At 70.4% G+C, this 225,180-nt stretch carries 218 protein-coding genes, 3 tRNA genes and 1 pseudogene (1 of these 222 only partly in view); 86 read left to right on the top strand and 136 right to left on the bottom strand.

All coding sequences use genetic code 11. The features are described 5' to 3' along the window. The 9 genes from rpmG to ACP15J_RS10570 all read right to left on the bottom strand — a co-directional run. Positions 1–86, bottom strand: the 5' portion of a protein-coding gene (gene rpmG / locus ACP15J_RS10610) for a 50S ribosomal protein L33 (protein WP_046014935.1). It extends 85 nt beyond the left edge of the window; 86 of the gene's 171 nt are visible here — the first part of the coding sequence; it begins with the start codon at positions 84–86; its stop codon lies off the left edge, out of view. Beyond that, positions 86–322: a 50S ribosomal protein L28 gene (gene rpmB / locus ACP15J_RS10605; protein WP_424936958.1), complete on the bottom strand. Its 237-nt coding sequence runs from the start codon at positions 320–322 to the stop codon at positions 86–88. The genes rpmG and rpmB overlap by 1 nt, the downstream gene beginning before the upstream one ends. A 143-nt stretch (positions 323–465) precedes the next feature. Further along, complete coding sequence (locus tag ACP15J_RS10600) at positions 466–1,215, bottom strand: DNA-3-methyladenine glycosylase (protein ID WP_424980933.1); 750 nt, start codon at positions 1,213–1,215, stop codon at positions 466–468. Continuing rightward, entirely contained in the window at positions 1,191–2,993 is a 1,803-nt protein-coding gene (locus tag ACP15J_RS10595; RefSeq protein WP_424936956.1) for a hypothetical protein, read from the bottom strand. Before ACP15J_RS10595 ends, ACP15J_RS10600 begins: the two co-directional genes overlap by 25 nt. Continuing rightward, a complete protein-coding gene (locus tag ACP15J_RS10590; RefSeq protein WP_424936955.1) occupies positions 2,983–3,828 on the bottom strand; it encodes a TIGR03943 family putative permease subunit in 846 nt (281 codons plus the stop codon). The genes ACP15J_RS10595 and ACP15J_RS10590 overlap by 11 nt, the downstream gene beginning before the upstream one ends. Next, positions 3,821–4,876 (bottom strand): permease, encoded by a 1,056-nt coding sequence (locus ACP15J_RS10585; RefSeq protein ID WP_424936954.1) that lies wholly within the window; start codon positions 4,874–4,876, stop codon positions 3,821–3,823. The genes ACP15J_RS10590 and ACP15J_RS10585 overlap by 8 nt, the downstream gene beginning before the upstream one ends. Before the next feature lie 7 nt (positions 4,877–4,883). Beyond that, positions 4,884–5,303: a Fur family transcriptional regulator gene (locus tag ACP15J_RS10580; RefSeq protein WP_424936953.1), complete on the bottom strand. Its 420-nt coding sequence runs from the start codon at positions 5,301–5,303 to the stop codon at positions 4,884–4,886. Between the two features lie 91 nt (positions 5,304–5,394). Then, positions 5,395–6,885 (bottom strand): hypothetical protein, encoded by a 1,491-nt coding sequence (locus ACP15J_RS10575; RefSeq protein WP_424936952.1) that lies wholly within the window; start codon positions 6,883–6,885, stop codon positions 5,395–5,397. Positions 6,886–7,040: 155 nt separating this feature from the next. Beyond that, positions 7,041–7,409: a TetR-like C-terminal domain-containing protein gene (locus ACP15J_RS10570; RefSeq protein ID WP_424936951.1), complete on the bottom strand. Its 369-nt coding sequence runs from the start codon at positions 7,407–7,409 to the stop codon at positions 7,041–7,043. Between ACP15J_RS10570 and ACP15J_RS10565 the strand changes: the two genes are divergently transcribed. Next, positions 7,325–7,693, top strand: a complete 369-nt coding sequence (locus ACP15J_RS10565; protein WP_424936950.1) for a DUF899 family protein — start codon at positions 7,325–7,327, stop codon at positions 7,691–7,693. The two genes, ACP15J_RS10570 and ACP15J_RS10565, sit on opposite strands and share 85 nt — an antisense overlap. Positions 7,694–7,862: 169 nt before the next feature. Here ACP15J_RS10565 and ACP15J_RS10560 read toward each other — a convergent pair whose 3' ends face one another. From ACP15J_RS10560 to ACP15J_RS10550, 3 genes are read right to left on the bottom strand one after another with little or no spacing between them, the layout of a single operon-like run. Continuing rightward, complete coding sequence (locus ACP15J_RS10560; RefSeq protein ID WP_424980944.1) at positions 7,863–8,729, bottom strand: metal ABC transporter permease; 867 nt, start codon at positions 8,727–8,729, stop codon at positions 7,863–7,865. Positions 8,730–8,734: 5 nt separating this feature from the next. Then, positions 8,735–9,574, bottom strand: a complete 840-nt coding sequence (locus tag ACP15J_RS10555) for a metal ABC transporter ATP-binding protein (RefSeq protein WP_424936948.1) — start codon at positions 9,572–9,574, stop codon at positions 8,735–8,737. After that, a complete protein-coding gene (locus tag ACP15J_RS10550; protein ID WP_424936947.1) occupies positions 9,571–10,578 on the bottom strand; it encodes a metal ABC transporter solute-binding protein, Zn/Mn family in 1,008 nt (335 codons plus the stop codon). The genes ACP15J_RS10555 and ACP15J_RS10550 overlap by 4 nt, the downstream gene beginning before the upstream one ends. A 245-nt stretch (positions 10,579–10,823) precedes the next feature. Between ACP15J_RS10550 and ACP15J_RS10545 the strand changes: the two genes are divergently transcribed. Beyond that, the gene (locus tag ACP15J_RS10545; protein WP_424936946.1) at positions 10,824–13,718 is read left to right on the top strand and encodes a PIG-L family deacetylase; all 2,895 of its coding nucleotides are present in this window, start codon (positions 10,824–10,826) and stop codon (positions 13,716–13,718) included. 237 nt (positions 13,719–13,955) lie between these two features. On the opposite strand, the gene ACP15J_RS10540 is transcribed toward ACP15J_RS10545, so the two are convergent. The 4 genes from ACP15J_RS10540 to ACP15J_RS10525 all read right to left on the bottom strand — a co-directional run bounded on the left by ACP15J_RS10540 (position 13,956) and on the right by ACP15J_RS10525 (position 18,630). After that, entirely contained in the window at positions 13,956–15,290 is a 1,335-nt protein-coding gene (locus ACP15J_RS10540; protein WP_424936945.1) for a dihydrolipoamide acetyltransferase family protein, read from the bottom strand. A gap of 115 nt (positions 15,291–15,405) precedes the next feature. Continuing rightward, on the bottom strand, positions 15,406–16,386 hold the full coding sequence (locus ACP15J_RS10535) for an alpha-ketoacid dehydrogenase subunit beta (RefSeq protein ID WP_424936944.1): 981 nt from the start codon (positions 16,384–16,386) through the stop codon (positions 15,406–15,408). After that, positions 16,383–17,519, bottom strand: coding sequence for a thiamine pyrophosphate-dependent dehydrogenase E1 component subunit alpha (locus ACP15J_RS10530; protein ID WP_424936943.1), 1,137 nt, complete (start codon positions 17,517–17,519; stop codon positions 16,383–16,385). Before ACP15J_RS10530 ends, ACP15J_RS10535 begins: the two co-directional genes overlap by 4 nt. A gap of 28 nt (positions 17,520–17,547) precedes the next feature. Further along, positions 17,548–18,630 carry a histidinol-phosphate transaminase gene (locus tag ACP15J_RS10525; RefSeq protein WP_424936942.1) on the bottom strand — a complete coding sequence of 361 codons (1,083 nt, stop codon included), beginning with the start codon at positions 18,628–18,630 and terminating at the stop codon, positions 17,548–17,550. A 120-nt stretch (positions 18,631–18,750) separates the two neighbouring features. On the opposite strand from ACP15J_RS10525, the gene ACP15J_RS10520 reads away from it, so the two are divergent. Continuing rightward, complete coding sequence (locus ACP15J_RS10520; protein WP_424936941.1) at positions 18,751–19,164, top strand: phage holin family protein; 414 nt, start codon at positions 18,751–18,753, stop codon at positions 19,162–19,164. A 21-nt stretch (positions 19,165–19,185) separates the two neighbouring features. Here ACP15J_RS10520 and ACP15J_RS10515 read toward each other — a convergent pair whose 3' ends face one another. The 3 genes from ACP15J_RS10515 to ACP15J_RS10505 form a co-directional block, all read right to left on the bottom strand. Beyond that, positions 19,186–19,509 carry a hypothetical protein gene (locus ACP15J_RS10515; RefSeq protein ID WP_424936940.1) on the bottom strand — a complete coding sequence of 108 codons (324 nt, stop codon included), beginning with the start codon at positions 19,507–19,509 and terminating at the stop codon, positions 19,186–19,188. A 78-nt stretch (positions 19,510–19,587) separates the two neighbouring features. Further along, on the bottom strand, positions 19,588–20,898 hold the full coding sequence (locus tag ACP15J_RS10510; RefSeq protein ID WP_424936939.1) for an alpha/beta hydrolase: 1,311 nt from the start codon (positions 20,896–20,898) through the stop codon (positions 19,588–19,590). A gap of 59 nt (positions 20,899–20,957) precedes the next feature. After that, the gene (locus ACP15J_RS10505; protein WP_424936938.1) at positions 20,958–21,218 is read right to left on the bottom strand and encodes a hypothetical protein; all 261 of its coding nucleotides are present in this window, start codon (positions 21,216–21,218) and stop codon (positions 20,958–20,960) included. Positions 21,219–21,347: 129 nt separating this feature from the next. Here ACP15J_RS10505 and ACP15J_RS10500 point away from each other — a divergent pair, with 129 nt between their 5' ends. Both ACP15J_RS10500 and purB read left to right on the top strand, forming a co-directional pair. Continuing rightward, positions 21,348–21,857, top strand: a complete 510-nt coding sequence (locus ACP15J_RS10500; RefSeq protein WP_424936937.1) for a low molecular weight protein-tyrosine-phosphatase — start codon at positions 21,348–21,350, stop codon at positions 21,855–21,857. 58 nt (positions 21,858–21,915) lie between these two features. Then, entirely contained in the window at positions 21,916–23,301 is a 1,386-nt protein-coding gene (gene purB / locus ACP15J_RS10495; RefSeq protein WP_424980943.1) for an adenylosuccinate lyase, read from the top strand. Between the two features lie 186 nt (positions 23,302–23,487). Here purB and ACP15J_RS10490 read toward each other — a convergent pair whose 3' ends face one another. Genes ACP15J_RS10490 through ACP15J_RS10480 form a run of 3 tightly spaced genes read right to left on the bottom strand, consistent with a single transcriptional unit; the run spans position 23,488 to position 25,596 of the window. Continuing rightward, entirely contained in the window at positions 23,488–23,910 is a 423-nt protein-coding gene (locus tag ACP15J_RS10490) for a hypothetical protein (protein WP_424936936.1), read from the bottom strand. Beyond that, on the bottom strand, positions 23,907–24,626 hold the full coding sequence (locus tag ACP15J_RS10485; protein WP_424936935.1) for a hypothetical protein: 720 nt from the start codon (positions 24,624–24,626) through the stop codon (positions 23,907–23,909). Before ACP15J_RS10485 ends, ACP15J_RS10490 begins: the two co-directional genes overlap by 4 nt. 34 nt (positions 24,627–24,660) lie before the next feature. After that, positions 24,661–25,596 (bottom strand): DMT family transporter, encoded by a 936-nt coding sequence (locus tag ACP15J_RS10480; RefSeq protein ID WP_424936934.1) that lies wholly within the window; start codon positions 25,594–25,596, stop codon positions 24,661–24,663. A 144-nt stretch (positions 25,597–25,740) separates the two neighbouring features. Here ACP15J_RS10480 and ACP15J_RS10475 point away from each other — a divergent pair, with 144 nt between their 5' ends. The 9 genes from ACP15J_RS10475 to ACP15J_RS10435 all read left to right on the top strand — a co-directional run bounded on the left by ACP15J_RS10475 (position 25,741) and on the right by ACP15J_RS10435 (position 35,865). Beyond that, on the top strand, positions 25,741–26,712 hold the full coding sequence (locus ACP15J_RS10475; protein ID WP_424936933.1) for an acetylxylan esterase: 972 nt from the start codon (positions 25,741–25,743) through the stop codon (positions 26,710–26,712). 122 nt (positions 26,713–26,834) lie between these two features. Then, positions 26,835–27,728, top strand: a complete 894-nt coding sequence (gene mshB / locus ACP15J_RS10470) for an N-acetyl-1-D-myo-inositol-2-amino-2-deoxy-alpha-D-glucopyranoside deacetylase (protein WP_424936932.1) — start codon at positions 26,835–26,837, stop codon at positions 27,726–27,728. Then, positions 27,728–28,843 (top strand): ROK family transcriptional regulator, encoded by a 1,116-nt coding sequence (locus ACP15J_RS10465; protein ID WP_424936931.1) that lies wholly within the window; start codon positions 27,728–27,730, stop codon positions 28,841–28,843. Before mshB ends, ACP15J_RS10465 begins: the two co-directional genes overlap by 1 nt. Before the next feature lie 78 nt (positions 28,844–28,921). Continuing rightward, positions 28,922–30,022, top strand: coding sequence for an extracellular solute-binding protein (locus ACP15J_RS10460; RefSeq protein ID WP_424936930.1), 1,101 nt, complete (start codon positions 28,922–28,924; stop codon positions 30,020–30,022). 8 nt (positions 30,023–30,030) lie between these two features. Continuing rightward, positions 30,031–31,116: an ABC transporter ATP-binding protein gene (locus ACP15J_RS10455; protein WP_424936929.1), complete on the top strand. Its 1,086-nt coding sequence runs from the start codon at positions 30,031–30,033 to the stop codon at positions 31,114–31,116. Further along, the gene (locus ACP15J_RS10450; RefSeq protein ID WP_424980932.1) at positions 31,116–32,858 is read left to right on the top strand and encodes an ABC transporter permease; all 1,743 of its coding nucleotides are present in this window, start codon (positions 31,116–31,118) and stop codon (positions 32,856–32,858) included. The genes ACP15J_RS10455 and ACP15J_RS10450 overlap by 1 nt, the downstream gene beginning before the upstream one ends. A gap of 46 nt (positions 32,859–32,904) precedes the next feature. Beyond that, positions 32,905–34,410, top strand: coding sequence for an argininosuccinate lyase (gene argH / locus ACP15J_RS10445; protein ID WP_424936927.1), 1,506 nt, complete (start codon positions 32,905–32,907; stop codon positions 34,408–34,410). A 37-nt stretch (positions 34,411–34,447) separates the two neighbouring features. Beyond that, positions 34,448–35,335, top strand: coding sequence for an ROK family protein (locus tag ACP15J_RS10440; RefSeq protein ID WP_424937085.1), 888 nt, complete (start codon positions 34,448–34,450; stop codon positions 35,333–35,335). Next, a complete protein-coding gene (locus ACP15J_RS10435; protein WP_424936926.1) occupies positions 35,332–35,865 on the top strand; it encodes an OsmC family protein in 534 nt (177 codons plus the stop codon). Before ACP15J_RS10440 ends, ACP15J_RS10435 begins: the two co-directional genes overlap by 4 nt. Positions 35,866–35,975: 110 nt before the next feature. Here the strand turns inward: ACP15J_RS10435 and ACP15J_RS10430 are convergent, their stop codons facing one another. After that, entirely contained in the window at positions 35,976–36,881 is a 906-nt protein-coding gene (locus ACP15J_RS10430; protein WP_424936925.1) for a VOC family protein, read from the bottom strand. A gap of 209 nt (positions 36,882–37,090) precedes the next feature. Between ACP15J_RS10430 and ACP15J_RS10425 the strand changes: the two genes are divergently transcribed. Further along, complete coding sequence (locus tag ACP15J_RS10425; protein ID WP_424936924.1) at positions 37,091–38,167, top strand: esterase/lipase family protein; 1,077 nt, start codon at positions 37,091–37,093, stop codon at positions 38,165–38,167. 124 nt (positions 38,168–38,291) lie between these two features. On the opposite strand, the gene ACP15J_RS10420 is transcribed toward ACP15J_RS10425, so the two are convergent. From ACP15J_RS10420 to ACP15J_RS10395, 6 genes are all read right to left on the bottom strand, one after another. After that, entirely contained in the window at positions 38,292–40,544 is a 2,253-nt protein-coding gene (locus ACP15J_RS10420) for a heavy metal translocating P-type ATPase (protein WP_424936923.1), read from the bottom strand. A gap of 35 nt (positions 40,545–40,579) precedes the next feature. Further along, positions 40,580–41,533: a hypothetical protein gene (locus tag ACP15J_RS10415; RefSeq protein WP_424936922.1), complete on the bottom strand. Its 954-nt coding sequence runs from the start codon at positions 41,531–41,533 to the stop codon at positions 40,580–40,582. Next, positions 41,533–41,742 (bottom strand): heavy-metal-associated domain-containing protein, encoded by a 210-nt coding sequence (locus ACP15J_RS10410; RefSeq protein WP_424936921.1) that lies wholly within the window; start codon positions 41,740–41,742, stop codon positions 41,533–41,535. Before ACP15J_RS10410 ends, ACP15J_RS10415 begins: the two co-directional genes overlap by 1 nt. A gap of 105 nt (positions 41,743–41,847) precedes the next feature. Next, complete coding sequence (locus ACP15J_RS10405; RefSeq protein WP_424936920.1) at positions 41,848–42,777, bottom strand: helix-turn-helix domain-containing protein; 930 nt, start codon at positions 42,775–42,777, stop codon at positions 41,848–41,850. 136 nt (positions 42,778–42,913) lie between these two features. Next, on the bottom strand, positions 42,914–44,623 hold the full coding sequence (locus ACP15J_RS10400; RefSeq protein WP_424936919.1) for a hypothetical protein: 1,710 nt from the start codon (positions 44,621–44,623) through the stop codon (positions 42,914–42,916). A 129-nt stretch (positions 44,624–44,752) separates the two neighbouring features. Beyond that, a complete protein-coding gene (locus tag ACP15J_RS10395) occupies positions 44,753–45,331 on the bottom strand; it encodes a DUF1349 domain-containing protein (RefSeq protein ID WP_424936918.1) in 579 nt (192 codons plus the stop codon). Between the two features lie 168 nt (positions 45,332–45,499). Here ACP15J_RS10395 and ACP15J_RS10390 point away from each other — a divergent pair, with 168 nt between their 5' ends. Further along, complete coding sequence (locus ACP15J_RS10390) at positions 45,500–45,946, top strand: hypothetical protein (protein ID WP_424936917.1); 447 nt, start codon at positions 45,500–45,502, stop codon at positions 45,944–45,946. A 37-nt stretch (positions 45,947–45,983) separates the two neighbouring features. Here ACP15J_RS10390 and ACP15J_RS10385 read toward each other — a convergent pair whose 3' ends face one another. The 6 genes from ACP15J_RS10385 to ACP15J_RS10360 form a co-directional block, all read right to left on the bottom strand. Further along, a complete protein-coding gene (locus ACP15J_RS10385) occupies positions 45,984–47,135 on the bottom strand; it encodes a cystathionine gamma-synthase (RefSeq protein WP_424980931.1) in 1,152 nt (383 codons plus the stop codon). Beyond that, entirely contained in the window at positions 47,135–48,115 is a 981-nt protein-coding gene (locus ACP15J_RS10380) for a PLP-dependent cysteine synthase family protein (protein ID WP_424936915.1), read from the bottom strand. Before ACP15J_RS10380 ends, ACP15J_RS10385 begins: the two co-directional genes overlap by 1 nt. A gap of 249 nt (positions 48,116–48,364) precedes the next feature. Then, positions 48,365–50,059: an RCC1 domain-containing protein gene (locus ACP15J_RS10375; protein WP_424936914.1), complete on the bottom strand. Its 1,695-nt coding sequence runs from the start codon at positions 50,057–50,059 to the stop codon at positions 48,365–48,367. Between the two features lie 110 nt (positions 50,060–50,169). Then, on the bottom strand, positions 50,170–50,424 hold the full coding sequence (locus ACP15J_RS10370; RefSeq protein ID WP_424936913.1) for a hypothetical protein: 255 nt from the start codon (positions 50,422–50,424) through the stop codon (positions 50,170–50,172). 517 nt (positions 50,425–50,941) lie between these two features. Further along, positions 50,942–51,385, bottom strand: coding sequence for a Fe-S cluster assembly sulfur transfer protein SufU (gene sufU / locus ACP15J_RS10365; RefSeq protein ID WP_424936912.1), 444 nt, complete (start codon positions 51,383–51,385; stop codon positions 50,942–50,944). Next, positions 51,382–52,689: an aminotransferase class V-fold PLP-dependent enzyme gene (locus tag ACP15J_RS10360; protein ID WP_424936911.1), complete on the bottom strand. Its 1,308-nt coding sequence runs from the start codon at positions 52,687–52,689 to the stop codon at positions 51,382–51,384. Before ACP15J_RS10360 ends, sufU begins: the two co-directional genes overlap by 4 nt. 483 nt (positions 52,690–53,172) lie before the next feature. Here ACP15J_RS10360 and ACP15J_RS10355 point away from each other — a divergent pair, with 483 nt between their 5' ends. From ACP15J_RS10355 to ACP15J_RS10340, 4 genes are all read left to right on the top strand, one after another. After that, positions 53,173–54,216 carry an iron-siderophore ABC transporter substrate-binding protein gene (locus ACP15J_RS10355; RefSeq protein WP_424936910.1) on the top strand — a complete coding sequence of 348 codons (1,044 nt, stop codon included), beginning with the start codon at positions 53,173–53,175 and terminating at the stop codon, positions 54,214–54,216. A gap of 101 nt (positions 54,217–54,317) precedes the next feature. After that, positions 54,318–55,262, top strand: coding sequence for a FecCD family ABC transporter permease (locus ACP15J_RS10350; RefSeq protein WP_424936909.1), 945 nt, complete (start codon positions 54,318–54,320; stop codon positions 55,260–55,262). Beyond that, entirely contained in the window at positions 55,259–56,281 is a 1,023-nt protein-coding gene (locus ACP15J_RS10345) for a FecCD family ABC transporter permease (RefSeq protein ID WP_424936908.1), read from the top strand. The genes ACP15J_RS10350 and ACP15J_RS10345 overlap by 4 nt, the downstream gene beginning before the upstream one ends. Before the next feature lie 11 nt (positions 56,282–56,292). After that, positions 56,293–57,111, top strand: coding sequence for an ABC transporter ATP-binding protein (locus ACP15J_RS10340; protein ID WP_424936907.1), 819 nt, complete (start codon positions 56,293–56,295; stop codon positions 57,109–57,111). A gap of 39 nt (positions 57,112–57,150) precedes the next feature. Here ACP15J_RS10340 and ACP15J_RS10335 read toward each other — a convergent pair whose 3' ends face one another. Beyond that, positions 57,151–58,029, bottom strand: coding sequence for a hypothetical protein (locus ACP15J_RS10335; protein WP_424936906.1), 879 nt, complete (start codon positions 58,027–58,029; stop codon positions 57,151–57,153). 572 nt (positions 58,030–58,601) lie between these two features. Here ACP15J_RS10335 and ACP15J_RS10330 point away from each other — a divergent pair. After that, entirely contained in the window at positions 58,602–59,468 is an 867-nt protein-coding gene (locus tag ACP15J_RS10330) for a hypothetical protein (protein WP_424936905.1), read from the top strand. Between the two features lie 66 nt (positions 59,469–59,534). Here ACP15J_RS10330 and ACP15J_RS10325 read toward each other — a convergent pair whose 3' ends face one another. Further along, on the bottom strand, positions 59,535–60,380 hold the full coding sequence (locus tag ACP15J_RS10325) for a hypothetical protein (protein WP_424936904.1): 846 nt from the start codon (positions 60,378–60,380) through the stop codon (positions 59,535–59,537). Positions 60,381–61,124: 744 nt separating this feature from the next. Here ACP15J_RS10325 and ACP15J_RS10320 point away from each other — a divergent pair. After that, positions 61,125–61,709 (top strand): hypothetical protein, encoded by a 585-nt coding sequence (locus tag ACP15J_RS10320; protein ID WP_424936903.1) that lies wholly within the window; start codon positions 61,125–61,127, stop codon positions 61,707–61,709. Between the two features lie 207 nt (positions 61,710–61,916). After that, a complete protein-coding gene (locus tag ACP15J_RS10315) occupies positions 61,917–63,341 on the top strand; it encodes a hypothetical protein (protein ID WP_424936902.1) in 1,425 nt (474 codons plus the stop codon). 24 nt (positions 63,342–63,365) lie between these two features. Here the strand turns inward: ACP15J_RS10315 and ACP15J_RS10310 are convergent, their stop codons facing one another. After that, positions 63,366–64,292: a hypothetical protein gene (locus tag ACP15J_RS10310; protein WP_424936901.1), complete on the bottom strand. Its 927-nt coding sequence runs from the start codon at positions 64,290–64,292 to the stop codon at positions 63,366–63,368. A gap of 362 nt (positions 64,293–64,654) precedes the next feature. Here ACP15J_RS10310 and ACP15J_RS10305 point away from each other — a divergent pair, with 362 nt between their 5' ends. From ACP15J_RS10305 to ACP15J_RS10290, 4 genes are read left to right on the top strand one after another with little or no spacing between them, the layout of a single operon-like run. Continuing rightward, the gene (locus ACP15J_RS10305; protein ID WP_424936900.1) at positions 64,655–65,005 is read left to right on the top strand and encodes a PadR family transcriptional regulator; all 351 of its coding nucleotides are present in this window, start codon (positions 64,655–64,657) and stop codon (positions 65,003–65,005) included. Between the two features lie 2 nt (positions 65,006–65,007). Next, complete coding sequence (locus tag ACP15J_RS10300; RefSeq protein WP_424936899.1) at positions 65,008–65,376, top strand: DUF1048 domain-containing protein; 369 nt, start codon at positions 65,008–65,010, stop codon at positions 65,374–65,376. Further along, positions 65,373–66,197, top strand: coding sequence for an ABC transporter ATP-binding protein (locus tag ACP15J_RS10295; RefSeq protein ID WP_424936898.1), 825 nt, complete (start codon positions 65,373–65,375; stop codon positions 66,195–66,197). Before ACP15J_RS10300 ends, ACP15J_RS10295 begins: the two co-directional genes overlap by 4 nt. Next, positions 66,194–66,958: an ABC transporter permease gene (locus tag ACP15J_RS10290; protein WP_424936897.1), complete on the top strand. Its 765-nt coding sequence runs from the start codon at positions 66,194–66,196 to the stop codon at positions 66,956–66,958. The genes ACP15J_RS10295 and ACP15J_RS10290 overlap by 4 nt, the downstream gene beginning before the upstream one ends. An 82-nt stretch (positions 66,959–67,040) precedes the next feature. On the opposite strand, the gene ACP15J_RS10285 is transcribed toward ACP15J_RS10290, so the two are convergent. The 10 genes from ACP15J_RS10285 to ACP15J_RS10240 all read right to left on the bottom strand — a co-directional run bounded on the left by ACP15J_RS10285 (position 67,041) and on the right by ACP15J_RS10240 (position 71,929). After that, positions 67,041–67,376 carry a hypothetical protein gene (locus ACP15J_RS10285; protein ID WP_424936896.1) on the bottom strand — a complete coding sequence of 112 codons (336 nt, stop codon included), beginning with the start codon at positions 67,374–67,376 and terminating at the stop codon, positions 67,041–67,043. Then, positions 67,373–67,990 (bottom strand): Asp23/Gls24 family envelope stress response protein, encoded by a 618-nt coding sequence (locus ACP15J_RS10280; protein WP_424936895.1) that lies wholly within the window; start codon positions 67,988–67,990, stop codon positions 67,373–67,375. The genes ACP15J_RS10285 and ACP15J_RS10280 overlap by 4 nt, the downstream gene beginning before the upstream one ends. After that, the gene (locus ACP15J_RS10275) at positions 67,981–68,553 is read right to left on the bottom strand and encodes an RNA polymerase sigma factor (RefSeq protein ID WP_424936894.1); all 573 of its coding nucleotides are present in this window, start codon (positions 68,551–68,553) and stop codon (positions 67,981–67,983) included. Before ACP15J_RS10275 ends, ACP15J_RS10280 begins: the two co-directional genes overlap by 10 nt. A 75-nt stretch (positions 68,554–68,628) precedes the next feature. Next, positions 68,629–68,790 carry a hypothetical protein gene (locus tag ACP15J_RS10270; protein WP_424936893.1) on the bottom strand — a complete coding sequence of 54 codons (162 nt, stop codon included), beginning with the start codon at positions 68,788–68,790 and terminating at the stop codon, positions 68,629–68,631. Positions 68,791–68,825: 35 nt separating this feature from the next. Next, positions 68,826–69,440 (bottom strand): hypothetical protein, encoded by a 615-nt coding sequence (locus tag ACP15J_RS10265; protein WP_424936892.1) that lies wholly within the window; start codon positions 69,438–69,440, stop codon positions 68,826–68,828. Then, entirely contained in the window at positions 69,437–70,003 is a 567-nt protein-coding gene (locus ACP15J_RS10260) for a hypothetical protein (protein ID WP_424936891.1), read from the bottom strand. The genes ACP15J_RS10265 and ACP15J_RS10260 overlap by 4 nt, the downstream gene beginning before the upstream one ends. Continuing rightward, positions 70,003–70,338 (bottom strand): hypothetical protein, encoded by a 336-nt coding sequence (locus ACP15J_RS10255; RefSeq protein ID WP_424936890.1) that lies wholly within the window; start codon positions 70,336–70,338, stop codon positions 70,003–70,005. The genes ACP15J_RS10260 and ACP15J_RS10255 overlap by 1 nt, the downstream gene beginning before the upstream one ends. Beyond that, positions 70,335–70,526 (bottom strand): hypothetical protein, encoded by a 192-nt coding sequence (locus ACP15J_RS10250; RefSeq protein ID WP_424936889.1) that lies wholly within the window; start codon positions 70,524–70,526, stop codon positions 70,335–70,337. Before ACP15J_RS10250 ends, ACP15J_RS10255 begins: the two co-directional genes overlap by 4 nt. After that, complete coding sequence (locus tag ACP15J_RS10245; protein WP_424936888.1) at positions 70,523–70,948, bottom strand: Asp23/Gls24 family envelope stress response protein; 426 nt, start codon at positions 70,946–70,948, stop codon at positions 70,523–70,525. Before ACP15J_RS10245 ends, ACP15J_RS10250 begins: the two co-directional genes overlap by 4 nt. 141 nt (positions 70,949–71,089) lie before the next feature. Continuing rightward, positions 71,090–71,929 (bottom strand): helix-turn-helix domain-containing protein, encoded by an 840-nt coding sequence (locus ACP15J_RS10240; RefSeq protein WP_424936887.1) that lies wholly within the window; start codon positions 71,927–71,929, stop codon positions 71,090–71,092. Positions 71,930–72,061: 132 nt separating this feature from the next. On the opposite strand from ACP15J_RS10240, the gene ACP15J_RS10235 reads away from it, so the two are divergent. Together ACP15J_RS10235 and ACP15J_RS10230 are read left to right on the top strand one after the other, a co-directional pair. Next, positions 72,062–73,003 carry an SDR family oxidoreductase gene (locus ACP15J_RS10235; protein ID WP_424936886.1) on the top strand — a complete coding sequence of 314 codons (942 nt, stop codon included), beginning with the start codon at positions 72,062–72,064 and terminating at the stop codon, positions 73,001–73,003. Positions 73,004–73,426: 423 nt separating this feature from the next. Next, positions 73,427–74,866, top strand: a complete 1,440-nt coding sequence (locus ACP15J_RS10230) for a polysaccharide biosynthesis tyrosine autokinase (protein ID WP_424936885.1) — start codon at positions 73,427–73,429, stop codon at positions 74,864–74,866. Here ACP15J_RS10230 and ACP15J_RS10225 read toward each other — a convergent pair. Beyond that, positions 74,863–76,671: a DUF4012 domain-containing protein gene (locus ACP15J_RS10225; protein ID WP_424936884.1), complete on the bottom strand. Its 1,809-nt coding sequence runs from the start codon at positions 76,669–76,671 to the stop codon at positions 74,863–74,865. The genes ACP15J_RS10230 and ACP15J_RS10225 overlap by 4 nt on opposite strands. Positions 76,672–76,943: 272 nt before the next feature. On the opposite strand from ACP15J_RS10225, the gene ACP15J_RS10220 reads away from it, so the two are divergent. Both ACP15J_RS10220 and ACP15J_RS10215 read left to right on the top strand, forming a co-directional pair. Next, complete coding sequence (locus ACP15J_RS10220; RefSeq protein ID WP_424936883.1) at positions 76,944–78,200, top strand: nucleotide sugar dehydrogenase; 1,257 nt, start codon at positions 76,944–76,946, stop codon at positions 78,198–78,200. Positions 78,201–78,243: 43 nt separating this feature from the next. Further along, on the top strand, positions 78,244–78,801 hold the full coding sequence (locus ACP15J_RS10215; RefSeq protein ID WP_424936882.1) for an acyltransferase: 558 nt from the start codon (positions 78,244–78,246) through the stop codon (positions 78,799–78,801). Between the two features lie 11 nt (positions 78,802–78,812). On the opposite strand, the gene ACP15J_RS10210 is transcribed toward ACP15J_RS10215, so the two are convergent. From ACP15J_RS10210 to panC, 11 genes are all read right to left on the bottom strand, one after another. Next, positions 78,813–80,081: a lipopolysaccharide biosynthesis protein gene (locus ACP15J_RS10210; protein WP_424936881.1), complete on the bottom strand. Its 1,269-nt coding sequence runs from the start codon at positions 80,079–80,081 to the stop codon at positions 78,813–78,815. Then, positions 80,078–81,469 carry an O-antigen polysaccharide polymerase Wzy gene (gene wzy / locus ACP15J_RS10205; protein ID WP_424936880.1) on the bottom strand — a complete coding sequence of 464 codons (1,392 nt, stop codon included), beginning with the start codon at positions 81,467–81,469 and terminating at the stop codon, positions 80,078–80,080. Before wzy ends, ACP15J_RS10210 begins: the two co-directional genes overlap by 4 nt. After that, positions 81,441–83,738 (bottom strand): glycosyltransferase family 4 protein, encoded by a 2,298-nt coding sequence (locus ACP15J_RS10200; protein ID WP_424936879.1) that lies wholly within the window; start codon positions 83,736–83,738, stop codon positions 81,441–81,443. Before ACP15J_RS10200 ends, wzy begins: the two co-directional genes overlap by 29 nt. After that, positions 83,735–84,916, bottom strand: a complete 1,182-nt coding sequence (locus tag ACP15J_RS10195) for a glycosyltransferase family 4 protein (protein WP_424936878.1) — start codon at positions 84,914–84,916, stop codon at positions 83,735–83,737. The genes ACP15J_RS10200 and ACP15J_RS10195 overlap by 4 nt, the downstream gene beginning before the upstream one ends. Next, positions 84,909–85,841 (bottom strand): NAD-dependent epimerase/dehydratase family protein, encoded by a 933-nt coding sequence (locus ACP15J_RS10190; protein WP_424936877.1) that lies wholly within the window; start codon positions 85,839–85,841, stop codon positions 84,909–84,911. The genes ACP15J_RS10195 and ACP15J_RS10190 overlap by 8 nt, the downstream gene beginning before the upstream one ends. Beyond that, on the bottom strand, positions 85,838–86,482 hold the full coding sequence (locus tag ACP15J_RS10185; RefSeq protein ID WP_424936876.1) for a NeuD/PglB/VioB family sugar acetyltransferase: 645 nt from the start codon (positions 86,480–86,482) through the stop codon (positions 85,838–85,840). Before ACP15J_RS10185 ends, ACP15J_RS10190 begins: the two co-directional genes overlap by 4 nt. After that, positions 86,479–87,075, bottom strand: a complete 597-nt coding sequence (locus ACP15J_RS10180; RefSeq protein ID WP_424936875.1) for a sugar transferase — start codon at positions 87,073–87,075, stop codon at positions 86,479–86,481. The genes ACP15J_RS10185 and ACP15J_RS10180 overlap by 4 nt, the downstream gene beginning before the upstream one ends. Before the next feature lie 26 nt (positions 87,076–87,101). Beyond that, positions 87,102–88,235, bottom strand: a complete 1,134-nt coding sequence (locus ACP15J_RS10175; RefSeq protein WP_424936874.1) for a DegT/DnrJ/EryC1/StrS family aminotransferase — start codon at positions 88,233–88,235, stop codon at positions 87,102–87,104. Next, positions 88,228–89,997: a polysaccharide biosynthesis protein gene (locus tag ACP15J_RS10170; RefSeq protein WP_424936873.1), complete on the bottom strand. Its 1,770-nt coding sequence runs from the start codon at positions 89,995–89,997 to the stop codon at positions 88,228–88,230. The genes ACP15J_RS10175 and ACP15J_RS10170 overlap by 8 nt, the downstream gene beginning before the upstream one ends. A gap of 279 nt (positions 89,998–90,276) precedes the next feature. Beyond that, complete coding sequence (gene panB, locus ACP15J_RS10165; protein WP_424936872.1) at positions 90,277–91,164, bottom strand: 3-methyl-2-oxobutanoate hydroxymethyltransferase; 888 nt, start codon at positions 91,162–91,164, stop codon at positions 90,277–90,279. Beyond that, complete coding sequence (panC, locus tag ACP15J_RS10160; protein WP_424936871.1) at positions 91,161–92,057, bottom strand: pantoate--beta-alanine ligase; 897 nt, start codon at positions 92,055–92,057, stop codon at positions 91,161–91,163. The genes panB and panC overlap by 4 nt, the downstream gene beginning before the upstream one ends. Before the next feature lie 424 nt (positions 92,058–92,481). On the opposite strand from panC, the gene ACP15J_RS10155 reads away from it, so the two are divergent. Beyond that, the gene (locus tag ACP15J_RS10155; protein ID WP_424936870.1) at positions 92,482–93,852 is read left to right on the top strand and encodes a polysaccharide biosynthesis tyrosine autokinase; all 1,371 of its coding nucleotides are present in this window, start codon (positions 92,482–92,484) and stop codon (positions 93,850–93,852) included. A gap of 124 nt (positions 93,853–93,976) precedes the next feature. Here the strand turns inward: ACP15J_RS10155 and ACP15J_RS10150 are convergent, their stop codons facing one another. The 3 genes from ACP15J_RS10150 to ACP15J_RS10140 form a co-directional block, all read right to left on the bottom strand. Beyond that, a complete protein-coding gene (locus ACP15J_RS10150) occupies positions 93,977–95,152 on the bottom strand; it encodes a glycerate kinase (protein WP_424936869.1) in 1,176 nt (391 codons plus the stop codon). Between the two features lie 15 nt (positions 95,153–95,167). Then, complete coding sequence (gene dnaB / locus ACP15J_RS10145; protein WP_424936868.1) at positions 95,168–96,568, bottom strand: replicative DNA helicase; 1,401 nt, start codon at positions 96,566–96,568, stop codon at positions 95,168–95,170. A gap of 674 nt (positions 96,569–97,242) precedes the next feature. Next, entirely contained in the window at positions 97,243–97,629 is a 387-nt protein-coding gene (locus ACP15J_RS10140) for a hypothetical protein (protein ID WP_424936867.1), read from the bottom strand. A gap of 569 nt (positions 97,630–98,198) precedes the next feature. Between ACP15J_RS10140 and ACP15J_RS10135 the strand changes: the two genes are divergently transcribed. Then, positions 98,199–99,629: a hypothetical protein gene (locus ACP15J_RS10135; RefSeq protein WP_424936866.1), complete on the top strand. Its 1,431-nt coding sequence runs from the start codon at positions 98,199–98,201 to the stop codon at positions 99,627–99,629. A 99-nt stretch (positions 99,630–99,728) separates the two neighbouring features. Here ACP15J_RS10135 and ACP15J_RS10130 read toward each other — a convergent pair whose 3' ends face one another. The 9 genes from ACP15J_RS10130 to ACP15J_RS10090 form a co-directional block, all read right to left on the bottom strand. Continuing rightward, positions 99,729–100,655: a helix-turn-helix domain-containing protein gene (locus tag ACP15J_RS10130; RefSeq protein ID WP_424936865.1), complete on the bottom strand. Its 927-nt coding sequence runs from the start codon at positions 100,653–100,655 to the stop codon at positions 99,729–99,731. Positions 100,656–101,356: 701 nt separating this feature from the next. Beyond that, the gene (gene rplI, locus ACP15J_RS10125) at positions 101,357–101,809 is read right to left on the bottom strand and encodes a 50S ribosomal protein L9 (RefSeq protein ID WP_424936864.1); all 453 of its coding nucleotides are present in this window, start codon (positions 101,807–101,809) and stop codon (positions 101,357–101,359) included. A gap of 11 nt (positions 101,810–101,820) precedes the next feature. After that, on the bottom strand, positions 101,821–102,075 hold the full coding sequence (gene rpsR / locus ACP15J_RS10120; protein ID WP_040168021.1) for a 30S ribosomal protein S18: 255 nt from the start codon (positions 102,073–102,075) through the stop codon (positions 101,821–101,823). Positions 102,076–102,134: 59 nt separating this feature from the next. Beyond that, positions 102,135–102,629: a single-stranded DNA-binding protein gene (locus tag ACP15J_RS10115; RefSeq protein WP_424936863.1), complete on the bottom strand. Its 495-nt coding sequence runs from the start codon at positions 102,627–102,629 to the stop codon at positions 102,135–102,137. Positions 102,630–102,634: 5 nt separating this feature from the next. Next, positions 102,635–103,000, bottom strand: a complete 366-nt coding sequence (gene rpsF, locus ACP15J_RS10110; protein WP_424980930.1) for a 30S ribosomal protein S6 — start codon at positions 102,998–103,000, stop codon at positions 102,635–102,637. A 510-nt stretch (positions 103,001–103,510) separates the two neighbouring features. Continuing rightward, positions 103,511–105,235, bottom strand: a complete 1,725-nt coding sequence (locus ACP15J_RS10105) for a dipeptide ABC transporter ATP-binding protein (RefSeq protein ID WP_424936862.1) — start codon at positions 105,233–105,235, stop codon at positions 103,511–103,513. Further along, a complete protein-coding gene (locus ACP15J_RS10100; RefSeq protein WP_424936861.1) occupies positions 105,232–106,218 on the bottom strand; it encodes an ABC transporter permease in 987 nt (328 codons plus the stop codon). The genes ACP15J_RS10105 and ACP15J_RS10100 overlap by 4 nt, the downstream gene beginning before the upstream one ends. Before the next feature lies 1 nt (position 106,219). Further along, positions 106,220–107,296 (bottom strand): ABC transporter permease, encoded by a 1,077-nt coding sequence (locus ACP15J_RS10095; protein ID WP_424936860.1) that lies wholly within the window; start codon positions 107,294–107,296, stop codon positions 106,220–106,222. A gap of 70 nt (positions 107,297–107,366) precedes the next feature. Beyond that, positions 107,367–109,001 carry an ABC transporter substrate-binding protein gene (locus tag ACP15J_RS10090; protein ID WP_424936859.1) on the bottom strand — a complete coding sequence of 545 codons (1,635 nt, stop codon included), beginning with the start codon at positions 108,999–109,001 and terminating at the stop codon, positions 107,367–107,369. A gap of 391 nt (positions 109,002–109,392) precedes the next feature. On the opposite strand from ACP15J_RS10090, the gene ACP15J_RS10085 reads away from it, so the two are divergent. The 3 genes from ACP15J_RS10085 to ACP15J_RS10075 all read left to right on the top strand — a co-directional run bounded on the left by ACP15J_RS10085 (position 109,393) and on the right by ACP15J_RS10075 (position 112,961). Then, positions 109,393–111,804: an LPXTG cell wall anchor domain-containing protein gene (locus tag ACP15J_RS10085; RefSeq protein ID WP_424936858.1), complete on the top strand. Its 2,412-nt coding sequence runs from the start codon at positions 109,393–109,395 to the stop codon at positions 111,802–111,804. Positions 111,805–111,888: 84 nt separating this feature from the next. Further along, positions 111,889–112,392: a hypothetical protein gene (locus ACP15J_RS10080; RefSeq protein ID WP_424936857.1), complete on the top strand. Its 504-nt coding sequence runs from the start codon at positions 111,889–111,891 to the stop codon at positions 112,390–112,392. Continuing rightward, entirely contained in the window at positions 112,389–112,961 is a 573-nt protein-coding gene (locus ACP15J_RS10075) for a TlpA family protein disulfide reductase (RefSeq protein WP_424936856.1), read from the top strand. The genes ACP15J_RS10080 and ACP15J_RS10075 overlap by 4 nt, the downstream gene beginning before the upstream one ends. Positions 112,962–113,072: 111 nt before the next feature. Here ACP15J_RS10075 and ACP15J_RS10070 read toward each other — a convergent pair whose 3' ends face one another. Continuing rightward, positions 113,073–113,609 carry a hypothetical protein gene (locus tag ACP15J_RS10070; RefSeq protein WP_424936855.1) on the bottom strand — a complete coding sequence of 179 codons (537 nt, stop codon included), beginning with the start codon at positions 113,607–113,609 and terminating at the stop codon, positions 113,073–113,075. A gap of 156 nt (positions 113,610–113,765) precedes the next feature. Between ACP15J_RS10070 and ACP15J_RS10065 the strand changes: the two genes are divergently transcribed. Continuing rightward, on the top strand, positions 113,766–114,680 hold the full coding sequence (locus ACP15J_RS10065) for a LysR substrate-binding domain-containing protein (RefSeq protein ID WP_424936854.1): 915 nt from the start codon (positions 113,766–113,768) through the stop codon (positions 114,678–114,680). Here the strand turns inward: ACP15J_RS10065 and ACP15J_RS10060 are convergent. From ACP15J_RS10060 to ACP15J_RS10040, 5 genes are all read right to left on the bottom strand, one after another. Then, positions 114,641–115,444: a GntR family transcriptional regulator gene (locus ACP15J_RS10060; protein WP_424980929.1), complete on the bottom strand. Its 804-nt coding sequence runs from the start codon at positions 115,442–115,444 to the stop codon at positions 114,641–114,643. The genes ACP15J_RS10065 and ACP15J_RS10060 overlap by 40 nt on opposite strands. A gap of 82 nt (positions 115,445–115,526) precedes the next feature. Beyond that, positions 115,527–116,843, bottom strand: a complete 1,317-nt coding sequence (locus ACP15J_RS10055; protein ID WP_424936852.1) for a heparan-alpha-glucosaminide N-acetyltransferase domain-containing protein — start codon at positions 116,841–116,843, stop codon at positions 115,527–115,529. 134 nt (positions 116,844–116,977) lie between these two features. Beyond that, positions 116,978–117,637, bottom strand: a complete 660-nt coding sequence (locus tag ACP15J_RS10050; RefSeq protein WP_424936851.1) for an SGNH/GDSL hydrolase family protein — start codon at positions 117,635–117,637, stop codon at positions 116,978–116,980. 288 nt (positions 117,638–117,925) lie between these two features. Then, positions 117,926–119,353 (bottom strand): CCA tRNA nucleotidyltransferase, encoded by a 1,428-nt coding sequence (locus ACP15J_RS10045; protein WP_424936850.1) that lies wholly within the window; start codon positions 119,351–119,353, stop codon positions 117,926–117,928. Positions 119,354–119,506: 153 nt separating this feature from the next. After that, positions 119,507–120,358 (bottom strand): polysaccharide deacetylase family protein, encoded by an 852-nt coding sequence (locus tag ACP15J_RS10040; protein ID WP_424936849.1) that lies wholly within the window; start codon positions 120,356–120,358, stop codon positions 119,507–119,509. Positions 120,359–120,632: 274 nt separating this feature from the next. Here ACP15J_RS10040 and ACP15J_RS10035 point away from each other — a divergent pair, with 274 nt between their 5' ends. Beyond that, on the top strand, positions 120,633–123,167 hold the full coding sequence (locus tag ACP15J_RS10035; protein ID WP_424936848.1) for a fibronectin type III domain-containing protein: 2,535 nt from the start codon (positions 120,633–120,635) through the stop codon (positions 123,165–123,167). Positions 123,168–123,311: 144 nt separating this feature from the next. On the opposite strand, the gene ACP15J_RS10030 is transcribed toward ACP15J_RS10035, so the two are convergent. From ACP15J_RS10030 to ACP15J_RS10005, 6 genes are all read right to left on the bottom strand, one after another. Beyond that, positions 123,312–123,986: an HAD family hydrolase gene (locus tag ACP15J_RS10030; protein ID WP_424936847.1), complete on the bottom strand. Its 675-nt coding sequence runs from the start codon at positions 123,984–123,986 to the stop codon at positions 123,312–123,314. 34 nt (positions 123,987–124,020) lie between these two features. Beyond that, positions 124,021–125,343, bottom strand: coding sequence for a M20 family metallopeptidase (locus tag ACP15J_RS10025; RefSeq protein WP_424936846.1), 1,323 nt, complete (start codon positions 125,341–125,343; stop codon positions 124,021–124,023). Then, positions 125,343–126,119, bottom strand: coding sequence for an ATP-binding cassette domain-containing protein (locus ACP15J_RS10020; RefSeq protein ID WP_424936845.1), 777 nt, complete (start codon positions 126,117–126,119; stop codon positions 125,343–125,345). Before ACP15J_RS10020 ends, ACP15J_RS10025 begins: the two co-directional genes overlap by 1 nt. A 10-nt stretch (positions 126,120–126,129) precedes the next feature. Further along, positions 126,130–127,161: an ABC transporter permease gene (locus ACP15J_RS10015; protein WP_424936844.1), complete on the bottom strand. Its 1,032-nt coding sequence runs from the start codon at positions 127,159–127,161 to the stop codon at positions 126,130–126,132. A gap of 5 nt (positions 127,162–127,166) precedes the next feature. Beyond that, on the bottom strand, positions 127,167–128,159 hold the full coding sequence (locus ACP15J_RS10010; RefSeq protein ID WP_424936843.1) for an ABC transporter substrate-binding protein: 993 nt from the start codon (positions 128,157–128,159) through the stop codon (positions 127,167–127,169). A 335-nt stretch (positions 128,160–128,494) separates the two neighbouring features. Beyond that, the gene (locus ACP15J_RS10005; RefSeq protein WP_424980928.1) at positions 128,495–129,232 is read right to left on the bottom strand and encodes a GntR family transcriptional regulator; all 738 of its coding nucleotides are present in this window, start codon (positions 129,230–129,232) and stop codon (positions 128,495–128,497) included. Between the two features lie 219 nt (positions 129,233–129,451). On the opposite strand from ACP15J_RS10005, the gene ACP15J_RS10000 reads away from it, so the two are divergent. The 3 genes from ACP15J_RS10000 (at position 129,452) to manA (ending at position 132,521) form a co-directional block, all read left to right on the top strand. Beyond that, complete coding sequence (locus ACP15J_RS10000) at positions 129,452–130,465, top strand: SIS domain-containing protein (protein WP_424936841.1); 1,014 nt, start codon at positions 129,452–129,454, stop codon at positions 130,463–130,465. A gap of 73 nt (positions 130,466–130,538) precedes the next feature. Next, on the top strand, positions 130,539–131,360 hold the full coding sequence (locus ACP15J_RS09995; protein ID WP_424936840.1) for a PfkB family carbohydrate kinase: 822 nt from the start codon (positions 130,539–130,541) through the stop codon (positions 131,358–131,360). Between the two features lie 24 nt (positions 131,361–131,384). Beyond that, complete coding sequence (manA, locus tag ACP15J_RS09990) at positions 131,385–132,521, top strand: mannose-6-phosphate isomerase, class I (RefSeq protein ID WP_424936839.1); 1,137 nt, start codon at positions 131,385–131,387, stop codon at positions 132,519–132,521. A 134-nt stretch (positions 132,522–132,655) separates the two neighbouring features. Here manA and ACP15J_RS09985 read toward each other — a convergent pair whose 3' ends face one another. Then, positions 132,656–133,522 (bottom strand): LLM class flavin-dependent oxidoreductase, encoded by an 867-nt coding sequence (locus tag ACP15J_RS09985; RefSeq protein WP_424936838.1) that lies wholly within the window; start codon positions 133,520–133,522, stop codon positions 132,656–132,658. Between the two features lie 13 nt (positions 133,523–133,535). Between ACP15J_RS09985 and ACP15J_RS09980 the strand changes: the two genes are divergently transcribed. Continuing rightward, the gene (locus tag ACP15J_RS09980; protein WP_424936837.1) at positions 133,536–135,128 is read left to right on the top strand and encodes an ATP-binding protein; all 1,593 of its coding nucleotides are present in this window, start codon (positions 133,536–133,538) and stop codon (positions 135,126–135,128) included. A 48-nt stretch (positions 135,129–135,176) separates the two neighbouring features. On the opposite strand, the gene ACP15J_RS09975 is transcribed toward ACP15J_RS09980, so the two are convergent. Together ACP15J_RS09975 and ACP15J_RS09970 are read right to left on the bottom strand one after the other, a co-directional pair. Next, positions 135,177–136,217, bottom strand: coding sequence for an LLM class flavin-dependent oxidoreductase (locus tag ACP15J_RS09975; protein ID WP_424936836.1), 1,041 nt, complete (start codon positions 136,215–136,217; stop codon positions 135,177–135,179). 28 nt (positions 136,218–136,245) lie between these two features. After that, complete coding sequence (locus ACP15J_RS09970; protein ID WP_424936835.1) at positions 136,246–137,784, bottom strand: DUF7059 domain-containing protein; 1,539 nt, start codon at positions 137,782–137,784, stop codon at positions 136,246–136,248. 118 nt (positions 137,785–137,902) lie between these two features. On the opposite strand from ACP15J_RS09970, the gene ACP15J_RS09965 reads away from it, so the two are divergent. From ACP15J_RS09965 to trxA, 5 genes are all read left to right on the top strand, one after another. Continuing rightward, on the top strand, positions 137,903–140,158 hold the full coding sequence (locus ACP15J_RS09965) for a DUF6049 family protein (protein WP_424936834.1): 2,256 nt from the start codon (positions 137,903–137,905) through the stop codon (positions 140,156–140,158). Further along, positions 140,155–141,771: a murein biosynthesis integral membrane protein MurJ gene (gene murJ, locus ACP15J_RS09960; protein WP_424936833.1), complete on the top strand. Its 1,617-nt coding sequence runs from the start codon at positions 140,155–140,157 to the stop codon at positions 141,769–141,771. The genes ACP15J_RS09965 and murJ overlap by 4 nt, the downstream gene beginning before the upstream one ends. A 47-nt stretch (positions 141,772–141,818) precedes the next feature. After that, the gene (locus ACP15J_RS09955; protein WP_424936832.1) at positions 141,819–142,112 is read left to right on the top strand and encodes a hypothetical protein; all 294 of its coding nucleotides are present in this window, start codon (positions 141,819–141,821) and stop codon (positions 142,110–142,112) included. A 358-nt stretch (positions 142,113–142,470) separates the two neighbouring features. Beyond that, the gene (gene trxB / locus ACP15J_RS09950; protein ID WP_424936831.1) at positions 142,471–143,445 is read left to right on the top strand and encodes a thioredoxin-disulfide reductase; all 975 of its coding nucleotides are present in this window, start codon (positions 142,471–142,473) and stop codon (positions 143,443–143,445) included. A 70-nt stretch (positions 143,446–143,515) separates the two neighbouring features. Next, complete coding sequence (trxA, locus tag ACP15J_RS09945; RefSeq protein WP_424936830.1) at positions 143,516–143,839, top strand: thioredoxin; 324 nt, start codon at positions 143,516–143,518, stop codon at positions 143,837–143,839. A 304-nt stretch (positions 143,840–144,143) separates the two neighbouring features. Here trxA and ACP15J_RS09940 read toward each other — a convergent pair whose 3' ends face one another. From ACP15J_RS09940 to rpmH, 10 genes are all read right to left on the bottom strand, one after another. After that, positions 144,144–144,485: a hypothetical protein gene (locus tag ACP15J_RS09940; protein WP_424936829.1), complete on the bottom strand. Its 342-nt coding sequence runs from the start codon at positions 144,483–144,485 to the stop codon at positions 144,144–144,146. 119 nt (positions 144,486–144,604) lie between these two features. After that, positions 144,605–145,564, bottom strand: a complete 960-nt coding sequence (locus tag ACP15J_RS09935; RefSeq protein ID WP_424936828.1) for a ParB/RepB/Spo0J family partition protein — start codon at positions 145,562–145,564, stop codon at positions 144,605–144,607. Beyond that, positions 145,564–146,487 carry a ParA family protein gene (locus ACP15J_RS09930; protein ID WP_197220497.1) on the bottom strand — a complete coding sequence of 308 codons (924 nt, stop codon included), beginning with the start codon at positions 146,485–146,487 and terminating at the stop codon, positions 145,564–145,566. The genes ACP15J_RS09935 and ACP15J_RS09930 overlap by 1 nt, the downstream gene beginning before the upstream one ends. 218 nt (positions 146,488–146,705) lie before the next feature. Beyond that, positions 146,706–147,092, bottom strand: a complete 387-nt coding sequence (locus ACP15J_RS09925) for a VOC family protein (protein ID WP_197220498.1) — start codon at positions 147,090–147,092, stop codon at positions 146,706–146,708. A 166-nt stretch (positions 147,093–147,258) separates the two neighbouring features. Beyond that, positions 147,259–147,900: a 16S rRNA (guanine(527)-N(7))-methyltransferase RsmG gene (gene rsmG, locus ACP15J_RS09920; RefSeq protein WP_197220499.1), complete on the bottom strand. Its 642-nt coding sequence runs from the start codon at positions 147,898–147,900 to the stop codon at positions 147,259–147,261. Positions 147,901–147,953: 53 nt separating this feature from the next. After that, positions 147,954–148,460 carry a protein jag gene (locus ACP15J_RS09915; protein WP_424936826.1) on the bottom strand — a complete coding sequence of 169 codons (507 nt, stop codon included), beginning with the start codon at positions 148,458–148,460 and terminating at the stop codon, positions 147,954–147,956. Further along, positions 148,457–149,524: a membrane protein insertase YidC gene (yidC, locus tag ACP15J_RS09910; RefSeq protein WP_424980942.1), complete on the bottom strand. Its 1,068-nt coding sequence runs from the start codon at positions 149,522–149,524 to the stop codon at positions 148,457–148,459. The genes ACP15J_RS09915 and yidC overlap by 4 nt, the downstream gene beginning before the upstream one ends. A 9-nt stretch (positions 149,525–149,533) precedes the next feature. Further along, on the bottom strand, positions 149,534–149,884 hold the full coding sequence (gene yidD, locus ACP15J_RS09905) for a membrane protein insertion efficiency factor YidD (protein WP_424936824.1): 351 nt from the start codon (positions 149,882–149,884) through the stop codon (positions 149,534–149,536). Then, positions 149,881–150,222 (bottom strand): ribonuclease P protein component, encoded by a 342-nt coding sequence (gene rnpA, locus ACP15J_RS09900; RefSeq protein WP_424936823.1) that lies wholly within the window; start codon positions 150,220–150,222, stop codon positions 149,881–149,883. Before rnpA ends, yidD begins: the two co-directional genes overlap by 4 nt. Before the next feature lie 5 nt (positions 150,223–150,227). Further along, the gene (gene rpmH, locus ACP15J_RS09895; RefSeq protein ID WP_022879826.1) at positions 150,228–150,365 is read right to left on the bottom strand and encodes a 50S ribosomal protein L34; all 138 of its coding nucleotides are present in this window, start codon (positions 150,363–150,365) and stop codon (positions 150,228–150,230) included. Between the two features lie 305 nt (positions 150,366–150,670). Between rpmH and dnaA the strand changes: the two genes are divergently transcribed. The 7 genes from dnaA to ACP15J_RS09860 all read left to right on the top strand — a co-directional run bounded on the left by dnaA (position 150,671) and on the right by ACP15J_RS09860 (position 160,637). Continuing rightward, on the top strand, positions 150,671–152,074 hold the full coding sequence (dnaA, locus tag ACP15J_RS09890) for a chromosomal replication initiator protein DnaA (protein WP_424936822.1): 1,404 nt from the start codon (positions 150,671–150,673) through the stop codon (positions 152,072–152,074). 438 nt (positions 152,075–152,512) lie between these two features. Further along, positions 152,513–153,655 (top strand): DNA polymerase III subunit beta, encoded by a 1,143-nt coding sequence (gene dnaN, locus ACP15J_RS09885; protein ID WP_424936821.1) that lies wholly within the window; start codon positions 152,513–152,515, stop codon positions 153,653–153,655. Between the two features lie 110 nt (positions 153,656–153,765). Beyond that, on the top strand, positions 153,766–154,965 hold the full coding sequence (gene recF / locus ACP15J_RS09880; protein WP_424936820.1) for a DNA replication/repair protein RecF: 1,200 nt from the start codon (positions 153,766–153,768) through the stop codon (positions 154,963–154,965). Then, on the top strand, positions 154,952–155,452 hold the full coding sequence (locus ACP15J_RS09875; protein WP_424936819.1) for a DUF721 domain-containing protein: 501 nt from the start codon (positions 154,952–154,954) through the stop codon (positions 155,450–155,452). Before recF ends, ACP15J_RS09875 begins: the two co-directional genes overlap by 14 nt. A gap of 118 nt (positions 155,453–155,570) precedes the next feature. Then, on the top strand, positions 155,571–157,652 hold the full coding sequence (gene gyrB, locus ACP15J_RS09870) for a DNA topoisomerase (ATP-hydrolyzing) subunit B (protein WP_424936818.1): 2,082 nt from the start codon (positions 155,571–155,573) through the stop codon (positions 157,650–157,652). 31 nt (positions 157,653–157,683) lie between these two features. After that, entirely contained in the window at positions 157,684–160,236 is a 2,553-nt protein-coding gene (gyrA, locus tag ACP15J_RS09865) for a DNA gyrase subunit A (RefSeq protein WP_197220622.1), read from the top strand. After that, on the top strand, positions 160,233–160,637 hold the full coding sequence (locus tag ACP15J_RS09860) for a DUF3566 domain-containing protein (protein WP_424936817.1): 405 nt from the start codon (positions 160,233–160,235) through the stop codon (positions 160,635–160,637). The genes gyrA and ACP15J_RS09860 overlap by 4 nt, the downstream gene beginning before the upstream one ends. Positions 160,638–160,778: 141 nt before the next feature. On the opposite strand, the gene ACP15J_RS09855 is transcribed toward ACP15J_RS09860, so the two are convergent. Further along, positions 160,779–161,492 carry a VIT1/CCC1 transporter family protein gene (locus ACP15J_RS09855; protein ID WP_424936816.1) on the bottom strand — a complete coding sequence of 238 codons (714 nt, stop codon included), beginning with the start codon at positions 161,490–161,492 and terminating at the stop codon, positions 160,779–160,781. 110 nt (positions 161,493–161,602) lie between these two features. On the opposite strand from ACP15J_RS09855, the gene ACP15J_RS09850 reads away from it, so the two are divergent. The 5 genes from ACP15J_RS09850 (at position 161,603) to ACP15J_RS09830 (ending at position 164,844) form a co-directional block, all read left to right on the top strand. After that, positions 161,603–162,940 carry a histidine kinase gene (locus tag ACP15J_RS09850; protein WP_424936815.1) on the top strand — a complete coding sequence of 446 codons (1,338 nt, stop codon included), beginning with the start codon at positions 161,603–161,605 and terminating at the stop codon, positions 162,938–162,940. Next, positions 162,928–163,632 carry a LuxR C-terminal-related transcriptional regulator gene (locus ACP15J_RS09845; protein WP_424936814.1) on the top strand — a complete coding sequence of 235 codons (705 nt, stop codon included), beginning with the start codon at positions 162,928–162,930 and terminating at the stop codon, positions 163,630–163,632. Before ACP15J_RS09850 ends, ACP15J_RS09845 begins: the two co-directional genes overlap by 13 nt. After that, a complete protein-coding gene (locus ACP15J_RS09840; protein WP_424936813.1) occupies positions 163,632–164,537 on the top strand; it encodes a DUF4097 family beta strand repeat-containing protein in 906 nt (301 codons plus the stop codon). The genes ACP15J_RS09845 and ACP15J_RS09840 overlap by 1 nt, the downstream gene beginning before the upstream one ends. Positions 164,538–164,627: 90 nt before the next feature. Beyond that, a tRNA-Ile gene (locus ACP15J_RS09835) sits at positions 164,628–164,701 on the top strand. Positions 164,702–164,771: 70 nt separating this feature from the next. After that, positions 164,772–164,844 (top strand) — tRNA-Ala (locus tag ACP15J_RS09830). A 5-nt stretch (positions 164,845–164,849) separates the two neighbouring features. Here ACP15J_RS09830 and ACP15J_RS09825 read toward each other — a convergent pair. Then, positions 164,850–165,461 carry a TetR/AcrR family transcriptional regulator gene (locus tag ACP15J_RS09825; protein WP_424936812.1) on the bottom strand — a complete coding sequence of 204 codons (612 nt, stop codon included), beginning with the start codon at positions 165,459–165,461 and terminating at the stop codon, positions 164,850–164,852. A gap of 72 nt (positions 165,462–165,533) precedes the next feature. Here ACP15J_RS09825 and ACP15J_RS09820 point away from each other — a divergent pair, with 72 nt between their 5' ends. Then, positions 165,534–165,704, top strand: a complete 171-nt coding sequence (locus ACP15J_RS09820; RefSeq protein ID WP_424936811.1) for a hypothetical protein — start codon at positions 165,534–165,536, stop codon at positions 165,702–165,704. A 72-nt stretch (positions 165,705–165,776) separates the two neighbouring features. Here ACP15J_RS09820 and ACP15J_RS09815 read toward each other — a convergent pair whose 3' ends face one another. Continuing rightward, positions 165,777–166,532 (bottom strand): SDR family oxidoreductase, encoded by a 756-nt coding sequence (locus tag ACP15J_RS09815; protein WP_424936810.1) that lies wholly within the window; start codon positions 166,530–166,532, stop codon positions 165,777–165,779. Between the two features lie 64 nt (positions 166,533–166,596). On the opposite strand from ACP15J_RS09815, the gene ACP15J_RS09810 reads away from it, so the two are divergent. Next, entirely contained in the window at positions 166,597–167,298 is a 702-nt protein-coding gene (locus ACP15J_RS09810) for a TetR/AcrR family transcriptional regulator (RefSeq protein ID WP_424936809.1), read from the top strand. 15 nt (positions 167,299–167,313) lie between these two features. Here the strand turns inward: ACP15J_RS09810 and ACP15J_RS09805 are convergent, their stop codons facing one another. Beyond that, on the bottom strand, positions 167,314–167,772 hold the full coding sequence (locus ACP15J_RS09805) for a hypothetical protein (protein WP_424936808.1): 459 nt from the start codon (positions 167,770–167,772) through the stop codon (positions 167,314–167,316). A 158-nt stretch (positions 167,773–167,930) separates the two neighbouring features. Between ACP15J_RS09805 and ACP15J_RS09800 the strand changes: the two genes are divergently transcribed. After that, positions 167,931–168,362, top strand: a complete 432-nt coding sequence (locus tag ACP15J_RS09800; RefSeq protein ID WP_424980927.1) for an NUDIX hydrolase — start codon at positions 167,931–167,933, stop codon at positions 168,360–168,362. 53 nt (positions 168,363–168,415) lie between these two features. Here the strand turns inward: ACP15J_RS09800 and ACP15J_RS09795 are convergent, their stop codons facing one another. Both ACP15J_RS09795 and ACP15J_RS09790 read right to left on the bottom strand, forming a co-directional pair. Further along, on the bottom strand, positions 168,416–168,898 hold the full coding sequence (locus tag ACP15J_RS09795; protein WP_424936807.1) for an aminoacyl-tRNA deacylase: 483 nt from the start codon (positions 168,896–168,898) through the stop codon (positions 168,416–168,418). After that, the gene (locus tag ACP15J_RS09790; protein ID WP_424980941.1) at positions 168,895–169,404 is read right to left on the bottom strand and encodes a DNA helicase; all 510 of its coding nucleotides are present in this window, start codon (positions 169,402–169,404) and stop codon (positions 168,895–168,897) included. The genes ACP15J_RS09795 and ACP15J_RS09790 overlap by 4 nt, the downstream gene beginning before the upstream one ends. Positions 169,405–169,514: 110 nt before the next feature. Between ACP15J_RS09790 and ACP15J_RS09785 the strand changes: the two genes are divergently transcribed. Next, positions 169,515–170,072, top strand: coding sequence for a peptidylprolyl isomerase (locus ACP15J_RS09785; RefSeq protein ID WP_424936805.1), 558 nt, complete (start codon positions 169,515–169,517; stop codon positions 170,070–170,072). A 63-nt stretch (positions 170,073–170,135) separates the two neighbouring features. Further along, complete coding sequence (locus ACP15J_RS09780) at positions 170,136–171,041, top strand: rhomboid family intramembrane serine protease (RefSeq protein ID WP_424936804.1); 906 nt, start codon at positions 170,136–170,138, stop codon at positions 171,039–171,041. A 478-nt stretch (positions 171,042–171,519) separates the two neighbouring features. Here the strand turns inward: ACP15J_RS09780 and ACP15J_RS09775 are convergent, their stop codons facing one another. Beyond that, positions 171,520–171,759: a cell division protein CrgA gene (locus ACP15J_RS09775; protein WP_197220135.1), complete on the bottom strand. Its 240-nt coding sequence runs from the start codon at positions 171,757–171,759 to the stop codon at positions 171,520–171,522. Between the two features lie 79 nt (positions 171,760–171,838). Here ACP15J_RS09775 and ACP15J_RS09770 point away from each other — a divergent pair, with 79 nt between their 5' ends. Then, positions 171,839–172,615, top strand: a complete 777-nt coding sequence (locus tag ACP15J_RS09770; RefSeq protein ID WP_206702608.1) for a class E sortase — start codon at positions 171,839–171,841, stop codon at positions 172,613–172,615. Beyond that, on the top strand, positions 172,615–172,785 hold the full coding sequence (locus tag ACP15J_RS09765) for a hypothetical protein (RefSeq protein ID WP_197220132.1): 171 nt from the start codon (positions 172,615–172,617) through the stop codon (positions 172,783–172,785). Before ACP15J_RS09770 ends, ACP15J_RS09765 begins: the two co-directional genes overlap by 1 nt. Positions 172,786–172,842: 57 nt before the next feature. Here the strand turns inward: ACP15J_RS09765 and pknB are convergent, their stop codons facing one another. The 7 genes from pknB to ACP15J_RS09730 are packed head-to-tail and all read right to left on the bottom strand — an operon-like array spanning position 172,843 to position 181,659. Then, positions 172,843–174,555 carry a Stk1 family PASTA domain-containing Ser/Thr kinase gene (gene pknB / locus ACP15J_RS09760; RefSeq protein WP_424936803.1) on the bottom strand — a complete coding sequence of 571 codons (1,713 nt, stop codon included), beginning with the start codon at positions 174,553–174,555 and terminating at the stop codon, positions 172,843–172,845. 51 nt (positions 174,556–174,606) lie between these two features. Beyond that, positions 174,607–176,343: a serine/threonine-protein kinase gene (locus ACP15J_RS09755; RefSeq protein WP_424936802.1), complete on the bottom strand. Its 1,737-nt coding sequence runs from the start codon at positions 176,341–176,343 to the stop codon at positions 174,607–174,609. Further along, positions 176,340–177,800 (bottom strand): peptidoglycan D,D-transpeptidase FtsI family protein, encoded by a 1,461-nt coding sequence (locus ACP15J_RS09750; protein WP_424936801.1) that lies wholly within the window; start codon positions 177,798–177,800, stop codon positions 176,340–176,342. The genes ACP15J_RS09755 and ACP15J_RS09750 overlap by 4 nt, the downstream gene beginning before the upstream one ends. Beyond that, positions 177,797–179,182 carry an FtsW/RodA/SpoVE family cell cycle protein gene (locus tag ACP15J_RS09745; protein ID WP_424936800.1) on the bottom strand — a complete coding sequence of 462 codons (1,386 nt, stop codon included), beginning with the start codon at positions 179,180–179,182 and terminating at the stop codon, positions 177,797–177,799. Before ACP15J_RS09745 ends, ACP15J_RS09750 begins: the two co-directional genes overlap by 4 nt. Beyond that, positions 179,179–180,420, bottom strand: a complete 1,242-nt coding sequence (locus ACP15J_RS09740; RefSeq protein ID WP_424936799.1) for a PP2C family protein-serine/threonine phosphatase — start codon at positions 180,418–180,420, stop codon at positions 179,179–179,181. The genes ACP15J_RS09745 and ACP15J_RS09740 overlap by 4 nt, the downstream gene beginning before the upstream one ends. 7 nt (positions 180,421–180,427) lie before the next feature. Continuing rightward, positions 180,428–180,943: an FHA domain-containing protein FhaB/FipA gene (locus tag ACP15J_RS09735; RefSeq protein ID WP_424936798.1), complete on the bottom strand. Its 516-nt coding sequence runs from the start codon at positions 180,941–180,943 to the stop codon at positions 180,428–180,430. Next, a complete protein-coding gene (locus tag ACP15J_RS09730; RefSeq protein ID WP_424937083.1) occupies positions 180,940–181,659 on the bottom strand; it encodes an FhaA domain-containing protein in 720 nt (239 codons plus the stop codon). Before ACP15J_RS09730 ends, ACP15J_RS09735 begins: the two co-directional genes overlap by 4 nt. A gap of 328 nt (positions 181,660–181,987) precedes the next feature. On the opposite strand from ACP15J_RS09730, the gene ACP15J_RS09725 reads away from it, so the two are divergent. Further along, positions 181,988–182,071 (top strand) — tRNA-Leu (locus ACP15J_RS09725). A gap of 357 nt (positions 182,072–182,428) precedes the next feature. On the opposite strand, the gene ACP15J_RS09720 is transcribed toward ACP15J_RS09725, so the two are convergent. The 6 genes from ACP15J_RS09720 to ACP15J_RS09695 form a co-directional block, all read right to left on the bottom strand. After that, positions 182,429–183,094, bottom strand: a complete 666-nt coding sequence (locus ACP15J_RS09720) for an FMN-binding negative transcriptional regulator (RefSeq protein ID WP_424936797.1) — start codon at positions 183,092–183,094, stop codon at positions 182,429–182,431. A gap of 202 nt (positions 183,095–183,296) precedes the next feature. After that, on the bottom strand, positions 183,297–184,535 hold the full coding sequence (locus ACP15J_RS09715; protein ID WP_424936796.1) for a sugar ABC transporter substrate-binding protein: 1,239 nt from the start codon (positions 184,533–184,535) through the stop codon (positions 183,297–183,299). A gap of 41 nt (positions 184,536–184,576) precedes the next feature. Further along, positions 184,577–185,410 carry a carbohydrate ABC transporter permease gene (locus ACP15J_RS09710; protein WP_424936795.1) on the bottom strand — a complete coding sequence of 278 codons (834 nt, stop codon included), beginning with the start codon at positions 185,408–185,410 and terminating at the stop codon, positions 184,577–184,579. Next, positions 185,407–186,303, bottom strand: coding sequence for a carbohydrate ABC transporter permease (locus ACP15J_RS09705; protein WP_424936794.1), 897 nt, complete (start codon positions 186,301–186,303; stop codon positions 185,407–185,409). The genes ACP15J_RS09710 and ACP15J_RS09705 overlap by 4 nt, the downstream gene beginning before the upstream one ends. A gap of 32 nt (positions 186,304–186,335) precedes the next feature. Then, a complete protein-coding gene (locus ACP15J_RS09700) occupies positions 186,336–187,328 on the bottom strand; it encodes a Gfo/Idh/MocA family protein (protein ID WP_424936793.1) in 993 nt (330 codons plus the stop codon). Continuing rightward, positions 187,325–188,074, bottom strand: coding sequence for a ThuA domain-containing protein (locus tag ACP15J_RS09695; RefSeq protein ID WP_424936792.1), 750 nt, complete (start codon positions 188,072–188,074; stop codon positions 187,325–187,327). The genes ACP15J_RS09700 and ACP15J_RS09695 overlap by 4 nt, the downstream gene beginning before the upstream one ends. A 113-nt stretch (positions 188,075–188,187) precedes the next feature. Between ACP15J_RS09695 and ACP15J_RS09690 the strand changes: the two genes are divergently transcribed. Genes ACP15J_RS09690 through ACP15J_RS09680 form a run of 3 tightly spaced genes read left to right on the top strand, consistent with a single transcriptional unit; the run spans position 188,188 to position 192,705 of the window. After that, positions 188,188–190,326, top strand: coding sequence for an alpha-galactosidase (locus tag ACP15J_RS09690; RefSeq protein ID WP_424936791.1), 2,139 nt, complete (start codon positions 188,188–188,190; stop codon positions 190,324–190,326). Next, positions 190,323–191,519: a Bcr/CflA family efflux MFS transporter gene (locus ACP15J_RS09685; RefSeq protein ID WP_424936790.1), complete on the top strand. Its 1,197-nt coding sequence runs from the start codon at positions 190,323–190,325 to the stop codon at positions 191,517–191,519. Before ACP15J_RS09690 ends, ACP15J_RS09685 begins: the two co-directional genes overlap by 4 nt. A 7-nt stretch (positions 191,520–191,526) precedes the next feature. Further along, positions 191,527–192,705, top strand: a complete 1,179-nt coding sequence (locus ACP15J_RS09680; protein WP_424936789.1) for an ROK family transcriptional regulator — start codon at positions 191,527–191,529, stop codon at positions 192,703–192,705. Positions 192,706–192,756: 51 nt separating this feature from the next. On the opposite strand, the gene ACP15J_RS09675 is transcribed toward ACP15J_RS09680, so the two are convergent. From ACP15J_RS09675 to ACP15J_RS09645, 7 genes are all read right to left on the bottom strand, one after another. Next, positions 192,757–193,377: a GyrI-like domain-containing protein gene (locus ACP15J_RS09675; protein WP_424936788.1), complete on the bottom strand. Its 621-nt coding sequence runs from the start codon at positions 193,375–193,377 to the stop codon at positions 192,757–192,759. Further along, entirely contained in the window at positions 193,370–193,894 is a 525-nt protein-coding gene (locus ACP15J_RS09670; protein ID WP_424936787.1) for a PadR family transcriptional regulator, read from the bottom strand. Before ACP15J_RS09670 ends, ACP15J_RS09675 begins: the two co-directional genes overlap by 8 nt. 61 nt (positions 193,895–193,955) lie before the next feature. Then, the gene (locus tag ACP15J_RS09665) at positions 193,956–194,621 is read right to left on the bottom strand and encodes a DsbA family protein (RefSeq protein ID WP_424936786.1); all 666 of its coding nucleotides are present in this window, start codon (positions 194,619–194,621) and stop codon (positions 193,956–193,958) included. Between the two features lie 84 nt (positions 194,622–194,705). After that, a complete protein-coding gene (locus ACP15J_RS09660; RefSeq protein WP_424936785.1) occupies positions 194,706–195,239 on the bottom strand; it encodes a hypothetical protein in 534 nt (177 codons plus the stop codon). A 67-nt stretch (positions 195,240–195,306) separates the two neighbouring features. Beyond that, on the bottom strand, positions 195,307–195,738 hold the full coding sequence (locus tag ACP15J_RS09655; RefSeq protein WP_424936784.1) for an arsenate reductase ArsC: 432 nt from the start codon (positions 195,736–195,738) through the stop codon (positions 195,307–195,309). A gap of 7 nt (positions 195,739–195,745) precedes the next feature. Continuing rightward, a complete protein-coding gene (locus tag ACP15J_RS09650) occupies positions 195,746–196,345 on the bottom strand; it encodes a short chain dehydrogenase (RefSeq protein WP_424936783.1) in 600 nt (199 codons plus the stop codon). 2 nt (positions 196,346–196,347) lie between these two features. Then, positions 196,348–197,268, bottom strand: coding sequence for a DUF817 domain-containing protein (locus ACP15J_RS09645; protein WP_424936782.1), 921 nt, complete (start codon positions 197,266–197,268; stop codon positions 196,348–196,350). 143 nt (positions 197,269–197,411) lie between these two features. Between ACP15J_RS09645 and ACP15J_RS09640 the strand changes: the two genes are divergently transcribed. The 3 genes from ACP15J_RS09640 (at position 197,412) to ACP15J_RS09630 (ending at position 199,502) form a co-directional block, all read left to right on the top strand. Beyond that, positions 197,412–198,365 (top strand): DMT family transporter, encoded by a 954-nt coding sequence (locus ACP15J_RS09640; protein ID WP_424936781.1) that lies wholly within the window; start codon positions 197,412–197,414, stop codon positions 198,363–198,365. Then, positions 198,362–198,985, top strand: coding sequence for a GNAT family N-acetyltransferase (locus ACP15J_RS09635; RefSeq protein WP_424936780.1), 624 nt, complete (start codon positions 198,362–198,364; stop codon positions 198,983–198,985). Before ACP15J_RS09640 ends, ACP15J_RS09635 begins: the two co-directional genes overlap by 4 nt. A gap of 310 nt (positions 198,986–199,295) precedes the next feature. Next, positions 199,296–199,502: a cold-shock protein gene (locus tag ACP15J_RS09630; protein ID WP_197219821.1), complete on the top strand. Its 207-nt coding sequence runs from the start codon at positions 199,296–199,298 to the stop codon at positions 199,500–199,502. Positions 199,503–199,599: 97 nt separating this feature from the next. On the opposite strand, the gene ACP15J_RS09625 is transcribed toward ACP15J_RS09630, so the two are convergent. The 4 genes from ACP15J_RS09625 to ACP15J_RS09610 form a co-directional block, all read right to left on the bottom strand. Next, a complete protein-coding gene (locus tag ACP15J_RS09625; RefSeq protein ID WP_424936779.1) occupies positions 199,600–200,268 on the bottom strand; it encodes an HAD hydrolase-like protein in 669 nt (222 codons plus the stop codon). A gap of 121 nt (positions 200,269–200,389) precedes the next feature. Next, positions 200,390–201,403 (bottom strand): hypothetical protein, encoded by a 1,014-nt coding sequence (locus ACP15J_RS09620; protein ID WP_424936778.1) that lies wholly within the window; start codon positions 201,401–201,403, stop codon positions 200,390–200,392. Between the two features lie 143 nt (positions 201,404–201,546). Further along, complete coding sequence (nucS, locus tag ACP15J_RS09615; RefSeq protein WP_424936777.1) at positions 201,547–202,242, bottom strand: endonuclease NucS; 696 nt, start codon at positions 202,240–202,242, stop codon at positions 201,547–201,549. Positions 202,243–202,355: 113 nt separating this feature from the next. Then, positions 202,356–203,243 carry a GAP family protein gene (locus ACP15J_RS09610; protein ID WP_424936776.1) on the bottom strand — a complete coding sequence of 296 codons (888 nt, stop codon included), beginning with the start codon at positions 203,241–203,243 and terminating at the stop codon, positions 202,356–202,358. A 145-nt stretch (positions 203,244–203,388) separates the two neighbouring features. Between ACP15J_RS09610 and ACP15J_RS09605 the strand changes: the two genes are divergently transcribed. Continuing rightward, the gene (locus tag ACP15J_RS09605) at positions 203,389–204,603 is read left to right on the top strand and encodes a sensor histidine kinase (protein WP_424936775.1); all 1,215 of its coding nucleotides are present in this window, start codon (positions 203,389–203,391) and stop codon (positions 204,601–204,603) included. Then, a complete protein-coding gene (locus ACP15J_RS09600; protein ID WP_424936774.1) occupies positions 204,600–205,271 on the top strand; it encodes a response regulator in 672 nt (223 codons plus the stop codon). Before ACP15J_RS09605 ends, ACP15J_RS09600 begins: the two co-directional genes overlap by 4 nt. A 68-nt stretch (positions 205,272–205,339) precedes the next feature. Here ACP15J_RS09600 and ACP15J_RS09595 read toward each other — a convergent pair whose 3' ends face one another. Continuing rightward, complete coding sequence (locus ACP15J_RS09595; RefSeq protein ID WP_424936773.1) at positions 205,340–205,774, bottom strand: Ig-like domain-containing protein; 435 nt, start codon at positions 205,772–205,774, stop codon at positions 205,340–205,342. On the opposite strand from ACP15J_RS09595, the gene ACP15J_RS09590 reads away from it, so the two are divergent. Beyond that, positions 205,758–205,892: a hypothetical protein gene (locus tag ACP15J_RS09590; RefSeq protein ID WP_424936772.1), complete on the top strand. Its 135-nt coding sequence runs from the start codon at positions 205,758–205,760 to the stop codon at positions 205,890–205,892. The genes ACP15J_RS09595 and ACP15J_RS09590 overlap by 17 nt on opposite strands. Positions 205,893–205,900: 8 nt before the next feature. Here the strand turns inward: ACP15J_RS09590 and ACP15J_RS09585 are convergent. Together ACP15J_RS09585 and ACP15J_RS09580 are read right to left on the bottom strand one after the other, a co-directional pair. After that, positions 205,901–205,960, bottom strand: a pseudogene (locus tag ACP15J_RS09585) (hypothetical protein); the annotation flags it as partial. 1,147 nt (positions 205,961–207,107) lie between these two features. Beyond that, a complete protein-coding gene (locus ACP15J_RS09580) occupies positions 207,108–208,334 on the bottom strand; it encodes an MFS transporter (RefSeq protein WP_424936771.1) in 1,227 nt (408 codons plus the stop codon). Between the two features lie 179 nt (positions 208,335–208,513). On the opposite strand from ACP15J_RS09580, the gene ACP15J_RS09575 reads away from it, so the two are divergent. The 7 genes from ACP15J_RS09575 (at position 208,514) to mnhG (ending at position 216,136) form a co-directional block, all read left to right on the top strand. Further along, complete coding sequence (locus ACP15J_RS09575; protein ID WP_424936770.1) at positions 208,514–209,578, top strand: LacI family DNA-binding transcriptional regulator; 1,065 nt, start codon at positions 208,514–208,516, stop codon at positions 209,576–209,578. 116 nt (positions 209,579–209,694) lie between these two features. Further along, on the top strand, positions 209,695–212,667 hold the full coding sequence (locus tag ACP15J_RS09570; protein ID WP_424936769.1) for a Na+/H+ antiporter subunit A: 2,973 nt from the start codon (positions 209,695–209,697) through the stop codon (positions 212,665–212,667). Beyond that, entirely contained in the window at positions 212,667–213,281 is a 615-nt protein-coding gene (locus ACP15J_RS09565) for a Na(+)/H(+) antiporter subunit C (protein WP_424936768.1), read from the top strand. The genes ACP15J_RS09570 and ACP15J_RS09565 overlap by 1 nt, the downstream gene beginning before the upstream one ends. Next, positions 213,278–214,861, top strand: a complete 1,584-nt coding sequence (locus ACP15J_RS09560; RefSeq protein ID WP_424936767.1) for a Na+/H+ antiporter subunit D — start codon at positions 213,278–213,280, stop codon at positions 214,859–214,861. The genes ACP15J_RS09565 and ACP15J_RS09560 overlap by 4 nt, the downstream gene beginning before the upstream one ends. Beyond that, entirely contained in the window at positions 214,858–215,481 is a 624-nt protein-coding gene (locus ACP15J_RS09555; protein ID WP_424936766.1) for a Na+/H+ antiporter subunit E, read from the top strand. The genes ACP15J_RS09560 and ACP15J_RS09555 overlap by 4 nt, the downstream gene beginning before the upstream one ends. Beyond that, the gene (locus ACP15J_RS09550) at positions 215,478–215,747 is read left to right on the top strand and encodes a monovalent cation/H+ antiporter complex subunit F (RefSeq protein ID WP_424936765.1); all 270 of its coding nucleotides are present in this window, start codon (positions 215,478–215,480) and stop codon (positions 215,745–215,747) included. Before ACP15J_RS09555 ends, ACP15J_RS09550 begins: the two co-directional genes overlap by 4 nt. Continuing rightward, entirely contained in the window at positions 215,744–216,136 is a 393-nt protein-coding gene (gene mnhG / locus ACP15J_RS09545; protein WP_424936764.1) for a monovalent cation/H(+) antiporter subunit G, read from the top strand. The genes ACP15J_RS09550 and mnhG overlap by 4 nt, the downstream gene beginning before the upstream one ends. A 102-nt stretch (positions 216,137–216,238) precedes the next feature. Here the strand turns inward: mnhG and ACP15J_RS09540 are convergent, their stop codons facing one another. Genes ACP15J_RS09540 through ACP15J_RS09525 form a run of 4 tightly spaced genes read right to left on the bottom strand, consistent with a single transcriptional unit; the run spans position 216,239 to position 220,164 of the window. Continuing rightward, positions 216,239–216,715 (bottom strand): GNAT family N-acetyltransferase, encoded by a 477-nt coding sequence (locus ACP15J_RS09540; RefSeq protein ID WP_424936763.1) that lies wholly within the window; start codon positions 216,713–216,715, stop codon positions 216,239–216,241. Positions 216,716–216,764: 49 nt separating this feature from the next. Continuing rightward, positions 216,765–218,708 carry a YhgE/Pip family protein gene (locus tag ACP15J_RS09535; protein WP_424936762.1) on the bottom strand — a complete coding sequence of 648 codons (1,944 nt, stop codon included), beginning with the start codon at positions 218,706–218,708 and terminating at the stop codon, positions 216,765–216,767. Further along, positions 218,705–219,487, bottom strand: a complete 783-nt coding sequence (locus ACP15J_RS09530) for a hypothetical protein (protein ID WP_424980926.1) — start codon at positions 219,485–219,487, stop codon at positions 218,705–218,707. Before ACP15J_RS09530 ends, ACP15J_RS09535 begins: the two co-directional genes overlap by 4 nt. Next, positions 219,484–220,164, bottom strand: coding sequence for a TetR/AcrR family transcriptional regulator (locus tag ACP15J_RS09525; protein WP_424936760.1), 681 nt, complete (start codon positions 220,162–220,164; stop codon positions 219,484–219,486). Before ACP15J_RS09525 ends, ACP15J_RS09530 begins: the two co-directional genes overlap by 4 nt. A gap of 193 nt (positions 220,165–220,357) precedes the next feature. Between ACP15J_RS09525 and ACP15J_RS09520 the strand changes: the two genes are divergently transcribed. Then, positions 220,358–220,552, top strand: coding sequence for a hypothetical protein (locus ACP15J_RS09520; RefSeq protein ID WP_424936759.1), 195 nt, complete (start codon positions 220,358–220,360; stop codon positions 220,550–220,552). 26 nt (positions 220,553–220,578) lie between these two features. On the opposite strand, the gene ACP15J_RS09515 is transcribed toward ACP15J_RS09520, so the two are convergent. Next, positions 220,579–221,487, bottom strand: coding sequence for a helix-turn-helix domain-containing protein (locus ACP15J_RS09515; RefSeq protein ID WP_424936758.1), 909 nt, complete (start codon positions 221,485–221,487; stop codon positions 220,579–220,581). A gap of 257 nt (positions 221,488–221,744) precedes the next feature. On the opposite strand from ACP15J_RS09515, the gene ACP15J_RS09510 reads away from it, so the two are divergent. Both ACP15J_RS09510 and ACP15J_RS09505 read left to right on the top strand, forming a co-directional pair. Then, entirely contained in the window at positions 221,745–223,427 is a 1,683-nt protein-coding gene (locus ACP15J_RS09510; RefSeq protein WP_424936757.1) for an RCC1 domain-containing protein, read from the top strand. A 311-nt stretch (positions 223,428–223,738) separates the two neighbouring features. Continuing rightward, the coding region (locus ACP15J_RS09505; RefSeq protein ID WP_424980940.1) for a lipase family alpha/beta hydrolase at positions 223,739–225,180 on the top strand (1,442 nt) is incomplete at its 3' end.

The following is a 225,180-nucleotide window of genomic DNA, read 5'->3' as shown; positions in this document are numbered from 1 at the left end:
TTCTTCTTGGTCACGTAGGTGTAACCGGTCCCCGCCGTCGAGCGCAGCTTGATGATCGGACGGACGTCCTGAGCCTTCTTCGCCATTAGAGCTTCACACCCTTCGCAAGGAGGTCCTTGACCACGTTCTCGATGCCACGGGCATCGATCACCTTGATGCCCTTTGCGGACACGTTCAGGGTGACCTTCCGGCCGAGCGAGGGCACGTAGTAGGTCTTCTTCTGCACGTTCGGGTCGAAGCGGCGCTTCGTCCGGCGGTGCGAGTGCGAGATGTTGTGACCGAAGCCGGGAACAGCACCGGTCACCTGGCACACAGCTGCCATGATGACTCCTTCATTACCGTGAGGCCGGACGGCCCCACCCAAGATCCCTTGTCTGCCCCCTCACACGCTCCGAGACCGGTCTCGGCCGGCTCGCATGCGGGAAAGGGGACGAACTGCACACAGGAGCGTGCGCAGACAAAGAGTCAGTCTAGCACGGCAGGCGGACCGGGCCTCTCGCGGGCGGCGTCGGCCGCCCCGCGTCCCCAGCGGAACGGGGACACCGTCGGGTCGCCGTCGATCCAGAACCGCCAGGGGAACGCCGCGGTGCCCGCGACCCCCGCGACCCCGACCCGAGGGCCACGGGCGACGTCGTCGCGAGGATCGTCCAGCCACAGCTCAGCCACGGCGCCGGCCTTCTCCCCCGAACCCACCGCGTCGATCCCGTCGTGCACCGGATGCCGCAGCCCCGAGGCCTGGCCGAACCGGCCGGGCCCGCGGGCCAGATCCCGGAACACGCCGCGGACGCCTTCGCCGGGAACCGGCACGGTCATGCGACGGCGCCGCGCCGCGGCCTCCACACCGAGCTCGACCTCACCCGCTCGCAGGAGCACACCGCCCGCGACGCCCTCGGGCCCGCAGACCACGTTGACGCACGAGTGGATGCCATGGCTCAGATACACGTACAGATGCCCCGGTTCCCCCCACATCGTCGCGTTCCGCGCCGTCCGGCCCATCCGCGCGTGCGAGCCCGGATCGGCGATCGGGCCCGTGCCCTGGCCGTGATAGGCCTCGACCTCGGTGATCCGGATGCGCACCTCTTCCCCGTCCAGGACCGTGCGCAGCCGCGCGCCCAGCAGGAAGGGCGCGACCTCCGCGGGAAGACCGGCGAGGTCATTCCTCGTCGCGCGACGCAGTGCGGGCTCCGAGGTCACCGGCGCGGGCCCATCGAGCACCAGGAGGCGTCGAACCCGGTCAGCACGACCTTCTCCTTGCCCGTCTTCGTGTCGAGCAGATGGGTCTGCATGGTTTCGGGCAGCGGGAGGAGCGACCGGTCGTAGGGGTTGTCGACGAGGTGGGGGGCGACGACGATCGCCGTGTACTGACCGCTCGGAGACGGGCAGAACTGCATGATCGAGTCACCGGCCGGTACGGAGAACAACGTGGCCGCCGCGCCGTCGTCGCCCACGCGTGCGATCGACTGGCCGTCGGGGAGGCCGGCCGCGTTCCGCGAGACGATGTGCCGGAGCGTGCCGCCGGGGTACGGGACGATGGCGGTGGGGAAGCCCATGTCCGGCACCGACGCCGCGAGCGGCTGCTCGGACCCGTTCGCGAGATCGAGGTCCACCAGGCCCGTCGCACGCTCGACCACGGCAGTGTACGTGCCCCGCGAGACCCCCTGGATGGACCGGGCGAGGCCGAGCGAGGTCGGACCCGCGTCTCCGGAGCGATCGTCGACGTAGAGCGCGCCGGTGAAGTCGATGAACAGCACGGCCGCGCTGTCGGGCACGAAGTACCAGTCGGCGGTGCTCGGCATCCTGTCGCCGACCGTCTCGATGACCGGCTCGTCGCCGCCGCGGATCGACTGCGTGACGAGCACGCTCGCCCGTCCGCTCGTGGCGTCGAGCTTCTTGTCGGTGAACGTGTAGCCGACCAGCCCTCCGCGATCGGACACCTGGAGCATGGAGATGAAGCCCTCCGCGGGGAGCGGGAGGGTGCGCTGATCGGTGCCGTCCATGTCCATGACCAGGAGCTGCGACTGGCCGTCGTCCTCCGTGGCCACCACGAGGCGGTCGGTGGTCGCGCGGAAGTCCGTGATCTGCGCATGCCGGAAGACCGGCACCGCCTTCTCGCCGGTGAGGTCGGTGCGGAAGATCGTGTCATCGCCGTCGACGGTGCGCTGCAGGAGGAAGATCCGCGAGGCGGGCGTGCTGAAGGTCGCGCGCAGCGTCCCCTTCGGCCCGCCCTGGGTCCCTTCGACGTCGCGCACCTGCACCGTGTACTCGGTCTGGTCGTCCAGTGGCACCGTGAACCGGATGCCGACCCCTCGGCCGGCGGTGTCGACGGTGAACGGAACCGCCGGCTCGACCGTGACCTGCGACGGATCGACCTCGGCGAGCGGCTCGTTGGCCGTGAGCACCAGACGAGAGCCGGAGGAGTCGATCGCGGCCGCCGGATCGATCTTCGCGGCGCTGACCCGGGGGCCCTGCGTCAGGCTCAGGGCGCTCAGTCCCGCGATGACCAGAACGAGCGCCGTCACGACGCCGCCCACGAGGAGCGCGAAACGCCGCGGCGAGCGGGGACGACCCGCCTCGTGCTCCCCGCCCTCGCCGAAACCGGGGTAGGAGCGCGCCGGATCGTCACGGCGCCGCCGACGCCCCGGACGCTCCTCCCGCGCGGTCGTGGGCGCCACGACGGGCTCGGGCTCGGGCTCGGGCTCGGGCTCGGGCTCGGGCTCGGGCTCGGGGCCAGGGTCAGGGTCAGGGTCAGTGGCCGGAGCGGGTTCGGGGACTGCAACTCCCGCAGATCCGAGCTCGACCGCAGGCCGCGGCTCGAGGGATCGTGGATCGGCCAGGCCAGGCGAGGCGAGGCCGTCCGATCCCTCCTCCACCGGATGGGACTCGGCTGCTGCGGACTCGGCCGCCGCGGCAGCCTCCGCCGCGGCGCGCAGGGCGCGCGCCTCCGCCCGTGTCATCGGGCGGTCGGGCGTCGCGTTCGCATCGTCAGTGCTCATACGGATCCCCCGGCTCGTCGATCCGCTTCACGTCGGTCGGCTCGACCTGCAGCGCACCCTTCCCCGCCGCGCGGACCGTCCCGGTGACCTCCACCCACTGGCCGACGGCGTAGTCGTCCTGCCAGCCGACGATCTCGACCGGCACCGCGGCCGGCTGGGCGTCGATCACGCAGTGCGTGATCACCAGCCGCGTGAGGCGGGCCTGGTCCTTCGCGTCGCCCGCCGGGGTGAGGAAGCCGGTCAGCGTGACAGACGTCCCGTCGTACGTCTCGGGCCGCGAGGAGCTCGCGAAGACGCTCGCCCAGTCGCCGATCCCGAACGCGCTCGTGTCAGTGGCGGTGCCGAGCGCGACCCTGTCGGCCCCCGCGAAGAGCACGTCGGACCCGGGATCGCGCGACATCGCGAGCTGCACGGACAACGAGGCGGGCGGCAGGAGCAGAGCGCCGCCGACCACGCCGGTCGCGATCACGCCGCCGACGACGGCCACCGTCGTCCCGGCGATGCGTCGCGCGGAGAGCCGGCCTGGCCGCGGGAGCCGGACCTGAGCCACGCCGTGGCCGTCGCCGCCGGCGGTGGCGCGCGCGTCGCCGTGATCATGCCCGTGGTCTTGCTCGGCCCCGAGCGGAAGGACGAAGGACCAGACCGCGCCGACGAGCGTCACCACGGCGGCGATGCAGGCGAACACCACCGTCTCCGGGCTGATGTAGAGCGTGAGGCGCCCGGTCAGTCCCAGCACGAGGGTGACCACCGAGAGCACGGACGCGAGCCCGACGCCCAGCCAGCGGGTTCCCACCGCGCCCAGCGTCCCGCGACGCCCCTCCGAACGGTCAGCCAAGGACGTTCACCCCGATCCCGATGGCGAAGGCGGCAAGGATCACGACGCCCGTGATCAGGACGAGGACGCGGGCGCGGAACGTCGTGCGCAGCAGTGCGATCATCTTGATGTCCACGAGCGGGCCAACCAGGAGGAAGGCGACGATCGCGCCGGGCGAGAAGGTCGACGCGAAGGACAGTGCGAAGAAGGCGTCGACGTTGGAGCAGATCGCCACCGTGATCGCCAGCGCGATCATCGCGACGATCGAGAGCACCGGGTTCGACCCGATCGACAGCAGCGCGTCGCGCGGCACGAGCACCTGCACCGCCCCGGCGAGCGCGGATCCGATCACCAGCGCCGGCATCACCGCGCGCAGCTCGACGAGGAACTGCACGAGGCTCCGGCGCATGGGGGTACCGTGCTCGTGAGTCACCTGGTCGCAGGTGTCGCGGAAGTGCGAGGTGAGCAGCGCGTCCGGCGAGGGATGCCTGCTGTAGATCCAGCCGATGAGGTTCGCGATCAGATAGCCGCCGACGAGACGGGAGACGAGGATCCAGCCGTCCCAGCCGAATGCGGCGTGGGTGGTGAGGATGACGATCGGGTTGACGATCGGGGCCGCCATCAGGAAGGTCAGCGCCTCGGCAGGCGCGAGGCCGCGCATCATGAGACCGCGGGCGAACGGCACGTTCCCGCACTCGCACACGGGAATGAGCATGCCGAGGAGCGACAGCACGGCGCGACGCGCCCAGCCGCGGGAGGGAAGCACGCGCTCGATGAGTCCGGGCGGCAGCCACACCTGCACGACGATGGACAGCACGACGCCGAGCACGACGAACGGCAGCGCCTCGAAGAGCACGCTCAACGCCAGCGTCAGCCCGTCCTGCGCCCTGGTCGGGAGGCGGGCGGAGAAGAGCGACGGGACGAGGAGGTCGATCGCGACGAGCGCTCCGACCGCCAGCACGCCGACGAGAACGGCGATGCCCGTGGAGCGACCGCGTCGCGGCGGCTCCGTGCGATGCGGCGGGCGCGCAGCGGCGGGCGCGCGGCGCGCGGCGGCGGTGTCCGTCACTCCGCCCTCACCCTTCCCCATCGCCCGCAGCGCGGTCCCGGACGTTCGCACAGGCCGCGCAGAGGCCGAAGATGTCGACCACGTGCTCCGCGTCGCGGAAGCCGTGCAGCGCCGCGGTGCGCCGGGCCCACTGCTCGACGTCGGAGGCCTCGATCTCGACGGCGAGGCCGCAGGACCGGCAGATCAGGTGATGATGGTGTCCTTCGCTGGCGCAAGCGCGATAGATCGCCTCCCCCTCGGGGCTCTGCAATGAGTCGGCCTCGCCGGCCGCCGCGAGCCCGGCGAGGGCACGGTAGACCGTGGCGAGCCCGATGCCCGTGTTCTCCTCGCGCAGGGTCGCGTAGAGCGTCTGCGCGCTCACGAACCCCTGCGCGTCGGCGAGAGCGTCGCGCACCCGCTCACGCTGCCACGTGTTGCGCTGAGCCATGAGACGAGTCTATGGGCGAGCCCTTGAGCGGCGCTGGGAAGCGCGTGGACGCGGACGGGCGCAGCGGCCGAGGGAGTCGGGCGCCTTCCTGTCAGCGTCGCGTGGCTCGACGTTGCTCGCCGGAGCTCGTCCCTGCGGCGTCGCCCTCCGAGGCCTTCTCGGGACTCGCCGGAGCCGGAGTCTCTGCCGACGCGGGAGCGGCGGTCTTTTCATTCGTGGCGTTCCCGCCCTGAGCGGCCTTGGTCGCGGACGCGGCGCTGCCCGACTGGTCGGCGGGCCCCGCCTTCTCGGCCGGAGCCGCGGGCGCCGCCTTCTCCGTCGCCGCCTTGGCCTGGGCGTCGGCGGTGGCCTTCGCCGCGGCGACCTCTGCTTCGAGCTCGGCGGGGAGCTCCGCCGCTCCTTCACTGCCGAAGGCACCGTCGGGACGGATGAGCTCACGCACCTCGGCCATGAAGCTCGTCAGCTGCTGCTGCTGCCAGCGCAGCTGACGGCTGCGGTCCTCGGCGTCGCGGACGACGCCGGCGGTGTGCGCCGTGACCATGTCGACGATCTTCTGCGCCTTCGTGCGCGCCCGATCGAGGGTCTCGCGAGCCCGCATCTGCGCCTCGGCCTCGATGGACTGCGCCTGCGAGCGCATGAGCTTCTCGTAGTCGTCGGCCTTGGCGGAGATGCGCTGCGCGTGCTCCAGCGATGCGGCGACCTGCTCGTTGGCATCGGCGGTGATCCGCTCGGCGTGCGCGACGGCCTGGTTGTGCAGCACGAGGAACTCCTGCTGAGCGTCGTCCTGACGACGGGTGAGCGACTCCTCGAGCTCGAGCACGCGAGCGTTCATCTCACGAACGCTCCGCTCGGCCTCCGCCCGCAGCTCGCTCGTCTCGCGCGTGACCATCGCGCGGAGCGTGGCGGCGCCCTTCTCCGCCTCGGTGCGGATCGTCGCCGCCTCCTGCTCGGCCTGTGCGACCTTCTCGCTCGCGTGCGCGGCCTCACGCTCGATCTGCGCCTGGTGCGCGGCGTACTCGGTCTCCATGCGCAGCCGCACCTGGTCGGCGTCGTGCTGCGCCTGCGCGGCGATGCGGGCGATGTCGGCGTCGAGCTCGGCGCGCTTCGTGCCCGCCTCCTCCCGCGCCGCATCGAGCAGACGCTCGGCCTGCACGGCGGCGTTCTGGATCAGGACGCCGGCCTGCTCCTCGGCCACGCGGAGCACCGTCTCGAACCGATCCTTCGCCGACTGCTCGTCGACGTCGTCCTGGGACCCGGCGAGCGCCGTGCTGAGCGTGGCGATCTGCTTCGCCTGCTCGGCGGCCTGGGCCTGGGCGGCCGCGAGATCGGCCTCGAGCTTGTCGGTGCGCTCGCGCGTCTCGTTGCGGACCCGGCTGATCTCGTCGGCCTGACGTGCCCCCGCACCCTCGTGCATGGTCGTCACGCGACGCAGTTCCTCTTTGAGCGCGGCGATCGCCGCGTCCACCTCGGTGCGGTCATAGCCGCGGAAACCGACGGTGAACGTCTGCTCGTCGGAGGAGGCGTCGAGGAGGTTGTCGAAGAAGTCGCCCCTCGGCGCGTGAGGTTCGGTCGATTCAGCCACGCGTCTGTACCCTCTCTGGCAATCGGGCGCACTTTGGCCCGGCCTCCCCCATGGACGTCCTCAGCTTAGCGGGAGCCGCTCGGAGCTCCCGAGGAGATGACGGGAATCGACCCCTCGGTCTGTCGCTCATCGCGACTTCCGGCCCTGGATCCCGTTCACGATCGCAGCGATCGCCACCGTCGGCGCCGCTCGTCCGGCGCCACGCCGACGAGCGGACCGTGGAGGGCGAGCTCAGCGAATCCGTGCACGGTCGCCCAGCATGCCCAGACCGCGTCGTCTCTCGCCGCACGGTCGAGATGCCCTTCCGCGACGAGGCCGTCGAGAGCGGCGAGAAGGGCGCCGAAGGTCGGCGAGCCGAGGACCTGATCAGGGGTCGGCGGACGCGTGCCGAAGAAGACCACGGCGAACCACCCGGGCTCGCGCAGGGCGAAGTCCACGTATGCCACGCCGATGCGCTGCAGCCGCGTGGCGGCGTCGGCCGACGGAGGCTCCGTCATGGCGGCGGCCAGGCGATCCTGGATCACCTGCGACACCGCCTCCAGGAGCGCGGTGCGGCAAGAAGCGCATCGGGAACCAGGTGACGTGGTATTCCGCGGCGGGATCCACCCTCGGCGCCGATGTCGACACCCCTCCCGGCGGAGGCTTCGGGATCAACGTCTACCTCCGCGACGGGGAGGACGTGTACCGCACGTGGTTCACCACGGGCCGGGGGGCCGAGCAGTTCAGCATCCTGTTCGCGATCTCCGACGTCCTCCCCTACGGCCGCCAGGAGGAGCGGCAGGACGTGCCGGACGGGTGGCCGCAGTGACCGACGTACGCGCGCTGGCTGACGTCGAAGGACGTCGCCGCCCGCTACGGTGACCCCGACGCCTGACTTCTGTTCCGATCGCCCCGTCCCCGATCGCCCCGCGCGACCGGAGCACGGACGGCACGGGCCTCGTGACGCGCACAGGGTCACGCCACGCAGGTCGGCGGCGCTATGCCGCCCGGCGGACCCACTCGCGCGACCGCTGGACGATCCAGCAGACGAGATAGATCGTGAACGAGATCGTCGTGATGTACGGGCTCACCGGGAGGGTGCCCGCAAGCGCCAGGAGGATTCCCCCTACGGCGGAGACGAGCCCGTCGTGCGGGGCGTGGTGCGGCCCCGGGCGGGGGCGCGCGGCGCGCCCCCGCGCCGCGGCGGCAGGGGTCACCAGCAGGGCCATGACCAGCAGTGCCCCGATGATGTGCACCGCGACGGCCACGATCAGACCCAGCAGCACCATGAAGACGAGGCCGACCGCCCGCGTCGGCACGCCACGCGCCTGCGCGGAGACCGGGTCGAGCGAGTCGAACCGGAGCGGGTTCCAGACGAGCACGAGGACCACGAGGACGAGCGCGCTGATGCCGATCAGCCATCCGAGATCCGGCGACGACACCGACACGATCTGCCCCGTGAGCAGACCGAACCGGTTGGCGCTGCGCCCCTGGTAGAGCGAGAGGAAGAGGATTCCCAGACCCAGGCCGAACGGCATCAGCACACCGACGATCGAATTCCGGTCCCGTGCCCGCGCGCCGAGGAGGCCGATGAGGACCGCGGCGACGAGTGCCCCGCCGATCGATCCCGCCACGACGCTCCCGCCGAAGAGCAGCGCCGCCGCGGCGCCGGCGAAGGACAGCTCGCTCACCCCGTGCACGGCGAAGGCGAGGTCGCGCTGCATCACGAACACCCCGACCAGGCCGCCGACGATCCCGAGCACCGCTCCGGCGATGATCGAGTTGGCCAGGAGCTGCACGAGCGCCCCGTAGTCCTGGAAGGAGAAGACGTCGCCCCAGTCGAGCGCGGGGACGGCGCCCGCCACCGGGTTCACGCCGCGTCCCCGTGGTCGTGATGCGGCTCGGCGTCGGGGATGCCGACCACGACGAGCCGGTCGCCGGCGCGCAGGACGAACACCGGCGCACCGTAGAGGTCGGTGAGGACGCGGCTCTGCAGCACCTCGTCGGGGGTGCCGAGCATGAACCGCCCTCCGGCGATGTAGAGGATGCGATCCACCTTGCCGAGGATCGGGTTGATGTCATGGGTCACGAACAGCACCGCAGCGCCGTGCTCGCGGCGCTGCCGGTCGATGATCTCGGTGACTCCCTGCTGGTTCGCGAGGTCGAGGTTCGACAAGGGCTCGTCGCACAGCAGGAGCGCCGGATGGTCCATGAGCGCCTGCCCTACGCGCAGCCGCTGCTGCTCGCCGCCGGAGAGCTCGCCGACCCGGCGATCCGCATAGTGCGCGGCGCCGACGTCGCGCAGCGCCGCCTCCACGCGGTCGCGATCCCCGCGGCGGGGGATCGGGAGGCCGAAGCGCGGCCCCTGCACGCCGAGCGCGATGACGTCCCTGGCGCGCAGCGCCGTGTCGGCAGGATAGGGCCGCTGCTGCGGGATGTAGCCGATCCGCTGGTTGCCCCGGTGCACCGGGCGCCCCTCGACGCGGATGCTCCCCGCGCTCAGGGCCTGGAGGCCGAGGATGCTCCGCAGGAGCGTGGTCTTGCCTGATCCGCTCGGCCCCAGCACGGCGATGAACTCGCCGTGTGCGACGTTGAGGTCCAGGCCCGACCACAGCGCCCCGTTCTCGGCGCCTTTGCGCCCGGGGCGGCGCAGGGCGGCGCCCCGGATCTCGAGGACCGGGGCGCCGTGCGCCGAGCCGTCCGCGCTCACGCGCCGACGGCGGAGGCGAGGGAGACGATCGCGTCGCGCATCCACCCAGCGTACGAGGTGCCCTCGGGAAGGGTCTCGGTGAAGGCGACCACGGGGATCCCCGCCTCCTTGGCCGCGGCGACGACCTTCTCCGTCTCTGCGCCTCCGGTCTGAGAGTTGGTCAGCACGGCGCGGACGCCCCCGCCCTTGACGACGTCGACGGCGGCGAGGAGCGTCGCCGGAGGCACGTCGCGTCCCTCCTCGACCGCCTCCGCGAACCCCTCGGGGGCAAGGTCCTCGAGCCCTGCCGCCGTGGCGAGATAGCCCGGGACGGGCTCGGTGAGGAAGACACCAGCGCCGGCGGCCTTCTCCTTGATCGCGGCGAGACGGTTCTCGTCCTCGGTGAGGTTCGCGGTGAGCTCGGCCGCGCCGCGCTTGTACTCATCCGCGCCCTCGGGGTCGAGCTCGCCGAGGTGTTGGGCGATGTCCTCGACCAGGTGCGACATCGTGTGCGGATCGAACCAGACGTGCTCGTTGAAGCCCTCGATGTGGTTGTGGCCCGCGTGGTCCCCCTCGCCATGGTCGTGCCCCTCCGCGTGGTCTTCATGCGCGCCGCCGTGCTCGTCCGCGTGGTCGTGTCCGCTGTTGCCCGGGTAGTCGTGCGAGAACTCGACCGCGGCGATCACCGGAGCCTGGGATCCCGCCACGAGCGCGTCCATGAAGGAGTCGTAGCCGCCGCCGTTCGTGAGAACGAGGTCGGCCTCCTTCACGGTGAGCCGGTCGCGCGCGGTCGCCTCGTAGGAATGGGGGTCCTGCGAGGCGGAGGTGATGATCGAGCTCACCTGCACCCGGTCACCGCCGATGGTCGTGGCGATGTCGCCGTAGACGTTGGTCGAGGCGACGACGTTCACGACACCACCCTCCGAGGGGGCGGAGGTGGCGGGGGCGGACACGCCGGAGGAGCAGCCGGCGAGCGCGAGGAGGGAGACGGACACGGCAGCGGAGAGGAGGAGGGGCTTCTTCACCCGTCCACCATAACGTAAATGAGAATCGTTCTCAAAATGGGCGCCGCTCGCTGTCACGCCGACGATACCGAGGCACCGGCGGTCCAGGTCGACATATTTTCCGGGATTGACGCTCACCCTCCGTTCACAGTGGAATGCCATTGGGTACTTACTTTCTGCTCAGAAGAAAAGGACCTCCTCCCCTCCCCACCCACAGCAGGCGGAGCGCGACATCGATGTGCGCCCGCTCGAAGGACGGCTCTCTCATGGATGATCGACGCCCCCACCCCGACAACGAGCCGACGGAGCCCGCCGCCTCCGTCACGCCAGAGGAACCCGCCGCCGCTCCTGCCGCGGCGGACAGCCCCGGCAGGATGAGCCGCCGCACGCTCCTGAAGACGGGCGGTGTCGTCGCCCTCGCCGCGGGCACGTTCGGAATCGGCACCGCGGTCGGCAGCAACGGCTTCCGGGGCGCGGCGCTGACGCCCGCCGAGCAGGCGCTGTCCGCCCCCGGCGGGGCGGTCAAGCTCAACGTGCTGTTCATCGGCGCGCACCCGGACGACGAGGCCTCCAACCTCGCCGCCTTCGGCCAGTGGAACGAGTTCCTCGGGATGAAGGCAGGCGTCATCACCGTCACCCGCGGCGAGGGCGGCGGCAACGCCGTCGGCCTCGAGGAAGGCCCGCCGCTGGGCATCATGCGCGAGGCCGAGGAGCGCAAGGCTGTCGGCTACGCGGGCATCGAGCACGTGTTCAACCTCGACGGGCTCGACTTCTACTACACCGCGAGCGCACCGCTGTCGCGCGAGGTGTGGGGAGGCGACGCCGTGCTCGGCCGGATCGTCCGTGTCGTCCGGGCCACCCGTCCCGACGTGATCGTGACGATGAACCCCTCGGCCGTCGAAGGCAACCACGGCAACCATCAGCAGGCCGCCATGTTCGCGGTCGAGGCCTACCTCGCCGCGGGCGACCCCGAGCGGTTCCCCGAGCACCTGGACGAGGGCTTCTCGACCTGGCAGCCGCGCCGCATCCTGCGGGCCGGCGCGACCGGCGAGGGTTCGGCCGGGGACAAGGGCGTCAGCAAGGGCTTCAAGCCCACGGTCTCGTCCGACGTCGTCTTCGGCGTCTGGAACGGCACACCCAGCGAGCGCCACGGCCGGCCGTGGTCGGAGATGCTGGACCTCGCCCGCTGGGCCTATGCGACCCAGGGATGGGCCGAGATGGAGGCGAGCCCCACCGACCCGGCCAAGATCCCGAACTCCTGGTTCACCGTCATCCACTCGCGCTCGCCGATCGCCGACCCCCGCTCCAGCGGCGACGCGGCGCTCCTCGGCGCTGCGATCCCGATCGACGGCGGTCTCCCGTTCGGCACGCTGATCGATGTGCGGCCGACCCGGTTCGAGGCGGTCCCCGGCCAGCCCCTCGAGATCGATGTCACCGTCACGGCGCCCGAGACGGCGAAGCTCCCCGGCGGGACCCTGTACCTGCGAGCGCCCTCCGGCTGGACGCCGGGCGGCCCGGCCGACCTGCCGGACCTCGCGCCAGGCAAGAGCCACCGTGTCACGTTCCCGGTGACCGCGCCCGCGGACGCCAAGCCCGGTGCGCAGGCGCGGATCGAGGTGGCCCTCACCTCCGGCGCGATCACGGGCTCGACCTTCGCCCAGGTGCGCGTTGCCGGCGACGTCGAGGCCACGATCGCGCCCCTCGAGGAGATCAAGAGCTTCCGCGACTGGACCGCCGAGCTCGGGATGAAGCACCTCGACGTGCTCGTCCCCGAGCTCTTCGCCCTCGGCCAGGGACGCACCAGGACGCTCGACGTGGTGGTCGAGAACTTCTCCGGTGAGACACGCTCCGGCACCGTGTCGCTGACCCTCCCCGACGGGTTCTCCGCCACGCCCGCGGAACAGCCCTACTCAGGGCTCGCGGCGGGGAAGACCGCGACGGTCAGCTTCGAGGTGACCAACACCGACACCTCGATCCCGACCGCAAACCGCGCGCCGAACAAGGGCAGCTGGCCGGTGACGGTGACCGCGACGAGCGAGAAGGGCACCGCCGCTCGCGAGGTGACGATGAACCTCGTGCCCGCCTACGCGGTGACCCGTGCCGCGACGCCCCCGACCGTCGACGGCATCCGTGCCGAGGGCGAGTACCCCGGCGAGCCGATCCCGGTCGAGACGATCTGGGACGGCAAGCCGATGGGCGGGACCACGCCGACGATCAGCGGCAAGACCTGGATCACCCACGACGACGCGAACCTCTACCTGTTCATCTCGGTCGTCGACGACGTGCGCGGCACGATCCTCCCCGCCTCCGACAACAAGCGGCAGCGGAGGACGGACTCAGTCGAGATCTACGTCGACCCGCGCGGCACCGCCCCGAACACCGCGCACACGTTCATCGGCGGGATCATGCCCTCGATGGACTCGATGACCGGCGCCCCCGGAGTGGGCCGCGACCGCGACAACTGGCAGGGCGAAGCGAGCCAGACCGCGCCGGGCATGGAGGTCAAGGTCGTGATGGCCCCCGACACCGCCGCCTACACCGGCTACGACATGGAGGTGAAGATCCCGTTCGACGTGCTCCCCGACAACGTCGACCCCGAGCACGTCGGATTCAACGTCGTCATCAACGACTCCGACACGCAGAACAAGGCCGCGCAGAACCGCGTGGGCTGGTCGACCTTCCCTGGCATGCGCGCCGACCCCTGGCGCTGGGGCATCCTCACGCTCGACGGGGTGAAGGACGCAGGCGCGAAGCCGAAGGACCCGACCCTGCCCGACACCGCCGCCCGCTCGGTCGCCTCGCCGCAGTCGATCCTGCAGTCGGCCGGAGACCGGGTGCCCCTGGGCGGGTTCCCCACCGGCTCCGACCGACTCGAAGTCGTCTCGTCCTCGGTCGAGGCGGGGATGGTCACCGTCGAGCTCCAGTCGCCGGCGGCCGGCACCGCGCGCCTCTTCCTCTGGGACGGGGCCCAGGCGGTCGGCGACGCGGAGAAGAAGGTGCAGGCGGGGCGTACGACGCTGACCTTCAAGGCCCGCACCTCGGCGACCGGCGCGGCCGACAGCCTCACCGGCACCAAGGCGTCGCCGGTGCTCGCCGTCTCGCTCGAGGCCAAGGACACCGTCTTCGCCACGCGCGCGCCGCTCGGCGGCCGTTCGTCCTGACCGTCCGTCGCGGCGAGCCGAACGCACGAGGCCCGCCCGCACCCGCACCCGCCGCCCGCCCGCCCGCCTGCCCGCCTGCCCGCCCGCGAGACTGCATCTCCCTCACGAGACCTAGTAGCAAATCCACGGTCTCGTGACGGAGATGCAGTCTCGCCGACGGAGACGGAACGACCGGGCCGAGCCGCCGGACCGGGTCGGGCCACCGGGTCGCGACCGGCCGCGCGCGGCCCGGACGGGTCAGTCGACGAGGAGCGCGGGCTCCTCCAGCACCGCCGCGACGTCGGCGACGAACCGGCTCATGCCGTCGCCGTCGATCACGCGATGGTCGAACGATCCGGCCACCGTCGTCACCCACCGGGGCCGCACCTCGCCGTCCACGACCCACGGCTTCTGGCTGATCGTGCCCATCGCGACGATCCCCGCCTCGCCCGGGTTGATGATCGGGGTGCCCGCGTCCATCCCGAACACGCCGATATTGGTGATCGTGATGGTGCCGCCCTGCTGGTCGGCCGGGGTGGTCTTGCCCTCGCGGGCGGTCACGGTCAGGCGGTTCAGCGCCCGGGCGAGGTCCTTCATCCCGAGGTCCTGGGCGTCCTTGATGTTGGGCACGAGGAGCCCGCGCGGCGTGGCCGCGGCGATCCCGAGGTTCACGTAGTGCCGGACCGCGATCTCGGCGCCGTCGGGGGTGTCGATCCACGCGGCGTTGACCATGGGCGTCCTGCGCACGGCCCAGATCACGGCGCGCGCCATGATCAGCAGCGGCGAGACCTTGATCTCGGCGAAGTCGGGCGAGGCCTTGAGGCGCTTGACGAGCTCCATCGTGCGGGTCGCGTCGACCTCCTTCCACACCGTCACGTGCGGGGCGGAGTAGGCGCTCTGCACCATCGCGGACGAGGTCGCCTTGCGCACGCCCTTGACCGGGATCGACTCGGTGCGCGCGGGGTCGGACACCGGCGCCGGCACGAGGCCGCGGGCGAGGCCGGAGGGCGGCGTCTGCGGCGCCGGCACCTTCTCCTCCCGCACCTCGCTCCACTCCGGGGTGCGGATGTTGCGGAACACCGAGGCCTGCTGCGCGTGAGACATGACGTCTTCCCTCGTCACCTCGCCGTCGGCGCCCGTGGGCGTGAGAGCGGTGAGGTCGACGCCGAGGTCCCGGGCGAGCTTGCGGATCGGCGGCTTGGCGATGACGCCGGCCGCGGACCGCACCGGACGCTCCGGCGGGCGACGGCGGCGGGAGGCCGCGCCGGCCCCGGAGCCGTAGCCGACGAGCACGGACCCGCCGCCCTCCTCGGCCGCCGGGGCGGCGGGAGCAGCGGCCGGCGCGGCCTCCCCCTCTCCGACGAACGTGATGATCGGGGTGCCGACGCCCACCGTCCGCCCCTCCGCGACGAGGATCTCGCCGACCGTCCCGGCGTGGGGCGAGGGGAGCTCGACCAGCGACTTGGCCGTCTCGATCTCGCAGATCACGTCGTTCACGGCCACGGTGTCTCCTGGTGCGACGCGCCAGGAGACGATCTCGGCCTCGGTCAGCCCCTCGCCGACGTCCGGGAGGGTGAAGGTCTGCGTGCTCATGATCGGGTCCTTTCCGATCGTCCTGCCTCCCGTCCCCCCAGGAGGTTCCTGCGGAGCGAAAGACAGAGGACGTGGGTGCGACGAATCTCCTGCGTCGTGTTCGTGGGGTGCTCTCTCAGTACGCCAGCGCCCGGTCCACGGCCTCGAGGACGCGGTCCGGATCCGGCAGGTACTCGCCCTCGAGCTTGGCGGGCGGGAACGGGGTGTCGTAGCCCGACACCCGCAGCACCGGGGCCTCGAGCGAGTAGAACGCGCGCTCCATGACGGTCGCGGCGACCTCGCTGCCCAGGCTGGTGAACCCGGGCGCCTCCTGTGCGTAGACCATCCGGCCGGTGGATCGCACCGAGTCCAGGACGGGCCCGTAGTCCACGGGCGAGAGGGAGCGGAGGTCGACGACCTCGCAGCTCGTGCCCTCCGCCTCGGCGAGCGCAGCCGCCTGCAGGAGGGTCGAGACCATGGCGCCATGTCCGACGAGGGTGACGTCGGTGCCGCGGCGGACGACCCGCGACGCGTGCAGCGGGAGCGCGGGGGCAGACAGGTCCACCTCGCCCTTGGGCCAGTACCGGCTCTTCGGCTCGAGGAAGACCACCGGGTCGTTCAAGCGGATCGCCTCCTGGATCATCCAATACGCGTCGTTGGGCGTCGAGGGCGAGACCACGCGCAGGCCGGCGGTGTGCGTGAAGTACGCCTCCGGGCTCTCCTGGTGGTGCTCGACCGCGCCGACGTGCCCGCCGTAGGGGATGCGGATGACGACCGGCAGCGAGAGCGAGCCCTCGTGGCGGAAGGTGAGCTTGGCCAGCTGCGAGGTGATCTGGTCGAACGCCGGATACACGAACCCGTCGAACTGGATCTCGCACACCGGGCGGAACCCGCCCATCGCCAGCCCGATCGCCGTCCCGACGATCCCGGACTCGGCGAGCGGGGTGTCGATGACCCGCTGCGGGCCGAAGTCGCGCTGCAGGTGCTCGGTGACGCGGAAGACCCCGCCGAGCGCGCCGATGTCCTCTCCCATGAGGAGCACGCGCGGGTCGTCCTCCAGCGCCTTGCGCATCCCGGCGTTCAGCGCCTTGCCGAACGACATCGTCTCCAGGGTCATGCCCGACCCCCGTCCTGCGCCTCGAAGGACGCCTCGTAGCGGGCCCGCCAGGCGCGCTGCTCGTCCATCAGGGGGTGCGGATCGCTGTAGACGTGCGCGAAGATCGCCTCCGGCTCGGGGTCGGGCAGGGCGACCGTGCGCACGCGCAGGTCCTCCGCGGCGTCGGCGGCCTCCGTCTCGACATCCTCGAAGAACGACCCGGCGGCGCCACGGCCCTCCAGGAAGGCCCGCATGCGGACGATCGGGTCCTTCTCCGCCCACGCGGCCTCCTCGTCACCGCCGCGGTACTTGGTGGGGTCGTCGCTCGTGGTGTGCGCGCCCATCCGGTACGTCACCGCCTCGATGAAGCGAGGACCCGCGCCGCCGCGAGCCTCGTCGAGCGCCCTCCGGCTGACGGCGTAGCTGGCCAGGACGTCGTTGCCGTCGACCTGGACGCTGGGGATGCCGTAGCCGTGCCCTCGTTGCACGAGCGGCACCCGGGACTGGGTGGAGACGGGGACCGAGATCGCCCACTGGTTGTTCTGCAGGAAGAAGACCTCGGGGGTGCGGAAGCTCGCGGCGAAGACCATCGCCTCGTGCACGTCGCCCTGGCTCGTGGTCCCGTCGCCGAAGTAGGCGATCACGGCCTGGTCGCGCTCCGGATCCCCCGTCCCCGCCTTGCCGTCGAGCACGAGGCTCATCGCGTACCCGGTCGCGTGCAGCACCTGCGATCCGAGCACGAGCGTGTAGAGGCGGACGTTGCCGTTGGCGGGATCGGTCGGATCCCAGCCGCCGTTGGAGAGCCCGCGCATGAGGCGGATGATCGAGACCGGGTCGACCCCGCGGATGCGGGCCACGGCGTGCTCGCGGTAGGAGGGGAACACGGTGTCCTGCGGGCGCGAGGCGCGGGCGGAGCCCACCTGCGCCGCCTCCTGTCCACGGCTCGGCGGCCACAGCGCGAGCTGTCCCTGCCGCTGCAGGTTCGTCGCCTGGGTGTCGATCGCGCGGATCACGACCATGTCGCGGTAGAACTGCTCCAGCTCCGCGTCGCTCAGCGCCTCGACGAGCGGCAGATACTCCTCCGCGGCGGGACTCGGGACGTAGGCGCCGTCGGCGGCCAGGACGCGGACGATGGCGGGGTCGGCGGAAGTCACCGTTCTACGCTAAACCGGGTTCCGACCCTCAGGGGTGGAGACCACGCACAACGGATCCGGCGACCCGTAGGACCTTCTCCACGGATTCATGCTCTCCGACGGATATACGGATGCCGTCGCCGTCGAACGGACGCACGATGAGCCCTGCGGCGTCGAACGCGCCGGCCGCGGCCATCGTGTCCGCTCCGGTGGCGAGCCAGACGAAGTTGCCCTGCGCGTCGGGGACGTCCCAGCCCTGGGCGCGCAGCCCCGCGGCGAGCTCGCCGCGGCGCTCCACGATCATCGCGACGCGGGCGAGCAGCTCATCCTCCGCGTCGAGGCTCGCGATCGCGGCGTTCTCGGCGGCCGAGGTCACCGAGAGGGGGACCGCGGTCGAGCGGGCCGCGTCCAGGACGCGCGGGTGCCCGATCGCGTAGCCGACGCGGAGGCCGGCGAGGCCGTAGGCCTTCGAGAAGGTCCGCAGCACCACGACGTTCGGGTGGCTCTCGAACACCCGCTCCGCGAGGCCGTCGACGGCGCCGGGCGCGGTCACGAACTCGGCGTAGGCCTCGTCCAGGATCACGAGCACGTCGCTCGGCACCTTCGCGAGGAACCCGGCGAACTCCTCGCTCGTCACCACAGGGCCGGTGGGGTTGTTGGGGGTGCAGACGATGACGACCCTGGTGCGCTCGGTCACCGCGGCCGCCATCGCGTCGAGGTCGTGTCGCGCGCCGGGCGCGAGCGGCACCGGCACGCCGGTGGCACCGGAGACGAGCGGGATGCCGGGGTAGGCCTCGAAGGATCGCCAGGCATAGACGACCTCGTCGCCCGCCGTGGCCGCCGCGAGGACGAGCTGGTACAGGATCGACACGCTCCCCGAGGCGACGTGCACCGACTCTGGTGCCACGCCGTACCGCTCGCCGAGCCGAGCCCGCAGCGCGCCGGCCGTCGCATCCGGGTACCGGTTGACAGGCGTGGCGCGGGCGAGGGCCTCGGCCACCTGCGGAAGCGGGTCGAAGGGGTTCTCGTTGCTGGAGAGCTTGAACGCGTCGGCGCCGGCCTGCCTGCCCTGACGATAGGGCGGCAGCGCCGCGATCTCGGGACGGATGCGGGGGAGGATCGGATCGCTCACGCCGCCGAGTCTATTCCGAACCCGCCCCGCGGCCCGGGCCCTGTCCGCATATCTCTCCTCTCATCTCCGCTCGTGCCCGACCCGTGACAGGGGCGCGGCGAGATGCGAGACTGGGCGATCATGGGCTTCCTCATCCGCATCGTCGTGAACGCCTTCGCCATCTGGGTGGTAACCCTGATGCCCGCGCTCCAGGTGACGGTCACGCCGTTCCCGCCCGGCGAGACGCTGCAGCTTGTGCTCACGCTGCTGCTCGTCGCGCTGATCTTCGCACTCGTGAACACGATCGTCGGCACCGTCATCAAGATCGTCGCGATCCCGCTCTATGTGCTCACTCTCGGCCTCATCTCGCTCGTGATCAACGGGTTCCTGCTGTGGCTGACCGCGGCGATCACCGGCCTGTTCGGCTGGGGCTTCCACGTCGGGAGCTTCTGGTGGGGCATCGTCGCGGCGCTGATCATCGGCATCATCAACGCGATCTTCGGCGGCATCCTCCGCCCGCAGCGCCGCCGGTCGTACGACCGCTACGACCGCTGACGGAGCCGCGCGTCCACGGCCTCAGCGAGACGGCCGGGAGGGTCGCGGGGATGGGATCAGCCACCAGAGGGGCGAGCGGAGCGGCTTCGGCTCCAGGAGGTGCCACACCGATCGGTCGGCGAAGAACCGGCGCAGGTGGAAGCCGCTCTCGATCGCACAGACCACGGGCAGGAGCGGCAGCAGCATGGCAGGATCGCCCCGTTCGAACGCCCCGGGGGTGTTGATCGCGACCGCGGCGGGCATCGCCACGGGGACGAGCGCGAGCCCGATCACGGCCCAGACGGCAGACGCGCCCAGCGAGAGCCCTGGACGCACCCGATCCTGGTTCCCCTCCGCACTCGCCATCGGTCCTCATCGTTCCACACAAGGGCCTCCGTTCACGATCGGCGCCTCTTCACGGCGGTCTCCCGAGCCACGCGGCACTCACGGCCGACGAGCCCGGTAGTCGGTGGCGACGACGTCGGCGAGGTCGCCACCCTCGGCCAGACGCTCGCGCAGCGCGGCGATCCGCGGGTCGTCCGAGGAGTCGGCGAGCGCGGCGGTCTCGGCGTAGGTCGTGAGCAGATGGGTGCGCAGCGTCAGGTCGTGCAGGCCTTGCGCGGGATCGCCGATCCGCTCGATGACCATGCTCCCCCGCGCCCCTGTGCCCTGGGGCAGACCCCCTCCGGCGAGGCTGGAGACCGGATCGTCGGTGTGCCGGACGGTCACGCCGAGCACGTCGTCGGGCAGCTCCGCCTCGATCGGCGAGCCGAACGTGACGACAGCGCGGACGTCGTACTCCTCCCCCTGCGCGAGGAGGGCGGCGATCATCCCGCCCTGCGAATGGCCGACGAGATCGACGCGGGCGCCAGGCCCCGCGCCCGCGTCGGCGAGCGCGTCCCGGACGGCCTGCAGCGAGTCGGCCTCGGCCCGCTCCGCGTACAGCTGGAGATTGGCGGTCATGTCCCAGGGCTCCGTCCGGTCGAGAGTCGGCCGGGTGCCGGCGATGTAGGCCACGAAACGCCGTGCGCCGTCGGGCGCGGTGTAGCCCTCGACGCGCACCTGTGCGCCAGGCGTCGTCGGGAACCGTGCGATCGCGTCGGCGAGTCCGGACGGGGGCCCCGTCGGCGGAGCGACCGCCGTAGGGGTGAGCCGGAGCGCATGCGGACGAGGCGCGAGCACCGTCGACACCGGGACGACCCCCCTCGCCGAGGCCACCACGCCTCCGAGCCACATCCCCGTGAAGACCGACATCGGCGCGGAGCCCGGCCCGCCCGGCACAAGGCCGCCGCCGGGGAGGACACGATCGGCCCAGCCCGTCTGCGTCGTGAACCCGGCGAAACGATCCCTTCGCCACTGCGCCATGAGGCTTCCCGCCGCCGCGGCTGCGGCGGGACTCCGCGCCGCGAGGAGATCCGCGTCCCGCATGAGCGCGGCGGCCTCGTCGCGATCGGATGCGCTCAGCAGCGCCGCCCTCGCCCTGAGCTCCACGATCTCGTACGCCTCGGCCATCAGCTCGGTGCCGCGAGCGGCAGCCGAGAGCGTTTCGCGGATGCCGTCCAGCCGATGCACCGCCATCGTCACGCCGTCGAGGTCCAGACGCGCCTCGTCCGCTGCCCCGCGCGCCGCGCGCAGGTCGTCCCTCGCCTCCTCCACCTCCCGGACGAGGCGACGCAGCCGTACGGCGACCATACGCAGCTCCGCCGTGTCCACCGCCAGCGCTCCGCCGTGTGAGATGTCCAGGCCGTCGCCCATCGCTCCTCCCCTGTCGCACTCCTGCGATCCGCCCCGCCCGTCGCGCCGGTCCCGTCCGCCTAGGGAAGCAGCGCGAGCTCCATCTGCACGGACGCGGTCGCGCCGGCCGCCTCCTCCCTCACCTCCTCCAGCCGCTCATGCAGGGCGGAGATCCCCCGCGACCGCCACGCGGTGTCGCGCGCGAGCGTCCGCACGGCGGCCTCCACCGCGTCGAGCCGGTCGACCGCAGCGGTCAGGCGCAGGCGGACCTCGGCGGTACGCGCTGAGCGGGCCGAGGACGACGGACCGTCGAGGGTCGGAGCCTGCGTCACGAACGTCATGCCTCCACCGTGCCCGCTTCGGCCGTGCGCGGAGGGACCTCTCCCCCGTTCGGTGGACAGGATGCCCGAAAGCCCGCCGGTGCAGAGGCGACCGCGACGGCGGCCGACCCCGTGCGGCATGATGGAGCCATGGCCGAGCCGGATCCGTTCCGCGTCATCTTCGTCTGCACGGGCAACATCTGCCGTTCGCCCATGGCCGAGGTCGTCTTCCGCGACATCGCCGAGAAGCAGGGCCTCGGCGACCGGGTCGTCTCCCGCAGCGCAGGCACGGGCGACTGGCACGTCGGGGAGCAGGCCGACGAGCGGACCATCGCCGCCCTCGAACGCCGCGGCTACGACGGATCCCGCCATCGTGCCAAGCAGTTCACCTTCGACTCCTTCGCCGACAACGACCTCGTCGTGGCCCTCGACCGCACCCACGAGCGCATCCTGCGGCAGTGGGCGCGCGACGAGCCCGAGGAGGGGAAGGTCACCCTCCTGCTCTCCTTCGACCGCGAGGCGTCCACGCTCGACGTCCCCGACCCCTACTACGCCGACTCCCGGATGTTCGACGACGTGCTCGGTATGATCGAGAGCGCGAGCCACGGCCTGTTCCGCCAGCTCGAACCCGCCATCCGGCCATCGGCGCCTCGGGTCTGAGCGGAGGACCTGCCGTGCAGGCCCCGTCCGACCCGGCGTCTCGATCAGGAGGACTCCCCTGACTTCCCAGCCCCCGCTCCCTGCTCAGCCGCTCAGCCCGCTCGACGGCCGTTACCGCGCCGCTGTCTCGCCGCTCGCGGACTACCTCTCCGAGGCGGGCCTCAACCGCGCCCGCGTGGAGGTGGAGGTGGAGTGGCTGATCGCCCTCACCGATCGCTCGCTGTTCGGCACGACGCCGCTCGCCGACGCCGACAAGCAGCGCCTGCGCGGGCTCTACCGCGACTTCGGCCAGACCGAGATCGACTGGCTGGCCGAGAAGGAGGCCGTCACCCGGCACGACGTGAAGGCCGTCGAGTATCTCGTGCGCGATCGTCTCGCGGCCCTCGGCCTCGACGCCATCGCCGAGCTCACCCATTTCGCCTGCACGAGCGAGGACGTCAACTCAGCCGCCTATGCGCTCACCGTCCGGCGGGCCGTCGAGCACGTGTGGCTGCCCGCGCTGCACGGCGTCATCGAGCGGCTCCGCGAGCTCGCTGCCGAGCACGCCGACGCCGCCATGCTGTCCCGCACGCACGGGCAGCCCGCGACGCCGTCCACCATGGGCAAGGAGCTGGCCGTCTTCGCCGCGCGCCTGGAGCGGGTCGCGACGCAGATCGCCGGCTCCGCGTATCTGGCGAAGTTCTCCGGCGCGACGGGGACCTGGTCCGCCCATCTCGCCGCCGACCCGGATGCCGACTGGCCCACGATCGCCCGCGAGTACATCGAGGGGATGGGGATCGGCTTCAACGGGCTCACCACGCAGATCGAGCCGCACGACTGGCAGGTCGAGCTGTACGACAGGGTGCGCCATGCCGGCGGGATCCTGCACAACCTCGCGACCGACGTCTGGACCTACATCTCGCTCGGCTACTTCGCGCAGATCCCCGTGGCCGGCGCGACCGGGTCCTCCACCATGCCGCACAAGGTCAACCCGATCCGCTTCGAGAACGCCGAGGCCAACCTCGAGCTGTCCGCCGCGCTGCTCGGGTCGCTGTCCCAGACGCTCGTCACCTCGCGTCTGCAGCGCGACCTCACCGACTCCACGACGCAGCGCAACATCGGCGTCGCCTTCGGGCACTCCCTCCTTGCGCTGGACAATCTGCGCCGCGGCCTGAACGAGATCTCCCTCGCGCGGGACGTGCTGCGGGCCGACCTCGACGCGAACTGGGAGGTGCTGGCCGAGGCGATCCAGACGGTGATCCGTGCCGAGGTCGTGGCCGGACGCTCGACGATCAGCGACCCCTACGCGCTCCTCAAGGAGCTGACCCGCGGGCACCGCGTCGGCGGTACCGAGCTCGCCGCCTTCGTGCGAGGGCTGGCGATCGGCGACGAGGCCAAGCAGCGTCTGCTCGCTCTCACGCCGGCCACCTACACGGGCTTCGCCGAGCGCCTCGCGACGAACTGACCCGCCGCGTCGGCCGCTCCGCCGCCCCGGCGTTTGTTCTCCCGTCCCGATTTCTGTCGCCATGATCCGACGATTGCGACAGAAATCGCTACGGGAACGGTGGTTGGCGACAGAGATCGCGACAGGAACAGGGGCGCGTGGGCGGGGCGAACGCTGCCGGTCGGCGGACGGGACGGTCGACGCCCGTCAGCGGGCGGGGCCGGACGCCGTGCCCTCCGCCTCAGGGGCATCGGACGTCCCCGACGCCTCACCCGCTGCGGGCGAGGTCGCGCCCTCGGCGCCCTCTGCCGTCGCGGTCACGTCACCCTTGGCGTCGTAGAGGACAGGTCGGTCCACCGGCTTGACCATCTGGGCGGGGTCGACCGCGAGCATGAGCATGGCGAGCCCGAGCAGCGTCACGATGAACGCCGAGCCCGCGACGATGAGCGCGAGCGTCCACGGTCCGAGGCCGGAGTAGGTGCCCTTCTGGAGGGCGTCGATCACGCGCTCGGTGAACGCCCCGGTGGAGATGAGCGTGACGAACCCGGCGAACAGCCCGCACGCCAGCGCGATCCCCAGCAGGTGCAGGGGACGCAGGATCTCCCGGCGGGTGGGCTTGTCGTCGGTCACGCGGTACCTCCCCGCTCGGCGGATGGGATCGTTCGGGCAGGGGTCTGTCGGGCAGGGCCCTGCGCCGACGGCGCGGACGGCCCCGGCGCCTCGGTGGACACCGGCGTGCGCGGCGAGAATCCGGCGATCGCCAGGAACACGGCCACGATCGCCGCGTAGATCCCGAAGATGCCGACGGCGAGCGTGATCCCGGTGAGGGTGAAGGTGCCCGCCTTCTCGATGGTGTAGTCCCAGCTGTACTGCATGGGCACCAGGAGCAGGGCGACGGCGAGCAGCAGCCCCGCCGCCCCGACCGTGATCGCGTCGCGGGACCGGTCGGCGGCCGCACGGGCGGTGGCCCCCGTGGAGCGGGCCGCACGGCGAGCGCGGAGGCCGGCGATCAGCTCGACGAGGCCGGAGAGCGCGCCCCAGCCGACGACGAGGACGAAGAAGAGGACGGTCGAGCGCCACGCCGGGACCCCGCCGGCCATGCCCGCCAGGAAGGAGACCACCGCCAGCAGCACAGACGGCCACCGCTCCCCCGGTCCGGCGACGAGCCAGGCGGCGAGGGCCTGGACGAGACCGGTGGCGAGCGCGAACCCGCTGAAGACGGCGAGGCCCACGGCGGCGGAGTGATCGGGGGAGAACGTGACCATCACCGCCGCGACCGCGGCGAACAGCGCACGCGCGAACTGGACGTGACGCACACTGAACGTCCGGGTGGCGGAAGCAGACATGGATCGATCCTCCGAAAGGGGTGACCTCTCCAGTCTACGCGGGCGGATCCGCAGGCTCCGTCCCACCCCGAGCCGGTGGCGCGGCCCGGTCACGGCGTCGCGGCTGCAGCTCGCTGAGGAGCGTCCCCGCCACGATGAGCGCCGCGCCGAGGATCGCCAGCGGAGCGATCCGCTCGCCGGCGATCCGCCCGACGACGCCCGCCCAGACCGGCTCGCCGGTGTAGATGATCGTCGCGCGGGTCGCCGAGACGGAGCGCTGTGCCCAGGTCATCGTGAGCTGGATGACGCAGCTCGCCACCCCCATCCCCACGCCGGCGACCAGCCAGACCCAGGAGAACTCCGGCACGCCCTCCCCGACGACGGGCATCGCGGCGAACCCCAGGAGCCCCGCCGTCATCAGCTGGACGACGGTGAGCCGGCCGAGGTCGAAGCGAGAGGAGAACAGGCTGATGAGGATGATCTCGCCCGCGATCGGCAGCGTGCTCACGAGCGTCAACACCTCTCCGGCGCCGAGGTGGAAGCCGCCTTCGGCCGGTCCCGCGACCAGGAGCAGCCCGACGAAGGCGAGCCCGACGCCGACCAGCGTGAGCGCGCGGGGCGCGGTGCGGAAGACGATCCACTGCAGCAGAGGCACGAGCGGGACGTAGAAGGCCGTGATGAACGCGGATGTGCTGGAGTCGATCGTCTGGAGCCCCGCCGTCTGCAGGCCGTAGCCGCCGAAGATCATCGCTCCGATCGCGGCGCCGGCACCGACCTCCTGCCAGCGGATCCCCCGCAGCGCGCGACGGAAGATCAGCATGCTGATCGCACCCGCCGTCACGAACCGCAGCCCCACGAAGAACATGGGACCCGCGTGCGCCATCGCCGTGTGGACGACGAGGAAGGTGCCGCCCCAGACCGCGGTGACGGCGATGAGCGCGAGCTCCTGGCGACTGAACCCCCGCCAGCGGAGTCGGGTCTGCGATGTCACCCGCCCACGCTAGCGGCCTGCGACACCGTCGTGGACGACCCGGCGCAGTCTCCGCCGGTATCCTGCCCACGGGCGGCCCGCGCCCCGCGAGCCCCGCCCGGCGCCCCGCCGGCGAGCCCGCCACGTCCCCCGAGGATCCCCGACATGCCCCGTTTCGACCTCCCGCCCGAGGAGCTCCGCTCCTACCGCCCGGCCGTTGCCGAGCCGGCCGACTTCGACGACTTCTGGGAGCGGACGCTCGCCGCCTCGAGGGAGGCGGCCGCATCCCCACGGCTGCGCCGGGTCGACTCGCCGCTCCAAGCGGTCGAGGTGTACGACGTGACGTTCAGCGGGTATGCCGGCGACCCGGTCGGCGGGTGGCTGCTCCTCCCGACCGACGGCGAGGAGCCCCTACCGGCCGTCGTGGAGTACATCGGATACGGCGGCGGACGCGGCCTTCCGCACGAACGCCTGGGCTGGTCGGCGTCCGGCTACGCACATCTCGTCATGGACACCCGCGGCCAGGGCAGTATGTGGGGGACGGGCGGCGGCACCCCGGACCCGCACGGCTCCGGCCCCGCCGTCCCCGGGTTCATGACCCGCGGCATCGACGACCCGGCGGACTACTACTACCGCCGCGTGTACACCGACGCTGTGCTCGCGATCGACGCGATCCGCTCTCTCGAGCGGGTGGACGCGCACCGCGTCGCCGTGACCGGGGCGAGCCAGGGCGGCGGCATCTCGATCGCCGCCGCCGGGCTCTCCACGGGCCTGGCCGCCGTGATGCCCGACGTGCCCTTCCTCAGCCACTTCACCCGTGCCGTGGGCCTCACCGACCGCGATCCGTACCAGGAGATCGTCCGCTACCTCGCCGTGCATCGCGACGCCGCGCCGCGGGTGTTCCAGACCCTGTCGTACTTCGACGGCGTCGCCTTCGCCCGTCGTGCCACCGCCCCCGCGCTCTTCTCCGTCGCCCTCATGGACCCGGTCTGCCCTCCCTCCACCGTCTACGCGGCGCGGAACCACTGGGGCGGGCGGTCCGAGATCGTTGAGTATGCGTTCAACGAGCACGAGGGCGGTCTCGGCGTGCAGTGGGAGCGTCAGGCCGCGTTCCTCGCCGAGCAGCTCGCCCGCTGAGCGATCCTCCACCCCGCGGGACTTATTTTCCGCGCTGTCCGAGTTTGATTCTTTCTGCCAGAATCAAACTCGCCCCGGGCCGATGACGAGTCTCCGAGGGCCGACGATCAGAGGAGATCGGCATGGCAGAATCCCCCGCACACGTCCTCTTCGCGCACGCGCACCCCGACGACGAGAGCTGCTCGACCGGCGGCACGATCGCGCGCCTCCTCGGCGAGGGACACCGCGTGACCGTGGTGACGTCCACCCAGGGCGAGCAGGGCAAGATCGCCGTCCCCTCGCTGCAGCACCTCCACGTCGACCAGGACGACGCGCTCGGCCCCGAGCGGGCGCGCGAGCTCGCCGCCGCGATGACCGCCCTCGGCGTCGCCGACCACCGCTACCTCGGCGGGCCTGGCCGCTTCCGCGACTCCGGCCGCATGGGCATCCCCGCCAACGACCGCTCCGACGCGTTCTGGCAGGCCGACCTCGACGAGGCGGGCCTGCTCATGGCCGCGATCATCCGGGAGACCCGCCCGCAGGCGGTCGTCACCTACGACCCGAACGGCGGCTACGGCCACCCCGACCACATCCAGACCCATCGCGTGGCCATGCGGGGAGTCGAGCTGGCCGCCGACGAGAGCGCGGCGCTCGACGCCCCGGTCTGGGACGTCCCTTTCGTGTACTGGACCGCCGTCCCGCGGGAGCGGATCGTCGGCGAGCTGACCGAGCTCGCCACCAGGGCGGAGGAGCTCGGGCTGTGGGTCGACCCCGACCCTGCCGAGTATCCCGACGGCGTGCACGAGGACGACGAGATCGACGTCGAGTACGACGTGTCCGCCTTCCTGCCCGCGAAGACGGCCGCGCTGGACTGTCACCGCACCCAGCTCACGGTGAAGGGACCGTACTGGGTGCTCGCCTCGGGCCGCGGCATGCGGATCCAGGATCGCGAGTGGTTCATCCGGGTCAAGGGCGGGCGCCGCACGGGCGACGCCTACGAGAGCGACCTCCTCCCGCCCTTCGCCCAGGGGTCCTGATGACGCGCCCGACGCTCGCCGTCGCCGACCGCCGCACCCAGCGTGCGCGGGTCGTCGGCGCCCTGCACGAGGAGCGCAAGAGCCGCTCGGACCTCGTGGAGCAGTTCGGCGTGAGCCCCTCGCTCATCACACGCATCGTCCGCAGCCTCATCGACGACGGCGTGGTGCGGGAGGTCGGCGCCCAGACCCAGGCCATCGGGCGCCCGCCCGTGCGGCTCGAGGTCGCCCGGCATCACGGGGCGCTGCTCGCCGTCTCCTGCACGACCGACAGCGTGATCGCCCGCAGCGTCGACCTGCACGGCAACGCGATCGGCGAGGTGCGCACCGCGGTCTCCTCACCGCTGGACCCGCAGGAGATCGTCGACACGATCGCCGAGCTCGCCGCGCGCACGCCGCGGCTGCTGAGCATCGGCGTCGCCGTCCCCGGCGTCGTCGATGCGACGACCGGCGACGTGAGCGCCGCTCCCGACCTCGGCTGGACCGATCGCGTGCCGCTCCGTGCCCTCTTGCGCGAGCGCTTCGGCGTGGTCGTCACGATCGACAACGACGTCAACCTGATGATGGCGGCCGAGCGACGCATGCTCGATGACAGGGCGCGGCGCAATGCCGTCTACCTCTATCTCGGCACCCGAGGGATCGGCGCCGGCGTCGTGGCGGGAGGACGACTCATCGAGGGCGATCACGGCGCGGCGGGCGAGATCGGACTCGTCCCTGTCGGCCCCGCCGGCCGAGCCGACTTCGAGGACACGACCTCGATCGCCGCGATCGCCGAACGCCTCGCCGCCGGCGGCCATCCCACCGGCGGCCCCGTGATCCCGCTCCTCCTCTCGCTCGCCGACTCCGGCGACCCCGTGGCACAGGCGGTGCGCCGCGACGTGCTGGCCGCGTTCTCCCACGTCCTCGCCGTGATCGCGGCGCTCCTCGATCCGCATGTCGTGCTGCTCGGCGGGCATGCGCGCGCCTTCCGCGTCCAGGAGCGCGAGGAGATCCTCGCCGGCCTTCCCGACGCGGTCCCGTTCCCGCCCGAGGTCCGCGCGGCCCGGTCCCAGCCGGACGCCGTCCTCGACTCCGCGCTCAACCGCTGCTGGCAGCAGCTCCTCGCGGGAGGTCTATGAGCGCAGAGACCCTCGCAGGACCCGAACCGACCCCCCGATCGCGGCACCCCCGCCGCGCCATATGACGAGGAAGACATGATGGCCAAGAACCGAACCACCCGCCTGCTCGCAGGCACCGCCTTCGCCGCGGCGTCCGCGCTGCTGCTCGCCGGATGCGCGGGCGACGTCGCCCCCACGGCGTCGTCGTCCCCCGACGCCGGCTCCGGCTCCAGCGCCGCCCCCAGCGACGGCCTGACGATCTACACCGGACGCGACAAGGACGAGGTCGCCTGGGTCGTTGCCGAGTTCCAAAAGAAGAACCCCGAGTACGCAGGCAAGGTGACCACGGTCATCGCCGGCGCCCAGGACAACCTGGACCGCATCCGCGCCGAGGCGGGCAACCCCCAGGGCGGCTTCCTCTGGGGCGGCACCCAGCAGCAGTTCGAGCAGGCGGCCAAGGAAGGCCTCCTCGCCGCGTATACCCCGAAGAACGGCGACCAGGTCCCGGACAAGTACAAGGACCCCAACGGCCAGTGGATCGCCGAGATGCTGCTGCCCGAGGTGATCATCTACAACTCCGACCTGCTCACCAAGGAGACCGCGCCGCAGGACTGGGCCGACCTCGGCAAGCCCGAGTGGAAGGACAAGATCGTCATCCGCGACGTCATGCCCTCCGGCACGATGCGCACGATCTACGCCTCCATGGTCTACGACGCGTTCGCGAAGAACGGCGCCCCCGACGCGGGCTACGACCTGCTGAAGAGGATCGACGCGAACACGGTCTCCTACGCCGCCACCCCGGATGACATGTACACCCAGCTCGACCAGGGCACCGGCCAGGTGACCGTGTGGAACATGCAGGACGCGCTCATCCAGCCGCTCAAGAACAAGCGGCCGTGGGACTACATCATGCCGAAGTCCGGTGCGCCCGTGCTCGTCGACGGCGTCGGCGTGATCAAGAACGGCAAGCAGGAGGCCGCGGCCCAGGCGTTCATGGACTTCCTCATGGAGCCGGGGATGCAGGCCAAGCTCGCCGCCGACTACTACCAGATCCCCGCGATGGAGATCCCCAAGGCGGACCAGCCGGAATGGATGAAGGACTTCACCCTCAACGAGATGACGATCGACTGGTCGGTCTTCGCCCAGCACCAGGACGAGTGGATGAAGCACTGGGCCGACAACATCAAGGGCAAGGGCTGATCTGAACGATGGTCTCGGTCACTCTGCACAAGCTCCGCAAGTCGTTCTCGCGCTCGGGGACGGTCGTCGACGGCATCGACCTGACGATCGCCGACGGCGAGTTCTTCACCCTGCTCGGCCCGTCGGGCTGCGGCAAGTCGACGACCCTGCGGATGATCGCCGGCTTCGAGGAGCCGGATGAGGGCACGATCCACTTCGACGACCGGAACGTGACCTATGCGCCGGCGAACAAGCGCGACGTGGGGCTGGTCTTCCAGAACTACGCGCTGTTCCCGCACATGTCGGTCGCGCGCAACGTCGGATTCGGTCTGGACGTGCGCAAGGTGCAGAGGGCCGAGGCCGATCGTCGGATCTCCGACGTCCTGAGGCAGGTCGGACTCGCCGCGCAGGCGAACGCCAGGGTCGACGAGCTCTCGGGCGGGCAGCAGCAGCGTGTCGCGCTCGCCCGGGCGCTCGTCTTCCGCCCCCAGCTCCTGCTCCTGGACGAGCCGATGTCGAACCTCGACGCCAAGCTCCGCCAGGAGATGCGCGGTGCGCTGCGCGACCTGCACGCGGAGACCGGGATCACCTCGGTCTACGTCACGCACGACCAGGCCGAGGCGCTGGCGATGTCCACCCGGATCGCGGTCATGAACACCGCGATCGTGCACCAGGTGGGGACGCCCGACGAGGTGTACAGCCGTCCGCTGACCGCCTTCGTCGCCGGTTTCCTCGGCCGTAACAACCTTCTCGACGCGACCGTGCGCGGTGTCGAGGGCGAGCGGGCCACACTCACCCTCGCCGACGGCGGCTCCCTCGTCGTGCGCACGGCCAACGCGGCGCCGGGGGTCTCGTTCGAGACCGGCGGCGCGGTGATCGCCACGGTGCGCGCCGAGTCCGTGCGTCCGGCGGGCCCCGCCGACACCGAGAACACGGTGACCGGCACGGTCGCTGACGTGGACTTCATCGGCTATTCGCTCTCCTGCGAGCTGGACACCCCCTTGGGCCGGATCAAGGTCGACCTCACCGGAGCACACGCCCGCCCCGAGCGCGGCGACAGCCTCCGCGTGGTGCTCCCCGAAGAGTCCGCGTACTGCGTGCCGGCGGAGCGATGATGGTCACGCTCACGAACGCGCAGCGGGTGACCGGCCCCGCACGCCGCCCCTCCTGGATCCGCCGCCGCTGGTCGACGGCCCTCACCCTGGCGCTGCTGCTGATCGTCATCCTCGGCTACGTGATCGGGCCGATGATCGCGACCGCCCGCCGCAGCGTCTCGCAGGACAAGGCGCAGGTCCTCGGGTTCTCCTTCAAGGCCTGGGCGGAGTTCTTCGCCAGCCCCACCCAGACCTCCGCGATCGGCGGATCGATCGTCGTGTCGCTGCTCTCGGTCCTTTGCGCCGGCGTCCTCGGCACGGGAGTGGCGATCCTCCTCACCCGCTGGGAGTTCCCCGGCCGGCGGATCTGCCAGATCCTCGCCCTGCTCCCGATCGCCCTGCCGCCGCTCATGGGCGTGTGGTCGTTCAAGCTGCTCTTCGGCGTGGGCGGCCGGATCCCCTTCGCGATGGAGGAGTGGTTCGGCCTCGACCAGAAGATGTTCTGGCTGCAGGGACTCGGCGGCGTCCTCATCGTGCACGCCATGACGATGTACCCGTACTTCTTCCTCACCGTCTCGGCGGCGCTGGCCAACGCCGACGCCTCGCTCGAGGAGGCCGCGGCCTCGATGGGCGCCAGGCGGACGCGGATCTGGATGCGGGTCGTCCTCCCGATGCTCACCCCGGCCCTCGTGGCCGGCTCCCTCATCACGTTCATGTCGGCGATGTCGTCGTACACGGCGCCGCTGCTGTTCCAGTACACCGACGTGATGACGCAGCAGATCGTGATCGCCAAGACCAACGGCGACATGCGCCTGGCCTCGATCATCTCGACCACGCTCGCCGTCATCTCGATCGTCTTCCTGGCGATCATCCGCTCGTACGAGCAGCGCAAGGTCTACCGCACGCAGTCGAAGGGCGGCGGGCGCAAGCGCTCGACCGTCACGAGCACGCCGGCCAAGGTCGTGCTGTTCGTGATCGCGGTGCCGGTCACCGTCTTCCTCGTGCTCCCGATCGTCATGATCGCGGTGCTGTCCTTCACCGCCAAGGGCGGGTGGCTGCGCACCGTGCTGCCCAGCGAGTACACCCTGGAATGGTGGGGGAGGCTGTTCAGCGGCTTCGAGTTCTGGCGGCCCGTGACCAACTCGCTGCTGATGAGCGTGATCGCCGTCGGCGGTGCGATGATCCTCGGCGCCGGGGCGGCCTATGTCATGAGCCGGATGCGCTTCCGCGGCAAGCTCGCGCTCGACATCGCGATCATGCTCCCCTGGGCCCTCCCCGGCACGGTCGTGGCGATCAACCTCATCACGGCGTTCTCGAGCCCGTCGCCGTTCGCGTTCGGCCAGGTGCTGGTGGGGACCTTCGCGATCCTGCCCCTGGCGTACTTCGTGCGCTTCAACCCGCTGATCTTCCGGTCGACCTTCGCCTCGCTCTCCCAGCTCGACCCCAACCTGGAGGACGCCGCGCGCAGCCTCGGCGCGAGCTGGTGGTACGCGTTCCGCAAGGTCGTGCTGCCGCTGCTCTCCCGCGGCATCATGGCCGGCGCCCTGCTCGCCTTCGTCGACGGCGTGGGCGAGTTCGTGGCGAGCGTGCTCATCTACACCCCGGAATGGATCCCGCTCTCGATCGCCGTCAACAACGAGAACTACCAGGGCAACATCGGCGTCGGCTCGGTCTACGGCATGATCCAGGTCCTCCTGGTGCTGGGCGTGCTGATCCTCACCCGGCGGATGGAATCCCGCGAGACGGCGGCACCGGCGCTCTGAGCCGCGCCCTCCGACGACAAACCACACGACAAAGGAACGAACGCACATGAACCGCGACGAGATCGTCGACCGCGACGGAGACGCCTTCCCCGGCGAGAGCTACACCACGGCGGTCCTCCGGCCCGCCTACGACGAGGCCAAGCGCATGCTCCTGCCGTCGATGATCCAGATCCACCGCGCGCACCTGCTGATGCTGCACCGCGCCGGCATCCTCTCTGACGCGGACGCGGCGGCGATCGCCGCCTCGATCGAGGGCCTCGACCTCGACGCCCTCGCCGCGAGCGAGTACACCGGGGAGTTCGAGGACCTCTTCTTCACGGTCGAGCACGAGATGATGCGGATCGGCGGCGAGGTCACCGGAAGCCTGCACACCGCACGCAGCCGCAACGACATGGGCATGACGCTGTACCGGATGGTCATGCGGCGTCAGCTCCTGCGGGTGCTGGACGCCGCGGGCGAGCTGTACGAGACGCTCGTGCGCATGGGCGCGGAGCATGCCGACACCCTCTCGCTCGAGCACACGCACACCCAGCCCGCGCAGCCCTCCACGCTCGGGCACCGGTTCCTCGCGATCGCGGACGTGCTCGGACGAGACATCCGCCGTGTCCAGCAGGCCTACGAGAGCTTGGACTACTCGCCGCTGGGCGGCGCTGCCCTCACCGGGACCGGCTTCCCGATCGACCGCGAGGACGTGGCGCGACGCCTCGGCTTCCGCGGCCTCGTGGAGAACTCCTACGACGCGGTCGCCGCGACCGACTACATCGCGCACGCGGCGATCGCGCTTCAGCTCATGGCCATCGACACCGGCCGCAGCTGCGTGGACTTCCTCACCTGGTGCACGGCGGAGTTCGGGCTGTACCGGGTCGCCGCCCCCTATGTGCAGATCTCGTCGATCATGCCGCAGAAGCGCAACCCCGTCTCGATCGAGCACTCCCGCTCGCTGCTCTCCGCCGCCGCGGCCAGCGCGGGGACGGTGCTGACGATGATGCACAACACCCCGTTCGGCGACATCGTCGACACCGAGGACGACCTGCAGCCCTACGCCTGGCGGGCCGTGGACACCCTCACCGACGTGCTGCGGCTGCTCACCGGGGTGCTCGGGACGATCCAGGTCAACACCGACGTGATGCGCGAGCGTGCTCTGGCCTCGTTCGCCAACGCCACCGAGCTCGCCGACACCCTGGTGCGCGATGGCGGGCTGACCTTCACCCAGGCGCACCGGGTGGTGTCCCGCGTCGTCCGCGAGGCGGACGCGGCCGGGATGACCGATGTGCGGACGCTCTCTCCCGAGCGCGTGCATGCGGTCGCCGTCGAGGTCGTCGGCCACGACGTCCCGCTCACGGCCGATGACCTCGCCCGTGCTCTGAACGCCGACAACTTCGTCGCCGTGCGTACCTCGATCGGCGGCGCCGCGCCCGCCGAGGTCGCCCGGATGGCCGCGGCCCGTGCCGGCACGGCCGACGAGTTCCGCGCCTGGCGCCAGGGCATGCGCACCCACCTCGACGACGTCGCCGCGGAGCTCGTGTCCGCGACCGCGGCGCTGCGCAAGTGAGCGGGCGCGTGCGGACGAGCGGGCTGACGTGACGAGCATGAACGTCCTCGGCATCGACTTCGGCGGGACCAAGGTCGCGCTCCGGGCCGAACGCCCCGACGGCACGGGCGAGAGCGCCCGGCTGCGGATCGGCGACGGCGAGGAGGCCTCGGCGGTGCTGGAGCGCACATTCGCGGAGGCCAGGCGCCTGGTGGAGGCGGTCGGCGGGGCCGGCGCGGTCGGCGTCTCCACGCCAGGGGTCGTGCACGACGACCGCGTGGACCTCGCCCCGAACGTGGTCGGCTGGTCCGACCTCGCCCTCGGCGCCCGTCTGCGGGACGAGTTCGGGGTCACGACCCTCCGGATCGAGAACGACGTCAAGGCCGCCGCGGTGGCCGAGGCCCGCGCCGGCGCGCTGCGCACGGCCGGGACCGGGCTGTACGTGAACCTCGGGACCGGGATCGCGATCGCCGCCGTCCTCGGCGGCACGGTGCTCCACGGCGCGCACGGCGCGGCCGGGGAGATCGGATACGGGATCGTCGGGCCGATCTCGGTCGGCTCGGCGCCGCGGGTCACCCTGGAGGAGCACGCCGGGGGGAGCGGACTGGGCCGTCGTGCCGCCGCCGACCCCTCCGTCCCCGCGGCGGACGCGCGGAGCGTCGTCGAGGCCCTGTCATCCTCCGCCGCCGCGGCCCAGCTGTGGCAGGACGCGGTCGACGAGATCGCCCGTCATCTGATCACCGCCGCGCTCACCGTCGATCCCGAGCGCATCGCCGTGGGCGGCGGGATGACCGCCGCGGGCGACGCGCTCTTCGCTCCGCTGAGCGTGCGGCTCCGTGCCGCTCTCCCCTATCCGCCCGAGATCGTGACCTCGGCGTTCGGCGCCGATGCCTCGCTCCGCGGCGCCCTGATCCTCGCCCGAGACCCCGAAGGAGAACTCCGATGACCACCGCCGCCGAACGCTCGCTGTCCGCCCATCTCGTGCAGAAGGGCGCCTCGATGCGGGACGCCGCCGCACGCCGCCCCGCGACCGAGGACTGGGACGAGCAGCTGGAGGCACGCTGCGTGGCCGACGACCTGACCGGCGTGCGCAAGCTGGCGATCCGCGACTTCCGCCTCGTCGGCGACGGCGGACCCGACATCGGCGGCTGGGACCTCGGGCCGACCTCGCCCGAGCTCCTGCTCGGCGTGATCTCGACCTGCCTCACCCACACCTATCTGTGCCTCGCCGCCTGGCAGGGCATCGCGCTCGAGCGGGTGGAGGTCGTGGTGCGGGCACGCAACAACGACGCCCGGTTCTTCGGCGTTCCGAGCGACCGTCCCGCCCCGCCGCACGGCATCGAGATCTCCGTCGAGATGGATGCGCCGACGCTGAGCGACGAGGAGCGGCGCGCCTTCATCCGCGAGGGCGAGGCGACCTGCCCGGTCGTCCAGGCGCTGCGCACGCCGACCCCGGTGACCCTGGTCGAGGTCTGAGCGCCCGTTCTCGCTCCCCCTTCCTTCGCTGAGACTGCATCCGCGTCACGAGACCGCGGATCGCTGACTACGTCTCGTGACGCAGATGCGGTCTCGCGGAGGAGGGAGGGTCAGAAGTCGGCGATCACGAGCTTCTTCATGCCCATCAGCCGCTGGTATGCGCCGGGTCGGGTCATGAGCTCGCCGATGTTCGCCGGGACGATCTGCCAGCTCAGGCCGAAGCGGTCGGCGCACCAGCCACATGCCTCCGCCTCGGGGACCGTCGACAGCGCGGCCCACAGCCGGTCGATCTCGTCCTGGTCGTCGCAGCGCACCTCGAGCGAGACGCCGCCGTCGAAGCGCGCCGACATCTCCGAGCCGGAGTCCATGGCCGCGAACCACTGTCCGGCGAGACGGAACTCGGCGAACATCGCCTCGCCCGCCTTCGCCGGCCCCTGCGCCGAGGGGTAGCCGACGAACATTCCCGGAGCGGAATCCTCGAACAGGCCAGTGTAATAGTCGATCGCCTCCCTGGCCTTCCCCTGCACAGGACCGACGAACATGAGCTGCGGGATGAGGAAGGGCCTGGGGTCTCCGGTCGGGTCGGTCAGCATGAGCTGCCAGCTCACGCCGAAGCGGTCCTCGATCCACCCGTAGTACGGGCTGTGCGAATATGCCGTGAGCGGCATCATCGCCGTGCCGCCCTCGGAGAGACGTGCCCAGGCGTCGTTCATCCAGGCACGTGCCGCGGCCTCGTCCCCGTCGAAACGCAGCGGATCCACGTTCACGACGAACGAGACGGTCGGGTTCGGGCGGAACTCCCCGCCCGCGTTGATCAGGGAGATCCGGTAGCCGTCGACGTCGACGTCGACAGTCACCGCCGCCCCGGCGAACTCCTTCTGGAAGTCGGGCAGCCCCTCCTCGGGATAGCGCCCGGAGACGCGTGACTCCCCGCCGAAGAGCGAGGCGTAGAAGGCCCCGGCCTCCTCTGCGTTCCTCGTGCACCAGATGTTGGGGATGATCCTCTGCGCCGTCATGACCGGCCTCCTCGCTCGTGCCCCCAGCCTGAACCGTGCATCGCCTGCGCACAAGGGCAGGCGCAGGATCTGTCCTGACTTGTTGAACGCGGTCCAAGTGTAGTATGTAGAATAAAGTATGTCATTCTGTAATATGTAATATGCAAGATGCCGTGGGGCGAAGTTCGCCGTGCCCCCTGACCCTGCAACAACGATTGGTGCACAGCAGAATGACACTTCCTGTCCTCACCCCCCTCCGTGCGCGACGCAGGTCGCGGACACTGATGATCGCGCTGTCGACCCTGGTGGCCCTCGCCCTCGTCGCCCTCCCGACGACGGCGTCAGCGACGTCGAAGAAGCCGGACGGGGCGGTCGTCCTCGTCCACGGTTGGATGGGCAGCCCCGACAACATGGAGCCGATCGCGGACTACCTCAGCGAGCAGCAATACGGCGGGCCGGTCTACTCGTACAACTACCACGACACCTCGAACGACCCCATCACCACCAGCGCAGAGCGACTCTGGCAATACCTCGTCGACAACAAGCTCACCGAGACAGAGGTCAACCTCGTCGGCCACTCCATGGGCGGACTCGTGATCCGGCAGATGCTCACCACGCACGGGGAGAGCCTCCACCTCGGCAAGCTGGTCACCCTGGGCACCCCGAACAACGGCGCCTCGCCGGCGATGCTCTGCACGAGCCTGTGGTGCACCTCGGCCATGAGGGACATGAAGGCCGGCTCGCCCTTCCTGAACAAGCTCAACACCACGACAGCCCTCTCCTACGAGCCTGAGAGCACGATGGCCTACGGCGTCGGGCAGGACGAGATGGTCTCCGGCGCGGCCGCCTACCTTCCCGGCGCCAGGAACCTCTTCGTCGCTCACAACGCGGCCGTGTACGGCGGGACCGCGGCGAACCACAACGGCATCGTCGCCAAGAAGCAAGTTCTGGACGACATCCTCGCCTTCCTCCGCAGCGAGCCGGCCATGCCTTCCGGCGTCATCACTCTGAGCGGGGCCAAATGCGCCCTGATCGGCGATAGGGGAACCGTGTCGTGGAAGCTCCCCGCATCGACGCCGACGACCGAGGTCGAGATCGTCAACGGGAAGGACCTGACCGGCACCCCCGTTCGCATCCCCGCAGCCACGGGAACGATGACCGGCCTCTCCACGGGGACGCATCTTCTCCGCGCCGTCGACCCCGTGACGTCGAAGGCGACGAAGTGGTCCGCCGTCACCTTCGATAAGAAGTTGACCAGCTGCGCCGCGAGCGTCCAGAACAACACCGGAAGGTCGATCGACGAATGACGTGAGAATCCGGGAAGGTCTCGCGGGGTCCTGCCGGGACCGTGGCCTTCCGAAGACGCACCGGGCAGTCCCATATCTTGGGACTGCCCGGTGCGTCTTTGGTCCGGCGCGATCCCCTCCCGTGTCAGCCGGCGACGCTGCGGAAGGCGCGGAGACGCAGGCTGTTGCCCACCACGAACACGCTGGACAGGGCCATCGCCGCGCCCGCGAGCATGGGGTTCAGCAGCCCGAGCGCCGCGATCGGGATGGCCGCGACGTTGTACGCGAACGCCCAGAACAGGTTGGTCTTGATCGTGCCCAGGGTCTTGCGGGAGAGCCGGATCGCGTCCACCGCGCTGCGCAGATCGCCGCGGACGAGCGTGATGTCGGAGGCCTCGATCGCCACGTCCGTTCCCGTGCCCATCGCGAGGCCCAGGTCGGCCTGCGCGAGCGCAGGCGCGTCGTTCACCCCGTCGCCGACCATCGCGACGACCTTGCCCTCGCCCTGGAGCCGGCGGACCACGTCCACCTTGTCCTGGGGCAGCACCTCGGCGTGGACCTCGTCGATCCCCACCTCGGCGGCGATCCGCCGGGCGACCGCCTCGTTGTCGCCGGTGAGGAGGACGGGGACGAGCCCGAGACGCCTCAGCGCGGCGACCGCCTCGGCGCTGGTCGGCTTGACCGTGTCCGCGATCACGAGGATCCCTCGCGCCCGCCCGTCCCAGCCCACCGCGACGACCGTCTTCCCCTCGGCCTCCGCCACTGCCTTCTCCGCGGCGAGCCCCGGGCTCAGCCGCTGCGACCAGTCCGCGAGCAGCGTCTCGCGCCCGACGAGCACCGCTCGTCCCTCGACGACGCCCTGGACACCGCGCCCCTCGATGTTCTCGAAGCTCTCCGGAACGGGGAGGGCACCGACCTCCGCGGTCGCGGCGACGGCCACCGCCTGCGCGATCGGGTGCTCCGACGCGTCCTCCAGCGCCCCGGCCAGGCGCAGCAGCTCGGCCCGGTCCTCTCCCTCTTCGAGGGCCACGTCGACGAGGGTCATCCGCCCGCTCGTCACCGTCCCGGTCTTGTCGAGGACGATCGTGTCGACCGTGCGCGTGGACTCCAGCACCTCCGGGCCCTTGATGAGGATCCCCATCTGCGCGCCCCGGCCGGTGCCCACCAGCAGCGCGGTGGGGGTGGCGAGCCCGAGCGCGCACGGGCAGGCGATCACGAGCACCGCGACCGCGGCGGTGAAGGCGGCCGCGGCGGAGAACCCGGCGCCGAGCCAGGCGCCGAGGGTGACGACGGCGATCGCGATCACGATCGGGACGAAGACGCCCGAGATCCGGTCGGCGAGCCGCTGCACCTCGGCCTTGCCCGTCTGCGCCTCCTCGACCAGTCGCGCCATCTGCGCGAGCTGGGTGTCGGCACCGACCCGGGTGGCGCGGATCACGAGCCGGCCGCCGGCGTTGACCGTGGCCCCGGTGACGACGGCGCCGGGGCCCACCTCGACCGGGACAGACTCGCCGGTGAGCATCGAGGCGTCGACGGCCGACGACCCCGACACCACCACGCCGTCGGTCGCGATCTTCTCCCCCGGCCGGACGACGAACTCGTCGCCGGACTGCAGCCGCTCCACCGGGATCTTCGTCTCGACGCCGTCTCGCAGCACCGAGACGTCCTTCGCCCCGAGCTCGAGGAGCGCGCGGAGGGCCGCCCCCGCGCGCCGCTTGGAGCGCTTCTCGAAGTAACGCCCGGCGAGGATGAACATCGTCACCCCCGCGCCGACCTCGAGATAGATGTTCGAGGCCCCGTCCGAGGGGGCGAGGGTGAACGAGAACGGGTGCGTCATCCCCGGCGTCCCCGCCGTGCCGAGGAAGAGCGCGTAGAGCGACCAGAGGAACGCGGCGAGCGTGCCCATGGAGATGAGCGTGTCCATCGTCGCGGTGCCGTGGCGGAGATTCATCCACGCCGCCCGGTGGAACGGCCACGCCGCCCAGACGATGACGGGCGCGGCGAGCGTGAGCGAGGCCCACTGCCAGTACGGGAACTGCAGGGCGGGGATCATCGCCATCGCGATGACCGGGACCGACAGCACGACAGACCCGATGAGGCGGGTGCGCAACGTGCGCAGCTCCGGGTCGTCGCCCTCCCCCTCCTCGGCGCCGGCGCCCTTGTCCGCGGGCGGGGCGGGGAGGGCGGCGGTGTAGCCGGTCTTCTCGACCTCGGCGACGAGGAGGGCGGGGTCGTACCCTTCGGGGATCTGCACCTTCGCCTTCTCGGTGGCGTAGTTCACGGTGGCGACCACGCCGTCGAGGCGATTGAGCTTCTTCTCGATCCTCATCGCGCAAGAGGCGCAGGTCATCCCGCCGATCTCCAGTTCGACACTGGGCGCGGAGGCGGACGCGTTCATGTCTGCCTTCTCCTTTCGAGAGGGCGAGCCGTGGCTCAGTGGGCGGTGGGCGCGGAGGAGGCGTCCAGCACGAACGACGCGGTGCGCACGACGCCGTCGACCTGGAAGTCGAGGTACAGGAGGTATCGTCCGGCCGTGGGCGCATGAGCGGCGAAGGCGATCGTCGGCCCCGAGGTCTCGCCCGGCGCGGGGTCGCCGCCCTCCGCGTGCACATGCAGGTAGGCGAGGTCGCCCTCTCGCAGCGCGACGAGGTGTCCGAAGGCGCCGAGGTAGGGCTCGAGCGCCGTGACCGGCTCTCCGCCACGGCGGACCTCGACGGTGAGCGTCGAGGAGCCGCCCGCGACGAGGTCGCCGCCGACGGAGACCTCGTACCCGTCGACCGTGGCGGTGGCCCGCGGAGCCGCCGGCACCGGCGTGTAGGCGCCGGCGACGTCGACGGTGCGCGAGAGGGTGACAGGGGCGCCGCCCACGGGGGCGATGTCGGCGTAGAGCCGATACGTCCCCGCGGCCTCCCAGGTCCACGGCACGCTCCAGACGCCGCTCGCCGTGTCGAGGGTCGGGTGGACGTGTCGGAACCCCGATCCGTCGGCGCGGACCACGATGAGGTGCAGCTGCTTGTCGTGCGACTCCTCGAACGCGGTGACGGGAGATCCCGCCGCGTCGAGGATCCGGAAGGAGAGGATCCCCCGTTCGCCCGTCGCCGCCGGTGCGTCGACGCGGTCGAGCACGAAGCCTCCGGCGGCGAGGGAGACCCCTGCCGCCGCGCTCGCGCCGTGCCCCTCCGCCGCGCCGTGCGAAGGCGTCTCGCCGGACCCGTGCGATCCGGTGTCCGCCCCTGCCATGCTCTTGTGGTCCATCTCTTCTCCCTGCTCTCCGTGTTGCATCGTCGCCGCGCCGGGCGGGACGATCGCGGCCGCGGCGCCGAAGGCCGCGGCGAACGCCGCTGCGAGGCCCGCGGCGTAGAGGCCGAGTCGTCCCGCGGCGTTCATCAGGCGCGGGCCGCCGAGTAGCCGGCCTCGTCGACGGCCGCGAGGACCGCGGCGTCGTCGATCTCGGCATTGGCGCTGACGACGAGACGGCCGGTCGCCGCGCTCACCTGGATGTCCTCGACGCCGGCGATCTGGCCGACCTCGCGGCGCACCGACATCTCGCAGTGCCCGCAGGTCATCCCGGTCACCTGGTACTCGGTCGTGGTCATGAGCAGTCCTTCCTCCCGGATACCCTGAGTGGGTATCGCATCAGGTATCAACCATGATACCCCCCGAGGGTATTCCCGCAACCTGCCCAGACCGGCGAGCGCCGGTCAGCGTCGGTCCGACGACCCGACGTCCCTCGCGAGCGCCCGTTGCAACGACCGGACAGAGCCGAACCCGGCACGTCGCGCGAGGACCTCCTGCGTCAGGCTCCTGTCCTCCTCCAGGAGCATCCTGGCTCGGCGGACGCGAGTCGCCCGGATCTCCCGCGAGGGCGTGCTCCCGACCGCCTGGAACGCGCCGTTCAGGACGGTGCTCGAGACCCCCGCCATCTGCGCCAGCCTGGCCACGGTGAAGTCGGGGTCCTCGACCTCGCTCGCCATGAGCATGCGCGCCCGCTCCACCAGACTGCAACGACCCTCCTCCTGCAGGCTCCGGCGTGTGGTGGCGATGGTCAGATAGACGAGAGCCCGCTTGACGGCCTGGAACTCCGGCTCTCCCTGCGCATGCGGGTACTCGAAGATCGAGTTGACCACGGAGATCAGCGACTGCCCGGCAGGGCTGTCCGAGGAGAAACGACGGGGCGCTTCGAGCGGGCCCAGCGCCTCGCTCAGGAGTCGGGAGCGAAGGGAGAGCGTGATGCTCGCGGTCGCGACCGACGTCGAATACTCGATGCGATGGCTGGGGTTCAGGACGACCCCTTCCCCCGTCGCACAGGCCACCGACGACTCACCGACCCTGATCGTCGCCGCTCCCATGACGAACAGGGAGACGCCCAGCACCGGCTCGGACGACGAGGCCGCGTCGCTCACGGCCGGAAGCTGGGCCCTCAACGGCGTGTGCCAGTAGCGGGATATCGCGATCTGCGGCTCCCTGTTCGATGCGTCTGGCATCGTGTCCCCAGCGATCCGGGCATCGGGCCAGGCCAGCGACCACCCTCTCTGCTGGAGGAACAGGGCCGCGGCCTCCGAGCGAAGAGTGACGTTCCGGCTCTCGACGTGCGGTCCGCTCGACGACGTCATCGCCCGGATGTCGATCAAGCCGCTCCTCTCGATCTCGACCTGTCGCCGGGGTGAAGGCAGAGTCCCCCCATCCCCTCTTCCATCACAGACAGAAGAGGGGGTGGGAGTCTAGACCCCCACCCCCTCTCTGCAGGCGAGGCCTGGAGCTCTCTTCTCAGCAGGCCGGGCCCGGGGAGGCGATGGAGGCGATCGTCGCGTCCCACCAGGTGACGGCGACGGAGGTCACCGCGGGCGGGAGGCTGGTGATCTTCACCGGCGTCGGGATCGGGACGCCGGCGGTCTGCGTGTCCATTCCCGACGCGTTCTCCTCGTTGAACCCGGAGTACCATGCCTCGCCGTTCGCGTCGAGGAGCAGGAGGCTGTCCGCGCCGGAGCCGCCGTCGATCACGTTGTCGACCTGGGCCCGCACCCACTCACGGGTGTCGGCCACCGAGCCGTTGCCCCAGGCGCCCTCCTCGTTGCCGCCGAACGCCCACACGGTGCCGTCGGACATCTTCGCGAGGAATCCCGCGGGCTGGTCGTACGGCTGGTGCTGCCAGACGTCCTCGACGCTGCCGCCAGGAGGGGGCGCGATCTGCTGGAGGTAGCCCAGATCGGTGTAGTCGATCGGGCGTGAGCCGAGCGGCGTGGTCTGGGTGGAGTACCAGAGCGTGCCGTCGTCCTTCAGGAGCAGGATCGCGGTGTCGTTGCTCTGCACGGCCTTCTTGACGCCGGTGACGGGAGCACCGCTCCTGTCCTTGACCTGCCGCAGCCCAGGACCGGCGGGCGTGCCGATGCCCAGGCCCGTTCCGTAGGCGGTGACCGGCGCGCCGGCCGCCCAGACCGTGCCGTCCGCGAGCGTCCACAGCATCATCTGGCTGTTGCGGGGGTACGAGGCCCACACCGGCGTGCCGGGGAGGGCGCCGCCGACCCTCGTGAACCGCGTGTTGACGGTGTACGCGGTGCTCGCGCCGGGGATCTGCAGGTAGTTCTGGTAGTTCTCCCCCGCTGCCCACCAGTCGCCGTTCGCGTCTTCGATCATGAACACGCCCTCTTCCGAGCCGTGCTTGCCGATGATGCCGCGAACCGCGTTCGTGAACGTCGACCCGTCGTCTTTCAGCGCCTCCGCCGCCGTCAGTCGATTGGCCTGATCGCCGGTGGCGACCTCGCCATAGGGGTTGTACCCCGACGTGTAGACCCTGCCCGACGCCGTGATGGCCATGACCGAGCTCAGGCTCGCGTACACCGTCGACTGCTCCTGCACGGGCCACGGAGTCGGGTACATCGGCGCGCTGGTCACGAGGCCGTTGGCCGTCTGCCCCTCGGGAGTGTGCCCGCCGATGGTGTACACGTATCCCGGATAGGGCCGCACCACCGTCGATGCGCTGTTGAGACCCTGCGCCGTGGCGACGATGTTCGCGGAGAGGGCGCCCTTCCCATACGGCGGGATCGCCACGAACACCTCGGCGTTGCCCGATGCGTCGGTCGTCACCGTGATGGCCGTCGCGGCCGCGGGGCTGAAGCCGGCTCCGTTCGGAACGGTCAGGAACGAGTACCCGGCACCCGTGATCGTCAGCGACACCTGCCTCGACACCGCGGGGACGATCTTCACCGGCACCCGCGCTGCGGTGACCCGCGTCGCGACAGCCGTGGGCGCATATCCGGTGGCCGGATTGATCCTCGTCGGAATCGTCCAGCCGCCGCCGTACATCCCGGAGACGCACGCCGGCAGGATCAGTCCCGAGGTCGATGCCGATGCTCCCGGCAGCGCCACGGCGGCAGCCACCACGGGAACAGACCAGGCCGCCCCCTTGATCAGCGTGCGGCGCTGCATGCCGCCCTGCGCCTCTTCCGCCCTCAGCTCACGCGAGCTGCTTTCCCCCATGTCGGATTCCCTTCGTCTTCGACAATGTCGATGACGATCGTCCGGCACCCGCAGCGGGAGGCGCGACCGTCCGCCGCCCATCCGGGCAAGGTGTCGCGCGGCCCCGGCAGAGATGTCGTGCCGTCGGAGTCAGTGCAGCGCCGTGTCGGACGCCGTCGTGCGCCAGACGTGCAGCGGCACCTCGAGCCCGGCGCGCGTCGGCGCGCAGACGAAGGGCCCGGCCTCTGCGTCGAGCTCAGGAGCGAACGGGACGACCCGCACGAGCCTCAGCGGCTCACCGTCCACACCGGCGCGGACGGTCACGGCGTCCCTGTCCCGGCTCACCCGCACCAGGATCCGCCGACCGGCCCAGTCCGGGACGGGAGCGAGCGACCAGTCCGACATCCCGTCGGTGACGACCGCACCGACCTGCGGGCGGCCGTCGGCGAACTCCACCCCGGCCTTCACCCAGCGCTCCGCGGAGACCCGGACGAAGACGCCCGCCTGATCAAACTGCGCCGAGAACGCAGCGGTGAACTCCACCTCGATCGCCGTGCGGTCGGCGAACGAGGCCACGAGCGCGTGCTCGCTCTCGTGGACGAACCCGTACGACGTGAGACGCCAGGCGTCGCTTCCCTCCGCCGCGGTGACGTGCAGATCGCCCTCGCGCTCGACGGCGGCCACGGGCGGATGAGTCCACCGTCCGGCGGACCAGGGGATCACGGACACGGTCCGATGTTATCCGCGCACAGCCGCCGCCGGGCCTTGCCTCGCCCGCGGGAACGTGTGAGCCTGCCCGCATGACCAGGAGCTTGCGATGACCAACGTCCGCACGGTCGCAGCCTGCCGCACCGCTCGCCCGCGCACCGCCTCCCGATGCCCTGAGCGACGACCGGCATGCATCGTGATCTCCGGCTCCCACGCGACGGGAAAGAGCACCTCATCAGCGACTTCGCCTTCGCGCACCCCCGCTTCGCCGTCCTCCCCGATCCGTTCGACCTCATCGACGCCGCAGACCCAACGGGAGTCACCTCGTTCCGGGCCCAGCTCCGGGTCGCCGCCGAACGCCTTGAGGATCCCGAGCTGGGCTCCGAAGTGATCGCAGAGCGCGCCCCCCTCGACTTCGTCGCCTACCTTCGGGCGCTCGACGCTCTGGATCGCTCGGCGCACGCCGGTGCCGTCGCGGAGGCCGAGGCGCACCGGGCGGAGGCGATGAAGCGAACCGACCTCTGGATCGTGCCGCCCGTCGTGCCTCAGATCCTCGTCGGCGCCGACGAGGATCCCGACCTGCGCGATGCGATGGACGAGGCGCTCCTCGACCTTCTCCGAGAAGAGGAGCTCTGACGACGAGAGCCCTCCGGCTCGACGCCTCGGTCTCCTCTCAGGCCTCCAGGGCACGTGAGAGGTCGGCGAGGAGGTCGTCGGCGTCCTCCAGACCGACCGACAGGCGGACGACCTCGACCGGCACCGCCGCCGCCGTGCCGCGGACCGAGGCGTGGGTCATCGCGTCGGGATAGTTCACGAGCGACTCCACGCCGCCCAGCGACTCGGCGAGCTGGAAGACCCTGGTCGACTCCGCGAACCGCCGTGCGGCCTCACCGGAGGCGAGCGCGACCGACACGATCCCGCCGAACCCGCTCATCTGGCGGGCGGCGAGGTCGTGGCCGGGGTGATCGGGAAGGCCGGGGTAGTAGACCCGCGCGACCGCCGGGTGGCCGGACAGGAACTCCGCGACCGCGCGGGCGTTCTCGTCGTGCTGGCGCATCCGCACCGGCAAGGTCTTGATCCCGCGCGTGGTGAGCCACGCGTCGAACGGCCCCGAGATCGCTCCGACCGCGAACTGCAGGAAGCCGATCCGCTCCGCCAGCGCGTCGTCGGCCAGGACCACCGCGCCGCCGACGACGTCCGAGTGCCCGCCCAGGTACTTGGTGGTCGAGTGGACGACGATGTCGGCGCCGAGCGCCAGCGGACGCTGCAGCGCCGGGGTGGCGAAGGTGTTGTCCACGACGACGACGGCCCCGGCGCCATGGCCGAGCGCGGCCAGGCCCGCGATGTCGGAGATGCGCAGGAGCGGGTTGGACGGCGTCTCCACCCAGAGCACTCGCGGGGGCCGGGCGGCCACGGCCGCGCGCACGGCATCGAGGTCGCTCATGTCCACGACCTCGACGGTCACGCCCCAGGCCCCGAGCACGCGCGAGATGAGGCGGAAGGTCCCGCCGTAGACGTCGTTCCCCAGCAGCACGTGGTCGCCGGGGGCGAGCAGCGCGCGCAGGAGCGTGTCCTCCGCGGCGAGCCCCGAGGCGAACGAGAAGGCGTGCCGCCCGCCTTCCAGCGCCGCGAGCTGGGTCTGCAGCGCGTCGCGCGTGGGATTGCCGCTGCGACCGTACTCGTAGCCCTGCCGAAGCCCGCCGATCCCGTCCTGCAGGTAGGTGGTGGACAGGTGCAGGGGCGGGATCACCGCACCGGTGAGGCTTTCGGCCTCCTGCCCCGCGTGGATCGCCGCAGTGGCGACCTTCTCGCTCTCGATGCCCATCATCGGCCCCCTTCCGGTCGTGCCGGCACGGCGAATCCGTGTCCGGTCATCCATTCGTCGTCGTACACCTTGTCGAGGTATCCCCGCCCGTGGTCGGGGAGCAGGACGACCAGCACGTCGTCCTCCCCCAGCTGCTCCGCCTGCCGCAGGGCCGCGACCACGGCCATCCCGCTCGACCCGCCGACGAACAGACCCTCCTCCTGGGCGAGCCGCCGGGTCATGGCGAAGGCCTCGGCGTCGCTCACCGTCTCGTACGCGTCGACGACGCCGGGGTCGAAGGTCGCGGGGAGGAAGTCCTCGCCGACGCCCTCCAGCAGATAGCCGTGGACCGGACCGCCGGAGTAGATGGAGCCCACCGGGTCGGCGCCGATCACTCGCACCCTGCCCTCGCTCGCGTCCTTGAGGAACCGGCCGGTGCCGCTGATCGTGCCGCCCGTGCCGATCCCGGCGACGAAGTGCGTCACCCTGCCGTCGGTGTCCTGCCAGATCTCGGGGCCCGTCGTCTCGTAGTGCGCACGCGGGCCCTCGGCGTTGGCGAACTGGTTGGGGTTGAACGCGCCGGCGATCTCGCGGGACAGACGCGCGGCGACGCTGTAGTACGACTCCGGATGCTCGGGCGGGACCGCCGTCGGCGTGATCACGACCTCGGCCCCGTACGCGCGCAGGGCCGCGACCTTGGCGCCGTCGAACTTGTCCGGCACGACGAACACCATCCGGTAGCCGCGCTGGAGGGCGACGAGGGCAAGGCCCACGCCGGTGTTGCCGCTCGTCGCCTCGACGATCGTGCCGCCAGGACGGAGCCTCCCCTCGCGCTCGGCGGCGTCGACGATCGTGCGGGCGATGCGGTCCTTCGCCGAGCCGCCGGGATTGAAGTACTCGACCTTCGCGAGCACCGTGGCACGGAGGGACCCGGTCACCGCCGCGAGACGGACGAGAGGTGTGCGGCCGACGAGATCGGCCACGTGGCTGGCATAACGCACGGGAGTGTCCTGAGGATGGTCGCGCCGGGACGCGGGCTGTCGTGTGGTCGTCGAAGGAGCGCGGAAGCGCTCAGCGACAACAACGACAGGTCAGAGGCACAGGCCCACCGTAGCCGACGCGGGACGGCGCCGCCGGATGACGACCGTAACATTTCGACTCATGCCACGGAATGCTCCAGGCCGCGCACGCCACCGGCCAGGGGGACGGTCTCGCCCCCTGGCCGGTGCTCGATGACGTGTCAGAGCAGGTCAGACGTATGCAGCCGAGAAGGCTCCCTCGTGTGTTGTCGCCATGAGCGTTGCCCGCGTCATTCCTGCGGGAAGCGGGACGAGAGTCGGGGTGGCGTACGTGCCGGTTTGGCCGTTTCCGGCTTGTCCTTCGCCCCCGTTTCCGGCGAAGTAGACCTTTCCTGTCGCGGTGAGGAATCCGCTCCAATAGTAGTTCGACGAGGAGACGTCAATGATCTCGTCGTCGATTTTTACCGCCGCCCAAGAGTTGTTGACGCTATTGGTCGAGCCCGTCCCGAGAGGCTGCGGGTTATTGCCACCGGCAGCATAGACCTTTCCATTGCTCGACTTCACGAACGTGCGGTTGTATCCGCTCCAGATCTTCACCGGCGTGCCCTCGGGAAGCGCCTCCAGCGGAGTCGCCCACTCGTACTGCCTCCCGATCGTCAGACCGGGAAGAGCTCCGGACTCATTGAGACCAGAACCATAGATGGCGCCGTCGGCGCCCACGAAGACAGAGTGCCGCTCGTTCGTCGCGAGCATCGTGGCGATGAGGTCGTTGCCGTCCGCCGTCTTCACCGTCTTGTAGCCCGTGGTGTTCGTCGACTTATCGCCCGTGTTCGTCGACCCCCATCCGCCTTTACGGAACGCGTTCAATCCAGCCGCGTAAATCCTTCCGTCCTGCATGAGGAAGAAATTTATGTTGAACCCAGAGATCGAGACGTCCTTGATATCCAGCCCGCCGCCGGGGAGCGCCGTTCCAATGGGGACATAGGAGTAGTAGTAGTCGACGCCGTTGTTCCCAATCGCGAACATATCGTATTTCTCTCCGCCGGCATGATGCTCTCCTGTGCCATAGACCATGCCGTCCTTGAAAGCGATGGTCGTGCAGTCCTGACCCCCGACACCGAAGATACGATCCACGCCGACCAGAGGCGATCCGTCTTCCAGACGTGCGGGCTCGGGCCAGGGCTGGATCGGACGAGGCTTCTGCCCGTTGCCGAGCTGACCTTCATTTCCGTCTCCCGCAGACCATACGCTTCCATCGGACTTCAGGATTGTGAATGATGACCACGCGGAGACGAGTTGGACCGCCTTCCCGGTGTAAGTCGTCCGGTCCTTGTTCTTCCACGTGAGGAGGACGTGTGAGTCAGGGCCGTTGAAGCCTTGGATGATCTGGCCGTCGCCGTCCCGACCCCATGCATAAAGGGAGCCTGCTTCGGGACCGCTGATGGTGATGGTGATGGGGTTGGACGTGGCGCTGCGGCCGTCTGCTGTCGTGGCGGTGGCGACGACGGTGACTGCTCCGGCCTTGCCGGTGACGATGCCGGTGAGGTCGTGGACGCCGTCGGCGCCGGTGGTCCCGGTGACCGGACTGGTCCCACCGGGTTGGGTCTCCCCTCCGACGACGACGGTGCCTCCGTCAGTGCTGGTGAAGGCATAGGAGATGCTGGCGGCCACGACGTCCCCGGATGCGTCGGCGACGTGTGCGCGGATGGGCTGGGCAAGAGCGGTGCCGCTCTCGACGAGAGTGTTCAGGTTCGTGAGGGTGATGGCCAGGATGCCCGATGCCGCCGCATGGGGAACGGAGACCGCGACCGCGATCATGGGGACGCTCCATGCCGCTCCCTTCACGATCGTGCGACGGGAGATCTCCGCCGATCCCTGGCTCCGCGAAGCCTCGGAGACGGCCGGGGTCAAGTTCGTATCACTCACTGCTGCAATGCCTAACGTCGGGTCGAGCACACGCTCAGACGGGGAGATGTTCGAGGACCCCGATCGGGTTCGGGTCCAGTTCTGATATCTAAAATATCAGATTCTGGATGTCACACCTCGTACTCTGGTCTGACGTTCGTCTCGTACCCAGGTACGACCTGCCCCGACCAGCGCGCCGCGTCCGAGACCACCGCGGCGGGCTCGGAGAGGTCGATGCCCCTCTCGGGCACGCCGAGAGGGGCCGAGATGGCGCCGAGATGGCGGGGGCACGCATGACGTCGTTCGCGTTCTCCCTGGTCGTTCGTCAGGCTCTCCTGCACCTCGCGGGAGACCTCTTGAGAGACGGCACCCCGGGCAGAGAGCACGGCTCCTTCGTCCCTCTCCGCTCGGGATGCGCCTGCCATACGCGCAGGCGCTGCATCGGCTCCCCCGACGGGAGGCCGCGGGGCTGCTCAGACCTTCTCGACACGGATCAGCAGACGGCGCGGCGTGCGTGACGCTCGATCCCGGAAGGGTTCGCGACCGTGGGACGGAACGTTCCGTCGACAGGGCCGGTGGTCTGCGGAGGCAGGGGGGAGTCGATCATGGATCCTCACTCATCGGGGTCGCGTGGGCACCGACCGTCGAGGACACAGAGAGAGACCGGGGAGCATCGCTGAACGGGAGAGCATCGCTGACCGGCCTGGCGGCGAGGTCGCGCCTCGCTCGGGAGCAGGGGGCATCCGCGACGGTCGTTCGCATCCGATCGTGACACGGCCAGGCGCTCTCGCTCACATCGGCATGCGGAAAGTCCCGGGAGCCCTCCCCGTTTGTCCCCCGCCGGCGCAGCTCGTCGTCACGACCGCGCCCGGAGGCACGTGACGCGCGCCCGCAGAGACGCGCTCAGGCGCGGAGCAGGGCGTCCTCCAGGGCGACCCAGGCGAGCATCGCGCACTTCACGCGCGCCACGTAGCGCGAGACGCCGGAGAGCGCGGCCGCGTCGCCGTAGACCTCCTCGTCGAGCGCGATCGCGCCGCGGGAGCGCAGCGCCTCGCGGAACCCGGCGACGAGCTCGACGACCTCCCCGCGGGACCTCCCCGCGACGAGGTCCGTCAGCATCGAGGCGGAGGCCTGGGAGATCGAGCATCCCTCGCCCGCCCACGACACCTCGGCGATGCGATCGTCCTCGACCCGCACGCGGAGGGTGATCTCGTCGCCGCAGATGGGATTGCGCTGGTGCGCGTCGGCCGTCCCCGCGTCTCCCTCGGCGCCGCGGAGACCCTTGCCCTCCGGACGCTTCGAGTGGTCGAGGATCAGCTCCTGGTACAGCGACTCCAGTCCGCTCATGCGCCCGCTCCCCCTTCGCCCCCGGCCCCGGCCCCGAAGAACGCGCGCACGCCGGAGACCGCGTCGAGGAACCGGTCCACCTCGTCCTCGGTCGTGTACAGCGCCGCGGAGGCGCGGACCGACGCGGTCGCCCCCAGCCGGGCGTGCACGGGCTCCGCGCAATGATGACCCACGCGCACCGCGATGCCCCGCGCGTCGAGGAACTGTCCGACATCGTGCGCGTGCACGCCGTCGACGACGAACGACCAGAGCGCGACCCGCTCCGCCCCGGCAGCGTCGCCGAGGAGGCGGATGCCGTCGATCCCGCGCAGCCCCTCGTGCATCCGCCGTTCGAGCGCCCGCTCGTGCGCGTGGACCGCCGCCATCCCGACGCCGTCGAGGTAGCGGACGGCCGCAGCGAGCGCGATCGCCTGGGAGACCGGCTGCGTGCCGGCCTCGAACCGCTGCGGCGGCGGGAGGTAGCGGGTCTCGGCGAACGTGACGCTCTCGATCATCGACCCGCCGGTGAGGAACGGCGGCAGGGCCTCGAGGATCTCGGGGCGGCCGTACAGGCCCCCGACGCCATACGGCCCCTGCATCTTGTGGCCGGAGAAGACGGCGAGGTCCACCCCGAGCGCCGGCAGGTCGAGCGGCAGGTGCGGCGCGGACTGGCAGGCGTCGAGCACGGTGAGCGCGCCGGCCTCGCGAGCGAGCGATACGAGCTCGGCGACCGGGTTGACGATCCCCAGCACGTTCGAGACGTGCGTGAAGGCGACCACCCTGGTGCGCGGACCGATCACCTCGGCGGCGTGCTCCAGGTCGAGGGCGCCGTCGTCGCCGATCCGGATCACGCGCAGCACGGCGCCGGTGCGCGCGGCGAGCTCCTGCCAGGGGATGATGTTCGCGTGATGCTCGGCCTCGGTCACGACCAGCTCGTCGCCGGGCCGGAGGGCGAGGGCGGCGCTGGCCGGACCCCCGCGGCCCGCGGTCGCGTTGCCGATCCCGTAGGCGACGAGGTTGAGGCCCGCGGTGGCTCCGCTGGTCCAGACCAGGTTGTCCGCCCCCGCCCCGACGAAGGCCGCGACGGCCTCACGGGCGTCCTCGTAGAGCTCCGTCGCCTCGGCGGCGAGCGTGTGCGCGCCCCGATGCACGGCGGCGTTCTCCTGCTCCAGGAACACGCGTTCCGCGTCGAGCACCGCGCGCGGCCTCTGGCTCGTCGCCGCGGAGTCGAGGTACGCCAGGGGATGGCCGTTCACGCTCTGGGCGAGGATCGGGAAGTCGGCGCGGACGGCGGCGACGTCGAGGGCGGATGCGGTCGTGGTCACCCCTCAACGCTACGTCAGTCCCCGCCCTCCGGGTCCGTCTGCGCCCGGTCTGCTGCGGAGCAGGGAGAATCCCTCACCGGCGCCTTTGCTCCCGGCCCTGCCGGTGCTCCGGGACGCCGTGCTCGTTCGTCGTAGGCGACGAGGTTCCAGGCGATCGTGATCACGATAATCCATCGGATCCGCCGCCGGAGGGCGCCGACACGGAGGATCCACGAGCGCGACGAATCGGCCACCGCCGAGGCCGAGCCGGTTGAGCACGTCCATCACTCCGGCCCCGCCCGGTCCTCGGCACTGCATCCGCGCAGCGAAACAGGGCCGAACTCGTCCTCGGCGCGATGCAGGCCCCACCTCGCACAGAAGGGGCGGCCGCAGGAGAGAGGCGGCCCCCGGGGTCGGCAGACAGCGGGGAGAAAGGGAACGAGAGCGCCCCCCGATCAGGTTAGGCTTGCCTTGCCTCCCTCCCCGAGATCGCAGAGGAGTCCTATGTCATCGCCCGTCCTGCGCCGCACCGTGCGCGGAGCCGCCGTCACCGCCGCCCTCGCCGCGAGCGCCATCGTCCTCTCCGCCTGCGCCTCCGGTCCCGCCGCTCCCGCCGCCAGCACCGGCGCGTCCGAAGGCGCGTTCCCCGCGACGGTGGCGCACGTCTACGGCACGACCGAGATCCCGGCGCAGCCCGAGCGCGTCGCGACCGTCGGCTGGGGCAGCTTCGACGCCGCCATCGCGCTCGGGACGATCCCGGTGACCATCCCCACCTCGACCTTCGGGGACGCGGACGGCGACGGCTATCTGGAGTGGACGAAGGACGCGATCGCCGCCGACGGCGGAGAGCTCCCGGCACTCCACGACGAGACGGACGGCATCCCCTACGAGAAGATCTCGGACGCCTCGCCCGACCTGGTGCTCGGCACCAACTCCGGCCTCTCGCAGCAGGAGTACGACACCCTCGGCAAGATCGCCCCCACCGTGGCGTACCCCGAGACACCGTGGGGCACGCCCTGGCGTGAGTCGACGAGGATGGTCGGCGCCGCCCTCGGCAAGGCGTCCGAGGCCGACGCCCTGATCGCCGGCACCGAGAAGAAGATGGCCGACGCGATGGCGAAGCACCCCGCCGCGAAGGGCAAGACCGGCATGGTGATGTGGGTCGACGCCAAGGACCTCGGCAAGGTGCAGTACTACACCCCGCAGGACACCCGTGTGCAGTATCTGAACGACCTCGGCTTCGCCACCCCGTCCTCGATCGCCGAGCTGGCGAAGGGCGAGAAGAACTTCGTCTCCACGATCAACGCCGAGCAGGCCGACAGGCTCGATGCCGACGTCGCCGTGGTCTACGTGCAGGGCGGAGACCTGTCCACCCTCCAGAACGATCCGCTCCTCAGCCGCATCCCCGCGGTGCAGAAGGGCGCGGTCGTGCTCATGAACGATCAAGCGCTCCTCATGGCCATCTCCGCCCCCACGGTCCTCTCGATCCCGTGGGGCCTGGACGCCTACACGAAGGGTCTCGGCGAGGCGGCGGCCAAGGCCGGATGACCACGGCGGCCGCTCCGACGGGCTCCGCTCCGGGACAGACGCGCCGCCGCGCGCGTCTGTCCCCCGGGTGGACCGTCGCCGTGTGTCTCGGGGCCCTTGCCATGGCGATCCTGCTCTCGCTCGCCCTCGGCGCACGGGACGTGCCGCTCACGACGGTCTGGGCCGCCTTCGCCGACCCCGATCCCGGCAGCACCGACCAGGCGGCCGTGCTCTCCCGGGTTCCGACGACGGTCACGGGCCTCCTCGTCGGCGCCGCGCTCGGCATGGGCGGCGCGCTCATGCAGGGCATGGCACGCAACCCGCTCGCCGACCCTGGGCTCCTCGGCGTCAACGCGGGCGCCTCGCTCCTCGTCGTCCTCGGGATGTCGCTCTTCGGCTGGCAGGCGCCCCTCGCGATCATCTGGTGCGCGCTCGCCGGCGCCGCCGTCGCGGTGACCGTCGGCTACGGCGCTGCGGCGGCGAGCCCGGGCGGGGCGACTCCCGTGACCCTCGCCCTCGCGGGGGCGGCCGTGACCGCCATCGCCGTCGCGGTGATCTCGGGAGTCCTCATCGTCGACGAGTCGACGCTCGACAGCTTCCGGTTCTGGCAGCTGGGCTCGCTCACGGCGGCGTCGTTCGACGTGCTCGCACAGCTCGGCGGATTCCTCGCGGTCGGAGCGGTGCTCGCCCTCGTCTGCTCCGGCGCCCTCAACGCCCTCGCCCTCGGCGACGACGTGGCACGGGGCCTCGGCGTGAAGGTCGGGACGGCCCGCCTCGGTGCGGCCGCCGCGACCGTCCTCCTCTGCGGGACGGCGACGGCGCTGGCCGGTCCGATCGGGTTCGTCGGGCTCGCCGTCCCCCACGGGATCCGCTTCCTCGCCGGCGCGGACTATCGCTGGATCGTGCCGCTCTCGGCCGCCGCCGGCGCCGCGTTCCTGCTCGTGTGCGACGTGATCGGCCGCCTCCTCGCCCGCCCCGGCGTGATCGAGGTCGGCATCGTCACCGGAGTGATCGGCGCCCCGGTCTTCATCGCGCTCCTGCGCCGGCGCCGGACGGTCGGACTGTGAGCGCGCTCACGATCCGCCTCGGCGTGATCCGCCGGCGTCTGGTCCGCCGCGATGCGATGGTCCTCGGCGGGCTCACGGCGCTGGTGGTGGTGCTCCTCGGCGTCGGCCTCGTCTTCGGGTCCAAGGTCGTCCCCCTGCCCGACGTGCTCCGTGCCCTGTCGGGCCAGACCGTCCCCGGCGTGTCCTTCGCGGTCGTAGAGCTCCGTCTGCCGCGCATGGTCGGAGCGCTCCTCGCCGGCGCGGCGTTCGGTCTCGGCGGGATGCTGTTCCAGACCCTCCTCCGCAACGTCCTGGCCAGTCCCGACGTGATCGGCGTCGGGACGGGATCGAGCGCTGCCGCAGTCGCCGCGATCGGATTCGCCGGCGCGTCCGGGATCGCGGTCTCGGGTGCAGCGATCGCAGGCGGGCTGGGCAGTGCGCTCCTCATCTGGGTGCTCGCCTCCCGCCGCGGCCTGTCGGGGCTGCGGTTCGTCCTGGTGGGGATCGCGATCGCCGCGGCCCTGCAGGCGGTGATCGCGTACGTGCTCACCCGCACCGACGTGAAGGCCGCGCACGAGGCCGCGGTCTGGATGGCCGGCTCCCTCAGCCGCAGCCTCTGGGATCAGCTCGCCCTCATCGCCCCCGCCCTGGCGGTGCTCATCGCCGCCGGCCTCGCCGCAGCACGACGGCTTCCCGTCCTGCGCCTGGGCGACGACACCGCGACGATGCTCGGCGTACGCCCTCGGCGCTCCCGTCTCGCCCTGATCCTGTGCGCGGTGCTGCTGGTCTCGGTGGCGACCTCGCTCACCGGGCCGATCGCTTTCGTCGCCTTCCTCGCCGGACCGATCTCGCTGCGCCTGGTGCGGCGAGACGGCGCGCTGCCCGTCGCTGCCGCGCTCGTGGGGGCCACGACCGTGCTGGCGGCCGACGCGATCGGCCAGCACCTCTTCCCGGTCGTGCTGCCGGTCGGTGTGGTCACCGGCGCGGTCGGCGCGCCCTTCCTGCTGTGGCTCCTGATGAGAGGACGGACCAAGGCATGACGGATCAGGGCATGACGCATCTGGCGACCGGCGCCTCCGCCCACCGCCTGCAGGCGGTGGACCTGACGGTCGGCTACGACGGCGAGCCGGTGATCAGCGGACTGAGCCTCGAACTTCCGGCGAGCGGTGTGACGATGATCGTCGGGGGCAACGGCTGCGGCAAGTCGACGCTGCTCCGCGCACTGGCCCGCCTGCTCCGACCACGCGGCGGGGCCGTCCTTCTCGACGGCGAACCGATCGCGAAGCTCCCCACGAAGGAGGTGGCACGGATCGTCGGACTCCTCCCCCAGGCTCCTGTCGCGCCGGACGGCATCACCGTCGCCGACCTCGTCGACCGCGGACGCACCCCGCACCGATCCTGGCTGCGCGGACGCGGTCGCCACGACGACGAGGTGGTCGCGGACGCGCTCGAGGTGACCGCGATGGCCGAGCTCGCCGACCGCCCGATCGACGAGCTCTCCGGAGGACAGCGGCAACGCGCCTGGGTCGCGATGGCCCTGGCTCAGGAGCCCGACGTGCTGCTGCTGGACGAGCCGACGACGTACCTCGACCTGGCGCATCAGGTGGAGCTGCTGCACCTGCTCGTGCGGCTCTCCCGCGAGCGTGGCACCCAGGTCGTCGTCGTCATGCACGAGCTCAACCTCGCGACCCGCTACGCCGACCACCTGATCGCGATGCGGGACGGCCGGATCGTCGCCGACGGCGCGCCGAACGACGTGGTGACCGTCGGGCTGCTGCGCGAGGTGTTCGACCTGGAGGCCGTGGTGATGCCCGACCCCGTCGCCGGCACGCCCCTGATCGTCCCGGTCGATGTCCATCGCCCCGCCTGACGCACCTGCGACCCGGGGGTTTCCCTTAAGGACGCCCCCTTAGCCGGACCGCGCGTCGTCATGCCGCTGAAGTGCACTGGTCATCCTCTCGACCGTGGTGAACCCCGACGCGACCGCCACCTCCTCGGCGGAGGACTCCGCTCCCACGAAGTCCTTCAGGCGCAACGCGGTGGCCACTCGCCGCCGCTCGATCTCAATGCGCGGGCGCGTGCCCTCACGGGCGAAGAGACGGTGCAGATGGGGCACCGAGATCGCCAGGCGCTGGGCGAGCGAGGTGACGGTGAGCGAGGGGTCGCGATGATGCTCGTCGATGAGGCGCAACGCCGTCCGATACAGGCTCGGAGGCGCGCCGCCCTCAGCACCGTCGACCGCGCCGGCCTCCGCGACCGCGGCGAGGAGGGTGAAGCCGACGACATCGGCGAGGAAGGGATCTCCGTACCGGTCCGAGCTCTCGCCGGACGGCGCGAGGACGTTCGTGATCGTCGCGATCAGGTTCCAGGAGACCTCGTCGAAGGAGAGCCGGGCGCCCAGCGTCGACCGGAACCGCGGCTGGCCGAGCGCGGGATGGTCGACCTCCCAGACGAACCTCGCCCAGGGCCCCTCGTTCCGCGTCGACACCGGCACCTCCCCGGGGACGAGGAGGACGTCCCGGCCCCGCAGCGCCACCGCCGCCGTCGGCGTGGTGACCACCGCCTCGCCCTCGACGCCGATGAACGCCCGCCAGGTCCCGGCCGGGAGGACGGACGCCTCCAGGACCGCCCCCGTCGACCAGAGCCGGCTGATCCGCCAGTGCTCGCCACGGCGCGAGTCCAGCACGACCCGGGGCAGCGAGGTCGTCGTCAGGCGCCAGCCGGCAGCTTGGATGGCCTCCTCGTCGGCGAACTCCCCCTCGGCGGACACGACACGATGCGCAGTCATGGCTGGTGAGATCGACCCCCCGATCGTTACGTCACCCACCGGCCGACGGATCCGCGATCGCATCGTTCGTGGTGCGCAAAGCTCCCCCTTGCTCGGTCTGCTTCCCCTGGACGAGCACGATGCCCCTTCCCGGCCTCGCCCCGTCGAGACCGGGAGCGGCCACCGCAGAGGCGGCCGTGCTCGATTGTCCACGGGCGCGGCGAGCACGTGCACCGAGAGCCGGGGGATGGGAGAGGTTTCCCCGAGAACAGGAGAGTTTTCCGAGAGCGCTCCCGGCCTCGGCGGAAGCGGCACGACACGCGGACATGACCCTGGCCTAGCAGGCGCAGAACGCGACAGGACCGCGCGACCTCAGCCTGTGGAGATGTGGTATGGCGACCGCTCGGAAAAGCTCTCCTGTTCTCGGGGAAACCTCTCCCATCGCCGTCCTCACGATGCACGTGATCCATGCGTCCGCACAGAATCGTGCACGGCCGCCCCGAGGCGGCTCACCCGGTCTCGCCTCCGTCGAGGCGAGACCGGAAGAAACACACCCGTGCCGCTCCACGGACGGCAGAGCACAAGGGGGAGCCTTGGACAACACGAACAACCCGCCGGCCGATCCGTCGGCCGGCATCCGTCAGTATCAGCGCCGCACGATCGTCCGGACCGCCGCATGGTCCGTTCCGGTCGTCGCCGCAGCCGTCTCGACCCCGCTGGCTGCCGCGAGCACGGAGCCCTGGAACGTCGCGCTCCGCGGCGACTGCGTCCTCGACGCCGGCGGGACCGGGCACCTCGCCCCCGGCTTCCTCGTGCGCGCGGACAGCCCGTCCGTGCCCATCCCGCCCGTCCTCCCCGTCACCGAGACCGCCTCCGGGACCTGGAGCATGACCCTCCCCGCCCCGAGCCTGTTCACGGGCACCGTCGACCCGACGCTGCTGCCCGGCGCCGAGCTGGCGTTCGGCACGTTCTCCCTCGCCTACGCCTCTGCGATCGTGGGCGCCGTGCTCGTGCCGGCCGCCCTCGCCGTGCAAGGCCCGAAGGTCACCGGCGACTTCTGGGTCACCCCGTCGAACCTCGGCGACTACCTCTCGCCGCCCACCTTCACCCGCACATACTCGGGCACCGGGATCGACCAGACCGTCACGCTCACGTGCACGTGGGACATCCAGCGCGACCTCCTGCTCACCGGGCTCGTCCCCGGCGACAGCACCTTCTGGGGCTACTTCGGCGCGCTCGTGCCGCCGGACGTCACCGGCGTCCCCGGCTATGACGCGCTGAACCTGTTCATCCAGGGTCTCGGGACCATCCCGATCGCCGGCCCGATGATCGTCAGCGCCTGGGAGACGGCCGTCGGCTCGATAAGCCCCGCCCTGACCATGACCGCCGAGGGACAGTGGACCGACGCCCAGCCCGACCACGCCGGCCAGCTCAGCAACCTCTTCGCCTTCAACTGCTGACGCGACGGATCGGGGCCTCGGCGGCGTCCTCCGACGGCGCCGAGGCCCCGACCCCGTTCTCACGGGTCACCCGGCCTTCAGGCCGCCCGGCTCCGCCTGCTCCGCCGCCGCCAGCCCGCGGAGCTTCTCGAGCGTCGCGGGGGTGAACCTCCGCACCGCGTCGGCGCCGTCCGTGCCACCGCTGCGGGCGATCGCACAGACGGTGGTCAGCCCCACTCCGGCGGAGGAGGCGATCCGCCGGAGCGACCACCCCGCCTCCTGGAGGCTCACGAGCACCTCGCGCACCCCCTGGTCGGGCTCGACCAGCACCCGCGGACGGGCGCCGGCGTCGTACGACCGCTCGCGCTTGTACGCCCGCCGCGCCTCGGCGCAGGTCGTCCCCGTCCTCTGATTGGGGCAGCGCGACTCGTCCTGACAGCCGGAGAGATAGCCACGGTTGGTCCCGTGCTCGATCGGCTTCCCGTTGCCCTCGATCCGCCGTCGCTTGTACTCGCGTACGTACTCCCTGCGAGCCTGGCGGCAGGTGACCCGCCCCAGCCGCCAGTGCGGGCATCCGCGATCGGTCGTACAGCCGCGGCGATAGCCCCAGGTGGTGCCGTGCACCTCCTTCGGCTCGACGATCACCGGCTCCGCCACGCGCACGGGCTCGCTGCGACGCACCGGCGCGGCGGCCCGTTGCGGGGCCGGCGCGGGCTTGCGGCGCGGGATCGGCTGGTTGGTCGGAAGACCGGCCAGCCGCCAGTCGCTGCGCCGGGCGATCGCCGCCTCCGCGCAGCTGAGGTACCCGTCGTCGGGACCGTAGGCGCAGCCGCCCCGCGATCGACATCCGTTCTCGTAGCCCTGCACGCTTCCGTGGACCAGGCCTTCGCGCAGCGATGGGCCGGTGACGGGCGGTAGTGAGACAATGCTCATTTTCACTCCTTCCCGCACGGAGGATCGGCACGCCCCCCGCGCGGAGTTCCGGTACGCGCAGCGACCGCGACGAAGGGATCCTCTCCGGGGTCCGCTCTGAGCCCGTGCGCACACGATCAGCGTCGCCGGGCTCCCGTCTCAGCCGTCTGCGCGGCCTGCCTACGGATCAGCCTCGGCGCTGATCCCGGTCAAGACGCGACGCGCGGACGCCGCTCTCTCCGACGGTGGTCGTCGCGGCGGAAAGCGCTCTCACGATCCGCCGGCTCTCGTTCATGTCCCCCATGGACATCCCCCTGTCCTTCTACCCGCCCCCGAGCGGGTATCGGCGCCCCCGCGCCGCGTCCTCAGCCTAGCTCAGGTGTCGTCTCGGAGGTCGTCCGGTGACGGATTCAGCCAAGGGGCAGAACTCGTCACCCGGCCCTCCGGCGCGCGACTACGGGAAACCCCGGGACGCCTCGGGACGGAAACGACAGAAAACCTCGGCAAAACAGCAAGAATCTGTCGTTGGCACCGCTCCCGTTCTCACGGAGTCGTTAACCGGTGGTTAACTCATATCGTGCGCGTCTTCGACGCCGCGGGAAAGACGACGGGAGCACAGCTGCCGGACACGGGGAGACGGGGAACGGCCGGGGGCCGCTCCCCGCCTCAGGGGCCTCGACCGCGCACTCGCGGGGAACAGCCACAGGATCCCGGCCAGAGACCGGCCGGGCGGGGAAGAAGCTCGACGGGGGAACGTTCGACATCATGCACGTCACACCTTTGCCGTCTGCGGTCGCGCCGCAGGACGCAAGACGTCATCCCTACCGCACGATCGGCTGGGATCGGGCAGAAGGGCCCGGGGACGCGCTCGGAGACGAAGGGGTCATCGAGGCCGCCTCGGACTCCTCCCGGGTCGTCGCGCGCGTCGAGGGGACAGGTGGCCAGGAGCCGCTGCACCTGCGCAGCCTTGCCCTGGGAACAGGGCGATGCCGCGCCCTCGTCCCCCGACGAGGGACGCTCGAGGCCCACATGGCATCCGGCACTCATCGGCTGCCGGCGGGATCGATCCTGATCGTGGACGGAGACATCCCGATCGACCTCCAGGCATCGGGGGACGCCGCCTGGATCGAGTGGCAGCTGCCCTCCCCGTCCTTCCCGCCGGGGACGCCCCCTGCACTGCCCTTCGCGCTGGCCGACGGGATGTCCCAGCTCATCGCCTCGCTGACGGCGTCACTGATCGAGAAGCCCCCGGAGAACGATGGGCAGGGCGCCCCGTTCCTCACCCGGGCCCTGTCGCACGTGCTCATCTCGGCGGTCGCCGACGAGCCGGGCGCTTCGAGCCTGCCGTAGGTCGCACCACGCGTCACGGCCGGGAGCTTTCGCGTCGGGGCCCGCCGCATTTCGCCGTCGACGCCGGGAAAGTCCCCCGACCCGGCGCAGATTGTCCCCGCTCCGTCTTCTTCGTCGCCGTTCCGCGGTGTCGCGCTCATAGTGTTCTGTCTCGCCAGGCCCGTCCGGTCCTGGCGAGACAGAACCGAGCCGAAGAGGACACCGCCGATGAGCGACGGGCGCGGGGACACCCCCATCCACGACGTCACCCCCCACCACGACCCCGCACCGCAGCCGGGGCAGATCCGGCGGAGGACGATCGTCAAGGGCGCGGCGTGGTCCGTCCCGGTGATCGCCGCCGCCGTGGCGGTCCCCTCCGCCGCCGCGTCGGTCGTGGGGACGATCAGAGTCGTCTCCGCCCCCTCCTCCACCCTCGCCTGCCGGCCGACGACGACGGCGTACACCTTCAGGGTGACCGACGAGCTGCCGACGACCGTGAGGTTCGTCTTCGCGGACGGATGGGGAGGACGCTGGGCGCCGGGCGCCCCCACCGCTTACCCGACCGACGCCAACGGGATCGTGACCATCCCCGCGGGCGACATCATCGCAGGCACCCTCACCTCCGCCATGTACGCCGAGACGGCCGGGGGCGCGAGAGGCGGCAGCGCCCTCGTCGTGCGGCGGACGGGGACCCTGCGGTTCGGCACCGGGCCGGCGAACATGCCGGCGGCCAGCAACCGGGACTTCGTCCGCCTGTTCGCGACGGACTCCGGCGGCGTCGCGGTCAAGGGCGACGGGGAGATCTGGCGTTCCAAGGCCAGCGACCTGCCGTGGGTCAAGATCGGCGACGGCGCCGACGTCGGGACCGACAACGCCGGTTTCGCGAACTTCGGCGGCAATCCCGACGCGGTCTGGATCAAAGGCGGGGTGCTGATGTGGGGCACCGGCCTCACCAACATGCCGGCAGCCAGCAACAGCGACTTCGTCCGTGTCTACACCTCCGCGAGCTTGGCGATCGGGATCCGCTCCAACGGCGAGATCTGGCGCTCTGACGGGGCGGGGATGCCCTGGGTCAAGGTCGGCGACGGCGCCTCCACCGATCACAGCACGGCGGCCGCCACCGGCTTCGGCTCTCCCGACCCTGTCTGGATCAAGGACGGCGTGCTACAGCGGGGATCGGGGCCGGCGAACCTTCCGGCCGCCAGCAACAGCGGCTTCATCAAGGTCTACGGCAGCGACCATGGGGCCGTGGCGATCAGGGCGAACCGCGAGATCTGGCGCTCCGACGACGCCGCGCTGCCCTGGGTCAAGATCGGCGACAGCGCCTCCAACGCACCGGACGCCGCCGGCTACGCGAACTACGGCCCCACGCCCGACGCCGTCTGGATCCAGGGACCGGCTGGCTCGCTGCAGTGGGGGACGGGGCCGGCGGACATGCCAGCTGAGAGCAACAACGGCTTCAGCTACCTCTACACCTCCGACAACGGCGCCGTGGCGGTGCGGCAGAACGGCGAGATCTGGCGTTCCAAGGCCACCGAGCTGCCCTGGATCAAGATCGGCGACGGCGCCTTTCCCGAGGCCAGCTCCGCCGGATACGAGAACTTCGGCGGCGGCGACGCCATCTGGATCCAGAACACGACGTCCTGCGACTAGGCCGTCGCGGGACGTCCGGCGGGCTCACGGCGATCTGTCGTCGAACCCCCATCGGACGGTGAGCTGCCCCGGGCCGAAGCCACGACGCAGGAGGTGGACCGAGGAGCCGACGAGCGGCAGGCTCGCCGTCGACGTGCCCTCGGGCGTCGCGACGCTCTCCTCGACCCAGGAAGGGAGACGACGCGGGTCGAAGCGCACCCAGATCAAGGCCTCGCGGACCCTGGCCCAGCTCTCGTAGCCCACGGTGAAGGACGGGTGCGCCGCCGGCGGAAAGATCGTCTCGATCTCGAGCATGAGCGTCTCCGGCGAGGTGAGCGGATCCTCCAGGTCGATGATCACGACGTGTGCCCTCCCCTCCTCGTCCGAGAGGGAGGCGCCGAGGGTTCCCCCTGCGACGACGCGGAACTCCGGCCCCTCCGTGGAGGGCTCGGCCAGCACCTCCGCATAGGGGATCGACGTCACCGTCCCGGCGACGCACTGCACCAGGGCACGCGTGGACTGACGCCGGAGCCGTCCGTCCGCGCCCACGTCGATCGCCATGCTCACCGTGAGCTCGCGAACCGGGACCTGCTCGTCGAAGCCCAGTGCTGCGCGGAGTGCCATGACCTTTCTGCCGGCCTCCCTGTCGGCGTAAGGAAGGACCGGCCTGCCGACCGCCCCGGGGCGACGCGACGCTCGCCGCCGGGCGAGCAGGGCGCCCTGATCCAGCCCGAGGATGCGTTCGATGTCGGCCACCGCATCGAGGGACCGCAGGCCCTCGGGATGACGGATCCCCCGCCGCCAGTAGCTCAGGGTCGTCAACGAGACCGGGTTGCCGTGGGCCGCGAGCCGGTCCCTCAGGCCCACGAGCGTCATCCCCCGCGCCGCGAGCGCCGCCGCGAAGGCAGGGGCGAACCCCGCCGCGTCGGGTTCCCGTCCGTCGTGGTCGCGGCTCTCACCGTCCGTCTTCACACTGCCTGCTCCCCCGTATGTGAAATCGGTCAGATTAGCCTAGCCATCAGGCGGCCTGCCTCGGGACCATCGGGGGATGTCCCAGCACCCGGGTCGTTCTCTGCCCGTGCTCACGGGCGGCGTCAGGATCGGTCCGGCCTCTGGAGGGAGCGCCGGACCGATCCTCTTTCCTCTCCGCGCCTTCTCCGCGCACAGGACGCCTCCGCGAACGTTGTCGCCCCTGCGTTCCCGCGCCCGCCGCCGCGTCTCCTCACCGCCTTCGCCCAGCGGCGCCGCCCTTCGGTATTAAGTGTTGCTATGTACCGGTACTTAGTGTTACCGTCTACTGGTAGTCAGCGTCACAGAGTAGAAGGAGGTGCCGGATGGGCAACCAGATGACCGAGATGCTCAAGGGCACTCTCGAAGGCATCGTCCTCGCGATCCTCGCGGGGCGACCGGCCTATGGATACGAGATCACCGCACGGCTGCGGGACCAGGGCTTCACCGACATCGCCGAGGGCACCGTGTACGCGCTCCTCGTGCGCATCGAGCAGCGCGGTCTCGTCGACGTCGAGAAGGTCCCCTCCGAGAAGGGACCGCCACGCAAGGTCTACTCCCTCAACGCGCAGGGGAAGGACCAGCTCGAGGAGTTCTGGAAGACGTGGAGCTTCCTCTCCGAACGCATCGAGCATCTGCACCACACCGAACAAGACCAGCAGGGAAGAGAGAACTGACCATGGCCGCGAAATGGATCGAGATCATCACCGGACCCCTGGAGCAGAAGAAGCAGTACCGTCAGGCGAAGGCTCGGATGGAGGCTCTTCCGGAGCCCTACCGCATCGCCGCCGAAGCGGTGAACCGCTACCTCATGTACAACGGCGGGCACACCGACGGCGACACGATCGTGCAGATGTTCATGGACCTCGTGGACCTGTGGGAGCGCGCCGCGACCGACGGGACCCTCGTCGCCGACATCGTCGGCGACGACCCCGTGGAGTTCGCCGAGGCCTTCGCCGAGGCCTACGGCGGCAAGCGGTGGATCGACAAGGAGCGCACTCGCCTGACCACGGCGATCGACGACGCGAAGCGCAAGGAGGGACGATGAGCACCGCCACCGCCACCGGCCCGGCCATCCGGGTCCGCGGCATCACCAAGTCGTACAAGGACCTGCAGGTGCTGCGCGGCGTCGACTTCGACGTCGCGCCGGGCAGCATCTTCGCCCTGCTCGGCTCCAACGGCGCCGGCAAGACCACTCTCGTGCGCATCCTCTCGACCCTGCTCAAGGCCGACGGCGGCTCCGCCCGCGTCGGAGGGTTCGACGTCGCGACCGCGGCGGACGACGTGCGCGCGGCGATCAGCCTCACCGGGCAGTTCGCCGCGGTGGACGAGATGCTCAGCGGGCGCGAGAACCTCGTGCTCGTCGCCCGGCTCCGCCACCTGCGCAACCCCGGCGCCGTCGCCGACGAGATGCTCGCCCGCTTCTCTCTCACCGAGGCCGGCGGCCGCAAGGCCTCCACCTACTCGGGCGGGATGCGCCGTCGGCTCGACATCGCGATGAGCCTCGTCGGCAACCCGCCGGTGATCTTCCTGGACGAGCCGACGACCGGTCTCGACCCGCAGGCGCGGATCGAGGTCTGGCAGACCGTGCGCGGACTCGCGCAGGGCGGCACCACGGTGCTGCTCACCACGCAGTATCTGGACGAGGCCGAGCAGCTCGCCGACCGGATCGCGATCCTGCACAAGGGCACGATCATCCAGAACGGCACCCTCGCCGAGCTCAAGAAGCTCCTCCCCCAGGCCACGGTCGAGTACGTCGAGAAGCAGCCGACGCTCGAAGAGGTCTTCCTCGCCCTCGTCGGCGAGGACGCGGACGAGGGCGACACCGCGACCGGCGCGAGCGCCGCCGCAGGAAAGGAACTCCGATGACCTCGCATGTCCTCCGCGACACCGGTGTGCTCACCGGCCGGTCGCTGCGTCACATCCTCCGCAGCCCCGACACGATCATCACGACCGCGGTCACCCCGATCGCCCTGATGCTCCTGTTCGTCTTCGTCCTCGGCGGGGCGATCAGGACCGGCATGGAAGGGTCCTACATCGACTACATGCTGCCGGGAATCCTCCTGATCACGATCGCCTCCGGCATCGCCTACACGTCCTACCGGCTCTTCCTCGATCTGCAGGGCGGCATCTTCGAGCGGTTCCAGTCGATGCCGATCGCGCGGTCGAGCGTGCTGTGGGCGCACGTGCTCACCTCGCTCGTGGCGAACCTCGTCTCGATCGCGCTCGTCACCGGCGTGGCCCTGCTGCTCGGGTTCCGGACCGGGGCGTCGTTCGGCGCGTGGCTCGCCGTGGCCGGGATCCTGGTCCTGTTCACCCTCGCCCTCACCTGGGTCGCGGTGATCGCCGGGCTCTCCGCCAAGAGCGTCGACGGCGCGAGCGCGTTCAGCTACCCGCTGATCTTCCTGCCGTTCATCAGCTCGGCGTTCGTCCCCACCGACTCGATGCCGGGTCCGGTGGCCTGGTTCGCCGAGAACCAGCCGGTCACCTCGATCGTGAACACCATCCGGTCGCTGTTCGCGCAGCAGCCGGTCGGCACCGACATCTGGGTGGCCCTCGCCTGGTGCGGCGGCATCCTCGTCGTCGCCTACGCGGCGGCGATCGCGATCTACCGCACGAAGATCCGCTGACCCCTCGTCCCCCAGGCTTCCGCGGCTCGGATCGTCCGAGCCGCGGAAGCCTTCTCTGTGCGAGCCGACGCGCCTCCTCTTCTCACCCCGCGTCGTCGACGTGCACGAGGGTGACGATCGCTCTCGCCACCGTCGCGTCGGGGACCGCCGCGCGGATCGCGGCATGCGCACGACGCACGGTCTCCGCCGCCGCATGATCGGCATCCACGCCGATCGCCGCCTCCACCTCAACGGTGTCGCCGGCCGTGCGGACCACGACACGCGACGCCGGCTCCTCCTTCCCGCCGATCATCTGCGTCCCGGCCTCGACGAGGATCGAGAGCGTCCCCGCGACCGGAAAGAGCGCGGCCACGCCCGGCGTGGCGAGGAGAGCCGCCTCGATCGCGGCCGCCCGTTCTTTCGCCTGCGTCCCGTTCATCGGCCCTCCTGTGTCCCTTCCACGACGATCCGCACGTCATGCACGACGACGTCGATCGCCGTGACCACGAGCTCGGTGTGCCTCTCCAGCGCCGCTCCGACCGCGGCACGCAGCCGGTCCGCGACCGTGGCGATCGGCTCGCCGTACGGCACGCTGGCCTCGATCTCGACCCGGACCGGCGCACCGGGCGCGGTGACGTCCCCGTCGAGCCGGCATCGCCCGATCAACGTTCCAGGGACCGCCGCCTCCGCCGCACGGACGAGACCGCGCACGGCCCCCTCGGTCATCGCCACGTCGTCCGGCTCGGCGACCACGACCGGGATACGCCGGCCCGCACGCGAATCGAGGGCGATGTTCGCCACGACCTGACGCACCCACCCCTCGTCCACCGGCGGCTCGGCCAGGATCTCCTCGTCCAGGAGCGCAGGGCCGAGATCGTGGAGACGGGCGAGCGAGTCGAGCGCGATCCGGCACCCCGGAGACTCCTCGATCGACGGATCGACCGGCACCCTGCCCGCGTCGAGGTAGTCGATGAGCTCGTCCATCGTGTGGCCGTCGAGGTCCGCCGGGTCGAATCCCTGGACCGTGGCGCGCGCGTCGTCGTTCATCGCCATCCCTCCATCCGCGTGATGATGTACTTCCTGGCACGGGCCAACAGGCCTCTTACCGTGCTCATCGGGACCCCCAGGTCCTCGGCGATCTCCTCATAGGAGGAGCCGCCGATCTCCCGGAGCACCCAGCACTCGCGCTGGTCGGCCGGCAGCTCCCCCAGCGCCGCGGCCAGAGCGGTCAGTTCCGCACGCCTCTCGACGGCGCGCGCCGGCGACTCCCCGACAGCGGCGAGCGCCTGGGCGGGAACGGCGTCGAGGTCGAGGTGCCCCCGGTCAGCGCGCAGCTCGCTGATCGCCCGCCGGCTTACGATCCGCATCAGCCAGCCGCGCACCTTCTCCGGCTGCTCCAGCTCGGGAAGCTTCTGCCACGCCGCGACGAACGCGTCCTGCACGATGTCGTCGATCGACGCCGACGATCCCATGATCCTGCGCGCATAGGCCCGCAGCATCGGCGCGTAGCGTCGCACGAGGACGGCGAAGGCCTGGGCGTCGCCGTCGGCGGCGCGCCCGACGACCGTGCGATCGTCGGCCTGCGCCAGTGGCGTCCCGTCCCCCGGATCCGTCATCCGTCCTCCCTTCCCTTCGACCCCTCCGAGGCGCCTGCGATGGGGCCCCTCGCGCGTCGAGGTCGTGGCGCGCGCCTACTTCCTGAAGATCGCCCTGGCCTTGTCCGCGGCGCCCTCGGCGACGTCCTTGGCCTTGTCGGCCACGCCCTCCGCCACGTCCTTGACCTTGTCGGCCACGCCCTCCGCCACGTCCTTGACCTTCTCGGTCACGTCCTCGGCCTTGTCCTGTGCGCTCATCGCACCTCTCCCTCTCTCTTCTTTCCTTCTGTTTCTCAACGCACCCGTGACGCGGAACGGAGCCTCTCGACCCCGCTCCGATCCGCGAGATGCAGGAGGACCGGCGTCCGCGTCCCCGCGAGCGCACGCCAGTCCTCGATCGCCTCTTCCGCGACCACGATGATCTCGGAGAGCGCCGCCCCCGATCGAGGCACCACCACCAGACGAACGGCAGGGACCCCGCGGACGCGGAAGGCCTGCGCGGTCGACGAGAGGACGTCGGCGCGCTCTCGCAACGACGCCGTGAGCACCGCCGCCGCCACCGAGGAGTCCACGGTCGTGGTTCCGCCGCTCGTCTCATCGCGGACGAGCTCGCCCGTGCGTCCGCCGCCCCGGGTGAGGAGGAAGAAGACCAGCAGCAGCGCGATCACCGCGCCGACGGCGAGCGCGAGAACCGCCGGCCCCGACAGTCCGCCGAGACGGGGAAGGATGTCTCCCCACCCGTCGACCGTCGTCTGCGCCTGTCGGAGCAGATCGTCCCGCACCCTCCTCCCCTCCTGGGCGGCAGGCAGGGGGAGGACCACCAGAAGAGCGGCCGCGGCGACGACGAGCAGACCGAGACCGACGACGAACAGCAGGATCCGGTTGACGACACGGTTCGTGGCGTTCACGAGAGCACCCCCTGCGGCAGGATCGTCACGGTCTGCGGCACGGAGAAGCCGAGCCCGGAGATCACGGAGGACGCCGCCTCCCTCGCGCCATTCTCGTCAACCGCCAGGCCGCTGATCGGACGGATGCGCACCTCGGCCCTGCGCCGGGTCATCGTCACCACGACCTGCCGGCGTGCGAGCCCGCACCGGACGGCCACGGCCGCGGCGACCGCGTCGGCGAGCACGCCGTCGTCGACGAGAAGCGCCGCCTGCTCGGTCGTGCGGCCGCGGCGAGCGCGCCGCCCCGGTGAGAGCCCGAGCAGGATGAGGACGACCCCGGTCAGAGCGGCGACCGCCACCGTCGCCGCGAGCGCGACCGGGTCGCGGAGCACGGCGCCCAGCACAGCGCCCGTGCGCTCCGCGACCTCCCTCCCTCCGACGTCGACACTGGCCCAGATCGTCAGCCCCCCGGCAACGATCACAGCCAGCAGCAGCACGACGGCCATCGCGACGGCGGGCATGGTGCGCGACGCGTGCGTCTCCCGACGCAGCACACGCCGATACACGTTCCCCTCGCTGGTCATCAGATCACCCTCCGTCTCTCCCGCTGCACACCGGCGTATCGGACGTCCACGACGGCGACTCGTCGCCCGGCCAGCCGGTCCATGCCCCCGATCAGCGCGTCGCGGATCCCCTCCCCCTGCCGGGACAGCGGCGTCGATGCCCGTGCGGTCAGGACGACCGGCAGCGAGACGGTGGCGCGCAAGGCGCCGCGGTCGTCGCTCAGCCGCACCGAGACCTGGGCAGGCCGCACGCCCGCCGTGTCCGCGACCAGTCGCGCAGCGAGGCGATGCAACGCCGCCGAGGTGACGACCGTCCGCCCGTGGAGCGCGGACGTCGGCTCTGGGAGGGCGTTCATGACGAGCTGCGGCGCCCTCGGAGCGCATCCGCCAGGGCGCGCACGTCGATCCGCCCGCCGAGGATCCTGGCGGCGCCGGCGCCGGCCAACATCGCGAGCCCGACGAACAAGAACGCCCAGAATCCGAAGGCGACCCAGGTGAGGGCGAGGAGCGCCCCGACCCCGGCGCCGATCAGCGTGGCGTTCACCGGACCCGCGCCTCCTCCTGGCCGTCGCTGTCGTCGCCGGGGATGTGGACGTCGTTGACGGTCACGTTGACCTCCGTGACCTCCATGCCGACCAGGCGCTCCATGGCGCCGTAGACCGCGGTCCGGACCTCGTCGGCCAGGGCCTGCAGAGAGACCGGGTACTCGGCGACGATCGTGACGTCGACGGCGACCTGCTTCTCACCGACCTCGACGCTGATGCCCTGCGAGAGGTCGGTCGAGTTCAGCGCGTCGCGGATGGCGCCGACCATGCGGGCTGCGCCTCCGCCGAGAGCGTGGACGCCACGCACCTCACGAGCGGCGATGCCTGCGATCTTCGCGACCACGCCGTCGTCGATCGTGGTCTTGCCGGTCCTGCCCACCGTCTGCGCCTTGTTCTGCGTCACTGCGTTGTCGTTTGCCATGGTGTTCCTCCTCCAAGTCTGTCCGCTCGCGAGCGGGCCGTCGAACCGACGACACTCTTAAGACGCGCGAACCGGCGAAACGTCACAAAATACCGCTGCTTCCGTCACCTCGCCTGGTGAGCGGCCGGCAACAGCGGAACCTCAGGCCGCCGGCGGCGCGAGCACGGCGAGCAGGCGGAGCCTCTCGTGGCTCTCGCTCCCGGGCGTCGCGGTGTAGACGAGCAGGGAGTGGGACTGGTCGGGGTCCACGAGGCGCTGGCAATGGAGCTCCAGGGCGCCCACCTCGGGGTGGACGAAGCGCTTCGTCTCGTCGGGGCGGACGCCGACCTCGTGCCGCTCCCACACGCGGCGGAATTCTGCGCTGCGTCCGAGGAGGTCATCGGCGATCCGCGCAGCACGGGAACCGGGCCCCCGCCGCGCGGCGAGCTCGCGCAGCCCCGACGCGAACATCCGGGAGAGATGGTCGTGCTCGGACGGCGCATACCGATCGCGAGACGAGGGATCGGTGAACCAGCGGTAGCCGAGGCTGCGTGCGGAGCCGGCGAACCGCGACACGTCCCCGGTGAGGGCGATCGCCAGCGGTGTCTGCCGCAGGGTCTCGCCGAGCTCGGTGACGATCTCGGCCGCGGTGTCGCCCAGACGGTCGAAGATCCGCGCGAGCCCGGGGGCGACGTGATCGTCGCCGGAGCGCCGAGGCGGCGGCTCCTGCCCGGCGAGGCGGAAGAGGTGGTCGCGCTCGTCGAGCGAGAGGTGCAGCCCCTGCGCGATCGCCGCGAGCATCTGCGCCGACGGCTGCGGTCCCCGCTCCTGTTCGATGCGCGTGTAATAGTCCGTCGACATGTGGCACAGCGTCGCGACCTCCTCCCGTCGCAGCCCGTCGGTGCGCCGGCGCGCGCCGCGCGGAAGGCCGACGTCCTCCGGCTGCAGCGCGGCTCGTCGCCGCCGCAGGAACTCCGCCAGCCCTGCCCGATCCCGTTCCATCGTGCCTGCTCCCTCCACGTCGTCCCTCTTTTCTACGCCGCCGAGCCCAGGGATCCACGGATCGTCGATCCCTGGATAGCGGAGCGGCCTCGATGCAGCCTGAGGGGGACAGACCCGATCCGAGGAGCAGACATGTCCCGCCGTTCACCCGATCCCGACCTCCCCGACCTCTCCGGCCGCCGCGCCCTCGTCACCGGCGGAAGCGACGGGATCGGCCTGCGCATCGCCACCCGGCTCGCCGCGGCGGGCGCCGAGATCCTGCTGCCCGTGCGCAACGCGACCAAGGGCGAAGCCGCGGCGGCCGCCATCCGCCGGGACGTCCCCGGCGCGGTGGTCGTGCAGGAGAGCCTCGACCTCTCCTCTCTCGCCTCGGTCGCCGCGCTCGGCGACCGCCTGCGCACCGAGGGGGCGCCGCTGCACCTGCTCGTGAACAACGCCGGCGTGATGACGCCGCCGACCCGGCAGACCACGTCGGACGGCTTCGAGCTGCAGCTCGGCACCAACCACCTCGGCCATGTCGCGCTCGTCGCCGCCCTCCTCCCCCTGCTGGCGGCAGGCAGAGCACGGGTCACCTCGCAGATCAGCGTCGCCGCGCGACAGGGCCGGATCGCCTGGGACGACCTGAACGCGGAGCGCTCCTACGACGGGATGCGCGCCTACCGCCAGTCCAAGATCGCGTTCGGCCTCTTCGCCGTCGAGCTGGGGCGCCGCAGCGCCGAGCGGGGCTGGGGCATCACCAGCACCCTCTCTCATCCCGGTGTCGCGCCGACGAGCCTGCTCGCCGCCCGGCCCGAGGTGGGGCGTGACGGCGACACCCTCGGACGCCGTCTGATCGGCGCGCTGTCGGCACGAGGGGTCCTCTTCGGCACCCCGCAGACGGCGGCGCTCCCGGCGGTGCTCGCCGCGACCGTGGCCGACCCCGGCATCGGCGCCTTCTACGGACCTGCCGGGCCAGGGCGCCTCGGAGGCCCGCCCGCTGCGCAGCGCCTCTACGCCCCGCTGCGCAGCCCCGCCGAGGCTGCCAGGGTGTGGCAGGTCTCGCAGGAGCTCACGGGCGTCTCCCTCGACCGCTGAGGCGGCTCCGCGACCGAGGCGGCTGCCTGCGAGATCGCTGGGAGAGAGCGCGACCACCCTGCAGTAGCGTGGTCCTCCGGCGACGACGAAAGCACCCCCGATCTCGGGGCGATGTGATTCGCTCTCGCCACCGGGGGGCAGATCTCGGCACCGTGCGTGCACTGTCACCTGCCGGTGTGCCTGCATTGGGGGATGGAGGCACACCGGCTCCCTCTCCCCGCGACCGCTCCCTCCCTCGGGGAGGACCATCGCAGAGCGACCGTCGGCGAGGCCGCCTCGTGGTTGCGAAGCCGACCGGCACAGGTGGGAAAGCCGGCCCCCGCGTCAGGCCCTCCTTCTCTCGCCGTCACCTCGGAAGAGCCTGTTTCGATCGGCCATGAGACAATGGCCGCTGCATCTCAAGGACGGAGAGGGCCCCGACGCGTGGAGTTCCGTGACTACATGCGCATCCTGCGCAGAAGCTGGGCCCTGATCCTGATCCTGGCCGTCACCGGCGTCGCCGGCGGGCTCGGGATCTCCCTCCTGCAGCAGCCGAAGTACGTGGCCACCACCCAGCTGTACATCTCCGTCCGCACGACCGGCGCCGCCACCGTCGACCTCGTCCAGGGACAGATGTTCGCGCGGCAGATGGTCACGAGCTACGTCGACATCGTCAGCACGCCCCTGATCCTCGATCCGGTCGTGGCGAAGCTGGGCCTGGGTACGACGGCCGCCGAGCTCGCGGCGCAGGTCACCGCCACGGCTCGGCTGAACACGGTGCTCATCGACGTGAACGTCGCCGACAGCGATCCCGAGCGTGCCGCCGAGATCGCGAACGCCGTCGCCGCGAGCTTCACGTCGGCCGTCCAGAACACGCTGGAGCGGCCCGTCGGGAGCACCGAGGCCAGCCCCGTCCGGGTGACCGTCACCCAGCCGGCGACGACCCCGACCTCGCCGGCGAGCCCCAACCTGAGGCTCGTCCTCGCACTCGGGGGCATCCTGGGCCTCGCGGCCGGCATCGCGCTCGCCGTCCTCCGCACCGTTCTCGACACCCGGATCCGCACCCCTCACGACGTGGAGCGGATCACCAGCGCCCCCGTGCTCGGCCGCATCACCCGGGACCCCGACGCCGCCAAGCGGCCGCTCATCGTGCATGACGCCCCGCACGACCCCCGGGCCGAGTCCTTCCGCGCCCTGCGGACGAACCTCCGGTTCCTCGACGTCGACACCGCGCCCCGCATCTTCGTGGTCTCCAGCGCCAGTCCCGGCGAGGGCAAGACGACCACCGCGGCCAACCTGGCGATCGCGCTCGCCGAGACCGGTGCGAGGGTCGCGCTGATCGACGGCGACCTCCGCCGCCCTCGCATCGCCGCGCACATGGGCGTCGAGGGCGGAGTGGGGCTCACCGATGTCCTGATCGGCCGTGTCGAGCTCGTCGCCGCGCTGCAGAGATGGGGCCGGAACGACCTCTTCGTGCTCGCCAGCGGACGCATCCCGCCCAACCCGAGCGAACTGCTCGGATCCGCCGCCATGGACCACCTGCTCGCCCAGCTCGGCGACCAGGTCGACTACGTGCTGATCGACGCGCCGCCGCTCCTCCCGGTGACCGACGCCGCCGTCGTCGCCACGAAGGCCCGCGGCGTGCTCCTCGTCGCCGCCGCGGGCGAGACCAGGAGACAGGACCTGACCGGGGCCGTCCGCGCGCTCGGCGCCGCAGGAGCGGGGCTCCTCGGCGTGATCGTCACCAAACTGCCCCCCAAGGGACCCGACAGCTACGGTTACGGCGCTTACGCCTACGCGCCGACCGGGCGGAAAACCGCAGCCGCCACACCGGGCGGCGTGGAGAAGCGCGCGGACGACACCGCCATGGCGGAGCTCACCTAATCCGCGCAGGCGGGAGCGACCGCGACCGGGGTCGCCCTCGACATCGGCGTGGACCACACGTCCAGCGGTCCGTGCTCGGCGCCGAGCCCCTCGAAGCGGACGTCGATCGTGTGCACGCTGCTGAGGTGGCTCATGACGTGCACCTTGACGGCAGGACGGCCCAGATGCTGCCCCGCGCTGGAGACGACGGCGGGCTGCCCGTCCATGGTGACGCCGGCCAGCGTGGTGCCGACCGGCCCGTACAGGACCACATAGCTGCTGATGTCCGGCGCGGGGAAATACACTCCTCTGACGTAGTGCGGGAGCCCCGCCGCCTGGTCGGCGGTGAGCGTGGAGGTCAGCTGGACACGCCCCTCCACCGCAGAGCCGCTGCTGCACGCCTCGATCGTCATGTCGAGGTAGTAGCTCTTCTTCGAGCCCGTGTCGTCGTTGAGGTACACGCCGAGGACCGCGCTCTCCGCGTTGTCGGCCGGCATCCTGCCGCCGATCCTGCTGCCCTCGACGAGCCTTTCCTGGGACGCGTCCGAGGAGGCGTACAGGATCCGCCCCTCGGCCGCCGCGAGGGTCAGAGCCTCGACCAGCGCGCCGGTGTCCATGCCGCCCCGGGTGAGCGCGCCGAAGACGCTGTCGGCGGCCGCGGCGAAGAAGTCGTTCTGCGCGGCGGGGTCCTCGTAGCGGAAGTAGACCTCGTTCAACAGCAGCGGCACGGCGTTCTCGGCGGTGAGGGTGTCGCCCGTGGGCATGACGATCGGCCCCGTGGCTCGCAGCAGATACGACAGGGCGACCGGGTCGACCGAGAGGGCCGCGTCGAACTCGACGCCGAAGGTGTCGCGCCACCAGCCCTGCGCCACCGTCACCGCCTGCGGGAAGTCCGGGATCATCGTGAGGTCGGGCGTGTAGCGACCGATCTTGTCGCCGTAGATGTGCACCGCCTCGGGATCGAGCGGGATGACCGGGGTGGCCCTGGGCTGGACGAAATCACTGCTGTTGACGGCGCCGCCGATGCTCACCCTGCCCTGCTCCGCATGGACGGGGAGCATCACCGCGGCGTTCCCGCCGAGGCTCCGTGCCTCGGAGTTTCCCTGGAACATCAGCAGATAGTCGCGCGGCCCCGAGGCCCCGAGCGCGTCCGGCAGCATCCCCAGGACGTCGGCGGCGGAGCCGACGGCCTCCCTCGTCCCGGCGAGCTGCTCACGGAAGAGGGAGACGCCGGACGCGACCTCAGGGACGAGATCGGCGTCACGGACGTCCTCCACCCGGTCCGTGGCGGCGGCGAGCGCGCGGTCCAGATCGGCCAGCCCCCTCGCCGTCCGCGCGAGCGCGGGGAGGTCCCACGCGCCGTCCTTCGGCTCGATCGCCGACAGCCCGCCGTCGGTCATCAGGGCCGACACGCTGTCGGCGATCGTGCTCCCGGACTCGGTGACCACCCGCACGGCCCGCAGGTTCGCGGCGACCGGCAGCGGAACGGACTCCGCGATCGACCATGCGAACCCCTCGGTGCTCCGCCGCGCCTGCGTCATCTGCTCGGTGAACCGGGACACCGCCGCGGCGGCTCCCCCCTGGTCTCCGCCGAGGAGGGCGGCCTTCGCCGCGCGGGCGTCCTCGACCGCCTGCACCAGATGGGCCCTCGCCCTCTGCGCGCCGTCGTAGACCCCCTTCGCCACCACGCCCGCGACCACGCCGAGGACGAGGACCACGGCGCCGACGCCGATCCAGATCCACCGCGTACGGCGCCCGCGTGCACGCGCCGGGCGGACGTCGGGACCCACGTCGCCGCGCGCGCGTCGTGCAGGATGGTCGGACACGGGCTCATTCAATCAACGCGCCGTGGGGATCCCCCGCCGAGGAGCGTGAGCGAACCCGGATCCGCCTCTTTTCTCCCCCATCCCGCTCCTCTTTGTCTCACAGCTGTCGCTCACGTTCTCACCGCCGTCGCCCACGGCTACGCTGAGGCCGAGCTCCTCCGCATCGTCGCCGAACGATCCTCCTCTCTCCCCGGGGGACTCGTTTCCCGATGACCCCTCGTCGTCCCGGTGAAAGGCGTGCCCGGACGACCCTCCTCCCCCGAAGGAGACCCATGGAAGGCGCCCCGCGCGTGATCGTCGTCGGGCAGGGCTATGTGGGCCTGCCCCTCGCCATGAGCGCCGTGGGCGCCGGCCACCACGTGACCGGCGTCGACCTGGACCCGTCCCGCGTGCAGGCCCTCACGCGGGGCGAGTCGTACGTCGAGGACGTCGACGACGAGACGGTGCGCGACGCGCTCGCCGTCGGGCGCTACCACCCGACAGCGGACTACGCCAACGTCGACGGCTTCGACTACGCCGTGATCACCGTGCCCACCCCGCTGCTCGACGGGATTCCCGACCTCAGCTACATCGTGAGCGCCGGCCGCAGTCTTGCGCCGTCCCTCCGTCGCGGCTCCACGGTAATCCTCGAGTCGACCACCTACCCCGGCACCACCGAGGAGCTTCTCGTGCCGCTCCTCGAGACCGGCTCGGGACTCCGCGCCGGAACGGACTTCTCCGTCGGCTATAGTCCCGAGCGCATCGACCCGGGCAACAAGGTCTGGGGGTTCGCTCAGACGCCCAAGGTCGTGTCCGGCATCGATCCGATCTCGCTCGAACGCGTACGCGGCTTCTACGACACGATGGTCGAGCGGACGGTGCCGGTCTCCGGCACACGGGAGGCCGAGCTCACCAAGCTCCTGGAGAACACGTTCCGCCACGTCAACATCGCCCTCGTGAACGAGCTCGCGATGTTCGCGCACGAGCTCGACGTCGACATCTGGGAGGCGATCGACGCCGCGTCCACCAAGCCGTTCGGATACATGCGGTTCACCCCCGGCCCCGGGGTGGGAGGACACTGCCTGCCGGTCGATCCCTCCTACCTCGCCTGGCGGGTGAAGGAGGTCACCAACGAGTCCTTCCGCTTCGTCGAGCTGGCGAACAGCGTCAACGAGCACATGCCCGAGTACACCGTCGTCAGGGCGGAGCGGATCCTCGCCCCCGTCCCCCTCCGGGGGGCCACCGTGCTCGTCGTCGGGCTGGCGTACAAGAGCGACGTCGGAGACGTCCGTGAGTCGCCGGGTCTGGACGTCGTCCGTGCCCTGTCCGCCCGTGGCGCCCGGGTGCTGGCGACCGACGACCATGTGACCGAGCGCGACTGGCCCGCGGAGGCGGAGCGCGTCGCACTCGACGCCGCGAGCGTCGGGCGCGCCGACCTCACGATCGTCGTCACCCTTCACGACCGGATGGATCGCACGGTCCTCGAGGAGGCGGACGGCCCCGTCTTCGACACCCGCGGGCTCCTGAAGGGCCGCGTCCACCGCCTGTGAGCACCGCACGGCTGCGAACACGACAACGAGGACAGGAGACCGGATGAGCGGCATGAGGAGGGCGGTCTCCCGCCTGCTGCGCTGGGTCTGGCGATTCGGCGAGGTCACGTGCTCACGGTCGCGGAAGCTGCGACTCCGCCTCATGTACCCGGGATTCTCGGCGGACAGGGCCACGTTCATCGGCCCCGGCTGCGACATCAGGGTCGCCCCCGACGGGACCCTGCGCGTGACCGGATGCGCGGTGACCCGCAACGTCGTGCTCACCGCGGGCCCGGAGGCAGAGCTGATCCTCGCCGCCGACTACGTCGGCCCGAACTCGACCATCGTGGCCCGGGAGCGGGTCGCCGTCGGCCCCGGAACGAAGATCGCCGAGAACGCCGTGATCCGCGACGCCAACCACGACCACTCCGTCCCTCTGTCGGCGGGCCTTTTCACATCCGCCCCGATCGCCGTGGGCGCGGACGTGTGGATCGGCGCGGGGACGACCGTTCTGGCAGGCGTCAGGATCGGAGACCGGTCGACCATCGGCGCGGGTGCTGTCGTGACGCGGTCGGTGCCGGATGACGCCACGGTCGCCGGGGTCCCCGCCCGTCCCCTCTGAGGATCGTCCGGTCAGGCGCGCCGGCGGCGCAGGCACCAGGAGACGATGACGGAAAGGCCCGCGGCCATGAGCAGGAAGACGACGCCCCGGGCGACGGCCAGCCCCGCGCCGCCCCCGGCGGAAGCGGCCCCGGTGAAGAGGACGAACGCCACCGGCAGCGACACGACCCCTGCGATCGTCGCCGCCCTGGACCACTGGCCTCCGATCAGGGTCAGGTTGGCCAGGACGACGAGCGCGTACATGATCTCGCCGGGGATGAGCAGCAGCGTGAGCGCGACGGCATCGGCGTAGGCCGGACCGAACAGCGGCACGGTGAGGAACGCCACCGCGACGTACAGGACCGTGGCCGCCGAGACGGTCAGCAGGAGCGAGAGCCCGGCCAGCCGTGCGACGGCACGCAGGCCGCCGCCGGCCGCGATCCGGGGGACGGCGAGCTGGCCGACGGCGGTGGGGACGATCCGCAGCATCTCGCAATAGGTCGCCGCGAGCCCGTAGACGGCGACCGCGGCGAGGGACCCGTGTGCCCCGAGCACGAGGCGATCGCCGCGGGTGATCAGCACGAGGGCGAGCGGCAAGGCCATCGTCGCGATCCCCGCCCCCAGCAGCCGCGCGATGTCGCCGTGCTCCGCGTGCTCCCCGTGCTCCGTGCGTCTCGTGCGCAGCGTGCCGTTCCGGAACGCCGCGACCGCCGAGAGGACGGCGACCGCCGCCACGCCGCCGAACTGGCAGGTCGTCAGCAGCACGGCGGAGCTCTCGGCACCGGCGGCCATGGCGACACCCGCCGCGGCCGACATGGTCACCAGACCCGTGAGGGCGGCGGCCGCGGCCCACCGGGCACCCTGAGCGAACCGGGCGCGGGCGAACCGCGCGTCCACGAGCAGCGTGACGCTCACCTGGGCCGCCGTCGCGACCGCCATCGCAGCGGCCACGCCGGGGGTCGCCATCCTCGCGTCGACACCGGCGAGACCGTACGACACGAGCACGGCGAGCACAGCGCTCAGCGCGACGAGCAGCGCGCCGGCGCGAGTGAAGGCCACGACGAGGCGCTCTGCCCCCTCGTCCTCGTCCTCCACAAGGGGCAGCCGGGCGCGGAGCACGTTCCCCATCCCCGCACCGGAGAGGAGCGCCACGATCGCCGCCGCCGAGAGGATGAGGATCATGAGGCCCCGCTCGCTCACCGGCAGCCACGCCGTGGAGAGCAGGCCGGCGAGGGCGTTCGCCAGCAGCTGGGTGCCGGAGCCGAGCACCATCATCGAGACGGATCGGAGGACTGCTCTCATGGTGAGAGGCCTCGGTGTCTGCGCGGGGCGAAGGCCACGATCAGGACCAGCGCCCCGATCATGAGCTGGGGCAGGATCGGAGCGAAGGAGTTCCGCACGGCGGTGAGCAGCGGGAGCACCACGGCCGCCGCGATGGCGGCGCCGGCGGCCGTGGCAGGGAGCCGGTCGACGCGTGACATCACCCATCCGAGGATCAGCATGACGAGGATGACGCCAAGCAGTCCGAGGTTCCGGTATCCCTCCGCGATGGGGGAGCCGCCGATCGGGCCGACCCGGGTGAAGATCTCGACGTTGAAGAGACGCAGGTCCTGGTCGCCGGGGGGCGAGGGCAGGCCGAAGAGCCGTTCGACGAAGCGGACGACGGGCGCGACGAAGGTCACGCCGTTCATCGGCTCCACACCCGAGGACATCCACCTCTCCACCTGGACCACAGGGTAGAGCGAATACCCCATCTCCGCGGCGCCGTCGAGCGGGTCGATGCGCGTCCAGCCGCCTTCGAGGAGTCCCGTCAGACCGCGGGCGCGCGTCTGCCGGATGACGCTGATCATCGCCAGCACCCCGACCGCGACGACACCGAAGAGCCAGAGCCGGAGCGGCTTGCGCTTGGCCTCGACCATCACCATCGTCAGGAGGGGGAACAGCACAGGACCACGGAGCCCGAGCGGGAGCGCGACGGCGCCGAGGACGCCCATGGCCACCCAGCCGGCGACACGAGCGCGCCCCCGCGCCGCGACCATGAGGCAGAGGCCGAGGCCCAGCAGCAGCGTCCCGTAGCTGAAGGCGCCCTCGCCGTTGACGAGCTCGAGGAACTCGATGTAGCCGGCCTCTCCGCCCAGGCCTCCGTTGGTGACGATGGCGTACGCCACCGATACCGCCCCGATCGAGGTGAGGGTGATCGCCACCGGCGCGAGCCTCGCGCCGTCCACCCCTTCGAGAGGGGACGGCCTTCCCGCCGACGACCGCCACCGCCCCAGCAGGACGCCGACCGTCGCCGCCGCCACCCCGATCGTGGTCAGGACGACGGCGGGGCCGAGCTGTGCGGCGGTGATCCAGGAGTTGTCTCCGCCGCCGATCAACGCCTCGTCGCCGTGCACGGCGTAGGCGAACACGAGACCGCCGTGGAAGAGCGCGAAGACGAAGAAGTAGAGGAAGGCGCTCCCGCCCGCGCCGGCTCTCGTCGTCCAGGCCGCCAGGAGCAGACCTGCGAACGAGAACGCGAACAGGAGGGCCAGCGAGCCCGCCGACCAGCTCTCGCCGGCGAGCACCGCGACCAGGACGCTGATCGCGGCGATGAGAAGCGCCGCCGTGCCGCGCAGGAAGCCGCCCAGGGAACTGCGCGGCTGGTCGAGGCGCGGGAGCTCAGCGACCCCAGACCTCGACCCACTCATCGACACTCCTCTCGAGAACGAAGCGGGACTCGCGCAGCGTCGCGGCGATCCGCGACCTGGCGGGCCCGTCGACGTCGAGCGCGCGCTCCACGGCCTCGGCCCAGTGCCCCGCGTCGGCGCGAGGGTCCACCAGGATCACGCCAGGCAAGTCTGCCAGCTCCTCCAGCGTCGGCAGAGCGCTGGCCACCACCGGGACCCCGCTGGCGAGCGCCTCGAGCACGACACCGGGCAGCCCCTCCCGCAGCGAGGGGAGGAGCAGGGCATCGGACTCGCGCAGGATCGCCGGCACCTCGGACGAGGGTCCGGTGACCGTGAAGCGCGGGTCCTCGGGAAGGGGGCCGAGATCGTCCACGCCGCCGGGGCCGACCACCCTCATCTCGGCGTCCCGTCGCGCGACGAGGGCCTCGAAGACGGGCACGAGCACAGTCCTGTTCTTCTCCGGAGAGGCCCGTCCCACGTGCAGCACGCGCGCGCGACCACCCCGGCGCCCGGCGCCGGCACGCGCGGCGGGGTGGAAGCGCGAGGTGTCCACACCGTTCCCCAGGACCCTCCTGTCGGTCCGGAACATGCGATAGAGGAGGGCCTGCCTGCCCACGAGGAAGGAGAGCGCGGCCTCGCTCACACCGAGCACGTCGGTGGCGACGATCGGCAGCGCGACCCGCGACGTCGTGCGATAGACCGCGCGGATCGGGCCGCGTCCGTCGCCGGCGCTGTGCCCGCGCGCCACCCGCACCCGCACCCCCAGTCCGCGGATCGCGCCCAGCACCGCCGCGCTGGCGAGCGAGACGTGCGAGACGACGACGTGCGGACGCTGCGCGCGCACGACGCGACGCAGATCCCGCAGCCTCGCGAGCATCCCGCCGGGCGCGGCGACCAGGACCTCCGCCCCGGCCGCGCGGAACTCGCCGGCGAGCACGCCCTCCCGTCCGGACAGGCAGTAGAAGGTCTGCGCGAACTCCTCGGCGGGGACGGCCCGGCACAGGTCGAGGGCGACCGTCTCCGCACCGCCGCGGTCGAGACTCCCGAGGACGTGCAGCACACGCCGCGCCCCGGAGCCCTCCCCTGGCGAGGACCCCTCCTCCCCCGACGAGGACGCTCCGCCCGGTCCGAGCGCGAGCTCCCGCAGGCGCGCGGCCCACTCGCCCTGCGCCACGGCGCGCGCCTCCGCACCGTACGCCCTGGTGGCCTCCCGTCCCTTCCAGGAGAGCTCGCGCATCCGATCCGGCGAGCGCAGGGTCTCGAGAACGAGTGCGGTCATGGCCGGCACATCCCCCGGCTCGAAGGTCGCGTCGGCGGGCAGCAGCTCCGGCACGCCGCCGACCCGGCTCGCGATCGCGGGCGTCCCGAGGGCCATCGCCTCGATGAGGGCGCGGGGCATCCCCTCGGTGAGCGAGGGGAGGACGAAGAGCGTCGCGGCGCCGACGACGGCCTCCAGCTCGTCCCGTCGCGAGACGTATCCGGGGAAGCGGACCGCGTCGGCGACCCCGGCCCGGTGCGCGAGCTCGCGCAGGTGGTCGAGGTACCGGCCCGATCCGACGATGGTCAGGGTCGCCCCGGGGAAGGCGGAGAGCACGGCCGGGAACGACGCGATGAGGAGGTCGTGGCCCTTGTAGAGCTGGTCGGCCGAGCCGACGGTGACGATCGCGGGGGCCTCGTCCTCGCGGAGCCGCCACACCGGGCGCTCCGCGACGACGACGTCGGAGAACGCGTGCGTCGTCGCGCCGGGCGCCGCCGGATACCTCGACTGCAGCTGCGAGCGCGTCACGTACCGGACGGCGGAGGCGCGGCGCACCGTTCCGCGGGTGAGGCCGACGACGACGGGGGTGAGGAGGCGCGCCAGGCGCCCCACGACGCCGGAGCGGAGCACGCCCCCGGCGTCGCCGACGACCTGCGCGGCGAGCGGGACGCCGCGCCTGCGGGCGCTGATCCCCGCCAGCAGACCGATGAGCCCTGGAACCTTCACCACCGCGAGGGAGGCGCTGCGCATCTCGCGGCCGATGACGCGCCACGTGCGGAACGTGGCTGCCAGGGTCTGCCGCAGCCCGACGCCATACGGCAGGGCCACGAACCGGCCGGTGACCGGCATCCCCGTGGGCTCGGCGACCACGCGAGCGCGCGCGACGATCGCCGCCTCGGCCTCGGCGGGAAGGTCGGCCCGCCAGCGCTCTCCCGCCAGCGCGGCGTTGGCGGTGTGCAGGCGCCCCTCGGCGTCGATCTCGAACCGGTCCTCCAGCAGGACGAGGACCCGGCGGCCCTCGGGAGCGCTCATCCCAGCCCCTCCAGGACGACGTCGGCCACCCGTCCGGACGACGCGGTGCTGTCGAACCGCTCGACCGCCCTGGCCCTGGCGTGCTCCCCCATCGCCCGCAGCCGTCCCTCCCGCCACGCGGCGTGGGCCTGCTCCAGTCCGTGGCGGAGGTCTGCCGGGTTCCCCGCCTCGACGATCCATCCGGTCTCGCCCACGGACACGGTCTCGGGCAGACCGCCGGCGTCGGAGACGACCGAGGGAACGGCCATCGACGAGGCCTCCAGCGCCGCGCCGTGGTTCTCCGAGAGCGACGGGCTGACGCTCAGATCGGCCGCGGCGTAGATCTCCCCGACCTCGCGCACGGTGTCGAGCCAGGTGACGTTCATCGCGCCGAGGTCGCCGCCGGCCCGCGCCACGATCTCCTCGCGATATCGCTCCCCCTCGGGCCGGAACCCGCCGCCGACGATGACCAGACGCGCCTCGGGATGGTCCTCGGCGAAGCCCCGCCACGCCGCGAGGAGATCTTCGTGCCCTTTGATGCCCCGCCCGCGGTGCACCATGCCCTTCGGGGCGTATACGAACGCCACCATGACCGCCAGGAACGCGTCGTCAGCGACGCCGAGCGCCTTCCTGGCACGTCGGCGCGCGCGGACGCCCTCGGGCCGGAACGCGGCCGTGTCCACGCCATAGGGGATCGTCCTCAGCCGGTGAGGGGCGGCGCCCAGCCCGCGATAGATGCGCTCGATCGCTCCGGATCCGCAGATGATCGCATGGTCGGCCCGGTGCAGAAGCCGTTCGACGGCACGGATCGCCCGCGACTCCAGGTGCAGGGGTCCCGCGACCATCTGCACCCGGCGGACTCCCCTCCCTCCGAGCGCGAACCGCGTCGCGAGCGTGCTGGCGTAGAGGTGGTACAGGACGGCGTCCAGCTGCAGGGCGCGCAGCTCCCCGCGGAAGCGGACGAGGGCGGCGAGGTTCCCCGGCGACGGCCGGAGGGAGAACCGGTAGGGGGTGCGATGGATGACGACGCCCTCATCCTCCCGCGCCCGCTCGGCGAGGGCGTCGGTCAGGCGACCGCCCTCGTCCGGGACGACGACCACGACCTCGGCCGACCGGGCGCGGAGCGCGGCGATCTGGGGCAGGATCCACATCCCTCCCGCGCCGGTCTTCAGGACGATCCCCACCCGGCGGCTACGCACCGCTCTTCTCCCGGAACCAGGCGACGGTCTTACGCAGCCCGTCCTCCAGCGGGGTCTCCTCCACGCCGGGGAACATCGCGCGAAAGGCGATCCCGTCGGCCTGCGAGTCGCGGACGTCGCCGACGCGCGGGTCCACGTGCCGGGAGTCGACCTCACGTCCGAGCACCGACTCGAGGAGGTCGAGCATGCCCAGCAGGCTCGACCTCGTCCCCAGCGCGAAGTTGACCGGCGCCTCGCTGACGATCCTCTCCTCGACGCTGCGGATCAGGGCCTCGCACACCGTGCCGACGAAGGTGAAGTCGCGGGTCTGCCGCCCGTCACCGTGGATCTCGATCGTCCTGCCCTCCAGGGCGGCGGAGATGAACCTCGGGATGACCGCCGCGTAGGGGTGGTCGGGATCCTGCCGTGGCCCGTAGACGTTGAAGAAGCGTGCGGCGAGGGCGGGCAGTCCGTAGGAGAACCCGTAGGCGATGGCGTAGGCCTCGGTCGCCAGCTTGCTGACCGCGTACGGGCTCATCGGCCGGGTCCACTGCAGCTCCGACTTGGGCAGAGCGGGGTTGCTCCCGTAGACCGAGCTCGACGAGGCCACGACGACATGGAGACCGCCGTGGTTCCGCGCGGACTCGAGCACGGTGAGCGTCCCCGTCGCGTTGACCTCGTGGGTGGCACGGGGGAAGGCCACGGAACGGGGGACGCTGCCGATCGCGGCGAGGTGAACGATCGCATCCGTGCCGCGCACCGCGCTCCCGACCGCGTCCTCGTCGAGGATCGTCGCCTCGCGGAAGTCCACGTCGAGCCCGCGCAGGTTCTCGAGCCGCCCGGACGACAGATCGTCGAGCACCCTGACCTCGTGCCCCCGCCGGAGCATCCGCTCTGCGAGGTTGGCGCCGATGAACCCGGCGCCGCCGGTGATGAGGACCTTCATCGTGCCGGTACTCCTTTCACTGTCCGTCCCGGCTCCACGTCCTTCGTGACGCAGGCCGACGCCCCCACCGTCGCGTTCGCGCCGACCGTCAGGCCCTGCAGGACGCAGGATCCGGCGCCGACGAGACTCTCCCGTCGTACGCGCACGGCGCCCGAGACCACGGCCCCGGGGTTGACCGAGACGAAGTCGTCGAGCACCGCGTCGTGACCGATCACCGTCCCGGGGTTGAGGTGCACCGAGACGCCCAGCAGGACGTTGGTGGAGACGATCGCGCCGGCGCAGACCACGCTTCCGCGCCCCAGCCGCGTCAACGTCCCGACGACCGCGGTGGGGTGGACCAGGGGCTCGGCAGGCGTCATCCGCCCCCGCCAGCGTCGGGCGATGCCCGCTCTCGCCGCCGGGTCTCCGATGGCGATGATGGCCTGCACCTCTCTGACCCGCTCGAAGAACTCCTCTGCCGTGCCGAGGTGCGCGACGCCCATCCGGGTCAGCAGGTCCTCCGCGATCGGGCTCGGGGAGTCGTCGATCACGCCGAGGAGGTTCAGCGAGGTCGTGCCCACGGCGCGCGCGGCGAGGTAGGTGTCGATCGTCTCCCGTCCGAACCCGCCGGCGCCGACGATCACGAAGTCCGCCCTGCTCATTCCTCGCCGCTCCCTCGGAACTCCATCGCGCTGACCGAGCCCGCCGTCGCGATGCCCTGCCGGTGGACGACGACGCGGACGGTCCGCAGGACGATCGCGGCATCGAGGGCGAGGCTGCGCCGGTCGACGTACTCGACGTCGAGACGGAGCTTGCGCTCCCAGGAGATCCCGTTGCGCCCGTTCGCCTGCGCCAGACCGGTGATGCCGGGGCGCACCTCGTGCCGTCGCGCCTGCGCGGGGGTGTACCGCGGAAGGTACTCCACGAGCAGCGGGCGGGGCCCGACGAAGCTCATGTCCCCGCGCAGGACGTTCCACAGGGACGGCAGCTCGTCCAGGCTCGTCGAGCGCAGGATCCGTCCGAAACGGGTGAGCCGCTGTGCGTCCGTGACCATCCCGCGCCCCGGGTCGACCGCACGCATGGAACGGAACTTTCGGAGCGTGAACAGGCGTCCGTGGAGCCCAGGGCGGGTCTGGGCGAACACGACAGGACGGCCGAGGTTCACCAGGACGAGCACGGCGATCAACGCCATCGCGGGCGAGAGCAGGACGAGCGCCACCGCCGCCCCCGCCACGTCGAGCGCGCGCTTGGTCACGTCATAGCCCCGATGCGCCGCCACGCTCACCGCGCCCCGAGGAAGTCACGGATCCTGCCCAGGACGCGTTCGCGCTGCCGGAGGGTCAGCGCCGACCCGCTGGGCAGGGTCAGACCGCGGGCGAACAGACGCTCGGAGGCTCCCGTGATGATGCCACGATGCGTCGCGAACACCGGCTGCCGGTGCATGGGCTTCCACAACGGACGGCTCTCGATGTCGTCGGCGGCGAGCGCGGCGGCGAGCGCGGACGGCTCCCACCCCGCCTCGTCCGCATCGACGAGGATGGAGGTGAGCCAGACGTTGTCGTGCTCGTCGCCCTCGGCCCCGAACACCTCGACGCCGGGGACGTCGGCGAACAGGCGCTTGTAGGACTCGCGCATCGCGCGGCGGCGGGCGATCATCTCGTCCAGGCGTGAGAGCTGCGCCCGCCCCAATGCGGCGAGCAGGTTGCTCATCCGGTAGTTGTAGCCGATGTCGGTGTGCTCGTAGTGCGCCACGGGCTGACGAGCCTGCGTGGCGAGGTACCGCACACGAGCCGCGAGATCGCCGTCGTCGGTCAGGAGCATGCCTCCGCCCGAGGTGGTCATGATCTTGTTGCCGTTGAAGGAGACCGCCGACGCGCGTCCGAAGGAGCCCGCCGCCCTGTCCCCGTGCGTCGCGCCGAGCGATTCCGCCGCGTCCGGGAGCACCGGGACGCCGAACTCCTCCGCGATCGCGAGGATCGCGGTGTAGTCGACCGCCTTGCCGAGCAGGTCCACCGGGACGACGGCCGCGACGGCCGCGCCCTCGGCCCTGAGCCCCGCGAAGGCCTCGCGGAGCAGCTCGGGGTCCATGTTCCCGGTCGCCGGGTTGACGTCGACGAAGAAGGGCACGGCGCCGGTGTACACGATCGCGTTCGCCGTGGCCGCGAACGTCATCGTGGACGTGACGACGACGTCCCCCGGCCCGACACCGAGGGCGAGGAGGCCGAGATGGAGGGCCGCCGTCCCCGAGCTGAGGGCGACGCCGTGACTCACGCCGACGCGCGCGGCGACCTCGGCCTCGAAGGCGTCGACGTCCGGGCCGAGGGGCGCGATCCACCCCGAACGCATCGCTGCGACGACCGCCTGCTCCTCCCGTGCGGTGACGTCGGGCGAGGACAGGTAGATGCGCTCACTCACCGTTGCCGACCCCGATCCGCTCGACCGCCGCCGAGTTGTCCTCGCGTGGCGTGGACGACATCCTCGCCACCCATTCCTCGCGATCGAGCCGGTCCGGGGCGAGCGCCTCGGCATGCGCATGGGAGATCTTCGGGTGGAACGGCCGCGCAAGGCTCTCGTCCGCCCCGGCCAGCTCCTCGTGCAGCTTCTCTCCTGGCCGCAGGCCCGTGAAGACGATGTCGATCTGCTTCCCGGACATCGAGATCATGCGCTTGGCGATCTCGAGGATCGAGACCGGCTCGTCCATGTCGAGGATGAGGACCTCCCCCGCCCGGCCGATGCCGCCCGCCTGGATCACGAGCTGGCAGGCCTCGGCGATCGTCATGAAGTACCTCGTGGCCTCCGGGTGGGTCACCGTGATCGGCCCGCCGGCCGCGATGAGCGCCTGGAAGGTCGGAAGCATCGAGCCTCGGCTGCCGAGCACGTTCCCGAAGCGCACGGAGAGGTACCGCTGCCCCGAACGCTCCCCCGCCCAGGCGGTCAGCTTCTCGGCCAGGCGCTTGGAGTGGCCGAGGACGCTGGTCGGGTTCGCGGCCTTGTCGGTGGACACGTTCACGAAGTTCGTGACCCCAGAGCGCAGCGCCGCATCGAGCACGTTGCGCGTGCCGATCACGTTGGTCTTCCACGCCTCGTCGGGGTACTGCTCCAGCATCGGGAGGTGCTTCAGCGCCGCAGCGTGGAAGACCACCTCGGGACGACGGGCGTCGAAGATCTCGTTCAGCAGCCTGCCGTCGCGGATGTCGGCGAGCACGACCTCGTTGCTGTCGAGCAGACCGTGTCCTGCCGTCCCCAGCTGCGCGTTCTGGAGACCGGTCTCGTCGCGGTCCAGCATGATGAGCTCGCTCGGTCCGAACCGCGACAGCTGCCGGCACAGCTCGGAGCCGATCGATCCGCCCGCCCCCGTCACAAGGACCCGCTTGCCGGTGATGTAGCCGGCGATGAGCTCCACGTTGGTGTCCACGGGATGGCGGCCGATGAGGTCCTCGATCCGGATGTCCCGCGCGTCGACCCGGCTCGTCCCTCCCAGCATGAGATCGGTGAGCGAGGGGGTCACGACCACGCGCAGCCCTGCGCGCTCGCCGCGATCGGTGAGATCGCGCAGCAGCGCGCTGTCCGCGCCCCCGATCGCGATGACGAGGACCGTCGCGCCGGTGTGCCGCGCCACCTCGTCGAGATCGGAGACGCGTCCTCGCACCGGGACCCCGCGCAGGTGGAGCAGATGCTTCGCCGGGTCGTCGTCGAGCAGGGCCACGGGCCGGATGGGCGCCGCGGGGTCGGTCAGCACCGTGTAGAGGAAGCGGTCGCCCATGTGCCCGGCGCCGATGATGATCGCAGGCTCCGCGTCCCTGCCGGGCTTGCGCGCCTTGTCGAGCACGAGCCGGGCGAGGTAGCGCACCGCGAGCATGAGGACGAGGACGAGCGGCGCGGCGAGAAGGACGGTGCCCCGGGGGACGTGGACCGCGTTCCCCAGCGGGATCACGATGCCCGAGAGCGCCAGGGCGAGCCCGGCGACGACCGGCGCCAGCGACCGCACCTCCTCGAAGGAGCCGAGCGGGAAGCGTCCGCGATAGAGCGCGAGGCCGTACCCGACGACGATCTGCAGGATCCCTGCCCCGATCCCGAGGACGAGCGTGACGATCCATCCCCGCGGGGACAGGGTGAACTCCAGGCGGAGCGTGACGGCGAGCACGGTGCCGACCAGCCAGGCGGCGCCATCGGTCATCGCCAGAAGTCGCCCACGCTTCGGCGCGGGTCCTCCGGAACGGAGCTCGTGCCCCGTGTCGAGGACGTCTGACGGCACAATCCACCTTTCGGCGCGTTCCTGTTCCCGGAACCGCACTGCTGTTTCCTGGGATGGTCACACACCGCCTGAACGCCGCTCAGAGCCTCCTGGCAAAGAGGGGAGGATTCGGCAACAACTACGTCGTGAATCCGGGTTTTTCCTCGGCCGCTCGGGGCTGCCGCAGGCCCTGGCGCCGGCAGATCGTCCCCGGCGCTCGGCTCAGCGCCGCGGCGGCTGCGGCTCCCGCGCGATGAGCTCCGCGAACGCCGCGACCTCCTCCGGAGGGACGCCGTACCCGTGCTCCGGCGCCGGGTAGGCGCGGGAGGCGACGTCCGCGGCGTACCCGGCGATCGCCTCGGTCAGGAGCGTCCGCGCGTCGGCATAGCGCTTGACGAAGCGGGCGCGGGGACCTCGGTAGAGGCCGACGAGGTCGTGGAGCACGAGCACCTGCCCATCCGCCGCCGGCCCCGCCCCGATCCCGATGACCGGGACCCGCAACGGGGCGACCACGAGCTCGGCGACGCGCGACGGCACCGCCTCCAGGACGATCGCGAAGCACCCTGCGGCCTCGAGGGCCAGCGCGTCCCGGTACAGCGCGAGCGCAGCCTCGGCCGTCGTGCCCTGAGCGCGGTATCCGCTGAGCGACGTCGCCGTCTGGGGCGTGAGCCCGATGTGTCCCATGACGGGGATCCCGGCCTGAACGATCGCGCGCGCCCGCTCCACCGTCGTCCCCCCGCGCTCCAGCTTGACCGCGTCGCACCGGGCGTTCTTCACGAAGTGCTGCGCGGTGCGCACCGCCTGCTCGTCCGAGGCCTCGTAGGAGCCGAAGGGCAGGTCGACGACGATGAACGGCACCGCGGCGCCCCGGCTGACGGCGCCGGCGAGCATGGTCATCTCGTCAACGGTCATCGAGAGCGTGTCGGGGTGGCCGAGGACGGTCATGGCGGCCGAGTCGCCGACGAGGATCATGTCGACCCCCGCGTCCTCCGCGATCTGCGCCGAAGGGTGGTCGTAGGCGGTGACCATCACGATCGGCTCGCCGGCCCGCTTCTTGGCCGCGAGCGCGGCGAGCGTCGTCTTCGGCCTGCCCTCGGGCCGCGCGCTCACGAGGCGGCCGCCCGTCCGACCGCGTCCGCCCGGTCGGGAGGACCGGAGGGGACGTCGAGGAAGACGTTGTCGATCAGGCGCGCCCGCCCCAGCCGCACCGCGACGGCCAGGAGCGCGTCGCGGTCGAGGACGTCGATCTCGGTCAGCGTCTCGCGCTCGCGGAGCTCGAGGTATTCCGGGACGAGGCCCGCCTCGTCGAGCACCCGCCGGGCCGCGGCGACGATCTGTGCCGCGGCCGTCTCGCCGTCCGCGACGGCGATCTCGGCGGCCTCGAGAGCCCGGAAGAGGGCGGGGGCGCGGCGGCGTTCCTCCGCCGACAGGTACACGTTGCGCGAGCTCATCGCGAGCCCGTCCGCCTCGCGTCTGGTCGGGCACGCCACGACCTGCACCGGGAAGCCCAGGTCGCGCACCAGCCGGCGGACGATGATGAGCTGCTGTGCGTCCTTCCGCCCGAGATAGACGTCGTCCGGGACCACCACGGCGAGGAGCTTCGCGACGACGGTCGCGACCCCGTCGAAGTGCGCGGCTCCGCGGACCGCTCCGCAGAGGACGTGCGACAGCCCTCGCACACGGATCTGCGAGGAGAACCCCGCCGGGTACATCTCCTCGGCGGACGGGGCGAACACGACGTCCACACCGTGCGCCGCCGCGGTCGCGAGGTCCTGCTCCTCGTCCCGCGGGTACGACGCGAGATCCTCGCCAGGGCCGAACTGGATCGGGTTCACGAACAGCGACACGACGACGAGGTCGTCGTCCTCGCACGCCGCGCGCATCAGTGACACATGCCCCTCGTGGAACGCCCCCATCGTCGGCACGAGCCCGACCCTGCGTCCGTCGCGGCGAGCGTCCCTTGAGAGCCGCTGCATCTCCGCGACCGTGCGCACGATCCTCATCGACTTACTGTATCGCGTCCAAAATATCTGCGCGCCCTGTGAGGACGTCGCAAAGGCCGCGGCCGGCGTCGGGCGCACCTCCTCGCCTCCGTCGACAAGAGAGGAGTTGTCCCGTTTTCGAGCTGACTTCCTCACCAGAACGCCGTGGCGGCACGCGCCGAGGCCTCGGCTAAGACATGAATAGAGAACAGCCATCCGGGCTCTCCGCGCCTCTCGTTCGCGTGCGCGGACCGCGGTCCCGATGCAACGTCCCTGAGCGGGCGAGGCCTTCCGCCTCAGCCCCGGAAACACCGCGCGCCGCGCCGAGGAGAGAACGCCGATGCCGGAGATGAGCGGCCCGCCTGCCGGCGCACGGCCCCCCGGAGTCCCGGCGCCCGGGGCCGCGCAGCCTCGTGCCCATGAGGCCCCTGGGTTGCGTGGGGAGGTGGGGGGCTATCTCGTCGGTCTCCGTAAGAACTGGCTGATCCTTCTGCTGCTGCTGGTTCTCGGGGGCGGTGGCGGGGCGGTGCTCACGCTCGTGCTTCCGGCGAAGTATCAGAGCTCCACACAGTTGTATGTCTCGGCGCGCTCGGAGGGCGCGGCGACCGGTGACCTGGTGCAGGGCACGACCTTCGCCCAGCAGGTCGTGGCCAGCTACGTGGCCGTCGCCACGACGAGCCTGGTCCTCGACCCCGTCATCGACCGGCTCGGGCTGCCGATCTCCTCGTCAGCGCTCGCGTCCCAGCTCTCCGTGCGCACCCCGGCGAACACGGTGATGATCGACATCGCGGCGACCGACCGGGACCCGGAGCAGGCCGCGCGGATCGCGGATGCCGTCGCGGACAGCCTCTCCGAGGTCGTGCAGAACGTGCTGGAGAAGCCACAGCAGGGATCGACACGGAGCACCGTCACCGTCACCGTCGTCCAAGACGCGATCGTCCCCACAGCCCCCTCCAGCCCCAGCCTCGCCCTGTACACCGCCGGAGGCGCCGTCCTCGGGCTCGCCCTGGGGATCGGGATCGCGACGATCCGTACCCTCCTCGACACCAGGGTCCGGACCCTCGCCGACCTCAGGAGCAGCCTCGACGCGCCGATCCTCGGCGGCATCCTCTTCGACCCCGCCTCGCGGCGACAGCCCCTCATCGTGCAGGAGGACCCCGGGAGCCCGCAGGCGGAGTCCTACCGGATGCTCCGCACCAACCTCGACTTCATCAGCACCAAGGGACAGAGCAGGTCCTTCGTCGTCACGAGCGCGATGCCCGTCGCCGGCAAGTCGACCGTCAGCGCCAACCTCGCCGTCGCCCTCGCCCGATCCGGCGCCCGGGTCGCGGTCGTCGAGGCGGACCTCCGCAAGCCCCGCGTCGCGGACTACCTCGGCATCTCCGCCGGCCTGGGCCTCACCGACGTCCTCGTCGGACGCGCCGAGCTGTCCGACGTGATACGGAAATGGCGGATCGGCGAGCTCTACGTCCTCCCCGCAGGAACCCCGCCCCCCAATCCCAGCGAGCTCCTCGGCTCCTCGGCCATGAACCGGGTGGTCGCCGAGCTCGACCGATACTTCGACGTCGTCCTCTTCGACACACCACCCCTCCTGCCCGTCACCGACGCCGCCGTCCTCGCGGCGAGAACCCACGGAGCAGTCCTCGTCGCCGCATCCGGCAGGACAAGAAGGCAAGAGGTCGTCGAGGCCGCCCAGGTGCTGAAACGAGCCGGCGTCACCCTCTCCGGCGTGGTCATGACCATGCTCACCACCAAGAACACCAACGGCTACGGCGCCGCCATCCGCTACGTCGACGAGACCACGACGAACACCTGACCTCCGGCCACGCCCCCTCCCGGCGGCCGGCTCGTCCGAGCTGCACGCCGCGGAGGCCCCCGCCGGACGAGCCGTGCCGTGCGGACCGACGCAAGCCCACCGCCGCCGGCTCCGGCGGACGGGATCACCGACGTCCTGGCTGCCCGAGATCGGCGGCGAGGCGAGCACCCGCCAACGTCAGCCAGCGGGCCGGGTCGGCCGACGCCGCCGCATCGCCGCCGGCGAGATCGGACAGGGACACGCTGCCGCAGAAGCCGGCGACCGACGGGTCCGCTTGCACCCGCCCCGCGACGAGGACGACGGGCGCTCCCGCCTCGGCCGCGAGGGAGGCGACGAACGAGGGCGCCTTTCCGTCGGCGGACTGCCCGTCGAAGGCGCCCTCGCCCGTGATCACCAGGTCGGCGCCCGCGACGGCCTCGCGCAGCCCGATCAGACGCGCCACCTCCGCCGCCCCGGGGACCAGCCGGGCTCCCCAGACCATCAGGGCGCCGCCGACGCCGCCCGCCGCGCCCGCGCCGGACGAGGACTCGTCGAGGCCGCAGAGGGCGGCGAGCCGGAGCAGCGCCTCGTCGACGCGACGGCGCTCGGCCGGATCCGCCAGTCCCTTCTGCGGCCCGAAGACCTCGGCCGCGCCCCGCGGCCCGGTCAGCGGGTTGACGACGTCGGTGAGGACGAGGGTGTCGGGCGCCGGACGGAGCCCGGAGAGATCGACGTGTTCGAGATCGAGCAGTCCCCGCGCCCCCGGGGCGATCTCCTCGCCGTCCGCATCGAGGAAGCGCCCGCCCAGCGCCCGCAGCATCCCGGTGCCGCCGTCGGTGGACGCGCTGGAGCCGATCCCGAGGATGAGACGCGTGACGCCGTGGTCGAGCGCCGCGGCGATGGCCTGACCGAAGCCACGGCTGTCGGCATCGAGGGGACGAGGCGAAGAGAGCAGCTGGATCCCCGAGGTGGAGGCGAGGTCGATCACGGCGGTGTCCCCCGGAGCGCCTGTCCGCGCCTGGGCGTCCGTCGGCACCGGGGCTTCCCCTTGCACCGGCAGGCCCGTATATCCCGGGAGCCGGAGCCAGGAGACGGTCACCGGGGAGCCCTCGGGCCCGTCGACCTCGGCCGACATGCGGACCCCGGCCGGGTGCGCGGCGGCGAACGCCTCGATCGTCCCCTCGCCGCCGTCGGCCATCGGTCGTTGCCGCACGATCGCGTCCCGCTCGACCGAGGTCCATCCCGCGGCGACCGCGGCGGTCGCGGCCGCCGCGCCGATCGTGCCCTTGAAGCTGTCCAGCGCGATGACGACCGTGGTCATGGGATCTCGTCCTGCCTAGCGGAAGTCGCCGCCGCCCCCGCCACCGCCGCCGAAGTCCCCCGGGGCCATGTCGGCGAAGCGTGAGAAGTGGCCCTGGAACGCGACCTGGATCGTCGCGGTCGGGCCGTTGCGGTGCTTCGCCACGATGAGGTCGGCCTCGCCCGGGCGCACGTCCTTGTCGTAGACCGAGTCGCGGTGCAGCAGGATCACCATGTCGGCGTCCTGCTCGATCGAGCCGGACTCGCGCAGGTCGCTGATGGCGGGCTTCTTGTCCTGCCGCTGCTCGGGGCCACGGTTCAGCTGCGAGAGGGCGATCACCGGCACCTGCAGCTCCTTGGCCAGGAGCTTGAGCGCACGGGAGAACTCCGAGACCTCCTGCTGGCGGGACTCGACGCGCTTGCCGCTCGTCATCAGCTGGAGGTAGTCGATGATGACCATCTTGAGCCCGGCCCGCTGCTTGAGCCGGCGGCATTTGGCACGGATCTCGACGAGCGTCATGTTGGGGCTGTCGTCGATGTACAGGGGGGCGTCGTTGATGCGCCCCCGCGTGGCGGCCACCGTGGTCCAGTCACGCTGGTCGAGCGTGCCCTTGCGCATGTTCTGCAAGGGGACGGCGCCCTCGGCGCTGAGCAGGCGCATCGCGATCTCGCTCTTGCCCATCTCGAGCGAGAAGAAGATCGACGGCTGGTTGTGGCCGATCGAGGCGGAGCGGGCGAAGTCGAGCGCGAGCGTCGACTTTCCCATCGCCGGGCGCGCGGCGACGACGATCATCTGCCCGCCGTGCAGGCCGTTGGTCAGCTCGTCGAGCTCCTTGAAGCCGGTCGGCACGCCGGTCATGCTGCCGTCGCGCCCGTTCGCCGCCTCGATCTCCTCGACCGCGGCGTCGACGGCGACGGTCAGCGGGACGTAGTCCTCGGCCTCCTGCCCGCCGGTGACAGAGTAGATCTCGGCCTGCGCGGTGTTGACGAGGTCGGTCGCATCGCCCTGACCGTCGTAGCCCATCTGCACGATGCGGGTGCCGGCGTCGACGAGCTTGCGCAGGATGGCCCGCTCCGACACGATGCCGGCGTAATAGCCGGCGTTCGCGGCGGTCGGCACGATCGAGGTCAGCGTGTGCAGGTAGTCGATCCCCCCGGCGCGCTGGAGGTTGCCGGACTTGACCAGCTCGTCGCCCACCGCGATCACGTCGGTCGGCTCGCCGTGCGAGTAGAGGGTGAGGATGGCCTCGAAGATCAGCTCGTGCTTGGGGATGTAGAAGTCGGTGCCGCGAAGGGTCTCGATGACGTCGGCGACGGCGTCCTTGGAGAGCAGCATGCCTCCGAGCGCGCTCTGCTCGGCGATCAGGTCGTGCGGGGGGATCCGCTCGGGCTCGCGGCCTCGTCCGAGGCGCTCCTCCGAGATGTCGGCGATCGACAATCTGCTCTCCCCTCTGCCCCGCGGGGCCCGATCCTGCGGCGCGACGGCGACCGAGCCGGTGGACGTCGCGTCGGCAGCCGCCGAGGGCGGGTCTCCGGACGGCTCTCCGCGCCCCCACACAGCAGATCACGGAGCTCCGACATCGAGTCGCCCCCTCACGCTAGGAGCGGCGTCCCCGACCCGCAAGACGGCCTGTGGATAACTCTGTGGAGAGCATGCGAAGAACTCCGGAGTGTCTGTGAAGAGCGCCTGTGGACAACCCGGTGGAGGAGGGGTTCGGCAAAGAAATTTTTGCGGCGGGAACAGGCATTTCCCGTTTCCCCACCCTGTGGATGAGATTCCGGTTAAACCGGGGATTGAAGGTTCGACGACACGAGGCGACATGTGCACAACACTGGGGAAAGTCAAGTCCGCGAAACGCCGGGCGCGCCCGGATCCGAGGCCCGTTCCTCTGGACAGCGTGGCGTCGTGCGGTGTACATTTCGGCGTCGCATACGTTGCGAAATCGTCCCGCGGCGTGGGCGCGCTCCCACGTCGCCACCGGGGTTCGGACGGGCGACGCAGCCCCGAACAGCGCCGATCACAGCGGCGTAGGTCGTCCGGACAAGAAGATCCTTTGCATCGGCGGGGCCGACGGCCGGGGTAGCCGCCCCGCTACCGATGCTCCGGCAGACCTAGTCGTCTGCGATCCCGACGAACACGTCGGTGGTCACGCTCTGTCGCGGCATGACCGTGACACTCGTCGGCGACACACCCTGCGCGGTGATCGTGAACGAACCGCTCTTCCCATGCCCCTCGCCGTCGCCGACGCACGACCAGCGGTATCCGTGGTCACCGTCTTCGGCGACCTCGTCCCGTCCTCGCACGTCAAACCCGCCGAGGGCGTCACCGTCACCAGACCCACTCACCGGAGCGCCACCCTGCGCGTTCGTCAGCAGGAATCCACCGGAGCAGTACCACCCGCCGTCAACACCGACGCCAGAGTACCCGTCAGCGCGAAACCCGCCGACCCCGGCGCGAACGGCACCGACGCCCTCGTCGCGATCACCGGGATTGACCACGCTGCACCCTTGACGATCGTCCGACGCCCCACGCCCTTCGGCGCCTCCGGCGAACCGCGACCGACTCTTCAGAATCCCTCACCATGAGCTCCCGCCCCACACTCACGTCGTCGTGCAGACGGACAGTGGCCTCGTGCTCGCCGGTGGCCTTGATATGCCGAGTGATGGCCACGTGCCATCACGGGACACCCTCCACGCCAGCGACGCGCGAGTTCATGTACACGTCGCGTGATCGTTCGACGCCGACGGTCGGTTCCTGCGCCGTGGGGATCGCAGTGAAGCGAACAAAGACATGCGGAAAACAAGACTCACCTTGATTACGCAGCCCCACCCCGCCGATCCTGTAACGGGACGCCAGGCAATATCCTCATCCTCTCCCCCGCTATGGATATGCCCATAAAACGCCGTCCCGTAATCACTTATCCTTCGCCCTTTGGGAGAAGAGTTTGATCGAGGAAAATAACAGTAAAGTATCCAGGCGTACCGTTGTTAAGGGCGTGTCGTGGTCGATTCCAATCATCGCAACTACTGTCGCGGTGCCGGCGGCGGCGTCGCCGACGGATCAGGCCATGATCACGATCACGGGGGACAGCGCCATCCCTGTGGGCGAGAGCAGGCCGGTTCACATAACTGTCCTGAGCTCGAGCGGGGCTCCGAGGCCGAACCAGACGGTCTCCATGGCCCTTCCGGAAGGAGTTGCCTTCTTCGCATCTACGGGAACGTCGGCGATCACCGGAGCGACCGACGCGACGGGTGTTTTCGCAACAACAATGACCATCACTCGTCTGACCCAGGCCTCTGACGGGAAAGCCGGCCCCTACGAGGTCACGGGAACCGCCGGACAGGTCGTCGCAACCCCCGCAGTGTTCACCACCGTCCTCGCCTCGGGTACTGTCTTCCGCAGCAGCCGGGGAGGGACTGCCGCCCCGGTGGGCAGCCGAACGGATATCACAAAGGTCTTCCCCGGTAACGGCAACCCCTATGCGTTGAGCGCCACGGGGGTCCTTTACCGCCTCGTGAACGGCGATTGGCAACCTGTCACCGGCATTCCCAGCGGGGTATACGTGGTCGAAGCGATGGCGACGCCGGGAGGGTCTGGCGACGTCACCTCGGCCACCGGCGCATGGGCACTGCTCAGCGATGGACGGTTCGCCTACATCGGGACGAACAGCACAGCCGTCTCGCGGATCGTCTCCCCGCCTGTGAAGCCGATCGGCTCCTGGTGGGGGACCGGATCGACTGCCGGCTTCAACCCCGCGCTCGGCTTTGCCGGCGAGGACGGCCTCTTCCACGTCAATATCAAGGACGGCAGCTGGAACACCTTCAAGAGCGGGAACGGTGGCAACACCTCGGGGACCGCCATGGGCATGTCTGGGGAGACAAGCGCATATTGGTTCGTGGGATGGACCTCCGACGGCAGCGTGTACAACTGGGGCGAGTACAGCCCTCTTCGTGCCAGGTATGTTCGCAGCATCCCCGGAGTCGTGGACGCCATCTACGGCACGGACGTCGTCACGGCTCTCACCGACACGGGCAAGGCCTATGTCACCCGTTGGGACAACACCACAGGCACCAACGGTGTAACAGAGCTGAAGCAGGCCGGCGGCGCTCTGCTCCCAGGTCCCGTCAGCACCCTGAGGATGGTGAGGGGATCCTCTGACGACGCCATCGTCTTCGTCATCGACGGACAGGTGTGGGGAGCGCAGACGGACGAGACCAGCAACTATTCCAATGCAAAGCCGGCGCAGAGTCTCCCGGGCGGAGCGCACGTCGTCGACCTCTATGCCTCGGGCTCACGAGGAGCTGGTGTCGGCAACGTCTACGTCCTTGCGAGTGATAACGCCTGGTACCGCGCGAACAGGAACCCTAGTAACGGCACCTTCGACGCATGGACTCCGATCGGAGGGCTTCCCGCGGGCGGAACTTTGATCTCTATCGCGGTCGGTCAGAATGCTTCCGGCGCTAACAGCGACGGCTGGGCAGTCGTCGGCACCGAGTAGGAAGAAGCGTACGGAAGGCGGCGTTAGCCCCCTTCCGTACGCTGCGGTCAAGACCGGTGTCCCCTTCGATCGAGTCCACCAGCATACTACGTGTGAACATCATCTCTTCTCAGTCGACTCTGCAAGATCGCGATAGGCGCTCAATGCGGACCGCATGGCACGTACGTTGCGGAAGCCGGTCGCGTTCGCAACGGATTCCGCATGTTTAGGCCCCGGGATGTCACTGGAGAGAATTTGACTCGCTTTTGCGGCGCGATAATCCCGAAGAAATCCCATCGGGGATCTGCCCATTTGCCGAAAAATTCGCTGTATGTAGGATGGCGTAACCCCCACCTCCTCGGAGATATCTCTCATCGTGAGCGTCTTATCCGAGAATCTGGAAGTCATCACTTGTTGGGCGCGGGTGTAAATCTCGACCTCGGCTTTTGAAAGGCAGTAGTCGCTGGGGACCGCCTGCTCTGTGACCCCGAGGACGATCTGCGCCAGTGACGACTTAAGCCAGGAGAAGCTCGGATGCGAAGGGGTGGTCTCAGAATTTAGGATAGACATCACCGTGGTCGTGGCAGCGAGGTTGAGATCCTTAGAGGAATTGACCGGACCACTCAATGCTCCGCCACGGAATCCTAGAGATACCCATGCGGCGAAATACTGCCTCGGAAGCGCGATCTGCGCAACCGTGAATGGCATACTGGTTGCTATGAACATGGGAGATATCGTCTCTTGCAGAAAACCTTCCCCAGTAGGGATGCTGACGCTTTTTCTTTCCCCCCATCTGCAATCTACTTTTCCCTCTAATATGTAATTGGTAACAATCGCGTCCCTTATGAATTCAGGGTTGGGCGGGGCATGCAACTCTGCCGAAAGCGGGGAAGATGAGAAGCGTCGTATAGAAATGTCGCCGGTTGATATCTCGTCATAGAACAGCTGAAAAGGGTAGTTTAGCGCAGAGATGATCCATCCGCGATCGATGTACCACTCGGCCGCATCTTGATCTCGAAGGAATGCTTGCTTCTGATGTAGGTCCATTCACTTTCTTGTGGTATTTATGCTCACCTTGGCTCGATGTGCACGCCCGCTGAACCATTGACACAATTGAGGTGCGTGGATGTCCGGCCACGCCTATAGGCTCCGAGAAGGTCGCGGCGACTCAGCAGCCACGGTGCGGCGCCCTCGACGAAAGACGTCGGGAGATCTACTGCTTGCTTGATCGTTTCGCATGATGGCTCTCTCTTTCGGTTGGACACTTCTGAGTTTCAGGAGGAAATCTCTTCGCCAAGCACTGTTCTATACTCGTGCCAGCGCTGCCCATTCGTCGCTGTTCACGGTGGAACCGTTCTGCATGACGGTGAGCTTTATCGGCATACCCGGAGCCCGGGGGAGGATGAGGATATTGCCTGGCGCCCTGTTACAGGATCGGTGGGGTGGGGCTGCGTAATCAAGGTGAGTCTTGTTTTCTGCATGTCTTTGTTCGCTTCACTGCGATCCCCATGGCGCAGGAATCGACCGTCGGCGGCGGACACCGCCTGTGCCCACTACATAGCAGTCGCGGCCGCAACCGGATCGACGACCTCGCCACGGCACATCCGCTCCCCAGAATTGAGACGGCTTTGTATTCGTATGTGGTGGATACGGGTACGAGGTCTTGTCCGTGGTGGCGTCACGCTCGTCCCCTGCACGCAGAACGCCCCCGTCGTCCGAGACGACGGGGGCGTTCTGAGGCGACGCGCTTACTTGGCGGCGACGACCTGAAGGGTGATGACGGCGGTCACGTCGTCGTGCAGACGGACCGTGGCCTCGTGCTCGCCGGTGGCCTTGATCGGCGCGGTGATGTGCACCTTGCGCTTGTCGATCGCACCCAGGTCGGCGGCGGCGACCGCGTCGGCGACGTCGCCCGGCTTCACGGAGCCGAACAGACGCCCCTCGGCGCCGGCCTTGACGGTCAGGCGCACCTTGCCGGCCTCGATCTTGTTCTTCAGCGCCACAGCCTCGTCGAGGTCGTGGATCGCACGGGCCTTGCGGGCGGCGCGGATCTGCTCCACCTGCTTCTCGCCACCGCGCGTCCACGCGACGGCGAAGCCCTGCGGGATGAGGTAGTTGCGGGCGTACCCGTTCTTGACCTCGATGACGTCACCGGCGCTACCGAGCCCGGCGACCTCGTTCGTGAGAATCAGCTTTGCCATGTCGGTGCTCCTTAGCGGCCGGCGCCGGCGTAGGGAAGGAGCGCCATCTCGCGGGCGTTCTTGATCGCCTTGGCGATCAGACGCTGCTCCTGCACCGAGACGCCGGTGATACGACGGGCGCGGATCTTGCCGCGCTCCGAGATGAACTTGCGGAGGGTCGCGACGTCCTTGTAGTCGATGACACCAACGCGGATGGACTTCGCGGGGGCGGCGTTCTTCGCGCCCTTCCGCGGCTTGCGGCGGTCGCCGCTCGACTTTCCAGCCATTGTTGTTTCCTTAGCGATGTGGTCGGGCGCTCAGCGCCCGGAATCTTGTGTTGCTCGGCTCAGAACGGGGTGTCGTCGCCGAAGCTGCCGGGAGCGCTCCACGCATCGGCGCTGGACGAGCCGGGCGTGGACCACGGCTCCTCCGAGACCTGCTGCTGCGGACGGGACTGGCCGCCACCGCCGCCGCCCGAGGCCGCGCGCGTGACGCTGGCCGTCGCGTAGCGGAGCGAGGGGCCGATCTCGTCGACCTCCAGCTCGATCGCGGTGCGGTTGTTGCCCTCGCGGTCCTGGTAGGAGCGCTGCTTGAGGCGTCCGGATGCGATGACCCGCATGCCCTTGGTCAGCGAACCCGCCACGTGCTCCGCGAACTCGCGCCACACGGACGCACGGAGGAACAGCGCTTCGCCGTCCTTCCACTCGTTCGCCTGGCGGTCGAAGGTGCGCGGCGTCGATGCGATGGTGAAGTTCGCCACCGGCAGCCCGTTCTGCGTGTAGCGCAGCTCGGGGTCTGCGGTGAGGTTGCCCACCACGGTGATCACGGTCTCGCCGGCCATGACGATTACGCCTTCGCGACCTTGGGCTTGCGAGCGGCCTTGGCCTCGGCACGCTTCGCCTCGGCGGCGACCATGGCCTGGGCCTCCTCGGCGCGCAGCACCTTGGTGCGGAACACGAGCTCGCTCAGGTTCAGCTGACGGTCGAGCTCGTTGGTGGCCTCGCTCGTCGCGGTGAAGTTGACGACGGCGTAGATGCCCTCGCTCTTCTTGTTGATCTCATAGGCGAAACGGCGCTTGCCCCAGATGTCGACCTTGTCGATCGAGCCACCATCGTTCGTGATGACCTTCAGGAACTTGTCGAGGTTGGGGGCAACCTGGCGCTCGTCCAGCTCGGGGGTCAGAATGACCATGAGCTCGTACTGGTGCGTCACTTACCCACCTCCTTCGGACTAGAACGGCTTCCGGGACTTTCCCGGGAGCAGGAGGGTGTGTTGCACGTGTCCGGGCACGCACGTGTCCAGACAACCTCAACAGTCTAGCGCATCCGGCCGACGGGCCCCGCTCGGCGTCTCGCCGCGACCGGGCTGCCGCCTCGACGAGGCGCCGGCACGGATGCGTGCGGCGCAGGTGCGGATGCATCCGGCTGAGGTGCGAGTGCACCCGGCTGAGGATCCGCCGGATGGCTGGCCGATCCGCCGCGGACGCTCAGCCATCCGGCCAACCGTCATGCATCCGGACTGCGGGCCGACGCGAGCAAGCCGGACGGACGCGAACGGGCCGACCGGCGACGCCGCTCGCGCGGACCGGACCGGACGGGCCGGCCGAGCCCGCGAGACTGCATCTCCGTCACGAAACCGATGATCTCTTACGTGTTCTCGTGACGAAGATGCAGTCTCGGCACGGGAGGGCCGATCGACGCGCCCGCCCGCACGCCGGTGCGCTCAGCGACGCCGGACGGACTGCCAGAGCGCGCGGCGCTCCGCCTGCTCCACCGGGTCGGGCACGGGGAGCGCGGCGAGCAGCTCCCGCGTGTACGGGTTCTGCGGGTCGTTCAGCACCTGCGCCGTCGTCCCCTGCTCTTGGATGCGTCCCCGCTGAAGGACGATGATCCGATCCGACACGGCGTCGATCACCGCGAGGTCGTGGCTGATGAACAGCGAGGCGAAGCCGAGATCGGCCTGCAGCTGCACGAACAGGTCGAGCACCTTCGCCTGCACCGACACGTCGAGCGCGCTCGTGGGCTCGTCCGCGATGAGGAGCTTGGGGTCCAGGGCGAGGGCGCGCGCGAGCGAGGCCCGTTGCCTCTGGCCGCCGGAGAGCTCGTGCGGATACCGGTCGCCGAAGTTCATCGGCAGCCGCACCGCGTCGAGCAGCTCGTTCACCTTCGGCCGCGCCGCGGCCAGGCTCGCCGCACGGCCGTGCACGATGAGCGGCTCGGCGATGCACTCGGCGATCGTGAGCAGCGGGTTGAAGCTCGTCGCCGGATCCTGGAAAACGAATCCGACCTCGGGACGCAGCGGCGCCAGCTGGCGGCTCTTCACCCCCCGCATCTCCTGCCCGAGCACGCGGAGCGAGCCGCCGACGACGGTCGTGAGACCGACGACCGCGCGTCCGATCGTCGTCTTGCCCGAACCGGACTCGCCCACCAGGCCCACGACCTCGCCGGGGCCGACCCAGAAGTCCACGCCCTTCACCGCCACGACGCCGCCGCGCCCGAACCGGCCGGGATAGCCGATCTCGCACGCCGTCGCGACGATGAGGCTGCCCTCGGGGGCGGACTCGGGGGCGGAGGCGTCGCCCTGGGTGCGGGAGTTGCCCTGCCCGACGTGAGGCACGGCCGCCAGCAGCTCGCGCGTGTAGTCCTCCTTCGGCGCGGCGAACAGCTCCCGCACCGGCGCCTGCTCCACGATGTCGCCGCGGTACATCACGATCACGCGGTCGGCCAGATCGGCCACGACTCCCATGTTGTGGGTGATGAGGACGATCGTCGCGCCGAACTCATCGCGGCAGGTGCGCAGGAGGTCGAGGATCTCGGCCTGCACCGTCACGTCGAGCGCCGTCGTCGGCTCGTCGGCGATGATCAGGCCCGCGTCGAGCACGAGCGCCATCGCGATCACGATGCGCTGCTTCTGCCCGCCGGAGAACTGGTGCGGGTAGTCGTCGACCCGCTTCTCGGGGTCGGGGATGCCCACCCGGCGGAGGATGTCGACCGCCTTGGCCCTCGCCTCCTTCTTGGACAGCTTCGCCCCGGCGCCGCGGTGCGCCCTCAGCCCCTCGGCGATCTGCCACCCCACGGTGTAGACCGGGTTCAGCGCGGTGGAGGGCTCCTGGAACACCATCGCCGCGTCGCGCCCGCGCATCGCGCGCAGCCGCGCGGAGGACGCGTGCACGACGTCGGTCTCGTCGCCCGCGCGCGAGCGCACCAGCACGGCGCCGGACATCGTCGCGGTCTCGGGCAGCAAGCCCAGCAGCGCGTTCGCGGTCACGGTCTTGCCGGACCCGGACTCGCCGACGATCGCCAGCACCTCCCCGGCGTGTGCCTGCAGGTCGATGCCCTTGACGGCCTCGACCGGATCCCCGTCCGTCGCGAAGGTGATCCTCAGGTCACGGATCTGCGCGACGTCGTCCGTGGTCGGCGCGTCGGCGCGGTCGGTCGAGACGGTCATGAGGCACCTCCTGCGCGACGGCGGGTGCGCAGTCGCGGATCGCTCAGGTCGTTCAGGCTCTCGCCGACGAGCGTGATGCCCAGCACCACGAGCACGATCGCGAGACCGGGGAAGATCGAGGTCCACCAGATGCCGCTGGTGACGTCGGCCACCGAGCGGTTGAGGTCGTACCCCCACTCCGCGGCGGCCGTGGCCTCGATGCCGAACCCGAGGAAGCCGAGCCCGGCGAGGGTCAGCAGGGCCTCGGAAGCGTTCAGCGTGATCACCACGGGCAGTGAGCGCGTGGAGTTGCGCAGGACGTGCCGCAGGAGGATCCGTCCCGTGGGCACGCCGATCACCTTCGCCGACTCGACGAACGGCTCGGCACGCACCCGCACCACCTCGGCACGGATCACCCGGAAGTACTGCGGCACGAACACCACCGTGATCGACAGCGCCGTGGCCATGACGCCCGCGCCGAGGCTGGACTGCCCCCGGCTGATCACGATCGACATCACGATCGCGAGCAGCAGCGAGGGGAACGCGTAGATCGCGTCCGCCACGACCACCAGCACCCGGTCGAGCCAGCCACCGAAGTAGCCGGAGATGAGGCCGAGCAGGATGCCGATGAAGATCGAGCACGCGATCGCCGCGACGATCACGAGGAGCGCGGTCTGGGCCCCCCAGATCACGCGCGAGAGCACGTCGAAGCCGGACACCGTGGTGCCGAGGAGGTTCAGCGCGCTCGGCGGCTGCTGGGTGCCGAACTTCTGCCCGTCCACCGCCTGCTGCGCCCAGGAGTACGGGGCGATGAGCGGGGCGAGGAGGGCGATCACCACGAAGAACAGGGTGATCGCGAGGCCGGCGATGAGCATGCCGCGCTGGAGGCCCACGCTCTGCCGCAGCTGCGAGATCACGGGCAGACGCTCGGAAAGGCGGCGCTTGCGCGGCGTCCCGACCGCGAGCGTCTGGGTGGACGGGGTGGGAAGGTTCCTATCGATCACGTCAGTACCTCACCCTCGGGTCGATCACCGCGGCGACGATGTCGACGATGAAGTTCGTCACGGCCACGATCACCGCGATCATGACGACGATCCCCTGCACGGCGACGAAGTCGCGCGCCTTCAGGTACTCGGCCAGCATAAAGCCGATGCCCTTCCACTCGAAGGTCGTCTCGGTGAGCACCGCGCCCGCGAGGAGCATCGCGATCTGCAGGCCCATGACCGTGATGATCGGGATGAGCGCAGGGCGGAACGCGTGCTTGGTGACGAGGCGGTACTCGCTCACGCCGCGCGAGCGGCCCGAGGTCACGTACTGCTGCCCGAGGGTGCCGATGACGTTGGTGCGGATGAGTCGGAGGAAGACGCCCGCGGTGAGCAGGCCGAGGGCGACCGCCGGGAGCACGGCGTGCCAGAGCACGTCGCCGATCGCGTCGGCGTTGCCGAGCCGGATCGCGTCGAGGAGGTAGATCCCGGTGGGGGTGTCGATCCCGCTCATGAGCAGCTCGGTCCGCGTGCCCGCACGCCCCGAGACGGGGAACCATCCGAGCCAGACCGAGAAGAGGAGCTTGAGCAGCAGGCCCACGAAGAAGATGGGGGTGGCGTAGGCGAGGATCGCCATGATGCGCAGGGTGGCGTCCTGCCACTTGTCGCGCCGGTAGGCGGCGACGAGGCCGAGCGGGATGCTCACGGCGAACGCGACGATGAGCGCGTAGATCGCGAGCTCCAGCGTGGCGGAGCCGTACTGCAGCAGGATCCCGACCACGGGGCGGTTGTCGGTGATCGTCGTGCCGAGGTCGCCGCGCACGAGACTGACCAGGTACTGGACGTACTGCAGGATGATCGGCTGATCGTAGCCGGCCTGATGCACACGCTCGGCGAGCTGCGCGGCGGGGAGGCGTCCGCCCAGGGCCGCGGTGATCGGGTCGCCGGTGACCCGCATGAGGAAGAAGACCAGCGTGACGAGGATCAGGACGGTCGGGACGATGAGGACGAGTCGGATGAGGATGTAGCGCCACAGCCCGCTGCCGGCGGATGTGGTGCGGGCCGCCGGGAGGTCCGGGGCGAGGGCGTCTACGGCCATGGAGGCACCTTTGTCTGTTTCAGACCGATCGGGGCGCCGCCCAGAGGACGACGCCCCGATCGGAGGAGCGCTACTTGGTCAGCGGCGCGTAGCGGAACTTGAACGAGGCGTCGAGGGTCGCGCCCTTGACGTCCGCGCCGACCACGGCCAGCTGCTTGCCCTGGAGCAGCGGCAGCGTGGACAGGTCCTTGGCGACCAGGTCCTGGATCTTCCCGATCTCGTCGAGGCGCTTGGCCTTGTCGGTCTCGGTCTGCGACTTCACGATCAGGTCGTTGACCTCCGCGTTGTCGTAGTGGTTGCCGAGGAAGTTCTCCTTGAGGAAGAACGGCGACAGGTAGTTGTCGGCGTCGGAGTAGTCCGGGAACCAGCCCAGCTGGTACACCGGGTAGACGTCCTCGACGCGCTCCTTGTTGTACTGCACCCACTCGGTCTGCTGCAGGTTGACCGAGAACAGGCCGCCCTGCTCGAGCTGCGCCTTGACGGCGGCGTACTCGTCGCCCGATGACGGGCCATAGTGGTCGCCGTTGTACTGCAGGTTCAGCTGCACCGGGGTCTGCACGCCGGCCGCGGCGAGAGTCGCCTTGGCCTTGTCGGCCGAGGGCCCGCCGTTGCCGTCGCCGTACAGGCCCTTCAGCGGCTCGGTCGCACCGGGCATGCCCTCGGGGACGAACGAGTACAGCGGGCTGTAGGTGTCCTTGTAGACGTCCTTCGCGAGCGCGGCGCGGTCGACGAGCGAGGCCGCGGCCTGGCGGACCGCCTGCGCCTTGGCCGGGTCGGCCTCGGCCGTGGTGGCGCCGAAGGGCATGGTGTTGAAGTTGAACACCATGTAGCGGGTCTCGCCGCCGGGGCCGTCGACGATCTTGACCTTGCTGTTCTTGGACAGGTCGTCGATGTCGGTCGCCGAGAGGCTGCGGAAGGCCACGTCGATGTCGCCGTTGCCGATCGCGAGCTTGAGGTTGGAGGCATCGGCGTAGTACTTCGCGGTGACGCCCGCGTTCTCGGCCTTGCCGAGCACGCCCTGGTAACCGTCGAACGGCTTGTACGCAACGAGCTCGTTCGCCTTGTAGTTGGTGATCTCATACTGTCCGGCGAAGGCCTTGCCCTTGACGATCTCGTCGTCCGAGGTGACCTTGTCGGCCGAGAACACCTGCTCGTCCACGATCGGGGCGGCGGGGCTGGAGAGGATCAGCGGCCAGATCTGGTCATCGCCGTTCTTCAGGGTGAAGACGACGGTGGTGTCGTCCTTGGCGTCGACCTTGTCGAGGTTCCCGAGCAGCGAGGCCGGGCCCTTGGGGTCGTTGATCTTGACCATGCGGTCGAACGAGAACTTGACGTCGCTGGCGGTGAGGTCGTTGCCGTTGGCGAACTTCAGGCCCTTCTTGAGCGTCACCGTGTACTCGGTCGGCGAGGTGAACTCGGCCTTCTCGGCGATGTCGGGGCCGACCTCGGCGGTGCCGTACTTGCTGTTCAGCAGGAACGGGTAGACCTGGTTCATCACGGCGAAGGAGCCGTTGTCGTACGAGCCGGCCGGGTCGAGCGCCGTGACCTTGTCTGTGGTGCCGACGATGACCTCGCCGCCGCCGGACGACCCGCCCGTGGAGCCGCCGCCGGTGCTGCTCGACGCGCAGCCGGCAAGGACCAGGGCGGTGGCGCCGAGGGCGCCGACAGCGAGGCCGAGACGGCCCCTCGTGCTGTGCAATGACATGTACACCTCTGTATCTGTGTGATGACTTCTTCGTCAGGACCGCAGCCTCACGGTCCGGAGTCGGGCAGAGGTCTCATCCTGCCCGATCTGGTCGCCCCGCGCCATGGAGGGAGGACCGGACGTGACAATCCCAGCCACCCGCTCTCGCCAGACTAATATATTACAAGCTCCGCCCTTTGGCGAGCGCCAGATGTGGCGCGGATCAGAAAATAACTGTCTGATCTGGTAAAAATGGGAAAGATCATCAGTCCGGGATGGACTTCCCGCTCGAGAGGGGTCGCTTTTCCGGTCCACTTAGTGACATGCTACTGAGCGAAGCGGCTCCCCGAGATCCCGCTTCGTCGCCGCGCAGTGACGCGCGGGGATCCCCCATCGAACGAAGGAGAACCCCTTGGCTTTCACACCAGGGCACGGCTCCGGATGGTCCACCCGGCGACGGGTCGCGGCAGCGCTGGTCGCCGCAGGGGCCATCACGGGCATGATCATAGGAGGTTCGAACGCCGCGGTCGCCGACAGCGCCGCCGTCGACCCGAGCGTCCTCGACCCGATCGACCCGCAGAACTGGGTCAACATGGACGGGATGACCTGGGACGACTACGTCCCGGTCCCCGGCACGGACTGGGCGAACAAGACCGACGGCTCCAAGCGCCAGTTCAACGGCGCGATCGTCCTCGTGGACTTCGCGAACCAGGACTTCGTGGTGACGCAGGAAGAGGGCACGCACGTCTTCGGGAACCCGACCGGGCTCGCCGAGCCGGTCAAGCGCGACGACGTCCCCGCGTTCTACCTGAACCTCCTCAACACCCCGAACGCCCTGAACCATGGGCGGACGATCAACGAGTACTACATGGAGCAGACGGGTGGCCGGCTGAGCGTGCAGATGCAGGCCTTCGGCCCCTTCCGCATGCCCGGCAACATCGAGGAGTACGGCCTCAACGACTCCTTCAACAAGACCGGCGGCTCCAACGCCACGCTCTGCCCGCAGGGTGAGAGCTGCAACAAGGACATCCGCACCGACGCCCTGAAGCTGTGGGCGGAGGACATGGGCATCGCCGACCCGCTGACCGAGTTCGACCAGGTCTTCTGGGTGACTGCGGGCCACGACGAGTCCGGCACCTGGGAGGAGTTCGGCCCGATGCTCTTCGCCTCGCCGGAGGACGTGACCGACGACTTCGGCCCGCCGCGCGACGCCGAGGGCAACGCCTTCGACCAGAACGGCAACCCGATGGCCAACTGGGCCAAGACCCGGTACGTGCCCTGGACGAGCTGGGCGGCCGCCAGCAACCACTGGCCGAACGCCAACTTCCCGCGCAAGGACAACCAGGGCAACGTCATTCGCGCCGGCAACTCCACGCAGGCGGAGTCGAGCGGCATGGGCGTGTTCGCGCACGAGTTCGCGCACATCCTCGAGATCGCCGACAACTACGGGAACCCGTACGGCACCGATGCAGACGACGGCGGCCCGCTGCGCGACACCTCGGGACCGTTCGACGTGCTCGCGCGCGGATCGTTCAACGGCCCCGGAGGCACGCACACCCGCTGGAACGTGCCGGCTCTCGCCGGCGCCTCGCAGCCCGCGGGCCTCGCCCTGCGCAACCGGCTCAAGCTCGACATGATCGACGCCTCCAGCGTCGTGAGCCTCAACCGCAGCGACCTCGCGGCGGCAGGGTCCATCGCGGTGGACCTGCAGAGCCGTGCCCTGCAGGAGGACGGCGTCCCGCTCGGCGTGAACCTCGTCCTCGACGGCGGCGACCTCTCCACCGGATCCTGCACGCGCAAGGCGCAGTGGGACTGCGACGGCGGGAACTACGACAACTACACGCTCGAGGTCGTCGACCGGATGGGCACCGACTCGTTCCAGCCCGACAGCGGCGTGATGATCTCCAAGACGAAGAACCAGGACCGCAACCCCTTCATCTGGACGGTCGACGCCAACCCGCAGGACATCGACACGCTCGACTACGTGCGCGCCGACGGCACCCCCGTGCCGATCACCCGCGGCGACCAGCGCCAGCTGAACGACGCGCTGTTCCATGCCGGCGTCAACTCCGGCTCGGAGTTCGAGCACGTCGACGAGGCCAATCGCCTGCACTTCTACGTGGTCGACCGCCAGCGCGACGACCGCGGGATCCTGCAGTACGGCATCGCCGTGCGCTCGCTCGACAGCGCGGGCCCGCAGAAGCGCGGGGTCGCCCTGGGCGAGACCACGCAGTCCGGCGCCGTGTCCGACGGCCTCGTCGCGCTGAACGTCCCGGTCCGCAACACCGGCGGCGCCGTGACCGACCAGCACGCGAACAGCGACATCTACCGGGTCACAACCTCGGTCGTGGGCGGCGGTGGCGCATGGAGCGTGCAGACGCCGAGCGAGATCGTGACGATCCCGGCCGGCGAGGAGCGCACGGTCCCGGTCTACGCGTTCACGGGTGCCGCCGAGGCCCTCGCCCGCGCCGACGTCCCCGCCGTTCCCGCCGACGCCACCGTCACGGTGACGATCACCAGCGAGAACGACCCGACGGCGACCGTCACCGAGTCGTATGACCTCGCCAAGGCGACCGAGCCGACGCCGACGCCGGAGCCGACGAGCACCGTCGACCCCGGCACCCCGGGCACCCCCGGCACGCCGGGGACCCCTGGCGGCACGGGTCAGAACGGCGCCGGCGGCCAGCACCCCGGCGGCCACCTGGCCACCACGGGTCAGGACGCCACCCTGCCTCTCCTCCTCGCCGGTGGCGCGGTGATCGTCGTGGCCCTCGGCTCCGGCCTCCTCCTCGCCGTCCGACGACGCCGGGCCACTCAGGAGTGACGACAGCCTGATCGCCCACGCGGCGACGCTCCCTCCTCTCGCGGAGGCGAAGGGAGGGGGCGTCGCCGCTCGACCGGAAGACCCATGCGCCACCCATCGACCCGCCGCCTCCGTGCCTCCTCCCTGCGCGGCCCGCTCCTCCCTCTCGCCGCCGTCGTGCTCGCCGGCACGCTCCTGACCGGCTGCGCCCCCGGCGCCGCCGAACCGGACGGCCTCCTCGTCGTGCGCGACGGCGCGCTCCGCGTGCAGGGCGCCGACTGCGCCGGGGCGGGCAACGCTCTCTTCCTGCATGCGGGCGCGACGCTCACCGCCGTCGACGACGAGGGCGAGACCGTGCTCGAGGCCGCTCTCCCCGCCGGACGCGCCGAGCGTGCCGACGCGAAGGACTACGGCAACGCGCCGCGCATCCCCACGATCTGCACCTTCCGCTTCCCCGCCGCCGCCCTCGCCGACGGCCGGGCCTACACGTTCCACGTCGACGGGACCGAGATCGGCCGCACCGAGATCCGGCGCACCGACGAAGGCCTCGCCGTCCTCGCCTATCCCCTGCTCGGAGATCCGGGCACCGTCGCCGGAGGTGGCGAATGAGCCGACGTCCTGTCCTTCCGTCCCTCGCCGCGGTCGCCGGCGTCGCCCTGCTGCTCGCCGGCTGCGCGTCCGCTCCTCGTGGCGGCGCCGAGTCCGTCCCCACCGCCGCGCCGGACGCGTCCTTCTCGCCCGTGGACGGAGCCGTCCGCGCTCCCGCCGCGTCCGGGACGCTGATCGACGGGACCCGCATCGACCTCGCCGACCTCTGGACGCAGCGCGCGCTGGTCGTGCAGTTCACCGCGAGCTGGTGCACCCAGTGCCGCGACGCCGAGCCCGCGCTCCGCGAGGTCGTCGAGAGCTACGACGACGCCGTGCTCCTCGTCCACGTCGCGCTCGACGAGCCGGTCGACGACATCCGCGCCTACCTCGACGACACCGGCGTGACCGGCCCGGTGCTCGTCGACCGCCAGCGCGCGATCTGGCGCGACTACACGGTCTCGGAGCCGCCCGTGACCGCCGTCATCGACACCGCGGGCGGGATCATCCGGATGTGGCCCAGCGGTGCGGACGGCGACGACCTCCGCGCGGCGCTCGACCGCGTCGTGCAGAGGACGGACGCGAAGAAGTAGAGGGATGCCGGACTCGGCTCAGGACCTCGGCCCGCGTCGGACGGCCATGGCGGGCACGACGGGCGGACACCCGCGGCGGGCGAGGCGGCCTCGAGCGCTACCGCCGCATGGTCAGGCGTGGACGAGAGCGCGAGGGCCGAGGAGACGCTCGATCTCTCCCGCGCCCTCGACATCGACGGCGTCCACGTCGATCACCGCCTGCGGCGCGCGGCTGGCGGCGCGGCGCAGCGCCGCGCGCCGCGAGCGCTCCGGCCCCACCACGCGGATGCGCTCGTACGCCCCGCTGGCCCTCGCCGCCCAGCGGTCGGCGGTCTCGACCCGCACCGACGCGCCCGCGCGGAGAAGACCCCGATGCAGCCGGTCGGCGAGGGGACGGCCGAGGCTCAGCTCCACCGTGATCCCTACCCGGACGGCGGCGACGATCACGCGGAGCACCTCGAGCATGTCCGAGCCGTCGGCGGCCTTCACCCCCAGCCGGCCGACGCCCGGCACGGCGCCGGCGGAGCCGGACCAGACCCGCCGGTCCACGGCCGTGGCCCGGCGGAGACGTTCGGCCTCGACCGGCTCCAGGGTCTCCGCGGCCGTGCGCAGGATCTGTCCGATGGCGGTCTCGGCATCGACGAACGGGATGGGATCGGCAAGGGGCATCATCGGTCCTCTCGGGTGCGGCCCCGACGCGGACGCTTCCGCGTCCTCGTCGACGGGGGTGGCCGTCAGGATCAGTGTGGCCTGTGGCGTTGGTGAGGAAAAGTGCCAGAATGTGACCAATCCAGTGAAGTACAGGTTCACAATCGGGGAGCGACGATGCTCGATGTCCGGCGACTGCGCCTTCTGCACGAGTTCCAGCTGCGCGGCACCTTCGCCGAGGTCGCCAGGGCGATGGCCTACTCCCCCTCGTTCATCTCGCAGCAGATGGCCCTTCTCGAGCGCGAGACCGGCGCGGCGCTCCTCCGCCGCGTCGGGCGGCGCGTGCACCTCACCGCCCAGGGCGAGCTGCTGGCCACGCGGGCCGGAGAGATCCTCGACCGGCTCGAACGGACCGAGGCCGAGCTCGCCGCGCAGACCGCGACGATCGCCGGCACCGTGCGCCTGGCCGTGTTCCAGTCGGTCGCGCACACCGTCCTCCCCCGCGCGATCACCCTGCTCGCCGGCAAGCACCCCGACCTTCGCGTGGAGATCGTCGAGCGCGAGCCCGAGCTCGGCCTGTTCGAGACGACGGCGCGCGACTTCGACCTCGTCGTCGCCGAGCAGTACCCCGGCATGCGCAGGGCGCGACGCCGCGGCATCGACCACCTCACCCTCGGCGAGGACGAGCTGCTGCTGGTGAGCGCGCGGCGCGGGAGGCACGCGGTCGGCGGGCTCGGCGAGGCCGAGACGGCGGCGTGGGTCATGGAGCCGCGCGACACGGTCTCGCGCTCGTGGGTGACGCAGGTCTGCCGGAGCGCGGGCTACGAGCCCGACGTCCGGTTCGAGACCCCGGACCTCGTGACGCACCTGCGGCTCATCGAGCGCGGCGAGGCGGTCGGGGTCCTGCCGGCGCTGTTCCTCGCCTCCCTGCCGGCGGACGTGGTGGTGCGGTCGCTCCCTGGCGCCCCGCGTCGCGAGGTGTTCAGCGCCACCCGCACCGCGGCGGTGCCCGCGCCGTCGATCGCGGCGGTGCGCACCGCGCTCTCCGCCGCCTACGCCGAGGTGCTGGGCGAGATCCCCTCCGCCGACTGAGGCTCCTCTTTCGCGGCGGCGTCCGGCGGCGCGCCCGCCCCGGCGTCGAGGGCCGGATCGTCGGCGAGCGGCACGCCGTCGAGGATGTGGGCACGGACGAGCTCCGCGACCCCCGGGCCGTCGCCGTCCATCAGGCGGTCCAGGATCAGGTGGTGCTCGCTCGCCGAGCGCCGCATCTCGGGGCTGTCGAGCTGGGCGGCCAGGCCCACCTGACGCGAACGCTGGCGGAGGGTCGCGATCACCTCGAGGAGCGTCTTGTTGCCGAGCAGGCCGAGGACCCGGTCGTGGAAGGCGACGTCGGCCTCGACGTGCCCGCCGAGGTCGCCCTCGTCCACGGCCCGCACGATCTGATCGGCGAGAGTGCGGAACTCCGACACCCGGTCCCGGGGGAAGATCGCGGCGATCTCGGCCATCGCCGGCGCCTCGATCCATGCGCGCAGCACCGCGACCTCGCGGAGGTCCCGGTCGCTGACCTCGGTCACCCGGAAGCCCTTGTTGCGGACCGGCGAGAGGAAGCCGCGCTTCTGCAGGTTGACCATCGCCTCGCGCACCGGCGTGGCGGACACCGCGAACTGCGCCGCGAGCGAGGGGACCGTGATCAGGGTGCCCGCCCCGAGCTCGCCCGTGACGATCGCCGTGCTCACCATGCGCTCGACCTCGTCGCGGAGCGTGACGGCCGCGTCGTCCCGGTGGATGGTCGTGGTCTCCGTCGCCCTCACCTCTTTCCACAGCGCGGAACAGGAAAGCGCCCGCGGAGCAAGCATAGGACCGGACCCTCTGAACCGACCGGGACCCTTTCGCCCCCTGCCGTGCGGCCGCCGCCCCTCGTGTGCGCGCGCCGGCGGATCACGCGGTCGCGTCCGCAGGCTGCTGCCGCTTTCGCGGCCGACCGCTCCGCCCTGCCCCGGAGAACAGTCGGCCCACCCAGGAGACGAACGTCTCCAGCGGGCCCCGTCGGCCGAGGAGGGCCAGCACGAGGCCGATGAGGACCGCGCCGGCGACGTGGAGCGCCCAGAGCCCCGCGCTGGAGATGTACCAGGGGATGTTGCCCGGACCGCCCGTCGCGCCCGTCGCGATCGCGGCGATGACGACGACGCTCGCGGCGACGACGTGAGCGGTGTACACGGTGAGCGGTGCGGCCCCCGCGCGACGGATCGGCTCCAGGAGCGTGCGCACGCTGCCGTGGACGACGGTGCCGAGGAGCAGGCAGAGACCGAGCGCAGCGAGCGCGATGCCGACGGTGATCGCCAGGTCGAAGAACGTGCCGGTATGGGGCGCCGGGGAGGCGAGCCACCAGAAGTTGCCCGCCACCGACGTGCCCGAGCCGGTGGCGTAGAAGAGCTCCTCGACGAGGTCGGGATCGACGCCCGAGGAGCTCTCGAGCGCCCGGAGGCCGCCGAACGGCCCGGCGAGAAGCGCGCTCACGCCCGCAGCGAGCGCGGCGAGCGGCACGCCGATCATCGGGAGCCGGAGGCCCAGCCGGCGGAGGGACGCGGTGTCGGCGGCCGCGAGGACGAGACGGCCGACGACCATGCCGGCCATGGCGTAGACGATCCAGGTGGGGACGGGGTAGGCGCCGCTGAGGAACAGATCGCGCAGGAGATCGCCCGGGTCCCCCAGGCTGAGCCAGGTGGGGTTCCCGCCCCCGGCGACCTGCTCCGGGAGTCCGGCCCGCAGCAGCGAGGACGCGAAGGGCCAGAGGACGGCGAGGAGTCCCGCGCCGATCAGGAGCGTGCGGTTCGACCAGCGCACCATCAGGCTCGCTCCCCAGAACAGGATGCCGTAGTACACGAGGATCACGGCGATGAGCGGGCTGATCAGCCCGAGCGTGAGGCCGATGACGACGAGCGCGAGCCCTCGGCCGACGAGGTTGCGCCGCGCCGCCCAGACCCGCCCGTCCGCCAGGCTCCTGCGCGAGGTGAGGGCGATGCCGACCCCCGCGAGCACGGCGAACAGCGCGCCCGCCTTGCCGGACACCACCTGGAGGGCGGGGCTGAAGCCGCCGTTCGCGTTCAGCGCCCAGACGTGCGCGATCATCATCCCGACGAGGGCGACGAAGCGGGCGAAGTCCAGACCGGAGACACGCGCCGAGCCCGCTCCCCGGTCGCGGTGGCGGACGCGGGACGCGGGGGCGACGACGGGGATGGACGGGGAATCGGACACGGGACGGACCAACCTCTCTCCGGAGGCGCGACGTCGGTGCGCCTCATGGCTGGATCCGAGTCTGCATTTCCGGGCGCGGTCGCCGGGCGGATCAGAGAGGATCCCGCCGCCGGGGCGGGACATTCGACGGCCGGTCAGCTCAGCGCGGCGCGGACCGCCCGTGCCATGGCGAGGCCCAGCGTGCGGTTGCTCTCCTCGGTGAGGTGGACGCCGTCCACGCCGATGGAGTCCGCGGCACGGCCGGCGTCGAGGAACGCCGCTCCCGACGCCTCGGCGAGGGACTGGTAGAGCGCGGGCAGCTGCCAGATCTTCTCGCCCGCGCCGTCGAGCAGTTCCCGTCCCCATCCCTGCGGCACCCTTCCAAGGCGGGGAGGGGCGACGACCAGCGCCCGGGGAGCGGGATAGTCGGTCCACACCGCTCGCGCGGATCCGGCGATCTGGCCGAGGAGGACAGCGATCCCCAGGGCGATGTCGCGCGGCGTCCGGGCGAAGTACGCCTTGGTGTCGTTGGTCCCGAGCATGAGCACGACCAGGTCGAGCGGAAGGTGCGAGGCGAGGATGGCGGGAAGGTGGGCGGCGCCGTTGAGCCGCGGGTCGAGGGGGTCGTCGACGCAGGTCGTACGGCCGCTCAGGCCTTCCTCGACCACGTGGAAGCCGGGCCCGAGCTCGGTCGCGAGAACGCCGGTCCACCTCTTCTCGGGCGCATAGCGTCTGCTCGGCTCGCCGGGCGCGGCAGGGATCTGACCCCAGGTCAGCGAGTCCCCGAAGCACAGAATGCTCTTGCGATCGTCCATGGCCGCTCCCATCTCCCTCTTTCGCGAAGCACACAGGCTAGGGCGCGGGATCTCGCGGCAGGGGCGGCGGCACGGAATGTGGCGGATGCAGGCGCCCTTCGTCCCGGGGCGTCGCGTCGTCCCGGGGCCTCGCGGAACCGCCCGCCGAGGTCCTTCCCGGGTCCGCCGGAAGGCTCAGCCGCGGCGTGTCCCCTGGGCTCGGCGGGCGGCTCGGCCCCGGGGTTCAGGGCTGCGGTTCAGGCCTGCCGTTCAGACCCGGCGGATCCGCCCCGGGCCTCGGTCCGCGCCTCAGCCGCGGGCGGCCCACCAGGCGCGCAGGCGCTCCTCGGCCGCCTCAGGCCCGATCACGCCCTCGTCGAGCCGGAGGTCGAGGAGGAACCGGTACGCCTCGCCCACCTCGCGGCCGGGCGGGATCCCGAGGATCCGCTGGATGTCGTTGCCGTCGAGCTCGGGACGGATCGCGTCGAGCTCCTCCTGCGCGCGGAGAGCCGCGATGCGCCGCTCGATGTCGTCGTAGGCCGCGGCCAGGCGCGCGGCCTTGCGGCGGTTGCGCGTGGTCACGTCGGCGCGGGTCAGGATGTGCAGCCGTTCGAGCTGCTCGCCCGCGTCGCGCACGTAGCGGCGCACGGCGGCGTCGGTCCACGTGCCCTCGGCGTAGCCGAAGAACCGCAGATGCAGCTCGATCAGCGTCGCCACGGCGTCGGTCGTCTCCTTGTCGAACCGGAGGGCCTGCAGGCGCTTGCGCGCCATGCGCGCGCCGACCACGTCGTGATGGTGGAAGGTCACCACGCCGCCGGGCTCCAGCTTGCGGGTGCGGGGCTTGCCGATGTCGTGCAGCAGCACCGCCAGGCGCAGCGGCACGTCGGGCTCCGCGTCGGGATGCCGGGAGGCCTCGAGCGCGATCGCCTGCTGCAGCGCCGTGAGCGAGTGCTCGTAGACGTCCTTGTGGTGGTGGTGCTCGTCGACCTCGAGGCGCAGCGCCGACACCTCGGGCAGGAACTCCTCCACGAGCCCCGTGTCGACCAGCACGCGAACCCCCCGCACCGGATCGGCGGTGCCGAGCAGCCGCACGAGCTCGCCCTGCACCCGCTCCGGGCTGACGATCCGCAGCGTCTCGCGCAGCCGGACGATCGCGTCGGCGGTGTCGGCGTCGATCTCGAAGCCGAGCTGCGCGCTGAACCGCGCCGCCCGCAGCATCCGCAGCGGATCGTCGCCGAAGCTCACCGCCGGGTCGGACGGCGTGCGCAGCACGCCCGCGACCAGGTCCTCCACGCCTCCGGTCGGATCGACCAGGGTCACCTGCGGCACGCGCAGGGCCATCGCGTTCACGGTGAAGTCCCGCCGGCCGAGGTCTTCTTCGATCGTGTCGCCGAACTCCACCGTCGGCTTGCGCGTCCGGCCGTCGTAGCTGTCGGCGCGGTAGGTGGTGATCTCCACCTGCTCGCCCCGCACCCGCGCGCCGATCGTGCCGAACTCGCGTCCGATGTCCCACTGCGCGGTGGAGATCGGCGTGACGATGCGGAAGATGTCATCGGGCCGCGCGTCGGTGGTGAAATCGAGATCATGCGTCTCGCGGCCCAGGAGCGCGTCGCGCACAGGGCCGCCGACGACGGCGAGGTCGAAGCCCTCCTCGGCGAAGGCGGCGGCGAGCGTGCGCACGACCGGGTTCTCCGCGAGTGCGCCCAGACGCGCGAGTCCCTCGGCCATGTTGAGCATGGGTTCCAGGGTACCGGGGCCGGCGGCCGCCTCACGGCCCTACGGATGGCGACCGATCCGCCATCCGGCTGACGGTTCGCCGGCGAGTCGCCCGCCATCGGGCAGATCGTCCGCCGTCCGTCGTCCCGACGCGCGCCGGGAGGCCCACCCCGCTCAGGGATGCTGCGGGCTGGAGAAGACGTCGTTGAGCGTGACCGTCACGAGCCCGCGCTCGGCGATGATCTGGGCGAGCTGCGGGAACACCGTCGTGACCGGCGGGTGGTTGAGGTGCCCGATCACGATGTGCTGCGGCTGGAACCACTCGGTGCCGAGGCGGACGATCTCCTCGGCGGGGATGAGACCGGAGTCGGCCAGCGATCCGTACCAGAGGGCGGGCGCGGTGTACCCGATCGAGGCGGCCGCCTCCCGGACGCGCCGGTCGTGGAAGCCGTACGGAGGACGATAGAACGGCCGTGCGTCGACGCCGAAGAGCTCCCCGATCCGGTCGTGGGTGCGTTGCAGCTCGTCCACGATGCCTCGGTCGGAGAGACTCTGCAGATCCGGATGGCTCCAGGTGTGGTTCGCGATCTGCACCTGCCCCGACGCCACCAGCGGCTTCAGCAGCGCGGCGTTCTCGGACCATGCCGGATAGGAGGCGGTCGCGAACAGCGTGAGCCTGGTCCCGGTCTCCGCGGCGAACTCGGCGTACGCGCGCACGACCGCGGAGTCGGAGCCGTCGTCGACGGTCCAGGCCAGGAGGTTCCCCTCCCCCGGAAGCGCGGTGAACGCCTCGGTCGGCGCGGGGACGCGAACGAGCTTCGGAGCGGGCCGGCCCGTCGGCGTGGGAGTCGGCGTCGGGGTGGGACTCGGCGTGCTCGACGGGGGCGAGGGCGGGGCGGAGGTCGTCGGTGCCGGGACCGGGCCGGCCTCGCCGCCGACGGCGCACCCGCTGAGGAGGCCGGCCATCGTGACGCCGGCCGTCGTCAGGAAGGTCCGACGCCCCCAGGCGTCTCGTCGTGCCGTCACGCGCGTCCTCCTTCGTCGTCCCCCGTCATCGGACCATAGGGACTCACGGCCCCGTGAAGCTGCATGCCTCATGCCGGCCGCGGATTCCCGGGCCGTCCCGTCCGGCAACCTACGGAGGTTCCCTTAGCGGGGGATAAGCGACCACGATCGCTCACGCGCGGCGTTCATCTTCCCTTCGCCCGGACGACAACGGCACGTCATCCGGGCTTGATGGGGTGATGGGATCCGTGCGCGCCCCGAGCGTACGGAGACCACCGCTACGCAAAGGAACGCCATGACCTCCCCCACCCCCGCGGTGCGGAGACGGCGCCGCGGAATCGTCTCCGCGACCGTCCTCGCCCTGCTCGGCGGCGCCATCGCCGCCCCCTCCGTCGCCGGCGCGGCCGACGGCCCCGCCGTGCCGACCGCGCCGCTCGTCACGACCGACACCACCTGGCGCTACCTGGACGACGACACCGACCCCGCCCGCGGTGACGCGAACCTCCGCGCCTGGACCGCCCCGGGATACGACGACTCGTCCTGGAAGAGCGCGCCCGGCGCGTTCGGCGCCAAGAACGGCGCCCTGGGCAAGGTCGGTCCGCACCAGCCCCGCACTCTCCTCACCCACTACGTCGAGGGCACCAAGACGGCGATCCCGACCTACTTCTTCCGCACGAGCTTCACGCTCGAGGAGGGCGCCGCCGAGAAGGTCGCGACGCTCTCCAGCACCGTCGCCTATGACGACGCGCTCGTCGTGTGGATCAACGGAACGAAGGTCGCGAGCTTCGTCGACGGCCGGATCACCGAGACCACCAACCGCGAGTACGCCGGCGAGAGCAACGGCGACCCGCTCACGAGCACCTTCACCGCCGAGGGAGGCGTCCTGCGCGACGGCGCGAACACGATCGCGGTCGCGCTGTACCAGGACCGCGCGTCGAGCTCGGACATCTACTTCGACATGTCCTCGCTCACCCTCGTCCCCTCCTCCGACGCCGGCGCCCCCGTCGTCGCCCCGCCCTCGCGCGTGATCCTCACCCCCACCGAGACGCCGACGACCTCGCAGTCCTTCTCCTGGCAGGCCGGAGACGCGTCGCACACCTCGGGGAAGGTCGAGATCGGCACCGCGGACGGCGGCCCCGTGCGGACGATCGACGCCTACGACGCGGGCGTGGTGAACGGCAACCCGAACCATCACTTCTCCACCACCGTCACCGAGCTCAGCCCCGCCACGGCCTACCGCTACCGTGTGGGGATCCCCGGCAGCTGGAGCGATTGGTACGAGTTCCGCACGGCGGACCCGGCGCAGACCGACTTCCAGTTCGTCTACTACGGCGACGCACAGATCGGCCTCGACAGCACCTGGCCCTCGGTCGTGAAGCAGGCCGAGGAGAAGGCGCCGCGCTCGGTCGGATCCGTGCACGCAGGCGACCTGATCAACACCTCCAGCAACGAGACCGAGTGGATCAACTGGTTCAAGGGCATGCAGGAAGCCGCGACGCGCACGAACGTGATGGCGGCGCCCGGCAACCACGAGTACAAGGGCGACAAGCTGCTGAAGGCTTGGAAGGCCAACTTCGAGTACCCCGCCAACGCCCCGAGCGACAGCACCATCGGCGAGCTCGCGAAGCGGGCGCAGGGCGACACCGACGTGGCGCGCCAGTATCGCTCGCTCTTCGACCACTGGGCGGAGTTCGCCAAGGAGACGGTGTACTTCACCGACTACCAGGACGTGCGGTTCATCACGCTGAACCCGACCGCCGACGAGACCTTCCTCACGCCGTCGAACCTCCCCTCCTGCACGGGAGCGGAATGCCCGCTCGCGCAGGGCGAGCAGCTGTGGACGCAGTTCCAGGCCGCCTGGCTCGACTTCGTGCTGAAGAGCAGCCCGTCCAAGTGGAACGTGGTGACCTTCCACCAGCCGGTCTTCTCGGCCTCGGAGGGCCGGGACGAGCCGATCATCCGCGCGGAGTGGCTGCCCGTCTTCCAGAGCAACAACATCGACCTGGTGCTGATGGGCCACGACCACGTCTACGCGCGCGGCTACGTGAACGCCGACGCGACGGACACCCCCGGCGTCACGACGGGTCCGGTGTATGTGGTCTCCAACTCCGGCGCCAAGCACTACGAGCTCGCTCCGGCCGCCGACAACGTGTGGACCCAGAACGGCGCCACCCAGGTGCTGCGCGGCGAGGGCGTGACCACCTATCAGGTGATCGACGTGTCACACGACCGGCTCGTCTACCGCTCCTACCTCGCAGAGAAGACCGAGAAGGCCACGACCGACCTTCCCGTCGGCGCACAGTACGACGAGTTCACGGTCACCAAGACCGACGCGGGTCAGAAATGGGTCACCGAGAAGGGGGTCACCCCTCCCGTCCCCGCCTCGATCGCGCTGGGCGCGAGCGAGGTCACGGCCGGCGGCACCGTGACGGTCACCGGCGCGGACTTCGCCGCGGGCGAGAGAGTCGCCTTCGAGCTGCACTCCGAGCCGGTCTCGCTGGGCAGCGCCACCGCGGACGCCACGGGCGCGCTCACGGCGACGCTGACCGTTCCCGCGACCACCGCGGCGGGAGAGCACGAGCTCGTCGCGATCCGCGCCGACGGCACCACTGTCACCGCTGCGCTCACGGTCGCGGCCGCGCCGGAGACGCCCAAGCCCGAGACGCCGAAGCCGGGGAACCCCGGCACGCCCGGCGGGAACGGGACCGGCGGCACGGGGTCGCTTCCGGCGACCGGCGCGGACAGCCTGCCGTACCTCGGTGCCGGCGCTCTGCTCCTGATCGCCGGAGCGGTGCTCGTCGCCGTCCGCCGGCGGCTGCGCACGGAGTAGGGCTGCCGTGGAGCTGGTGGGCTACTCCGAACAGGCCCGCCCACCGGCTCCGATTGTCGGATCATCGCACTTCTGTCGGCCCGTCTCCTCGATTCGGGCCGACAGAAGTGCATTCGTCCGGAGAAAGGTGAGGACGGACCGCGCTCAGACCGGGTCGGCGGCAACCCGGCCCTCGCGCACGAGCCGGTCGAGCAGGTCCGGAAGCCGGTGGAGGTCATCGATCGGGACGATCCGCTCCTCCGGCGCGAAGGCCCCCTCGGGCCCGTAGGCGAGGACGAGCATCCCCGCGCGACGGGCCGCCTCCACCCCGAACCGGCTGTCGTCGATCGCGATGCAGCGCTCCGGCGCGACGCCGAGGATCTCCGCGGCCCTCAGGTATACGTCGGGGGCCGGCTTGCCGGCCGGGACGTCGGCGGCGCTGCTGATGCGCCCGTCGAACCATGGGAGCAGACCCACGAGTTCCAGGCTCATCCGAATGCGCTCGTGCCCGCTGTTCGAGGCGACCGCCACCGGCATCCCGATCCGCTCCAGCGCCCGCCGGATGCCGGGCACCGGGGTGAGCCCGGCGCGGAAGGCCTCCTCCAGCCATTCCCGGTGGGACGCGTCCCACCCCGGCTCGAGCCGCCGCCCGATCCGGCTCTCGATCGCCGCGACGAGGTGCTCCTGGGAGCACCCGGTGAACCGTTCCATCAGCTCGTCCACGCCGATGTCCCATCCGAGCCCAGCCAGGATCCGCTGCGAGACCGTCGCCGAGAGGCGTTCGCTGTCCACGAGCACACCGTCGCAGTCGAACACCACCGCGTCGAAGTGCGTGGTCATGCCGGAGCGCCTTCGGCCGACGCCTCGCCTCCCCTCACACCCCGGACCATTCCAGCGCGGTCCGGACGATCATCCGGGCGGTCGCGGGGATGAGGTCGAGGTCGACGTGCTCATCGGCCGCGTGCGCGACGAGAAGGTTCCCCGGCCCGCAGACGAGGGCGGGGATGCCGCGGGCCTCGTAGAAGGAGGCGTCCGACTGCGCGCCGTTGGGCTGAGGGGTGTCCAAAGGCGTCGCGCCCAGGGCGGTCGCGACGTCGTTGCGCGCGGCGAGCGCGATCCGCGCGAAGTCGGACGACGGATCCGTGTAGGCCGGAGGCCAGGTGTCGATCCATTCGAACTCCACCGGATGCGCGGCGAGCCAAGGGTCCAGCGCGGCCGCCGCGTGGATGTGCGCCTCGACCTCGTCGCGGATCTGCTCGGCGGTCTCCCCCGGAGGAAAGGAGAGGAGGTAGTCGAAGCGCGCACGGTCGGGGAAGTACGGCGCGGCGGGGAACCCGATGTCGGCGTGGAGCACGCCGGGGTGGATGATGAACGCGCCCGGCGGGAACTGCGGGTGCCGCTTCGAGAAGGCCCACTGCTCCTCCAGCTGGCGCATCGCGCGGTAGACGTAAAAACCCTTGTCGATCGCGTTGACGCCGACGGCGTCTCCGTCCCCTCCCGCACGGATCGCGAGGTTGCGCGACGCCCAGTGCGTGGACTTCCCCCGCACGGTGAGCGAGAAGAGGTAGTTGCCGGCGGCGGTGTTGGCCAGCCGGAAGAGGTCGTCGTCGCTCGACGTCGGCTCCGGGATGATCACCGCGTCCACGTCGAAGCCCGCGTCGAGCACGGCGGTGGTGCCGATGCCGTGGCTCATCGTCTCCTCCCCCACGACGGAGTGGATGTGCAGGTCGCCCCGCAGCTCCGCACCGGCCTCGCCCAGCGCCTTCACGGCGAGCCAGGCGGCGGCGTGCGCGGCCTTCATGTCGGTCGTGCCGAGCCCGTAGAGGAGGTTGCCGACGCGTTCCGCCCGGAACGGATCGGCGAACCGTCCCTGCTGCGGCGCGACGGTGTCGATGTGCGCGTTGACACCCAGCGAGCGCCCGCCGCCGGTCCCGCGGCGGATGCCGACGAGGTTCGCGCGTCCTCGCTCTGCCTCGACCGTGTGCGTCTCCATCCCGGCCCCGCGCAGCCACTCGGCCAGCAGCTCGTTCGCCCGCGACTCCCCGCCCTGGTACGCCGAGGCCGTCACCCCCGGCTGGAGGGGGTTGACGCTGGGGACCGCGACGAGCTCCGCGAGGAGACGCTCGGCCTCCTCGGCGAACTCGAGGATCGCGGCGTCTGCCTTCTCCCGCGCGAGGGCGCCGTCCGGCGCGCCCATCAGGCCGCCCCGCTCAGGCCGGTGATCGCCTTGACGAGGCTGTCGGGGGTGAACGTGCTTGTCGGCGCGTCCATCGAGACCCGCCCGAGGCGCAGCACCACGATCCGATCCGTCACCTCGAGCACGTGCGGCAGGGTGTGCGAGATGAAGACGACCGCGAGGCCCTTCGCCTTCGCCTGCCGGATGACCTCGAGCACCTCGGCGGACTGCCGCGCGCCGAGGTGGTTGGTCGGCTCATCGAGGATGATGACCTTGCTCGCCCACGCGGCGGCCCTGCCGATGGCGACCGCCTGGCGCTGACCGCCGGACAGGCGCGCCACCGTGCGGGTCGACGACGGCACCGCGATGCCGACCTTCTCCAGCTCCTGTCGCGCGATCTCGTCCATCCTCCGGTTCGCGAGGAACCCGAGCCGGCCCCAGAAGCCGGGCACGACCTCCTCCCGTCCGAGGAAGACGTTGGCGCTCACCGTGAGGTCCGGCGCGAGGGAGGAGTCCTGATACAGGGTCTCGATCCCCCGTTCCAACGCCTCCTGTGGCGAATGCCACTGCACGGGGGAACCGTCGAGGAGCAGTTCTCCGTGATCGGGGCGATGGGCGCCGGAGAGCACCTTGACGAGGGTGGACTTGCCGGCGCCGTTGTCGCCGACCAGTCCGACGACCTCGCCGGCGGCGACCGAGAAGTCCACCTCGTCCAGAGCGAGCACGTTGCCGTACTTCTTGGTGACGCCCCTGGCCTGGTACACGGGCTGAGTGTTCATGTGGTGCTCCGTGTTCATGTGATGCTCCTTAGGCTCGCGCGTTCGCTCGGCCGATGCCCTGCACGGCGACCGCCAGGGCGATGAGCGCCCCGACGACGATCTGCTGGGCGTTCGGCTCGATGCCGATGAGGATCAGTCCGCTGAGGACGCTCGCCGTGATCAGCGCGCCCAACGCGGTCCCGGTCACCCTGCCCACCCCGCCCATGAGGCTGATGCCGCCGATGACCGCCGCGGCGATCGCCTGGAGCTCGCCTCCTCGCCCCGAGGCGGGAGAGCCGGAGCCCAGGCGGAAGTAGACGAAGAGCCCGGCGACCGCGGCCAGGATGCCGCCGATCGCGTAGACCTTCATCAGGTGCCTGTCCACGTTGATGCCCGCGACCCTGGCGGCGAACGCGTTGGACCCGATCGCATAGGTGTGTCTGCCGAAACGGGTCCGCGATAGAGCGAGCCAGGCGATCACCAGGATGCCGAAGACCACAAGCAGCGGGACGGTCAGGACCTCCGCGAGACGGGTGTTGCCGAGGAGCACCACCTCCTTCGGCGCCCCGGCGATCTGGACGCCGCCGGTCACGACGAGGGTCGTGCCGGTGCAGACCCCCATCGTGGCCAGCGTCGCGATGAACGGGGCCAGCCGCACCCGGGTGATCAGCAGGCCGTTCACGATCCCGACCACGGCGCCCACGAGCAGGGCGGCGAGGATGCCGATCGCGATGCTGAGCGGGGGTGCCATGCCGCTCTCGGTCGTGCTGCGGATCGCGAGGGCGGCCGAGACGCCCGAGAGCCCGAGGACCGCGCCGACGGAGAGGTCGATCCCCCCGGTGATGATGACGAAGGTCTGCCCGATCGCCATCAGCAGGACGGGGGCGAAGTCCTGGAGGATGTTGCCGAAGGACGCCGTGGAGAAATACCGCGGGTTCATCAGCGAGAAGACCAGCACCATGATCGCGTAGACCGCGATCAACAGGGTCTCCTGGCGCGTCGCCAGCTCCTTCCAGCGCTCTCCGCGCCCGGTGAGGACCGGGCTGGTCTGAAGGGTGGTCGTGCTCGTCTCGTTCGTCATCGGCGTCACTCGGCGTACTGGTACTTGCGGGTCTCACCCAGGTTGTCGCGGTTCATCACGACGTTGGGGATGACGACCTCTTCCTTGATCTCATCCTGGCCCTTGCCGGTCGCCTTGGCGTAGGCGAACTGGAGGGCAAGACGCGCCTCCTGCGCCGGATCCTGCGCGATGAGCGCCGAGATGGCTCCGGCCTCGAGCTCGGCGACCTGCGCCGCGTAGGCGTCGTAGCAGATGAGCTTGACGGCGCCGACCTTGTTCGAGTTGTGCAGCGCCGCGACCGCCCCCGTGCACGAGGTGCCGTCGACCGCGAAGACCCCGGCGAGATCCGGGTTCTCCAGCAGCGTCGTGTTGAGGATCGTCGTCGCCTCGGAAGGCTGGCTGTACGCGTACTGCACCGGGAGCATGTCGAGACCCTGGTACGAGCCGGAGAGGGCCTTCTCGAAGCCCTCGACCCTCTGGGTCCCCGTGGTGTTCGTCGGCGAGGCCGAGATCACCAGGATCTTCCCCTTGCCCCCGGTCTGCGCGTTCATCTCCTTGGCCGCGCGCTCGCCGCCGTCCCGGTTGTCTCCGGTGATGTGGGAGACGAGGTCGGAGCGGTCCGACACGGTCGTGTCGACCGTGATGACGGGGACGCCCTGCGCCGTGGCCTTGGTGACGCTCGGCTGGAGCGCGTCGGCGTCGGTGGGGACGAGCACGAGCGCGTCGATGTCCTCGGTCAGCGCCGCGTCGACGAAGGGAAGCTGCGACTGCGGGGAGTACTGGTCCGCGGCGCCCTGCCAGATCAGGCGGACGCCGAGCTTCTCGGCCTCCTCCTTCGCGGCGATCTCCATCGCGCGGAAGAACGGATCGGACGCGATGCCGGGGATGAACGCGACAGTGACCTGATCTCCCCCGCCGCCCGCGGTCCCGCCGCCGGCAGTGCAGCCTGCCAGGACGAGGGCGGAGGTCAGGATGCCGACTCCGAGGCCGACCGATGTGCGCTTGCTGGTGGTGTTCATGCTGTCCTCGTCATTTCTCGCCGTTGATGTGGTGGAGGCTGCCGCCGAGGCCGGTCCGCCGACGATCGGGACGATCGGGGACGACCACGTCCGGCAACAGCAGGTCTGGTGCTGGGTAGGACCTCCGGAGAGGTTGACTAGCAACATAAAGCGATGTCTGACAACAAGTCAAGACATCAGACCACACGTCATCTGAATGAAACATGACCCGGCCGCTCCGCACCGGGACGCCCGAGGGGCCCGCCCCGCCGGCCGCACGCCGAACAGCGCCTCCCTTTCGGAAAGCGCCGTCGCGCGGGCGCGACCGACCCCGGTGAGGGCGTCGGTCGCGCCCGTCACCGCTGCCGGAGGACGCTGAACGACATCTCGCTGCCCCGGTGGTAGTCCGCGGCGTACAGCACCCGATCGCCCTGGCGGCTCATGCCGACCTCCTTCACGAGGAGCCACGGCCCCAGGCCGGCGAGGTTGTACCGCTGCTGCCATTCCTCGGGGAGCTCCACCGCCGAGATGGTCGCGATGGAGGCGTTCACATGATGCCCGTGGGCGGCGAGCGCCGCCGTGAGCGATCCGCTCCAGTCCCGGTGCTCCAGAGGCCCAGGGAGGGTCGCACGCGGCAGCGTGTTAGCGCTGATCACGAGCGGCTCCTCGTCTCCGTACCGGATCCTCAGCAGCCGGATCACCTCGGCGCCTCGCTCGATGCCGAGCGCCTCGGCCTCCTCCTCGTCGGCCTCGCCCGTCGACACGTCCAGGACCGCGCTGCTGACGCGGTAGCCCCGAGCGTCGAGCACCTCGGTGATGCTCTCGTACTTGGTCATCGGGCGCTCGACGCGCAGCGAGCTGGAGGCGGAGATGAAGCGCCCCTGGCCCTGGACCGCATGCACGACGCCCTCCTGCTCGAGCAGGCGCAGCGACTCGCGGACCGTGGATCGGGAGACGCCGAAGAGCTCGGCGAGCTCGGCCTCCGTGTTCAGTCGATCTCCGGGCTTGAGGCCCAGCCGGGAGATCAGCTCCTGCACCTGGTCGTAGACCCGCTCGACCATGCTCTCTCGCCCCGCCGGACTCACGCGGCTCACCTTCTCAGACAGGATGCCTCCTTCAAGACCTGGACATCGTCGGGCCGGATGTTGTCAGACAGTGCCGGCGACGATGCCCCGACCATAGCAACGAAGAGCCGGGTCGGGGGACTTCCGCGTGATCGAGAACGGGGATGCCGACGGTGACGGACATGGTGCTATGGTTGTCCGACATCTCATGGTTTGATCAGACAACAACCAGCGAAAGGTATGGATCCCATGCTGAACTTCGACGAGGCGCGCTACGTGCGCATCCAGGCGGGCGCGGTGGGAATGGCCGCAGGCATCCGCGAGGCGCTCAAGAAGGAGCTCGACGAGGGAGCGAAGAACATCTTCTTCGCCGGCGCCGGCGGGGTGAACTTCCTCGCGCAGCCCGCTGCGCGCATCCTGCAGACGAAGTCGACCTTCCCGACCTTCGTCGACATGGCCGCCGAGCTGGTGAACGCCGGGAACACGAACCTCGGCCCGGACTCGATCGTCGTCTTCCCCTCGGTCTCGGGGACGACGAAGGAGGCCATCGCCGCGCTGGAGTACGTGCGAGGAAAGGGGGCGCGGGTCCTCACGCTCACGGCGAAGGCCGACACCCCCCTGGCCGAGCAGGCGGACATCAACTTCACGAACTTCTGCGCCGACGACACCTCGAGCGAGAACTTCTACCTGCAGACCCTGCTCATCGCGCTGGCGATCATGGACCTGCGCGGCGAGTACGAGGGCTATGACGAGGTCGTCGCCGAGCTCCAGGCCCTCCCCGAGCTCCTGGTCGAGGTCAAGCGCGCGTTCGAGCCGAGGGCAGAGGCGTTCGCCGCCGAGATCAAGGACGAGCAGAACCACATCATCACCGGTGCCGGCGGCGCCTGGTACGAGGCGTGGTACTACGGGATGTGCATCCTGGAGGAGATGCAGTGGATCTGGACGCGTCCCGTCCACGCCTCCGACTTCTTCCACGGGACCCTGGAGCTGCTGGAGGAGGACACGAGTGTCATCCTCGTCAAGGGCGAGGACGAGCAGCGTCCGCTCGCGGAGCGCGTGGAGCGCTTCGCTCCCACCGTCACGAGGAAGCTGCGCGTCTTCGACACCAAGGACTTCGCGCTCCCCGGGATCTCCGAGCGCGTCCGCGCGCTCATCTCGCCCGTCCTACTCGCCGCGGTCTTCGAGCGGCTGAGCGCGCACCTCGAGGTCGTTCGCGACCACCCGCTGACGACCCGGCGATACTACAAGAAGGGCGACTTCTGACCCGCCTTCCCCGGGGGCGCCGCGCGACGAGCGGCGCCCCCGTGCCCGAGCCCGCCGACATCCCGGAGCCCTCATGACATCCCCGCCCCTCGACGTCGCCGTGGTCGGCGACAACACGATCGACCGGTTCCTGGACGACGCGGAACGGGGCGACCTCGTCGGCGGCAACGCCCTCAACGTGGCCGTCCAGCTCGCGATGCTCGGCCTGCGCGTGGGTTACTTCGGCGCCGTCGGCACGGACGCGGATGCGGACGTCGTGCGTGCGGCGGCCCGCGAGCGCGGCGTCGAGGTCTCGGGGCTGATCACCCTTCCCGGCACGACCGCGCTCACCACGATCCGCCGGGACGCCGGCGGCGATCGGCGGTTCGAGTCCGAGGACTTCGGAGTCACCGCGCACTATCGACCGGACGAGGAGGCGCTCCGCCGGATCGCCTCCTCCCGATGGGTGCACGTCGGCATGCTGCCGGACGCCGGTTCCTTCGGCCGAGCCCTCGCCCGGCTCTCCGACGTGCCGCTGAGCCAGGACTGCAGCGTCTCCCCCGAGTCCCATCGCCTCGCCGTGCACTTCGCCTCCGCCGGTGAGGACGAGGGTGAGGCGGAGCGGATCGTCGAGCGCGCCCTGGCTGCCGGTGCCGATCTGGCGGTGGCGACTCTCGGTGCGCACGGAGCCCTGGCCGGGCGGGCGCAGTCGCGGTGTCGAGTCCCGGCAGAGCCGGTGGCGGTCGTCGACACCACGGGCGCGGGCGACTCGTTCATGGCGGGCTTCATCGCGGGACGCCTGCGCGGAGAGGACGTCGAGCAGGCGCTGCGACGCGGTGTCGAGCGAGGCTCCTTTACCTGCATGTATCGAGGCGGCTGGCCTCAGACGCCCGCTGACGTGACCCGTTTCGGCTAGATCGACGTGGATGGAGGAGGAGCGATGACGATGCATCGTCTGGAGGCGTCGCAGAAGGACTATGCCTGGGGGTCGCGATCGGCGATCCAAGACCACGCGGGGGTCGGCACGGCCGGAGATCCCCTCGCCGAGATCTGGTACGGCGCGCACCCGTCCGGTCCCACGCGGCTGGAGGACGGCGGCACGCTCGAGGAGCTGATCCGGACCGAGGGCGCGGCGGTGCTCGGCGAGGACGTCGCCGAGCGCTTCGACGGCACGCTCCCGTTCCTGGTAAAGCTGATCGCGCCCGGTCAGGCCGTGTCGCTGCAGGTGCACCCTCACGCCGAGCGCGCCAGAGAGGGGCATGCGGCGCAGCGTGCCGACCCCTCGCGTGAGAGGCTGTTCGTCGACCCTCGTCACAAGCCCGAGCAGATCCTCGCCCTGACCGCGTTCGAGGGGCTGGTCGGACTCCGGTCGGTCGACGAGGCCGCGGAAGTGCTCGGTCGCCTCGACCATCCCCTCCCTCGTGCCTCCCGTGTCGCGCTCATCACCGGCGGCGAGGCCGCCGTCCCGCGGGCGCTCGCGCTGCTGGCCAGGGCGTCGTCCGCCGACGTCGACGAGCTCGTGGCCCTCGCCCGTCCCCTGGCCGCCGAAGGGGGCTTCCCGCCGGCCTCGACACTCCTCGAACTCGCAGAGCAGTACCCGGGCGACCCCGGCGTGGCCGTGAGCCTGATGCTCCACCGGGTGCGCCTCGGGCCGGGCGACTCGGTGCTCGTGGCATCGGGCGTCCCGCACGCGTACATGTCCGGCCTCGCCCTGGAGGTGATGGCCAACTCCGACAACGTCTTCCGTCTCGGACTGACCGTCAAGCGCGTCGACGTCGAGGAGTCGATCGCGAACCTCCTCGCGGCGCCGGCCGTGGTGAGCCGGCCGCATCGCCCTGCCGACGCCGACGCCCCGGCCGAGTTCCGTCTCGACGTGCACGACCTGGGCTCCGGCGAGGTCGTTGTCGGCGGAGCGGGCCCCCGCGTCGTCGTCCGGCTGAGCGGCGACGGCCCGATCCGCGACGGCTCCCGCAGCGTCGCCCTGCCCCGCGGCGGAGCCGTGTTCCTCCCGCACGGCAGCCAGGCCGTCGCGGAGGGCTCGGGCCGGATCGCCGTCGTCTCCGTCCCGGCGGCCTGACCCGTCATGCCCTGATCTGAGATCGAGAGAGATCCGAACGTCGGATCATCGCCCGTCTGTCGGCCCTTCTCCTCGATTCGGGCCGACAGAAGTGCATCCGCCCGACAAAGGTGAGGACGGACCGACCTCAATGCCTAGGCCGGGTCGCCCTGGACGGGGCCTTCGGTGTTCGGCCTCCAGCCCAGGGCGGGGGCGACGTGCTCGGCGAACGCCTGCAGCACGTGCAGGTTGTACTCCGGTCCGAGCTGGTTCGGGATCGTGAGCATGAGGGTGTCCGCCGCCATCACCGCCTCGTCCTGCTGGAGCTGCCGGATCAGCACGTCGGGCTCGGCGGCATAGGTCTTGCCGAAGGTGGAGCGGAAGCCGTCGATGATCCCGACCTGGTCGTCGCTCTCTTCCGAGCGCAGCCCGAACCAGGCGCGGTCACGGTCGTCGATCAGCGGGAACACGCTGCGGCTCACCGAGACGCGCGGCGTGCCTGTGTGCCCTGCCTCCCGGTAGGCGGAGCGGAAGAGGTCGATCTGCTCCCGCTGCAGCTCGTGGAACGGCTGCCCCGTCGCCTCGGTGACCAGGGTCGAGCTCATCATGTTGAGGCCGCGGCGGCCGGTCTCCTCCGCCGTCACCCTGGAGCCTGATCCCCACCAGATGTGGTCGCGGAGCGTCGCCGACCGCGGCTCCACGGCGAGGTACCGGCCTTCGCCGACCATCCGCGGATCGCCCTGCACGACGCCGGCGCCGTCGATCGCCTGGAGGAAGAGATCGAACTTCTCCCGCGCGAGGTCGGCACCGCGCGGGTCCTCGGAGCCGACATAGCCGAACGCCTCATAGCCGCGCAGGGCCGTCTCGGGTGACCCTCGGCTCACGCCGAGGGCGATCCGGCCGTCCGCGATGAGGTCGAGCGCCGCCGCCTCCTCCGCGAACTGGAGCGGGTTCTCGTACCTTCGTTGTGAGCATCTCGGATGGTGCCGGCAAGCCGCCCACGCGTATGAGTCGCGCTCCACTACATTCGTCGATGTGACCTCGACTATCAATGCCGCGATGCTTCAGCTCGTCCGCCGAGCAGAGGGCAACGACGTCGGCGACCTTGTGGACACATTCGTTAGTGCAGGCACGCTCATCGAGCTGCTGCAGTCGGCGGACCACCAGATTGTCTACGGGCGACGGGGCACCGGGAAGACTCACCTCCTGCAGTTCCTGACTGAGAAGGTCAGTGAGCGTGGCGATGTTGCGGTGTACGTAGACCTTCGAACGGTGGGTTCGAACGGAGGAATTTACGCCGACCCGAACATCCCGCTGACCGAGCGAGGCACACGGCTTCTAGTGGACGTGCTGTCGCACCTCTACAACACGCTCGCTAGCCTCCTCATCACGGCCTCGTACGGGGATGAGTTCGACTACACCGATGCGTTGAACAAGCTTGACGTTTTCGAGGCAAGTATCACCGATGTACGAATCACTGGCGATGAGGAGCAATCGGTTCGTCACGAGTCCGTCGACAGCAGCTCTGGCCAGGCGTCGATGGCCGTCAGCCCAAACGGATTCAAGGCACAGTTCGGCGGAAGTTCGAACGGGCAGACCACGGCGGAAGTGAATGCCTCCATTCGAGGGCCGCGTCGATACAACGTCCACTTTGGTGCGGTTTCCTCAGCAATTCGTTCGATGGTCGAGGCTCTTCCCGGCCGACTATGGCTGATCCTCGACGAATGGAGCGACGTCCCTCTCGACCTCCAGCCGCTTCTCGCTGACCTCCTTCGGCGGTGCGTGATGCCCGTCCGAGACGTGAGCGTGAAGGTCGGGGCGATCGAGCAAAGGTCGAACTTCTCGACCCCCGACGGGGTCGGCGGCTACATCGGCTTCGAGTTAGGTGCCGACATCTTCGCCGACCTTGAGCTCGATGAATTCATGGTGTTCGGCAACGACGAAGAGCGCGCCAAAGCATTCTTTGCGGAGTTGCTCTTCAAACACGTGAGCCGATTCCTGGATGAAGCGAGTCGCACATCTGTTGGCGACGCCGACGAATTCGTTCGGAAGGCATTTACACAGCGAAATGCCTTCGCTGAGTTCGTTCGGGCAGTTGAAGGCGTGCCCCGAGACGCGATCAATATCGCCATCCTTGCTGCGAAGGTGGCCGCCGACGACCCGATATCCGTTCCGCACGTCCGTCAAGCGGCTCGTCAATGGTACTTGCGCGACAAAGAGAAGTCGGTGCAGGCAAACCCGCAGACAATCGAGCTTCTCCATTGGATCATCGACGAGGTCATCGGGACGCGGCGGGCGCGAGCTTTCCTGCTAGAGCAGGGGCACTCGGCCAAACATGACTTGGTCGCGTCACTCTACGACTCTAGGGTGCTCCACGTCATCAAGCGGGGCGTGTCGGCGAATGATCGCCCTGGAGTCCGGTTCGATGTCTTCACTCTGGACTTCGGTTGCTACGTCCAACTGATCTCTACTACCGCGGCCCCCGAGGGTTTGTTCGAGATCGAGGACGAGGAGAGCGGCGTCGAATTTGTTGAGGTCCCGAAGGACGACTATCGGTCGATTCGACGTGCCGTGCTGGACCTCGAGGCCTTCGATCGACGCAAGGAACTCCCCTCCCGGCGCAGGTAGCTAGGCGGAGGCGTTTACGAGTTCTGCGCTGAGAATCAAGGTCCGGGGTCATTCGCCCGGGACTACGCGACTCGGTGTCCACCCCAACGCGGGTGCCACATGCATGGCGAACGATTCGATGATGCGGAGGTTAAACTCCACGCCTAGTTGGCTGGGAATCGTGATCATGAGGGTATCCGCCGAGCGGATCGCCTCATCCTGAAGCAACTGCTCGACGAGCACGTCTGGCTCCGCCGCGTACGTCTTCCCGAACGTCGAGCGGATTCCGTCGATGACCCCGATCTGGTCGCCGTCCTGACGTCCGCCGAAGTACATGCGCTCCTGGTCCGTCGTGATCGGGATGATCGAGCGGCTCACGGACACGCGTGGCTCGCCGGAGTGTCCCGCCTCCCGCCACGCTGAGCGGAAGGCATCGATCTGTTGTGCCTGAAGGACGTCGAAGGGCGTCCCGTCGGCCTCGGTGAGAAGCGTTGATGACATGAGATGGACGCCCTTACGACCAGCCCACTCGGCGGACTCCCTGTTGCCCGCGCCCCACCAGATACGTGACCGCAATCCAGGCGAGTACGGCTCAATACGTTGCAGGCCGGTGCCGCCTCCGAACGGGCTTGACGGGTCGCGCTCGGCGAGCCCCTCACCCTCAATTGCGCGGAGGAACAACTCGAAGTGCTCGCGTGCGAGGTCGGCACCTCGCGGGTCCTTCGACCCGGTGTATCCGAATGCCTCATAGCCGCGAATCACGGATTCCGGTGACCCTCGGCTCACGCCGAGGGCGATCCGGCCGTCCGCGATGAGGTCGAGCGCCGCCGCCTCCTCCGCGAACTGGAGCGGGTTCTCGTAGCGCATGTCGATGACGCCCGTCCCCACCTCGATCCGCGAGGTGCGCGCGGCCATCGCCGCCAGCAGCGGCATCGGCGACGCGGCCTGGCGCGCGAAGTGGTGCACACGGACGTAGGCGCCGTTCACGCCGATCTCGTCGGCGCCCTGCGCGATCTCGATGGTCTGGCGCAGCATGTCGCCCGCGGTGCGCGTCGCCGAGCCCGGCACGTCGGCGTAGTGCCCGAAGGAGAGGAATCCGAAAGCCTTCATGATCTATTCGAACGCATGGATCCGGCCATCATTCCCCCGACCCGTCTCCCGCGGGGACGAGGAGGCCGTCGAGCACGAGCTCGCGGATCCGGGGCTCGAGATCCGCCCAGAGCTCCGCGAGCGGGACCTCGAACAGCTCGGCCAGCGCGGCGACGATCTGCGGCGTCGTGAGATCGCCGTCGCACGCGCCGACGAAGCCGGCCAGAGCCGGGTCCACCCCGACGGTCCGACCGAAACCGCCGCCCTGGCGCAGCTCGATCACGCTCGGCGCGTCCTCGCCCGGCAGATGATGACGGGCCTCGGTGACGTCACCGGCGACGAGGAGGACGTCGGGGAGGCCGCCGGCCAGGACGTCGTGCGCCCGCAGCCCGTCGAGGAAGGCGCGACCGGGATTGGACGCCGTCTGCACGATCCGCTCGAAGCGGCGCAGCGGGTCAGGGGACGGACCGGGGGTCTGCGCCACAGGCGGGCGGCGGATCAGCACGTACCCGAATCCGACCTCGCGCACGCCGCGCTCGGCGAAGTCGTCGCACCAGGCGTCCAGCAGCGGCTCGAAGGCGGGGTCGCGCGGGGTGGTTCCGCCGTCACGGATCCACAGCTCGGCATAGGCGAGGGGACCGAGGCTCTCCCGCTCCACCACCCACGCGTCCAGCGCGGGGTCGATCCAGGACCGGAGCCGGTCGAGACCCGCCGCGCCGTCCCTGGACTCCCAGTTGCCGAGCAGCTGCGCGGTCCCGCCCGGAGACAGGTGATCGCCGACCTCCCGGACGAACCGCTCGACCAGCGCGTCGCCCACCAGACCGCCGTCACGGTACTCGTACGCCGGAACGTCCTCCCGGCGCGGCGTGATCACGAACGGCGGGTTGGACACGACGAGCCCGAAGCTCTCCCCCGCCACGGGCTCGAACATGCTGCCGTGGCGGAACTCGATGTTGCGCACCCCGGCGAGCAGCGCGTTCAGCTCGGCGTAGGCCAGCGCGCGCCCAGAGAGGTCCGTCGCCACGACGTGTCCGGCGTGGCGTGCGACCAGCAGCGCCTGGATCCCGCACCCGGTGCCGAGGTCGAGAGCGCGGTCCACGGAGGACGGCATCACGAGCGAGGCCAGCGTGCGCGAGGCTCCGCCGACGCCGAGCACGTGATCGGCAGGGAGTGCCGAGCCGAGGGCGATCTCGTCGAGATCGCTCGCGATCCACCACTCCCCGACGCCGTCCGCGTCAACGAAGGACTGCGGCCGGACGAGCGCGGCCGGGATCACCGCCTCATCCTCGGCGAAGGCCAGCCCCAGAGCCTCCAGCCCTGGCACGCCGGTGCGCGGCAGAGCGGCGGCGACCGCGTCGAGCGGCTGCGGCAGGCCGACCACGAACAGCCGCCCGAGCGTGGCCAGGGGATCGGAGCGGCCCGCGATCCCGCGCAGCAGCGGTGAGCGGATCCCTCGTGCCAGCGCGTCGTCGGCCTCCTCGCCCCAGGCGGCGCGCAAGGGCTCGGAACGGAAGTCTGCGGCGTCGAGGTCTGCGGCGAGCGCGGCGCAGAGCACCGGGTCGGGACGAGGGGTGAGGTGTCGGACCACGGCGTCACTCTACGCGGACGGTCATCCGCCCGCCTCCAGGGTTCGCTCGACACCGCCGCCTAGAATCGCAGGGCCACGACTCATCCGCGCCCCTCCCCGGCGCTCGAGGAAACTCTCCATGACCCCATTCCGCTCCCCCGCCCGCATGTCCTCGCGACGCACCGGGCCTCTTCCTCCCCGCCGACGACGCCGCGCAGGGCTCGTGCTCGTCGCGGTGCTCGGCCTGGCGCTGGGCGTTGTCGCGCCGGGGGTTGCGCTGACGACCGCCCCTGCGGCCAGGGCCGCGGACCCGGTCCCCACCGCCACTGCCGAGAGCGACGAGAGCGTCCATATCGCGCTCGCTCCCGACGCCCGGGGCACCTACGCCCCCGGCAGCCCGCTCGCCGCCACGGTGTCGATCCGCAACGACGGGACGGAGCGCACGTCCTCCGGGAGCGTGCGTCTGGACATCGGGCGCACGGCCCTTCCCGATCGCGCCGCCGTGACGGCCTGGCTCGACGACGAGTCCTCCCCCGCCCTCGCCGCCATCGGCGTCGCCGAGGCCCCTGCGGTCGCCGGCGGAGAGACCGGCACCGCCGCGGTGACCGTCCCTGCCACGGAAGTGGGCGCCCTGGGCCCCGGGGTGTACCCGCTCCGCGCGACCTGGGAGCCGTCCACGACGGACGCGTCGGCATCGGCGTCGGTCGTCTCGCGGAGCGTGATCGTCGTCGCCCGTGGCGCTCGCCCTGCCGTGAGCGCCGTGGTCCCGTTCACGGCCTCCCCCGCCGGGACGGCCAGCGGCAGTCTGCTCAGCGCCGAGGAGCTCGCCACCCTCACGGCACCGGGCGGGTCGCTGTCCGCCCAGCTCGACGCGGCCTCCGGGACCACCGCGATCCTCGCCGTCGACCCCGCGATCCCCGCGGCCATCCGGGTGCTCGGGACCACCGCGCCGCCGACGGCGGTCGCCTGGCTGGATCGACTCCTCTCCCTGCCGAACGAGCGCTTCCGGCTCCAGTTCGGCGACGCGGACACGGCTGCACAGGCCGCCGCAGGACTCACCGCGCCGCTCGCCGTGGACACCCTTACGCCGTTCCTCAGCGACAGACAGCCCTCGCCCGCCCCCTCCATGAGTCCGTCTTCCACGGGCACGGCATCCCCGAGCGCGAGCCCGGTCGCTCCGGTCCCGACAGAGACCGCCGGGACCGGGGCGACGGTGGACTACGCGGCGCTCACCGACATCGGGACGGCGCAGCCCGCGCTCCTCTGGCCACGCGGCGAGGTGTCCGGCGCCGACGTGGCCGTTCTCTCCCGGTACGCGGATCCGGCCGCCCCTGGGATCGCGACGACCACGATCCTTCCCTCCACCTCTGCCACGTCGGGCGTCGACGGCGCCCCGGTCGCGGCTCGCGGCGTGGTCGACCGCGCGGGTGTGCTGACCACGGACACCGCCGTCTCGGATGCTCTGAGCCGTGCCTCGGCAGAGAAGGACCCCGTCCGTCGCGGCGCCCCGCTCGCCGAGGCCGAGGCGATGCTCTGGTTCGCCGACCCCGCAGCGCCGGTCCTGGTCGGCCTGGACCGCAACGCCTCACGCCCCGGCGACGGCCTGAGCGCGGCCCTGGCGTCGGTCGCGGCCGGACCACGCGGCCCGTCCCTGAGCGAGCTGCTCGCCACGGCCGCCGTGCCGCTGACGCTCACCTCCGGCGCAGCCGCAGACCGGGCCGCCGCCGTCACCGCCGCGCTGGAGGACGAGCGCCAGATCGCCGCGTTCTCCTCCATCCTCGAGGACCCGACACAGCTCACGGTCCGGCAGCGCATCTCGATCCTGCGCCTGCTCGCCGTGGGGGAGAACGCCGACGCGTCCTCGTTCGCCCTCGCCGCCGCCGACCAGCGCGCAGCGACGCGCAAGACGCTCGACGCGGTGGGCATCCAGCCCTCCAACCCGATCCTCATCAGCGCGGCCGTGGACGTGCCGATCTGGCTGCGCAACGACCTTCCCTATCCCGTGAACGTGGTCATGGAGGTGCAGCCGAGCGACGGCCGGCTGGCGGTCGAGCGTTTCGTCGAGGCAAAGGGGCAGCCGCGGAGCACGAACCGGCTCAAGATCCCGGTGGAGTCGCGGGTCGCGACCGCCGAGGTCGACCTCAGGCTGTCCCTCACGAGCCCGACCGGTGTCCCCGTCGGCACGCCGCAGACCGCGCGGCTGACCGTGCACGCGGAGTGGGAGAGCATCGGGCTACTCGTGCTCGGGGGCATCGCCGCTCTTCTCATCGGCGGCGGCGTGATCCGCACGATCCTGCGCCGTCGCGCCGCAGACCGCGTTCATGCCGACGAGGGCATGGAACCCGGAGACGCCGACGAGACGCCGGTCCGCACCGACGACAAGGACGATCGATGAGCAGTCTCGGACGCGCGAGCGCGCTCCTCGCCGCAGGCACCCTCGTCTCGCGGGCGACGGGGCTGCTCCGCACGATCGTCCTGGTCATGCTGGTGGGGGCGAGCAGATCCGAGGCCGCCGATGCCTTCGCCGCGGCCAACCAGCTGCCCAACGACGTCTTCTCTCTCATCTCGACGGGCATCCTCACCGCGGTGATCGTCCCCCAGATCGTGCAGGCCGCCGCGCACAAGGACGGCGGCAGCGCGTTCATCTCCAAGCTCTTCACCCTGGGAACGGTGGTCCTGATCGTCACCACCGCGGTCGCGATGCTCCTCGCGCCCTTCCTCGTGTCCTTCGTCGCGGGCAGGGCCTCGCCGGGGATGCAGGCTCTCGCGATCGCCTTCGCCTACTGGTGCCTCCCGCAGATCCTCTTCTACGGTCTGTACGCGATGATCGGCGAGACTCTGAACGCACGCCGCATCTTCGGCCCGTTCACCTGGGCGCCTGTCGTCAACAACCTGGTGTCGATCGCCGGCTTCCTGATCCTCGCCGCCGCCTTCGGCGGCGTGCAGACGACGACCGAGAGCTGGACGCCGGATCGCATCGCCTGGCTCGGCGGCCTCGCCACCCTGGGGATCGCACTGCAGGCTCTCGTGCTGCTGCTCTTCTGGCCGCGGACGCACCTGTCGCTGCGTCCGGACTTCCGGTGGCGCGGGGTGGGTCTCGGCAAGACCGGGAAGCTCGCGAGCTGGACCCTCCTCATGGCCGTCGTGAGCCTCGTCTCCGGCTACCTCCAACACCAGGTCGCCTCGGAGGCCTCCGGCCAGGGCGCGTCGCTCGCGGTCATGATGAACGCCTGGCTCGTCTTCATGCTCCCCTACTCCGTGATCGTCCTCTCGATCGGGACGCCCTACTTCACCCAGATCAGCGAGCACGCGGCGGCCGGGCGCGACGACGACGTGCGCGCGGACATCTCGCGGAGCATCCGCATCCTCGGCCTCTTCATCACCGGTGCCCTCGCCGCGGTCCTCGCCGCCGCGATCCCCGCCTCCCGTGTCTTCACGACCGACGCGCAGGGCGCGGTCGACGCGGCGCTGGTGCTGGTCGCCTATCTGGTCTCGCTCCTCCCGCTCGCGGTGCTCTTCATCGTGCAGCGCACCTTCTACGCCTACGGTGACACCCGGACCCCGTTCCTGTTCACGATCCTCCAGGCGGCGCTCGTCGTCGGGACCGCCTTCGGCGCGCAGGCCCTCTGGACCTTCGGGATGCTGGCGACGGAACACCTCGCGGCCGCGCTCGCCCTCGGTCAGTCCTTCGCGACGCTGCTGCAGACCATCGTCGCGACCTGGCTGCTCCGACGCCGACTGGGCGGTCTCGGAACGGGGGCGTGGCTGCTGTCGCTCCTCCGGTTCGTCGTCGGCGGCGTCCCCGCCGCCGCGGCCGGATGGGGCGTGTACCTGCTCCTCGGCGGCGCGGACGGGTGGACGGCCGGGTCGCAGCTCGCCGGTGCCGCGGGATGCCTCGTGATCGGACCCGTGGTGCTCGTGGTGTACCTCGGGGTCCTCGCGCTGCTGCGGACTCCCGAGCTCGCGGCGGCGAGCGGCCTCGTGAGACGCTTCCTTCCCGGGCGCTGAGCGACGGCCGCTCGCGACGGGGACGCCGGTCGGAGGAGGATGGACCCATGACCGATCTCGACCCCGACGGCGTCTCGGCGCTCGCGATGAACGTGACGATCCCCGCGGAGCTCCGCTGGACCGACGAACGCCGCGGCGAGCTCTTCGAACTGCAGACCCTCAACGTGCGGCTCCTGCCCGACGGCACTCTCGCGGCCAAGGCCTACGGCCGCCCGGTAACGGGCGGACGCGGCGCCTACACGTCCTTCCGCGTTCCGGATCGCCCCGAGCTCCGCGCCCTCGTCGAGCGAGCCGCTGCCCGCGCCGCGGAGCTGTGGCGCGACAACCGCGGGCTCTCCTGAGGACGGTCGACGCCCCGCCTCCCGTTCCGGTCCGGCACCCCCGCCTCCCCGTTCCTCTCCGGTGCCCCACCTGCCCGTTTCCGTCGCGAATTCTGTCGCAATAGCCAGCCAGAAGCGACGTTCTTGCGACGGGAGCGGGCACCGATCCGTTTCGCCAGGGCGTCGAGGAGTACACGGCACACGCTGCCGCACCCCTCCACGCGCTCACGTACGCGGCTACGCAAGGCTGACGCGACGGGCGGCACTGCGACGCCTCCGCACTGCCCCTCCGACGCCTCCGCGATCCCCCGGCCGCCCCGGCCGGAGGGAATGCCGCCCGGCTACCATGTGTTGAGGCACGTGAACGCGAGGAGAAGCAATGCGCCAGGTCATCATCATCGGCTCAGGACCCGCCGGTTTCACCGCCGCCATCTACGCGGCCCGAGCGAGCCTCCAGCCGCTTCTCATCGCGAGCTCCGTCGAGGTCGGCGGCGAGCTGATGAACACGACCGAGGTCGAGAACTTCCCCGGCTTCCCCGAGGGCATCCAGGGTCCAGAGCTCATGGCCAGGCTCCAGCAGCAGGCCGAGCGGTTCGGCACCGAGATCGTCTACGACGACGTCACCGAGCTCGAGCTCGACGGACCGGTGAAGAAGGTAGTCCTCGGCAGCGGAGCCGTCCACGAGGCTTCGACGATCATCTATGCCACCGGCTCCGCCTACCGCAAGCTCGGCGTCGAGGGCGAGGAACGCCTCTCCGGACACGGCGTCTCGTGGTGCGCCACCTGCGACGGCTTCTTCTTCCGCGAGCGCACGATCGCCGTGGTCGGCGGCGGCGACTCCGCGATGGAGGAGGCCACCTTCCTCACCCGCTTCGCCGACAAGGTCTATGTGATCCATCGCAAGGACTCGCTCCGCGCCTCCAAGATCATGCAGGAGCGCGCCTTCGCCAACGAGAAGATCGAGTTCGTGTGGAACAGCGCCGTCGAAGAGATCCTCGGCGACGAGGCCACGACCGGAGTCCGCCTGCGGGACACGGTCGACGGCTCCACACGCGAGCTCGCTCTCGACGGTCTCTTCATCGCGATCGGCAACGACCCGCGCACGCATCTCGTGCACGACAAGCTCGAGCTCACCCCTGAGGGCACGATCTGGGTCGACGGCCGCTCCTCGCGCACCTCCGTCCCTGGCGTCTTCGCTGCGGGCGACGTGATCGACCCGACCTACCGTCAGGCCGCCACCGCCGCAGGGTCCGGGACCGTCGCAGCCCTCGACGCCGAGCACTTCCTCGCCGACCTGGAGGACGCCTCGGTCGAGATGCCCGCGGCCGAGGCCGCCGAGATCATCACCGCCTGACGCGGGAACATTCCGGCTCGACGCGCTGTTGAGGCGGATGAACGTCATCGTTCACGAACAAGGAGAATCCATGACTGCCAAGGCAACCAGCCAGGCGACCTGGGAGCAGGACGTGCTTCAGGCCGAAGGCACCGTTCTGGTCGACTTCTGGGCCGCGTGGTGCGGGCCGTGCCGCATGGTCGCGCCTGTCCTCGACGAGATCCAGTCGGAGCATCCGGACAAGATCACCATCCTGAAGCTCAACGTCGACGAGAACCCCGAGCTGGCCATGAAGTACCAGATCACCTCGATCCCGGCGATGAAGGTCTTCCAGGGCGGTGACGTCAAGACGACGATCATCGGCGCCAAGCCGAAGTTCGCGCTCGAGCAGGACCTCGCCGCCTTCCTCGGCTGATCCTCGCTTCTGAAGCCCGCCCCCGCCGCTGCGGAGGCGGGCTTCATCGTTTCCTCGGATGATTCGCCCGGGGGCGGGGAACGACTCCCCGAGGGAGACGGACCGGCGACGTTTGACCCGAAGTCTTTGACCCGAGGTCAAGGGTGTTCTCCGAGGGCAGGCTGCGGTCCGCAGGCGTCGCAGCGATGGTTGTTTCACGTGAAACGGGCGGTGTCGCGATGTCTGCGTCGTCACCGGATGCCCGGACAACCGCCGCGGCCCTGGCGACTGCCCCGGCACTCGTGGGCCGTGTCCCGCCCTCGTGTCAGCTCTCCTGCACCTCGGTGACGACAGGATCCCACGGGCGGTGCGGAAGCCGCTCACCGAGAAGCGTCCAGACGGCGGGAGTCAGCTCGGGATAGTCCAGAGCGATCTGACGGAGCATCCCATAATGCCCGGCCTCGTCGGGTCGCACTCCCCCGCTCGCCTCGATCTCCTCCGCCCGCAGCAGGAAGACGACCAGCTCATCGGTGGTGGGCAGCTCCTCCATGAACGCCCACGGATCCTCCCCCGCGAGCAGCCGTTCCTGAATGAGAACGGCTCGCTCATCTGCGGCCTCCGCGCGCAGCACCTCGAGGCTCGCGCGCCGCACCGGGGAATCACTCACCAGACAAGCCTATGTGCGACCTCGGACAGAGGGGCCGGAGCGGCCCACGATCCGCGCACCGCGAACACGCAGACCGTACCGCAGCGTTTCACGTGGAACGCTCCGGTGAGGTACGGCCGTCAGCGGGAACCGTACCCGTCTTCACCCAGCTCGTCGAGGATGCGATTGAGGTCCTGGATCGAGGCGAATTCGATCTTGACCTGGCCTTTCCTCGCGCCGAGAGTGATCTGGACCCGTGTGTTCAGGCGGTCGCCGAGCCGGCCGGAGACCTCGTCGAGGTAAGCGCGCCGTGCCCCGGCCTGTGGCTTGCTCGGTCGCGTCGAACCGGAGGACGCCTGGATGTTCTTGGCGGCCTCCTCCGTCGCGCGCACGGAGAGGTCCTCGTTCACCACCTTGTCCGCGAGCTTCTGCATGGCCTCCGGGTCGGCGAGCGAGAGGATAGCGCGGGCATGGCCCGCGGAGAGGACGCCCGCGGCCACCCGCTGCTGCACCGGCACCGGGAGCTTCAGCAGCCGGATCGTGTTGCTGATCTGCGGACGGGATCGCCCGATGCGCGCGGCCAGCTCCTCCTGCGTCGTACCGAAGTCCTCAAGAAGCTGCTGGTACGCGGACGCCTCTTCCAACGGGTTCAGCTCTGATCTGTGGAGGTTCTCGAGCAGGGCGTCGCGGAGCAGATCCTCCTCGGCCGTCTCGCGAAGGATCGCAGGAATCGTCTCCAGCCCGGCTTCCCGCGCGGCACGGGTACGGCGCTCCCCCATGATCAGCTCATAGGCACCGTCGGCGTTGGTCCGCACCACCACCGGCTGGAGGACGCCGAACTCCCGCACGCTGTGCACCAGCTCGGCGAGGTCCTCCTCCTTGAAATGCGTACGCGGCTGCCGGGGGTTCGGCACGATCGCGTGCGGGTCGACCTGGATCAGCCGGGCGCCGGGGACAGCGACGAGCTGTTCCTCCACCGAGGAGTCGACCGGTGTCGCGGACTTCGCACCAGGAAAGAAGACGTCCACGGGTCGCTCACTCTGGTCCGTGGTCGGGATCAGAGCGCCGATGCCTCGCCCCAGTCCTGTGCGCTTGGCCATCAGTTCCCCTTTCCGGTACGCGCCGCACGACCGGCGATCTCCACGGCAGCCTCTTGATAGGCGATCGCGCCCACCGACTGCCCATCGTAGGCAATCACCGTCTGTCCGAAGCTCGGCGCCTCGGAGACCCGCACCGAGCGTGGGATCACAGTGTCCAGAACCTCGTCGGAGAAATGCCCGCGAACCTCGTCGGCGACCTGCTGAGCGAGTCGCGTGCGTCCATCGAACATGGTGAGAAGGATCGTCGTGAGCTGGAGCGCCGGGTTCAGGTGCTTCTGGATCATCCGGATGCTGCCCAGGAGCTGGCTCAACCCTTCGAGCGCGTAGTACTCACACTGGATGGGGATCATCACCTCGGTCGCAGCCGTGAAGGCGTTGATCGTCAGAAGACCGAGCGACGGCGGACAGTCGATGATCACGACGTCAATCTGCTGCGACGCGAGATAGGTCTGCAGCGCCGTGCGCAGCCGATGCTCACGTGCCACCTGGGAGACGAGCTCGATCTCCGCACCGGCGAGGTGGATCGTGCTCGGCGCGCAGAGAAGCGACGGGGACTCAGGGCTGGCCTGGACCACGTCGGCGAGCGGGGTCTCGTTGATAAGGACGTCGTAGATGCTCGGGACATCCGCCGTGTGTGCGACTCCGAGTGCTGTCGAGGCGTTGCCCTGGGGGTCGAGATCGATGACGAGGACGCGACCACCCAGCTGCGCCATCGCAGAGGCGATGTTCACGGCGGTGGTCGTCTTGCCGACGCCACCTTTCTGATTCGAGATCGTGAAGATCCGTGTGGGTCCGGAAAAGGTCACCGATACACCTTCCAGCGCCCTGCGCCGTGCGGTCAGATCCGCGAGTTCACGCGCCAGCGGGGTGTCCGCCCCGTATCCCGTCGTCGAGGTCGTCTCAGACTGTTTCACGTGAAACATCCACTCCTTTCGACGGAGACGGGGCAAGGTGCCTCTCCACTCTAATCGTCTGAGCCGACAGAGAGAGACCTCCGGCGGGCAATCACCCCCGAGCGACGCGTTTCACGTGAAACATGAGGGTCCTCATCGTCGTATCCGGCTCCCGTGAAGGGGGCTCCGCCGGGACAGGAAGAACCGGGTCAAGTGTCTCCCCTCTCACCCGTGGCGCCTCGAGATGGTTAGCGGGCGACGATCTCGACCTTGAACCCCTCCGCGTTCTCCAGCCATCCGGCGTAGTGACCATCTCCGCCCGCATGAGGATATCGATCCGCGTAGAGAGGAGACCATCCGTGCGCCGTCGCATCGGCGATGATCGCATCCACCTGCGCCGGCGATCCCGCCCCGAAGGCGAGGTGATTCACGCCGGGCCTCCGGCGGTCATGACCTCCCGAGGCGAGGTTCGGCGACGTGGTGAGCGTGAGATAGCTCCCGCCCGCCTCCCAGGAGAAGCCGCCCTCCCACTCGGCGATCAGCGTGAAGCCCAGTCGTTCTAGCAGCCAGCCCCACTCACGTCGGGCCGACGCCAGGTCGGCGATCCAGATCTCCACGTGATGCAAGCCGGTCACACAACGATCCTGCCAGAGCTCGGAAGTCCCCTCCGTACAAGGAGGTCCGCCGACGTCCTGTGTCGATGAGGGCGGAGGGCAACAGCCGGTTCGTCCCGGAGAGACGATCGAACCGGCACATCGCGCCAGGTTTCCGCCCGCCACGGAGCAGAATCTGCTGGTGAGCTCAGACGCGGACGAACGCGCGGACCGCTCGGGTGGTCTCGGTGAGAACGCCCTCGCCGAGGATCTCGACGCGCACATCGCTCAGGCCGAAGCGACGGATCTGCTTCTGCGCCGCACCGATCTCCTTCTCCGCATTCACGCCCTTGAGGAGAACGAGCTCTCCTCCGTCGCGGACGAGCGGCGCGGTGAGGGGAATGAGTGTGCGCAACGCACTCACGGCACGCGCTGTCACGGTGTCGAAGGCACCGGCACGGCCGATCTCCTCGGCACGCCCGCGAAGGACCTCGACGTTGTCGAGGTCGAGGGCGGCGACCTGCTCGGTCAGCCAGGCGACGCGCCTTTCCATCGGCTCGACGAGGGTCCATCGGACGTCCGGTCGGGCGATCGCGAGGACGATGCCGGGAAGACCTGCCCCCGAGCCGACATCGGCGGCTGTTCCAGAGAAAAGCGGAGCAGCGATCGCACTGTTGAGGATGTGTCGGGTCCAGAGCCGCGGGAGCTCGAGGGGGCCGATCAGACCACGCGCCTCTCCCTCGCGGACGAGCGCGCCGGCGAACTCCCTGGCGCGCTCGATACCGGTCCCGAAGAGATCCACGGCGACAGCAGGCTCGGCCTCCGGCGTGGCCCGCTCATCACCGCTCATACGCTCCCCTCCCCGACCTCGTCACGCAGGGACGGGATGTTTCACGTGAAACGTCAGGCACGCCGAATCACGGTGTGTCGACTCGGCCCCTCGCCATAGGACTCGGAGACGAGACCCCGCTCGGCGACGATGTCATGGACCAGCTTGCGCTCATAGCTCGACATCGATGGGAGAGAGGCCTGCGAAGCCCCGTCTTCGAGCTTCGTCACGGCGAGGTCGACGAGCCTCTCGAGCTGGTGACGACGGGCGTCCCTCGATCCGCCGACGTCGAGGATGAGGCGGGAGAACGCCCCCGTCTTGCTCTGCACGGCAAGCCGGGTCAACTCCTGCAGCGCCTGCACGGTGTCCGGCTCAGAGAGGACTCGAAGGCCGTCGCCCTCGGCGTCGACCGAGACATAGGCCCGACCCTGGCGAACGTCGAGTGTGAGATCGCCGTCGATGTCCGCCACGTCGAGGAGTCCCTCGATGAAGTCTGCCGCGACGTCGCCCTCGTGCTCCAGCTCACTGACGGAGCGACTCTCGTGCCGCGGGTCCGCCGCGGTGGTCTCCTGCTCGCTCACGACTCACCCTTCTTCTTCGCGCGCTTCTTGCTCATCGGCTGCTGTCGCTTCGGAGCCTCCGCCTTCGCCCGCTCAGCCTCCTCCAGCATCCGACGCTGCTCGGCCTGGTAGCTCTCCATCGGCACGACCTTGCCCTCGGCGTTGATCGCCTTGCCCTTGCGCGCCAGGCGCTCCTCGCGCGCCTTCGCCGCATCGGATCCGGGGGTCGGCATCTCGCGCAGCACGAGGAACTGCTGCCCCATCGTCCACAGGTTGCTGACGAACCAATAGATCACCACGCCCAGCGGGAAGAACAGACCCGAGAAGATGAAGCCGAGGGGCAGCACGTAGAGCATGATGCGCTGCATCTGATAGGCCTGACCGGTCTTGGCCTCAGGCGAGAGGTTCTTGGAGATGATCTGCAGCTGGGTGAAGAACTGCGAGGCGATCATGAGGATCACGAGGATCACGAGGATCGTGACCGTGACCTCCCAGCCCTCGGGCTTCTGGTTGATCGCATCGATCAGGCTCGTGTGCAGCGGCGCGACGCCGAAGAGCTTCGCGTCGTAGAACTCCTTCGTGAGCGCCGCGCTGAGCAGACCCACGCCGCCGACGCCCGCCTCGGCGTGCTTCTTGACGTCGCTGAGCGTGTAGAACATCCCCAGCAGGAACGGCATCTGCACGAGCAGCGGAAGACAGCTCGACATCGGCGTCGTCCCGTGCTTCCGGTACAGCGCCATGGTCTCGCGGCTCATCGCCTCACGGCTGAGCTGATCCCGCTTTCCCTTGTATTTCTCCTGAACTTTTCGCAGTTCAGGAGCGATTTCCATCATCTTCCGCTGGCTCTTGATCTGCCGCACGAAGAGCGGGAAGACGGCCGCGCGGATGACGATCACGAGACCGACGATCGATAGCACCCACGTGAGTCCCGCCGCGGTCGGGAGCCCGACGGCGGTCAGCAGCCAGTGCCATCCGACGAGGATCGCCTCGACCAGGAACTTGAACGGCCACATGATGGTGCCGATCAGGTCGAAGCCGCCACCCTCGGACGGGGTCGGCGACGACGCCGCCAGCAGAAGGTCCAGGCCCACAGATCAGTCCTTTCGGGAAGGTACGACGAACCCTCGCGGAGTGAGGGCGTACCGGAAGTTCTCGTGCGGCTGCACGTCATCCACACCGCCATGGGTCCAGGGGTTGCACCGGACGATGCGCCATGCCGCCAGCCCCGCGCCCTTGAGGGCGCCGTGCTGTTGCACCGCACCTACAGCGTAGGCGGAACAGGATGGGTAGAAAGCGCAGACGTCCCCGTACAGCGGCGAGATCACCGCTCGATACGCGGTCAGGAAGCCCAGGACGAGGTTCCTCGGGACAAGCGGGATCGCACGTAACGCGTCGGCGCCGTGCATGTGCGCCGTCCCCCGCGCGTACGACGGAAGGGCGCTCATGAGCGGGCCTCGATGCGGGCCACGGCCCGGGAGACGTCCGCGAGCAGGTCGGCGAACGGGGCGTCCGCCGCGGCCGGCAAGGCTCGGATGACGACATCCGTGCCGACGGGGAGCCGGTCGAGGGTGCGCGCGCACACGTCTTTCAGCCGTCGCCGCACGGTGTTGCGGACGACGGCGGTGCCGACCTGCTTGCTCACGATGAAGCCGAACCTCGTGGGGCGGTCCTCGTCCGTGAGAAGGACCGAGGTGACGACCCGCGCACCGCCATACCGCTTACCGCGGCGGACCACCGATCGGTAGTCGCTCCCGCGCGTGAGCCGGTGGCGGCGGGCGAGCACAGGTCTCAGGCCGAGAGCTCGGTGCGGCCCTTCGCGCGGCGTGCCGAGAGGATGGCGCGGCCGGCGCGGGTACGCATGCGGGCGCGGAAACCGTGCTTCTTGGCGCGACGACGGTTGTTGGGCTGGAAGGTGCGCTTGCTCATGAGTTACTCCGGGAGTGCTGTCACCGGGATCGCTGCGACCGGAGACGGGCGGACAAAGACTGCCGAAAGGCATAAGTCAACCGATTAAGGCTACGACGTCGCCCCTGACATCGCAAACCGAGGCTCCTGGCCTCAGCCATTATCCACAGCTGTGGAGGGTTCCGCGGAACCGACACGCGTCCGCACGTTCTCCCCAGAATCCGGGACGCAGGTTGCCCTCCGCCGCCGCGCTGACTACCGTGGCACGAGCAGTTATCCACAGCCGGCAGGCCGCTCTGCGCCGCCGCTCCAACCCCCGGAGCACCATGTCGTCATCCGCGCAGCCAGAGGTTCCCATCTGGAACGTCCTCCTCGACGCCCTCGCCGACGACGATCGCGTCACCCCGCAGCTGCACGGCTTCCTCAGCCTCGCGGTCCCCGCCGGCGTCATGGGCGCGACCCTCTACCTCGACGTCCCCAACGACCTGACCGCGGCGCAGATCAACAAGCGCCTCCGGCTGCCGATCATGGAGGCGCTCGGCCGCGCCGGCGACGAGGTCACCGCCTTCCGTGTGATCGTGAACCAGGAGCTCGCCGAGCAGCAGACGATGCCGATCCCGGTCGCGGACTTCGGGGGTCCGCGCCAGGGACAGGAGCAGCCGCGCGCCGAGTCCCCCATCGAGCAGCCGACGCCGATCCGCCACGACTCCCGCCTCAACCCCAAGTACACGTTCGACAGCTTCGTGATCGGGCAGTCGAACCGCTTCGCCCACGCCGCGGCGGTCGCCGTGGCCGAGGCCCCGGCCAAGGCGTACAACCCGCTCTTCATCTACGGGGACTCCGGCCTCGGCAAGACCCACCTCCTCCACGCGATCGGCGACTACGCGCAGTCCCTCTACCAGGGAGTCCGCGTCCGATACGTCTCGAGCGAGGAGTTCACGAACGACTTCATCAACTCGATCGCGAACAACCGCGGCGCCGCCTTCCAGGCCCGGTACCGCGACGTGGACATCCTCCTGATCGACGACATCCAGTTCCTCCAAGGACGCGCGGAGACCCAGGAGGCGTTCTTCCACACGTTCAACACCCTGCACGATCACAACAAGCAGGTCGTGATCACCAGCGACGTCGCGCCCAAGCACCTCACCGGGTTCGAGGACCGGATGCGCAGCCGCTTCGAGTGGGGCCTCATCACCGACGTCCAGGCGCCCGACCTCGAGACCCGCATCGCCATCCTCCGCAAGAAGGCGCAGAGTGAGGCCCTGCACATCCCGGACGAGGTGCTGGAGTACATCGCAACGGTCGTCTCCTCGAACATCCGTGAGCTCGAGGGCGCCCTCATCCGCGTCTCCGCGTTCGCGAGCCTCAACCGCTCGACGCTCGACATGGCCCTCGCGCAGACGGTTCTCCGCGACATCGTCGACCAGGCCGAGGACAACATCATCTCGCCGACCGACATCATCACCGCCACCGCCGGCTACTTCAAGCTCACGGTCGACGACCTCTACGGCTCCAGCCGATCCCAGCAGATCGCGACGGCGCGTCAGATCGCGATGTACCTGTGCCGTGAGCGGACGAACCTCTCGCTCCCGAAGATCGGGCAGCTGTTCGGCAACCGCGACCACACCACGGTCATGTACGCGTACAAGAAGATCAGCGACCTCATGAAGGAGCGTCGCTCGATCTACAACCAGGTCACCGAGATCACCACGCAGCTCGGCCGGCGCTGAACCGAGCGATCCGCCCTTCCGTCCGTCCGCGGTATTTCACGTCATACACATGTGGATAACTTGTGGAGGACAGCCCGTCGAAGGGCCCGGAAATCCCCAGCCAACCCTTCATCCTGTGGATAACCTCGCGGAAGCACCGGCAAGGCCATCGCCTCCGATCCCAACGATTCCGCAGGAAATCCACATCTCACACGCGTGTAGTTCCCTTGTCCCGTCAGGAATCCCCAGAGTTATCCACATTCTCCACAGTTGTTAACATCGTTAAGGACTTAACCCAGGAGAGGGCCCTCCGATCACCTGAGGAGCCACGGACGTGGACGACCCTCGTCCGCCGGACGGCCCGCTGGCGGATCCGAAGAAACCTGGCATTAGCATGGGATCCCGTGGCGTTCGCCATGCGACGGCGTCTGCCGTGGAACGACGACGAAGGAGCGCTCAGTGAAGTTCCAGGTCAATCGCGATGTGTTCAGCGAAGCTGTGTCCTTCGTCGTGAAGCTGCTCCCGCAGCGCAACCCCCAGCCGATCCTCGCGGGAGTCCTGATCGAGGCCGGCGACGACGGGCTCACCCTCTCGGCCTTCGACTACGAGGCGTCTGCACGCACGACGATCGAAGCCACCGTGGACGAGCCTGGCACGATCCTCGTCCACGGTCGCCTGCTCTCCGACATCGCCAGTCGACTGCCGAACGCGCCGATCGAGATCGCGGTCGAGGACGACGGCGGCATCGCCGTGCGCTGCGGCTCCGCGCGCTTCACCCTCGCGGCCATGCCGGTCGAGGAGTACCCGTCGATCCCCGAGGTGAGCGGCACGTCAGGGGTGGTCCCCGCCGACGACTTCAGCACCGCGATCGCCCAGGTGGGCTTCGCCGCCTCTCGCGACGACGTGACACCGGTCCTCACCGGCGTGCAGCTCGAGGTGAGCGGGCAGCAGCTGAGCCTGGTCGCCACCGACCGTTACCGGGTGTCGCTGCGCGACGTGCCGTGGGACGGCGAGTCCTCGGAGCAGACCGCGCTCGTCCCCGCCCGCACGCTGCAGGAGGTCGGGAAGACCTTCGGCAACGCGGGCGCCATCCAGATCTCGTTCTCCGGCGCCGGCGACCGCGAGATCATCGCCTTCACCGCCGGCAACAAGACGGTCACCTCGCTGCTCATCAAGGGCAACTTCCCGCCCGTACGTCGCCTGTTCCCGGACCAGACCGAGCACCACGCCGTCGTCAACACCGCGGAGCTGGCTGAGGCTGTGCGCCGTGTGTCCCTGGTCCTGGACCGTTCCGCGCCGCTGCGGTTCACGTTCGGGTCCGACAGCGTGACGATGGACGCCTCGGGCAGCGAGCAGGCCCGCGCCTCGGAGTCGGTCGACGCCCACCTCCTCGGCGGCGACGAGGTGACCCTCGGACTGAACCCGCAGTACCTGCTCGAGGCGCTCGGCGCCGTGAAGAGCGAGTTCGTGCGGGTCACCTTCACCTCCTCCGACAACGCCAACAAGCTGAGCCCGGTGCTCGTCACGAGCCAGACCTCGGTCGATCAGGCCGGCCTCGACTCGTTCAAGTACCTGCTTCAGCCCAACCTCCTGCTGCGCTGAGCGTTCGGCATGTGGCCGGTCACGTGAGCCGTGGCGAGCCTTTGCTCTCCTGCGCGGTTCCGTCCTTCGTCGCAGGCGGCGATGTCATCGCTCCCGGATAGGCTGATGCGGTGATCGTGGAGCGCCTCAACCTCGTGGACTTCCGCAATTACGCCACCGCCGATCTCGTCCTCCACCGGGGCCCGAACGTCCTGGTCGGACGCAACGGACAGGGCAAGACCAACCTCGCCGAGGCGATCGTCTTCCTCGCGACGCTCGGGTCGCACCGGGTCTCCTCCGATGCGCCGATGGTGCGCGACGGACAGGACGCCGCGATCGTCCGCGCACGGCTGGCCCACGGCCAGCGCACCGTGCTCGCGGAGGTGCAGATCAACCGTCAGGGCTCCAACAAGGCCAGGATCAACGGCGCACCGGGACGCACCGCCGACCTCCCCCGCTATGCGCACGTCGTGCTCTTCGCCCCGGAAGACCTCCAGATCGTCCGGGGCGACCCGTCCGCTCGGCGGCGGTTCGCCGATCAGCTCCTGATCCAGCGCACTCCGCGGATGGCCGCCGTCCTCGGGGACTACGACCGCGTGCTCCGCCAGCGCACGGCGCTGCTCAAGTCGGCGAGGGCCAGGGGCGTCCGCGGCGACGCGCTCACGACGCTCGACGTCTGGGACGACAAGCTCGTCGCCCTCGGCGCCGAGATCATCGACGCTCGCTCCCGTCTCGCGGCCGACCTTCAGCCGCCGCTGACCGAAGCCTACGCCGCGATCGCCGGAGAGGACCACGACCCGCGGCTGCACTGGGCGCAGTCCATCCGCGGCGGGGATCCGGAAGAGGGCGTCGACGAGGAGGACGCGACCGCGGGCGGATCCACGGCCGAGCTCTTCCGGGCCGCGCTCGCCGCCAAGCGCGCGGCCGAGCTGGAGCGCGGGCTGACCCTCGTGGGCCCGCATCGAGACGACCTCGTTCTGCGGGTCCGTGGTCTCCCCGTCAAGGGGTACGCGTCGCACGGCGAGTCCTGGTCGGTCGCGCTCGCCCTGCGACTCGCGTCGGCCGAGCTGCTGCGCAACGAGTCCCCGGCCGGCGATCCCGTGCTCATCCTCGACGACGTGTTCGCCGAGCTCGACGCCGAGCGGCGCAGAAGGCTCGCCGGCATCACGGCGGGATACGAGCAGGTCGTCGTCACGGCCGCGGTGGAAGAGGATATCCCCGAGGTCCTGCATCGGCACGTCGTGCGGATCTCGGCCGGGACCATCAGCGACGAGCGCGGCGACGAGGACACGGGCGGCGAACGGACGGAGGCCGGTCATGACGGATCGTGAAGGGGTCGGCGTCCGCGTCCCCGAGACCGTCGCGACCTATCTGCGGCTGCGGGGCCTCACCCCCAGCTCGACCTCCTGGAGGCGGAGGCGCCGGATCGTCGACGACGACGAGAACGCGCCGTTCACGCCAGGACGCGATCCCGGCGCGCTCGGCGACGTGCTCACCGCGCTCAGCAAGGACTCCGGCTGGGAGGCCACGCTCAGCCGCGAGGACCTCGTGCGGCAATGGGCTGAGCTCGCCGGACCCGACACCGCGCGTCATTCCGAGCCGGTCTCGCTCGAGGGCGGGATGCTCACCGTCAAGTGCGACTCGACGGCCTGGGCGAAGAACCTCCAGTACATGCGCGCGGTGATCGTCACCGAGATCGGCCGACGCTACCCGGAGGCCGGTGTGGAGAACATCCGCTTCGTCGGACCGGACGTCCCCTCGTGGAAATGGGGTCCGAGAGCCGTTCCAGGGCGTGGTCCTCGCGATACCTATGGGTGAGGCAGGGTCCATCTTGTTCTTCGGCGTTTCAGACGCGCACACGGGCGCACAAGCCTGCGCTGGGAGCGGAACCAGGGTAAGATGAGGGTCTAGATTTCGATGTGGAGCCTGCCTTCCGATGACGCCTGAAACCCCCTCCGACGAGAACGAGTCGACAACGAACCCGTCTCCCCAGAACGCAGGGGGCACAGAGACTCCCGACAAGACCGGCGCCTCGCCATCCGGCGACTACGGCGCCGACGCGATCCAGATCCTCGAAGGACTCGAGGCTGTACGCAAGCGTCCGGGCATGTACATCGGCTCGACGGGGCCCCGTGGTCTCCATCACCTGGTGTACGAGATCGTCGACAACTCCGTCGACGAGGCGCTCGCCGGAGCGAACGACGCGATCATCGTGACGATACTCGCCGACGGCGGGATCCGCGTGGTCGACTTCGGTCGAGGGATCCCGGTCGACCCGCACTCCTCCGACCCGAGCAAGTCGACGGTCGAGGTGGTTCTCACCATCCTGCACGCGGGCGGCAAGTTCGGCGGCGGCGGATACGCGGTCTCCGGCGGCCTGCACGGCGTCGGCTCCTCGGTCGTGAACGCGCTCTCCACCCGCTTCGAGGTGGAGATCCGGCGGCAGGGATTCGTCTGGCGCCACAGCTTCGCGAACGGAGGGGTCCCGCAGCAGAAGCTGGAGAAGGGCGAGGAGACCGACCAGACCGGGACCATCATCACGTTCTGGCCGGATCCCGAGATCTTCACCGAGACCGTCGAGTTCGACTACGACACGCTGCGCACCCGGTTCCAGCAGATGGCGTTCCTGAACAAGGGCCTGCGGATCGAGCTGCACGACGAGCGCGCCTCCGCGATCGTCGAGGAGGAGGTCGACGGAACGATCGTCACGAGGCAGCGCGAGGACGTGTTCCTCTACGAGCGCGGCCTCGTCGACTATGTCGACTACCTCAACCACGTGCGCAAGGCCGAGGTCGTCAACGACGAGATCATCGCGTTCGAGTCCGAGGACACCGAGCGCAAGATCTCCCTCGAGGTCGCGATGCAGTGGACGACCGGCTACACCGAGAACGTCTTCACCTACGCCAACACGATCAACACGCACGAGGGCGGCACGCACGAGGAGGGCTTCCGCGCGGCGCTCACCACGCTGGTGAACCGTTACGCGCGCGCCAACAACATCCTCAAGGAGAAGGACGACAATCTCACGGGCGACGACGTGCGGGAAGGGCTCACCGCGGTCATCTCGATCAAGCTCGGCGAGCCGCAGTTCGAGGGGCAGACCAAGACGAAGCTCGGCAACACCGAGGCGAAGGCGTTCACGCAGAAGGTCGTCGGAGACCAGCTCGGCGACTGGTTCGACCGCAACCCGAAGCAGGCGAAGAACGTCGTCACCAAGGCCGTCGAGGCCGCGACCGCGCGACTGGCCGCGCGCAAGGCGCGCGAGACCGCACGCCGCAAGAGCGTCTTCGAGTCGGCGGCCATGCCCGACAAGCTCAAGGACTGCACCTCCAAAGACCCGTCGATCAGCGAGATCTTCCTCGTGGAGGGAGACTCGGCCGGCGGCTCCGCCGTGCAGGGTCGCGACCCGCACACCCAGGCGATCCTGGCGCTGCGCGGCAAGATCCTCAACGTCGAGCGCGCTCGCCTCGACAAGGCTCTGGCCAACAAGGAGGTCCAGGCGATGATCCAGGCCTTCGGCACGGGCATCGGCGAGGACTTCGACCTGGAGAAGGCGCGCTATCACAAGATCGTCCTGATGGCGGACGCCGACGTCGACGGCCAGCACATCACCACGCTGCTGCTGACCCTGCTGTTCCGCTACATGCGCGGTCTCATCGAGGCCGGGTTCGTCTACCTCGCGATGCCGCCGCTCTACCGCCTGAAGTGGACCAACGCCGCGCACGAGTACGTGTACTCCGACGCGGAGCGCGACGCCCTGCTGAAGGACGGCCTCGCGAACGGCAAGAGGATCCCGAAGGACGCCGGCATCCAGCGCTACAAGGGCCTGGGCGAGATGAACGCCAAGGAGCTGTGGGAGACGACGATGGACCACACCACGCGGACGCTCCGCCAGGTGACCATCGACGATGCCGCGGCGGCCGACGAGATCTTCAGCGTGCTGATGGGAGAGGACGTCGAGTCGCGACGGACCTTCATCCAGCGCAACGCCAAGGACGTCCGCTTCCTGGACATCTGATCCGCGGCAGACACGAGACGACAGAGAAGACATGACTGACGAAGAACGTCCCGATCCGTTCCATGAGCACGGCAAGATCGACCAGGTCGACCTGCAGTCCGAGATGCAGCGGAGCTACCTCGACTACGCCATGGCCGTCATCGTGGGCCGTGCGCTGCCGGACGTGCGCGACGGCCTGAAGCCGGTGCACCGCCGTGTGATCTATGGCATGTACGACGGAGGTTTCCGTCCCGACAAGTCGTTCTCGAAGTGCGCCCGTGTGGTCGGCGAGGTCATGGGCCAGTACCACCCGCACGGCGACGGCGCGATCTACGACGCGCTCGTGCGCCTGGTGCAGCCGTGGTCGCTGCGGTACCCCCTTGCCCTCGGCCAGGGGAACTTCGGCTCTCCGGGCAACATGGGCGCGGCAGCCCCCCGGTACACCGAGACCAAGATGGCCCCGCTCGCCCTCGAGATGGTGCGGGACATCGAGGAGGAGACGGTCGACTTCTCCGACAACTACGACGGCCAGACCCAGGAGCCCGACGTCCTGCCGGCGCGGTTCCCGAACCTCCTCGTCAACGGCTCCGTCGGCATCGCGGTCGGCATGGCGACGAACATCCCGCCGCACAACCTCCGTGAGGTCGCCGATGCGGCGCTGTGGGCGCTGGACAATCCCGGTCTCCCGCGCGAGGAGCTGCTGGACGGGCTGATCCGGAGGGTCCCCGGCCCCGACTTCCCCACCGGCGCGCAGATCCTCGGCACCAAGGGCATCCACGAGGCCTACCGCACCGGACGCGGCTCGATCACGATGCGCGCGGTCGTGAACGTCGAGGAGATCCAGGGCCGCACCTGCCTGGTGATCACCGAGCTGCCCTACCAGGTCAATCCCGACAACCTCGCGGTCAAGATCGGCGATCTCGCCCGTGAGGGGCGGATCAACGGGATCGCCGACATCCGCGACGAGTCCAGCGATCGCACCGGCCAGCGCCTCGTCGTCGTGCTCAAGCGCGACGCGGTGGCGAAGGTGGTGCTGAACAACCTGTACAAGCACACCTCGCTGCAGGAGAACTTCGGCGCGAACATGCTCGCCATCGTCGACGGCGTGCCCCGTACGCTGGCGCTCGACGGCTTCGTGACGAACTGGATCGACCACCAGATCGACGTCATCGTCCGGCGCACGAGGTTCCGGCTGCGCAAGGCCGAGGAGCGGATGCACATCCTGCGCGGCTACCTCAAGGCGCTCGACGCGCTGGACGAGGTCATCGCGCTCATCCGCCGTTCTCCGACGGTCGACGACGCCCGCGAGGGACTGAAGACCCTCCTCGACATCGACGACGCGCAGGCCGACGCCATTCTGCAGATGCAGCTGCGTCGCCTGGCGGCCCTCGAGCGACAGAAGATCGTCGACGAGGCGAACGAGCTCGAGGCGCAGATCGCCGAGTACAAGCAGATCATCGCCGACCCCGCCCGTCAGCGCACGATCATCCGTGAGGAGCTCACCGCGATCGTCGAGCGCTTCGGCGACGAGCGCCGCACCCACATCCTGCACGGCTTCGACGGCGACATGTCGATGGAGGACCTCATCCCCGAAGAGGAGATGGTGGTCACTGTCACCCGCGAGGGATACATCAAGCGCACGCGCAGCGACAACTACCGCTCGCAGCACCGTGGCGGCAAGGGCGTGAAGGGTGCGCAGCTGAGGGCGGACGACCTCGTCGAGCACTTCTTCGTGACGACGACGCACCACTGGCTGCTGTTCTTCACCGACAAGGGCCGGGTGTACCGCTCCAAGGCCTACGAGATCCCCGAGGCGGGACGCGACGCCAAGGGTCAGCATGTCGCGAACCTGCTCGCGCTGCAGCCCGAGGAGAAGATCGCGCAGATCCTCGACATCCGCGACTACGAGGCCGCCGAGTACCTCGTGCTCGCGACAAGGGGCGGTCTCGTGAAGAAGAGCCGTCTGGGCGACTACGACACCAACCGCCAGGGCGGGGTCATCGCGATCCGTCTCCGCGAGGAGGACGAGCTCGTGAGCGCGTTCCTCGCCGATGCGACCGACGACATCCTGCTGATCAGCCGCCGGGGCATGTCGTTGCGCTTCCATGCGACCGACGACGCGCTCCGGCCGATGGGACGCGCGACCGAGGGCGTCAAGGGCATGAAGTTCCGTGAGGAGGACAGCCTCCTCTCCGCCTCGCTCGTCACCTCCGACGGATACGTGTTCGTCGTCACGGACGGGGGCTACGCCAAGCGCACCGCCGTGGAGGAGTACCGCGTCCAGGGCCGAGGCGGACAGGGCATCAAGGTCGCCAAGCTGAACGACGACCGGGGCGTCCTGGCAGGCGGTCTGATCGTCGCGGAGGACGACGAGGTCTTGGTGGTCCTTGCCAGCGGCAAGGTGGTACGCTCTGCCGTGGCCGAGGTGCCGGCGAAGGGCCGCGACACCATGGGAGTCGTCTTCGCACGCACCGGGGACGACGATCGGATCCTGGCTATCGCCCGGAACACCGAACGCGGACTCGCCGAGGAAGCCGACTCTGACGTCTCCGAGAACCCGGCCGACGAGACGACCCCCACCTCTGAGGAGAACACGGACGCATGAGCACGGTAGCCGACAAGCTCGCCAAGAAGTCCTCCAAGAAGACCACGGGGAAGCAGGTCCGCCTGCGCCTGGTCTACGTCGACTTCTGGTCGGCTCTGAAGCTGTCGTTCCTCGGGGCGGTGGCGCTGGCGATCGCGACCATCGTGTCTTTCCTCCTGGTGTGGCTGATCATCCAGGCGACCGGTCTGGTCACCAAGGGCGACGAGCTCATCGGCAGCATCACCGAGAACAAGATCTCGCTCGCCGCGATCCTGGGTCTTCCGCAGGTCCTGGCCTTCGGCTCGGTCGTGGCGATCCTGAACCTCATCGTGTTCACGGTGCTCGGCGCCGTCATCGCTGGGATCTACAACCTCGCCGTCAAGGTCACCGGCGGTCTGCTGGTCGGCTTCACCTCCCACTGACGTTCTGTCGAAGGGCCCCGCGATCTCCGGATCCGGGGCCCTTCGCGTTCCCTCGGCGATGTTCCGGACCCGGGCTTCCCCCGCCCCCGCTCGCACACGCCGGAGCCCGCCCGGCCACATGTGACACGAGGAGCGCCCCGGTCAGACCACGCCGGAGGTGCCCAGGAGCGTGCCGATCAGCCAGGTGGCGACGAGGGCGAGCGCACCCCCGATCACGAGCCTGATCGACGCGCGCAACGGGGCGGAGCCGCCGATCCGTGCGGCGATCGCCCCGGTGGCGGCGAGGGCGACGAGCACGGCGACGAACGTGACCGGCACGCGGATCTCCGGCGGCGGGAGCAGGATCGCGATCAGCGGCAGGAGGGCGCCGAGCGTGAAGGCGACGGCCGAGGAGAGCGCGGCATGCCAGGGATTGACCAGGTCGTCCTCTTTGAGGCCGAGCTCGATCTCCAGGTGTGCGGAGAGCGCATCGTGCGCCGTGAGCTCCTCGGCGACCTTGCGCGCGGTCTGCTCGGACAGCCCGCGCCGACGATAGAGCTCGGTGAGCTCCTCGAGCTCCTCCTCCGGCATCGTCCTGAGCTCGTGTCGCTCCTTCGCGATGAGCGCGCGCTCGCTGTCGCGCTGGCTGCTCACCGAGACGTACTCGCCCAGTGCCATCGAGATGGCTCCGCCGACGAGCCCGGCGATGCCCGCGGTGAGGATCGCCGCGTTCTCCGTGGTCGCGCCGGCGACGCCGACTACGAGAGAGGCGACCGAGACGATGCCGTCATTGGCTCCCAGCACTCCCGCGCGCAGCCAGTTGAGCCGCTGCGCGAGCCCTTCGCCGTGCGCCTCTCCCTCATGCGAGACGGTCATGGCTCCATCATGGCCTGGTTTCGGGTGCGACGGGTGATTACGGAAACCCGGAAGGCGAGCGTCCGGCTGTCTCCGTTCCGGCGGGCGGTTCCCGGCCGTACCGTGGAGCCATGACCACGAACCCGTCTCCTTTCCCGGCCGCCGGCCCGGCGTCGTCGGCGCCCACGGCGACCCCGGTGGCGCCCCCGATCCCGGCCCGGTCGGCTCCGCCCGCGTCGACCAGGCCGCCGCAGCGGCTGGTGCTCACGATCCTTGAGCTCGCCGCGCTGGGACTGGTCGGGTGGGGGGTCATCGGATCGTTCGCCGGCGCGTTCGCGACCGGGATCGGCCTCAGCTTCGTCTTCGGCGTGGGGATCGTCCTGCTCGTCGGGCTCGTCTACGCCCTCTTCGGCGTCGGCTGGTTCGAGATCGCCCGCCTCAACGGGCTCTATGGGTTCGACCTTCCCGCGCTCCGGCTGCGGCCGCGGCAGTCGCCCGGGTTCGTCGGCTGGCTTCGTGCACTGGGGCGGCAGGCGATCGACGGGAGGACGTGGCGGGCGGTGGCGAACTTTGTGATCGCCTGCGCGCTCGGCTCGATCGTGCTGCGCGCGTTCGAGTGGCTGTGCTGGTCGGCGGTCACGGCGTTCGCCCCGCTCTTCACCACCGCCGACGCGGACACCGTGTGGGGCGCGTGGTATCCGGTCGCCTGGGCGCCGCTCGTCGGCGGGCTGGGCGTGGCCGGATCCCTCGTGATCCTCTGGGGCCTGGCGGCTCTTCATCGGGTGATCTCCCGCGCGATCGTCGCGACCCCCGTGCGAGAGGCCGAGCTCACCGAGCAGGTGCGCACGAGCACCGCGCAGCGGGCGGGCGCCGTGCGTGCCGCCGACGTCGAGCGGACCCGTATCGAGCGAGACCTCCACGACGGCGTGCAGCCCCGCCTCGTCTCGGTCGGGATGACCCTGGGCATGGCCCAGCAGAAGATCGACAACGATCCGGATGCGGCGAAGGCCCTGATCGAGGAGGCGCACACCTCGACGAAGGCCGCGATCACCGAGCTCCGGCAGCTGGCTCGTGGCATCCACGCCTCGGTGCTGGACGATCGGGGGCTCGACGCTGCTCTCTCCGCGCTCGCCGGGCGCTCCCACATCCCGGTGGTGCTCGACGTGCGCACCGACGGGCGGTGCAGCAGGGACGCGGAGGCGGCCGTCTACTTCTCCATCGCGGAGTCCCTCACGAACGCGGCCAAGCACTCCCGCGCGAGCGAGTGTCGCGTGGTGGTGCGACGCCGGGAAGACGGCACGCTGTGGGCGAGGGTCGAGGACAACGGCCTCGGCGGCGCGCAGGTGCTTCCCGGCGGAGGGCTGGACGGCATCTCCAACCGCGTCCTCGCGGCGGGCGGGACCGTGCGGCTCGACAGCCCGGCCGGCGGGCCGACGAGCCTGGAGGTGAGCGTCCCATGCGCATCCTGATCTGCGAGGACTCGGTCCTCCTGCGTGAGGGGCTCGTCCGGCTGCTGGAGGACGCGGGGCACGAGATCGTCGCCGCGCTCCCGGACGCGACGACGCTGGACGAGACCGTGGACGCGACGGCGCCCGATCTCTGCATCCTCGACGTCCGGCTCCCGCCGACCTTCGTGGACGAGGGGATCCGCGCGGCGCTGGCCTTGCGCCGCCGCGTGCCGCGTCTTCCTCTCCTGGTGCTCTCCCAGTACGTCGAGGAGCGCTATGCGAGCGACCTCATCGCGGCGCAGAACGGCACCGGACCCGGTGCGCCGGGTCCCCTCGGCTACCTGCTCAAGGATCGGGTGGCCGATGTCGCCGAGTTCATCGACTCAGTGCGGCGGATCGCGGGCGGGGCGACCGTCCTCGACCCCGAGGTGGTGGCTCAGCTCCTCACCCGCCGCAATCAGGACGATCGGATGCGCACGCTCACCGAGCGCGAGCGCACCGTCCTCGCCCTGATCGCCGAGGGCAAGTCCAATCAGGCGATCGCCGGCCTCCTCTTCCTCTCGGAGGCGAGCGTCGAGAAGCACATCACCGCGATCTTCCAGAAGCTCGGCCTCGAGCCGGATGAGTCCGGCAACCGCCGCGTCCTCGCCGCGATCGCCCATATCGAGAACCTCTCCGGCACTCCGGTGCCGCCCCAGACAGGAGCGAACTGATGAACACCACTCCCCTCTCACCGCCCGATCCGTCCGAGGGAAGGGCGTCTGCGCCCGGCACGGCTCCGGGGGTGCCGGCCTCGGCGCCGACCCTCTCCGGGGAGTCGAAGGTGTCGCGCGGCCTCGGGATCACGATCTCTGCGGCGATCGTGGGCGGGTTCGCTCTCCTCGGTGCCGGTGGCGGCGCTGCCTTCGCCGCCACCGGTCAGTTCTCCTCCGACACGGTGATCCAGGGCGCCGCTCTGGACGTCGCCGGTCTCAAGGCTCTCGATGTCGATTCCGCCGCCGCACGTGTGAACGTGCGCTTCGCGAACGTCGACGAGGCGACCCTGGACGTCTCGGGACAGACGCGCGGGGACTGGCAGATGCGGCGGGAGGGTGACAAGCTCACCGTGCGTGGTCCGCAGGAGACGTTCGGCTGGTGGATCGGCGCCTGGGCCTTCGACGAGGTCACCGTCACGGTGACGCTTCCGTCGAGCCTCGATGGTCTTCTCGACGCCGACCTCGCCGTCTCCAGCGGGTCGCTTCGCGCCGACGGCGGCTTCCGCGAGCTGGAGGTCGAGCTCGGTGCCGGGTCGGTGCGGGTGGACGGGTCTGCTCGTACCGTGAAGGCCGAGGTCAGCGCGGGTCGCGCCGACCTCTCGCTCGCGAACGTCTCGTCCGCCGAGCTGTCCGCCTCTGCGGGCCGTCTGCAGGCCGCCTTCTCGGGTCGGCAGCCGGAGCGCATGGTCCTTGATCTCACGGCGGGGAGCATGGACGTGGCGGTGCCGAAGGGCGTCTACGCGGTGCAGGACGAGGTGAGCGCCGGCCGCCTCGACAACCAGCTCGAGACCTCCGCCGCCGCGACGAGCACGGTGCGCGCCACCGTCTCGGCCGGCACCCTCACGCTCCGACCCGCGGACTGACCGCAGACCGGCCTGCCGGAGGCGGGCTCCTGGAGGGCGAACGGATTTCGTGATTGCGTCGGCGTCCGGTAAAGTCTTGGAGGTTGATGCGGGGCTATAGCTCAGGCGGTTAGAGCGCTTCACTGATAATGAAGAGGTCCCAGGTTCAAGTCCTGGTAGCCCCACTCCGCAACAACTGAACACCCTCCGGACTCCGCCCGGACCGGCTTACGGTCCCGGCAGAGGATCCGCCTCGGGGCCTTAGCTCAGTTGGTAGAGCGCTTGCTTTGCAAGCAAGATGTCAGGAGTTCGAATCTCCTAGGCTCCACAGTCTCAGACGTCGCCGGTCAGCGGCAGGGCGTCGATCGCCGCCCGCAAGACCGCGTTCTCCAGATCGAGCGTCGTCTCTTCGGATGGCAGAGCCCGTTGCAGTGCCAGCCCGTTGACGACGGTCAGCAGGAACTGCGTGCGAACCGTGTTGTCGCCGGGCGCCAGCGTGCCCTCCTCGGTGAGGACCGCGAGCCAGGAGCCCACCCGACGCATCGTCTGCCGATGCAGGTCCACGTATCCGTCGCGACTCTCGGCGGCTGCCGTGGTGTCGATGAACGAGCGGAAGATCCCCGCCCAGGATTCCCGCGCCGCCTGGCCGGTCCCGACCGGGGCCAGCAGATGGCGGAGGCATTCGAGCAGCCGCTCCGCCGCGGGAACCGTCGTGTCACGGATCCGTTCGTCGGGGAGCGCCTCCTCGTATATCGCCGCGAGCACCGCGTCGGACAGTGCGCGCTGGGTCGGGAAGTGGTGGCGGAGGGTTCCCATCCCCACTCCTGCGCGCGCGGCGATGTTCCGCACCGTGAGACGTTCGCTCCCGGCCTGGACGATGGCAGCCCCGGCCTGGACGATGCGGTCGCGGGTCCGGGGGCCGTTGCGCTCTGATGCGGGCGTCATCGAGAAAACATTAGCACGCCGTGCTAGTGTGCCTTATTAGCACGCTGTACTAAAGAAAACGGGGGAACCACCATGCAGGGCTTCGCCATCGGAGACACCGTCCAGATCACCGGCCCCACGATGACCGGGAACGTCGGCACCGTCGTCTCGTTCGACGAGGCACGGGGAAAGATCCTCGTGCGTGTCGGCGCGGTCACTCAGAACTACTTCTCGCCCGACCAGCTGCAGCCGTTCCGGGCCTGACGGGTCTGCGAGCGCTGACGACGACGGGGACGGAGGGGGATCGCCCCTCCGTCCCCGTCGGGACCGCGATGCTCAGCGGGTGGTGTAGCCGCCGTTGGCGAAGATCGTCTGTCCCGTGATCCACCATCCGTCGGTGGCGAGGAAGGAGATGATCGGCGTGATGTCCTCGATGTGGGTCAGCCGGTTCCCCATCCCCTGCGACTTGTGGAACTCCACGCGCTCCGGTGTCTCCTGGCCGTAGAAGAACGGGGTGTCCATCGGACCGGGAGCGATCGACGTGACGGAGATGCCACGGACGCCGAACTCCTTCGCCGCCGCGCGGGTGAAGTGCTCCACCGGGCTCTTGCCGCCCGCGTACGTGGAGTAGCCGTCGGTGAAGGCGCCGAGCAGCGCGGTGACGATCGTGATGATCTTGCCGCCGTCGGCCAGCTTCTTCCCGGCCTCCTTGATGAAGAAGTACGCCGCCTTCGCGTTGATGTCGAACATCGAGTCGTACTCGGCCTCGGTCGTCTCGACGATCGGCTTGCGCAGGACCTTGCCGACGGTGTTGACCGCGACGTCGATGGTCCCGATGGCGGCCTCGGCGTCCGCGAACAGCTTCTCCACGTTCGCCGGGACCGTGAGGTCACCGCCGAGGAGCACGCCCTTCACCCCGGCCGCCTCGATCGCCGCGAGCGTCTGCTCGGCCTCGGCGCGGCTGGACTCGGAGTTGTAGTGGATCGCGACGTTCGCGCCGGCCGCTGCCGCCTGGCGCGCGAACAGGCCGCCCAGGTTCTTGCCTCCGCCGGCGATCAGGACGTTCTTGCCGTTCAGTGTGCGAGTGGTCATCGTCATCCCCCTATGTATCATTGCCATATGTTGGCATAGCATCGTTCGGGACTACTATAACCCCATGACAGACGAATCGCACGCCGATACACGCACGCGTCTTCTGGACGCGGCGGCGGAGCTCATCGCGGCACAGCCCGGCGACGACTTCTCGCTCCGTGCGGTATGCGATCGCGTCGGCGTGAAGATGCCGACGCTGTACCACTTCTTCGGCAGCAAGCAGGGGCTGATCGAGGCCATCATCGAGCGCGGATTCGACATGTACCTGGCCCGGAAGGAGGCCGCGGAGCCGAGCGGTGACCCGATCCAGGACCTTCGGCACGGCTGGGACGCGCATGTCGCGTTCGGGATCGCCAACCCCGGCTTCTACGCGCTCATGTACGGATCGGTGCAGCCGGGCCATGCTCCGGCCGCGCAGTCCCGGCCGAGCGAGATCCTCCACGCGATGTGCGTGGAAGCCGAGCGTCAGGGCCGTCTCGTGGTGCCCTCTGCACAGGCCGCCGCACACATCCTTGCGGCCAACATCGGGGTCACCCTTCGTCAGATCGTCCAAGCGGCCGAGGATCGACCGCTCTCCGTCGCAGTGCGGGAAGGCGTGATCGCCGCGATCACCGGAACGGGACATGCCGGGACCGAGCCGCGCGTCCGCGATCTCGTCGAGCACGCGGCGGCGCACCCCGAGATCCTCGGTGCGGACGAGACGCGCCTGCTGCTCAGCTGGATCCGACGCCTGAATGAGATCCCCACGCCGACGTCCGGACCGTGACCGGTCCTCCCGCGGTCAGCGCGTCGGGGCGGCCGTGCGGATCCGTTCGGCGAGGAGGCTCCGTTCGCCCTCGCCGAGGGCGATGACGGCATAGCGCGTCGGCCAGAGGGCACCGTCGTCGAGCTGCGCCGCCCATTCGAAGTCGACCGTCGCGTAGCGGACTTTGAACTTGGCCTTCGGCTTGAAGAAGAGCACGATCTTCCCGTCGGCGTCCGCGTAGGCGGGCATGCCGTAGTACGTGCGGGGGACGAGGTGCGGCGCGTTCTCGGCGACGAGCCGGTGCACGGCCTCAGCGAGAGAGCGGTCGGCGTCGTCCATCTCCGCGATCTTGGCCTGGACCTCCGCCTCGCCTTCGCGACGGGCCTCTTCGGGGTCTGTCTTCTTCCGCGAGCGCGCGGCGCGCTTCTCCTTCACCGCGTCCTTGACGGCGGCGCGCTCCTCGGCGCTCAGCCCGTTGTCCGAGTCCTTGGTCATGGCGTCCTCCTGGCTTCGCGACCCGGCGTGCCCGGGACGGCATGCCCAGCCTAGGAACGCCAGGGCGCCGTCGGCTTCTTCAGAACTGATCGATGCCCGCCGGAGGAAGGGCGAACCGATGCGCTCGGCGCACAGCGGGGGATCGATAGGGTGAACGCGTGGACATGCGTGTCGCCGCCTATGCGGTCATCACCGACGATGACGGTCGGGTCCTGCTCGCGCGCTGGACCGAGGGTCGCCGTGCGTCCTGGACGATGCCTGGCGGCGGTCTGGAGGCCGGGGAGGACCCCGCGGACGCCGCGCGTCGGGAGGTCAAGGAGGAGACGGGCTACAAGGTCGTCCTCGACGAGCTCCTGGGCATCCACTCCCGCGTCATCCCCGCAGGGCAACGCGTCGCCCGGGACTCTCCGTCCCCGCTGCACACCCTGCGGATCGTCTACCGGGCGCATATCGTCGGCGGCCGGCTTCGTTTCGAGAAGAACGGGTCGACGGACATGGCCGGATGGTTCGATCTCGAGGCGATCGGCAGACTCCAGCGCGTGAAGCTGGTCGACATTGCCCTCGGCATGGCCGGCATCGATCGCGCCTGAGCGCGACAGGGGCGGACGCGGATCGCTGACCGGTGCCGGGTGTCAGGCCTGCGTCACTCGGGTTCGGAGATGTCGGCGACGGTCGCGTCATACGCCGCGATGAGGGCGTCCGCGTCGACGAAGAGGCTGTAACCGTGCGTCCCTGCGCCCATCGCGATCCGTTGTCCGCGGATCGTCGCGTCCGCGAAGACGGGCCAGTCGCCCGTGCTCCCGATCGGGACGATCGTCCCTCGTTCGTATCCGGTCGCCGCCAGCGCGACCTCGGGATCGGGCAGCTTCAGGCGGTTGACCCCGACGACGGCACGGAGCTTGGGCCAGGAGATCTTGCGACCGCCCGGCACGAGCGCGAAGAGGAAGGTGTCGTCAGAGCGCTTCACGACGAGCGTCTTGACGATGCCGGACGGCGGTACGCCGAGGATCTCCGCGGCCTCGACGAGGCTGCGTGCCACGGGTCGCTCGCGGATCTCGATGTCGAGCCCGCGCGCCGTTGCGGCGTTCCGCACCCGATCGTGCGGAACGGGTGCGGAGGCGGTCACGCCTCGGGGGCGCTCAGCGGGTCGTCCGCGACCCACAGCTCGTCGTCGGCACGAAGCGTCTGCCAGGCGGCGAAGAGCACGCCGACCGCTGCACCGACGCCGAGCACGATGGCGATCACCGTGCCCACGCCGCGCCGCTTCTTCTCCGGCGCGGCGGCGACCAACTGCACGGTGTTGGCGCGACCGCGGCCGTTGCGCTTGGCGTTGGCGATGTCCCACGCCGTCAGGGCGGTGCCGATGGCGCCGCCGACGGCGGGGACCACACGGTCGTCGACGATGTGCTTCGAGAACTTCACACCCCGGTCGACGGCGGGGACGACACGGTTCTCGTAGACGTTCTGCACGGTCGGGATGACCTGTTCCCGATTGAAGTTGCCGAGCTGGCGACCGGCCTCACGGGCCACGGTCGCGGCGTCGCCGACCAGGACCTGCTGCGCTTCCCACAGCTTGGTCGCGTCGCTCTGCAGACGGTGGAGTTCCTTTTTGCGCTTGCGGCTGAGGCCCACGATGCCCTCCCAGTCGAGAATGGGGTTCGGATCCCCCATCTTGCCAGACCGAGCCCGAGAAACCGTCGAGTTCGCCGAGAACTCATCGGAAGCTCTGCGAGAATGGTGTCATGCCTCACGCCACTCATGTCGCGACGTTCCACACCAACCACGGCGACATCGTCGTCAACCTCTTCGGCGATCACGCGCCGCGGACCGTGAAGAACTTCGTCGGCCTCGCCGACGGCACCGGCGAGTGGACCGACCCCGCCACGGGCAAGCCCGGCGAGGGCCCGCTCTACAGCGACGTGATCTTCCACCGCATCATCCCGAACTTCATGATCCAGGGCGGCGACCCCCTCGGCCAGGGTGTCGGCGGGCCGGGTTACACCTTCAACGACGAGATCCATGGCGAGCTCGACTTCAATGCGCCCTACAAGCTGGCGATGGCCAACGCCGGTCTTCGCCGCAATGCCATCACCGGCGAGGTCGAGGGGACCAACGGCTCCCAGTTCTTCATCACCACCGACCCCACCCCGTGGCTGCAGGGCAAGCACACGATCTTCGGCGAGGTGGCAGACGACGCGTCGAAGCAGGTCGTCGACGCGATCGCCGCCGTTCCCACCGCCGCCGGCGACCGGCCGATCGAGCCGGTCGTGCTGCACTCGGTCGACGTCGTCGCCTCCTGACATGCGGATGAGCGCCCGCCCGCGCGCCGGGGCGATCGCCCCGGCGGAGGGCGGTGCGCGCCCATGACCACACCGGAGTTCGCCGCCAACCGCGACAACTACTGCTACCGGCACCCGGATCGGCAGAGCTTCGTCCTGTGCCAGCGCTGCATGCGCACGATCTGCCCGGAATGCCAGACCCAGGCTCCGGTCGGAGTGATCTGCCCGGAATGCCTGCGCGACCAGCGCAAGGCGGAGTCGCCGGCACAGCGCCGCGCACGCCGGCGATGGGACGGCGGGCCTGCCGCGGTGGCCTCCGACACCCGCCCGCTCGCGACGTACGCGATCATGGCGGTGACCGCGGTGATCAGCCTGCTGCAGATGCTCCCCGGGATCGGGGACGCGATCACCGGCCAGCTGCTGTTCGCGGCGGCTTATCTCTATCCCGACCTCAGCGGGCTCCCCTTCCAGCCCTGGCGCCTGCTGACCGCGGCGCTCGTGCACGGCGGTTTCATCCACCTCGGACTCAACATGCTGGCGCTGTGGATGATCGGACGCAGCCTCGAGCCCGTTCTCGGCCGCTGGCGGTTCGTCGCTCTCTACGTCATCAGCGCGCTGGCGGGCTCTGTCGCCGTCGCCGTGATCGCGCCAGGCACCTCGACCGTCGGAGCGTCCGGGGCGGTCTTCGGGCTCATGACGGCCCTGTTCGTCGTCGGCCGGCATCTGGGCGCCAACGTCACCGGGATCCTGGTGGTGCTCGGCATCAACCTCGTGATCGGCTTCCTGCCCGGTATCGGAGGGGGGATCGCCTGGCAGGCGCACGTGGGCGGCGCGCTCGTGGGCGCTCTCATCGGGTTCATCTACACCCGCACTCGCCGGCCGAGCCAGCGCGTCCTGCAGATCGTCCTGCTCGTCGCTGTCGTCGTCGCGCTGCTCGTGATCGTGGCTTTCATCCCTCCGCTGATCGTCACCGGCGGCGGAGGGCGCTAACCGCCGATACGAGCGGTTCCCGGCCGGGGCCAGACACGGTCTGATCCCTCCTCCGCGCGCTGTCAACCCCCTCCCGCGGAGCGCCCGAGGATGGTTCGCTGCGGTGTCAGACAGGGGAGCGAGAGGAGCCGCCATGTCCGACCCGCGGCGATCAGAGAGCGAAGAGCAAGAGCCGGATGTCGTGCCTTCCGAGGCAGGGAACCCGAATCGCGATCGCGCCTACCTCCGGCATCAGCCCCCGGTCCAGGACCGGACGGACACGGAAGGCGCTCAGGCGGGAGAGGATGCGGCTGAGCCACCGAAAAGATCAGACGAATGAACCGGGTCCCACACCTCATCGACCGGCAGAAGCACCGGCGCGGCGGAGGTTATCCACAGGCATGTCCACAGCTGGGGAGAATTACAGCCGTGTAATTCCTGCGTGGGCGACACGAAAACGCCCCCGCATCCGCGGAGGCGTCTCGATCTCTTCGGCTCGTCAGCGCCAGCGTGTGGTCATGAGGAAGCCGATGAGCGCGATGCCCAGGCCGATGAGGAGGTTCCACGCGCCGAGACCGGGAATCGGGTAAGCCTGCCCGCTGATGTAGTACACGAGGATCCACACGAGGCCGAGCAGCATGAAACCCACCATGACGGGCTTGAACCACGCCGCGTTCGGCGCGGCCTCGCCCTCGACCCTCTCGACGACGGGTTCTTCGCTCTTACCGGAACGTGCCATGCCGACCAGTGTAGCGGCCGGGGACGGCGTCCATGAGAGGCCGGGGACGGCGTTCATGCGGGGTGGGTAGGATCACGGCATGACCCACACCGTGCACAGCCCCTCGCGTCGGGCTGCGCGTCGACGCCCGCGGCCTCGGATCACCGTGACCGGCGTGCTGGGAGAGCTCCTCCTCACCGCCGGGGTGCTCGTGCTGCTTTTCGTCGCCTGGCAGATGTGGGTCGGCGACTGGATCATGGCCGCGGAGGGCGACGCGAAGGGCAACGAGGTCAGCCAGGAATGGGCGAAGGAGCCGCCGCCTGCTCCTCCTGCCCTACTGCCGGACTCGTCCGGTGACGCCCCCGAGTACGAGGCGCCGCTCCTGAAAGCTCCCGCGGACGGGGAGTATTTCGCGCAGATGATCATCCCCCGTTTCGGTGCCGACTACAACCGGACGATCGCGGGCGGGGTGACGCGGCCTGTCACCCTCGACAACGGATGGATCGGCGTGTACCCCCAGTCGGGGATGCCGGGTCAGGTCGGCAACTTCTCGGTCGCGGGCCACCGCACCACCTGGGGCAAGCCGCTCAACCAGGTCGACCAGCTGCGTCTGAACGATCCGATCGTGATCGAGACGCGCGACGGCTGGTACGTCTACCGATTCCGGACGCTCGAGTACGTGACGCCGGATCGGGTGTCCGTGCTCGATCCCGTGCCCGAGGCCCCGGGCGCACAGGACGGCGGGAAGTACATCACCCTGACCGCCTGCTCCCCCCTGTACTCCCTGGCCGAGCGGATCGTCGCATACGGCGTGTTCGACCGGTTCCAGCCGCGCGCCAACGGCGCCCCGGCGGAGCTGACGGAAGGCGGACTCTGATGTACGCGGCGTTCTGGCGCATCCTCCCCGGCCCCTGGTGGGTCCGGCTGCTCATCCTGCTCGTCCTGCTCGCGGCGGTGCTCTACGGTCTCTTCTTCTATTTCTTCCCCTGGGTGAGCCCGATCATCGCGCCTGGCGACGTGACGATCGAGAACCCGCCCTCGTCCTGAGCCCGTCGCCGACAGGTCCCGGCGGGCGTCGTCCGGGGGAGGAGCGGCCCGTGAGGGTCACTTCCCGGTGCAGTAGCTGAGGTCCACCGTCGATCCGATGGGCACGTCGCCGGGCGCGGCCGACATCGTGCTCACGACCTGCTGTCCCGTCGACTTGCACGCGGGGTTCTCCACAGGGTGCCCGGTGAGGCCGATCTCCTTCAACGACTCGACCGCGGCGTCCACGGTCCAGCCGGTGAGGTCTTTGAGGGTGACCACGCCGCTCGCGACCACCAGGTTCACGACCGTCCCCGGCGTCACCTCGGTGTCGGCGGCCGTGCTCGCCTCGAGCACCGTGCCCTTCGCGGCCTGCGGGTCGTTGTGGTGCAAGACCGTGCCGACGGCGAGCCCGGCCTTCTGGAGGGCGTCGCGCGCGGCGGTCTCGCTGAGTCCGACGAGAGGGGGGACCTTCGCCATCTGCGCCCCCGTGGAGACGTACAGGCTCACGCTCCGCCCGGCCTCGACCTCGGTGCCGGCGACCGGGTCGCTGCGGAACACGTTGCCCGCCGCCACGTCGGCGTTGGACTGGTCGACACGGGTCGCGGTGAGGCCAAGGTCCTGCAGCGTCGACTCGGCCCTGTCATACGTCATGTCGGTGAGATTCGGCACCTTCAGCGTGCTGGCAGGGGTCTCCTGGACCCCGCGCATCGCCACGACCCAGATCATCACCGAGGCGAGCAGGACCGCGAGCAGGGCGACGCCGGCCCAGATCCAGGCGACGGGAGGACCCGACTGCGTGCGCGTCATCGTGGTGTCGCTGCTCAGCTGACGCAGGGTGCGGGCCGTCTCGGCGGCCTGCCGGGGGCTCGGTCCGTACAACTCGCTCGTGAGGGCGCCCAGCTGCTTTTTGGACGGGGCCTCGCCCGTCGCGGCCTCCGTGAGCGCCGCGCGGAAGCTCGCCGCATCCGGGAACCGCTGGAACGGGTCCTTCGCCATCGCCCGGAGCACGACGGGCTCGATGGCCCTGACGTCCTCCGAGTCGGCGGCGATCACACCGGTCTCGCTGGGCGGGACCGGCGCCTCGCTCACGTGCTGGTACGCGACGGCGACGGGGGAGTCGCCCCGGAACGGCTGGCGCCCGGTGAGCATCTCGTAGAGCACCACGCCCGCGGAGTAGATGTCGGTCCTGGCGTCGACCTGCTCGCCCTTTGCCTGCTCGGGGGAGAAATAGGCGGCGGTGCCGATGATCTGCGTCGTCTCGGCCACGGTGGAGGACGAGTCCGAGACCGCGCGGGCGATCCCGAAGTCCATCACCTTGACCGCGCCGGAGGAGGTGATCATGACGTTGCCTGGCTTGATGTCGCGGTGCACGACCCCGGCGCGGTGGGAGAACTCCAGGGCCTCCAGCACGCCGTCCGCGTAGCGCAGGGCGTCCGTCGTCGGGATGGGCCCTCGCGCGATCAGGCTCTTCAGGAGCTCGCCCTCGACGAGCTCCATCACGATGTAAGGGACCGGCTCGCTCGCGCTCCCTCCCGACTCGGCGGAGGTGTCCTCGCCCGCGTCGAAGACCCGCACGATCGAGGGATGCGCCATGCGCGAGGCCGCCTGGGCCTCCATCCGGAACCGGGTGCGGAAGGCGGTGTCCCGCGCCAGCTCGCGATCCAGGATCTTGATGGCCACGACACGGCCCAGGGTGAGGTCGTACCCCCGGTAGACCTGGGCCATCCCGCCTCTGCCGATGGGCTCATCGACGCGGTAGCGATCCGAGATCACGCGCTGCTGCGTGGACAAAGCGACAGTCCCCCTGGTGTTGACGAAGAGTGGTCTTCCGGTGGTCGGCTCCTAGCCGTTCCCGTTCCCGCCGGTCGGCAACGGAGTCGGTCCGGCCTGCTGGATCGTCACCGACATCTGCGGGGAGACCCCGGTTGCGCGGTCGCCGCAGGTCGCGGTGTAGCTCGCCGTCACCTGCTGCCCGACGAGCTCGGCCACGATGATCGGCGTGCTGGTCTGGCCGGCGCCGAACGTCTTGGTCTGACTGCCGTCGCCGAAGGTGGCGCCGCCGATCGTCACGGTGTAGTCGGAGACGTTGCCCGTGCCGCTCGGGCAGACGTAGGCCTGCCAGCTCAGGGTGACCTCCTTGCCTGCCAGAGCGGACCCGCTCAGGGTGGGCGCCGAGGTCGGTGCGCCCACCGAGGTGCGCTCGCCGTAGGCGGAGAGGGCGAGGATCGCGCCCTTCTCGACCGTGCCGGTGGGCTGGACGTTGTAGACCTTGCCCACCTCGTCGTCGCTCGGCGCGGCATCGCCGGTCGTGCAGCTGACGTCGAGCCCCGCGGCCTTCGCCTTGATGCTCGCCTGCTCACAGGTGAGTCCCACGAGCCCGAGGTCGTTGACGTTCACCCGAGCGGGTGCGGTGGGCGTGGGCGTCGGTGTGTCGGACGGCGTCGGCTTGGTCGACGGGGTCGTCGACGTCTCCACGGGCTTCGGCTCGCCGCCCTGGTTCATGAGCGCGAGGACGGTGCCGCCGAGGACGATCGCCAGCAACGCGATGAGCGCGATGAGCGGCCACGTCCACGGACTCCGCTTCTTCTTTTTCTTCTCCTCCTCAGCCGGCGCACCCGCAGGGAGCTGTGCGGTGGTGGGGAGGATCCGCGTCGCCCCCTCGGTGGCCGTGGCACCCAGGAGCTGCGTCATCGCGTCGCCGGCGGCGGCCGCCCCGGCTACCGCCGCGATGGCCGGGACCGCGATGGCGGCGGAGTTCAGGTCTCCACGGCGCAGCGCCTGTGCGGCGCGGGCGACCGTGGCCGCCGAGGTGGGGCGGTCGGCCGGCTTCTTCGCGATCATCGCCATGACCAGGTTCTGCACCGGGACGGGCACGGTCGCGGGCAGCGGCGGAGGCTGCTCGTTGATCTGAGCCATGGCGATCGCGACCTGCGACTCGCCCGTGAAGGGACGCTTGCCCGCGAGGGACTCGTACGCCACGATGCCGAGGGAGTAGATGTCGGTGGCGGGGGAGGCCGCGTGCCCCGACGCCTGCTCGGGCGAGAGGTACTGCACGGTGCCCATGACCTGGCCGGTCGCCGTCAGCGGGACCTGGTCGGCGATGCGGGCGATACCGAAGTCGGTGATCTTCACCCGGCCGTCCGGCGTGATCAGCAGGTTGCCCGGCTTGATGTCGCGGTGCACGAGGCCTGCGGCGTGTGCGGCCTGCAGCGCCGACGCGGTCTGGGCGACGATGTCGAGGGTCTTGTCGGCGCTCAGCGAGCCGTCGCGTTCGAGGATGGTCGAGAGGGCCTCGCCGGGAACGAGCTCCATGACGAGGTAGGCGGAGCCGTTCTCCTCGCCGTAGTCGAAGACGCTCGCGATGCCCTCGTGGTTGACGAGCGCGGCGTGACGGGCCTCGGCGCGGAAGCGCTCCAGGAAGCCCGGGTCTCCCATGTACTCGTCCTTGAGGATCTTGATCGCGACCGTTCGTCCGATGACGTGATCGGTCGCCTCCCACACCTCGCCCATGCCGCCGATCGCGATCCGCGACTGCAGCTCGTAGCGACCACCGAACGACACTCCCTGCGTCGGCCTCATCTGTTCAGCACCGCCTCTATGACCTTCTTCGCAATCGGTGACGCGATCCCGTCACCGGATCCGGATTGACCCTGACCACCGCCGTCCTCGACGACGACGGCCACGGCGACCTCCGGGTTCGCCGCCGGCGCGAACCCGGTGAACCACAGCGTGTAGGGCCTGGTGTCACCGTTCTCGGCCGTGCCGGTCTTCCCGGCGACGTCGACTCCGTCTATTCTTGCACCCTGCGCTGCGCCGTTCTGGACGCCGGACACGAGCACCTGGCTGATCGCCGCGGCGTCCTGCGCGCTCATCGCGCGACCGAACTCGGTGTTCTCATAGGCCTTGAGTACCGACAGGTCGTCGCCGAGGATGTTGTCGACCATCCGTGGCTTCATCACGACGCCGCCGTTCGCGAGTCCGGCCGAGACCATCGCCATCTCCAGCGGGGTCGCTCGCACGTCGCCCTGGCCGAAGCCGGTGAGCGCGGCCTTGTCGGGGCTGAGCGTGCCCTTGGGGTAGGTCGACGGGGTCGATTCCAGCGGCAGGGAGAAGGACTGGCCGAAGCCGAACCTCTCCGCGGCCTGCCGGATCGTGTCGCTGCCGAGCTCGGCGGCGAGCTCGGCCATCGGGATGTTGCAGCTCAGTCGCAGCGCTTCGGCGAGCGTGACCGTGTCGCCGGGGCCGCAGGCGCCGCCCCAGGCGTTGTGCACGGCGGTGGTCGTCCCGGGGAGCGTGTAGGCGGCCGGGTTCGGGAAGGCCGACTGGAGCGTGTACTTGCCCGACTGCAGCGCGGCCGCGACCGTGACGATCTTGAAGGTCGATCCCGGAGGGTTGAGGTCGCCGCCGATCGCGCGGTTGAACAGAGGCTTGCCCGGCGCATCGAGGAGCGTGTCGTAGGCCTCCGTCGCGGCGTCCGCGTCGTGCACCGCGAGGGTGTTCGTGTCGTAGCCGGGCGTCGACACCATCGCGAGGATCCGCCCGGTCTTGGGCTCGATCGCGACGACCGCGCCCTGATATCCCTGCAGCGCGTCGTAGGCTGCCTTCTGCACGGCCGGGTTGAGGCTCAGCACCACATTCGCGCCCCGCTGAGGCTGCCCGGAGATGATCCGCTCGATCGTCGCGAAGAACTGCGTTCCTCCGGTGCCGGAGAGCTCGCTGTTCAGCGCGCGCTCGATCCCCGTGCTGCTGCCGAGAGCGGGATTGTAGTAGCCGGTGACGGGGCCCCAGAGGGCGGGGTCGGTGTAGATGCGCTGGAAGGAGAAGCTGTCCGAGGAAGGCACGGACGAGGCGATCTGCGTGCCGCCGACGAGGATGGAGCCGCGCTGGATCTCGTAGCTGTCCAGTCGCGTGCGCCTGTTGTTGTCGTTCTGGGCGAGCTTCTCCGCGTCGACGACCTGGATCCAGCTCACCGCCACGAACAGCGACAGGAACATCGCGAGCAGGAGAATGCTGATCCGGCGGAGTTCCTTGGTCATCCGATCACCACCCGTGGTTGACGGCGCACGCCGTCCGAGATGCGCAGCAGCAGGGCCACGATGAGCCAGTTGGCCACGAGCGAGGATCCGCCCGCGGCGAGGAACGGCGTCGTGAGGCCGGTGAGGGGGATCACGCGCGTGACCCCGCCGACCATGATGAACACCTGGAGCGCGATCGTGACCGAGAGCCCGGTCGCGAGAAGCTTGCCGAAGTCGTCCTGTCCTGCCAGTCCGATGCGCAGGCCGCGGCTCACGAACACCATGTAGAGGCAGAGGATCGCGAAGAGGCCGATGAGACCCAGCTCCTCGCCGAGGCTGGGGATGATGTAGTCGCTCTCGGCCAGCGGGGTCAGCTGCGGGCGCCCCTGGCCGAGGCCGGTGCCGATGAGCCCGCCGTGCGCGAGGCCGAAGATGCCCTGGACCAGCTGGTAGCTGCCGCCGGGGGTGTCGATGAGCTCCTGCGAGAAGGCGTCCAGCCAGCTGAGGAATCGTCCCTGCACGTAGCTGAGGACCTGGGTCGCGATCCCGATCCCGATCACGACCATCACCAGGCCGATGAGCACCCAGCTCGTCTTGCCGGTGGCGACGTACAGCATCACGATGAACATGCCGAAGATCAGCATCCCCGTACCGAGATCGCGCTGCGTGACGATGATGCCGAGGGAGACCACCCAGACCACCATCACGGGCCCGAGCTCGCGCATGCGCGGCCAGGTGATGCCCAGGAACCTCTTGCCGACGGAAGAGAGGCTCTCGCGGGTGCGCACGAGGTAGCCGGCGAAGAAGACCGCGAGGCAGATCTTGGCGAGCTCGCCGGGCTGGAAGGCGAAGACGCCGCCGATGGAGACCCAGACGTCGGCGTTCGACCCCGTCGCCTTGAGACCGGGGACGAACGGCAGCAGGAGCAGCAGGATCCCGGCCAGGCCGGAGAGGTAGGTGAACCGGTACAGCACACGGTAGTTGCGCAGCAGCACGATCAGCGCGATCGCCCCGGCCAGCGAGATGGCGGTCCAGGCGAGTTGCTTGGTGGAGAACGCGGCCCAGCCGCTGTCCTCTCGCGCGATGTCGATCCGGTAGATCATCGCGATCCCGAGCCCGGTGAGCAGCGTCGCGATCGGGAGGACGAACGGATCGGCGGCCGAGGCGACGAACCGCAGGACGATGTGCAGCGCGAGCGCGAGGACGGCAAGGCCCCCGCCGATGAAGAGGATCATCGGGTCGATCCGTCCCAGCGCGCCGAGCTGCACGAGCGTGATCGCGCTGCCCGAGACGAGCACGGCGAAGATCAGCAGCCAGAGCTCCCGGTTGCGCTGGGTCTGCGGACCCCTGATCTTGCGGAGGGCGCGGAGGACGCTGGTGTCGGCGGAGACGTCGGTGCTCATGGCCTGCCCTCCTTCGCGGACTCGCGCAGGCGGTCGACGATCTGCTGGGCGTCCTCGAGGGAGCGGGCGGTGATCGTGGCGTCCACGCGAGAGCGGTCGAAGCTGGGCAGCTCTTTCAAGAGGATCCCCGTGTCCTCGTGCACGCTGGAGAGCGAGATCGGGCCGATGTCCTGCTGGATGCCGCGGTAGATGACGACCGAGTTGGAGTCCGAGCCGACGTAGTACCGCGTCTGCGTCCACGCGTAGCCGCCGAGCAGGGCCGCGGCGAGCAGTGCGATGACCGCCACCAGGCCGGCGAACCAGCCCACACGGCGGCGGCGCGCACGGCGCCTGTCCTCTTCGATGAGCTCCTCGAGGTAGTCGGCGGCCGGTTCGAAGTGCGTGGGCTCGTTCGCCGCCTGGCGCACGGGGTGCAGCCAGCTGGGGCGGGCCGGGCGGGCGGCAGGGACGACGATGCCCTGCGGGTTGGACGCCGAGCCGACGATCGTCGGCGTCCCGGACATGAGCGGGTGCTGCCCGCCGACGTCGACGATCACGATCGTCACGTTGTCGGGGGCGCCGCCGTCGAGCGCGAGCTTGAGCAGGCCGTCGGCGGTGCGGCCCGGCGCCATGCCGAGGCGCAGGACCTTGGTCATGTGCAGCTCGTCCACCACGCCGGACAGCCCGTCCGAGCACAGCACCCAGCGATCCCCCGGCTGCGTCGGCATGACGAACATGTCGAGCTCGGGATCGGCGTCCATGTCGCTCAGCACGCGCATGAGGACGGAGCGTCGCGGATGATAGCGAGCCTCCTCCGGCGTGATGCGGCCGGAGTCGACCAGCTTCTGCACGAACGTGTGATCCGCGGTGATCTGGGTCAGCGTGCCCTCGCGATAGAGATAGATGCGCGAGTCGCCGATGTGGCCGATGACGGCGTAGTCGTCGACCATGATGATCGCGCTGAGGGTCGTGCCGAGCCCGGCGAGCTCCGGCCGCTCCTTGGCCGCTCGGATCAGGTCGCCGGCCGTGGTGGTGGCGGCGGCCTGGAGTGACGCCTCTGCGTCCATGGTGGAGGAGTACGCCTGGTCCAGTCGCTCCAGGCGGTGGACAGCGATGCTCGACGCGACGTCGCCCCCGGCGTGCCCGCCCATGCCGTCGGCGACGACGAACAGGTTCGACCCGGCATAGCCGGAGTCCTGGTTGTTGGAGCGGACCTTCCCGGTGTGGGAGATCGCGGCGCTCGAGCCCTCGAAGACCATGCCGCCGTTATGCCCGCAGCTCGAAAGTCGTGGCCCCGACCTTGATGGGAGTGCCGATGGGGATCTGGACCGGCGCGCCGACACGCTCGCCGCCGAGGAACGTGCCGTTGGTGGAGTCCATGTCCTGGATCATCCAGTTCTCGCCCCAGAGCAGCAGCCGTGCGTGGTGGCTGGAGGTGTAGTCGTCGCGGATGACGAGGCCCGACTCGCTGGATCGGCCGATCGTCATGGGCTCGTTGCCCAGTGGGAGCTCCAGCCCGGCCTTCGGACCGGACGTGATCACGAGCTTCGTGACGGTCGACGAGGTCGCGGGCCCGCCGGGTTTCGCGGGCTTGCCGGACGCCGGTGCGGCGGGTCTGGCCGGCGCGGCGGGAGTCGCGGGGACGGGGGCGGCCTCGGCGGGCATCTTCCGCACCCGCACGCCGAAGAGGTCGGCGCGGAGCGAGTACACCACCGCGAACACGAAGAACCACAGCAGCACCAGGAACCCGATGCGCAGCAGGAGAAGGGTCAGCTCGCTCACGGCATCGCTCCGAAGATGCGAGTGGCGGCCTCGTCGCCACGGGAGGGACGAGAGGCGGCGGGGACGACGCGGAACACGAGGTCGGTCCGGCCGATCGTGATCACCGTCTCGCCGGGAAGGGGCGCCTCGCGCACCTTGACGCCGTCGACCTTGGTGCCGTTGGTGGAGCCCAGGTCGCGGAGCATGGCGCGCTCGCCGTCCCAGAGGACCTCGACGTGCTTGCGGCTGGACCCGGCATCGTCGATCGTGATGTCGGCATCGCTGCCGCGGCCGATCACCGTGCGGGCGCGGGTGAGGACGTGCCGGCGACCGGCGACGTCGACGACGGCCTGCCAGTCGACCCTGCTGTCGGCCGATCCGGACTCGACGCGTACGGTGCCGGTGGCGACCTTCTCGTCCGCTTCGAGGGTGATGGAGAGAGGACCGGCGAAGCTGTAGCCCTGTGCGCGGGCGTGCTCGGTGAGGAGGGAGTGCAGCTCGTCGGTGAGCGCGCCGCCCAGTCCTTTCATGGTCGTGGCGTCCTCGGCGCTCAGGCGTACGAGGAACGTGCTGGGCGCGATGATCCGATCCCGGCTGACGACGGCCGCCTTCGTGTCGACCTCCCGGCGCAGGGCCGAGGCGATCTCCACAGGCTGGATGCCGCTGCGGAAGGTCTTGGCGAACGCGCTGTTGACGGCGCGTTCCAAACCCTTCTCAAAGCTGTCTAGTAGTCCCACTGGGCTCCCAAGGCTCACCGATCGGTACGGCCATCGTAGTCACCCGGCCTGAATGAACCCCTTGACCGGCCTCTTCGTGTGAAGAGGTGGGGGTGCTGCGCACCATGCGCTGGGCCTGGTCCCGGTGCCAGGCGGTGGCGCGGGGCGGAGTCGTCTCCCACTGATGTCCCCAGAACAGGCGATTCCGGGATCGGGGGATTCCCGGATGTTCCCTCCTGTTCTGGGGACATCGCCTGTCGTCTCGCGGGCGGCGTCCCGGCCGTGAGACGGACGGGACGCGGAGTCCGGACGTGATATTCTCGGGAGGTTGGCTCTTCGGGGCCGGCATGCGCGAGTGGCGGAATAGGTAGACGCGCTGGCTTCAGGTGCCAGTGCCCGCAAGGGCGTGGGGGTTCAAGTCCCCCCTCGCGCACGCGAACGAAAGGGCCCCTGACTCGGGATTAATTCTCTGGGTCGGGGGTCTTTTCGTCTCATGTGCTGAGATATGTGCTCAGCGTCACTGACCTGGCTGCGCTCGGAGGTCGTTGCCTCGTCTGACGAGTTGCGGGCTGACCCGTCGCAGGCGATCAGCTCGGAGGACATGCGCGCGCACCTGGCCGTGTGCATCGGGAGCGAGATGACTTGCGTTCGGGTTTGCGGACGATCGGGTTCCGTCCCCGCGTGGTCATCGCCTTCGCCGTCACCGGCGAGACCGTCGAGACAAAGAGCCACGACCCGGGGAACCGGGGATCTTCCTCCTCCGTGGGAAGAGGGCGTTCGACGTCGTCGGTCAGTCGGAGGCCGATCCGTCGCTCGGCGTCGGGGGAGCCTTCATCAGGGCGGCCACCGCGCGTGCAGCTGCCGACCCTGTGCCCTCCAGCGCGTCCGCGGCGGCGAGCCGATCCTCGGTCGGCTTGTTCTGGCCCATCTTGACCTTGCCGACCCAGCGCTCGACCGGCAGCTCGATCCCCACGATGTTCGAGATGCTGCGCTCCACGAAGGCCGGAGGGGCGTCGCCGACCTTCCAGGGCTGGGGCATGGTGGCCTCCATCGCCTGGGTGAGCCGGGCGACGACGCCGCGGACCCACTTGGGGTCGTCATGGACGACGAGTCGCCCGCGCGCGTGCACCACCGCGTAGTTCCACGTCGGGACGACCTCGTGCGTCCGCTGCTTGGTCGGGTACCAGCTCGGGCTGATGTAGGCGTCCGGTCCCTGGAAGACGGCGATCGTCTCGCCGTCGTGGAACCCCTCTCGCCACAGATCGTTGGCACGGGCTACGTGACCGACGAGCACGTGACCCTCCGATGCCGAGGCGGGCAGCAGCAACAGGGGAATGTGGTTCACGGCGATCCCCGCGGGACCGTGCGTCACGAGGGTCGCGAGCGGATGAGCGGCGACGAGTGCGTCGAGCTGCTCCTGGTCGTCGCTCGCGAAGTGCCCGGGCAGGTAGACCATCGACAGACCCGCCTTCCGGCGCTCGGAGCGGAGTGCGCGCGATCCGGACTCGCGGGGCCGGATCGCTGTCTACAGCCTAGCGAGGTGCGAACGGTGGATCTGTTCCCGCGGTCTCACACGGGAAGGGCCGGCAGGGGAGTCCCTGCCGGCCGTTCGTGCTCGTCCGCGGGGTCGGGGTTCCGTCGCGGACGGGCTGCCGGTGCTACTTCTCCAGACGCTTGATCGTCTCGACCGCCGAGGTCGCCGCGTCCTTCGGGCTCGCCTGGCCGGCGATCACCGCGCTCCACGCCTGGCCGACGGCGGTGCGCATCTCGGTCAGCTCCGTGCCGAACCCGGGCAGCAGGTAGGGCTGGCCGTTCTCCAGCGCCTTCTTGAACTGCGAGTAGATCGGGTCCTGGAGGCCGGGGGTGTCCGCCAGGTCCTTTCGCAGCGGCATGCTGCCGGCCTCGAGAGCGGCGAGCTCACCGTCCTTGCTGAGGAACATCGCGGCGATCGCGTCGAAGCTCGCCTTCTTGTCCTTGGTGAACGCGCCCATGTGGACGTTGTCGCCGAGCATGTAGACCTGCGCCTTGTGGGTGGCGTCCGGCACGGGGATCGCGCCGTAGGCGAACTTCGCCGCGCTCTTCGCGTTCCCGTACTGCCAGTTGCCGCCGAGGACGAAGGCCACTCCGCCCGCGGTGAACTTCTGGAACGCCACGTCGCCGGTCCAGGTCGCCGCGTCGCGCGGGATGTAGCCCTTCTCGGACCAGTCGGCGACCTTCGCGAACGACTGCTCCAGCGCGGCGGCGTCCGGCTTGGCGTAGTCGAATCCGTACGCGGTGATGAAGGAGAAGGCGGAGCCGTCCTGGTTGCCCTGCCCCGGGAGGGCGAAGCCGACGTACTTGTTGCCGATCTTCGCCAGGGCGTCGCCCAGGGCGTCCATGGTCGTGGGCGGAGCGATCCCGAACTCGTCGAGGATGTCCTTGTTGTACCAGAGGGCGAACGTGTTGGCGAAGCCCTGGACCCCGTACACCTTGCCGTCGACCCTGATCACCGCGGTGTCGGGGATCTGGTCCTTGTCGGGGAAGGCCTCGAACTCGGTGGTGAAGTCGGCGATCGCGCCGGCCTCGGCGAGCTGGAGCAGGTCCGATCCGCCCTGCACGAACACGTCAGGACCCTGCTTGCTCCCCGCCGAGGCGATGACCTTCTGGGTCAGCTGGTCGGAGGGGACGAACACCGCGTCCAGCTGCTTCTCCGTCTCGTCGGCGTAGATGCTCTTCAGATCGGCCGTGTACTTCTTCGTCGCGGGGATGCCCTGCGCGTAGTAGTGCCAGAAGGTGACGTCGGCGCCGCCCTGTGCCGGGGACGCCCCGCCGCCGCAGCCGGACAGCGCCAATGCCGCCGCCGTGGCCAGGGCGAGTGCGCCCGCGACTCTGCGGTGCCTCTCTGCGATTCGTTTCATGCTGTGCTCCGGGTATCTGTGTGTGAGGGGGAGGGCATGGGTCAGCGGACGCTGCCCATCGTGATCCCGCCGACCAGCATCCGCTGGCCGAACAGGAAGATCAGGACCGTCGGGATGGAGACGAAGACCGAGACGGCCATGAGGCCGGGCCAGTTGATGCCGTAGGTCGACACCTGCTGCGCCAGCAGCGCGCTCACCGGGTACTGCGCCGGATCGGTGAGGAAGGTGATCGCGAACAGGAACTCGCCCCAGGCACCGATGAACGCGAGCGTCCCGACGGTGGCGATGCCGTTGCGGCAGATGGGCAGCACGATGAGGAAGAAACGCTGCATCCGTCCTGCCCCGTCGATCGCCGCGGCCTCCTCGATCGCCACAGGGACGGCGGTGAAGAACGGCCGCAGGAGCAGCACGGCGAACGGCAGGGTCGCTGCGGCGCTCGCGATGGCCACGCCCAGGAACGTCCCCGTCAGGTTCGACTGGGCGAGGAGACGGTACAGCGGGATCAGGCTGGAGGTCGACGGCACCATCTGCAGCACCATGAGCAGGCCGAGCGCGATCGACACCACGAGCCCGTTCGCCCGCGCCAGCCCGTATGCGGTCGGGACCCCGATGACGAGGACGATGACCGTCGTGAGCACAGCGATGATGAGCGAGTTCGTCGCGGAGTTCACGAACCCGCCGTTCCACACGTCGATGTACGCCTGGACCGTCGGGACGAAGAACAGCGACGCGGAGTCGGCGAAGACGTCATCGAGATCCTTGAGCGACGTCGCGACGAGCCAGTACAGCGGCAGTGCGTAGACGAGCAGCAGGAGGACGCTGCCGACGACGGTCGCCGGGGTGGCGCGGTTCCCGCGGATGGCGATGCGGCTCACGATGCGCTCTCCTTCCGGTTCATCCGGATGTAGGCGAGACCGAAGACGAGCACGATCGCCAGGGCCAGGGTCGCCGTGAACGCGCCCTGACCGAACTGGAAGAACGTGAACGCCTGCTGGTAGGCCAGGAACGGCAGCGTGGTGGTGGCCTTGCCCGGTCCTCCGCTGGTCATCACGAAGATGAGGTCGAACGAGCGGAACGCGTTGATGATCACCAGGACGGCGAGGATCGCGAGAACGGGGCGCAGCAGCGGCAGGACGATGAAACGGGTGAGCTTCCAGCCGCTGGCGCCGTCGAGCGCCGCGGCCTCCAGCAGCTCGTCCGGGATGTCCAGGAGCGCGGCGCGCATGACCAGCGCGCAGAACGGCACCACCATCCAGGCGTTCACGACGGCGAGCACGACGAGCGCCAGGCCGTTCTGCGACAGCCAGGGAACGGGGCGGTCGACGATGTGGACGGCCAGCAGCAGGCTGTTGATCGGACCGCCGGACTCGAGGAGGAACTTCCACAGGTTGCCGACGACGACGCTCGGCAACGTCCATACGAACACCATGAAGCCGAGCGTGATCGAGGAGAGCAGGGTCCGAGGGCGGATCGCCAGGGCGGCGAGGAAACCGCCCGCCATGCCGATGACGAGGACGATCGCAACGAGCACGAGGGTCTGCACCACGACCGTGCCGAAGGTCGGGTCCGCGAGCACCATCCTGGCGTTCTCGAGTCCGTTCCACGGGCGCTCGCCGAGGATGTTCCCCGCGTTGACGTCCGAGAACGCCATGCGCGCGAGGTCGAGCAGGGGGTACAGCGAGAGCACCGCGAGATACACGGCCCCCGGGATGAGGAACAGCAGCGAACGACGGCCGAAGAGGCTCGCCTGACGGCGGCCCCCCGTCATCCCTCGGGAGCCCCGGACGGGAGCGACGGCAGTCACCACCGCGAGACCTCCGCCCTGGTGCGCCGTGCGCGCGACGCGACGGCGGCCTCGAGGATCGCGATGGTCCGTGCGTTGTCGTCGGCGGGGGAGGTGGGCCGGCCACCGCCGACGATCGCGTCGAGGAAGGAACGGAGGACTCCCGCGCGCTCGAAGAGCGGGAGGGCGGGCACGTCCACGTCTTCCGGCTCCGCGCCCCGCGGCTGGAACGAGACCCGGTGCGGGTCCGGCTCGCCGCCGTCCGCGCGCTCCTGGCCCCAGCGCAGCACGCCGTCGTCGCCGACGATCTCCCAGCAGCCGGTCCAGGGGGTGGCCGGCGCGGGGCCGGAGCTCGTGAGCGCGTAGTCCACGACGTCTCCGCCGGCGAACTCCACCACCACGCGCAGGCCCGCTCCGTCGCCGATGCCGATCGGGACCACCGTGATGGCTGACGCCTCGTCCGCGAGCAGATAGCGCATGAGGTCGAAGTGGTGCACGGCGAGCTCGACGAGCGGATCGCTCGCCCGCACGCCTCCGTGCTCGCGGTGCCAGGTGAGCGTGATGTGCCGACGGGAGCCGACGACGCCGTCGGCGAGCAGCCGCCGCATCGCCACGGCTCCGGGGAAGAGCCGGTAGTTCTGGTCCACCGCGAGGACGAGGCCTTTCTGCGCGGCCTCCGCCGCGAGCTCGCGCGCGACGTCGGACCGCTCCGAGAACGGCTTCTCGATGAGCGTGTGCAGGCCCTGGGCCAGGCACTCGCGCACGACGGCCTCATGGGCGGGGATGGCCACGGGGGCGATCGCGGCGACGGCGCCGGTGGCGGCCACCGCCTCGCCGATCGATCCGAACACGGTCTCGGGGGGAACCCCGGCGCTTGCGATGAAGTCGGCGCGCGCCCTCGCGTCGGGGTCCACCCAGCCGACCATCTCGGCGTCGGCGAGCTGCGGAAGGATCGTCGTCGCCCAGTCGCGGCCCCAGGGACCGAGACCGATCTGGATGAGAGCGGTCACGCCGTCACCTCGCCTTTCCACCAGTTCCGTGGCCATTCGCCGGAGCGCTCGGGCAGCGCGACCGGCGCTCCGGGGACGTCCTGACGCCCCGCCCACGCGGTCGCGTTGCGCAACAGCAGACGGATCTCCGCCTGGCGATAGATGGGGGACTCCTCGTGTCCCGGCGCGACGAAGACGACCCGTCCCGCCCCGCGTCGCCACGTGACGACGCTCCGGAGAACCTCGCCGCCGGCGTAGGAGGTGAGGTACACGACGTCCTCGGGAGTCGGGATGTCGAGCGGCTCGCCGTACATCTCGCCCTCGGGCACGGAGATCGGGTGCGGCAGGCCGTGGCAGATCGGGTGCGCGGGTGCGATCGTCCACATCAGCTCCGCGTCGCCGTGGCGCCATCCGGTGCCGCGGCACGAGGTCCCGAGCACACGGCGGGCGACCTTCGAGCCGATCGCGGAGTGGAGGATCACCAGACCCATCCCCTCGTCCACCCGGCGCGCGACGCGTTCGACGATCTCGTCGTCGACGTCGTCGTCCTTCAGGTGCGACCACCACAGCAGCACGTCGGTGTCGTCGAGCAGGCTCTGCGTCAGCCCGTGCTCCGGCTCCTGCTGCAGGGCGGTGCGCACGGAGACGTCCTCGCCGCCCTCGCGCAGCGCCTCGGCCAGGACCACGTGGATCCCGTCGGGGTAGTGCGCCGAGACGCTCGGGTAGACGAGCTCCTCGTAGTACTCGTTCCAGATGGTCACGTTCATGGGTTGCCTCGTTGCTCCTGTCGTCGCTGACACCGGCGATGCTATACAGATGAGGAGTATTATGCAATAGTTTTCAAAATATCAAGTCAAATCCCCCTCGAGAAACGAGCACGATGTCCGCAACGACAGCGACGTGGAGCGAGAGCTCCGCCTCCGTCCTTCATCTCACCGCCGGCGGGGTGAGCCTGGTGATCGATGCGAGCGGCCAGGGCCTGCCCGCCGTCGTGTACTGGGGCAGGGCTCTCGAGCACGGGTTCGACGACGCGCTGGCGCTGATGCCCGCGCCCCGGATCGACAATCTCATCGACGAGCCCGTCCGCTTCTCCCTCCTCCCCGAGCCGCACACGGGCTGGTTCGGCGCCCCAGGGCTGCGCGGCGCCCGCGCGGATCGCACCGGATGGAGCACGCGCTTCACCCACCGCTCGATCCTGCGCGGGGAAGAGGCCGTCCGGGTCACGGCGGAGGACGCCGTCGCCCGGCTCTCGCTGCGCCTCGAACTCGCGATGACGCCCAGCGGTGTCATCCGGCTGGACGCCGAGGTGCGCAACGACGGGATCGACGACTACCGCCTGGCCGAGCTCGCGCCGGGGCTCGCCCTTCCGCCCGAGGCGACGGAGCTGCATGACCTCACGGGACGCTGGTCGATGGAGCGGATCCCCCAGCGGCACGCTTTCACCGTGGGCCGGCACGGCCGGGAGGTGAGGCGAGGGCGCACCGGTGCGGAGAGCCCCCTGGTGCTCCTCGCGGGGGAGCAGGGGCACGGCTTCGCGTCCGGGCAGGTGTGGGGAGTCCACCTGGGGTGGAGCGGAAACAGCGCGTACACCGCCGAGCGCACGCCTGAGGGACACCGACGGCTCGCCGCGGCCGAGCTGCTGACCGACGGAGAGGTCGTGCTGCCTCCGGGCGGCACCTACGCCTCGCCCCCGCAGTACTTCTCCTGGGGCGACGGCATCGACGACCTCTCCGCGCGTTATCACCGCCACGTCCGGTCCCGTCCGTCCCACGTCGCCACGCCGCGGCCGATCACGCTCAACGTGTGGGAGGCGGTGTACTTCGACCAGTCGCTCGACAAGCTCGTCGCGCTCGCCGACGCCGCCGCCGGGATCGGCGTCGAGCGCTTCGTGCTCGACGACGGCTGGTTCGGCGGCCGCCGCGACTCCACCCGCGGCCTGGGGGACTGGTTCGTGAGCCCCGATGTGTGGCCGGACGGGCTCGCCCCGCTCGTCGCCCACGTGCGCGCGCTCGGCATGCAGTTCGGCATCTGGGTCGAGCCGGAGATGATCAATCCCGACTCCGACGTCTCCCGCAGGCATCCGGAGTGGATCCTGCGGGCACGGGAGGACCTGCCGCCGGCCTCTCGACATCAGCAGGCCCTCGACCTCACCGATCCGGACTGCTTCGACTACGTCCTCGGCTGCCTGACCGCTCTCGTCGCCGACAACGCGGTCTCGTACCTCAAGTGGGACCACAACCGCGACCTCATCGAGGCGGGCGACGCCTTCGGCCGCCCCGCTGTGCACGCGCAGACCCTCGCGGCGTACCGGCTGATGGCCGAGCTGAAGGCGGCGTTCCCCGGTCTCGAGATCGAGTCCTGCTCCTCGGGCGGAGCCCGGGTCGACCTCGGCGTCCTGGAGCATGCCGACCGCGTCTGGGCATCCGACACGATCGATCCGCTGGAGCGTCAGCGGATTCAGCGGTGGACGTCTCTCCTGCTCCCTCCGGAGCTGATCGGCAGCCACATCGGCGACGAGCGCGCCCACACGACGGGGCGGGTGCACTCGCTGGACTTCCGCGCCATCACCACCGTGTTCTCCCACGCCGGCCTGGAGCTCGATCTCACGCGCGTCGGCGAGGCCGACCGGGGGCGGCTCGCCGAGTGGATCGGGATCCTGAAGGAGCTCAGGCCCCTGATCGCCGAAGGGACGCTGGTGCGGCGGGAGCACTCCGACGGCGCGCTCTGGGTCACCGGCTCGATCGCCGAGGACGCGGTCTTCAGCGTCGTCTGCATGCACCGTGCCCTCGAGGCGCCGGGCGGTCGTGTCCCGCTCCCCGGTCTCGACTCGTCCGCCGACTATCGCGTGGAGGTGAAGGGCCCGCGGCCGGAGATCCGCGGGGACGCCCCTGCCTGGTGGCAGGAGGGACACGAGGGTGTCGTCGCCTCCGGTGAGGCGCTCGGGGCGATCGGCCTGCCGTTCCCCCAGATCCAGCCGGAGCAGGCCGTGCTGCTGACCGCGACCCGGCTGCCGCGATGAGCGGCCGTCGCTCGATCGTCGTCCTGCTCGGGGTGATGCAGACGCTCGGCACGATGACGATCGACCTGTATCTTCCCGCGTTCCCGCGGATCGCGGCCGAGCTCCACGCCACCGATCTCGACCTCCAGGCCACGTTCAGCGCGGCGATGATCGGGATGCTCGCCGGGGCGCTCCTGGGCGGCGCGCTCAGCGACAGGGTCGGGCGCCGTCCCGTGCTCCTTGCCGCGACCGCTCTGCACGCGACCGGGTCTATCGTCTGCGCCCTGTCGTGGACGATCCCCGTGCTCGTCGGCGGCCGGTTCCTGCAAGGGGTGACGGCCGCGGCGATCTCCGCGGCGATCCTCGCCTGCGTGCGCGACCTGTACTCGGGGGCCCGGATGCTGCGCACTCTCGCGATCATGGCCGTCATCAGCGGGCTCGCGATCGCGGCGGGCCCCTCGATCGGCGCCGCGCTGCTGCAGGTGCTCGACTGGCACCTGATGTTCGTCGCCTTGGCGGCGTACGCGGTCGTCCTGCTCGTGGTGGGGATGTTCGTCCTGCCCGAGAGCCACGCGCGGCGTCTGCGCGGGACATCGACCCTGTCCCAGGCGCTGCGCCGGCTCGCCGGGGATCGCGTCTTCCTCGGGCTCGCGTTCACCGGCGGGTTCGTCTGGGCCGCGCAATACGCCTATCTCGCCTCGTCGTCGCTGATCTTCCAGCAGCACTTCGGGCTCTCCGAGTCGGGCTACGGGATCGTCTTCGCCGCGCACGCCCTGTGCATGCTGCTCGGCACCCAGATCGGCGCCGCCGCGGCCCGGCGCACCCACCCCCTCACGGTGCTCCTGGTGTGCTGCGGCGGCGTTGCCGTCCTCACTGCCGCTCTCGCTCTCGCGGCGGCGAACGGCGCGGGACTGATCGCGACGACCGCTCTCCTGTGCGCCTTCACGGGCATGCTCGGCGCCATCAACCCGAGCCTGCAGAGCCTCGCGCTCGCCGGTCACGGCTCGATCGCCGGCTCAGCGGCGTCCCTGCTCAGCTCGCTCTCGCTGCTCTTCGGGGCGGTTGCCTCGGTGACCCCCTCGGTGTTCGGCGGGGGCGACCCGACGGCCGTCAGCGGCGTGATGGCGGTGTGCGGCGCGCTCGGATTCGCGTGCCTGCTGGGAGTCGCCGCGCCGGCGCGACGCGGAATGCCGCCAGAATGGTCAACGGAATGAGGTGCCGATGACACAGTCGACCGACGGGTACACGGCGCGGACCTGGACTCCGCTCCGCAGCAGCAACCTGCAGGTGACCCTCCGCGCCTTCCTCGACGGCGAGGTCTTCACCGTCAGCGAGGTCGCGCATCGCACCGGTCTGTCCCGTCCTACCGCGCAGCTCGCTGTGCAGGAGCTGGCTGCGGCCGGATGGCTGACCACCGCCGAGACCACGGGCGAAGGGAACGCTCGCGCGGGCCGCCCGGCCAACGCGTACCGGCTGCGCCCCGAGGCGGGCCACGTCCTGGGCATCGACATGGGCGCGCACAAGGCGCTGGTCCTCGTCTCCGACCTCGCGGGGACCATCGTCGCCGAACGCCGCTGCGAGATCCAGCCGACCTGGACCTTCCAGCGCCGCCTCACGCAGCTCGACGAGACGGTCGAGGAGGCGCTGCGAGACGTCGGCCTGACGGCGGACGACATCGAGTGCGCCGCGATCGCGACCCCCGGCGTCGTCGACCACGACAGCCGGGTCACCTACGCCCCCGCGATCCCCGAATGGGAGGGGATCGACCTGCGCACCCATATGCGGGAGGTCTTCGGGATCGACGCGCACGTCTACAACGACATGCAGCTCGCGGCCGTCGCCGAGCACTGGCGGGGCGCAGGGCAGGAGGCGAACGACGTCGTCTACGTGCACGTCGGGCGGCGCGTCGGCACCGGTCTGCTCATCGGCGGCAGGCCGCATCGCGGCAGGGACGGTGCCGCCGGCGAGATCGGCCTGTGGCGTGGCCTGCCCTGGGAGGGCGCGTTCGAGGAGCTCGTCGGCGACGGCTCGCCGGTGGACGCCGAGGACGCCGGCCAGGGCGACGCCGTGCAGCGGGTGTTCGAGCGCGCGAAGCTCGGCGATGCCGACGCGGCCGCGCGCATCGACCAGTTCACCCGTCGGCTCGTGACCGGCATCGCCCCGGTGATCGTCACCGTCAACCCCGAGCTCGTCGTCATCGGCGGCGGGATCAGCGCCGCCGGCGAGGCGATCCGCCAGCCGATCGACCGGAGGATGCCGGGGGAGACGGCCTTCCCCCCCCGGGTCGTCTGCTCCGTGCTCGGCGACAGGTCCTCGGCGATCGGGGCGATGAGGATGGCCCTGAACCACGCCGAGCAGACCCTCTTCGACTCGATCGACAGCCGCACCTCGTCGCGCTAGGCGTGCGGCCTGTCGTCCCGTCGCTACGGCGGGCTCTTGCCAGCACCTCGTTCAGGCGGCGCGGACGGGCTGGCGGAGGATGGTTCGCAGCTTCTCGGGCGCCACGCGGCGGAAGTCGCCGAAGTAGATCTCGTGGTGCGTGCCGGCCATGACGAGGCCCTCTGCGGGGATGAACTCGTTGTGCATCCGGTCGAGCGTGGGGCCCTCGTCGTCGTAGGAGCCGAGGTGGAGCGTCTGGACGCAGCGGCCCTCCGCGAGCGGGGCGAGGCGGACGTCGCCCAGGCGCGCAGGGGCGTTCTTGGCTCCCGCGCGGGCGACGGCGGCCTCGAAGAACGCCTCGTCGATCCAGTCGGGGACCATGATCATCATCGTCCAGTCCCAGCGTCCCTTGTCGCGGGCGGAGGTGAAGGCGTCCATGTCGTCCGCCCACCACAGCCCCTCCAGCGGAGGGACCACGTAGTCGCGGCCGAGCTCGTCCTTGCTGGCGAACTTCAGCTTGTAGGCGACCGGGTAGAGCGCGGCGACGGCGTCGGCGTGGGCGGGCGAGGTGTTCGGGTCGCCGTGCCCGTCGACCATCAGGTACTGCATCTCGGGCACGTCCACGGTGTCGAACCGGCCGCGCCGGGCGCGGTAGCTGTCGAGGGTCTTGGTGAAGTCGATCTTGTCAGTCATCGGATCCCTGGACTCGGCGGGCGAGCCACGACCTTTCCGCCTCCAGGAGGCTGAGCGAGTAGGAGAAGACCTCGCGCGCCGCACGCGGGAGGGGGGACTGGGCCTGCTCGGCCTGAAGGATCGCGGCGATGCGCGCCTCGATCTGGACGAGCCGGGCGCCGAGCCCCTCGACGTACGCGCGTTCGGAGAGCAGCGGCAGGTTGGCGACGCCGACGAGGAAAGGATGGGCGACGGGGTGCGCCTCGGCGAGGGAGGTGGCGGTCTCGCGCGCGGCGGCCTCGCGCCCCGCAGGGGTCGGATGGAAGACGCGGCGGGACTTCGCGCCTCCTGTCGACGGCGATCCCTCGACCAGCCCCCGTCTCTCCAGCTTCGCGAGCAGGTAGTAGATGGAGGAGAAGCCGATGTCGGTCCACTGGCGGATGCCGCGTCGCTCGATCACCTGCTCCAGGTCGTAGCCGTGCGCCGGGCGCTCGATGAGCAGGCCCAGGAGGGTGAGCTCGGCGGGCGTGAGGTCCATGCGAATACTCTAGTACTAGAATAGGGAGAAACGGGAACGACGGCCGCCGTCATCGCGGAGGTCAGGACCTTGCGTCGAGCGCCTTCCGGATCGAGGCCTCGAGGTCGCCCCAGGTCTTGAGGTCCGCTCGCTGTCCGTCGATGAAGAACGTCGGCGTGCTGTCCACCCCGAGCGCTCGGCCCTCCTCGCGGTCCCGCAGGACGCGCGCCTGGGTCTCCGGGCTCGCGACGGCCTGGTCGTAGGCGGCCATGTCCAGGCCCAGATCCTGCGCGTACCCGCGGAACGTGTCGGCGCGCGACGCGGTCGCCTCGCCCCAGTGCCTCTGCGTCTCGAACAGCCGCCGGTACATGTCCTCGAAGCGGCCCTGTCGTGCCGCCGCCTCGGCCGCCAATGCTGCGTTGACGGAGTTCACGTGCCCCGGGAGCGGGAAGTACCGGACGACGTACGTGATCTTGCCCTTGTAGGCGTCGCGCAGCGACTCCACGATCGGGAAGAACGCTCCGCACGCCTCGCACTCGAAGTCGAGGAACTCCACGACGGTGACGGCGCCCTCGCCACCGTCGTCGAGGACGTGCGAGTCGTCGCGCATGAGCTGTGGCGGCGCGGAGGGCGCGGCGGCTCCGCCCCCCTCCGCGCTGCGGCTCGCCATGACGTAGAGGACCCCCGCGAGGACGAGCACGACGACGAGGGAGGCGGTGACGATCGTCACCTTGAGAGAGGTCTTCATTCGGTCTCCTGCTTCTGGACGGGTACGACGACGGTCGCCCTCGCGGAGGCGGAGGGCGGGGCCGCCGGTGGATGCGCGTGTCGATCAGGTCCGCAGGACGGAGAGCCGGAGGAGCGTGAGGGCTGGTGTGGTGCGGCGCGCGTGCACGAGGGGCGCGGGGCGGAGAGGCGGGGCGAGGGACAGCGGCGCCAGGGTCGGTCGCCGTACGGCGCGCACGAGCACGACGAGCACGAGCAGGCAGCAGGCCGCGCCGAGGAGGCAGCAGCCGAGGGTGGCGTACGCCGGTGCGGGCACGCCGGAGGTGATCGCCGTGGTCGTGGCGTCGGGAATGAGTGCGGCGGTCGCGGAGGGGGACGTCGTCGCGCCCGCCCCGGTGTCGCCCGCCGTGTCGCCGGCCAGGCCGGCGCCGACGGATGTGACGGCGGAGGCGTCCGAGCCTGCCGGGACCGGGCCGGCGGCCGAGACGGGGGCGGCGGCCGACGCGGCGGCGCTCTCGTGCAGGGCGGCCGAGACGCCGAGCGCGACGAGCAGCGTGAAGGCCACGGCGACGACGATCCTCGCGATCGCCGGCGACCGCGACGATCCCGGGAAGTCCGGGTTCGTCGCCAGGCCGATCATGCCGCCGATGCTACCAACGCCGCCTCGGTGCGGGCCGGGGTGGCGCCGTCAGCGGCTCCCGGCCGGCTCAGGCCCCGTGCGGCCGGCCGTCGGCCGGAGTCACGCCGAGCTCGCCGAGCAGGGCGACGACTCGCGTCCGGATCTCGTCGCGGATCGCGCGGACCGTCTCGATGCCTTGGCCGGCGGGATCGTCCAGCGCCCAGTCCTCGTAGCGACGCCCGGGGAAGTAAGGGCAGGCGTCGCCGCAGCCCATCGTCACGACGACGTCCGAGGCCTGCACCGCGTCCGGGGTGAGCACGGCCGGCTGCGCCGCGGCGATGTCGATCCCGACCTCGCGCATCGCCTCCACGGCGACGGGGTTTATCTCGTCGGCGGGGAGCGTTCCGGCGGAGCGGACGTCCACGGCGCCGCCGCCGAGCGCCCGGAGGAAGCCGGAGGCCATCTGCGAGCGGCCGGCGTTGTGCACGCAGACGAAGAGGACGGACGGCGTCGTGGTCATGGCGTCCTCACACCGAGACGACGGTGCCGGACTCGTCGCCGTCGATCACCCGCAGGTAGGCGCGCACGACGTCGGCAGCGGGCACGGGGGTGAACCCGGGGAAGCTCGGGTGGTAGGCGGTCGCCTCGCTGAGCACGTTCGGGCTGACCGCGTTGATCCGGATCCCCCGCGGGAGGTAGGGCGACGCCGCGAGGACGTAGGCGTTGACGGCGCCGTTCGCGACCGAGGCCGCGGCGCCGGTGGGGATCGGCCGGTCGGCGAGGATCCCGCTGGTGAGGGTGAACGAGCCGCCGTCGGTGACGTACGGGGTGCCCGCGGCCACGATCCCGAGCTGTCCGAGCACCTTGTCGTCGAACCCGGCGCGGTAGTCGTCCGCGGTGAGCTCGGCGAAGGGCTTGAACGGCACCGAGCCGACCGCCGCGACGACCGCGTCGACGATGCCGATCCGCGAGAACAGGGCGTCGACGGAGGGCGGTGCCAGGACGTCGACGTGCTCTCCGGACGAGCGGGAGGCGCGGACGACCTCGTCCCCCGCCGCTTCCAGCGCGTCCGCCACCGCGCTGCCGATCAGTCCGCTCGCGCCGATCACGAGGATCCTCCGGGCCATGCTCATCTCCTGTCCTCCGGGGCGAGCGTGGTCGCGCTCCGGCCGCGCGGCCATCGCCCGGCATCCAGCCTCTCACCTGGCGGAGGGGTCGGGGGCGAGACCAGCGTCACCAGCACGACCGAGATGATCATGAGCAGGAACCAGCTCGAGACCTTCGACAGCGAGACCAGCTGCCATCCGTCCACCTGATCCGGGTAGAGCCACGCGCCCGACCAGGTGGCGATGTTCTCGGCGATCCAGATCACCACGGCGACGCCGACGAACGGGAGCAGCAGCGGGATCCGCAGGGTGCGGCGCCAGACGCGGGCGTGCATCACAGTGGGGAGCCAGAGGAGCACGACGAGCGCTGTGAGCACCCACCGCAGGTCCCAGAGCCAGTGGTGCGTGAAGAAGTTCGCATAGATGAGCGCCGCGAGGACGACCGTGGTCCACCGGGGCGGATAGCGGGTGAAGCCGAGGTCGAACAGGCGGTACACGCGCACCATGTACGAGCCGACCGCCGCGTACATGAACCCGCTGAACAGCGGCACCCCGCCGATCCGGAGGACGCCCTCGGCCTCGTAGGCCCAGGAGCCCACCTCGGTCTTGAACAGCTCCATGATCGTGCCGGTCACGTGGAACAGCATGATCACCCAGAGCTCGCGACCTGCCTCCAGGCGGGTGAGGAGCATCGCCACCTGGATCAGCACGGCGATGATCGTGAGCAGGTCGTTGCGCGAGAGCGCGAGGCCCTCCGGGTAGAAGGCGCGGGCGAGCACGATCGCCAGGAGCAGGGCGGCGCCGAAGACGCAGGCCCAGGCCTGTTTGGCGACGAAGACGGCGCACTCGACGAGGAATCCGGATGGGCCCGTCGAGGGGGCGCGGACGAGGATCCGCCGCGCCGCCGCATCGATGCGCGCTTCGAGCCGGGTGGGCTGTTGCATCCCCCGACGCTATCCGTGGCCTCGGCGCCGATCCTGGGAGGTTTCCGGCGATCGACCGAGGGCTCCTCCGATGCGATGTCCGAAAGCCGCCGGCGTGCGACGCGTCGGTGCTTCAGGATGAGGGGAGAGGGAGAGGAGAGGCGATGAGTCACACCGCACGCTCCGCGGCGGCCGGGGCCGAGGCTGGGGCGATCGTCCGGGAGCGTCCGCGCGGCATCCTGCCGCAGTTCGTGTTGCTGGCTCTCGTCTGGGGCTCCAGCTTCCTCTTCGTCGCCGTCGGCCTCACCGGTCTCTCCCCTGCGCAGATCGTGCTCGGCCGCCTGGTGACGGGTGCGCTCACTCTGGCGGTGATCTGCGTCGTCGGTCGTCACCGGCTGCCCCGTGGTCTCGCGATCTGGGGTCACCTGCTCGTCGTCGCCTTGCTCCTATGCGTGTTTCCGTTCCTGCTCTTCGCCTGGGCGCAGCAGGGGATCTCGTCCGGCCTGGCGAGCATCTACAACGCGACCACGCCGCTCATGACCGCTCTCGTCTCGCTCGTGGCGCTGCGCGCCGAACGGCCGGGCAGGTCCGGGATCGCCGGTCTCGTCATCGGGTTCGGCGGCGTGCTGATCGTCCTCGGCCCGTGGAACGGCCTCGGCGGGGGCGACGTCTGGGCGCAGGCAGCATGCCTGGCGGCGACCGCCTGCTACGGCACGGCGTTCGTGTACCTCCGTCGTTTCGTCGCGCCGCGCGGCCTCGGCGCGATCCCGGTGGCGACCGCGCAGGTGGGCCTGGGAGCCGCGGTGATGCTCGTGCTCGCGCCGTTCGTCGCGGCGACCCCGATCGTGCTGTCGGTGCCGGTGGTGCTCGCGGTCGGGGCGCTCGGCTCCCTCGGCACCGGGCTCGCATACGTCTGGAACACGAATGTCGTCGCGGCCTGGGGAGCGACCGACGCCGCGGCCGTCACCTATCTGACGCCCGTGGTCGGGGTGATCCTCGGGGTCGTCGTGCTCGCCGAGGCCGTCTCCTGGAACGAGCCGGTCGGCGCCGTGGTGGTGATCCTCGGGATCGTCGTCGCGCAGGGCCGTCTGTCGCGGCGTCGTACGCTGAGCGGATGACCGATCCGCTCGCCGACGTCGCCTGGCCGCTGCGCACCGAACGTCTGATCCTGCGTCGCTTCACGCCCGCCGACGCCGACATCACCTGGCGTTACCGGCGGCTGCCCGAGGTGTCGGAGTGGATCAGCGCGGCACCGCGGACCCCGGAGGCCTTCCGCGCCTATGCGACGGAGCCGTGGCGGATGGCGATCACCCTCGTGATCGAGGTCGCGGAGGCCGCAGGGCAGACGGGCGGAGGAGGGACGGAGAGCGCCGCGCCGCCGGTGATCGGGGATCTCATGCTGAGGGTCGAGGATGGCTGGGCGCAGGCGGAGGTCGCACCGCAGGCGCGAGGTGTACAGGCCGAGATCGGCTGGGTGCTCGATCCCGCGCACGGCGGCCGGGGCTACGCGACCGAGGCGGTGCGCGCCCTGGTCGACCTCTGCCTCGGCCCGCTGGGACTGCGCCGGGTGCACGCCGGGTGCTTCGCCGACAACGAGCCGTCGTGGCGGCTCATGGAGCGGATCGGGATGCGCCGGGAAGAGCACAGCCGAGCCACGGCGCTGCATCGGTCGGGCCGATGGCTGGACGGGATGAACTACGCGATCCTCGCGGAGGACTGGCCGGCGCGCCGCGTCTGACGCCGTTCCCTGCCGGCCAACCGCGCCCTCCGAAAATCTTGTCCACCATTTGGGGGACAAAACGGCTCGGACAGGGTATGCTGAATCGTGACGCACCCCTCCGGTCGTCTTGGCCCTCATCGCTCCCCCCGCGGTGAGGGCCGCATCTTTTCCCAGGTCAGCGCCCCTTTGCCCCCGGATCGCGGGCAAAACCGGATGCAACGTTTGGGTTACGCCTGTTTCGGGGGAGTTGCGTCGTCGGCGTACTCCAGTAGCGTTAGGCACACCGGTGTGTTTTACGCCGGCGTAGCCCCCGGCAAGAAGGCAGTAGATGAGCACTCAGGGCACAGTCAAGTGGTTCAACGCGGAGAAGGGATTCGGCTTCATCTCCCCCGATGACGGTGGGGCTGATGTGTTCGCGCACTACTCCGCCATTACGACGTCCGGTTACCGCTCGCTCGACGAGAACCAGCGCGTCGAGTTCGATGTGGCGCAGGGCCCCAAGGGCCTGCAGGCCGAGAACATCCGTCCGCTCTAAGCGGTCGCGCGGATGATCCGCGCACTTTCCGATCTCCCCGGGACGCCTCGTCGCGTCCCGGGGAGATCGTTGTCTGGCGGCACCTCTGTCCGTATGGTCAGGGGAGCAGCAAGGGGAGCACGTCGAGCGGCTGAGCGACCCGGGCGACGGCGCCCTCGGCCTCTTCCGGTCCGCCGAAGCCCCATTCCGCGAAGATCACCGGGATGCCGAACGGCCGTGCGCCTTCGACGTCATGCCGTCGATCGCCGATGAGGACGGGACGGCTCACGTCGATGCCCGCCTCCGCGAGCCGGGCCAGGACGCGGCGGATCACCGTCTCCTTGTCGTCGTGCCGCCCGGCCGTGTCCGGTCGCGCGCCCGCGACGACGGTGAGGTAGCGGCGGAGGTCGTAGTGTTCGACGATGTCGAGCACCTGGTTCTCCGGCTTGGAGCTGGCGGTCGCCTGCGGCACGCCCGCCTCCTGGAGCCGGCGCATCACCTCGGGCACGCCGGCGTAGATCGTGACGGAGGCCGCGTAGCCGTCGCGCGCGGCGAGCTCACGATAGCGGAGCACCGCCTCCTCGGCCTGCTCCGGCGTCATGTCGCCCCGGTCGCGGAACGACTCGAACATCGGCGGGCCGATCCAGAGCGACAGCTCCGACGCGGGCGGAGCGGGCTTGCCGTAGATGGCGAAGACCTCGGCGAGCCGGGGCAGGATTCCCGCGGAGGCGTCCGCGACGGTGCCGTCGACGTCCCAGAGCACGCAGGAATAAGGGGAATCGGCCATTTCCCCAGCTTATGGCTCGCGGCCTTCGCCGGACGCCGCGGCGCCGTTCACGGGGGCGGCTGTTGTCGTGCAGGCCACTCCACGTCGTTCGGCAGGACAGCGGGGGTGATGGCCGAGGCCGTCACGACCAGGTGATGGTGACCGTTCCCTGGCCCGGAGCGGAGGCGGTCGTGATCGTCCCGATCGCGGAGCCGGCGGCGATGAAGCTGGCTCCCGCGCCCCCTCCTCCGCCGATCGCGCCCCACGTGCCCGTCTCGATGGCAGAGACGGCGCCACCGCCGCCACCGCGGTAACCGCCGCCGCCTCCTCCGCCGGAGATGTTGGCGAGGATGTCGCCGGGGAGCCCACTGGTCATGCCGCCCTGTCCGCCGTTCCCGCCGCCACGGCTCCCGGTGCCGAGGGCCCCGCCGGGGGTGCCGGGGAAGGTGTCGCTTCCGGTCCCGACGGTCCCTGCGGTGCCGCCGGAGTCGCCGGCGCCGCCATGGTTCGCCTGCAGGGTCCCTGTTTCGCCGGAGGTCCTGGCGAGGGTGCCGGGGATGCCGTTCTGAGCGACCTGACCCGCGGCTCCGCCTACTCCGTACTGCGTCACGGTCCAGGAGCCGCTGGCGCCGCCGTAGTAGTTGTATCCGCCCGCACCGCCGCCTCCTCCGGCGACGACCACGGGAGCGCCGTCGACGAGGATCGCAGATCCTGCACCGCCGCCGCCTCCCCGGAAGAGGGAGTCCGCCCCGCCGTCCCCGAAGCCTTCGGCCACCGTGCGGGTCGTGGCGTCCACTCCGCCGACGGGGCCCTGCGCGCCGGCGATGAGGGTGATCGTCGCGCCGGCCGCGCCGATGAGCTCTCCCGTGATCGCCGCCCCGAGACCGCCGACGGCCAGCATGCCGGCGGCGTCGGTGGAGTTGCCGCCGGCTCCGCCGGTGAGGGTGTAGGTGACCCTCGTGGCGGTCGGGGGGATCGTGACCGTCATGACCCCCGCTGCGGTTCCCGTCGCGCTGACGGTCTCGGTGCCCTGGGCTGACGCCGCCGCTGCGGGGAGAGCGACGGCGGTGGCGATGAGGGGGATGCTCCAGACGCTCCCCTTGACGATCGTTCGCCGATCGACGATCCAGCTCCCTGCGCTCTCCACCTCGGTCACGTCGTACTCCGTTCCAGGACAAAAGACGGTCTGCCGTCCAGCAACGTCCCACGAACGGTCACCAAAACGAACCGGACCCCTTTTTCATCCCGGATACGATCGCGTTTCCTCCCCTCGCGACCGGACAGGGAGGCCGAGAGGGATCAGAACAGCCGAGGCGCCCCGGACTCGGTGCCCTTCATGTCCTCGTAGTCGAGCACGAGGCACCGGATCCCCCGGTCCTCGGCGAGCACGCGGGCCTGAGGCTTGATCTCCTGCGCGGCGAACACGCCCTGCACCGGGGCGAGGTGCGGGTCGCGTCCGAGGAGCTCCAGGTAGCGGGTCAGCTGCTCGACGCCGTCGATGTCGCCGCGGCGCTTGACCTCGACCGCGATCGCCGCGCCCGCCGCATCCCGCACCATCAGGTCGACCGGGCCGATCGCGGTGGGGAACTCCCTGCGGACGAGCGTCGCGCCGTCGGCGATGAGGTGCACCTGCTCGGCGAGCAGACGCTGCAGGTCGGCCTCGACGCCGTCCTTCTGGAGCCCCGGATCCACGCCGAGCTCGTGCGCGGAGTCGTGCAGCACCTCGTAGATCTGCACGCGCAGGGCGTCGCCGGTCTTCTGGTGGGTGACGCGCCAGACCTCGGCGACACCGGCCGACGCCTCCTCTTCGCCCGGCGCCTCGGTCTCGAGGCGACAGGGCGGGCTCATCCAGTTCAGCGGCTTGTAGCTCCCGCCGTCGGAATGGACGAGCAGGCTGCCGTCGCCCTTGTGCACGAGCAGGCGCGTGGCCAGGGGCAGGTGGGCGTTGAGGCGGCCGGAGTAGTCGACGGCGCAGCGGGCGATGACGAGACGCACCTGAAGAGCCTAACCGGCGGCGCAGGCCTTGCCTCGGCCTCCGTCCGTTTGCGACGCGATGCCTGTCGCTGGCCGCGTGCGTGGGGCGACAGACATCGCGACCGGAACGGGGGTCAGTGCCCGCCGAGGCTCGAGAAGATCGTGCCGAGGTGGGAGAAGAGCCCGAGCTCCGACGCGGCGCCGCGGGCGATCAGGAACCCGATGATGCCGATGATCCAGGCGGTGGTCTCGGACCCGCTCTTGCTCAGCCACCCCGCGAGCCGATGCAGGGGACCCTCCACCGCGCGAGCGGCGACGATGCGCAGGACGAGGAGCAGCAGCGCCGGCGCGATCATGAGCAGGCAGTAGCCGCCGAGCGCGGCGATGCGCAGCGGGGCATCGACCCCGGCGTCGGCCAGCATCGTCATCGCGACGATGTAGGGCAGCATCGTGGCGACCTCCACCAGGCCCGCGGCGATCGCGACGCCCATCACCACGACGGGCGGGGTGGCAGGGTCGAGCAGGCGGTCGCGCCAGCGGACGATCCGTCCGGGGCGTGGCGTCGTCGGGGCGCCGGGGTCTGCGGGGGAGACAGAGTGAGGGAGAGGGCCGGCCTCTTCGAGACTGCTCATCGCCGCGCCGCTCGTCGGTGCGGGTCCTGCGGGAGCCGCGGCGACGCCCGCAGGAACGGCGACCGGCTGCTCCTTCTTCGCCCCGGGGATGAAGAAGGAGCCGATCAGCAGTGCGGCGCCGATGACGAGGCGGAGGACGAGGCCCGCCTGTGACGTGAGGAAGTCGCGGGCCACGTCCACGACGTTGACCAGCCCCCAGAGGAACAGGAGGCCGACGAGGAGGTAGAAGACGGTGATCGTGCCCAGGTACAGCAGGATCCGCCCGCCGCGCACGCGTCCGGGCGAGAGCAGCAGGAAGACGGGGATCAGCAGGGTCCCCACGCTCAGGCCGTCCAGGAGCGCGAGCACGGCGAGGGTCAGGGCGAGCGGGCCGCCGGATGCGATTTCCATGAGATCAGCCTGCGCAAGGACCTGCCCGCACCGGATCGGGCGAAGGGCGGAGACCGCGGGCCTCGTCCTCATCCCTTCGACGGAGCGGGCGGGGCTCATTCCTTCGGCCGATGCGTCCGGGAGGCGGGCGTGATTCGATGGTGCGATGGTGCAGGAGGGCGCGAACGAGGCCAGGGTGTTCCCGGGGCCGCCCGGGTATCTGCCGATCGGCAGAGGCCGGATCCCCCGCCCGGTCGCGGACGCATGCGGCATCGCGCTGCTCAGCATCGTGTCGACCGCTCTCGGGTTCACCGGGATGTGGGACCTGTTCCGCCTCTCGTCCGAGCCGCTGTCCCCGTGGTGGGCGCTCGCCTTCGCCCTCCCCGGCTGTGTGCTCATCGTGTTCCGGCACCGCATCCCGCTCCTCGCGCTCGTCCTGGCCTCCGCCCTCTTCGTCGGCGACACCGTCACCGTCGGCGGCCTCGGCTCTCTCATCGTGCTGCTCGATCTGCTCTGGCACGCCGTGCATCGCGCGTCCGCGTCCGTGCGACGCCGCATCGCCGTGGTGCTCGTCGTGATCACCGTCGGTGCCCTCGTCGCGGCGTTCTCGCGCAGCGCGGACCCGAGGATCGCGATGCTCGTGACCCTGCAGGTGGCCACCCTGTTCGGCACCGACTACTGGTGGGCGGTCGCGGTCGGCCGTGCCGAGGAGGTGGCGACGCTCGAGCGCCGACGTGCGGCCGACGCCGCCCGCGAGGCCATCCGCGACCAGCGGGAGGAGATGGCGCGCGAGCTGCACGACCTCGTCGCAGGTCACGTCTCTGCGATGGCGATCCGCACCGAGGCGGCCCTCTCGGTGCCGCCGGACGAGACGCGGGACCGAGCCGCGCTGCGCGCGGTGCGGGATGCGAGCCTCGACGCGCACGATGCGCTGCGCTCGATGATCTCCGTCCTGCGAGAGGGCGACGGCGCCCTCTCGCCAGGCCCTCGCCTTCACGACGTCCCTGAGCTCGTGGCGACGGCGAGGGGCGCGGGACTGACCGTGACGCTGTGCGACGAGCTGTCGGCCGACCATGCGCCGGTCTCCGTCGTCGCCGGGCAGACCGTCGCCAGGGTCGTTCGCGAGGCGCTGGCCAACTGCGTCCGGCACGCCGCCCGCGCCGAGGTGGAGGTGCGGCTGTCGGCGGATCCGGCGCGCGTGCGGGTGCGGGTCGACTCCCGGGGCGGGGAGGGCCCGGCGCGGCCCGTGCTCGCCGGTTCCGGGACGGGGCTGGCCGTGCTCGCCGAGCGTGTGCAGGCGCTCGGCGGAGACTTCGCGGCGGGACCGGACGGCGACGGCTGGTCGGTGCGCGCCGAGCTGCCTCGGGAGGAGACCTCGTGACCGAGACCGCTTCGTCGCCCACCGTCCTCATCGCGGACGATCACGGCGCGATCCGCGCCGGTCTGCGGATCATGCTGGAGGCGCACGGGATCGCCGTGGTCGGCGAGGCCGCCGACGGCGACGTCGCGGTGCGGAACGCCCGGGCGCTGCGTCCCGACGTCGTCCTCATGGATCTGCGCATGCCCGGCCGGGACGGGATCTCGGCCACCGCCGAGATCGTCGCCGAGGGACTGGCCGACGTGCTCGTGCTCACGAGCTTCGACGAGGACGAGCTCGTGCACGGGGCGATCCGGGCCGGGGCGGCGGGGTTCCTGCTGAAGACCACCGACGCGGCCGCGCTCGTCGATGCCGTGCGCGTGATCGCCGGCGGCGATGGTGTGCTCGACCCGCGGGTGACGCGCCGTGCGCTCGCCGCAGCCCGGTCCGGTGTCGGGAGGGAGGAGCCCGCTGCTCCGACAGGCGGGTCAGCGGCGGCGTCCGGGCTCGGCGCCCTGACCGCTCGCGAGCAGGAGGTGCTGGAAGGGATCCTGCACGGCTGGTCCAACGCTCAGCTGGCGGATCGGCTGGGGATCTCTGTCCCCACGGTCAAGACCCACGTCTCGAACGTGCTCGCCAAGCTGGGGGCGCGCAGCCGCTCTCATGCCGCCGCCATCGTCCGTCGCGGGTGAGCGCGCGACGGACGACGGCCGCGGGCGAGCCGGGCCCCGGCACGGCCGTCCGCGCAGGGGCCCGGTGTTCAGGACTCTTCCTTGCGGGAGCGTCGCTGGCGGCCGATGAGCAGGAGAACGAGGCCGGTCACTCCGGTGAGGGCCGCGACCACGATGGCGCCGACGGCGATCGTCGACCCCGTGACGGCGAGCCCTGGCTGCGTCGTCGCCGGCGGCGCGGTCACGACGGGTGTGGGTATCACGACGGGTGCGGTGACGGTGATGGTGACGGTTCCGGTGGTGGTCTGTCCTGCGGCGTCGGTGATGGTGTAGGTGAAGGTGGTGTCGCCGTGGAAGTCCTGGGTGGGGGTGAAGGTGACGGTTCCGTCGTTGTTGAGGACGGGTGTTCCGTTCGGGGAGGTTCCGGTGGCGGTGATGTGGATGCCGGTGCCGTTGTCGTTGTCGAGGACGTCGATGCGGGCGGGGGTGTTGAAGGGGGTGGTCGCCGTGTCGTCGCCCGCCACCGGGCCGGCGATGCCGACGGTGAGCGTCGCGGTTCGTCCGCAGTTCTCCGGCTGCGCCGGCGAGCAGGGCGAGGTGTCGACCAGCTCCGAGGAGGTCTGGCCGACGCGCAGCGGATAGCTGCCGGCGTCTCTCGCGGTGACGCGGATGGTCAGCTCGACGGTCTGATCGACGGCGAGGGCTCCGATGGTCCATCGCCCGTCCGCCGGGTCGTACGTGCCGCGCCGGTCGCGCTCTCGAAGACGAGCCCGGCGGGAAGGGTGAACGTCGCCGCGCCGGCCGTGACTGCGCTCGGACCCCTGTTGGTGACGCTGAGCCTGATGTCCACGGGGCTCCCGGCGTCGACGTCGCTCGCGGACAGCGTGACGTCCGGGGCGAGGTTCGCGAAGGCGGCCACGTCCGTGTAGGAGGAGAGGAAGGTGCGCTCGACCTGCTCACCGGGAGCGGCGGTGAACTGCCAGCCGATCGCCATGCCATTGTCCACCGGGGTGCTGCAGCTGCCGATGCAGCTGTCTCCGAGACCGCCGTAGGTCGCCGCGTTCGCCTCGACCGAGCCGTAGAGGCCGGCGATGAAGTGTGCGCCGGCCGATCGACTGACCAGGAGGATGTTGTTCGCGCCGTTGATGCACCGGGCGGCGCCCTGACCGACCGCTTGCGTTCCCTGGTCTGCGCCGCCGAGGAAACAGTCGACCCAGTACGACATCTGCAGGGAGGTGCTCGACGCGGACAGATTCGTGTAGGTCAGCCTGCTCGTCACAAAGGCGTCGCCGGGAACATAGCTGTCCGTCTTCGTGATCTTCAGGGTGTTCGCGACCGTGCGCGTGGCCGAGATCCAGTAAGGGTCCGTCCGGGTCCCGGCGCCTCCCGAGCTCTGTCCGTCCGGGGTGCCGGCCCCGTCGGTGTACAGCACCTGATTGGCGGAGTCCACGATGATCGGCCCCGTGTTGGACGCGGGCATCTCCGCGGGCTGGAAGTATGCGCCGCCGAGAGTCCTGTGCACCAGCTGCGAGCGCAGGTCCGCCCCGAGCGAGACCTGGGTGATGGGTCCGCCCGAGGTGGTGATCAGCCCGTTGACGACGCCGTCCGCAGCGGATGCTGGCACTGAGGACAGGGCCAGGAGGCCGGTCATCAGAGTGGCGGCCATGGCCGCGCCGATCCCGAGCCTGGCTCGCGCCATGTGGTTCCGTCTCATGAGAGATCACACCACCATTCACTCTGCTCCCGCGGCAACGCGGACTCGTGAAGACGGGACGAACCGGCCGCGGGCAGGGGACAAAGAACGCCCGGGACACGAAAACGCCCTGGGCGCTTCCCAGATCACGCAGGGCTCGGTGGTCAGGCGACGGGGGTCCTCTCCTCCTCCCGGAGCGGGCGTGCGGCGCCGGAGAAGAGACCGGAGGCCACGGCGAGGGCGGCGAGGACGTAGAGGGTGTTCAGCAGGCCGATGTGCTCGCTGACGAAGCCCAGCACCGGAGGGCCGCCGAGGAAGGCGACGTAGCCGATCGTCGCGGCCGCGCTCACCCGTGCCGCGGCCTTGGCCGGATCGTCCGCAGCGGCGGACATCCCCAGGGGGAACCCGAGCGACGCGCCGATCCCCCAGAGCACGGCGCCGAGGAAGACCAGCGGCACGTTCGGCGCGAGGATGAACAGCAGGATCCCGGCTGCGGCGGTGGTGGCCAGCAGGCGCAGGATGATCACCCGTCCGAATCGGTCCACGAGCGGACCGCCGAAGATCCGTACCGTCGTCATCGCGACCGAGAAGGCGGCCAGCGCTGCGGCGCCGAGAGCGGGGCCGGCGCCGTGGTCTTCCGAGACGCCGAGGGCCAGCCAGTCGTTGGCCCCTCCCTCGGCGAACGACATGCCGAGCATCACCACGCCGAGCGCGTATGTGCGCGGCTCGCGCCAGGGTTCGAGCGCGGTGTGCATGCGCTCCCGGAATGCAGGCCTCGACTCGCCCGCGACGATGTCCTGTGCCTCCTCCCGGTTCGGGACGTTCGCGATGGACACGATCGCGGTCAGCGCGATGAGGGCGGCGACGACGAGCGTGTGCACGGCGACGTTCACATGGAGCGACGCGGCGAGGGCGCCGAGGCCGGCGCCGATGACGGTGCCGAAGCTGAAGAAGGCGTGGAAGAGGGGAAGGATCGTCTTTCCCGTGTGCTGCTCGACGGCGGTCGCCTCGACGTTCATCATCACGTCCACGCAGCCGTTGCCGAGGCCGAACAGCGCCAGACCCAGGAGTACCACGGGGTAGGAGTGCAGGACATCGGTTCCGATCCCGATCATCCCCACGCCCGCGGCCACGACGAGCAGCGAGATCAGCATCCCCTTGCGTGCGCCGGTGCGGGCCATGACGGCGGGACTCGTCGAGATGCCGACGATCGAGGCGATGCCCGCTCCGAGGAGCAGCAGGCCCACCTGCGCCTTGTCAATCTCGAGTGCGCTCTTGATGTTCGGGACCCTGGCAGCCCATGTCGCGACGGACAGACCGCTGGCCAGGAAGATGGCGAAGATCGCGGTGCGCCAGCGCACGAACTGGGAACGGGAGAGGGCGGTGTCCATCGGACCAGGCTATCGAATCGATTCGATCCTGTCATGAGCCGGACGGCGACGCCCACGCGCTCGTCACCTAGAGATCCCGGTCCGGGTCTGACCAGGGCCGCCGCCGTGCGCGTCGGGAAGGCGAGCCTCCGGCGCTGGAGGATGGGGCGTGGCCGAAGACGCCGTCGTATCCTCGGGACATGACCTCCTCGCCAGGCGCCCCGCGTCGCGCGACCATCGCCGACGTGGCGCGGGCGGCCGGCGTCTCGCCCTCCACCGCCTCCGTGGTGTTCAGCGGCAAGGCCCCGGTGGCGGCAGCGACCCGTGATCGCGTGCTGGCCGCGGCGGCCGAGCTCGGCTACGCCGGACCCGATCCCCGGGCGGCGTCCCTTCGCCGCGGCAGGAGCGGGATCGTGGCGGTGGTGCTGGAGGAGCACCTGCGCACGGCGTTCCGCGACCCGGTGAAGATCGCGATGATGGACGGGCTCACCGACGCGCTCGCCGAGCTCGGCGCCGGGGTCCTCCTCCTCCGCGACGAGGCGGGAGCCACGGAGGAGGCGCCGTCTGTGGACACCGCCCCGGTGGACGCGGTCGTGCTCATCGGCTGCAGCGGGCGTACCCGTGACACCCTCGCCTCGGTGCGGGCCAGGGGCCTTCCCGTCGTGGTGATCGAGGGGGACGCCGGCGAGGGCGTGCCGCGCATCGAACTGGACAACAGGGAGGCGGCGGGCCAGATCGCCCGCCACCTGCGCGGGCTCGGGCACGAGCGTGTCGGCGTCGTGACGCTGCCGCTGAGCACCGATCGGAGCAGGGGCGACGTCACCCCCGAGCGCCTGGGCACGATGACCGTGGAGGTCGCCGGCGAGCGGCTGCAGGGCACCAGAGACGTCTTCCCGGACGCCCGTGCCGTCTCGGCGGCGGGCAGCTTCATCGACGAGGGGGTGATCGCGGGACGGACCCTCCTCGAAGATCCCGCGACACGCCCGACCGCCGTCGTGGCGCAAAGCGATCTGCTCGCCGCCGGCGTCATCCGTGCCGCGGAAGACCTGGGTCTGCGCGTCCCGGAGGACGTGAGCGTCACGGGATTCGACGGGATCAGGGTGGACGGTCTCGGCGATCACGTCCTGACCACCGCGGTGCAGCCGGCGACGGAGAAGGGGCGGGCTGCCGGCGAGGCGGTCGCCCGCATGCTGAGCGGGGAGAAGGGCGCGTCCATCCGATTCAGCTGCGTCTTCCGCGAGGGCTCGACGACCGGTCGCGCCTGAGATATTCCCGTGCCGGCATGTGACCTCCGCGCCGTGCCCTCTCAGCCGGCCCTTAAAATGGACGAGAACCCGCCCGCCTGTGTCGCCTCACGACCGACGAGCCAGAGGAGCCGCCCATGCTGATGCTCCTCGCCGTGTTCGCCGCCGCGGCCCTCCTGTTGCCGCTCCTCGTGCGCGCGATCGGGGAGCGCGCCTTCGTCGCCGCGGCGCTCGTGCCGGCGGCGGCGTTCGCTCATGCGGTGCTGATGACCCCGCGGGTGATGGACGCCGAGGCGGGGGACGCCTCCATCCCGGTGGAGTCGGTCCCGTGGATCCCGCAGCTGGGTCTCTCGCTCTCGATGCGCATGGACGTGCTCGGGTGGGTGATGACCCTCATCGTCACGGGCGTCGGAGCGCTCGTGCTGCTCTACTGCCGCTGGTACTTCCGCGGCTCGAAGGATCGCCTCGGCCAGTTCGCGGCAGTGCTTCTCGCCTTCGCCGGGGCGATGTACGGCCTGGTCCTCACCGACGATCTCGTGCTGCTGGTCATGTTCTGGGAGATCACCAGCATCCTCTCCTACCTGCTCATCGGCTACTACCACCGCCGTGGCACGAGCCGTCGAGCCGCGCTCCAGGCGCTGCTGGTGACCACCTTCGGCGGGCTCGCGATGTTCGTCGGCGTGGTTCTGCTCGTCGTCGACACCGGCACCACCAGCATCGCGAGGATCCTGGCGGAGGCGCCCGCCGGCCCGCTCGTGGACGCGGCCGTCGTGCTGCTCCTGCTCGGCGCGCTCAGCAAGTCCGCGATCTTCCCCTTCCATTTCTGGCTCCCCGGCGCCATGGCGGCGCCCACCCCGGTGAGCGCCTACCTCCACGCCGCCGCGATGGTGAAGGCGGGGGTCTATCTCGTCGCCCGCTTCGCCCCGGTCTTCGCGCTGTCCGCCCCCTGGCGACCCGTCGCGATCAGCCTCGGCGTGATCACGATGCTGCTCGGCGGCCTGCAGGCGCTCCGCGAGACCGACCTCAAGCGCATCCTCGCCTTCGGCACCGTGAGCCAGCTCGGCTTCTTCATGGTGGTCCTGGGCTACGGGACGCCGGACGCGGCGCTCGCCGGCCTCGCGCTGGTCATCGGCCACGCCCTGTTCAAGTCGGCGCTGTTCCTCATCGTCGGCGTGATCGACCGGCAGCTCTCCACGCGTGACATCACCGAGCTCTCCGGCGTCGGCCGGCAGGCCCCGGTGATGGCCACCGCCGCCTTCGTCGCGATCGGATCGATGATGGGCGTTCCGCCCACGATCGGGTTCGTCGCGAAGGAGTCGACCCTGGCGGCGCTCTTCGACGAGGCGCTGCGCGGATCGCCCTGGGGGATCGTGGCCTTCGGCGGCGTCATTCTCGGCTCGATCCTCACGGTCGCCTATGGCGCGCGCTTCCTCTGGGGGGCCTTCTGGCGAAAGAAGGCGCCCGAGGGCGGACATATGCCGACAACGGAATGGCCGGATCCACCCTTCGGCTTCCTCGTCGCCCCCGTCGTCCTCGCGGGCGCCTCGCTCGCCGCTGGCCTCGCGGCACCCTTCGTGGACGCGGCGCTCTACGGCTACGCGATCACCGCGCAGGTCCCTGCGTTCGACGGGGAAGCCCTGCCGCCCGGCCATCTCGCGCTGTGGCACGGGTTCGCTCCCGCGCTGTTCCTCTCGCTGGGCGCGGTGGCCCTCGGTCTCGTCCTCTTCGTCGTCGCGGGCAGGGCGGCCGGCGAGGGGAAGAGGCGTCTGCTCCCGTTCACCGCGCAGGACGTGTACTACACGATCATGCGCGGGATCGATCGCCTGTCGGTGCTGACGACAGCGCTCACCCAGCGTGGCTCGCTCCCGGTCTACGTGGGGACGATCTTCATCGTCGTCGTCTCGGCCGAGCTCACCGCGCTCATCGCGGGCGACCCGGCCCGTGCGCAGCTGAGCGGCTGGCATACGCCGATCCAGCTGGTCGTGGCCCCGATCATGGTCGCCGCCGGCGTCCTCGCGGTCCGCGCGCACAAGCGGTACACGGGCGTGGTGCTCGTTTCCGTGACCGGCCTCGGGATGGTGGTGCTCTTCGCGACGAGCGGTGCGCCGGATCTCGCCCTCACCCAGATCCTCGTGGAGACGGTGACCCTGGTGACCTTCGCCTTGGTCCTGCGCCGGCTCCCTGCGCAGATGGGCGAGCACAACGCCTCCGTCGGCCGGCTCCCGCGCGCGGTGCTGGGCGCGGCGGTGGGCCTCACCATGGCGCTCGTGGCCGTCCTCGCCACCAGCGCGCGCGTCACGGAGCCGATCTCGGACGCCTTCCCGCAGATCGCCTACGAGTTCGGCTACGGCAAGAACGTCGTCAACGTCGCGCTCGTCGACCTCCGCGGGTGGGACACGATGGGCGAGCTGTCCGTGCTCGTCCTCGCGGCGACCGGCGTCGCCTCCCTCGTGTTCGTCACCCATCGCGCCGACCGGCTGAGCGCGATCAGCGCGTTGCCCGATCCCGCCGGCACCGGCACGGCGAACAGCGCGCGGCGCGCGCGCCGGCGCCCGCTCGTGGAGACCACGGAGGGCCTGCGCTTCCAGACTCCGGAGGACCAGGGCGTGCGCCGGGCCTGGCTCGTCGGCGGCACTCAGATGAAGCCGGAGAACCGCTCGATCCTGCTCGAGGTGATCGTGCGGATCCTCTTCCACACGATCATCGTCGTCTCGATCTTCCTGCTCTTCGCCGGTCACAACTCCCCGGGCGGCGGCTTCGCCGGCGGCCTCGTGGCCGGCATGGCGCTCGTGATGCGCTACATCGCCGGCGGACGCTGGGAGCTCGGCGCCGCGTCGCCGACCGATGCAGGGCGCCTCCTCGGCGCGGGGCTCATCCTCGCCGTCGGCACCGCCGTGGCGCCGCTGCTGTTCGGCCTGGCGCCGTTGGAGAGCGTGCTGTGGGAGGCCGAGCTCCCCGTCCTCGGGCACGTCGAGCTCGTCACCTCCACGATCTTCGACGTCGGCGTGTATCTCGTCGTCATCGGGCTCGTGCTCGACGTCCTGCGCAGCCTCGGGGCCGAGGTCGACCGGCAGACCCAGGAGCTGCGCGAGCGGGGGGTGAGCGTCTGATGGATGTGTCCCTCGCCCTCATCGTCATCATGGCCGTGCTCTTCGCCTGCGGCGTGTACGCGATGCTCGAACGCAGCCTCACCCGCGTGCTCATCGGCTTCCTGCTGCTCGGCAACGCCACGAACCTGCTGCTCCTGATCGTGATGGGCAGGCCGGGGCTCGCCCCGTTCTTCGGCGCCGACGGCTCGGTGAGCGATCCGCTGCCGCAGGCCCTGACGCTCACCGCGATCGTGATCACCTTCGCGGTCTCGGCGTTCCTGCTCGCCCTCATCTACCGCTCCTGGCAGCTGGGGCGGGCTGACACGGTCGAGGACGACGAGGACGACATCGCGCTGCGCGAGCGCACCGAGGTCGAGGAAGACCTCATGGACGACGAGAGCGACCTGGCTGACGACGAGGCGACCACCGACTTCGTCGGCGTGGACACCTCGCCCATCCGCGTCCTGCACCACCGGGACATCGCCACGATCGTCGACGACGCGCCGACGGACCGGCCGATCGCGTCCGGGGCGGAGCGGGACGACGGACGATCGGCCGGGCGCCGGACCGAGGACGCACGGGACGAGGACGCACGGGACGAGGCCGCACGGGACGAGGGGGAGGGCGAGCGATGAGCGCACTGGTTCCCCTCCTGGTCGCCCTGCCCCTGCTGGGCGCCGCGGTCACTCTCGTCTTCGGGCGGAACACGAGGGTGCAGGTGATCGTCTCGGTGATCACGCTCGCCGTCGTCTCGGTGATCGCCGCGGTGCTGCTGGTCACCGTCGACGGCTCGGCGCCCATCGCGGTCGAGGTGGGCGGATGGCCCGCGCCGTTCGGGATCGTCCTCTACGTCGATCGGCTCGCGGCCCTCCTCGTGCTCGTGTCGAGCATCGTCCTGCTCGCGGTCCTGCTGTTCTCGATCGGGCAGGGCTCTGCGGACGGGGCTGAGGAGACCCCGATCTCGATCTTCAACCCGTCGTACCTGATCCTGTCCGCCGGGATCTTCAACGCCTTCATCGCGGGCGACCTGTTCAACCTCTACGTCGGCTTCGAGATCCTCCTGGTGGCGTCGTACGTGCTGATCACCCTGGGCAGCACCGAGTCGCGGATCCGCACGGGCGCGGTGTACATCGTCGTGTCGCTCGTGTCGTCGATCCTCTTCCTCGCGGCGATCGCGATGATCTACGGGGCCCTCGGCACCGTCAACATGGCTCAGATCGCGATGCGGATGGGCGAGATCCCGCAGGACACGCAGCTCGTGCTGCATCTGCTCCTGGTGATCGCGTTCGGGATCAAGGCGGCGGTCTTCCCGGTCTCGTTCTGGCTGCCGGACTCGTATCCCACCGCCCCCGCCCCGGTCACCGCGGTGTTCGCGGGGCTGCTCACGAAGGTCGGCGTGTACGCCCTCATCCGCACCGAGACGCAGCTCTTCGCCTCGAACAGCATCGACACGCTGCTGATGATCGTCGCGCTCGCGACCATGGTCGTCGGCGTTCTCGGAGCCGTGGCCCAGGCGGAGCTGAAGCGGATCCTGTCGTTCACCCTCGTGAGCCATGTCGGCTACATGGTGTTCGGGCTCGCGATCGCGACCCCGGCCGCGATCGGCGCCACCATCTACTACATCGTCCACCACATCGTCGTGCAGACCACCCTGTTCCTCGCGGTGGGGCTCGTCGAGCGCCGGGCCGGGAGCACGTCGATCCTGCGCGTGAAAGGGCTGATGAGGGCCGCGCCGGTGATCGCGGTGCTGTACTTCGTGCCGGCGATCAACCTCGGCGGCCTGCCGCCGTTCTCGGGCTTCATCGGCAAGTTCGCCCTCTTCGAGGCGGCAGCCGAGGTGGGCACCCCGCTCATGATCGTGCTGATCGTCGGTGGTGTCGTCACCTCCCTCCTCACGCTCTACGCCCTCATGCGTGCCTGGAACCTCGCGTTCTGGCGCGAGGAGGAAGAGCCCACAGACACCGAGGAGCGCATCGCCTACCTGGGCAAGGCCCCCGCGGCCGAGGAGCAGCAGGAGCGCCGGCGCATCCCGCGGATCATGACCGTCGCCACCGGCGGGATGGTCGCGGTCACGCTTGCGCTCACCGTGTTCGCCGGGCCGATCTACGCCCTGTGCGACCGGATCGGCGACGCCCTCCTGCAGCCGATCGCCTACATGCCCCTGGACGGCGCGGACAGCGCGGACGACACGGTCGACGGGGAGGAGGGGCGGTGAGCCGGGAGGCGAAGCGCGGGCTCTGGCGCGAGATCGGGCAGCAGCTGCCCTTCCTCGTCTGGCTGGTCGTGCTGTGGATGCTGCTGTGGGGGCAGTTCACTCCGTTGTCGGTGGTCACGGGCGTGGTCGTTGCCGTGTTCGTGACGAGGGTGTTCCGCCTGCCGACCATCGAGCTCTCGGGGCGAGTGAACCTCTGGTGGGCACTTGTCCTCGTCGTCCAGTTCCTCGCCGCGGTGGTGCACGGCTCTCTCAGCGTCGCGGCACAGGTGCTCGACCCGCGTCGCCAGCCCGGCACCGCGATCATGGCCGTCCCGCTGCGCTACGCCGACGACCTGGTGATGACGCACATCGCCGTGACCTCGTCGCTCATCCCCGGCTCGCTCGTGGTCGAGGCCGACCGCGACACGCGCACGCTGTACCTTCACGTGATCGGCGTCCGTTCGCGCGCCGACGTCGACAGGCAGCGCGAGGGCGTGCTGCGCTGGGAGCGGCGCATCGTGCGGGCGCTCGGCACGCCGGCCCAGTACCGCGCCCTCCGCGCGGACCAGAGGGCGGCGGCCGAGGGGGCCGCCGCCGGCCGCGGTGTCGATCGCGGCGCTGCGAGAGGGGAGGGATCGTGAACCCGCTTCTCCTGGTGGTCATGATCGTGTTCGGGATCGCCGCGATCCTCACCGTCGTCCGCATCGCGATCGGTCCGTCGATCCTCGACCGCGCCGTCGCCTCCGACGTGCTGCTGACCGAGATCATCTGCGTGCTCGGCGCGGAGATGGCGATCAACCAGCACACCCGCACCCTCCCGGTGCTGCTCATCGTCGCGGCGGTGGGCGTCTTCGGCTCGATCTCGGTCGCGCGGTATGTGGCGAGAAGGGACAACACGACGCCATGAGCCTGTTCGACCTCCGGATCCCCGACGCCGTGATCGACGTCACAGTGTGGGTGCTCGTGCTTCTCGGCGCCCTGCTGTGCCTGACCGCGGCGATCGGTCTGCTCCGGTTCCGCGACGTCCCGACCCGGCTGCACGCGGCGACCAAGCCGCAGGTGCTCGGGCTGCTCGTGATCTGCCTCGCGATCGCGTTGTCGCAGCGTTCGGTCATCGGGACCGTGCTCGGCGTGGCCCTCGTGATCCCGGTCCTCCTGATGCAGTTCGCGACCGCGCCGCTCTCGGCGCACATGGTGGGTCGGCAGGCCTATCGCAACGGCACGATCGATCGCCGCTCGCTCGTGGTGGACGAGCTGGCCGAGTCCACCGAGACCCCGCCGGCCGCCGGCGGCTGACGGCGGCCGGCTCGCGTCGCCAGCCGACGCCCTGGTGCGACCCGGACGCCGGTCCTGCGCGTCCACGCTCCCCTCCGGCGCGAACCGGACGAGGGGCACGGCTCAGAGAGGCTTGCGCATCTGCTGCGTGACCACGTCGTATCCGGCGTTCGCGTAGAGCCGGATCGCCGCCTCGTTGCGCCCGAAGACGTTGAGCTCCAGCGCGGTGGCCCCGACCTCGCGCGTGGCCTCCTCGACGGCAGCCAGGAGCGCCCGGCCCCAGCCCTGTCCCCGTCGCTCCGGTCGCACCTCGATGTCGTTGAGGAAGGCGATCCCCGCGGTCGTGTGCGGAGGGTCGAGGGCGACCCAGGCGTGCCCGACCGGGGCACCGGCTCGGTCGAGGCCTTGGAGCACGAGCATCCCTGCGGTCTCGGCACCCTGAGGGAGCTGGCGGGCGTTCTCGTCGAGCGCTCGTTGTAGAGCGCCCTCGCGTGGCCAGCGCCCTGCCGCGACCTGCTCCTCGGCATAGGCCACGCCGAGGAGCCGCGCCCAGGTCTCGTACTCGGCGGGGGTCATGGTCCGGGTGCGTACGGTCGTCATCCCGACATGGTCGCATCCTTCCACAGGCCGAGGCCAGCCGTGATCCCGGCTAGCCGATCAGGCTGGGCCGGAGATCGCGCAGGGTGCGCCGGTGGGTCATCCGCGTCACTCCGATAGCGGCCAGCACCAGTCCGCCGATCAGCCACGCCCCCAGCACCGTGAGGTCGGTCAGGGCGCGCGACAGTACTCCGCCGTACATGAGCTGGCGCATCGCGTCCACGACGTAGCCCATCGGCAGCACATGGTGCAGCCAGGCCAGCGGTGCGGGGAGGGTCTGCCAGGGGAAGGTCCCGCCGGCGGTGACCAGTTGCAGCACCATGAGCACCAGTCCGACGAACTGCCCGACCGATCCCAGCCAGACGTTCAGCGCGAGGATGATCGCCGCGTACGTCGCCGAAGCCAGCACCATCACACCCAGGGCTCCCCAGGGATTGTCGAACGTGAAGCCGAGCGCGATCGAGAGCACGCCCAGCAGCCCGACCATCTGCAGGGCACCGAGTCCGGCCGGGGTGAGCCAGCCGGCGAGAGTGATCCTCAGCGGGGAGTGCAGTGCCGTGACGGCGCGGCGGGAGATCGGCTTGACGATGAGGAACAGTGCGTAGATGCCGATCCATCCGGCCAGGGCCGCGAAGAACGGTGCGAGGCCCTGACCGTAGTCCTTCGCTGCGGCGACCTTGTCCGAGGTGACCTGGACCGGGTCCGCGATCGTCTTCGACTGCGCGTCGCGCAGCTCCGGTGTGGAGGCCGGGATCGCCTGCACACCGGACGCCAGGCCGTCGCGAAGCTGCCCGATGCCCGCGCCGAGCGTGCCGAGGCCGTCGCGGAGCGCGCCCGCGCCGTCGCGGAGCGCGCTGGCGCCGTCGCGAAGGGCGCCAGCTCCGTCACGGGCGGTGGCGGCGCCCGAGGCGGCTGTGCTCGCACCGGCGGAGAGCTGTTGTGCGCCGGACGCGAGGTTCGATCCGCCCTCGGCGACGGCGGCGCTGCCGGCGGCCAGCTGGTCGATCTTCCCGATCGCCGCCTGCGCGGCGTCGTTGCCCGAGCGGATTCGATCAGCCAGCGGGTCGAGGGCGCCGAGCACCGCGTCGACCTGCGCCGGGGTGAGGCCCTGGTTCGCGAGTGCGGAGGCGAGATCCGCGCGGGCCTGCGGAAGCTCGTCGGTCGCCTGCTGCATTGCCGCTCCGACCTCGTTCGCGTACGCAGCGACCTGCTGATTGCCTGCGCTGACCCGCTGGGCGCCGTCGGCGAGAGATGCGGCGCCGCCGGCGAGTCGCTGCGCTCCGTCGGCCAGCTGCGCGGTGCCGTCGGCCAGTTGCGCGGTGCCGTCGGCCAGCCGTGTGGTGCCGTCGGCGAGCTGCGATGAGCCGTCCGCGAGCTTCGTGCTGCCGGCGGATGCCGAGTTCGCGCCGTCGAGGAGCTGTCCGGCGCCGGCGGCGGCGTCGGACAGCTTGTCGCGGACGTCGCTGAGGCCGGTGAGGAGGCGGTTGGCCGCCTCGGTCCCCACCATCTCGGCGACCGAGCGACGGATCCGTTCCACGGCCGCCGACCCGATCGAGGAGGCGAGGTAGTTGTTCGCGTCGTTCGTCTCCAGTTCGATCCGTGCCTGGTGCGGCGTGTCCCCCGCCGCCGAGGTGAGAGCGGTCGAGAAGCTCTTCGGAATCGTGACCGTGAAGTCGACCTCGCCGTCGTGCAGGGCCTCGGAGGCCTCGCGGGCGTCCATCCGCCGCCAGTCGAAGGCCTTCCCCTCGAGCAGGTTCTCGGCGACCTTCTCGCCGTAGTCGGTGGCCCCGCCGGCGGCCGAGGAGGTGGCGCCCTCGTCCTCGACGACGAGAGCCACGGGCACGTCGGGGAACCTGCCGTAGGGGTCCTGGTTGGCCCACAGGTAGAGGCCGCCGTAGAGCACCGGCACGCACATCAGGGCGATGAGCGCGATGACCGCCATCGGACTGGCGGTGAGGCGGCGAAGCTCGGCGCCGATCATCGCGGGGACCTTCATCGGTCGTCTCCGTTCTCGCCGGCCGGCTGGCCGTCCTCGGGGGTGGGGTCGCCGGCGCCCTCACCGGCATCAGTGCCCTCACCAGCATCAGTGCCCTCGCCGGCAGACGCCAGGATCGTGGCGTCGATGTCGGCGAGAGGGGTGATCGGCAGGGTCGCGTCGGAGAGTCTGTCCGAGGCGAGTGTCTCCGGGAGCCTTTCGATCACGGCGGCCGCGGACCCGCCCACGATCACGAGCACGGCGAAGCCGCGGTCCGCGAACTCGGAGGCGATCCGCCACCAGCCGTCCGGTCGCCCGCCGTGGCGATCGGGGGAGACGAGCACGAACCCCTCCACGCCGTCGCGCAGTACCGTGAGCTCGCTGAGGATCCGCACCCGTGCGGCCGGCGAGACGGTGCCGATCGGCTGCCCGGCGATGTCGTCGAAGCCGAGCTCGGCGAGCCAGCGCCGGGCGTGGACCGGCGTCGCCGGCTGCCCGGCGAACATGAGCTCCTCGCCGACCACGGCGGCGACCGTGACGCCAGGATGCGGGTCGCTCACGTCCGGGGCGTCCACGAGGGCCATCCGGAGGCGGAGGTCCGCGGCGTTCCTCGCGCCGTCGATGGTGACCTCGCCGCTGTCGGGGCGCATCCGCCCGCTGGCGATGAGGCCGAGGACCGTCGGCCGGGGCTCGGTCTCGGCGCGGACTACCGGGGGGTGCCGGCTCTCTTTCCCCCGCGCGGGGGGGGGCCGCGCCGGCCCGCGACGTCCCATGCTCACTCCGTGCAGTGCGACCCTCATCGGCGTGTTCCTTCCGGGGACCCCGATGTGTGCGAGTCCCCGTCGGACGGCGCGGGGCCTGTCGGAGAGGGGGCGGTGTGGGCGGTGATGAGGGCGTCCGCCTCGCGCCAGGAGAGGCCCGCGATGCTGAGCACGGCGCGGACGGCGATCTCGCCCGCGGCGGCTGAGGAGGGGTCGGTGCGGGCGACGACCGTCCGCGCCGTCTCCTCGATGAGGCGGGCGAGGGTGGGGGCGGTGATGTCGGTGCGCAGCTGCTCCTCCTCCTGCCCGCGACGGACGATCTCCGCCAGCGCCCGACGGAGGGGGGCGAGGGCATCCGCGGTCTGCTCGACGTGGGCCTCGTCGAGCGCGACCGCGGCGGCGACCTGCACATGCGCGGCCTCCTGCCACAGCTCGATGGTGAGCCGGAGGAGCGCGATGCGGGCGTCCGGCTCGTCCACGCGTCGGGCGATCGCGTTGAAGCGCTCGGCGCCGGTGGCGACGAGCTCGCGCACCAGGGCGCCGCGATCGTCGAAGTGGCCGTAGAGGGCGCGTCGGCTGAGACCGGCCTCACGCGCGATCTGATCCACGGAGGCATGCGGGTCGTGGGCCAGTGCACGTGTCGCGGCAGCGAGGATGCCCACCCGGTTCTCGGTGGCATCCCGGCGCTGACGGCGGGGGACGGGACTCTCGGTCATCAGGCCAGTCTAGGGTATCTTGCACGCATATGTGCAAGATGATTCGGTGAACTCACAGGGAGCACGACCGATCGCGGCGTCCTGGCGGAGTGCGAACATACAGAGCAGCCTGACAGGAGCCGACGGCTGCCGCCCGGGGCCGTCGACGAGGTGCTGTCAGGTCGCTCCCAGTTCACGTGCTTACCGTGTGCGCATGCGTAATCCGATCACCTGGTTTGTCATCACCGCCGTTCTCGCAATCGGCTCGTTTGTCGCCTCTTTCACGATCGGTTTCGTCGCGCCGCTGTTGCTCACCGCTTTTGCCGTGCTGGCAGCGATCATCGGCATCGTCGTCTCCTCCCGCCCGCGGGCCGGACAGGTCCGCATTGAGGCCGACGCCGCTCGATAGCGGTTTCCGCTTTGCACGCCTCTCCCCTAAGGGGTGCCACGTAGAGGCGTGGAGTTCGGCCTGCCTCCCTGACGCTCTTGGCGGGCGATGGCCGCCTGCATGGTCCGCACGGTGCGGAACCCCGCCCGCACGGCGATGTCTCCCAGTGCGCCAGGGCCTCGCCGAGGGGTGAGCGCCAGCAGCGACCGCGCGGTCGCGACCCGGCGCGCCTCGATGGCCTGACGCGGCGTGGTCCCGAGCAACGAGAACAGATGGTGGAGGTGCGTCTCCGAGATCGCCATCCCCCGGAAGAGGGCCCGTACGGTGAAGTCCGGGTCTCGGTGGTTCGCCTCGATGATGTCCGTCGCCCGCTCCACGAGCTCGGCCTGAGCGGGGGAGAGGTCGATCCTCTTCCCCGTGGCGTCGACGATCGCCGTCGCCGCCGTCGCGGCCAGCGCACCGAGAAGCGTCCGTGATCCGGCGGACGTGCCGAAGGCGGGTGCCGTGCTGATCACGTTGGTCATCGTTGTCATCAGCGCATAGTGCTCGGCGGTGAGCCGGTGCGGAGTGTTCAGGTGGCCCGCAAGACGCGGATGCTCCAGAGCCACGGAGTTGAGCAGCCATTCGCAGCGCGCCCAGAGCGCGCCGCTCTCCGCCGTGATCGTGGACGCTCCTGGGAGCACGACGATCTCCCGCGGAGCCAAGGTCAGCTCCACGCCGTCGACGACGAGCGCGACGGCTCCGTCCACGCCGAGGATGACTCGGTGGATCTGTTCACCCGCCGGGTGGGCGACGAGCATCCCCGGCGCCGACCACACGCGAGCGACCGTCCACGTCGCCGCCGTCGCCAGCTCGACGGACGAGGGGTCTCCCCCCCGTCGCGCCGACCAGCCCAGAGCGCTCAGCGAATGCTGCCGTTGACGGGCACGGCGGTGCGTCGGTGGTCGGGGGTTCATCTGGCCCTAACTGGTAGCAGGGTCGACATCTGGGCGTCGGATCGAGAGAGCGCCCACGAGTCTGATGCCTGTGGGACGTCTCTGACCGTGCCCCCTCACCGTCTCTACGCGAATCTCCTACCGAATCGGTCCGAAACTCCGGAGTTCCTTCGCCGACCCGTCATATCCGGGCTCGGAATGCCTCAATGGATAGCGCTTGTCCGTCGGCACTCTGCCGTGGACCCGATGCCTTCGACCGGAATGAAAAGGAGTCCTCAATGGGGGAAATGAGAAACGACCAGATCGCGACAGAGGATCTGTTGCTCGGCGGTGGGGTTCCTCGTCGCACGATCGTCAAGGGTGCGGCGTGGTCGATCCCGGTGATCGCTGTTACGGCGGCGGTGCCGGGTGCGTCGGCGTCGGTGAGTCCTCTGGTGGCGGTGTCGGTGGCGCCGAATGCGGTGACGTCGAAGCCGAACGATGTCCTTGTGACGCGTGAGGTGGAGACGACGGTGACGGTGAAGCTTGCGGATGGGTCGCCGGACACGACGGCGAAGGTCGTCACGGTGGTGCTGGGTGGCGGGTTGAAGTTCGCTGATGGGACCACGACGTATACGTATACGGGGTCGGCGTCATCGTTCACGATTCCTGCGGCGAACCGGGTGACGGGGGAGAAGGCGGGGTCGGGGACGATCACGGCGACGGTGACGTCTGCGGCCACGGCGCCGAGCACGACGCTCCCGGTGACGGTGAGCCCCGGCGCCTTCTACTCCGTGGGGTATCAGGACGCTTTCGCGCCGCATGAGAATGCCACGGCGGTCGTGGGCTCGAGTGGAAACACGACGCGTGCGGACAAGCCGGGTATCTATGACTCGCTCTATCCGGTGAGCAATCTTCCTGCGGGTGTGACGGTCTCGAGGTTCTCGCAGGGCGGCTGGACGGCACAGGGCTTCGCTGTCACGACCGATGGTGGCCTGTACGGGTGGGGTCGTAACGTCTATTACGAGCTCGGCACCGGTGCGAACACTCCGCATCCTGCATTGTCTCCGATCGAGGTGCTTCCCGCGGGGAGCGGTGTGGTCCAGGCGGAGTCGATGGAGGATGGCGTCATCATCCTCAAGAGCGACGGCGCTGTGCTCACCAGCACGGGATCCGTTCGCTGGCCGGAGGGTCAGGGCGGCAATGGCGGGGTGCAGACTCTCACGCCGACGCCGGTCCTCACCGCCCCCGGGGTTCCACTGACCGGGATTGCCAAGATCGCCGCTGGACCGACCAACGGATACGCCCTGGGGGAGGACGGCGTTCTTTGGGCATGGGGCCATGGAGTCCAGGGCGGCAACGGAGACGGAAGCACAGCGAACAACCTCTTCGCCGAGCGCGTCGTGTTCCCGACTGGCGTCTCGATCGTCGACGTTGCCGCAGCTGGCGTAGATGTCAACGGGGCCGCTTCGGCGAAAGCCGTTGACGCCGACGGCAACGTGTGGACCTGGGGGCGCGGGGACCGCAACCTCAGCGGGACGGGCTCTCCAAGCCAGGTCACGACCCCGACGATGGTCCCCGGTCTCGCCGGCGTGACCAAGATCTGGGGTGATTTCACTGGTTTCGCGGCAAAGAACAGTGCCGGTGACGTCTACGTCTGGGGAGACGCAAACGTCGAGGGCGCTCAGAACATGCTGGGACTCAATGGGGCCTCGGCGGCCACGCCGACGCTCAACCCGCAGCTGCAGGGTGCCGACCGTGTGGTCTTCTGGCAGTATGGCGGGTCGGCGATCTTCCCCGACGGGACGGTGAAGACGTGGGGCAACAGCTACAACGGCACCCCGGGTGCTCTCGCTGTCCCGACCACCCTGGCTGGCGTCACCAACGCCACCGATATCGGCACTTACCGGTGGGGAATGTTCGTCAAGGGTGACTACGTCTCCCCGATCCCCGTTCCCGCCCGGGACCGCGGAATCGTCTAGACGATCGGGAAGCGGCCGCCAGAAGGACGACTGGCGGCCGCTTCGTCGTATGCCAGCGACGGAGTGGAGTCGCGTCGGCTATCTTTAGTGGCTGGTCTTTTTTTGGGGGGTTGGGTTGAGGTTTTTGGGTCGGGTTGTGGCTGTGGTGGCTGTGGGTGTGGTCGCCGCGGCGGGTGCGTTGGTGCCTGTGGGTGTGGCGGTTGCTGCGGATGTGCGTGGGGTGTTCCTGTTGGCGGGGACGTGGGGTCAGGCGGAGAACATGACCCAGTTGGCGGACCGGCTGAAGGCCTGAGGGTTACACGGTGAAGGTGATGGGGATTCCTGCGGCGGACGGGACGTTGGATCCGGGTGCGGATGGGTCTGGGGATCCTCGTTCGGGGACGGGGAGTATCGCGGCGTCGGCGGCGATCATCGCGGATCAGGTGCGGGCGTTCCGGGATGAGGTGGGTGCGGACAAGGTTGGTTTCGTTGGGTTCTCGCAGGGTGGTGCGATCGGTCGGTATGCGATTAAGTACAACGGGTTGGACAGTGTTGTCGACCAGTATGTGAGCCTTGCCGGGGTGCAGCAGGGGACGATGGGGGATGGGAAGAACCCGTTGTGCATTCTGACGCAGCAGGCGTGTCGGGATATGGCGTGGGGGTCGGGGTTCTTGAAGGCGTTGAATGCGGGGGATCCGGCGCCGGGGCCGGTGCGGTATACGGCGGTGGGCACGACGGGTGATGACACGATCACGCCCCCGCTGTTCTCCTCGGGCGTTGCGGAGGGTGGTTCGTATATTCCCGCGGCGGGTCAGGCGTTGGACGGGAGTTGGGTGACGCACCCGCAGCCGAACGTGACGAACCTGAACCTTCAGCAGGCGTGCAATGCTCCGGGGTTGACGGCGAATCATTGGGGTGCGCCGGTGGGGATGCCGGCGGATGTGTCGGTGTACACGATCGTGTCGTCCGCTCTTCGGGGTGAGGAGCCTGCCTGCGGCGCTTCCCGCTCGAACGCTGTCCTTCCGATGGGTGTTCCCCTCCCGGTGGTGAACGGGTCGTTTACAGACACGGGTGCCACTCCGGTGGGGCCGGCGGAGCGTCGGACGCTCGCCGCGGGTGAGACATGGCTGAACGGGTGGACAGCCATCGGCGCCGGCGCCGAGGTCTACGGGGAGGCGGACACGGGGCTGGGTGTCGGGGTGCGGTCGGTCGACTTGAATGGGGCTGCGGCGTTCGGGGGGATTCAGACGACGTTGGCGACCAGGCCCGGGGTTCCGGTGACGGTGCGTTTCCTCGCGTCGACGAACGTCGACACCCTGCGTGGCGCGAACGGGCAGGCCATCCGCGAGGCAGCGCTGTATGCGGACACCGGGGAGGGCACGGCCCACACCGAGTATGTCCTCCCGCTCACGGCGACGCAGACCCCGGGGGCGGGGCCGGACTGGCAGGCATACCTGTACACGTTCACGCCGACGTCGACCTCGACGACGGTCCGGTTCTTGTCGGACATGCCCGCCACGGCGGATGCGCTCACCCGGACCGGTGGGGTCCAGCCCGGGTGGGACCCGTTCGTCTACCCCGGGGCGATGATCACGGCTGCGGGTCCGCAGATCGCGAACATCGAGGCCGTGTCGATGGTGGAGACCACGGACGTGACCGTGCAGGTCACCGCGGGCACCGGTCTCCCGGTCGCGGAGGGCGAGCCGGTCACGTTGACGATCGCGGACGGGTCGGTGGCCCGGTTCGCGGACGGGTCGACCACGATCACCGTCCC

Origin of the sequence: Microbacterium sp. S308A+, from assembly GCF_049800815.1 — a bacterium.
Lineage (GTDB): Bacteria > Actinomycetota > Actinomycetes > Actinomycetales > Microbacteriaceae > Microbacterium.
Note: the sequence above shows the minus strand (reverse complement) of the source record. Positions and strands in the feature narration are given on the sequence as shown.

Bases quoted from the DNA above. Each gene is read 5' to 3' on its own strand.
- rpmB (WP_424936958.1), bottom strand. From the start codon at position 322: ATGGCAGCTGTGTGCCAGGTGACCGGTGCTGTTCCCGGCTTCGGTCAC.
- ACP15J_RS10595 (WP_424936956.1), bottom strand. From the start codon at position 2,993: ATGAGCACTGACGATGCGAACGCGACGCCCGACCGCCCGATGACACGG.
- ACP15J_RS10580 (WP_424936953.1), bottom strand. From the start codon at position 5,303: ATGGCTCAGCGCAACACGTGGCAGCGTGAGCGGGTGCGCGACGCTCTC.
- ACP15J_RS10565 (WP_424936950.1), top strand. From the start codon at position 7,325: ATGCCACGCCGATGCGCTGCAGCCGCGTGGCGGCGTCGGCCGACGGAG.
- ACP15J_RS10545 (WP_424936946.1), top strand. From the start codon at position 10,824: ATGGATGATCGACGCCCCCACCCCGACAACGAGCCGACGGAGCCCGCC.
- ACP15J_RS10540 (WP_424936945.1), bottom strand. From the start codon at position 15,290: ATGAGCACGCAGACCTTCACCCTCCCGGACGTCGGCGAGGGGCTGACC.
- ACP15J_RS10535 (WP_424936944.1), bottom strand. From the start codon at position 16,386: ATGACCCTGGAGACGATGTCGTTCGGCAAGGCGCTGAACGCCGGGATG.
- ACP15J_RS10520 (WP_424936941.1), top strand. From the start codon at position 18,751: ATGGGCTTCCTCATCCGCATCGTCGTGAACGCCTTCGCCATCTGGGTG.
- ACP15J_RS10515 (WP_424936940.1), bottom strand. From the start codon at position 19,509: ATGGCGAGTGCGGAGGGGAACCAGGATCGGGTGCGTCCAGGGCTCTCG.
- ACP15J_RS10510 (WP_424936939.1), bottom strand. From the start codon at position 20,898: ATGGGCGACGGCCTGGACATCTCACACGGCGGAGCGCTGGCGGTGGAC.
- ACP15J_RS10505 (WP_424936938.1), bottom strand. From the start codon at position 21,218: ATGACGTTCGTGACGCAGGCTCCGACCCTCGACGGTCCGTCGTCCTCG.
- ACP15J_RS10500 (WP_424936937.1), top strand. From the start codon at position 21,348: ATGGCCGAGCCGGATCCGTTCCGCGTCATCTTCGTCTGCACGGGCAAC.
- ACP15J_RS10485 (WP_424936935.1), bottom strand. From the start codon at position 24,626: ATGTCTGCTTCCGCCACCCGGACGTTCAGTGTGCGTCACGTCCAGTTC.
- ACP15J_RS10475 (WP_424936933.1), top strand. From the start codon at position 25,741: ATGCCCCGTTTCGACCTCCCGCCCGAGGAGCTCCGCTCCTACCGCCCG.
- mshB (WP_424936932.1), top strand. From the start codon at position 26,835: ATGGCAGAATCCCCCGCACACGTCCTCTTCGCGCACGCGCACCCCGAC.
- ACP15J_RS10465 (WP_424936931.1), top strand. From the start codon at position 27,728: ATGACGCGCCCGACGCTCGCCGTCGCCGACCGCCGCACCCAGCGTGCG.
- ACP15J_RS10460 (WP_424936930.1), top strand. From the start codon at position 28,922: ATGGCCAAGAACCGAACCACCCGCCTGCTCGCAGGCACCGCCTTCGCC.
- ACP15J_RS10455 (WP_424936929.1), top strand. From the start codon at position 30,031: ATGGTCTCGGTCACTCTGCACAAGCTCCGCAAGTCGTTCTCGCGCTCG.
- ACP15J_RS10450 (WP_424980932.1), top strand. From the start codon at position 31,116: ATGGTCACGCTCACGAACGCGCAGCGGGTGACCGGCCCCGCACGCCGC.
- argH (WP_424936927.1), top strand. From the start codon at position 32,905: ATGAACCGCGACGAGATCGTCGACCGCGACGGAGACGCCTTCCCCGGC.
- ACP15J_RS10440 (WP_424937085.1), top strand. From the start codon at position 34,448: ATGAACGTCCTCGGCATCGACTTCGGCGGGACCAAGGTCGCGCTCCGG.
- ACP15J_RS10435 (WP_424936926.1), top strand. From the start codon at position 35,332: ATGACCACCGCCGCCGAACGCTCGCTGTCCGCCCATCTCGTGCAGAAG.
- ACP15J_RS10430 (WP_424936925.1), bottom strand. From the start codon at position 36,881: ATGACGGCGCAGAGGATCATCCCCAACATCTGGTGCACGAGGAACGCA.
- ACP15J_RS10425 (WP_424936924.1), top strand. From the start codon at position 37,091: ATGACACTTCCTGTCCTCACCCCCCTCCGTGCGCGACGCAGGTCGCGG.
- ACP15J_RS10420 (WP_424936923.1), bottom strand. From the start codon at position 40,544: ATGAACGCGTCCGCCTCCGCGCCCAGTGTCGAACTGGAGATCGGCGGG.
- ACP15J_RS10415 (WP_424936922.1), bottom strand. From the start codon at position 41,533: ATGAACGCCGCGGGACGACTCGGCCTCTACGCCGCGGGCCTCGCAGCG.
- ACP15J_RS10410 (WP_424936921.1), bottom strand. From the start codon at position 41,742: ATGACCACGACCGAGTACCAGGTGACCGGGATGACCTGCGGGCACTGC.
- ACP15J_RS10400 (WP_424936919.1), bottom strand. From the start codon at position 44,623: ATGGGGGAAAGCAGCTCGCGTGAGCTGAGGGCGGAAGAGGCGCAGGGC.
- ACP15J_RS10390 (WP_424936917.1), top strand. From the start codon at position 45,500: ATGCATCGTGATCTCCGGCTCCCACGCGACGGGAAAGAGCACCTCATC.
- ACP15J_RS10385 (WP_424980931.1), bottom strand. From the start codon at position 47,135: ATGGGCATCGAGAGCGAGAAGGTCGCCACTGCGGCGATCCACGCGGGG.
- sufU (WP_424936912.1), bottom strand. From the start codon at position 51,385: ATGAGCGGACTGGAGTCGCTGTACCAGGAGCTGATCCTCGACCACTCG.
- ACP15J_RS10355 (WP_424936910.1), top strand. From the start codon at position 53,173: ATGTCATCGCCCGTCCTGCGCCGCACCGTGCGCGGAGCCGCCGTCACC.
- ACP15J_RS10350 (WP_424936909.1), top strand. From the start codon at position 54,318: ATGGCGATCCTGCTCTCGCTCGCCCTCGGCGCACGGGACGTGCCGCTC.
- ACP15J_RS10340 (WP_424936907.1), top strand. From the start codon at position 56,293: ATGACGCATCTGGCGACCGGCGCCTCCGCCCACCGCCTGCAGGCGGTG.
- ACP15J_RS10335 (WP_424936906.1), bottom strand. From the start codon at position 58,029: ATGACTGCGCATCGTGTCGTGTCCGCCGAGGGGGAGTTCGCCGACGAG.
- ACP15J_RS10325 (WP_424936904.1), bottom strand. From the start codon at position 60,380: ATGAGCATTGTCTCACTACCGCCCGTCACCGGCCCATCGCTGCGCGAA.
- ACP15J_RS10320 (WP_424936903.1), top strand. From the start codon at position 61,125: ATGCACGTCACACCTTTGCCGTCTGCGGTCGCGCCGCAGGACGCAAGA.
- ACP15J_RS10315 (WP_424936902.1), top strand. From the start codon at position 61,917: ATGAGCGACGGGCGCGGGGACACCCCCATCCACGACGTCACCCCCCAC.
- ACP15J_RS10305 (WP_424936900.1), top strand. From the start codon at position 64,655: ATGGGCAACCAGATGACCGAGATGCTCAAGGGCACTCTCGAAGGCATC.
- ACP15J_RS10300 (WP_424936899.1), top strand. From the start codon at position 65,008: ATGGCCGCGAAATGGATCGAGATCATCACCGGACCCCTGGAGCAGAAG.
- ACP15J_RS10295 (WP_424936898.1), top strand. From the start codon at position 65,373: ATGAGCACCGCCACCGCCACCGGCCCGGCCATCCGGGTCCGCGGCATC.
- ACP15J_RS10290 (WP_424936897.1), top strand. From the start codon at position 66,194: ATGACCTCGCATGTCCTCCGCGACACCGGTGTGCTCACCGGCCGGTCG.
- ACP15J_RS10285 (WP_424936896.1), bottom strand. From the start codon at position 67,376: ATGAACGGGACGCAGGCGAAAGAACGGGCGGCCGCGATCGAGGCGGCT.
- ACP15J_RS10280 (WP_424936895.1), bottom strand. From the start codon at position 67,990: ATGGCGATGAACGACGACGCGCGCGCCACGGTCCAGGGATTCGACCCG.
- ACP15J_RS10275 (WP_424936894.1), bottom strand. From the start codon at position 68,553: ATGACGGATCCGGGGGACGGGACGCCACTGGCGCAGGCCGACGATCGC.
- ACP15J_RS10270 (WP_424936893.1), bottom strand. From the start codon at position 68,790: ATGAGCGCACAGGACAAGGCCGAGGACGTGACCGAGAAGGTCAAGGAC.
- ACP15J_RS10260 (WP_424936891.1), bottom strand. From the start codon at position 70,003: ATGACCAGCGAGGGGAACGTGTATCGGCGTGTGCTGCGTCGGGAGACG.
- ACP15J_RS10255 (WP_424936890.1), bottom strand. From the start codon at position 70,338: ATGAACGCCCTCCCAGAGCCGACGTCCGCGCTCCACGGGCGGACGGTC.
- ACP15J_RS10245 (WP_424936888.1), bottom strand. From the start codon at position 70,948: ATGGCAAACGACAACGCAGTGACGCAGAACAAGGCGCAGACGGTGGGC.
- ACP15J_RS10240 (WP_424936887.1), bottom strand. From the start codon at position 71,929: ATGGAACGGGATCGGGCAGGGCTGGCGGAGTTCCTGCGGCGGCGACGA.
- ACP15J_RS10235 (WP_424936886.1), top strand. From the start codon at position 72,062: ATGTCCCGCCGTTCACCCGATCCCGACCTCCCCGACCTCTCCGGCCGC.
- ACP15J_RS10220 (WP_424936883.1), top strand. From the start codon at position 76,944: ATGGAAGGCGCCCCGCGCGTGATCGTCGTCGGGCAGGGCTATGTGGGC.
- ACP15J_RS10215 (WP_424936882.1), top strand. From the start codon at position 78,244: ATGAGCGGCATGAGGAGGGCGGTCTCCCGCCTGCTGCGCTGGGTCTGG.
- ACP15J_RS10210 (WP_424936881.1), bottom strand. From the start codon at position 80,081: ATGAGAGCAGTCCTCCGATCCGTCTCGATGATGGTGCTCGGCTCCGGC.
- wzy (WP_424936880.1), bottom strand. From the start codon at position 81,469: ATGAGTGGGTCGAGGTCTGGGGTCGCTGAGCTCCCGCGCCTCGACCAG.
- ACP15J_RS10200 (WP_424936879.1), bottom strand. From the start codon at position 83,738: ATGAGCGCTCCCGAGGGCCGCCGGGTCCTCGTCCTGCTGGAGGACCGG.
- ACP15J_RS10190 (WP_424936877.1), bottom strand. From the start codon at position 85,841: ATGAAGGTCCTCATCACCGGCGGCGCCGGGTTCATCGGCGCCAACCTC.
- ACP15J_RS10185 (WP_424936876.1), bottom strand. From the start codon at position 86,482: ATGAGCAGGGCGGACTTCGTGATCGTCGGCGCCGGCGGGTTCGGACGG.
- ACP15J_RS10170 (WP_424936873.1), bottom strand. From the start codon at position 89,997: ATGACCGATGGCGCCGCCTGGCTGGTCGGCACCGTGCTCGCCGTCACG.
- panC (WP_424936871.1), bottom strand. From the start codon at position 92,057: ATGAGGATCGTGCGCACGGTCGCGGAGATGCAGCGGCTCTCAAGGGAC.
- ACP15J_RS10150 (WP_424936869.1), bottom strand. From the start codon at position 95,152: ATGACCACGGTCGTCATCGCGCTGGACAGCTTCAAGGGCACGATCGGC.
- ACP15J_RS10135 (WP_424936866.1), top strand. From the start codon at position 98,199: ATGATCACGATCACGGGGGACAGCGCCATCCCTGTGGGCGAGAGCAGG.
- ACP15J_RS10130 (WP_424936865.1), bottom strand. From the start codon at position 100,655: ATGGACCTACATCAGAAGCAAGCATTCCTTCGAGATCAAGATGCGGCC.
- rplI (WP_424936864.1), bottom strand. From the start codon at position 101,809: ATGGCAAAGCTGATTCTCACGAACGAGGTCGCCGGGCTCGGTAGCGCC.
- rpsR (WP_040168021.1), bottom strand. From the start codon at position 102,075: ATGGCTGGAAAGTCGAGCGGCGACCGCCGCAAGCCGCGGAAGGGCGCG.
- ACP15J_RS10115 (WP_424936863.1), bottom strand. From the start codon at position 102,629: ATGGCCGGCGAGACCGTGATCACCGTGGTGGGCAACCTCACCGCAGAC.
- ACP15J_RS10105 (WP_424936862.1), bottom strand. From the start codon at position 105,235: ATGACCGTCTCGACCGACCGCGCCGACGCGCCGACCACGGACGACGTC.
- ACP15J_RS10095 (WP_424936860.1), bottom strand. From the start codon at position 107,296: ATGGCCGTAGACGCCCTCGCCCCGGACCTCCCGGCGGCCCGCACCACA.
- ACP15J_RS10090 (WP_424936859.1), bottom strand. From the start codon at position 109,001: ATGTCATTGCACAGCACGAGGGGCCGTCTCGGCCTCGCTGTCGGCGCC.
- ACP15J_RS10080 (WP_424936857.1), top strand. From the start codon at position 111,889: ATGCGCCACCCATCGACCCGCCGCCTCCGTGCCTCCTCCCTGCGCGGC.
- ACP15J_RS10075 (WP_424936856.1), top strand. From the start codon at position 112,389: ATGAGCCGACGTCCTGTCCTTCCGTCCCTCGCCGCGGTCGCCGGCGTC.
- ACP15J_RS10070 (WP_424936855.1), bottom strand. From the start codon at position 113,609: ATGCCCCTTGCCGATCCCATCCCGTTCGTCGATGCCGAGACCGCCATC.
- ACP15J_RS10065 (WP_424936854.1), top strand. From the start codon at position 113,766: ATGCTCGATGTCCGGCGACTGCGCCTTCTGCACGAGTTCCAGCTGCGC.
- ACP15J_RS10060 (WP_424980929.1), bottom strand. From the start codon at position 115,444: ATGCTTGCTCCGCGGGCGCTTTCCTGTTCCGCGCTGTGGAAAGAGGTG.
- ACP15J_RS10050 (WP_424936851.1), bottom strand. From the start codon at position 117,637: ATGGACGATCGCAAGAGCATTCTGTGCTTCGGGGACTCGCTGACCTGG.
- ACP15J_RS10045 (WP_424936850.1), bottom strand. From the start codon at position 119,353: ATGCTCAACATGGCCGAGGGACTCGCGCGTCTGGGCGCACTCGCGGAG.
- ACP15J_RS10035 (WP_424936848.1), top strand. From the start codon at position 120,633: ATGACCTCCCCCACCCCCGCGGTGCGGAGACGGCGCCGCGGAATCGTC.
- ACP15J_RS10030 (WP_424936847.1), bottom strand. From the start codon at position 123,986: ATGACCACGCACTTCGACGCGGTGGTGTTCGACTGCGACGGTGTGCTC.
- ACP15J_RS10025 (WP_424936846.1), bottom strand. From the start codon at position 125,343: ATGGGCGCGCCGGACGGCGCCCTCGCGCGGGAGAAGGCAGACGCCGCG.
- ACP15J_RS10020 (WP_424936845.1), bottom strand. From the start codon at position 126,119: ATGAACACGGAGCACCACATGAACACTCAGCCCGTGTACCAGGCCAGG.
- ACP15J_RS10015 (WP_424936844.1), bottom strand. From the start codon at position 127,161: ATGACGAACGAGACGAGCACGACCACCCTTCAGACCAGCCCGGTCCTC.
- ACP15J_RS10010 (WP_424936843.1), bottom strand. From the start codon at position 128,159: ATGAACACCACCAGCAAGCGCACATCGGTCGGCCTCGGAGTCGGCATC.
- ACP15J_RS10000 (WP_424936841.1), top strand. From the start codon at position 129,452: ATGCTGAACTTCGACGAGGCGCGCTACGTGCGCATCCAGGCGGGCGCG.
- ACP15J_RS09995 (WP_424936840.1), top strand. From the start codon at position 130,539: ATGACATCCCCGCCCCTCGACGTCGCCGTGGTCGGCGACAACACGATC.
- manA (WP_424936839.1), top strand. From the start codon at position 131,385: ATGACGATGCATCGTCTGGAGGCGTCGCAGAAGGACTATGCCTGGGGG.
- ACP15J_RS09975 (WP_424936836.1), bottom strand. From the start codon at position 136,217: ATGAAGGCTTTCGGATTCCTCTCCTTCGGGCACTACGCCGACGTGCCG.
- ACP15J_RS09965 (WP_424936834.1), top strand. From the start codon at position 137,903: ATGACCCCATTCCGCTCCCCCGCCCGCATGTCCTCGCGACGCACCGGG.
- murJ (WP_424936833.1), top strand. From the start codon at position 140,155: ATGAGCAGTCTCGGACGCGCGAGCGCGCTCCTCGCCGCAGGCACCCTC.
- ACP15J_RS09955 (WP_424936832.1), top strand. From the start codon at position 141,819: ATGACCGATCTCGACCCCGACGGCGTCTCGGCGCTCGCGATGAACGTG.
- trxB (WP_424936831.1), top strand. From the start codon at position 142,471: ATGCGCCAGGTCATCATCATCGGCTCAGGACCCGCCGGTTTCACCGCC.
- trxA (WP_424936830.1), top strand. From the start codon at position 143,516: ATGACTGCCAAGGCAACCAGCCAGGCGACCTGGGAGCAGGACGTGCTT.
- ACP15J_RS09935 (WP_424936828.1), bottom strand. From the start codon at position 145,564: ATGGCCAAGCGCACAGGACTGGGGCGAGGCATCGGCGCTCTGATCCCG.
- ACP15J_RS09930 (WP_197220497.1), bottom strand. From the start codon at position 146,487: ATGTTTCACGTGAAACAGTCTGAGACGACCTCGACGACGGGATACGGG.
- rsmG (WP_197220499.1), bottom strand. From the start codon at position 147,900: ATGAGCGGTGATGAGCGGGCCACGCCGGAGGCCGAGCCTGCTGTCGCC.
- yidD (WP_424936824.1), bottom strand. From the start codon at position 149,884: ATGAGCGCCCTTCCGTCGTACGCGCGGGGGACGGCGCACATGCACGGC.
- rpmH (WP_022879826.1), bottom strand. From the start codon at position 150,365: ATGAGCAAGCGCACCTTCCAGCCCAACAACCGTCGTCGCGCCAAGAAG.
- dnaA (WP_424936822.1), top strand. From the start codon at position 150,671: ATGTCGTCATCCGCGCAGCCAGAGGTTCCCATCTGGAACGTCCTCCTC.
- ACP15J_RS09875 (WP_424936819.1), top strand. From the start codon at position 154,952: ATGACGGATCGTGAAGGGGTCGGCGTCCGCGTCCCCGAGACCGTCGCG.
- gyrB (WP_424936818.1), top strand. From the start codon at position 155,571: ATGACGCCTGAAACCCCCTCCGACGAGAACGAGTCGACAACGAACCCG.
- gyrA (WP_197220622.1), top strand. From the start codon at position 157,684: ATGACTGACGAAGAACGTCCCGATCCGTTCCATGAGCACGGCAAGATC.
- ACP15J_RS09860 (WP_424936817.1), top strand. From the start codon at position 160,233: ATGAGCACGGTAGCCGACAAGCTCGCCAAGAAGTCCTCCAAGAAGACC.
- ACP15J_RS09855 (WP_424936816.1), bottom strand. From the start codon at position 161,492: ATGACCGTCTCGCATGAGGGAGAGGCGCACGGCGAAGGGCTCGCGCAG.
- ACP15J_RS09850 (WP_424936815.1), top strand. From the start codon at position 161,603: ATGACCACGAACCCGTCTCCTTTCCCGGCCGCCGGCCCGGCGTCGTCG.
- ACP15J_RS09845 (WP_424936814.1), top strand. From the start codon at position 162,928: ATGCGCATCCTGATCTGCGAGGACTCGGTCCTCCTGCGTGAGGGGCTC.
- ACP15J_RS09840 (WP_424936813.1), top strand. From the start codon at position 163,632: ATGAACACCACTCCCCTCTCACCGCCCGATCCGTCCGAGGGAAGGGCG.
- ACP15J_RS09825 (WP_424936812.1), bottom strand. From the start codon at position 165,461: ATGACGCCCGCATCAGAGCGCAACGGCCCCCGGACCCGCGACCGCATC.
- ACP15J_RS09820 (WP_424936811.1), top strand. From the start codon at position 165,534: ATGCAGGGCTTCGCCATCGGAGACACCGTCCAGATCACCGGCCCCACG.
- ACP15J_RS09815 (WP_424936810.1), bottom strand. From the start codon at position 166,532: ATGACCACTCGCACACTGAACGGCAAGAACGTCCTGATCGCCGGCGGA.
- ACP15J_RS09810 (WP_424936809.1), top strand. From the start codon at position 166,597: ATGACAGACGAATCGCACGCCGATACACGCACGCGTCTTCTGGACGCG.
- ACP15J_RS09805 (WP_424936808.1), bottom strand. From the start codon at position 167,772: ATGACCAAGGACTCGGACAACGGGCTGAGCGCCGAGGAGCGCGCCGCC.
- ACP15J_RS09785 (WP_424936805.1), top strand. From the start codon at position 169,515: ATGCCTCACGCCACTCATGTCGCGACGTTCCACACCAACCACGGCGAC.
- ACP15J_RS09780 (WP_424936804.1), top strand. From the start codon at position 170,136: ATGACCACACCGGAGTTCGCCGCCAACCGCGACAACTACTGCTACCGG.
- ACP15J_RS09775 (WP_197220135.1), bottom strand. From the start codon at position 171,759: ATGGCACGTTCCGGTAAGAGCGAAGAACCCGTCGTCGAGAGGGTCGAG.
- ACP15J_RS09770 (WP_206702608.1), top strand. From the start codon at position 171,839: ATGACCCACACCGTGCACAGCCCCTCGCGTCGGGCTGCGCGTCGACGC.
- ACP15J_RS09765 (WP_197220132.1), top strand. From the start codon at position 172,615: ATGTACGCGGCGTTCTGGCGCATCCTCCCCGGCCCCTGGTGGGTCCGG.
- ACP15J_RS09755 (WP_424936802.1), bottom strand. From the start codon at position 176,343: ATGAGGCCGACGCAGGGAGTGTCGTTCGGTGGTCGCTACGAGCTGCAG.
- ACP15J_RS09750 (WP_424936801.1), bottom strand. From the start codon at position 177,800: ATGACCAAGGAACTCCGCCGGATCAGCATTCTCCTGCTCGCGATGTTC.
- ACP15J_RS09745 (WP_424936800.1), bottom strand. From the start codon at position 179,182: ATGAGCACCGACGTCTCCGCCGACACCAGCGTCCTCCGCGCCCTCCGC.
- ACP15J_RS09740 (WP_424936799.1), bottom strand. From the start codon at position 180,420: ATGGTCTTCGAGGGCTCGAGCGCCGCGATCTCCCACACCGGGAAGGTC.
- ACP15J_RS09720 (WP_424936797.1), bottom strand. From the start codon at position 183,094: ATGGTCTACCTGCCCGGGCACTTCGCGAGCGACGACCAGGAGCAGCTC.
- ACP15J_RS09715 (WP_424936796.1), bottom strand. From the start codon at position 184,535: ATGAAACGAATCGCAGAGAGGCACCGCAGAGTCGCGGGCGCACTCGCC.
- ACP15J_RS09705 (WP_424936794.1), bottom strand. From the start codon at position 186,303: ATGACGGGGGGCCGCCGTCAGGCGAGCCTCTTCGGCCGTCGTTCGCTG.
- ACP15J_RS09695 (WP_424936792.1), bottom strand. From the start codon at position 188,074: ATGAACGTGACCATCTGGAACGAGTACTACGAGGAGCTCGTCTACCCG.
- ACP15J_RS09690 (WP_424936791.1), top strand. From the start codon at position 188,188: ATGTCCGCAACGACAGCGACGTGGAGCGAGAGCTCCGCCTCCGTCCTT.
- ACP15J_RS09685 (WP_424936790.1), top strand. From the start codon at position 190,323: ATGAGCGGCCGTCGCTCGATCGTCGTCCTGCTCGGGGTGATGCAGACG.
- ACP15J_RS09680 (WP_424936789.1), top strand. From the start codon at position 191,527: ATGACACAGTCGACCGACGGGTACACGGCGCGGACCTGGACTCCGCTC.
- ACP15J_RS09675 (WP_424936788.1), bottom strand. From the start codon at position 193,377: ATGACTGACAAGATCGACTTCACCAAGACCCTCGACAGCTACCGCGCC.
- ACP15J_RS09670 (WP_424936787.1), bottom strand. From the start codon at position 193,894: ATGGACCTCACGCCCGCCGAGCTCACCCTCCTGGGCCTGCTCATCGAG.
- ACP15J_RS09665 (WP_424936786.1), bottom strand. From the start codon at position 194,621: ATGAAGACCTCTCTCAAGGTGACGATCGTCACCGCCTCCCTCGTCGTC.
- ACP15J_RS09660 (WP_424936785.1), bottom strand. From the start codon at position 195,239: ATGATCGGCCTGGCGACGAACCCGGACTTCCCGGGATCGTCGCGGTCG.
- ACP15J_RS09655 (WP_424936784.1), bottom strand. From the start codon at position 195,738: ATGACCACGACGCCGTCCGTCCTCTTCGTCTGCGTGCACAACGCCGGC.
- ACP15J_RS09650 (WP_424936783.1), bottom strand. From the start codon at position 196,345: ATGGCCCGGAGGATCCTCGTGATCGGCGCGAGCGGACTGATCGGCAGC.
- ACP15J_RS09645 (WP_424936782.1), bottom strand. From the start codon at position 197,268: ATGCAACAGCCCACCCGGCTCGAAGCGCGCATCGATGCGGCGGCGCGG.
- ACP15J_RS09640 (WP_424936781.1), top strand. From the start codon at position 197,412: ATGAGTCACACCGCACGCTCCGCGGCGGCCGGGGCCGAGGCTGGGGCG.
- ACP15J_RS09635 (WP_424936780.1), top strand. From the start codon at position 198,362: ATGACCGATCCGCTCGCCGACGTCGCCTGGCCGCTGCGCACCGAACGT.
- ACP15J_RS09630 (WP_197219821.1), top strand. From the start codon at position 199,296: ATGAGCACTCAGGGCACAGTCAAGTGGTTCAACGCGGAGAAGGGATTC.
- ACP15J_RS09625 (WP_424936779.1), bottom strand. From the start codon at position 200,268: ATGGCCGATTCCCCTTATTCCTGCGTGCTCTGGGACGTCGACGGCACC.
- ACP15J_RS09610 (WP_424936776.1), bottom strand. From the start codon at position 203,243: ATGGAAATCGCATCCGGCGGCCCGCTCGCCCTGACCCTCGCCGTGCTC.
- ACP15J_RS09605 (WP_424936775.1), top strand. From the start codon at position 203,389: ATGGTGCAGGAGGGCGCGAACGAGGCCAGGGTGTTCCCGGGGCCGCCC.
- ACP15J_RS09580 (WP_424936771.1), bottom strand. From the start codon at position 208,334: ATGGACACCGCCCTCTCCCGTTCCCAGTTCGTGCGCTGGCGCACCGCG.
- ACP15J_RS09575 (WP_424936770.1), top strand. From the start codon at position 208,514: ATGACCTCCTCGCCAGGCGCCCCGCGTCGCGCGACCATCGCCGACGTG.
- ACP15J_RS09570 (WP_424936769.1), top strand. From the start codon at position 209,695: ATGCTGATGCTCCTCGCCGTGTTCGCCGCCGCGGCCCTCCTGTTGCCG.
- ACP15J_RS09565 (WP_424936768.1), top strand. From the start codon at position 212,667: ATGGATGTGTCCCTCGCCCTCATCGTCATCATGGCCGTGCTCTTCGCC.
- ACP15J_RS09560 (WP_424936767.1), top strand. From the start codon at position 213,278: ATGAGCGCACTGGTTCCCCTCCTGGTCGCCCTGCCCCTGCTGGGCGCC.
- mnhG (WP_424936764.1), top strand. From the start codon at position 215,744: ATGAGCCTGTTCGACCTCCGGATCCCCGACGCCGTGATCGACGTCACA.
- ACP15J_RS09540 (WP_424936763.1), bottom strand. From the start codon at position 216,715: ATGACGACCGTACGCACCCGGACCATGACCCCCGCCGAGTACGAGACC.
- ACP15J_RS09535 (WP_424936762.1), bottom strand. From the start codon at position 218,708: ATGAAGGTCCCCGCGATGATCGGCGCCGAGCTTCGCCGCCTCACCGCC.
- ACP15J_RS09530 (WP_424980926.1), bottom strand. From the start codon at position 219,487: ATGAGGGTCGCACTGCACGGAGTGAGCATGGGACGTCGCGGGCCGGCG.
- ACP15J_RS09525 (WP_424936760.1), bottom strand. From the start codon at position 220,164: ATGACCGAGAGTCCCGTCCCCCGCCGTCAGCGCCGGGATGCCACCGAG.
- ACP15J_RS09520 (WP_424936759.1), top strand. From the start codon at position 220,358: ATGCGTAATCCGATCACCTGGTTTGTCATCACCGCCGTTCTCGCAATC.
- ACP15J_RS09515 (WP_424936758.1), bottom strand. From the start codon at position 221,487: ATGAACCCCCGACCACCGACGCACCGCCGTGCCCGTCAACGGCAGCAT.
- ACP15J_RS09510 (WP_424936757.1), top strand. From the start codon at position 221,745: ATGGGGGAAATGAGAAACGACCAGATCGCGACAGAGGATCTGTTGCTC.